At 63.0% G+C, this 226,091-nt stretch carries 209 protein-coding genes and 8 pseudogenes (1 of these 217 running past the window's edge); 106 read left to right on the top strand and 111 right to left on the bottom strand.

Annotation, left to right across the window (positions count from 1 at the left end):
• The first annotated feature begins 28 nt into the window (after positions 1–28).
• Positions 29–1,051, top strand: a complete 1,023-nt coding sequence (locus J2R78_RS39865) for an NADP-dependent oxidoreductase (protein WP_076826615.1) — start codon at positions 29–31, stop codon at positions 1,049–1,051.
• Positions 1,052–1,195: 144 nt separating this feature from the next.
• On the top strand, positions 1,196–1,453 hold the full coding sequence (locus tag J2R78_RS39860) for a hypothetical protein (protein ID WP_168855744.1): 258 nt from the start codon (positions 1,196–1,198) through the stop codon (positions 1,451–1,453).
• A 6-nt stretch (positions 1,454–1,459) separates the two neighbouring features.
• Here the strand turns inward: J2R78_RS39860 and J2R78_RS39855 are convergent, their stop codons facing one another.
• Positions 1,460–2,296, bottom strand: coding sequence for a metallophosphoesterase (locus J2R78_RS39855; RefSeq protein WP_253609089.1), 837 nt, complete (start codon positions 2,294–2,296; stop codon positions 1,460–1,462).
• A 64-nt stretch (positions 2,297–2,360) separates the two neighbouring features.
• Here J2R78_RS39855 and J2R78_RS39850 point away from each other — a divergent pair, with 64 nt between their 5' ends.
• Genes J2R78_RS39850 through J2R78_RS39840 form a run of 3 tightly spaced genes read left to right on the top strand, consistent with a single transcriptional unit; the run spans position 2,361 to position 4,426 of the window.
• On the top strand, positions 2,361–2,645 hold the full coding sequence (locus J2R78_RS39850) for a hypothetical protein (protein WP_253609088.1): 285 nt from the start codon (positions 2,361–2,363) through the stop codon (positions 2,643–2,645).
• Between the two features lie 37 nt (positions 2,646–2,682).
• Positions 2,683–3,105, top strand: a complete 423-nt coding sequence (locus tag J2R78_RS39845) for an MAPEG family protein (protein WP_253609087.1) — start codon at positions 2,683–2,685, stop codon at positions 3,103–3,105.
• Positions 3,106–3,127: 22 nt separating this feature from the next.
• Positions 3,128–4,426, top strand: a complete 1,299-nt coding sequence (locus tag J2R78_RS39840) for an RsmB/NOP family class I SAM-dependent RNA methyltransferase (RefSeq protein WP_253609086.1) — start codon at positions 3,128–3,130, stop codon at positions 4,424–4,426.
• Between the two features lie 97 nt (positions 4,427–4,523).
• Here the strand turns inward: J2R78_RS39840 and J2R78_RS39835 are convergent, their stop codons facing one another.
• Positions 4,524–5,807, bottom strand: coding sequence for an MFS transporter (locus J2R78_RS39835; protein ID WP_253609085.1), 1,284 nt, complete (start codon positions 5,805–5,807; stop codon positions 4,524–4,526).
• Positions 5,808–5,921: 114 nt separating this feature from the next.
• Between J2R78_RS39835 and J2R78_RS39830 the strand changes: the two genes are divergently transcribed.
• Positions 5,922–6,374, top strand: a complete 453-nt coding sequence (locus tag J2R78_RS39830) for a helix-turn-helix domain-containing protein (protein WP_253609084.1) — start codon at positions 5,922–5,924, stop codon at positions 6,372–6,374.
• 200 nt (positions 6,375–6,574) lie between these two features.
• Here J2R78_RS39830 and J2R78_RS39825 read toward each other — a convergent pair whose 3' ends face one another.
• On the bottom strand, positions 6,575–6,907 hold the full coding sequence (locus J2R78_RS39825; protein ID WP_253609083.1) for a DHCW motif cupin fold protein: 333 nt from the start codon (positions 6,905–6,907) through the stop codon (positions 6,575–6,577).
• A gap of 193 nt (positions 6,908–7,100) precedes the next feature.
• Complete coding sequence (locus tag J2R78_RS39820; RefSeq protein ID WP_253609082.1) at positions 7,101–7,472, bottom strand: nuclear transport factor 2 family protein; 372 nt, start codon at positions 7,470–7,472, stop codon at positions 7,101–7,103.
• 137 nt (positions 7,473–7,609) lie between these two features.
• On the opposite strand from J2R78_RS39820, the gene guaA reads away from it, so the two are divergent.
• Positions 7,610–9,220, top strand: a complete 1,611-nt coding sequence (gene guaA, locus J2R78_RS39815; RefSeq protein WP_256558738.1) for a glutamine-hydrolyzing GMP synthase — start codon at positions 7,610–7,612, stop codon at positions 9,218–9,220.
• Positions 9,221–9,504: 284 nt separating this feature from the next.
• Here the strand turns inward: guaA and J2R78_RS39810 are convergent, their stop codons facing one another.
• The 5 genes from J2R78_RS39810 to J2R78_RS39790 all read right to left on the bottom strand — a co-directional run bounded on the left by J2R78_RS39810 (position 9,505) and on the right by J2R78_RS39790 (position 17,381).
• Positions 9,505–10,935: a DUF1254 domain-containing protein gene (locus tag J2R78_RS39810; RefSeq protein ID WP_253609080.1), complete on the bottom strand. Its 1,431-nt coding sequence runs from the start codon at positions 10,933–10,935 to the stop codon at positions 9,505–9,507.
• A 68-nt stretch (positions 10,936–11,003) separates the two neighbouring features.
• Positions 11,004–12,695 (bottom strand): hypothetical protein, encoded by a 1,692-nt coding sequence (locus J2R78_RS39805; RefSeq protein WP_253609079.1) that lies wholly within the window; start codon positions 12,693–12,695, stop codon positions 11,004–11,006.
• Positions 12,696–12,812: 117 nt separating this feature from the next.
• Positions 12,813–14,324 carry a DUF1254 domain-containing protein gene (locus J2R78_RS39800; protein WP_253609078.1) on the bottom strand — a complete coding sequence of 504 codons (1,512 nt, stop codon included), beginning with the start codon at positions 14,322–14,324 and terminating at the stop codon, positions 12,813–12,815.
• A 420-nt stretch (positions 14,325–14,744) separates the two neighbouring features.
• The gene (locus J2R78_RS39795) at positions 14,745–16,028 is read right to left on the bottom strand and encodes a S41 family peptidase (RefSeq protein WP_253609077.1); all 1,284 of its coding nucleotides are present in this window, start codon (positions 16,026–16,028) and stop codon (positions 14,745–14,747) included.
• Between the two features lie 183 nt (positions 16,029–16,211).
• A complete protein-coding gene (locus tag J2R78_RS39790) occupies positions 16,212–17,381 on the bottom strand; it encodes a trans-acting enoyl reductase family protein (RefSeq protein WP_253609076.1) in 1,170 nt (389 codons plus the stop codon).
• Between the two features lie 550 nt (positions 17,382–17,931).
• Between J2R78_RS39790 and J2R78_RS39785 the strand changes: the two genes are divergently transcribed.
• Positions 17,932–18,150 (top strand): hypothetical protein, encoded by a 219-nt coding sequence (locus J2R78_RS39785; protein WP_253609075.1) that lies wholly within the window; start codon positions 17,932–17,934, stop codon positions 18,148–18,150.
• A 159-nt stretch (positions 18,151–18,309) separates the two neighbouring features.
• Here J2R78_RS39785 and J2R78_RS39780 read toward each other — a convergent pair whose 3' ends face one another.
• From J2R78_RS39780 to J2R78_RS39765, 4 genes are all read right to left on the bottom strand, one after another.
• Positions 18,310–18,864, bottom strand: a complete 555-nt coding sequence (locus J2R78_RS39780) for a thioredoxin family protein (protein WP_253609074.1) — start codon at positions 18,862–18,864, stop codon at positions 18,310–18,312.
• 270 nt (positions 18,865–19,134) lie between these two features.
• Entirely contained in the window at positions 19,135–19,977 is an 843-nt protein-coding gene (locus tag J2R78_RS39775) for a DUF1194 domain-containing protein (protein WP_253609073.1), read from the bottom strand.
• Positions 19,978–20,325: 348 nt separating this feature from the next.
• Positions 20,326–22,071: an adenylate/guanylate cyclase domain-containing protein gene (locus J2R78_RS39770; protein WP_253609072.1), complete on the bottom strand. Its 1,746-nt coding sequence runs from the start codon at positions 22,069–22,071 to the stop codon at positions 20,326–20,328.
• A 253-nt stretch (positions 22,072–22,324) separates the two neighbouring features.
• Positions 22,325–22,618: a GYD domain-containing protein gene (locus J2R78_RS39765; RefSeq protein WP_025575282.1), complete on the bottom strand. Its 294-nt coding sequence runs from the start codon at positions 22,616–22,618 to the stop codon at positions 22,325–22,327.
• Positions 22,619–23,123: 505 nt separating this feature from the next.
• Between J2R78_RS39765 and J2R78_RS39760 the strand changes: the two genes are divergently transcribed.
• Positions 23,124–24,200 (top strand): hypothetical protein, encoded by a 1,077-nt coding sequence (locus tag J2R78_RS39760; RefSeq protein ID WP_253609071.1) that lies wholly within the window; start codon positions 23,124–23,126, stop codon positions 24,198–24,200.
• A 304-nt stretch (positions 24,201–24,504) separates the two neighbouring features.
• On the opposite strand, the gene J2R78_RS39755 is transcribed toward J2R78_RS39760, so the two are convergent.
• The 13 genes and pseudogenes from J2R78_RS39755 to J2R78_RS39695 all read right to left on the bottom strand — a co-directional run bounded on the left by J2R78_RS39755 (position 24,505) and on the right by J2R78_RS39695 (position 41,733).
• Entirely contained in the window at positions 24,505–24,762 is a 258-nt protein-coding gene (locus tag J2R78_RS39755) for a hypothetical protein (RefSeq protein ID WP_253609070.1), read from the bottom strand.
• Between the two features lie 119 nt (positions 24,763–24,881).
• A complete protein-coding gene (locus J2R78_RS39750) occupies positions 24,882–25,076 on the bottom strand; it encodes a hypothetical protein (protein ID WP_253609069.1) in 195 nt (64 codons plus the stop codon).
• Positions 25,077–25,442: 366 nt separating this feature from the next.
• Positions 25,443–28,664: an adenylate/guanylate cyclase domain-containing protein gene (locus J2R78_RS39745; RefSeq protein ID WP_253609068.1), complete on the bottom strand. Its 3,222-nt coding sequence runs from the start codon at positions 28,662–28,664 to the stop codon at positions 25,443–25,445.
• Positions 28,665–28,852: 188 nt separating this feature from the next.
• Positions 28,853–29,051, bottom strand: a pseudogene (locus J2R78_RS39740) (integrase core domain-containing protein); the annotation flags it as partial.
• A 1,166-nt stretch (positions 29,052–30,217) separates the two neighbouring features.
• A complete protein-coding gene (locus J2R78_RS39735) occupies positions 30,218–32,818 on the bottom strand; it encodes a hypothetical protein (protein WP_253609067.1) in 2,601 nt (866 codons plus the stop codon).
• Between the two features lie 52 nt (positions 32,819–32,870).
• Positions 32,871–33,209, bottom strand: coding sequence for a hypothetical protein (locus J2R78_RS39730; RefSeq protein ID WP_253609066.1), 339 nt, complete (start codon positions 33,207–33,209; stop codon positions 32,871–32,873).
• Between the two features lie 54 nt (positions 33,210–33,263).
• Entirely contained in the window at positions 33,264–34,403 is a 1,140-nt protein-coding gene (locus J2R78_RS39725; protein ID WP_253609065.1) for a hypothetical protein, read from the bottom strand.
• A 54-nt stretch (positions 34,404–34,457) separates the two neighbouring features.
• On the bottom strand, positions 34,458–35,177 hold the full coding sequence (locus J2R78_RS39720) for an ABC transporter ATP-binding protein (protein ID WP_253609064.1): 720 nt from the start codon (positions 35,175–35,177) through the stop codon (positions 34,458–34,460).
• Between the two features lie 2 nt (positions 35,178–35,179).
• A complete protein-coding gene (locus J2R78_RS39715) occupies positions 35,180–35,953 on the bottom strand; it encodes an ABC transporter ATP-binding protein (RefSeq protein ID WP_253609063.1) in 774 nt (257 codons plus the stop codon).
• Complete coding sequence (locus J2R78_RS39710; protein ID WP_157341735.1) at positions 35,950–36,954, bottom strand: branched-chain amino acid ABC transporter permease; 1,005 nt, start codon at positions 36,952–36,954, stop codon at positions 35,950–35,952. The genes J2R78_RS39715 and J2R78_RS39710 overlap by 4 nt, the downstream gene beginning before the upstream one ends.
• A gap of 2 nt (positions 36,955–36,956) precedes the next feature.
• The gene (locus J2R78_RS39705) at positions 36,957–37,847 is read right to left on the bottom strand and encodes a branched-chain amino acid ABC transporter permease (protein WP_157341733.1); all 891 of its coding nucleotides are present in this window, start codon (positions 37,845–37,847) and stop codon (positions 36,957–36,959) included.
• The gene (locus J2R78_RS39700; RefSeq protein ID WP_253609061.1) at positions 37,844–40,129 is read right to left on the bottom strand and encodes a hypothetical protein; all 2,286 of its coding nucleotides are present in this window, start codon (positions 40,127–40,129) and stop codon (positions 37,844–37,846) included. Before J2R78_RS39700 ends, J2R78_RS39705 begins: the two co-directional genes overlap by 4 nt.
• Positions 40,130–40,350: 221 nt before the next feature.
• Entirely contained in the window at positions 40,351–41,733 is a 1,383-nt protein-coding gene (locus tag J2R78_RS39695; RefSeq protein WP_253609060.1) for an ABC transporter substrate-binding protein, read from the bottom strand.
• 927 nt (positions 41,734–42,660) lie between these two features.
• Here J2R78_RS39695 and J2R78_RS39690 point away from each other — a divergent pair.
• The 4 genes from J2R78_RS39690 to J2R78_RS39675 all read left to right on the top strand — a co-directional run bounded on the left by J2R78_RS39690 (position 42,661) and on the right by J2R78_RS39675 (position 45,962).
• A complete protein-coding gene (locus J2R78_RS39690) occupies positions 42,661–42,903 on the top strand; it encodes a hypothetical protein (protein WP_253609059.1) in 243 nt (80 codons plus the stop codon).
• Between the two features lie 165 nt (positions 42,904–43,068).
• A complete protein-coding gene (locus J2R78_RS39685; RefSeq protein WP_253609058.1) occupies positions 43,069–44,799 on the top strand; it encodes a PQQ-dependent dehydrogenase, methanol/ethanol family in 1,731 nt (576 codons plus the stop codon).
• Between the two features lie 108 nt (positions 44,800–44,907).
• The gene (locus J2R78_RS39680; protein ID WP_253609057.1) at positions 44,908–45,363 is read left to right on the top strand and encodes a hypothetical protein; all 456 of its coding nucleotides are present in this window, start codon (positions 44,908–44,910) and stop codon (positions 45,361–45,363) included.
• Positions 45,364–45,437: 74 nt separating this feature from the next.
• Complete coding sequence (locus J2R78_RS39675; protein ID WP_253609056.1) at positions 45,438–45,962, top strand: ubiquinol-cytochrome c reductase iron-sulfur subunit; 525 nt, start codon at positions 45,438–45,440, stop codon at positions 45,960–45,962.
• Between the two features lie 175 nt (positions 45,963–46,137).
• On the opposite strand, the gene J2R78_RS39670 is transcribed toward J2R78_RS39675, so the two are convergent.
• Positions 46,138–48,471, bottom strand: coding sequence for a molybdopterin cofactor-binding domain-containing protein (locus J2R78_RS39670; protein WP_253609055.1), 2,334 nt, complete (start codon positions 48,469–48,471; stop codon positions 46,138–46,140).
• Positions 48,472–48,473: 2 nt separating this feature from the next.
• The gene (locus tag J2R78_RS39665) at positions 48,474–48,926 is read right to left on the bottom strand and encodes a (2Fe-2S)-binding protein (RefSeq protein ID WP_229157931.1); all 453 of its coding nucleotides are present in this window, start codon (positions 48,924–48,926) and stop codon (positions 48,474–48,476) included.
• 646 nt (positions 48,927–49,572) lie between these two features.
• Between J2R78_RS39665 and J2R78_RS39660 the strand changes: the two genes are divergently transcribed.
• Entirely contained in the window at positions 49,573–49,896 is a 324-nt protein-coding gene (locus J2R78_RS39660) for a hypothetical protein (protein ID WP_253609054.1), read from the top strand.
• 73 nt (positions 49,897–49,969) lie between these two features.
• On the opposite strand, the gene J2R78_RS39655 is transcribed toward J2R78_RS39660, so the two are convergent.
• The 5 genes and pseudogenes from J2R78_RS39655 to J2R78_RS39640 all read right to left on the bottom strand — a co-directional run bounded on the left by J2R78_RS39655 (position 49,970) and on the right by J2R78_RS39640 (position 52,205).
• Positions 49,970–50,254, bottom strand: a complete 285-nt coding sequence (locus tag J2R78_RS39655) for a GYD domain-containing protein (RefSeq protein WP_253609053.1) — start codon at positions 50,252–50,254, stop codon at positions 49,970–49,972.
• 47 nt (positions 50,255–50,301) lie between these two features.
• Positions 50,302–50,520, bottom strand: a complete 219-nt coding sequence (locus J2R78_RS45475) for an ADP-ribosylglycohydrolase family protein (RefSeq protein ID WP_375166768.1) — start codon at positions 50,518–50,520, stop codon at positions 50,302–50,304.
• 158 nt (positions 50,521–50,678) lie between these two features.
• Positions 50,679–50,846: pseudogene (locus J2R78_RS45470) on the bottom strand (ADP-ribosylglycohydrolase family protein); the annotation flags it as partial.
• A 294-nt stretch (positions 50,847–51,140) separates the two neighbouring features.
• Complete coding sequence (locus J2R78_RS39645; RefSeq protein WP_229157924.1) at positions 51,141–51,425, bottom strand: hypothetical protein; 285 nt, start codon at positions 51,423–51,425, stop codon at positions 51,141–51,143.
• Between the two features lie 330 nt (positions 51,426–51,755).
• Positions 51,756–52,205, bottom strand: a complete 450-nt coding sequence (locus J2R78_RS39640; protein WP_253609051.1) for a YbhB/YbcL family Raf kinase inhibitor-like protein — start codon at positions 52,203–52,205, stop codon at positions 51,756–51,758.
• A 119-nt stretch (positions 52,206–52,324) separates the two neighbouring features.
• Between J2R78_RS39640 and J2R78_RS39635 the strand changes: the two genes are divergently transcribed.
• The 4 genes from J2R78_RS39635 to J2R78_RS39620 all read left to right on the top strand — a co-directional run bounded on the left by J2R78_RS39635 (position 52,325) and on the right by J2R78_RS39620 (position 56,979).
• Positions 52,325–53,419 carry an MBL fold metallo-hydrolase gene (locus tag J2R78_RS39635; RefSeq protein WP_253609050.1) on the top strand — a complete coding sequence of 365 codons (1,095 nt, stop codon included), beginning with the start codon at positions 52,325–52,327 and terminating at the stop codon, positions 53,417–53,419.
• Between the two features lie 3 nt (positions 53,420–53,422).
• On the top strand, positions 53,423–54,562 hold the full coding sequence (locus J2R78_RS39630; RefSeq protein WP_256558737.1) for a CapA family protein: 1,140 nt from the start codon (positions 53,423–53,425) through the stop codon (positions 54,560–54,562).
• Positions 54,563–54,730: 168 nt separating this feature from the next.
• Positions 54,731–55,798, top strand: a complete 1,068-nt coding sequence (locus J2R78_RS39625; RefSeq protein ID WP_253609048.1) for a tryptophan 2,3-dioxygenase family protein — start codon at positions 54,731–54,733, stop codon at positions 55,796–55,798.
• Entirely contained in the window at positions 55,795–56,979 is a 1,185-nt protein-coding gene (locus tag J2R78_RS39620) for a cysteine desulfurase (RefSeq protein WP_253609047.1), read from the top strand. The genes J2R78_RS39625 and J2R78_RS39620 overlap by 4 nt, the downstream gene beginning before the upstream one ends.
• Before the next feature lie 175 nt (positions 56,980–57,154).
• Here J2R78_RS39620 and groEL read toward each other — a convergent pair.
• Positions 57,155–58,210, bottom strand: a pseudogene (groEL, locus tag J2R78_RS39615) (chaperonin GroEL); the annotation flags it as partial.
• Between the two features lie 299 nt (positions 58,211–58,509).
• Between groEL and J2R78_RS39610 the strand changes: the two are divergent.
• A complete protein-coding gene (locus tag J2R78_RS39610; protein ID WP_253609046.1) occupies positions 58,510–60,024 on the top strand; it encodes a hypothetical protein in 1,515 nt (504 codons plus the stop codon).
• Positions 60,025–60,169: 145 nt separating this feature from the next.
• On the opposite strand, the gene J2R78_RS39605 is transcribed toward J2R78_RS39610, so the two are convergent.
• The 3 genes from J2R78_RS39605 to bfr all read right to left on the bottom strand — a co-directional run bounded on the left by J2R78_RS39605 (position 60,170) and on the right by bfr (position 62,949).
• Positions 60,170–61,093, bottom strand: coding sequence for a glycosyltransferase family 2 protein (locus J2R78_RS39605; protein ID WP_229157913.1), 924 nt, complete (start codon positions 61,091–61,093; stop codon positions 60,170–60,172).
• 656 nt (positions 61,094–61,749) lie between these two features.
• Complete coding sequence (locus J2R78_RS39600) at positions 61,750–62,418, bottom strand: glycerophosphodiester phosphodiesterase (protein ID WP_253609045.1); 669 nt, start codon at positions 62,416–62,418, stop codon at positions 61,750–61,752.
• A gap of 48 nt (positions 62,419–62,466) precedes the next feature.
• Positions 62,467–62,949, bottom strand: a complete 483-nt coding sequence (gene bfr / locus J2R78_RS39595; RefSeq protein WP_229157909.1) for a bacterioferritin — start codon at positions 62,947–62,949, stop codon at positions 62,467–62,469.
• 331 nt (positions 62,950–63,280) lie between these two features.
• Here bfr and J2R78_RS39590 point away from each other — a divergent pair.
• Positions 63,281–63,373 (top strand): annotated as a pseudogene (locus J2R78_RS39590) (integrase); the annotation flags it as partial.
• Between the two features lie 244 nt (positions 63,374–63,617).
• Here J2R78_RS39590 and J2R78_RS39585 read toward each other — a convergent pair.
• Together J2R78_RS39585 and J2R78_RS39580 are read right to left on the bottom strand one after the other, a co-directional pair.
• Positions 63,618–64,613, bottom strand: coding sequence for a catalase family peroxidase (locus tag J2R78_RS39585; RefSeq protein WP_253609044.1), 996 nt, complete (start codon positions 64,611–64,613; stop codon positions 63,618–63,620).
• 224 nt (positions 64,614–64,837) lie between these two features.
• Positions 64,838–66,005 (bottom strand): annotated as a pseudogene (locus tag J2R78_RS39580) (saccharopine dehydrogenase family protein).
• A 299-nt stretch (positions 66,006–66,304) separates the two neighbouring features.
• Here J2R78_RS39580 and J2R78_RS39575 point away from each other — a divergent pair.
• Positions 66,305–66,736, top strand: a complete 432-nt coding sequence (locus J2R78_RS39575; protein ID WP_253609043.1) for an SRPBCC family protein — start codon at positions 66,305–66,307, stop codon at positions 66,734–66,736.
• Between the two features lie 82 nt (positions 66,737–66,818).
• Here the strand turns inward: J2R78_RS39575 and J2R78_RS39570 are convergent, their stop codons facing one another.
• Both J2R78_RS39570 and J2R78_RS39565 read right to left on the bottom strand, forming a co-directional pair.
• A complete protein-coding gene (locus tag J2R78_RS39570; protein ID WP_229157904.1) occupies positions 66,819–67,175 on the bottom strand; it encodes an Mth938-like domain-containing protein in 357 nt (118 codons plus the stop codon).
• Between the two features lie 239 nt (positions 67,176–67,414).
• Positions 67,415–68,515 carry a DUF6282 family protein gene (locus J2R78_RS39565; protein WP_253609042.1) on the bottom strand — a complete coding sequence of 367 codons (1,101 nt, stop codon included), beginning with the start codon at positions 68,513–68,515 and terminating at the stop codon, positions 67,415–67,417.
• A 478-nt stretch (positions 68,516–68,993) separates the two neighbouring features.
• Between J2R78_RS39565 and J2R78_RS39560 the strand changes: the two genes are divergently transcribed.
• The gene (locus tag J2R78_RS39560) at positions 68,994–69,674 is read left to right on the top strand and encodes a protein-L-isoaspartate(D-aspartate) O-methyltransferase (protein WP_229157902.1); all 681 of its coding nucleotides are present in this window, start codon (positions 68,994–68,996) and stop codon (positions 69,672–69,674) included.
• Positions 69,675–69,834: 160 nt separating this feature from the next.
• Here J2R78_RS39560 and J2R78_RS39555 read toward each other — a convergent pair whose 3' ends face one another.
• Positions 69,835–70,683: an acetamidase/formamidase family protein gene (locus tag J2R78_RS39555; RefSeq protein ID WP_253609041.1), complete on the bottom strand. Its 849-nt coding sequence runs from the start codon at positions 70,681–70,683 to the stop codon at positions 69,835–69,837.
• Between the two features lie 370 nt (positions 70,684–71,053).
• Between J2R78_RS39555 and J2R78_RS39550 the strand changes: the two genes are divergently transcribed.
• The 3 genes from J2R78_RS39550 (at position 71,054) to groL (J2R78_RS39540) (ending at position 74,907) form a co-directional block, all read left to right on the top strand.
• Complete coding sequence (locus J2R78_RS39550) at positions 71,054–72,562, top strand: amidohydrolase family protein (protein ID WP_253609040.1); 1,509 nt, start codon at positions 71,054–71,056, stop codon at positions 72,560–72,562.
• Positions 72,563–72,855: 293 nt separating this feature from the next.
• A complete protein-coding gene (groES, locus tag J2R78_RS39545) occupies positions 72,856–73,170 on the top strand; it encodes a co-chaperone GroES (RefSeq protein WP_229157899.1) in 315 nt (104 codons plus the stop codon).
• 90 nt (positions 73,171–73,260) lie between these two features.
• Positions 73,261–74,907 (top strand): chaperonin GroEL, encoded by a 1,647-nt coding sequence (gene groL, locus J2R78_RS39540; protein WP_253609039.1) that lies wholly within the window; start codon positions 73,261–73,263, stop codon positions 74,905–74,907.
• Positions 74,908–75,623: 716 nt separating this feature from the next.
• Here groL (J2R78_RS39540) and J2R78_RS39535 read toward each other — a convergent pair.
• Genes J2R78_RS39535 through J2R78_RS39515 form a run of 5 tightly spaced genes read right to left on the bottom strand, consistent with a single transcriptional unit; the run spans position 75,624 to position 80,973 of the window.
• Positions 75,624–76,766 (bottom strand): CaiB/BaiF CoA-transferase family protein, encoded by a 1,143-nt coding sequence (locus J2R78_RS39535; protein ID WP_253609038.1) that lies wholly within the window; start codon positions 76,764–76,766, stop codon positions 75,624–75,626.
• Positions 76,763–77,779: an NADPH:quinone oxidoreductase family protein gene (locus J2R78_RS39530; protein WP_253609037.1), complete on the bottom strand. Its 1,017-nt coding sequence runs from the start codon at positions 77,777–77,779 to the stop codon at positions 76,763–76,765. Before J2R78_RS39530 ends, J2R78_RS39535 begins: the two co-directional genes overlap by 4 nt.
• Entirely contained in the window at positions 77,779–78,552 is a 774-nt protein-coding gene (locus J2R78_RS39525) for a crotonase/enoyl-CoA hydratase family protein (RefSeq protein ID WP_253609036.1), read from the bottom strand. Before J2R78_RS39525 ends, J2R78_RS39530 begins: the two co-directional genes overlap by 1 nt.
• Positions 78,553–78,568: 16 nt before the next feature.
• Positions 78,569–79,786, bottom strand: coding sequence for an ABC transporter substrate-binding protein (locus J2R78_RS39520; RefSeq protein ID WP_253609035.1), 1,218 nt, complete (start codon positions 79,784–79,786; stop codon positions 78,569–78,571).
• The gene (locus J2R78_RS39515) at positions 79,783–80,973 is read right to left on the bottom strand and encodes a CaiB/BaiF CoA-transferase family protein (protein ID WP_253609034.1); all 1,191 of its coding nucleotides are present in this window, start codon (positions 80,971–80,973) and stop codon (positions 79,783–79,785) included. Before J2R78_RS39515 ends, J2R78_RS39520 begins: the two co-directional genes overlap by 4 nt.
• Before the next feature lie 89 nt (positions 80,974–81,062).
• On the opposite strand from J2R78_RS39515, the gene J2R78_RS39510 reads away from it, so the two are divergent.
• On the top strand, positions 81,063–81,704 hold the full coding sequence (locus J2R78_RS39510; protein ID WP_253609033.1) for a TetR/AcrR family transcriptional regulator: 642 nt from the start codon (positions 81,063–81,065) through the stop codon (positions 81,702–81,704).
• Positions 81,701–82,753 (top strand): hypothetical protein, encoded by a 1,053-nt coding sequence (locus J2R78_RS39505; RefSeq protein WP_253609032.1) that lies wholly within the window; start codon positions 81,701–81,703, stop codon positions 82,751–82,753. The genes J2R78_RS39510 and J2R78_RS39505 overlap by 4 nt, the downstream gene beginning before the upstream one ends.
• 10 nt (positions 82,754–82,763) lie before the next feature.
• On the opposite strand, the gene J2R78_RS39500 is transcribed toward J2R78_RS39505, so the two are convergent.
• Positions 82,764–84,320: an AMP-binding protein gene (locus tag J2R78_RS39500; RefSeq protein ID WP_253610032.1), complete on the bottom strand. Its 1,557-nt coding sequence runs from the start codon at positions 84,318–84,320 to the stop codon at positions 82,764–82,766.
• Between the two features lie 43 nt (positions 84,321–84,363).
• Here J2R78_RS39500 and J2R78_RS39495 point away from each other — a divergent pair.
• The 5 genes and pseudogenes from J2R78_RS39495 to J2R78_RS39475 form a co-directional block, all read left to right on the top strand.
• Positions 84,364–85,113: pseudogene (locus J2R78_RS39495) on the top strand (MFS transporter); the annotation flags it as partial.
• Positions 85,114–85,999: 886 nt separating this feature from the next.
• Positions 86,000–87,442 carry an FAD-binding oxidoreductase gene (locus J2R78_RS39490; protein WP_253609031.1) on the top strand — a complete coding sequence of 481 codons (1,443 nt, stop codon included), beginning with the start codon at positions 86,000–86,002 and terminating at the stop codon, positions 87,440–87,442.
• A gap of 46 nt (positions 87,443–87,488) precedes the next feature.
• Positions 87,489–87,599, top strand: a pseudogene (locus J2R78_RS39485) (SAM domain-containing protein); the annotation flags it as partial.
• Positions 87,600–87,645: 46 nt separating this feature from the next.
• Positions 87,646–87,984, top strand: a complete 339-nt coding sequence (locus J2R78_RS39480) for an adenylate/guanylate cyclase domain-containing protein (RefSeq protein ID WP_253609030.1) — start codon at positions 87,646–87,648, stop codon at positions 87,982–87,984.
• Entirely contained in the window at positions 87,981–88,283 is a 303-nt protein-coding gene (locus J2R78_RS39475; protein ID WP_253610088.1) for a hypothetical protein, read from the top strand. The genes J2R78_RS39480 and J2R78_RS39475 overlap by 4 nt, the downstream gene beginning before the upstream one ends.
• A gap of 228 nt (positions 88,284–88,511) precedes the next feature.
• Here the strand turns inward: J2R78_RS39475 and J2R78_RS39470 are convergent, their stop codons facing one another.
• Both J2R78_RS39470 and J2R78_RS39465 read right to left on the bottom strand, forming a co-directional pair.
• Positions 88,512–89,258, bottom strand: a complete 747-nt coding sequence (locus tag J2R78_RS39470; RefSeq protein WP_253609029.1) for a substrate-binding domain-containing protein — start codon at positions 89,256–89,258, stop codon at positions 88,512–88,514.
• 133 nt (positions 89,259–89,391) lie between these two features.
• A complete protein-coding gene (locus J2R78_RS39465; protein ID WP_253607763.1) occupies positions 89,392–90,831 on the bottom strand; it encodes an IS1182 family transposase in 1,440 nt (479 codons plus the stop codon).
• Positions 90,832–91,103: 272 nt separating this feature from the next.
• On the opposite strand from J2R78_RS39465, the gene J2R78_RS39460 reads away from it, so the two are divergent.
• Positions 91,104–91,304, top strand: coding sequence for a DUF6494 family protein (locus J2R78_RS39460; protein WP_130220955.1), 201 nt, complete (start codon positions 91,104–91,106; stop codon positions 91,302–91,304).
• 230 nt (positions 91,305–91,534) lie between these two features.
• Here the strand turns inward: J2R78_RS39460 and J2R78_RS39455 are convergent, their stop codons facing one another.
• From J2R78_RS39455 to J2R78_RS39425, 7 genes are all read right to left on the bottom strand, one after another.
• Positions 91,535–91,957, bottom strand: a complete 423-nt coding sequence (locus J2R78_RS39455; RefSeq protein WP_253609028.1) for a hypothetical protein — start codon at positions 91,955–91,957, stop codon at positions 91,535–91,537.
• A 390-nt stretch (positions 91,958–92,347) separates the two neighbouring features.
• Positions 92,348–92,680: a hypothetical protein gene (locus tag J2R78_RS39450; protein WP_253609027.1), complete on the bottom strand. Its 333-nt coding sequence runs from the start codon at positions 92,678–92,680 to the stop codon at positions 92,348–92,350.
• 262 nt (positions 92,681–92,942) lie between these two features.
• A complete protein-coding gene (locus J2R78_RS39445; protein ID WP_253609026.1) occupies positions 92,943–93,782 on the bottom strand; it encodes a universal stress protein in 840 nt (279 codons plus the stop codon).
• 412 nt (positions 93,783–94,194) lie between these two features.
• Positions 94,195–94,617 carry a hypothetical protein gene (locus J2R78_RS39440; RefSeq protein WP_253609025.1) on the bottom strand — a complete coding sequence of 141 codons (423 nt, stop codon included), beginning with the start codon at positions 94,615–94,617 and terminating at the stop codon, positions 94,195–94,197.
• A 256-nt stretch (positions 94,618–94,873) separates the two neighbouring features.
• A complete protein-coding gene (locus tag J2R78_RS39435; RefSeq protein WP_253609024.1) occupies positions 94,874–95,047 on the bottom strand; it encodes a hypothetical protein in 174 nt (57 codons plus the stop codon).
• Positions 95,044–95,598, bottom strand: a complete 555-nt coding sequence (locus J2R78_RS39430) for a thioredoxin family protein (RefSeq protein WP_253609023.1) — start codon at positions 95,596–95,598, stop codon at positions 95,044–95,046. Before J2R78_RS39430 ends, J2R78_RS39435 begins: the two co-directional genes overlap by 4 nt.
• 270 nt (positions 95,599–95,868) lie before the next feature.
• Complete coding sequence (locus tag J2R78_RS39425) at positions 95,869–96,711, bottom strand: DUF1194 domain-containing protein (protein ID WP_253609022.1); 843 nt, start codon at positions 96,709–96,711, stop codon at positions 95,869–95,871.
• A 1,129-nt stretch (positions 96,712–97,840) separates the two neighbouring features.
• Between J2R78_RS39425 and J2R78_RS39420 the strand changes: the two genes are divergently transcribed.
• From J2R78_RS39420 to groL (J2R78_RS39410), 3 genes are all read left to right on the top strand, one after another.
• Positions 97,841–101,056, top strand: coding sequence for an alpha/beta fold hydrolase (locus tag J2R78_RS39420; RefSeq protein ID WP_253609021.1), 3,216 nt, complete (start codon positions 97,841–97,843; stop codon positions 101,054–101,056).
• A 279-nt stretch (positions 101,057–101,335) separates the two neighbouring features.
• Positions 101,336–101,650, top strand: coding sequence for a co-chaperone GroES (locus J2R78_RS39415; RefSeq protein WP_253609020.1), 315 nt, complete (start codon positions 101,336–101,338; stop codon positions 101,648–101,650).
• 76 nt (positions 101,651–101,726) lie between these two features.
• The gene (groL, locus tag J2R78_RS39410; protein ID WP_253609019.1) at positions 101,727–103,373 is read left to right on the top strand and encodes a chaperonin GroEL; all 1,647 of its coding nucleotides are present in this window, start codon (positions 101,727–101,729) and stop codon (positions 103,371–103,373) included.
• A 138-nt stretch (positions 103,374–103,511) separates the two neighbouring features.
• Here groL (J2R78_RS39410) and J2R78_RS39405 read toward each other — a convergent pair whose 3' ends face one another.
• Positions 103,512–104,000 (bottom strand): adenylate/guanylate cyclase domain-containing protein, encoded by a 489-nt coding sequence (locus tag J2R78_RS39405; RefSeq protein WP_253609018.1) that lies wholly within the window; start codon positions 103,998–104,000, stop codon positions 103,512–103,514.
• A 404-nt stretch (positions 104,001–104,404) separates the two neighbouring features.
• Between J2R78_RS39405 and J2R78_RS39400 the strand changes: the two genes are divergently transcribed.
• Both J2R78_RS39400 and J2R78_RS39395 read left to right on the top strand, forming a co-directional pair.
• Positions 104,405–105,160 (top strand): ThuA domain-containing protein, encoded by a 756-nt coding sequence (locus J2R78_RS39400; RefSeq protein WP_253609017.1) that lies wholly within the window; start codon positions 104,405–104,407, stop codon positions 105,158–105,160.
• Between the two features lie 32 nt (positions 105,161–105,192).
• Positions 105,193–106,317 (top strand): lactonase family protein, encoded by a 1,125-nt coding sequence (locus J2R78_RS39395; RefSeq protein WP_253609016.1) that lies wholly within the window; start codon positions 105,193–105,195, stop codon positions 106,315–106,317.
• A gap of 294 nt (positions 106,318–106,611) precedes the next feature.
• Here the strand turns inward: J2R78_RS39395 and J2R78_RS39390 are convergent, their stop codons facing one another.
• Positions 106,612–108,051, bottom strand: coding sequence for an IS1182 family transposase (locus tag J2R78_RS39390; RefSeq protein ID WP_253606562.1), 1,440 nt, complete (start codon positions 108,049–108,051; stop codon positions 106,612–106,614).
• Between the two features lie 343 nt (positions 108,052–108,394).
• On the opposite strand from J2R78_RS39390, the gene J2R78_RS39385 reads away from it, so the two are divergent.
• Positions 108,395–110,374, top strand: coding sequence for an alkaline phosphatase family protein (locus tag J2R78_RS39385; RefSeq protein ID WP_253609015.1), 1,980 nt, complete (start codon positions 108,395–108,397; stop codon positions 110,372–110,374).
• Positions 110,375–110,465: 91 nt separating this feature from the next.
• On the opposite strand, the gene J2R78_RS39380 is transcribed toward J2R78_RS39385, so the two are convergent.
• Positions 110,466–110,966, bottom strand: a complete 501-nt coding sequence (locus tag J2R78_RS39380) for a c-type cytochrome (RefSeq protein WP_253636040.1) — start codon at positions 110,964–110,966, stop codon at positions 110,466–110,468.
• 22 nt (positions 110,967–110,988) lie between these two features.
• Positions 110,989–112,260: a sulfite dehydrogenase gene (gene soxC / locus J2R78_RS39375; RefSeq protein WP_253609013.1), complete on the bottom strand. Its 1,272-nt coding sequence runs from the start codon at positions 112,258–112,260 to the stop codon at positions 110,989–110,991.
• A gap of 1,029 nt (positions 112,261–113,289) precedes the next feature.
• On the opposite strand from soxC, the gene J2R78_RS39370 reads away from it, so the two are divergent.
• Entirely contained in the window at positions 113,290–113,934 is a 645-nt protein-coding gene (locus J2R78_RS39370; protein ID WP_253609012.1) for a DUF6946 family protein, read from the top strand.
• Positions 113,935–114,213: 279 nt separating this feature from the next.
• Here the strand turns inward: J2R78_RS39370 and J2R78_RS39365 are convergent, their stop codons facing one another.
• Positions 114,214–114,705, bottom strand: a complete 492-nt coding sequence (locus J2R78_RS39365; RefSeq protein WP_253610031.1) for an Lrp/AsnC family transcriptional regulator — start codon at positions 114,703–114,705, stop codon at positions 114,214–114,216.
• Positions 114,706–114,847: 142 nt separating this feature from the next.
• Here J2R78_RS39365 and J2R78_RS39360 point away from each other — a divergent pair, with 142 nt between their 5' ends.
• The 7 genes from J2R78_RS39360 (at position 114,848) to J2R78_RS39330 (ending at position 122,898) form a co-directional block, all read left to right on the top strand.
• Positions 114,848–115,240, top strand: a complete 393-nt coding sequence (locus tag J2R78_RS39360) for a RidA family protein (protein WP_253636039.1) — start codon at positions 114,848–114,850, stop codon at positions 115,238–115,240.
• Between the two features lie 33 nt (positions 115,241–115,273).
• Entirely contained in the window at positions 115,274–116,659 is a 1,386-nt protein-coding gene (locus tag J2R78_RS39355) for an MFS transporter (RefSeq protein WP_253609010.1), read from the top strand.
• On the top strand, positions 116,656–117,459 hold the full coding sequence (locus J2R78_RS39350; RefSeq protein ID WP_253609009.1) for a putative hydro-lyase: 804 nt from the start codon (positions 116,656–116,658) through the stop codon (positions 117,457–117,459). The genes J2R78_RS39355 and J2R78_RS39350 overlap by 4 nt, the downstream gene beginning before the upstream one ends.
• Before the next feature lie 27 nt (positions 117,460–117,486).
• Positions 117,487–119,073 carry a gamma-glutamyltransferase gene (gene ggt / locus J2R78_RS39345; RefSeq protein WP_253609008.1) on the top strand — a complete coding sequence of 529 codons (1,587 nt, stop codon included), beginning with the start codon at positions 117,487–117,489 and terminating at the stop codon, positions 119,071–119,073.
• An 8-nt stretch (positions 119,074–119,081) separates the two neighbouring features.
• Positions 119,082–120,341: a diaminopropionate ammonia-lyase gene (locus J2R78_RS39340; protein WP_253609007.1), complete on the top strand. Its 1,260-nt coding sequence runs from the start codon at positions 119,082–119,084 to the stop codon at positions 120,339–120,341.
• On the top strand, positions 120,338–121,555 hold the full coding sequence (locus tag J2R78_RS39335; RefSeq protein WP_253609006.1) for a M20 family metallopeptidase: 1,218 nt from the start codon (positions 120,338–120,340) through the stop codon (positions 121,553–121,555). The genes J2R78_RS39340 and J2R78_RS39335 overlap by 4 nt, the downstream gene beginning before the upstream one ends.
• Positions 121,556–121,995: 440 nt before the next feature.
• Positions 121,996–122,898: an HNH endonuclease gene (locus tag J2R78_RS39330; protein WP_253609005.1), complete on the top strand. Its 903-nt coding sequence runs from the start codon at positions 121,996–121,998 to the stop codon at positions 122,896–122,898.
• A 137-nt stretch (positions 122,899–123,035) separates the two neighbouring features.
• On the opposite strand, the gene J2R78_RS39325 is transcribed toward J2R78_RS39330, so the two are convergent.
• Positions 123,036–123,599: a TetR family transcriptional regulator gene (locus J2R78_RS39325; protein WP_253609004.1), complete on the bottom strand. Its 564-nt coding sequence runs from the start codon at positions 123,597–123,599 to the stop codon at positions 123,036–123,038.
• 107 nt (positions 123,600–123,706) lie between these two features.
• Here J2R78_RS39325 and J2R78_RS39320 point away from each other — a divergent pair, with 107 nt between their 5' ends.
• Positions 123,707–124,360 (top strand): glutathione S-transferase, encoded by a 654-nt coding sequence (locus J2R78_RS39320; RefSeq protein WP_253609003.1) that lies wholly within the window; start codon positions 123,707–123,709, stop codon positions 124,358–124,360.
• Between the two features lie 191 nt (positions 124,361–124,551).
• On the opposite strand, the gene J2R78_RS39315 is transcribed toward J2R78_RS39320, so the two are convergent.
• Together J2R78_RS39315 and J2R78_RS39310 are read right to left on the bottom strand one after the other, a co-directional pair.
• The gene (locus tag J2R78_RS39315; protein ID WP_253609002.1) at positions 124,552–125,151 is read right to left on the bottom strand and encodes an NADPH-dependent F420 reductase; all 600 of its coding nucleotides are present in this window, start codon (positions 125,149–125,151) and stop codon (positions 124,552–124,554) included.
• A 30-nt stretch (positions 125,152–125,181) separates the two neighbouring features.
• Complete coding sequence (locus J2R78_RS39310; protein ID WP_253609001.1) at positions 125,182–125,916, bottom strand: SDR family NAD(P)-dependent oxidoreductase; 735 nt, start codon at positions 125,914–125,916, stop codon at positions 125,182–125,184.
• Between the two features lie 316 nt (positions 125,917–126,232).
• On the opposite strand from J2R78_RS39310, the gene J2R78_RS39305 reads away from it, so the two are divergent.
• A complete protein-coding gene (locus J2R78_RS39305) occupies positions 126,233–127,129 on the top strand; it encodes a LysR family transcriptional regulator (RefSeq protein ID WP_253609000.1) in 897 nt (298 codons plus the stop codon).
• A 281-nt stretch (positions 127,130–127,410) separates the two neighbouring features.
• Here J2R78_RS39305 and J2R78_RS39300 read toward each other — a convergent pair whose 3' ends face one another.
• Both J2R78_RS39300 and J2R78_RS39295 read right to left on the bottom strand, forming a co-directional pair.
• Complete coding sequence (locus J2R78_RS39300) at positions 127,411–127,647, bottom strand: hypothetical protein (protein WP_253608999.1); 237 nt, start codon at positions 127,645–127,647, stop codon at positions 127,411–127,413.
• 375 nt (positions 127,648–128,022) lie between these two features.
• On the bottom strand, positions 128,023–129,168 hold the full coding sequence (locus tag J2R78_RS39295) for an FAD-dependent oxidoreductase (RefSeq protein WP_253608998.1): 1,146 nt from the start codon (positions 129,166–129,168) through the stop codon (positions 128,023–128,025).
• A gap of 373 nt (positions 129,169–129,541) precedes the next feature.
• On the opposite strand from J2R78_RS39295, the gene J2R78_RS39290 reads away from it, so the two are divergent.
• The gene (locus tag J2R78_RS39290; RefSeq protein WP_253608997.1) at positions 129,542–130,729 is read left to right on the top strand and encodes a serine hydrolase; all 1,188 of its coding nucleotides are present in this window, start codon (positions 129,542–129,544) and stop codon (positions 130,727–130,729) included.
• 80 nt (positions 130,730–130,809) lie between these two features.
• Here the strand turns inward: J2R78_RS39290 and J2R78_RS39285 are convergent, their stop codons facing one another.
• Positions 130,810–131,463 (bottom strand): glutathione S-transferase family protein, encoded by a 654-nt coding sequence (locus J2R78_RS39285; protein WP_253610030.1) that lies wholly within the window; start codon positions 131,461–131,463, stop codon positions 130,810–130,812.
• A 427-nt stretch (positions 131,464–131,890) separates the two neighbouring features.
• On the opposite strand from J2R78_RS39285, the gene J2R78_RS39280 reads away from it, so the two are divergent.
• On the top strand, positions 131,891–132,364 hold the full coding sequence (locus tag J2R78_RS39280; protein ID WP_253608996.1) for a VOC family protein: 474 nt from the start codon (positions 131,891–131,893) through the stop codon (positions 132,362–132,364).
• Between the two features lie 188 nt (positions 132,365–132,552).
• Positions 132,553–133,815, top strand: a complete 1,263-nt coding sequence (locus tag J2R78_RS39275) for a serine hydrolase (RefSeq protein WP_253608995.1) — start codon at positions 132,553–132,555, stop codon at positions 133,813–133,815.
• Between the two features lie 125 nt (positions 133,816–133,940).
• On the opposite strand, the gene J2R78_RS39270 is transcribed toward J2R78_RS39275, so the two are convergent.
• The 6 genes from J2R78_RS39270 to J2R78_RS39245 all read right to left on the bottom strand — a co-directional run bounded on the left by J2R78_RS39270 (position 133,941) and on the right by J2R78_RS39245 (position 139,734).
• Positions 133,941–134,438: a peptide deformylase gene (locus tag J2R78_RS39270; protein WP_253608994.1), complete on the bottom strand. Its 498-nt coding sequence runs from the start codon at positions 134,436–134,438 to the stop codon at positions 133,941–133,943.
• Positions 134,439–134,508: 70 nt separating this feature from the next.
• Positions 134,509–135,381 carry a helix-turn-helix domain-containing GNAT family N-acetyltransferase gene (locus J2R78_RS39265; protein WP_141342111.1) on the bottom strand — a complete coding sequence of 291 codons (873 nt, stop codon included), beginning with the start codon at positions 135,379–135,381 and terminating at the stop codon, positions 134,509–134,511.
• A gap of 165 nt (positions 135,382–135,546) precedes the next feature.
• Positions 135,547–136,014: a carboxymuconolactone decarboxylase family protein gene (locus tag J2R78_RS39260; RefSeq protein WP_253608993.1), complete on the bottom strand. Its 468-nt coding sequence runs from the start codon at positions 136,012–136,014 to the stop codon at positions 135,547–135,549.
• A 91-nt stretch (positions 136,015–136,105) separates the two neighbouring features.
• On the bottom strand, positions 136,106–138,202 hold the full coding sequence (locus tag J2R78_RS39255; protein ID WP_253608992.1) for a YncE family protein: 2,097 nt from the start codon (positions 138,200–138,202) through the stop codon (positions 136,106–136,108).
• Between the two features lie 165 nt (positions 138,203–138,367).
• Entirely contained in the window at positions 138,368–139,228 is an 861-nt protein-coding gene (locus J2R78_RS39250) for a DMT family transporter (protein WP_253608991.1), read from the bottom strand.
• Entirely contained in the window at positions 139,225–139,734 is a 510-nt protein-coding gene (locus tag J2R78_RS39245) for a MarR family winged helix-turn-helix transcriptional regulator (protein ID WP_253608990.1), read from the bottom strand. Before J2R78_RS39245 ends, J2R78_RS39250 begins: the two co-directional genes overlap by 4 nt.
• A 217-nt stretch (positions 139,735–139,951) precedes the next feature.
• Here J2R78_RS39245 and J2R78_RS39240 point away from each other — a divergent pair, with 217 nt between their 5' ends.
• Complete coding sequence (locus tag J2R78_RS39240; protein WP_253608989.1) at positions 139,952–140,749, top strand: DUF899 domain-containing protein; 798 nt, start codon at positions 139,952–139,954, stop codon at positions 140,747–140,749.
• 129 nt (positions 140,750–140,878) lie between these two features.
• Here J2R78_RS39240 and J2R78_RS39235 read toward each other — a convergent pair whose 3' ends face one another.
• A complete protein-coding gene (locus J2R78_RS39235) occupies positions 140,879–141,778 on the bottom strand; it encodes a LysR family transcriptional regulator (RefSeq protein ID WP_253608988.1) in 900 nt (299 codons plus the stop codon).
• A gap of 103 nt (positions 141,779–141,881) precedes the next feature.
• Here J2R78_RS39235 and J2R78_RS39230 point away from each other — a divergent pair, with 103 nt between their 5' ends.
• Together J2R78_RS39230 and J2R78_RS39225 are read left to right on the top strand one after the other, a co-directional pair.
• On the top strand, positions 141,882–142,664 hold the full coding sequence (locus J2R78_RS39230) for a GNAT family N-acetyltransferase (protein WP_253608987.1): 783 nt from the start codon (positions 141,882–141,884) through the stop codon (positions 142,662–142,664).
• Positions 142,661–143,851, top strand: coding sequence for an MFS transporter (locus J2R78_RS39225; RefSeq protein ID WP_253608986.1), 1,191 nt, complete (start codon positions 142,661–142,663; stop codon positions 143,849–143,851). The genes J2R78_RS39230 and J2R78_RS39225 overlap by 4 nt, the downstream gene beginning before the upstream one ends.
• Positions 143,852–143,871: 20 nt before the next feature.
• Here J2R78_RS39225 and J2R78_RS39220 read toward each other — a convergent pair whose 3' ends face one another.
• A complete protein-coding gene (locus J2R78_RS39220; protein ID WP_253608985.1) occupies positions 143,872–145,311 on the bottom strand; it encodes an MFS transporter in 1,440 nt (479 codons plus the stop codon).
• Between the two features lie 122 nt (positions 145,312–145,433).
• On the opposite strand from J2R78_RS39220, the gene J2R78_RS39215 reads away from it, so the two are divergent.
• Complete coding sequence (locus J2R78_RS39215; RefSeq protein WP_253608984.1) at positions 145,434–146,345, top strand: LysR family transcriptional regulator; 912 nt, start codon at positions 145,434–145,436, stop codon at positions 146,343–146,345.
• 181 nt (positions 146,346–146,526) lie between these two features.
• Here J2R78_RS39215 and J2R78_RS39210 read toward each other — a convergent pair whose 3' ends face one another.
• Positions 146,527–147,435 carry a LysR family transcriptional regulator gene (locus tag J2R78_RS39210; protein ID WP_375167092.1) on the bottom strand — a complete coding sequence of 303 codons (909 nt, stop codon included), beginning with the start codon at positions 147,433–147,435 and terminating at the stop codon, positions 146,527–146,529.
• Positions 147,436–147,649: 214 nt separating this feature from the next.
• On the opposite strand from J2R78_RS39210, the gene J2R78_RS39205 reads away from it, so the two are divergent.
• Positions 147,650–149,167 (top strand): MFS transporter, encoded by a 1,518-nt coding sequence (locus tag J2R78_RS39205; RefSeq protein ID WP_253608982.1) that lies wholly within the window; start codon positions 147,650–147,652, stop codon positions 149,165–149,167.
• Between the two features lie 51 nt (positions 149,168–149,218).
• Here J2R78_RS39205 and J2R78_RS39200 read toward each other — a convergent pair whose 3' ends face one another.
• Entirely contained in the window at positions 149,219–149,623 is a 405-nt protein-coding gene (locus J2R78_RS39200) for a cupin domain-containing protein (RefSeq protein WP_253610029.1), read from the bottom strand.
• Positions 149,624–149,719: 96 nt separating this feature from the next.
• Positions 149,720–150,121, bottom strand: coding sequence for an Ohr family peroxiredoxin (locus tag J2R78_RS39195; protein WP_253608981.1), 402 nt, complete (start codon positions 150,119–150,121; stop codon positions 149,720–149,722).
• Positions 150,122–150,267: 146 nt separating this feature from the next.
• Here J2R78_RS39195 and J2R78_RS39190 point away from each other — a divergent pair, with 146 nt between their 5' ends.
• Positions 150,268–150,735, top strand: a complete 468-nt coding sequence (locus tag J2R78_RS39190; protein ID WP_253608980.1) for a MarR family transcriptional regulator — start codon at positions 150,268–150,270, stop codon at positions 150,733–150,735.
• A gap of 190 nt (positions 150,736–150,925) precedes the next feature.
• On the opposite strand, the gene J2R78_RS39185 is transcribed toward J2R78_RS39190, so the two are convergent.
• Complete coding sequence (locus J2R78_RS39185; RefSeq protein ID WP_253608979.1) at positions 150,926–152,269, bottom strand: ATP-binding protein; 1,344 nt, start codon at positions 152,267–152,269, stop codon at positions 150,926–150,928.
• A complete protein-coding gene (locus J2R78_RS39180; RefSeq protein ID WP_253608978.1) occupies positions 152,266–152,988 on the bottom strand; it encodes a response regulator in 723 nt (240 codons plus the stop codon). The genes J2R78_RS39185 and J2R78_RS39180 overlap by 4 nt, the downstream gene beginning before the upstream one ends.
• Before the next feature lie 284 nt (positions 152,989–153,272).
• Between J2R78_RS39180 and bamA the strand changes: the two genes are divergently transcribed.
• Positions 153,273–155,783 carry an outer membrane protein assembly factor BamA gene (gene bamA, locus J2R78_RS39175; protein ID WP_253608977.1) on the top strand — a complete coding sequence of 837 codons (2,511 nt, stop codon included), beginning with the start codon at positions 153,273–153,275 and terminating at the stop codon, positions 155,781–155,783.
• Between the two features lie 136 nt (positions 155,784–155,919).
• The gene (locus J2R78_RS39170; RefSeq protein ID WP_253608976.1) at positions 155,920–156,471 is read left to right on the top strand and encodes a carboxymuconolactone decarboxylase family protein; all 552 of its coding nucleotides are present in this window, start codon (positions 155,920–155,922) and stop codon (positions 156,469–156,471) included.
• A gap of 8 nt (positions 156,472–156,479) precedes the next feature.
• Here J2R78_RS39170 and J2R78_RS39165 read toward each other — a convergent pair whose 3' ends face one another.
• Positions 156,480–157,046, bottom strand: a complete 567-nt coding sequence (locus J2R78_RS39165; protein ID WP_253608975.1) for an AAA family ATPase — start codon at positions 157,044–157,046, stop codon at positions 156,480–156,482.
• Between the two features lie 213 nt (positions 157,047–157,259).
• Here J2R78_RS39165 and J2R78_RS39160 point away from each other — a divergent pair, with 213 nt between their 5' ends.
• Positions 157,260–158,426, top strand: a complete 1,167-nt coding sequence (locus J2R78_RS39160; protein ID WP_253608974.1) for an ABC transporter substrate-binding protein — start codon at positions 157,260–157,262, stop codon at positions 158,424–158,426.
• A gap of 135 nt (positions 158,427–158,561) precedes the next feature.
• Positions 158,562–159,779, top strand: coding sequence for an MFS transporter (locus J2R78_RS39155; protein WP_253608973.1), 1,218 nt, complete (start codon positions 158,562–158,564; stop codon positions 159,777–159,779).
• 28 nt (positions 159,780–159,807) lie between these two features.
• Here the strand turns inward: J2R78_RS39155 and J2R78_RS39150 are convergent, their stop codons facing one another.
• Positions 159,808–160,455 carry a glutaminyl-peptide cyclotransferase gene (locus tag J2R78_RS39150; protein ID WP_253608972.1) on the bottom strand — a complete coding sequence of 216 codons (648 nt, stop codon included), beginning with the start codon at positions 160,453–160,455 and terminating at the stop codon, positions 159,808–159,810.
• A 133-nt stretch (positions 160,456–160,588) separates the two neighbouring features.
• Positions 160,589–161,809: a helix-turn-helix domain-containing protein gene (locus tag J2R78_RS39145; RefSeq protein WP_253608971.1), complete on the bottom strand. Its 1,221-nt coding sequence runs from the start codon at positions 161,807–161,809 to the stop codon at positions 160,589–160,591.
• 92 nt (positions 161,810–161,901) lie between these two features.
• Between J2R78_RS39145 and J2R78_RS39140 the strand changes: the two genes are divergently transcribed.
• The gene (locus J2R78_RS39140) at positions 161,902–162,150 is read left to right on the top strand and encodes a hypothetical protein (RefSeq protein ID WP_051002888.1); all 249 of its coding nucleotides are present in this window, start codon (positions 161,902–161,904) and stop codon (positions 162,148–162,150) included.
• A 5-nt stretch (positions 162,151–162,155) separates the two neighbouring features.
• Here J2R78_RS39140 and J2R78_RS39135 read toward each other — a convergent pair whose 3' ends face one another.
• On the bottom strand, positions 162,156–163,247 hold the full coding sequence (locus tag J2R78_RS39135) for an adenylate/guanylate cyclase domain-containing protein (protein ID WP_253608970.1): 1,092 nt from the start codon (positions 163,245–163,247) through the stop codon (positions 162,156–162,158).
• 77 nt (positions 163,248–163,324) lie between these two features.
• Here J2R78_RS39135 and J2R78_RS39130 point away from each other — a divergent pair, with 77 nt between their 5' ends.
• A complete protein-coding gene (locus J2R78_RS39130) occupies positions 163,325–163,783 on the top strand; it encodes an SRPBCC domain-containing protein (protein WP_057019819.1) in 459 nt (152 codons plus the stop codon).
• Between the two features lie 7 nt (positions 163,784–163,790).
• Here the strand turns inward: J2R78_RS39130 and J2R78_RS39125 are convergent, their stop codons facing one another.
• The gene (locus tag J2R78_RS39125; RefSeq protein ID WP_253608969.1) at positions 163,791–164,432 is read right to left on the bottom strand and encodes an HD domain-containing protein; all 642 of its coding nucleotides are present in this window, start codon (positions 164,430–164,432) and stop codon (positions 163,791–163,793) included.
• Between the two features lie 205 nt (positions 164,433–164,637).
• On the opposite strand from J2R78_RS39125, the gene J2R78_RS39120 reads away from it, so the two are divergent.
• Both J2R78_RS39120 and J2R78_RS39115 read left to right on the top strand, forming a co-directional pair.
• Positions 164,638–165,603: a GlxA family transcriptional regulator gene (locus J2R78_RS39120; RefSeq protein ID WP_253608968.1), complete on the top strand. Its 966-nt coding sequence runs from the start codon at positions 164,638–164,640 to the stop codon at positions 165,601–165,603.
• Positions 165,604–165,693: 90 nt separating this feature from the next.
• Positions 165,694–166,260, top strand: a complete 567-nt coding sequence (locus J2R78_RS39115) for a histidine phosphatase family protein (protein WP_253608967.1) — start codon at positions 165,694–165,696, stop codon at positions 166,258–166,260.
• A 21-nt stretch (positions 166,261–166,281) separates the two neighbouring features.
• Here J2R78_RS39115 and J2R78_RS39110 read toward each other — a convergent pair whose 3' ends face one another.
• The gene (locus tag J2R78_RS39110) at positions 166,282–166,635 is read right to left on the bottom strand and encodes an MmcQ/YjbR family DNA-binding protein (RefSeq protein ID WP_253608966.1); all 354 of its coding nucleotides are present in this window, start codon (positions 166,633–166,635) and stop codon (positions 166,282–166,284) included.
• 203 nt (positions 166,636–166,838) lie between these two features.
• Here J2R78_RS39110 and J2R78_RS39105 point away from each other — a divergent pair, with 203 nt between their 5' ends.
• The 6 genes and pseudogenes from J2R78_RS39105 to J2R78_RS39080 form a co-directional block, all read left to right on the top strand.
• Positions 166,839–167,459 (top strand): PadR family transcriptional regulator, encoded by a 621-nt coding sequence (locus tag J2R78_RS39105; protein ID WP_253608965.1) that lies wholly within the window; start codon positions 166,839–166,841, stop codon positions 167,457–167,459.
• 26 nt (positions 167,460–167,485) lie between these two features.
• Positions 167,486–168,130 (top strand): O-methyltransferase, encoded by a 645-nt coding sequence (locus J2R78_RS39100; protein ID WP_253608964.1) that lies wholly within the window; start codon positions 167,486–167,488, stop codon positions 168,128–168,130.
• Between the two features lie 108 nt (positions 168,131–168,238).
• The gene (locus J2R78_RS39095) at positions 168,239–168,934 is read left to right on the top strand and encodes a GNAT family N-acetyltransferase (protein WP_253608963.1); all 696 of its coding nucleotides are present in this window, start codon (positions 168,239–168,241) and stop codon (positions 168,932–168,934) included.
• A gap of 100 nt (positions 168,935–169,034) precedes the next feature.
• Positions 169,035–169,910 (top strand): glyoxalase III HchA, encoded by an 876-nt coding sequence (gene hchA, locus J2R78_RS39090; RefSeq protein ID WP_253608962.1) that lies wholly within the window; start codon positions 169,035–169,037, stop codon positions 169,908–169,910.
• A 156-nt stretch (positions 169,911–170,066) separates the two neighbouring features.
• Positions 170,067–170,225: a hypothetical protein gene (locus tag J2R78_RS39085; protein ID WP_253608961.1), complete on the top strand. Its 159-nt coding sequence runs from the start codon at positions 170,067–170,069 to the stop codon at positions 170,223–170,225.
• 12 nt (positions 170,226–170,237) lie between these two features.
• Positions 170,238–170,771: pseudogene (locus tag J2R78_RS39080) on the top strand (PA1136 family autoinducer-binding transcriptional regulator); the annotation flags it as partial.
• A gap of 48 nt (positions 170,772–170,819) precedes the next feature.
• On the opposite strand, the gene J2R78_RS39075 reads toward J2R78_RS39080, so the two are convergent.
• Positions 170,820–171,761: a LysR family transcriptional regulator gene (locus J2R78_RS39075; protein WP_253608959.1), complete on the bottom strand. Its 942-nt coding sequence runs from the start codon at positions 171,759–171,761 to the stop codon at positions 170,820–170,822.
• A gap of 96 nt (positions 171,762–171,857) precedes the next feature.
• Between J2R78_RS39075 and J2R78_RS39070 the strand changes: the two genes are divergently transcribed.
• On the top strand, positions 171,858–173,081 hold the full coding sequence (locus tag J2R78_RS39070; RefSeq protein WP_253608958.1) for a CynX/NimT family MFS transporter: 1,224 nt from the start codon (positions 171,858–171,860) through the stop codon (positions 173,079–173,081).
• Positions 173,082–173,143: 62 nt separating this feature from the next.
• On the top strand, positions 173,144–173,488 hold the full coding sequence (locus J2R78_RS39065) for a Lin0512 family protein (RefSeq protein ID WP_076831854.1): 345 nt from the start codon (positions 173,144–173,146) through the stop codon (positions 173,486–173,488).
• 33 nt (positions 173,489–173,521) lie between these two features.
• Here J2R78_RS39065 and J2R78_RS39060 read toward each other — a convergent pair whose 3' ends face one another.
• Positions 173,522–174,403: an SDR family oxidoreductase gene (locus J2R78_RS39060; RefSeq protein WP_253608957.1), complete on the bottom strand. Its 882-nt coding sequence runs from the start codon at positions 174,401–174,403 to the stop codon at positions 173,522–173,524.
• A 79-nt stretch (positions 174,404–174,482) separates the two neighbouring features.
• Here J2R78_RS39060 and J2R78_RS39055 point away from each other — a divergent pair, with 79 nt between their 5' ends.
• Entirely contained in the window at positions 174,483–175,187 is a 705-nt protein-coding gene (locus J2R78_RS39055) for a glutathione S-transferase family protein (protein ID WP_253608956.1), read from the top strand.
• A gap of 5 nt (positions 175,188–175,192) precedes the next feature.
• Here the strand turns inward: J2R78_RS39055 and J2R78_RS39050 are convergent, their stop codons facing one another.
• Together J2R78_RS39050 and J2R78_RS39045 are read right to left on the bottom strand one after the other, a co-directional pair.
• Positions 175,193–175,738 (bottom strand): disulfide bond formation protein B, encoded by a 546-nt coding sequence (locus J2R78_RS39050; RefSeq protein WP_253608955.1) that lies wholly within the window; start codon positions 175,736–175,738, stop codon positions 175,193–175,195.
• Between the two features lie 8 nt (positions 175,739–175,746).
• Positions 175,747–175,905, bottom strand: a complete 159-nt coding sequence (locus J2R78_RS39045) for a DUF5993 family protein (protein WP_016842788.1) — start codon at positions 175,903–175,905, stop codon at positions 175,747–175,749.
• 140 nt (positions 175,906–176,045) lie between these two features.
• Between J2R78_RS39045 and J2R78_RS39040 the strand changes: the two genes are divergently transcribed.
• Positions 176,046–177,374 (top strand): dicarboxylate/amino acid:cation symporter, encoded by a 1,329-nt coding sequence (locus tag J2R78_RS39040; protein WP_076831866.1) that lies wholly within the window; start codon positions 176,046–176,048, stop codon positions 177,372–177,374.
• Positions 177,375–177,835: 461 nt separating this feature from the next.
• Positions 177,836–178,480, top strand: a complete 645-nt coding sequence (locus J2R78_RS39035; RefSeq protein ID WP_253608954.1) for a glutathione S-transferase family protein — start codon at positions 177,836–177,838, stop codon at positions 178,478–178,480.
• Between the two features lie 157 nt (positions 178,481–178,637).
• Here J2R78_RS39035 and J2R78_RS39030 read toward each other — a convergent pair whose 3' ends face one another.
• Positions 178,638–179,534 (bottom strand): LysR family transcriptional regulator, encoded by an 897-nt coding sequence (locus J2R78_RS39030; RefSeq protein ID WP_253608953.1) that lies wholly within the window; start codon positions 179,532–179,534, stop codon positions 178,638–178,640.
• 238 nt (positions 179,535–179,772) lie between these two features.
• Between J2R78_RS39030 and J2R78_RS39025 the strand changes: the two genes are divergently transcribed.
• From J2R78_RS39025 to J2R78_RS39005, 5 genes are all read left to right on the top strand, one after another.
• Entirely contained in the window at positions 179,773–180,540 is a 768-nt protein-coding gene (locus J2R78_RS39025) for an SDR family NAD(P)-dependent oxidoreductase (protein ID WP_253608952.1), read from the top strand.
• 85 nt (positions 180,541–180,625) lie between these two features.
• Positions 180,626–181,411: a carboxymuconolactone decarboxylase family protein gene (locus J2R78_RS39020; protein ID WP_253610028.1), complete on the top strand. Its 786-nt coding sequence runs from the start codon at positions 180,626–180,628 to the stop codon at positions 181,409–181,411.
• Positions 181,412–181,527: 116 nt separating this feature from the next.
• Complete coding sequence (locus tag J2R78_RS39015; protein WP_253610027.1) at positions 181,528–181,923, top strand: cupin domain-containing protein; 396 nt, start codon at positions 181,528–181,530, stop codon at positions 181,921–181,923.
• A gap of 441 nt (positions 181,924–182,364) precedes the next feature.
• Complete coding sequence (locus tag J2R78_RS39010; protein ID WP_229193590.1) at positions 182,365–183,609, top strand: IS4 family transposase; 1,245 nt, start codon at positions 182,365–182,367, stop codon at positions 183,607–183,609.
• 357 nt (positions 183,610–183,966) lie between these two features.
• Entirely contained in the window at positions 183,967–184,731 is a 765-nt protein-coding gene (locus J2R78_RS39005) for an SDR family NAD(P)-dependent oxidoreductase (RefSeq protein ID WP_253608951.1), read from the top strand.
• Positions 184,732–184,768: 37 nt separating this feature from the next.
• On the opposite strand, the gene J2R78_RS39000 is transcribed toward J2R78_RS39005, so the two are convergent.
• On the bottom strand, positions 184,769–186,322 hold the full coding sequence (locus tag J2R78_RS39000) for a winged helix-turn-helix domain-containing tetratricopeptide repeat protein (protein WP_253608950.1): 1,554 nt from the start codon (positions 186,320–186,322) through the stop codon (positions 184,769–184,771).
• 164 nt (positions 186,323–186,486) lie between these two features.
• On the opposite strand from J2R78_RS39000, the gene J2R78_RS38995 reads away from it, so the two are divergent.
• The 3 genes from J2R78_RS38995 (at position 186,487) to J2R78_RS38985 (ending at position 188,525) form a co-directional block, all read left to right on the top strand.
• The gene (locus J2R78_RS38995; protein ID WP_253608949.1) at positions 186,487–187,527 is read left to right on the top strand and encodes an alpha/beta fold hydrolase; all 1,041 of its coding nucleotides are present in this window, start codon (positions 186,487–186,489) and stop codon (positions 187,525–187,527) included.
• A gap of 20 nt (positions 187,528–187,547) precedes the next feature.
• Entirely contained in the window at positions 187,548–188,057 is a 510-nt protein-coding gene (locus J2R78_RS38990) for a cytochrome P460 family protein (RefSeq protein WP_253608948.1), read from the top strand.
• A gap of 99 nt (positions 188,058–188,156) precedes the next feature.
• Complete coding sequence (locus tag J2R78_RS38985; RefSeq protein ID WP_085967190.1) at positions 188,157–188,525, top strand: ArsC family reductase; 369 nt, start codon at positions 188,157–188,159, stop codon at positions 188,523–188,525.
• A 45-nt stretch (positions 188,526–188,570) separates the two neighbouring features.
• Here the strand turns inward: J2R78_RS38985 and J2R78_RS38980 are convergent, their stop codons facing one another.
• Together J2R78_RS38980 and J2R78_RS38975 are read right to left on the bottom strand one after the other, a co-directional pair.
• Positions 188,571–189,188, bottom strand: a complete 618-nt coding sequence (locus J2R78_RS38980; protein WP_253608947.1) for a hypothetical protein — start codon at positions 189,186–189,188, stop codon at positions 188,571–188,573.
• Between the two features lie 3 nt (positions 189,189–189,191).
• Positions 189,192–189,353, bottom strand: a complete 162-nt coding sequence (locus J2R78_RS38975; RefSeq protein ID WP_225159108.1) for a hypothetical protein — start codon at positions 189,351–189,353, stop codon at positions 189,192–189,194.
• 339 nt (positions 189,354–189,692) lie between these two features.
• On the opposite strand from J2R78_RS38975, the gene J2R78_RS38970 reads away from it, so the two are divergent.
• From J2R78_RS38970 to J2R78_RS38940, 7 genes are all read left to right on the top strand, one after another.
• The gene (locus J2R78_RS38970) at positions 189,693–190,448 is read left to right on the top strand and encodes an ABC transporter ATP-binding protein (RefSeq protein ID WP_016839877.1); all 756 of its coding nucleotides are present in this window, start codon (positions 189,693–189,695) and stop codon (positions 190,446–190,448) included.
• Positions 190,441–191,184 carry an ABC transporter ATP-binding protein gene (locus J2R78_RS38965; RefSeq protein ID WP_253608946.1) on the top strand — a complete coding sequence of 248 codons (744 nt, stop codon included), beginning with the start codon at positions 190,441–190,443 and terminating at the stop codon, positions 191,182–191,184. Before J2R78_RS38970 ends, J2R78_RS38965 begins: the two co-directional genes overlap by 8 nt.
• A 40-nt stretch (positions 191,185–191,224) precedes the next feature.
• Entirely contained in the window at positions 191,225–192,454 is a 1,230-nt protein-coding gene (locus J2R78_RS38960) for an ABC transporter substrate-binding protein (RefSeq protein ID WP_253608945.1), read from the top strand.
• Positions 192,455–192,518: 64 nt separating this feature from the next.
• Complete coding sequence (locus tag J2R78_RS38955; RefSeq protein ID WP_016839880.1) at positions 192,519–193,382, top strand: branched-chain amino acid ABC transporter permease; 864 nt, start codon at positions 192,519–192,521, stop codon at positions 193,380–193,382.
• Position 193,383: 1 nt separating this feature from the next.
• Positions 193,384–194,352 carry a branched-chain amino acid ABC transporter permease gene (locus tag J2R78_RS38950; protein WP_057019845.1) on the top strand — a complete coding sequence of 323 codons (969 nt, stop codon included), beginning with the start codon at positions 193,384–193,386 and terminating at the stop codon, positions 194,350–194,352.
• Positions 194,353–194,497: 145 nt separating this feature from the next.
• The gene (locus tag J2R78_RS38945; protein WP_057019846.1) at positions 194,498–195,142 is read left to right on the top strand and encodes a DUF47 domain-containing protein; all 645 of its coding nucleotides are present in this window, start codon (positions 194,498–194,500) and stop codon (positions 195,140–195,142) included.
• 13 nt (positions 195,143–195,155) lie between these two features.
• Entirely contained in the window at positions 195,156–196,160 is a 1,005-nt protein-coding gene (locus tag J2R78_RS38940; protein WP_092088304.1) for an inorganic phosphate transporter, read from the top strand.
• 60 nt (positions 196,161–196,220) lie between these two features.
• On the opposite strand, the gene sugE is transcribed toward J2R78_RS38940, so the two are convergent.
• Positions 196,221–196,535, bottom strand: coding sequence for a quaternary ammonium compound efflux SMR transporter SugE (gene sugE / locus J2R78_RS38935; protein ID WP_016839884.1), 315 nt, complete (start codon positions 196,533–196,535; stop codon positions 196,221–196,223).
• Between the two features lie 153 nt (positions 196,536–196,688).
• Between sugE and J2R78_RS38930 the strand changes: the two genes are divergently transcribed.
• Positions 196,689–198,308, top strand: coding sequence for a peptide chain release factor 3 (locus J2R78_RS38930; RefSeq protein WP_028335130.1), 1,620 nt, complete (start codon positions 196,689–196,691; stop codon positions 198,306–198,308).
• Positions 198,309–198,371: 63 nt separating this feature from the next.
• Here the strand turns inward: J2R78_RS38930 and J2R78_RS38925 are convergent, their stop codons facing one another.
• Positions 198,372–199,517 (bottom strand): NAD(P)/FAD-dependent oxidoreductase, encoded by a 1,146-nt coding sequence (locus J2R78_RS38925; RefSeq protein ID WP_253608944.1) that lies wholly within the window; start codon positions 199,515–199,517, stop codon positions 198,372–198,374.
• Positions 199,518–199,604: 87 nt separating this feature from the next.
• Here J2R78_RS38925 and J2R78_RS38920 point away from each other — a divergent pair, with 87 nt between their 5' ends.
• The 9 genes from J2R78_RS38920 (at position 199,605) to J2R78_RS38880 (ending at position 208,505) form a co-directional block, all read left to right on the top strand.
• The gene (locus J2R78_RS38920; protein WP_253608943.1) at positions 199,605–200,291 is read left to right on the top strand and encodes a TetR/AcrR family transcriptional regulator; all 687 of its coding nucleotides are present in this window, start codon (positions 199,605–199,607) and stop codon (positions 200,289–200,291) included.
• A gap of 99 nt (positions 200,292–200,390) precedes the next feature.
• Positions 200,391–201,002, top strand: coding sequence for a hypothetical protein (locus J2R78_RS38915; protein ID WP_253608942.1), 612 nt, complete (start codon positions 200,391–200,393; stop codon positions 201,000–201,002).
• 193 nt (positions 201,003–201,195) lie between these two features.
• On the top strand, positions 201,196–201,780 hold the full coding sequence (locus tag J2R78_RS38910) for an NnrU family protein (RefSeq protein ID WP_092088328.1): 585 nt from the start codon (positions 201,196–201,198) through the stop codon (positions 201,778–201,780).
• 2 nt (positions 201,781–201,782) lie between these two features.
• Positions 201,783–202,604 carry a 3-methyl-2-oxobutanoate hydroxymethyltransferase gene (gene panB / locus J2R78_RS38905; RefSeq protein WP_018271260.1) on the top strand — a complete coding sequence of 274 codons (822 nt, stop codon included), beginning with the start codon at positions 201,783–201,785 and terminating at the stop codon, positions 202,602–202,604.
• Positions 202,605–202,614: 10 nt separating this feature from the next.
• Positions 202,615–204,213 (top strand): class I adenylate-forming enzyme family protein, encoded by a 1,599-nt coding sequence (locus J2R78_RS38900; protein ID WP_253608941.1) that lies wholly within the window; start codon positions 202,615–202,617, stop codon positions 204,211–204,213.
• Between the two features lie 365 nt (positions 204,214–204,578).
• Entirely contained in the window at positions 204,579–205,235 is a 657-nt protein-coding gene (locus J2R78_RS38895; RefSeq protein WP_253608940.1) for a tetratricopeptide repeat protein, read from the top strand.
• Between the two features lie 33 nt (positions 205,236–205,268).
• The gene (locus J2R78_RS38890; protein WP_253608939.1) at positions 205,269–205,826 is read left to right on the top strand and encodes a hypothetical protein; all 558 of its coding nucleotides are present in this window, start codon (positions 205,269–205,271) and stop codon (positions 205,824–205,826) included.
• 52 nt (positions 205,827–205,878) lie between these two features.
• Positions 205,879–207,261, top strand: coding sequence for a ribosome biogenesis GTPase Der (der, locus tag J2R78_RS38885; protein ID WP_253608938.1), 1,383 nt, complete (start codon positions 205,879–205,881; stop codon positions 207,259–207,261).
• Entirely contained in the window at positions 207,258–208,505 is a 1,248-nt protein-coding gene (locus J2R78_RS38880) for an MFS transporter (RefSeq protein WP_057019856.1), read from the top strand. Before der ends, J2R78_RS38880 begins: the two co-directional genes overlap by 4 nt.
• Positions 208,506–208,538: 33 nt before the next feature.
• Here J2R78_RS38880 and J2R78_RS38875 read toward each other — a convergent pair whose 3' ends face one another.
• Positions 208,539–208,931 carry a nuclear transport factor 2 family protein gene (locus J2R78_RS38875; protein ID WP_253608937.1) on the bottom strand — a complete coding sequence of 131 codons (393 nt, stop codon included), beginning with the start codon at positions 208,929–208,931 and terminating at the stop codon, positions 208,539–208,541.
• A 191-nt stretch (positions 208,932–209,122) separates the two neighbouring features.
• Between J2R78_RS38875 and J2R78_RS38870 the strand changes: the two genes are divergently transcribed.
• From J2R78_RS38870 to J2R78_RS38855, 4 genes are all read left to right on the top strand, one after another.
• Positions 209,123–209,380 carry a hypothetical protein gene (locus J2R78_RS38870; protein WP_253636038.1) on the top strand — a complete coding sequence of 86 codons (258 nt, stop codon included), beginning with the start codon at positions 209,123–209,125 and terminating at the stop codon, positions 209,378–209,380.
• A 158-nt stretch (positions 209,381–209,538) separates the two neighbouring features.
• Positions 209,539–210,213 (top strand): TetR/AcrR family transcriptional regulator, encoded by a 675-nt coding sequence (locus tag J2R78_RS38865; RefSeq protein ID WP_253608935.1) that lies wholly within the window; start codon positions 209,539–209,541, stop codon positions 210,211–210,213.
• 397 nt (positions 210,214–210,610) lie between these two features.
• Positions 210,611–211,273: a DUF3313 domain-containing protein gene (locus J2R78_RS38860; protein ID WP_253608934.1), complete on the top strand. Its 663-nt coding sequence runs from the start codon at positions 210,611–210,613 to the stop codon at positions 211,271–211,273.
• 51 nt (positions 211,274–211,324) lie between these two features.
• Positions 211,325–211,891, top strand: a complete 567-nt coding sequence (locus tag J2R78_RS38855; protein ID WP_253608933.1) for a DUF2147 domain-containing protein — start codon at positions 211,325–211,327, stop codon at positions 211,889–211,891.
• Between the two features lie 48 nt (positions 211,892–211,939).
• Here J2R78_RS38855 and J2R78_RS38850 read toward each other — a convergent pair whose 3' ends face one another.
• From J2R78_RS38850 to J2R78_RS44860, 13 genes are all read right to left on the bottom strand, one after another.
• Entirely contained in the window at positions 211,940–213,166 is a 1,227-nt protein-coding gene (locus J2R78_RS38850) for an ABC transporter substrate-binding protein (RefSeq protein ID WP_253608932.1), read from the bottom strand.
• A 149-nt stretch (positions 213,167–213,315) separates the two neighbouring features.
• Positions 213,316–214,455 (bottom strand): hypothetical protein, encoded by a 1,140-nt coding sequence (locus tag J2R78_RS38845; RefSeq protein WP_253608931.1) that lies wholly within the window; start codon positions 214,453–214,455, stop codon positions 213,316–213,318.
• Between the two features lie 193 nt (positions 214,456–214,648).
• Positions 214,649–215,389 (bottom strand): SDR family NAD(P)-dependent oxidoreductase, encoded by a 741-nt coding sequence (locus J2R78_RS38840; protein WP_253608930.1) that lies wholly within the window; start codon positions 215,387–215,389, stop codon positions 214,649–214,651.
• 220 nt (positions 215,390–215,609) lie between these two features.
• Entirely contained in the window at positions 215,610–217,136 is a 1,527-nt protein-coding gene (purF, locus tag J2R78_RS38835; protein WP_253610026.1) for an amidophosphoribosyltransferase, read from the bottom strand.
• Positions 217,137–217,170: 34 nt separating this feature from the next.
• Entirely contained in the window at positions 217,171–217,806 is a 636-nt protein-coding gene (locus tag J2R78_RS38830) for a CvpA family protein (protein WP_026192677.1), read from the bottom strand.
• A 188-nt stretch (positions 217,807–217,994) separates the two neighbouring features.
• The gene (radA, locus tag J2R78_RS38825; protein ID WP_253608929.1) at positions 217,995–219,485 is read right to left on the bottom strand and encodes a DNA repair protein RadA; all 1,491 of its coding nucleotides are present in this window, start codon (positions 219,483–219,485) and stop codon (positions 217,995–217,997) included.
• A 99-nt stretch (positions 219,486–219,584) separates the two neighbouring features.
• Entirely contained in the window at positions 219,585–220,199 is a 615-nt protein-coding gene (locus J2R78_RS38820; protein WP_253608928.1) for a hypothetical protein, read from the bottom strand.
• A gap of 174 nt (positions 220,200–220,373) precedes the next feature.
• Positions 220,374–220,661 (bottom strand): hypothetical protein, encoded by a 288-nt coding sequence (locus J2R78_RS38815; protein ID WP_253608927.1) that lies wholly within the window; start codon positions 220,659–220,661, stop codon positions 220,374–220,376.
• A gap of 441 nt (positions 220,662–221,102) precedes the next feature.
• The gene (locus J2R78_RS38810; protein WP_253608926.1) at positions 221,103–221,828 is read right to left on the bottom strand and encodes a TSUP family transporter; all 726 of its coding nucleotides are present in this window, start codon (positions 221,826–221,828) and stop codon (positions 221,103–221,105) included.
• Between the two features lie 202 nt (positions 221,829–222,030).
• Positions 222,031–222,801: an exodeoxyribonuclease III gene (locus J2R78_RS38805; RefSeq protein ID WP_253610025.1), complete on the bottom strand. Its 771-nt coding sequence runs from the start codon at positions 222,799–222,801 to the stop codon at positions 222,031–222,033.
• 30 nt (positions 222,802–222,831) lie between these two features.
• On the bottom strand, positions 222,832–224,136 hold the full coding sequence (gene alr, locus J2R78_RS38800) for an alanine racemase (protein ID WP_057019870.1): 1,305 nt from the start codon (positions 224,134–224,136) through the stop codon (positions 222,832–222,834).
• Between the two features lie 48 nt (positions 224,137–224,184).
• The gene (locus tag J2R78_RS38795; protein ID WP_057019871.1) at positions 224,185–225,687 is read right to left on the bottom strand and encodes a replicative DNA helicase; all 1,503 of its coding nucleotides are present in this window, start codon (positions 225,685–225,687) and stop codon (positions 224,185–224,187) included.
• 292 nt (positions 225,688–225,979) lie between these two features.
• Positions 225,980–226,091 carry the 3' portion of a hypothetical protein gene (locus J2R78_RS44860; RefSeq protein ID WP_256520498.1) on the bottom strand. The gene runs 11 nt beyond the window's last position, so the window shows 112 of its 123 coding nt (coding positions 12–123); its start codon lies off the right edge, out of view; the stop codon is at positions 225,980–225,982.

Raw genomic sequence — 226,091 nt, 5'->3', positions numbered from 1 at the left:
CACGAACCAATCATCCCAAGAGGAAATCATGTCCCAAGGAAAGCGCATCGTTCTGGCTTCGCGCCCGCACGGCGAGCCCACGTCGGCCAATTTCAGGCTCGAGGACTACACGCCGCCGGCACCGGGTGCGGGCGAGGTGCTGCTCCGCACCATCTGGCTGTCGCTCGATCCCTATATGCGCGGCCGCATGGCCGACGGTCCGTCCTATGCCGCACCGGTGCCGGTCGGAGGCGTGATGGAAGGCGGCACGGTGAGCGAGGTGATCGCCTCCAACAATCCCGGCTTTGCCAAGGGCGATATCGTACTGTCGCGCGCGGGCTGGCAGACGCATGTGCTGTCCGACGGCAAGGGCCTTGCCAAGATCGATCCGAAGATCGCGCCGATCTCGACCGCGGTCGGTGTACTCGGGATGCCCGGCATGACCGCCTATACCGGCCTGCTCGAGATCGGCAAGCCGCAGGCGGGCGAGACGGTGGTGGTCGCGGCGGCGTCCGGCGCGGTCGGCTCGGCGGTCGGCCAGATCGCCAAGATCAAGGGCGCGCGGGCGATCGGCATCGCCGGTGGCAAGGACAAGTGTGCCTACGTCAAGAACGAGCTTGGCTTCGACGAGTGCCTTGACCACCGCGATCCCAATCTCGCGGCGAAGCTGAAGGAAGCCTGCCCGAAGGGCATCGACGTCTATTTCGAGAATGTCGGCGGTGCGGTGTTTGACGCGGTGTTTCCGCTGCTCAACGCGTTCGCGCGCATCCCGGTCTGCGGTCTGATCGCGCATTACAACGACACCGAAGCGCATGCCCCGAAATGGGCCGGCGCGATGATGCGCAACATCCTGACCAAGCGGCTGACCTTCCGCGGCTTCATCGTCAGCGACTTCGCCGCCATGCATGGCGACTTCCTCCGCGACATGTCGCAGTGGGTGCGCGAGGGCAAGGTCAAGTACAAGGAGTTCGTGACCGAGGGCCTGGACAGCGCGCCAGAGGCCTTCATGGGCCTGCTCAAGGGCGCCAATTTCGGCAAGCAGTTGGTCCGGGTCGGGCCGGACAAGGCCTAAGTTACAGGCCCCGGAAGCTCCCATTCCGCGCAACAAAGTATCAAATGCGCCACAATGGCGGGGATTTGGGGGCCTTTCGGCCCCCATTTGCTTGACGGAGACCCGCAGCAGTTGATTCAATATGGCTATATTTCAGGTGTAGCCATGATTTTTGAAGCTATTGTTGTCGGGGTCATTCTCCTCGCCGTCGGCTATTGGGCGACGATGTTCGTCATGGGCCGCCGCGACGACGTCCTGCATGGAAAATTCGTCGAGGAGCAGCCGGACACGACGCCGGTCCGCTTCATGCCGCACGTAGCTCGCGCACGCCCCGCGCCGGCGGCACCACAGCCCGACAGGGACTCGCTGCAGGCGCTGCTCACCGTGATCAAGCAGGACCTGCACGACGCGGCGCGGAGCTGACGCGGCTCAGGCCGGCTGCTTGCCGAGCAGCATGTCCAGGTCGACATCGACCTGGCCCTTCGCCCTGACGTGGCGGACCTCGAAACTGTCGGGCTGGAAGCGGTATTCGACGAGACCGGTTTCCTTGATGCCGATCACCTCCTGCCGCGCGTCGGAGATGATGAAGCCGGCCGAGGGCGCCCAGATGTGTCTGACATGCTCGAACGTATAGTCGCGACGCTGGTGCACATGGCCGCTGCCGACCAGGCGCCAATCGACCTTGCCGAACATCTCGATCAGGCGGCGGCGCGCCGGTTGCGGCACGAACCGGATCGCGGTCTCGGCGCGCTCGGCATCGTAGGGCAGGTCGAGATAGAGCGGCTTGTGCAGGAACAGCGCGACCGGCCTGCCGACCGCCTTGTCGAGCGCGCCTGCGAGCCAGTCGAACTGCTCGGCCTCGCTGTCGAGGCCGGTGTTCATGATCAGTGAATTCAGCCCGATGAAGCACCAGCCGGCAGCGTCGAAATGCCAGCGGTCCTCGCCGAGCACCGAGGTGAAGGCGTCGCGCGTCTCCTCGGTCGGCAGTTGCGTCGGTGGCGCGCCCACCGCGGTCGGATTGTCGCCGATGTCGTGATTGCCCGGCAGATAGAGACAATCGACCGGCAGCGCGTTGTGCAGCTCCTTTGCGAATGCGAGGTCGTCGCGGCTGGTCGGCCCGTCGAACGAGACGTCGCCGGAGTTGAGCACGAGATCGGGACGCGTCGCGTCGATGTGCTCGCTGACGCGATGAAAGTTGTCGATCAGCGGCTTGAAGCGGCGCGCGAGATGGGTGTCGGAGATCTGTGTCAGGCGAAATTGGGGCATGCATCGCTCCTTTCGGCCGGAGCATAGGTCGGCGCGAAGTCGGAACGATGACGATTTCGCCGTCTTGTTCGATGCCTCGTTTGAAGCCCTGTTTGATGTGTTGTTTGGTTTGGCGCCTTTTGGGCGGCCGCTGATCGCCAGTTGCCGCACCGACGCCGGCGAGCCCGCCGTCACCGGGCACACCGCTTCCCGGGGCCGCGCTGTCGAGGATCAGGGTGATGATGCTGATCGGGCCAACCGTGAGGGGCTGAAACCGCCATTGGTCTTGGGAGTTGGTCACCCGGGCTCGGATCACGGTTCAACGGGTTACCGCGCACGCTTCATTGTGTTGGGCGGCGGTGGCGGCTAAGAGGGCGGCCGGGCGCCCGCGGCTGAGGGAGATTTTGATGTCGGTTCAAATGGTTCTGCTGCCGGTCTTCATCCAGATCGGGCTCACCTTCGCGCTGTTGTTCGCCATGGCGACGACGCGTACAAGGGCGCTGACGAGCGGCGAGACCAAGATCGCCGACATCGCGCTGCGCGAGCCGAACTGGCCGGCCCAGGCCACCAAGTTCGGCAACGGCTTCGCCAATCAGTTCGAGCTGCCGATCCTGTTCTATGTCCTGATCGCTATTGCGCTGCCGCTGCGCCGTGCCGATCTGTTCATCGTGCTGATGTCCTGGGTGTTCGTGGTGACGCGGTTTGCCCATGCCGGCGTATTCGTCACCTCCAACGACGTGCGGCCGCGCTCGCTCGTCTGGTTCGCCGGCGCGCTGGTGCTGGCGGCCATGTGGCTGTATTTCGCGCTCAGACTGCTGCTGCTGATCTGATGCGCCCAACCGAAAGAGATCAATGACCCCCGCTGCCCGGCTTTCCGCCGCGATCGAGCTGATCGCCACCATCGACGCACAGCGCATTCCCGCGGCGAAAGCGCTGAAGGAATGGGGCACCGCGCACCGTTATGCCGGCTCCGGCGATCGCGCCGCGATCTCCGGCCTGATCTGGGACGTGCTGCGTCGGCAATCCTCCTCGGCCTGGTTGATGGATGACGCCAGCGCCCGGTCGCGCGTGCTCGGCATGCTCAAGCTCGAACGCGGCATGGACATCGCCACGATCCAGGCGCTGTGCGACGGCGGCCGGTTCGCGCCGGATCCGCTGACCGCGACCGAGGAGGCCGCATTGGCCTCGCGCTCGCTCAGGGATGCGCCGGCGCATGTCGCGGGCGACTATCCGGACTGGCTCGATCCGCATCTGGCAAAGGTATTCGGCGACGACCGCGCGGCGGAAGCGACCGCGATGGCGAGCCGCGCGCCGCTCGATCTGCGCGTCAACACGCTGCGCGGCAAGCGCGAGAAGGTGCTGCCGCGGCTGTCGCATCTCGGCGCCAGGGAAACGCCGTGGTCGTCGCTCGGCCTGCGCATCGAGCTCGGCGCCGACGCGCGCAATCCGGGCATCCATGCCGAGGAGGATTTCATCAAGGGCGCCATCGAGGTCCAGGACGAGGGCTCGCAGCTCGCCGCGCTATTCTCGGCGGCCAAGCCGGGCGAGCAGGTGATCGACCTCTGCGCCGGCGCCGGCGGCAAGACGCTGGCGGTGGCGGCGATGATGCAGGGCAAGGGCCGGCTGATCGCGACCGACAGCGACAAGCGGCAGCTCGCGCCGATCCATGAGCGGCTGTCGCGCGCCGGCGTGCATAATTGCGATGTGCGTACGCCGCGCGGCGAGGAGGAGGTGCTGTCGGACATCAAGGCGTCCGCCGACCTCGTGCTGATCGACGCGCCGTGCACCGGCACCGGTACCTGGCGCCGCAATCCGGACGCCAAATGGCGCATGCGCCCCGGCGCGCTCGAGGTGCGGCTGAAGGACCAGGCCGAGGTGCTGGAGCGCGCCGCGCCGCTGGTGAAGGGCGGCGGCCGGATCGCCTACATCACCTGCTCGGTGCTCTCGGACGAGAACGGCGAGCAGGTCAGGGCCTTCATCGCGCGGCATCCGGAGTTTTCCGTGCAGCCGCCGGAGCAGACCGCAGCGGTGCTGTGGGACAAGGCCGAAGCCTTTGTCGAGGCTGCGCTGCAGTCAGCGGAAGGCCTGCTGATGACGCCACGCCGCACCGGCACGGATGGGTTCTTCGTCTCGGTGCTGAGGAAGGCGTAACAGCGATCGTCATTCCGGGGCGTCCGTAGGACGAACCCGGAATCCCGAGGTTCCGGGTTCAATGCTTACGCATTGCCCCGGAATGACGAAATCCACGTCATGAGTGCCCGCAATCATACGCCGCACCAACTGCCGCCGGCGTCCGGCTCACCACGATGACCCAGTACAGCAGCGCGCAGGCGCTGATCGCGGCACCCAGCACGCAGACGCCGGGCCAGCCGGCGCCGGCATAGGCCATTGTCGAACTGATCGCGCCAAAACCCGTTCCGATCGAATAGAACACCATGTATCCGCCGACCAGCCGGCTCGCCGCGTCGGGGCGTGCGGCGACGATCAGGCTCTGGTTGGTGACATGGATCGCCTGCACCGCGAAGTCGATCATCAGGATGCCGGCCACGACCAGCCATAGCGAGGTGTTGAGGCAGGCGATCGGCACCCAGCCGGCGAGCATCAAGAGCAGCGACAAGCCGGTGGTGCGCTGCCCCCAGCCACGATCGGCGAGCTGGCCGGAATTGCGCGCCGCCAGCGCGCCGGCGAGGCCCGCGATTCCGAGCATGCCGATGGTCGTGTGCGACAACGAGAGCGGGGGTGCGGCGAGCGGCAGCACGACGGAGCTCCAGAACACGCTGAAGCTCGCGAAGATCAAGAGCGCGAACACCGCGCGTTCGCGCAAGACCTGCTCCTCGACGAACAGCGCGAGCGTCGAGCGCAGCAGCTTTGCGTAGGACGATCCGGCCATCGGCTGCGGTGCATGCCGCGGCAGTGCGCGCGCCAACAGCGCCGCCAGCACCAGCGTCAGCGCGGCCGAGGTGAGGTAGACCACGCGCCAGCCGCCGAGATCGGCCAGCACGCCGGCGGCAAAACGTGCCAGCAGAATGCCCGAAACCACGCCGCTAGTGACGGTGCCGATGGTGCGGCCGCGGTCGGCCGGCGCCGCCAGCGTCGCGACGTAGGCGACCAGCACCTGGATCACGACGGCGAGCAGCCCGACCAGCACCATGCCGGCAAGCAGCACCGCGGCGTTCGGCGCGCTGCCGACGATGGTCAGCGCGATCGCCGACAGCACGGTCTGGCCGACGATCAGCCTGCGGCGGTCCCAGAGGTCGCCGAGCGGCACGATCAGCATCAGGCCGAAGGCGTAGCCGACCTGGGTCAGCGTCACGACGCCGCCGATCACCGCCGGCGTGATGGAGAGATCCTGCGCCATGGTGTCCAGCAGCGGCTGCGCGAAATAGATGTTGGCGACGCTCAGCCCGCAGGCGACGGCGAACAGCAGCACGACGGCGGGAGACAGAGCGCGAGCCGTGGTGTGGTTGGGCTTGTCGTTTGTCTTGCGATGGTCCTCGGCCGGCCGGGCCTCAGCCATGGTCTGGTTCGTCATCTTGCCTCCGCTGCAATTCGCCGTCTGGTCTCATCATGAGACCAGTTGCGCCGGACGCTGTCTAGTCCTATTTTAAGACCAGTTCGGAATCGTGATCGAGGGAGGCGGAGCGCGATGAAGCGGACCGCATTTGCGAAAGCGGAATGCCCGGTGGCGCGCGCGCTGGATGCGATCGGCGACTGGTGGTCGCTCCTGATCGTGCGCGACGCGTTCGACGGCCTGCGCCGGTTCGGCGACTTCCAGAAGAATCTCGGCATCGCCAAGGGCATGCTGACGACGCGGCTGCGCACGCTGGTCGAGCTCGGCGTGCTCGAGCAGGTCGCAGCCTCCGACGGCAGCGCCTATCAGGAATATGTGCTGACCAGGCGGGGCCACGACCTGTTCCCGATCGTGGTCGGCTTGCGGCAATGGGGCGAGGCGCATCTCTTTGCGCGCGGCGAGCCGCATTCGGTGCTGCTCGACCAGGCCGGCCAGGCGGTCGGGCAACTCGTGCTGCCGTCGAAGAGCGGCAAGCCGCTGGGCTGGGCGGATACGAAGGTGAGGAAGGTCGCGGCGCGGAGGCGGTGAGCGAAGGGCGGACTCTCTCCACGTCATTGCGAGGAGCGAAGCGACGAAGCAATCCGTGTCTCGGCAAGCGGCACGATGGATTGCTTCGCTATGCTCGCAATGACGGGGATGGAGCCGGGCCGTCGCCCTTCGAGACGCGCTACGCGCTCCTCCAGCGACAAAGGCGAAGCCTTTGCGCGGGGGTGACGGACGACGTGTGATCAATCCACGATGAACAGCGTCGCACCCGTCTTCGTCGACGAACGGTGCGCGGCGTCGCCGAAGTCGGAGACCTGGTAGCTCATGCCCGGCTTCAGCGTGAATTTGCGGCCGTCGCGCAGCTCGGTGTCGAGCTCGCCCGCGACGACGTAGAGCACATGGCCGCGATCGCACCAGTGATCGGCGAGATAGCCGGGCGAATATTCCACCATCCGCACCCGCAGCCCGCCGATGTTGAGCGTGCGCCACAGCGCCTGTCCGGTCTCGCCGGGATGCACTGAAGGCTCGATGTTGCTCCAGTCGGTGACAGTGAAGGGCAGGGGCGGGATTTTCATGCGCGTGGTTCCTGACGTCGCGTCTTTCGCTTCTGTATCCTATCCACCGGCGTCATCCTGAGGTGCGCGTCGAGCGGTGCGGCAGCAGCGCTCGGCGGGCCTCGAAGGATGGGTTGGAGCCGGGCCGTCGCCCTTCGAGACGCGCGCAAGAGCGCGCTCCTCAGGGTGACGGATGACTGGATGCCGCAGCGTCTCACCCCACCAGATGGTTCGCCGAGCCTTGTCTGATCTTGCCCTCGGCATCCAGCTGCAAATACTCGCAGATCTTCTTGCCGCGTTCGTTCTGGTAGAACACGACGACGCTGTCGGGCGAGACATAGAGGTCGATCAGCTCGAAATGCAGCTCGGGCAATTTCGCCAGCGCCGTGCTCCAATAGGCCCGCAAGCTCACCTTGCCGCGAACGGTGCCTGACGCGCCGAAGCCGAGCGGCGGGATCCGGTCCGAGGTCATTTCGGTATCCTCGGAATACATCGCCAGCACCCGCTCGAGATCGCGCGCGTTCCAGGCGGCGATCCAGTCGCGGCCGAGCGCGGCAAGGCGCGATGGCTCGTGAAAATCCGGCATTGGTTTCCTCCATGTGGCTTATGACCAAATTAGGTCAATAATACTGACCTATATGGATTTGTCCATGCCCAAAGAAGAATGTGGGCGCCCCTTCGAGCGCGGTTGCAGGGGCGGTCGCCGTCGCGTATCTGCTTGCCATGACAGCCCAGCACACAGCCCAAGACACAGTTCAAGCACCGTCGACGCCCTCCGTGGCCTCGGCGCATGACAAGATTCTGATTGTCGATTTCGGCAGCCAGGTGACGCAACTGATCGCCCGCCGCGTCCGCGAGATGGGCGTCTATTCCGAGATCGTGCCGTTCCAGAAGGCGGAGGCCGCCTTCAAGGAGATGAAGCCGAAGGCGGTGATCCTCTCCGGCGGTCCGGAATCGGTGCACGAGACCGGATCGCCGCGGGCGCCGCAGCTGATCTTCGAGTCGGGCGTTCCCGTGCTCGGCATCTGCTACGGCCAGATGACGCTCGCGGCCCAGCTCGGCGGCGAGGTCGAGGGCGGGCACCACCGCGAGTTCGGCCGTGCCGATGTCGAGGTGAAGACCGACAGCCAGCTGTTCGACGGCATCTGGGGCCACGGCGAAAAACACCAGGTGTGGATGAGCCATGGCGACCGCATCACAAAGATGCCGCCCGGCTTCTCCGTCGCCGGCACCTCGCCGAACGCGCCGTTCGCGATCATCCAGGACGAGACGCGCAAATATTACGGCCTGATGTTCCATCCCGAGGTGGTGCACACGCCCGACGGCGCCAAGCTCTTGCGCAACTTCGTGCGCAAGGTCGCGGGGCTGACCGGCGACTGGACCATGCGGGCGTTCCGCGAGGAGGCGATCGAGAAGATCCGCGCCCAGGTCGGCAAGGGCAAGGTGATCTGCGGCCTGTCCGGCGGCGTCGATTCTGCGGTGGCGGCGGTGCTGATCCACGAGGCGATCGGCGACCAGCTCACCTGCGTGTTCGTCGATCACGGCCTGCTGCGGCTCGACGAGGCCAAGACCGTCGTCGACCTGTTCCGCAACCACTACAACATCCCGCTGGTCCATGTGGACGCGTCGAAGGAGTTCCTGGGCGAGCTCGAGGGCGTCACCGATCCCGAGGTGAAGCGCAAGACCATCGGGCGCTTGTTCATCGACGTGTTCGAGGCGGAAGCCAAGAAGATCGGCGGCGCCGAATTTTTGGCGCAGGGCACGCTCTATCCCGACGTGATCGAGAGCGTCTCGTTCACCGGCGGCCCGTCGGTGACCATCAAGTCGCACCACAATGTCGGCGGCCTTCCGGCCCGCATGAACATGAAGCTGGTGGAGCCGCTGCGCGAATTGTTCAAGGACGAGGTGCGCGCGCTCGGCCGCGAGCTCGGCCTGCCCGAAGTGTTCGTCGGCCGCCACCCGTTCCCGGGCCCCGGCCTCGCCATCCGCTGCCCCGGCGATATCACCAGGGAAAAGCTCGACATCCTGCGCAATGCGGACGCGGTCTATATCGACCAGATCCGCAAGCACGGCCTCTACGATGCGATCTGGCAGGCCTTCGCGGTGCTGCTGCCGGTCAAGACCGTCGGCGTGATGGGCGACGGCCGCACCTACGAATACGTCGTTGGTCTGCGCGCCGTCACCTCGACCGACGGCATGACCGCCGACTTCTACCAGTTCGACATGAAGTTCCTCGCCGAGACCGCGACGCGCATCATCAACGAGGTGAAGGGCGTGAACCGCGTGGTGTACGACGTGACCAGCAAGCCGCCGGGGACGATTGAGTGGGAGTAGTGGGAACAGCTGCTACCGCGTGGCTTGGCGTAGGTTTGGGTGGGGCAGTTCTCCGCTTCCTTTCATCGCCGGACACTCTCCAAAGTTGTGACTTCCACTTAACCTGATCGGGGTCAGACTTTCATCCTGATTCAGCTAGGTGAGTATTGTGGCGCACTGCAGCGTGCAGAAAGGTCGGAGCTCGGTGGGCCAAAGCCTCAGTTGAAGGAAGGCAGCTCTTGGCGCAAAGCGGACTCTCGGCCAGAGAGCCATGTCGCACAAGGGCCAATAACGGAAATCGCATATCAGCTCGCTCTCGTCAGAGGTGGGGCCTTCCATCGGCCATCCAACGCTTCCGGCTTTGGCCAATAGAGACGCATCGCCATGAAGAACGGACCCTTTGGCGCGGGCAGCCAGTTTGATTCCTTGTCTTTGCCCGGCGGTTCCTGTTGGACGTAGATCGTGAGGCCGCCGTCGCTATCGCGCTTCAGGTCGGGCAACATCGGCGAGTTGATCAGATAGCGGTTGAGCGGATTCGCGACCAGGAGGCTCGCCGGCATCTCGTACATCGTGACCGACCAGAAGGAGTTGACCGGCGGCAATTGATCCTTCGCAAAACGAAGGGTGTAGTGCTTCGCGCCGTTCGGCGTGTTGCCCTCCGCATCGACAAAATAGAGCGGATAAATCGCTTCTTCTTTGGAGTTGCCGTAGATGCCGACCACAGTTCCGCCCATGCGACGGAGGTAGTTGTTTCCCAGGGCTTCGCGCGATCCGGTCAGGTCGCCACTGTTCAGTTTGCCGGTATCGATCTCGTTCTTTTTGAAGCTGTTGAACGTCTGCCAGGCGTCCACTATCCCGTCTTCGAATGCTTTCCTCTGCTCGGGTGATATCGCGTTCAGTTCGAACGGTTTGCCGGCCTCGATGCCAATCTTTGCAAACCGGGCCATCAACTCTCGTTCGCTCGGATGGATCGCACAGAATTGCAGGACGAAGTTGAGTATTTTGAAAAACTCCAATGAGGTTCGCTGCTGATCTGGCGTCAATGGTTTCACGAAGTCCACATTCGGCGCAGACGCAGCCGGTCGGCCGAGGAAGCTGGAGAGCGGCTGCACCCGGTAGCCAGCTTGGATCTTCTTTACGTTCTCGATGTCGGCCGGATTGAAAAGCTGCGTCCGATAGAGAATGAATGCGAACTCGGTTTCGGAGCGCAGAACGTCCTTCACGCCCGCCGGCTTCTCTCCCTTCCAATTCGGTCCCACCAGCAAGTACGAGCCTGCATTGTTACCGGTCGCGCGGCTGCCAACATAGGCGAAGTTGAAGGTGTACATGTCGATGAATTGCAGCGAATAGTAGCGGCCCTTTTCGACAGCCGGCACCGTGAACACCAGCGGCTCGGCTCTGAGGTCAGCGCCAACATAGGAATACGGCGTGTCCGAGTTTGGGGTCTGGATAGCCTTGTCGTCGGGCGTATAGACCCGCGCGTTGTTGAACAGTTGATTCCACGGTGCCTTGTATTCATGCCCGCCGCGGTCCACGAAGTACGAATATTGGATGCGGTAGTTGTCGACGAGCGGAAAGCCGAAGATATAGGCGTCTTTTGCGATGGCTTGCGTTTCGGCTGGGCTTGGCGACTGTGCGTGTGCCGGCGCAGTCCCGACGAAGCCGGCGCCTATTGCTGCGACCGTTGTGGCGCCAAGCAGTGCGTCGCGTCGGGTAATCCCCGTATGATCGATCATGACGTCCTCATGGTTCGCGGGAGCGCTGAACAGCCCCGCATACGGGGTTTAGGAGCCACCATGCACGCTTATCCCACCGTGACCCGCTTCAAGGCGAAGAGCCCTCCGATCAGAAGATCGCCGTTTTCGAGTATGGTTGTGATGCCGCCATAGGCGTTCCATTGTCGGCTATCGTCCGGGAACGGCCAGCGTGCTTTGATTTCGCCCGTGTCCCAGTCGAGACCCACGTATTCGTAGCGGCCGTTCGTTTTTGTTGCGGCGTACACCATGTTGGTGGCCGCGGAGACGACCGGCACCATGACGTCCGAGTTGTCGACCTCCCTGTTGATCCAGGCCTTCTCGAACGACTTCGTTCGCGTGTTCCAGGTGAACTTCTGGGCGCCCATCGGGGCTGGGCGCGTCAGACCGGCGGTCATGGCGTTTTCGTAGATTGTGCCGGGGACGGGCTGCGGGTAGCGGCAGTTGAGCACCATGGTCCCATAGCCGAGCACGTTCGGCGAAGGCTCGATGGTGACCTTAGAAATGTCGGTGCGAATCTGATCCGCGATGCGCCGCGACTTCGTACCGGGCTTCTGCTGGAAGCCATCCGGAATCTTGTCGCGCCAGAAGGCGACGACATGGGTGCCGTCGCGATCTCCGTCGGCAATGATCACGAGCTTGTCAGGGTCGTCGCCGAAGCCCATTAGCGTCGGCGTCGTCCCGGAGCCACCGGATTGGGTCAAGGCGCCTGCCGCGACCGCCTCTTCGTGCGTCATCGTGTTGTACTCGGACTGCCATCCTCCGTCGGCCTCGTCGTAAGACAGCTTGGCGCCGGTCCACACGATCTTGAGCATGCGCCTGGAGGTGACGACATAGACACCGGTCTCATCGACGCAGATACCGTTCTCCACCGCCTCTCCGGCAAACGGGATAATCGCTTTGGTGTTCAGGTCACGGTCAACCAGCAACATGCCGCCTCGCGCTGCGGCGGCGATGTAGCCGTCGTAGGTCATATTCAGAGCCGTGAAAGACGTGATGCTCTGTTTCAGCTCCGCCGGAATATCCGCCGTAAAGTCCTTTACCTTCGCGACGCGCAGCGGTGCCTTCGGATCGTTGTCGTCTGTCGTCTTGACAATCTTGAGGTCATAAGCCGCGTAGTTGAAGCCGTCCCTGTCGATCAGGTTGTAAACGCCGTAGGGGATCGTTTCGTAGCTGAATCCCAACCCGGCCATCGTTTTGGCCAAGGCGACAATCTTCGACTCGTCCTTGGCACGCGCAGCGGCGTCGGCTTCGGCCAGCACCGCGGCGATGGCTTCCGGCGTGCCCTTTGCGGCCACTGCTTCGAGACCCGGGACCGGGATAGACGACACCAGCTGCAGGGAGGTGCCGGTCGCGTTGATCTTTTTGATCTCGGTATCTGTTGCGGCGATGATGATCGTCTCGTTGCCTACCTTTTTCACCGTGGGATTGGAGACAAAGACGAGGGGCACTGTCTTCACGTCGGCAACCGTCAACGGGCGCCCCCTGGCCGGCCCGGCATGAAGGACGGAATCAGTTGCGCCGGGATTGAAATGGGATTGCGGGTAAACGCTATCGGCGAGCCAAGGATTGCGTTTCGGCATGTTTGGAAGTGCGCTTGCCGACGGTGCGATGCCGACACCGACAGTCGGTGCCTGTGCGCGTGCCGGGGCGCTCCTGACGATGCTCGTGAGGCCGAGAGCTACGAGTGTTGTTGCGCCGAGCAGGGTGTCGCGTCGGGTGATTGCATCATGATTGATCATAACGTCCTCCGTTCGGTTGACCCAGCCATCGGGCCTGCCATCATGTCGCTTGCAAGCGCCGCCATCAAAATCGGGCGGATCAGTCAACTCCGTTTTCGCGAATAGGCTTATCCGAGTTCACTGACGGCCAACGGTACCGCTGCCACCGCTAACTTGCGCCTCTTCAAAATCCCCCGGCTTCCAACTGCCGTCGAACGCAGGCCCTTGTGGGCCGTAAATGCGGAAATACGCGAACCAGCCTCTGCCGGGTGTCGTCTGTATCCATCGCCCCTCCTGACCGGCAGGCGCTTGCGGGCCGAAGTACAGGTCAACGGATTTCGCGTTGCCGGTTTCCTTCAGTTCGAACAGTGATCTTAGTGCGGCTTTCTTTTGTGCGGTTTGAACTTCGGAGCGGGTGGTTGCGTCGTAAATCGTGACTGACCAAAAAAGATTGCCGGGCACCGGAAGTGGCACGGTCAGCTTGTATGTCTTGCCGCCCTCTACAAAGGCACCGCTCGCATCGCGATTACCAAGCCAGTAAAGCGAGCCTGCTCCAACCGTACGGCGGAACATCGCGGGCGAAGTCACAATCGCCTGCGCGAACCAGCGGTCACGTGCTTCAAGATCTACTCCGCTCTTGGTCTCGAACTGCGCGCTCCCCGGTACAAGTCCTGCCCATTCCCACTTGCGGTCTGGCCAAGCCAGCCGATCTGGACGGTCACTGTCGAACGCAGACACCAGCAACTGGTCGCGACCCGCTTTCGCGGCGTTTTCGAGGATCACCTTCATTCGGGTGTCCGGTGCGAACGGCTTTCCCTTTTCGATGCCGAGCGCGGCAAGCTCGCCGTACATCGGAAGAAAGATTGGCACCAGAGGTTCGGCATCGATCACTTCATGCAGCTTCTGCCAGTATTGAATGTTGTCCTCCCATCGGAGACAGGTGCCATCAACCGCCTTGTCGGTGACATCGACAATCCTGAGCGGCTTCGGATCGGCGGCGGTCGAGAGCGGACCGTCCGTCGCTGCTCTAACATCGCCTCCTATCGGCAGAGATCGAAAAGCCGCTATGACCTTGAACGAGGTCGAGGTGCCGGTGAAATACCCGGCAGGCACCTGTCCTTTGTAGTCTGGCGGAACGATGAGATGTTTGCCGCCTTTGTCGCCCGCAGGGCCAGGCAACCCCATATCGAGTATCCAGCCCTGATGGTGATTGTCGGCCAATCCTATGAACGGGCCGGGCGGCACTTCGATGACGTAAGGCTCTTCCTTTACATCGATGACGGCAAGACCGTAAGGTGTGTCGGAGTTGGGAGTGAACATCACATGATGCGGTTCAGTTACCTGTATTATCATGTCCTCATTGTCTTTTATGCCCACCTCTCGAATACCGTTGAAAATGCCCTCCGCTGAAACTGTGGGGTACCAAAAGCGGTAGGCTGTCATGGCGCGCTGGAAGTCCGCGTCGTCACGGGCGCGTTGCGCAGCGTTCTTGGTAGGGAAGCCATGTTCAAATGTGTATGAAGCTCCGCCAGTTGATGGCGCCGCTTGTTGGGCATTTGCCGGTGGTTCGGATACCAGCGTTGATAAAGCCGCGAGTGCGGTGGCTGCGAGCAATGTATCGCGGCGCGTCAGAGTGGCTTGATTATTCATGCCATCCTCCTTGGTTCGCGAGGAGCGTCCGGACAGCGGCACAGATGACAGTCAATGCCGCGCGGCGCATAAGGCGAACGACCGGGCTGCAAAATTAGCTGGCGCTTGCGAGTGGGCTCAGAGTGATCTGGCTCATTCGCGCGCAATCGACATCCGATAAAAAATCCACCCCACTACGTACCGTTGATTTAGATCAATAGACTTCCGGTTCGGGTCAAAATGAGACCTGGCGGGGAGGGCTGCTTTTGGCGTAAACCGGACATTCGGCTGGCCCCGAACGTCTCACAGGGGCCACGAGCGGACTAACTCTAGCCTGGCTATCGTGGGAGCGAATGCTCTAGCAAGTAACGCAGCACTTCATTTTGTGGCGTCCAGTCCTCGCGGATCAGGGTCAGAGCTGGCAGGGCTGCCTCCCGAGGATCAGGCCACGGATAGGACTGCGATTGCACGATTCAGTTGAGGATCACCTAGACCCATGGAGGCCGGGTCGGCCTGGATCTCGATCGTGGGTGCGACGCCAACGCCTTCCAACCGCTCGCCGTCCACTTGCACGTCCGCGACCGCGAGCAACAGCAAGCCGCGGTCAATGAGGAATGCCGTTGCAGCGAGGACAGCCCCCTCGGTCCGGCTACCGATGACCTCGCCGAGCCGATATTTCTTGAAGCCATAGGCCAGGATCTCCTTGCCGCTGCGGGTGCCACCGTTGACCAGCATGGCGACAGGCTTGCGCCACTTCACGTTCCCGAGCTCGCTGGCGCCATTGCGATCAGTGACCCGCATCGTCGGCGCTCGTGTGTTGAACAAATCAAGATACCCGGGAATCGCGCCGCCCCAGCCATCGCGCAGGTCCCAGATCAGCGCGTCGGCGTCGTTCAGCGGGCTCTGCGATAGAAGATGCTCGAGCGTCCGCTGATACGCGGAGCCAGCGTAGCACCAGACATGAACGTAGCCGATCCGTCGGCCGTTGGCAGGTATTATGCGGGCACTGGCCTTCAAGCCGTCCAAGAACATTTTGTTGGGCTCAATTTCAACCGGGGTGACCGATAGTTGCATAAACGCGCCGGCACGACGCAGTCCCAGCACAACTTCCTTGCCGACCTTGCCTCGGAACGACTGTACCGGCTCAAACGGAGCGCCATCGGCGAACACCATCACATCGCCAGCGAACAGGCCGGCTTGCTGCGCCGGCGTTCCTTCTATGACACCGGTGATCAGGCTGCGGCCCTGCATGTCGAGACGCGAGAGGACGCCAATGCCGGGATAGGAGATACGGCCACTCGGAAAAACGCGTTCCAGTCCGCGCCGCCTTAACGCACCGGCAAAAATATCGGAAAGCTGGTAGTACTCTGGTTCGTACGGTGTGTAGTAACGGGTGTGCGAAGCATGCAGCTCAGAGAGCATGCTATTGATGACGCCGGCCAGCGCCTCTTCGGAGCTCGCCCGCGTGGCGTCCGGCAAGTAACGTTCCCGGACCGCCGACCAATCGAGCCCGTGCAGGTGCGGATCGTAGAACCGGTCTCGCACGGTCCGCCATACCTCCTCGAACGTGGCGATGCGTGCGGGCACGGCTTGGGACGTGGCCGAATCCGCTGCTTCGTGGTGCTCGGCCCACAACACCGTTGGAGTCAGAGCTGATGCCGCGGCCATGGACGTCAGCCGCAAAAAGTGGCGGCGCGACGGTGCTGAGTTGATTACCTTCTTCATCGTGAAACCTTGCGATGGAGCTCGTCGCTGTCCCGATAATCGAACATTCTCAGAGCCAGAGGGGATGTCTCAAACGGGCCGAAAGCGGCCATTGAACCGCATTTGAGGTCGCGGACGCCAGTCCGCGCTTTCGTTGGTTACGATCCGCGTAATCCAGCACGCGCTGCAGTTCTGAGTCTTACCTCAACGCACGCGGAAGGTGAGGCCGGCGCGCTCCCTCAGACGCTCGCGCAACACCGGACCCATCAGCGCGCCCGGCGTCCAGATGCCGCCTTGGCCCTGCACGGCGCGCACGAGGCAGAGAGCGCTCTCGGCGATCATCTTGCTGGTCGAGCCGTAGCCCGGATCGCGGTCGCCCGTGACGACCGCCTCGACCCGTCGGCCATCCGGCTGCTCGCCCAGGAAGAGGATGTCGTAGAAGCCCTTCTCGCGCTCTTCCCGAGCCGGGCCTGCGCCCGGTTTGAGACCGCCGGTTCCGAGCAAGGAAACCATCGTGGCGAACGTCTCCGTCGTCACGCGACCAATTTCCCCCAATCCCGGCGCGACCATCATCTCGTCGTAAACGAAGTCCGTGCCGTAGGGATGCCCCAACAGGAAATTTGTGCGGTGCACGTTCTTGGTGTTGACCGGCGCCATGGGGAACGGCACGAGCAACACGTTCATACTCGGGTCGTATTCGGGGATGAGGCCCGACGGCTGGGACGGCCCGGTGAACCCCGGCGTCAACGCGAAGGGATCGGTCAGCAGCCGGATCAGGGCGGGATCGCGCGCGGCGGCGGCAAATGTTGCCTGAGCGCTCGCCGCGGTGCCGCCAGACATTCCGCCTTTCACCTTGCGCAGGCGGGCTTTACCCCGCCGCGCGGGGCGTCCGAATTTCTCGCGCGCCTTCTCCTGCAACGTGAGCACGCCGAGATCGAACGGGATGGAATCAAAGCCGCAGGAGAAGACGATGCGCGCGCCGGTCCGTTTCGTCTCTTCGTGATGGGCGTCGATCATGCGCCGCATCCACGCCGGTTCGCCGCACAGATCGACATAGCCAGTGCCCGTGGCCGCGCAGGCCGCCACAAGCCCGGGGCCGTAGAGCTGATAAGGCCCGACCGTCGTGATAATCACGGCCGCACGCTCGCACATCGAACGCAAACTGGCCGGCTCGCCGGCATTCGCCTTCACCAAAGGCAAATCGTCTGGTGCGCCGATGTCGGCACGCACCTTCTGAAGCTTGTCGGTCGAGCGTCCCGCGATCGCCCAGGATGGAGCATCGTCGCCCCGATAGGACGTCGCCAGATATTCGGCGATGAGACGGCCGGTGTAACCCGTCGCGCCATAAATGATGAGGTCGAAGTCCCGTTTCACGATGCTGGTCCTCCTCGAGACCCGGGAGAGCGCTACCCCTTACTCGGGCCGGTCCTTCGCCGGCCGGATCGCACCAGCTTGCTTGGCGCACTCAATTCGACACCTCGTCGGCGCGGGGCCGGGTCGCGCCTATGAGGTGGGGATGCCGGGCCATTTTGTGCTGTCCCGCGGCGCCCGGCGAGGAGGAAGTGCCATTCGAGGGGCAGCCGCTTTCATTGAACCGTCCCATCGCGTTGATGGAGGATACCACAGTTCCTGTCTTGGGGCGCGCAACGTCCGGTAGGAATAGTCAATCCGGGTTGGCATGTCCCAAACCGGCCAGGCGCGGACATGCCGCGCGGCCTCGTCGGCCGTGTCGGGCCCCGAAGACCTTATTCCCTACGGAGCGACGGGCGAAGGTCCTCGAGGATACGGCACCGTCCGTTGGACAACGCCAGTGATTGACACGGGGTTCCCGCTTCTGGTTATCGCCGCGGTCCAATCGCGTACCGCCCAATTTTCGTGTGTGCTACTTAGTTGGGTGGCAAAATGGTAGCAGGAAAAGCAGATCATGACTGACGATCAGGTCAATCTCGTCGTTCAGCACCTTTGCGAGCAGTTGCACTTGGCGCTCCGATTGAAGGGCAGCGAGGCACATCCACCAAACGCCAAGGATATTGGGTTCGATCCTGCCTTTGTAAGAACGGTATTGTTGAGCGGCTTGCGTTCGGCGGGTGTCACGATCCACCACGAGGCAACCGGGGCGAGCGAAGAGCCGCCGTGGTCCTGAACACAAAGCCCCGGAAACAGACCTGAAGGAGAAGGGGCGCCAATGCGACCCCGGCAACAGCCGCAGGGCCCTCGTGATGCCGCTAGTCAAATCGCACATGGTGCAGCTGCTGCCGCACGCGGCGGTCTCAGATACGAAACTTGTTGACAGGGATCGGCTTCATTCGTCCTTCCATTTGATCGAGCAGCCAATAGACGCCTTTTGGTCAGCCGGCGCCAGACCGGTGGTCGCAATCGCGCGCATGGCCTCGACAAGCTCTCGGGGCGCCCCCGCGCGAGGCGGAGTTGTACGCCCTTCGTCGAGCCGGCCGCGATACTTGAGCTTGCGGTCGGCATTGTAACCGAAGAAGTCCGGCGTACAGACCGCCCCGTACGCCCGAGCGACTGTCTGGGTCTCGTCGTGGAGATATGGAAACGGAAAATCATGAGCCTTCGCGAAACGTTTCATATTCTCAAATGAGTCTTCGGGATAGCTCGCCGCATCGTTCGAGCAAATCGCCGCAAAGCCTATGCTCTCCGACATCAGCACGCGGGCGTCCGAAACCATGCGGTCGATCACCGCTTTGACATAGGGACAATGGTTGCAGATGAAGACGACGACCGTGCCTTTTTCGCCCGCAACGTCGTCCAGTGCGTAAATATTGCCGTCGGTGGCCGGAAGCTGGAACACCGGCGCCGGCGTATCAAGAACGACTTGGGTTGCTGCTGTCGCCATATCGCACCTCCTTGCGCCCAAATATATGCTGACGACGGCCTGTTGGGGCACAGTTTCCAATGCCTGCTCGCCTGGCGCGTTGTTTGGCCATACGTTAGCCATTTCCGGTCGCCCCTTAACAGCCGTCGTCGGGACGAGCGCGGGATTTCGTCGGTGTAGGCCACGAACGGACGTTAGCAGCTCCAATGTCCCGGCGCGTGGGGCTGCGACCACGATAAACTGCTGTCTAAAGTTTGTTCGCCCGGCGGCTCTGAATGATCGTCTCGACACTCACCGCCGGCCGCGCTCCCGCGATTTTTTTTCGCCGATCAGACAGGGCACCCGGGGCTCTTTCTCAGCGGCTGGGACGATCCCGCTCTCTGGCGTGAGGCCCGCAACTTCGCGAACAAGCTTGGTCCGGATCGCTTCCTGGAATTTTTCGCGATCTTTGACCGTCATGATGAAGGCGCCCGGCCCTCCGATCACGCAGTCCTCGTAGTAGAGATCGAGATTCTCGATATCGGTCGTCGAGAGGGATGGCTCCTTCACCATGATCGGGAGGCCGTTGATGATGATGCCTTTCTCCAGGGCAGCGTCGCGCGCGCGGGTTACGGGGGCTCCGTCGTTGTTCGGCCCATCGCCGGAAATGTCGATGACGCGCCGCAACCCCCGATACGGATTCTCTTCGAACAGCTGCAGTGCGAAATTAATCGCACCGGAAATCGAGGTACTCGAACCTCGGCGAACCGGCGTTTTCATGATCTCGGCGGCCACGGCATCCGCCGATTCCGGGCCGTCGATCACGCGCCAGGGAATGATGATCTTGTCGTCGCCCGACATCGACCACTCGAAATAGGTCACGGCCACCTTGCTGCCCGGAACGGCGCTCAGCGCCTGCTGGAAATCTTTCGACACGATGGCCTGTGCATAGCCCTCGCGCTGAATGGCAAATTCGTCCATATCCATCGAATAGGAGACGTCGACGGCGATAACGAGTTCGACATTGATGAGCTGCACACTGTGATTGGTGTCGGCGAATCGAGATTTCGGGCTCGGCGCGGCAATGCCAGCAACGTCACCTCCGACCATCGCCCCCGCAACAAGCACCGCCCCGACCGAGACACACCAGCGCATGGCGGCCCTCCCGTCCTTTCACGAGCATGGTGACACCCAAAACGCGCTCCGAAAAGCGGAAATATGCAATTGTCGTCCGCGTTCGCAGCAATCGAGGCGGAGCTCCCTTCATGCCGCTCGAATAGCGAGCCGCAGTTAGAAAGACGCGCTGCACAAGGAGGTTCTTGGATCACGATAGAACGGGATGTCTGCTCGGGCGCAGAATGTGACTTGGCGGCGAGGGCCGCTTGTGGCGCAAACCGGACGTTCGGCCGGTCCCGCATGTCTCAGAAGGGCCAGATGCAGACTCATGCGCCGCAGCAAAACCTGATGGTGTATTCTATCGCCTCATCGGCAGGCCGAGCCCAGTTACTCGGGCAACCCAGCTTTTCGAAGACCCTCAATCAGCAGCTTCGCGTTTGATTGTCCGCCCCGAGCGATCCACGCAGATAGTGTAAAGGCGGGATCGATCTCAAGCAGACGCGCCGCCGCCTCACGCGCCTCAGCGTCGCGTCCGAGATGAGCGAAGGCGGACGCGAGACAGCGGTGAGTTGCCGAAAAGGTAGGGTTTTGACGAAGGGCTTTCTTCCCTGCGACGATGGCGTCCTCAAAGCGACGAAGCTCAATAAAGGCATACCCCATCCCAGTAAACGACCGATGTAGCAGCGGGTCTACCGGGCTCATGCGTATGGCACGTTCAAAGCTACGCACTGCTTCCTCTGGTAACCCCGCAATTCTGTAGACCCATCCTCTGCAGAACCATGCGTGAAATGAATTTGGGTTGAGCGCGACCGCCTGGTCCGCCATTTCGATCTCACTTTCACAATCGCCGACCATGAACGCCGAGATAAAGGCAGCCCATGCCAAGATGTCTGGATCACTATCGTCGATGCTCAATGCCAGGCGAAAAAGCCGAACTGCTTCCTGCCTGTCCAACTGAGGATCGATGGCATAGCCCAAGGTGACATTGTTCATGTGACAGAGACCTGCCAGCGCAGCCACAAGGCTAAACCGAGGGTCAAGCTCCAAGGCACGATGGGTGAGCCGGATCGCTTCAGCCAACCCTTGGCGGGTCAGCGGGTAAGAGTGTTGCATGGCTCTGAGATAACAATCATAGGCCGTGAGGTTCTCTGGTCGCCGCCGCTGCGCCATTGCGATTTCGGTTTGAAGCAATTTTGGCTCAATGGCCGAGACAACAGCGAGCGCGACTTCGTCCTGAAGAGCGAAAACGTCTGTTAGGTCACGCTCGAACCGATCCGCCCATAAATGAGCACCTGTCACCGCGTCGATCAGTTGTCCCGTGATGCGAACTTTCCCCGACGCCTTGCGCACAGACCCCTCAAGGACGTAGCGCACGCCAAGCCTACGTCCGACTTCCTTGACATCGACGGCTTTGCCTTTGAACGTAAAGCTCGAATTGCGGGCGATCACAAACAACCACTTGAACCGCGAGAGCGCGGTGATGACCTCCTCAACCATTCCATCCGCAAAATACTCCTGCTCGGGATCGCCGGACATGTTCTCAAACGGCAGCACGGCGATAGAGGGCTTGTCCGGGAGTGGTGGGGCCGCACTCAACCTCTCGGTCACCGTGCCATGGGCACCCGCGCGGACAGCGTAGGCGCGGACCGGCTTGGCGATGTTCTTGAGCTGCTGCTCGCCGCGACCCTCGAAGCCAACGTCGAGCTTGCCTTCGACTTCGCAGTACACCTTTTCAGAGATCAGAATGCCGCCCGGTTCGGCGGCTCCCTCCAGCCGGACAGCAATGTTGATGCCGTCGCCGTAGAGGTCACCGTCCGGCCCAACGATGACGTCACCAAGATTGAGCCCGATGCGCAACTTGAAGGGACTGCTGCCGGAGGCGAGATGATCCTGGATCTCAACCGCGCATCTCATGGCTGCCAGGGGGCTCGCGAACTCGGCGAGCGCGCCGTCCCCCGTTGTCTTGATCAGTCGCCCTTTGTGGCGGGAGAGCCTCGGCTCGATCACTTCGCGCTTGAGCCGCTCAAACTCCGCGTAGGTGGCTTCCTCGGCGCGTTGCATGAGCGCGGAATAGCCGACCACGTCGGCGGCCAAGATTGCCGCTAGTCGCCTTTGAACCTGCTCCTCGGTCACGGTTGCCTCTCGCAGGCGCCTGCCCACAGTGGCACGGGTGAACTCCGCGCCGCCACGTTCGACAGGCTCCGTCGTGCTGTCAGCCTAGCACATTGTCGAGGGCTGCTAAAACTGTTGTCGATTTCTGCTCAGGGTCATTAGCGTTGTTTTGAAGGTCGGCTTGTCATTTCCGGTCTTCCGTAACTTCAGACATGTCGCTGCGCTGGCCGACGTTATGTGCCAACAACTGCCCTTCGTTTTGATTTGCGTTAGCTTACGCAAGTCCCGCGATGATCTTGTCAACGTCCGCTTCCGGGAACACCTTGACCGACGTCGTCCGTACGTTCCCGATGGCGGCCAGCGACAAGAGAAACTTGGCCATGGCCTCATCGTCGGCGGCCTCGGTGTGGATGATGAGGTCATATGTTCCCATGGCGAGATAGCCGGCCTTGATGTCAACGCCAAACTTTTTGCCCAACTCCCTGGCGGCCGCTCGACGCTGCGGCATTTCCTTGATGGTCCGAACACCTTGCTCGGTGAAATTGCAGAGAAGCATGTACGTGGACATGACGATTCTCCTTTGACAAAGAAGCAATGGACTTAAGCGGTCCACGTCGTGGATTATGCCACACTGCCTGACCCCGCCCAACCACCAAGATCCCCTCAGGGCGGCTCGAAGCGGCTAGGGGTCAAAATGCGAAGAACTCACCGTGAGCAAATCGAGTGCGTTATACCCCCCGACCGGACCTCGGCGGGGCAAGCTAATACTTCGCAGAAGGGCCATAAGCTGCCATTGAAGATGAAGGCACGATTTTGTACTCGATCGTGACCTGCTTTCTTCCCGATGTCCAAAAGTCTATCTTGGTTGAAAAGACACGAGAGGCAGCGAAATGCTACCGCCACCAATCACTTATTGCTTCTACCGTTGTCGCGGGCTCTGCCTTCACACTTGGGTCGTCGCGACTTTCGCAATCATGATGGCCTCCGCTCCACTGCAGGCTTCAACAGCACCAAAAACGTCAGCGTGCGGATACCTCGCTGGTCTAATTGATAAGGCACCGCCATCAGGGCCGTTGTTCCTGCCCAGCTATCCGACCGTCGAATCGCGGCCTCTGCATGGCGCCGCCTACCTCTATGACAATGCGGTAGCCGCCATCGCGTTGGTCGGTTGCGGTGAGCAAGACAAAGCGTATCGGATTGGCTCGGCGATTCTCTGGGCCATCGACAACGACCGCACCTGGCATGATGGACGGCTCAGGAACGCTTACGCCGCGGGTGTGGTGGCGAATGGTCCCGTCAAACTTCCAGGCTGGTGGGACAATACTCAGAACAAATGGTTAGAGGATCGATATCAGGTGGGCAGCGATGTTGGTAACATGGCATGGGCCATGTTGGCGTTGCTGTCGATTGATGATGTGAACACCGGCTCTCGGTTCCGCGATGGTGCCGCACGGCTTGGCGCCTGGGTCGCGCAATGGGCCGATACGCGCGGTACTGGCGGTTTCACGGGCGGTACGTTTGGGCACGAACCGACGCCGGAAGTGCGGACATGGAAATCGACTGAACATAATACCGACCTCGCCGCCGCGTTTGGCCTTCTTGCGATCCGTACAGGCGATTCGCGCTGGCGCGATAAGGCAACGGTTGCTGAGTACTTCGTAAATACGATGTGGGATCCGGGGTGCGCCTGTTTCGCCGCAGGGACCGCTGAAGACGGTGTCACGCATAATCCGATTTTGGCTCTGGATGCCCAGATCTGGCCTTTAACAGCGCTTCACGGAGCGGCCGGGAAATTTGCATCGGCAATGACGACCGCCGAACAGCGAATGAGTGTCGGCGGAGGCTTTTCTTACGGTGAAGACCGGGACGGTGTGTGGACCGAAGGGACGGGCCAAATGGCTCTCTTGATGAAATTGCTCGGCAGGACTGAGAGGGCAGAATCGTTGATCGCTGTCATCGAATCCCAGAGGTCGCCCGATGGTGGGTTCTATGCCACGACTGTCCGCGCGTTACCGACGGGGTTCGTGTTGGACACCGACCCGACCAAGCCGCGACACTATTGCCGATTGTCACATCTTGGCGCAGCTTCGTGGGCGGCCCTCGCGGAACGTGGGTTCAATCCCTTTACGGTGACAAAAGGACTTCCCTAGTTGAGCCGCAATGCTTCTCGTCTCGGCCGTTTCGGTCTGTTTTGATTTCGATATGTCCGCAAGGGGTCAATCGCGTCGTTTGGGTCGCCGGTCGATTACTTCCGGTCCACCCCGAAGAGCAGACACTCTTGACGTCCGAAGGCATGTCTCGGATGGGTCAAAAGCAGCGGTCAACCCAACGATCGCGTGGCGTCCGGTTTCCCGGAGATAGCCGACATGGCGGCGGCTGCAGCGTTGTTCAGATAGGCCAATAAACTACATCATTCGCTTACTTCGTCGGTAGTCGCCAGTGACGTGGCATCGGTCAAAATTGAAACGGACTTACCGAAATGGACATCTTGCCGTCCGCAGTTTCTTCTACCTTAAAGTCTACCTCTTTTTGCGCTGTCACATCTTCAACGGTTACATACAACAATCCAGTACAAGTAACTGATCGCTTATCTTTGCTTTCTGAATTCGTGCTTATTGCACCCAACCCATATGACGCGCCTTGTCTCGCCATTTCCAAGATTGCCAATTTTTCAGCTTCTTTGCTCGCATTATTAACTCTTGCCTCAACCACGCTCGAGCTCTTAGCGGCATAGCTGACAAGCGCATTGTTGCTGTCGCCCGAAACGATCTTAACGACTGAATCGCGCGTGTCTAAAGAATCGCACTGAAGCTCCGCCCCGCCGCAACCGCTCAGCAAAAGCAGAATAGGAAGAATGCATAAAACCGGCTGTCGCTCCCGACATGCGTCATCGAATGTTTATATTGCTCTCGGCGATCAGCGGTTGTTTTGGCGTAGTCCTTGTCGTCCAGCAAATGGGTTTCCACAGATTGTTCCACGAGCAGTGTATCGTAACGAGAGCCGCCGTGTGTCGTTGAAATACCCATGGCTATTTCCGCTCAGGGGCACGAGCGTCGCCCTGCGCGATTGACGGCGGCCTAACTATGTCCGCTATACCCCGTTAGCGACTGAGGTGGCGCGGCGGTGCAATATGTCGCGAAGGGCCACATCCGGACTCTTGCACCGCAACGAGACACTCGTCCAGGCCATCATCGACAATCTGCCGGAGCCAGTCCCCGGGAGGAGGCCGATTCACACGATCGGCATTCCGGCGGCACGATCCGGTTGCGGGGATTGCCGCATTTTGTCTGGACGCGGGGCGGCGCGTATACGTTCCTGCCGAGCCTCTCGGCGATCCGCTTTTTGGGATCGCAGATGATGTGAGTCGACCACAGGCCGAGGGTCATTCGGCACTAATTCAACACTCTCACCAGGTCATCAGCCTCGCGCAGATCGCGGGAAGTTTCCGCAGTTGCAAATTTCGCCCGGGTCGATATCAGCAGGTCTCGTGCTTCGGCGCGTCCGGATGCGCTCTCGCCGGCGCTGACCAAGCGCGCGATGCTGATCGCCGTGCGCAATTCCCAACCGACCGCCCCGAGCTTCCTGGCAGAGGCAAGCGAGCGTTTGAACAAGCGCATGGCAGCCCGGTCGTCTCGCAATGGTTCCCGACACAGCAGCGAGCCGTGAATCCGATAAATCTCGGGAGCTGCCCAGCGCTCACCGGTCTTCTTCATCAGGGACTCGGCCGAAGCAGCGAAACTTCGAGCCCTTTCCATCTGCCCGATCCGTCCGAATTCTGTGGCGAGCAGAATTCGATAGAGTGGAATCTGAATGCACCGGTTCTCGGCGGGTAGTCTGCCGAGCAAGCCGCATAATTGTTCGAGCACTTCCGGCGCGGGGCCTCGTGCCACCAACGCAGCGGTGGCCCACAATGGGCCGATGACCCTGTACATCGGATAGCCATACTCATCAGCGACCTTCAGACCGCGCTTGACGCTGGTGAGGTTGGCCGCGAGATCGCCCTCATACCAGTGGTCGGCGACGCCAAGAATGGAGGCAAAAGCTTGCATGAACGGATGCCCGATCTCGTTCGCGAGCTGACGCGCCTTCACACAGCACTCTCTGGCCCGCCCCGGGCGGCCCAACAACCATTCGATGTGTCCGGAATAGACGAGCGATACGATCAATGGATCATGCTGATAGATCTGGACCAGCTTGCCGTGCTCACTCGAATTGTAGCGAGCCCTGACCAGAGCCGCGAGCTCACTTGCCTGCTCCAAACGACCGAGAAAGAAATTGGCGATTTCGGCAGCGGTGTGGGCCATGAGGGCAGCCTCGTCGTCGCGCCACTCTTCTGCCCGCCGGACGAAATCGTGCGCGTTTTCGAGGCCTTTGGTGAGCTCGCAGTTGACCAGCTTGGCTATGGTACTTCCCCACAGCACCGTCGCCTTCTCGCGAATGGTGCCATGGCTCGCGCAAAGCTTGAGTGCACGACTGTAGGAGCCATAGACGTTGGGATCGGACCACCCGGCGTTGGCTGTGTACGCCATCGCCAAATTGGATTGCAGCGCGATTTCAGCCTCGAAGCGCCGCGGTGACGCCGGCATCTTGGGTATCAGCGAGAGGCCTTCGCGAAGATGAGCCACGGCTTCCTTGGTGGCAGAGCTGCGGAGCGCGGATTTGCCCGCCTGAAGCCAGGCCTCGATCGCTTCCGGAATGTTGCCTGCGCGTGCATAATGATAGCCCAACACCGCCGGCTGGCTGCTTTCTCCAATGGCGGCTTCCGGCAGCAGCCACGATGCGACGCGCGCATGGAGCTCACGCCTTTCCTCCTTGAGCAATGAGGAGTAGGCGACTTCCTGTATCATCGCGTGCTTGAACGTGAAGACATTGCCTTGAGACTCTTCGCTACGATACACAATCCCGGCTGTCTCGAGCGCCCGCAACGCGTGTTTCAGCGTTTGGCCCTTGCCTGGAAGCACGCTGAAAATGCCATCATAATTGAAGCGCCTTCCGAAAACAGAGGCGATCTGGGCGACGCGCTTGGCAGGACCGAGACGATCAAGGCGCTCCATCAGCGAATCGTGAATACTTGCCGGCACCAGGGACTCCGGCAACTTCCCGCTCGGCGCATGGCTCTCGGCCGGCCGCGGGATCGCGCCGGCATCGACGATGGCGCGTGTGAACTCCTCGACAAAGAGTGGCACGCCGTCGGTTCTTTCCACGATCTGGTTGGCAATCCTGCGCGGCACCAGATCGCTGCCCGCCACGGCCGCGACCATCTGCTTGCACTCATGCACTGCTAGCTTTTGCAGAGCAATCCGCCGAATTGCCGGCCCTGTCAGCCAGTCGGCCCTGTAATCATCGCGATGCGTGATCAGGACCATGATCCGCTCGCTGGAACAGCGTGCGATCACGCGCACCAGCAGTTCGATGGTGGTTGGGTCCATCCACTGGACGTCTTCGACGATTCCGAGGATCGGCCGCTTACGCGAGGCTGCGAGAAGAGCATCGACGAACACCTGCAAGGCACGCTCGCGCTCCGCGGGAGATCCGAGATCAGCGGGTTCGTATCCCGGGCATGCGGGTATTGATAGGACTGCTCCGTAGTAACGAAGCGCCTGCTCGACGTCAGTGACGGCTCTTGCCAAAAGCGAGCGCAATTTTGCCAATGCGAGTTGAGCGTCGTCGGTGTCCTGGATGCCAGTCGCACGTGTGAGCCGCTCGATTTCCGGGGCAAGCGGCGTGTTGACGTGGAATGGTGAGCATTGCAGCGACAGAACATCACGCGGAGACGCATCAAGGGAACTGCGAAACTGGCGGATCAAACGTGACTTGCCGATGCCGGGTTCACCGGAAATCACGCCGACCTGTCCCGAGCCGGCGAGGCTCTGCTGCCACATCTCGGCAAGCAACGTACTTTCGCCGGTTCGGGCTATCATCGGGGCAAGAGGCGACCTCCGCGCGCGGTCGAACCTGCTCTCGCTGGACGCAAGCGCCTCTGCGCGCCAGGCTTCGACAGGCTCCTCGATGCCCTTGAGTGGTCGTCTGCCAAGCGGCACGTAGCTGAACGTTCCGCGAGTCAGCTCGTAAGTGCTCGAGCCAACCACGACGCCGTTCTCGCTGGCGAGCCCCTGCAGACGGGCCGCGACATGTGCCGAACTACCGAACACTTCCCGCCGATCGGGCGGCTCGCCGGGTACGCTGCCGACGACGACGACCCCGGTATTGACCCCGACGCGCACGCCGAGGCGGACGAAACTGCCATCCGACAGCAGAAAGTTGTGATCCTTAATCGCCGCGGCGACCGCCAGCGAAGCGCGGACCGCGCGCTCAGGGTCATTTTCGTGGGCTTGCGGGACGCCAAAATACGCCAGCAATCCGTCGCCAATCATTCTGGCGATATGACCGCCGTAGCGGCGAATCTGCTCGTCGCAGATATCGCGGTAAGTTCTGATAACCGCGAAGAACTCCTCGGGATCGATCCGCTCGCTCAGGGGTGTCGAGCCGACGATATCGATAAATACCACGGTGAGCTGCCGGCGTTCGGCATGCAGATCTTCATTCTCGGCATTCGGCGGCGCCTGTGTCCGCTGAAGTCCGCCCGAACGATCGGGCTTCGGCTGGCTGCTCATGACCCACCGTGTTCAGTTTCCGCCGTATCTGCCGGGAGGCAAGGTCGACGGCGAGCCGCGTCAGGTTGACGCTGCCGAGCGGCCTGTGCTCGGCCAGACAGTTCCATGGATTGAACACCATGTTCCCGCGGTCGTACAGCGCATTCTGCGTCAAACCCTGCCCTGGAGCGGCAGGTGTCCCAGGCGCGCTAGCTGTGGATTCTCAACAGGTCGTCCTCGGGATGGCGAGGCGGCTGATTGGTGGTTTGGCTTGCAGGCTGCCGTGCGGGCGATGCCAGTTATAGTGATGAAGCCAGATCGGCAGGTCTTGGGCACGCTGGTCTGAGGTATCGTAGGCGCGAGCATAGGCCCACTCGCGTCGCGCTCGGCCTTGCCGTTTGTTTGCGGCCATAGGATCGGACAGCGCCATCATGGCGGAGGCCGCTTGCTGCCTTGCCGCGCTGAACGCCTTTTCCAGCTCCTGCGCGCCGTCAAGCTCGAACATCAAAAGGTCAATGCCGAGCTTGCTCGAGGCTGCGCATGTTTCGCGGGCTTGCAATCAAGCGCCACGTTTTTGGAATGGCGTATCACCGCTACTTTGTGAGCCGACTTTCGCTCCGTCAAATACCTCGTCCATGATTTCTCGGATGGTGCCGGCGCAGCGACCGCACTGAGCTCTGCAGCCAAGGCAGCTAAAGACATAGCTGGTGGTTCGGCGCGTCGCAGTGTTGGCCACAGTTCGCACCTCGATGTCGCTTAGGATGTTGCAGGAACAAACGATCATAGGAAGTTCGCTAGCTCAATCCTATGTCTACTTTATCACGCAGAAAGCGGACATTCATCACGACAAGGGTGACGTCCGTTAGGGGTCAAAATGAGACCTGGCGGGGAGGGCTGCTTCTGGCGCAAACCGGACCATCAATGGCCCGTCCGACTGACCATTGACGGTATCGGGCGGGAAGCGGCGAGAGGCCACGACGAGGCCGTTCCGACTTGGTATACGTCTACTGCGTCGATTGATTCCGATACTTGCTGAAGGTGCCATCCTTCAGAGCCTCGTAAATTTTCCTGTGAACTCAAGACCGAAAAATTAGGGCGGGCATACCGTCGGCATTCAACCGTCAGCTGTGAGAATTTGTGCTTGGAAATCAACGCGGAAACATCTTCCTAAATGATTGAGTGGGAGTAGTGCTCCCAGCGGTTATCGGCGAGATTGGAGTAGGTTCATTCGCGTACTCGATGGATCTGGCCTGTTGCCCATTCGACTTAACTCCGGGGAAGCAGATGTCCAACAGACGTTCCGCCGAGGGAGTAATGCGGCGTACTATAGCGTGCGAAAAGGCGAGAGCCGGACTTGGGCGAAGCAGGGGACCGGGCGCGCGCCGTTTTGAACAAACTGAAGATAATAAACTGTAGCGTCGGGGGGCGCCTCGCTCCCCCGCGACCATGTCTGCGATTTTGTGCGCCAGCCTACGATTTTCTACGATAGCGTTCGTTCGATGGGGGCGCGGCGATCGGTTCAGGCGCGGCCGCTGTTCCAAGCGGCACTTACTCGGACCGGGATTCTTCGCGGTTTAGTTGGAAGAAACGACGATCGGTATCTGGCGAATATCGGCATTCATGACATTGCCGTTTAGCGTAATGGCTGCGAACATCGTGTAGCGGCCGACCGGCAACCGGTTCTTGAAATCGAATTGGAACGAGGAGCTTTCGCCAAGAGGGGCAGCGCCGGCGAGCACCACACGCTTTTGATCGTCGACGACTACGAACCGGCATTCCGGGGGCATTCGTTTCAGCACATCCGGTGGTATGGATGAGAGCGGTACGCGCTTAAGGCGGTACCTGCGCTGAAACTTGTCGATCATTTCGACGTCACCCGACAATCGGACCCCATCGTCGGTTGAGTCCACGGCAGTGATAAATCCGCGACGCGGGATCGCGTAAGAGTCATAGGAGCCCACGCCCAGCGGGTAGCTCAAATCCCTGAACGCAGAGAGCACGGCGCTGTCTTGCGACCAACTCTTGAGCTGGTAGGGACCGTTGGTCACCAGAAAATGGCCGTTGGCCTTGTAGAAGGCCGAGAGCGCCGCCCACCGCCTGCGTGCCTCGTTAACGCCGACGAGCGGGCGCAATGCTTCGGGCCGAAAACCGTCACGCTCGAAGCTCTCGGTCAAGGCCGCGAACCGCGCGTTCAGCGCTTGCGAGCGGACGAGATCTAGCCATTCGACGCCGCGGCGAGTGGCTTCCGTCTGCGAGAATGCCGCCCAGTTCCCACTGACCGCTTCTTCCATCAGAACGAGAAGATGCCAGGGCAGCGTGCTCCAGGGCGGCGCCGGGACCGCCTCTCGCTCCGGGCTCGTCGGTGCGCTGGTCGTATAGACCTCGATCGTGAACACTTCACGGAGGAAGTCGACGTCGCCGACCCTGATTGATTTGGATGCGGTTTCGCTGCCCACGACCCGCAATCCGGCAAGCTCGCGACGTATCGGCGCAGTCGCTGTATCGATTGATTGATCGTAATGCGTCTCACGACCGTCGCCGCGAGTGCCCCAGCGGTATGCAAAGATGTAGGGGTAGAGCAGATCGGCTGCCGTCATCTTCGTCCCGTCGTGGAACGCGGAGCCGAGCAGACGATAGATCAGTTTCGCCCTGGCGAATTTGCCGGGGCCGATGACCTGGAGGCGGCGGCTGTCCTGGTCAGGCAGCACCGCGTCCGCGGGGATTGCCACCATGTTCTCTGCCACGGCCGTTGGTTGCGCGGAGGGCCTGCTGCGTTCGACGATCGGCTCGGCTAGGATTGACAGACTGATGCAGGTGTAGACCACCATGAGCGCGGTTAACGGGATCTGCGAGGCCAACGCGAGCTTGCGCGCGGCAAATATCTGCATCGCCTGCACATGCGCGAGATAGACGGCCGCGATGTGCCCGAGCAGAACGGCCGCGACTGCCGTGTACCAGGCGAAGCGGGCGCCCACGATGGCAATGTCGGGACGGCAACTCGCGGTCCCGAACAGGTTCCAGCCGTAGCCGAAGGGATCGGAAAGCAGCGGAATGATGTATTGCCCCTGGACCAGAAAGTATACGGAGTAATGCGCAAGGTGATAGCCGAGTGCGATCGGGATCAGCGTGAGGGCGAACGTCTGGGCGATCTGCCGTGATGAAAAATGCCGCTCCGTCACCGCGCTCATGACGATGCTCACCATCCAATAGGCTGATAGGAACAGGAGCCAGAACCCAACCAGGCCGATGCTTCGCAGTGCCACTGAGCCGAGCTCGACGACATCAGATAAACGCGCGATGATCGCGGATTCCGCGACCGACCATTCGGGAGTCGCAATCAGGCCGTCGTAAAGAACGCTCGAGAGGAGAAGCAGTACGAATGCCATCATCGATGGCGAAACCTGCTCGCGACCGGTCAGGCCCGTTCCAAATCGTCGCAGCAGAAATTGGGGTTTCGGCCGGGCGGTGCGGATCTCCGTCGGCGCCAAGCGGGCGAAGGTGCCGAATATGACGGTGAAGAGCTCGCCGTGGCGCAGCCAGGTCTCGCCGCCGAACAGGAACATGCCGGCCCAGGTCAGCACTGAATAGCCAAGTGCGAAGGAGGCTATGTGTGACGGCACGGCAGGCGTCGGATAGACGAGTTCGGTCCAGGAGAAGGCCAGCAGCAGGAGCACGGCGGGCCAGATGCCGAGTGCATGGGGATAGGTTTTGTCGAGCGCAAGATTGCGGCCGCAAATGTGCCTGTAGACCGTTTCCGCTGCGTCGAAGACAGTCCGCCATGGATTGATGAGCGGCCAGATATCTCCGACGAGGGCCGATACATAGGCGAGGCCGACCCAGGCAATGATCCAGACGAGGGTGGGCGCGAGGTTGCGGTAAGGATTTTGATCGCCGAGAAAACCCGCCAGCAGCATCGCGGCAAACAGAACGAGAGCGCTTAGCTTGAGCGGAACGCCAAACGCCGCGAGGGCTCTTCCGGGCCGATAATCGAACAGATCGACGCGCGAATGGGCATGCGTCGGCGGTGCGCTGCGCACGAACAGTCCGACGATCACGAAGGAGAACACGACTGCGGCGGCGGCGCCGGAGAGATAAAGAGACAACGGCAGGGGGAGGTCATAACGCTGGCCGAAGCCGTGCGCGCCGGCCGGTGTGACGCTCAGGAGCACGGCCACGCCTGCGAACAGCCAGCATCGAGCCGTTATCGAGCACTGCTGACGAGTTTTCCTACGGGTAGACCTCGATGCGAACAAGTGGAGCGTCCCCGTGAGCGTGGCCGCCGGCCTCGGGCGATCCATGGACTTCTACCGGAAATCGCCCGGTGGCGTGCGCGGTGAACTCCATCACGCCGATGGCGCCGGGCTCGATCTTTCTTTCGATGTCATAACCGTGCAGATGCAGGATGATTGATCGATCCGTGCTCCATTGAAGCCTGACGATATCTCCCTGCTTGACCCGGATAACTGACATGTTCTCTGACACCCGCCCACGTTCGATGTGCAGGTCGAATGTGAACTCCTCCGCGCCGGCTCCGATGATCGTCGCGCTGGTTGTCCAGGCGAGCACCGCGCCGACAAGACATGTGCGAAAAGCTGTGTTGCAAGGCATCGTCGCAATTCCTCATCGCGGTGGAGTGGCCTGGATCTCCGAGATCCGATTGGCCATCCAGGCCTGGTCGTAGGGCGACGGCAACAGAGCCGGGTCCGCGATAGCGGACCACATCAGTCGTCCGAATGGGTCCGAAAAGCCTGTGATCGGATTCCAGGCCGACGTCGGTCGGGCATCGATTCCGACGCGGAGCCAGCCATTCCAGGGAAAGTCCTTCAGCTTGACCGTGCGGAGGAAAATCGGTGCGTTGAGGCCCATAAGAGAGTCGAACGCGATGTTTTCGATTCCGGCCGAGAATTCGGTATTGAAATATTCGCGCCTGAGGGTGTAGCCGACAATGACCTGATGGCAATCGCTGACAAGCGCCGTCACGACCGCCCGCTCCAGATTGATACGATCGACCGGGTCGTTGAAATCGCCTGACTGGATTCGTTGCACGTCGGCTTCCACGCGCTCGTTTGCTCCGGCATCGATAGCCTGGTGCAGAACGAGATAGGCCTGGTACCATCCGCTCCTCGCCTGTGGCGGGACAAGCCAGCCGTTGATCACGGTTGTTGCCGAGTTAACGAGCTCCGACAGGCTGATTTCCCTGATTTCAACGTCCCAATCGGACGCCGACGCCGCCTTCTCGGTGCCGAGCAGCCGTTTCGTGGAAGTGTCGGCTGCCCTCAGCTTCAGTTCCTGGAATGCTGGCGAAGCCTCCGTGTCGGAGAGCAGGCGTCGCTTCGCCGCTTCGGCGAGATCGACATGGTACAAATAATCTCCATGCAACGGTGTGATCGGATAGGGATGCAGGATCACATCCGGATTGTCCGAGGCAATTTTTCGAGCGACCGCACGCGCGACGGCGCAGACGGTCGCATCCGCTTTTGCATACGACGATTGTGGGTTGATGCGTACGGTCACCAGGGACCCAAGTGATTCCACGCTGCTTAAATCCGACACCGAATCTGAAAAGTGGGCGTCGTTCCCCAGATAGGCGTGGATCTTGGATTGGAGCAGCAGCGCCCTGGCGGCATCAGGGGCGACGGTCCTGATCTCGATCTCATGCGGATAAAAAGACGGATACACCGCCGATTCGTGGCCGCTTCGCGCCGGCCCGATTACGGCTAGAGCTGACAGCAGAAGTCCAAACGTTACGCGGCTCTTCATGGTGCAGTCCTAACAAGCCGACGGTCCGTAGCGCGCGAGTGCCACGATGCGCAATCATCCGCGCAAGGCCTTCATAACCCTTTCATCTGCGCGAGCGTCCTTCGGCGAACCTTGGAAAATGATCTCGCCGCGATCGATCACATAAAGCCGGTCGCCGATACGGGACGCAGCGGCAAGATACGATTCCGCCATCAGGATGGAGACACCCATCGCTTTGATCTTCATGACGGCTTCCGTGAACCGATTGACCACGACCGGTGCGAGACCCTCGAATGCCTCGTCGAGCAGGAGAAGGGAAGGCGACAACATCATAGCGCGTGCGATCGCGACCATCTTGCGTTGACCGCCGCTTAGATGCATTCCTTGGCGTTGCAGCAAATCCTGAACTTCCGGAAAGACTCCGAAAGCCTGCGTCTGCGGGTCTGGACGCACAGCCCCGTCCCGCCGGCGCGACACCTCATCGCCGAGCCAGCGACTGATCATCAAATTTTCGTCGACTGACAGATCCGGGAAGACGCCGCAATCCTCCGGCGAATAGCCGATTCCGCGCTTGGCGCGCTCATGTGGGGCAAGCCTGGTCAAGTCCTCGTTGGCAAAAAGAATCTGGCCCGCCTGCAGCGGCAGGAAGCCCATGATGGTCTCGATCGTCGTGGTCTTGCCGGCTCCGTTGCGACCAACTAGGCACACGACCTCCTGCTTGTCCACGCGCAGGGAAACGCCGTTGAGGATGTGGGCGGGGCCGCGATAGGTGTGGATCGCTTTGACCTCCAGCACGACTACTCCTTTCGTGAAAATGCGTTCGGCCCGGAGGAGCCGAGCAGGATCATCGCAACGTCGTCATTGGTTCTGATGGCGTCCGGCGTACCCTGGGCGAGGATCTCTCCCTGGTGCATCACCACAATTCGATTGGAATACTTGAACACGACATCCATGTCGTGTTCAATGATCGCGGCGGTGATACCCTCGCCACGCACGACCGAGGCGATGATATCCATGATCTTGTCCTTCTCGCGAGTGCTCACCCCGCTAGTCGGCTCATCGAGAAACAGGAGCTTCGGGCGCAGCGCGTAGGCCAGCGCGACATCCAGCAATTTGCGTTCGCCTTGCGCGAGACCTCGTGCGGGCTCGTTGCGCTTGCTCACGAGCCCAAACTGATCGAGAATCGTGTCAGCTTCGATAGCTACCCCGCGGTCGCGGTCGGCGAGCGCTGCCATGTTCCGGATCTTGCGATCGCGCGAGAAGATCGCCAACGCCACGTTGTCGAACGCCGTCAGATCGTCGAACAAGTTTACCAGCTGGAAGCTGCGCGCGATGCCGGCTTGTACCCGCTCGATCACGGACGAATGGGTCACGTCGCGACCCCTGAAGAGAATTTTTCCGGAGTCGGGAGCGAGATAGGCGCTGATGACGTTGCAAAGCGAAGTCTTTCCGGCTCCGTTGGGGCCGACCACGGAAATGAACTCTCCTTCCGCGATGGTCAGGTTAACATCATCGACAGCGTGCGTGTCGCCGAAATATTTCTTCAGATTGACCGTCTCCAGGAGAGTCATTTCGTCGATCTCCCGAGCTTTGCAGTCAGCCGCGCGGTCGTTCCGACGATGCCAGCGGGTAGCGCCATGACAAGGATGACAAGCACTACGCCGAGGAGAAGCTGCCAATATTCGGTGCTGGCGATCGCGTAGGTCTTCAGGTAGTTGAACGCCACGGCGCCGACAATCGGACCGGTGAAGGAGCGGAATCCGCCCAGCACGCTCATGAACACGATCTCGCCCGAGAATGGCCAATAGAGAATGTCGGGCGTGGTGAGACCGTTGAGCGGGACCCACAGGATCCCTGCCAGTCCCGTAAAGGTCCCGGAGATCATGAAAGCGATCCAGCGATAGCGCCGTACAGAGATGCCGACGAACTGCGCGCGCGTTTCGTTGTCACGGATCGCCTGTAGGGCCTTCCCGAATGGTGAATGCGCGATCACCCAAATGATAAACGTGGAGAGGGCAAACAGCACGAGCACATAGTAATAATAAGCATAGATGAAACGCTGAAACGAACCCGCCCCCTTGAAATCGACCAGGCCGCCGAACAGCGTGAGATTGGCATAGGGAACCCGAATGCCGTCGGTGCCGCCTGTCACCCAGAAGAACTTGAAGGCAAGGCTCCAGAGAACCTGCGACAACGCCAGCGTCAGGATGCCGAAGAAAATGCGCGTGTGCCGCACGCAGACGAATCCGAAAAGTGCCGCGATGATGAGCGTGCCAAGCATCCCGCCGACGATGCATAGCTCCATGGAGTGCGCGCCGAGGTCTCGCATGATGAAGGCCACCAAATAGGCGCCGGACCCGAAATAGGCGGAATGGCCGAATGACAAAAGGCCTGTGTAGCCGAGCAGTAAATTGAAGCCGAGTGCGGCAATGGCCATGATAAGACCGTAGGTCAGCAGCACCGTCTGATAGGGCTCGACGAACTGCGGTAGGAACGCGAGGATCACGAGCAGGATTGCGGAGCCGATGGTGATCCGCCAAATCGAGGTCCCAGTGCCTTCCGTCATCGCCATCGTCATGCCCTTCCGAATAAGCCGGTGGGACGGATGAGCAGGACCGCGGCTGCAATCAGGTAAAGAACTGCGAGTTCAATCTCGGGGAAGAACTGAATACCGGCGGTGCGCACGAAGCTGACGATCAACGCGCCGACGAGCGCTCCTTGCAAGCTTCCGAGCCCGCCGATCACGACGACCACAAAAGCCAGAATTAGCACCTCGATACCTAGGCCAAGAACCGCCGCCTGCGCCGGCACCACCACTGCGCCGCCGAGGCCGGCCATGAAGCAGCCGATGGCGAAGGCCTGGACATAGACGCGACTGACGTCGATACCAAGCGCCGCAGCCATGCGTCGGTCCTGTGAGGTAGCGCGCAGGATGACCCCAAACTTGGTGCGGTAGATAAACGCCCACAGTCCGATAGCAGCAGCAAGCCCGATTGCGACAACGAACAGGTTGTAAGTGGGGTACATCAGGCGACCGACGGGTATGCTGCCCATCCGATCCATGATCGCGCCGGCCGATAGGGGGGTGCGGCCGAAGAGAAGCTTCATGAGATCTTCGAGGATCATGAGCAGGCCGAACGTTACCAGCAGGTGATATTCTTCCGATCGTCGATAGAGCGGGCGGAGCAGGGTGGGCTCGATCAGCGCGCCGACAGCCGCGACGGCAATAGCGCCAAGCGGAAGGAGGAGAAGCATCCCGGCCAGGCCGAGATTTCCTTCCAGCGCGTGGCCGACTGCGCTGCCGACAATCCAGGCAGACACATAGGCGCCGAGCGCATAGAGCGACCCATGGGCCAGGTTCACGATGCGCATGACGCCGTAGATGAGGCTCAAGCCAGCAGCGATAAGGAACAGGACTGCCGCGTAAAATAGCGAATTGAGAATCTGGATGACGAAGATCGTCATGGTTCTCCCTCCGCGTCCGTCGCATTCCCGGCTCGCCCTGCCTTGGCGCTGTTTCGCAGCTCGATGCGTCCGATTGCCGGATTGATTGCATTCCCGTCGAGAAAGATCGCCGCGAGCAACGTAAAGTCGCCAGACTGAAGAGTGGTCGGTAGCGATACAACAAAGCGACTGTCCGGTTGTCGCACCAAGCTTCCGGTGGCAGCGACCCGGCCGTCCCGGCCAACGGCAACGTAGTGCGATTCCGGCCGAATAGGCTGCAGCGTGCCGCGCAACGTGTCGGGCCGCAGCGGCGCGCGGACGATGCGATGGTCGCGTTGCTGCTTGACAGCGAATTCGGCGTCGGCGCTGACCAGCACGAGATCGCCTGCGCGCTCCACTCCGCTGATGAGCGCGCGTGCCGGATAGGCAAGGCTGTTGAACGTGCCGAGACCGACGGGATAGGTGAAGTCCCGTACAACTTCGAAAACGAACGCGTCGGGCGACCAGGCCTTCAGCCGATAGGGCCCATTGGTCACCAGCAAATGACCGTTGGCTTCAACGAACCGGTCGAGAAGCTGCCAACGCGCCTTCGCCGTCTCCGGGCCGACCAGCAATTCAAGTGCTGCCGGCCGGTAGCCGGTTTGCGCAAACTCCTTGATCAGCGCGCGCAATGTCTTCAATTGGGCCGGATCGCGGACGAGGTCGAGCCAGGGCAGGTGACGTCGCTCAGCTTCGCCGCGCGAGAAGGCTGCGAGGCCTCGTTCGACCGTCGCCTCCATCAGCGCAAGCACGTGCCAGGGCACAGAACTCCAGGGCGGAGCGATGAGGGCATTCTCCTGTTCGTCGAAAGTGAGGTTATCGAGATAGACCTCGATAACCGGGGTGCGATAGGTGAAGGTCTGATCGGCGACCGGCCGCGCGGTTTCTTCCACGCGGACGAGCTTCACGCCGCGCAGCCGTTCGCGTATCAGTCGCGTGGCTGCGGCGATCTCGGGATCGTGGGTCGCCACATCCTGCCCGCCGGCGCCCCAGCGGAATGCGAGCGCATACGGATAGAGTAAATCGGCCGTCTCCATCACCGAACCGTCGCTGAAATTCGAGGCCGAGAGGCGATACAGCACCTTGGCTGTTGCACCATGGCCAGCCCCGACCGGCGCAAGCCTCCCGGTTATAGTTTGCGGCATCAGCGCATCGTCGGGAACGCGAACCGACCGCTTGATACTCGACTCGTCCGTGATGCGGATTTCGGCGCGGTTCTGGACCCATCGGCTATTAACGGGAATCGGCAGGAAGGCGTTGTCGCCGACGGTTGACCACACCAAACGACCGGCTGCATCGGTGAAGCCAGCGATTGGATTCCAGGCTGCGCTCGGGCGTGGATGGATGCCAACGCGCAGCCGGCCATTCCAGAGAAAATCCTTGAGCTTGACCGTCCTGAGAAAGACGGCCGAGTTCAGCCCGGACTGCGAATCGACGGCCAAGTTTTCAATGCCGTCGGAATAGTCATCCGTGTAGAATTCCTGCCGCAGCCGATAGCCGATCACGGCGCGCTCGCAACTGCCGATCAATGCTGCCACTAGCGCGCGCTCGAGGTTGAACTGTTCAGTTCGATCCCGGAACTCGTTATGAGTGAGGCGCCCATAGAGTTCATCCGCCTGTTCTCGGTCGCTCGCCTGGCTGAGGGCCGGGCGAAGCAACGTGTAGGCCTGGACCCATCCTTCCTTGGTCCAGGGTGGCGCTGGCCAGCCATTGAAGGCGGCGCCGGCGTCGATCTGCAATGCACTCACCGAAGTCTCATCGAGACTCACATCCCAGTCGGTGGCCTGGACACGGGCCTGCGGCGAGAGCAGGGACGCATCGGCGCCGGCGCGAAACGTCGGCGCGGGCGCATCGGTCGGCGTGCGCGTGGCCGTGCCCGGAGCCAGCCGATCTGCGTGGCCGAGATAATCGGCGTGATAGGGCGTGATCGGATAGGGATGAATAATGACGTCAGGTGGTGCTGCCAGCGCCGCCGCGGCCTGTCCGATGGCTTGGCAACGCGCCTCGCGGCTCTCAAGCCGCGATGACCTCGGATTGACGCTGATGGTGATCAGCGACTTCAGCGACTCGACCGACTTGAGATGCTCGGGAATCTGGCCGGAAAAGCGGGGTGCGGTGCCGACATAGACGTGAAGCGGATCGTTCTTGTTGACGAACTCGCGAGCCGCTCCCTCCGGATCAAGCGGCTCGATGCGGATTTCATGCGGGTAAAAGGAGGGAAAATAAGCTAGCGCGTGGTCGCCCAGCGCCGATTGCGGCGCCATGACAACCGCCCATGTCAGCCCCAACACCAAGCCACCCGTTTGCGCCCGACGCGAAGCTGCTCGCAGAGACATGTTCCGCTCCACCGAGACCGCCGCAGGGCATGCACAGGACCCCTGCGGTCGAACAGCGCGGATGTGGCGTTGCCGGCCGCCCGATCAAAATCCGTCCCAGAACACGGACACGCCTTCGAGAAAAGGCGTGTCCGACTCGATAGCTGCGCTCAAGCGACCTGCGGCCAGGTCTCCTTGATCCAATTGAAAGTGGCCGTCGGATCATTGTGACCATTGCCCGGTTTCGGCCAGTGCGGGGGCGCCGTGATATTGCGGATCGGAATGGTGACCATCCGATTCGGATCCAGAATTGGGAACGGGTACTCGGGCACGATCTTGCTGAAGCCCGTCACCGCGTCCTTGTAGCCCTGGTGATTGTCCGGACGGATGTAGAGATCACCGGCCGCCGTCTCGAAATACATGCCTTCAAGCTGGCTGATGATCGCCTCTTCCTCCGGCCAGCCGCCCGTAAGTCTGTTCGCTTTCTCGACTGCCGTCTTGTACATATAGAGCGTGTGATAGGCGCCATCCGATTGGAAGTTCGGATATTCGTTCCAGCGCTTATAGTACTTCTCGACGAACCTCTGGTTGGCGGGCCACCGATTTCCCGGCGGGAAGGTGAAGTAATAGTTCGCGTGCACGCCCGCGATCACGCCTTCCGGGTGGTCCTTGCCGATTGCATGCGGCGCAACACCAAAAGCGATCGTGCTTGCAAACTTCGCGCTGTTGAACATGCCGTAACGCAGGGCTTGCTTGTACATTGCCACGTAATCGCCGCCCCAGACCGACGAAACGATCAGGTCTGGATTCGACGACATCGCCTTGGTGATGTGAGCGGTGAAGTCGGTGGTGCCGAGCTTCGGCCAACCCTCCGAGACGACCTGGGTGCCCGGCACAAGCTTGCCGAACGCGATGTTGAAATGGTCAAAGGCATTGCGGCCATAGCTGTAATCCGGGTGAATATGCGCGATCCGCTTTGCCTCAGGCCAGGTCTGCGCCGCCGCCAGTGCGCAAGTGACACCGTCTGCTGACTGGATGTTGGTAATGCGGAACGCGAATTTCGGATTCGGCACCGCCTTGTCCCACAGAAAATCGGTGCAGCCGTCGACGAAAATCGTCAGCGCGCCAAGCTCCTCGGCGACCGGGCCGAGCGCCGGCGTGTTGCCACTCGATATGACTCCGGTGAACAGGTCGATTTTTTCGGAGAGCTTCATGCGGCGAAGCTCTTTCACGTTGGCGTCTGTACCGGCTGCCTCGTCGGCGGTGATTGTCTCGATCTTGCGTTTGCCGAGAATGCCGCCCTGCGCGTTGATCTCCTCGGCAGCCAGGATGTGGCCCTTGAGTGAAGGTTCGCCGAGCACCGCTCCGGGGCCGGTCAAGAAGGTCATGTGACCAAATCTGAGTGGCCTATCGGGAATGTTCCCTTTCGGCGCCGCCGGAGTTTGCGCCGATGCAGGGTTCGCGGCGGGTATTGCGGTTGCCGCCGCGGCGCTGCCGACCACAACACCGAGTTGATTGAGAAAGCTTCTGCGGTCTACGTTTCTCTGCTCCATGGTTTATCCTCCCTTGTCGAGGACATTGATGATCTCGTCACGTTCAAGCTCCTAATGGGGGGCTCATTGCTACATTTTAGGCCATTCTATCGCGCCAAACCACAGGTCTTAGACGTCTCTTTGACGCACACCGCGTTCGGCGTCAGCGATTTCATGACTCCAACACACCGACCGATCCATTGCCGCCGCATGCCAGGCGGGTGCTGGGGGCATCGAACCTTGTTGGGGGGCTGCGCCGGGACGCGATGCCCTGATTGCGGCGCTGTCCGCTGAACTGAAGTGGTGCGCAGGCTGGCGATGTCTTGCGCATTTCGGTCCGCCGCAGTGCAGCATTCGGTTCTCGCAAACCGACCGTCCCCGGCCTCGCGCCCCTTGACGATCAGGGCTATCCTTTCCGTCCAATAGTGCTTTCGGCGAACCGCATGAAGCTTGGCCCGCGGTGCCAGCTCGGGCGCAAGAAATGAGCCGGACAGCTTTCGTCGGGATCAAATGACTCATGGCGGTCAAAAGGGTTTCGGCATGACCAAGCACGGCCGATCGGGGCACGCGCCCCAATCGCCGCGCTTCCGTTTCCTGCAGAAGCTCGAAGCACGGAAGAACGATCGCAAGGATCGCTCTCGCATCAAGGACCCGAAGCAGTCGGTCGAAGAGCTGTTCCATCCCCGGAAGCCAGCACCAAACTGACGAATTGTCCTTGGGGACACGATCCAAGCTCTCGGGGATCATCGCATGCCGTAATGAATTTGGCAGGCGACGGAACGAGCAGCGGATGTTTGTGTTGGTTTGCAGCTTCCCACGTCTCTGCTCTTCAGGGCGCGACTGTGCAAGGCCTGTGGCGACGCTGGCTTAACCGCGAGAAGTAGCGAGCGAAAGAGGAAGCAATTTGTTCGCTGGCCTCCTTTTGGCAGAGGCGGGCGGTGAAGCTGCATGTGGCTGAATTCCAAGTTCATGGTGGAGCTTGAGAAGACAAATGCACAAATGCAGTGTCCGAAGCAAACGCGACGCTGGATACCTCTGACGGCGCTTGCCACCGGAGCGTTCTTGGCGGCGGATAGGTCCGCTGCGGCGCAGGAACATCAGCCCGGCAGTGATGAGCGACCCGCAAAGGGTGACTTGCTTGTTCTCTCCGAAGGGAACCATCAGGTTGAAGCATCAAGCCTAGTGATCTGACGCTCGGCGGGCCGCCAGACGGCTCGCTTATCGTCGCTGCAACATTTGTTGGAAAGGTAGGTGTCCACAACCGGGATGAGGGGGCGCGGTCGTAATGGATTCCCGCGCCCAATCGATCGCACCACCCACCATGGGGTGGGTGAAGAACGTAGGGAGATGGCGTCCATGACCAGAAAGCAATGGCTTCTATCGTCCGTTGTCACATTTGCAACCCTCGCTTCAACCCCGCTCGTCGCCGGTCCGATGGAGGATTACAGTCCGGTGACCGCAGCCCGGCTGGAAAATCCGGAGCCGGGCAACTGGTTGATGACGCGCGGCACCTACAAGGGGTGGAGTTACAGCTCGCTCGATCAGATCAACACCAGCAACGTGAAGTCGCTGACGCCGGTGTGGACTTTCTCCACTGGTGTGGATTCGGGTCACGAAGCGCCGCCGATCGTGAACAACGGAGTAATGTTCGTCTCGACGCCGTACAGCCAGGTGATAGCCCTGGATGCGGCCACGGGCGATCTGCTCTGGCGCTTCAAGCCCAAGCTTCCCGAAGGGTTCAGCGCCCTGCACAACACCAACCGTGGCGTGGCGCTGTACGGCGACAAGGTTTATCACGCCGGGCTCGATGCCATGCTGGTCGCGCTCGACGCCAAGACCGGCAAGGTCGTCTGGGAGGCGAAGGTCGAGGATTGGAAGACCGGCTACTACATGACCATGGCGCCCCTGGTGGTGAAGGGCAAGATTCTGGTCGGCGTGGCGGGTGGCGAGTTCGGCGTGCGCGGCTTCGTGCAGGCATTCGACGCCGAGTCCGGCAAGCCGGTGTGGAAGACCTATACGGTTCCGGCACCCGGCGAGCCGGGAAGCGACACCTGGCAGAAGCCCGACACCTGGAAGACCGGCGGTGCCTCCACCTGGATGACCGGTACCTATGACGCGGAGTCCAACACGGTCTATTGGGGGACCGGCAATGCCTCGCCATGGTTCGGCGATCAGCGGCCGGGCGACAACCTATACACCTCCTCAACGCTCGCGCTCGATGGCGATACCGGCAAGATCAAGAGCTACTTCCAGTACCATCAGAACGAGTCGTGGGACTGGGATGAGATGAATCCCCCGATGCTGGTGGATTTCCGAAAGGACGGCGCCACCACCAAGGGCCTGCTGAAGACGGCGCGCAACGGCTACCTGTACTGGTTCAAGCGCAATCCGGACGGCGGGATCTCCTACATCAACGCCCAGGCCTACGTGCCGCAGAACGTCTTCAAGAGCATCGATCCGAAGACCGGGCGCCCTGAGGTCGACATGGCCCACAAGCCGGCCACCGGCAAGGCGGCCCAGTTCTGCCCCGGCCTGTGGGGCGGCAAGGACTGGCCGTACGAGGCCTATAACCCGAAGACCGGAATGGTCTACATTCCGTCCAACGAGAACCACTGCAACAACCTGGAAGGCAAAGTTGAGGAGCGCGTTCCCGGACAGTGGTGGACGGGCGTTGCCATCCCGGATCTGCACTTCTCGGTCGACACGAAGGCGAGCTTCTACGGCGAGATTCAGGCGTACGACGTCGACAGCGGCAAGCGGGTTTGGCGCAACCTGTATCCGGCCTCAATGATGTGGGGCTCGATACTTACCACCGGCGGCGGCCTGCTCTTCACCGGCGGCACCAACGACCGGGAGTTCCGCGCCTACCATGCCAAGACCGGCGAGCAGCTTTGGCACTTCAGGACCAACTCCGGGATCATGGCGCCGCCTTCGACCTACGAGGTCAATGGCGTGCAGTATGTAGCGGTGCAGTCCGGCTACGGGGTCGACGCGGCCTTCCAGCAGGGGCTGATGAGCGAGCTGGTAGGTTGGCAGAAGGACGTGCCGCAGGGCGGCGTCGTCTGGGTCTTCGCCGTCTCCAAGTGAGTCCATGGTTGACCGGCCGCCAGCAATGGCGGTCGGCTTCTCGTCCGGCTGGGTTTCGTTGTCTTGCCAAGCAACCTGGTCGGGCCTCACCTCTTAGGAATTCTGACGATGCACCATGTTCGAGCTGGATCGCTGCTGATCCGCTCCTCTGCCTTAGCACTGATCGCCGCGTTGGCGACCTTTCCGGCATTGCTGGGGGGCGAACGGGCGCGGGCCGATGAATCGCCCGCCTACGCGGTCGAGGTGGCCGAGCTGTCCGCCAAGGTTGGTGAACCGGCCGTGCTGCACGCCACGTTGCGCATTCGCGACGGCTACCGCGTTCTCCAGGGTTACAACAATCGCGTGATCGAGCTCTCGTCGCTTGACGATGGGGTGACGTTTGAGCGTCGTGTGGTGCGAGGCACCGTCCAGGAGGGCGGGCTCGACTTCGCAATCGGCGTGCGGGCCACAAAGCCCGGCAGACACCCGATCAATGGCTACTTCAGGGTCGGCTACATCCATGGCCCCGACGAGCTGGCAATGGTGTCGCTGCGCCTGATCGCGAACGTCAATGGAACCGAATAATCGAAGGAGTGGGCCGCATGCCTTGTGATGATTGGCTGCACCGTCGCTGCTACAAGCGTCGAACGATCCTCGGGTTGGCGCTTGCGCCGCTGCTGATGTTGGCCGGTCCCGCGTGCACGGCCGAGGAGGGCGAGGCTGCCAAGCCCCCGGCGCCGGACGATCGCTTCGCGTTTCTGACCGGTCCGAAGAAGGGAGAAGTGGTGCGGGCGGAGGACCTTGCGCTCGGCGGTCCGCAGGTGCAAGCCTATCCGATGGCTCCGGACGGTACGGTGCGCAGCGACAACCGCCTCAATCTGGTGATCCTGGCGAGGTTCGACCCCGCCGCACTGAGCGATGAGACGCGGGCGCGGGCCGCAGACGGCGTCGTTGCCTATTCGGCGATCTGCACGCACCAAGGCTGCCCAGTGAACGCGTGGTCGAAGGAGCGCAACGCGCTTGTCTGTTCCTGCCACGCCTCCATCTTCGATCCCAGAAACGCCGCCGAGGTGATCGGTGGGCCGGCTCCGCGTCCACTTGCGGCGCTCGGGCTGAAGCTCAAGGACGGCGTCGTGACGGTCGCTTCGACCTTTTCGGGGCGCGTCGGTGCCACGCAAGGCTGATCCGCGCCTCAGATTGAGACTGTCGAAGCGCCGAGAGCAGGATGAACAGGCTCATCTCGGCGATGTCGCGCTCGATGTGCTGGCCCTTCGGCGAGAATTCTCGATTAAAGCCGACGGAATCCGCTCCTTGCGGCGGACCTTTCGGTCCGCCGCATTCTTTTGGGTTAACCCACCTTCACGCCTCGAGTTGCTTGCCGATCGGCAGCGCCCGGATGCGCTTGCCGGTCGCTGCGAAGATGGCATTGATCAACGCCGGCGCGAACGGGGGCACGCCCGGCTCGCCGACGCCGCTCGGCGGGGTATCGGGGCCGGGAGGCACGATGTGGACGTTGGTTACAAGCGGGGCCTCGTCGATCCGGACCACAGGGAAATTGTCAAAATTGCCCTGTTGCACCTTGCCGTCCTTGAAGGTGATCTCGCCATGCTTGGCGAGGCTCAGGCCCATGATGGCAGCGCCCTCGATCTGAGCCTGGATGCGCTCCGGGTTGATGTATGTTCCGCAATCGATGGCGGTGTCGACCCGGGGCACCGTGAGCTTGCCCTTGTCGTCAACAGACACCTCGACCATGGTCGCGATGTAGCTGACGAAGCTCCGGTGCACGGCAATGCCGAGCCCGTGTCCTTTGGGTACGGACCGTCCCCAGCCGCCCTTTTCCGCGACGAGTTCGACCACCTTGCGAAGTCGGGCGGTATCGATGGGATAGCTGTCGTAGGGCTCGCCGTTGTTCCAGTAGTCCTTCACGGAAGAGAGATTGACGATCCGTGGAGAGCCGATGAGCTCCAGCAGCATGTCCTTCTGGTCGCGATTGGTGGCGTGCGCAAGCTCGCCGACCATGGACTGCACGGCAAAGGCGTGCGGGATATTCGACACCGAACGGAACCAGCCGATGCGGGTATGCGCCGTTGCTTCCGGGTTCTCGCACTGGATGTTGGCGATCTCGAACGGCATGTCGACAAGGCCCATGCCGAGCTCGAAGGGCGCCTCATGCACCATATCGGCCTTAAAGGTCGAGGCGATGCTCGGCGCAACGCTGCGGTGCCGCCATGCGATCACCTTGCCGTTCTTGTCAAGGCCTGCCTCGATGCGTTCCGCGGACACTGTGTGGAGGAAGCCGTTACGGACGTCGTCTTCCCGCGTCCACTGCACCTTCACCGGCGCGCCGAGCTCTTTTGAAAGCAGGGCCGCTTCGAGCGCGTAATCGCACTTCGACTTGCGCCCGAATCCGCCGCCGAGCAGCGTGACGTTGACGGTCACGTTCTCTTCGGGAATGCCGAGTGTTTTCGCGACGTCTTCGCGCGTTCCTCCCGGGCTTTGCAAGGGTCCCCAGATCTCCGCCTTGTCACCCTTAACGTCTGCGACCGCGGTGGGCGGCTCCATGGTGACATGGGCAAGATGCGGCAGGTAGTATTCACCCACGATCACCTTGTCGGCGCCCTTTAGGGCTGCGTCGACATCCCCTTCCTTGCGCACGATTAGCCCCGGCTTGCGTGCGGCCTCCTCGAGCTGGGCCCGATAGGCGACCGACTCGTATTTGCCGTTGGGTCCGTCGTCCCAGACAATCTTCAGCGCGTCGCGCCCCCTCATAGCGGAACCGGTGTTGCGCGCGATCACCGCCACCCCGCCGAGCGGCTGGAACTTGGAGGGCCACGGCCATCCTTTGACCTCCATGACCTTTTCGACGCCTGAAACCTTCATAGCCTCGGCCCCGTCGAAGGAAACGAGTTTGCCACCGGTTACCGGCGGCCGGGCTATCACGGCATACTTCATGCCCGGCAGGCGGACATCGGCGCCGTACTGCGCCTTGCCGACCGTAATATCGCGGAGGTCTACGATGCGGATCTCGCCTTTGCCGAGGTAGCGGAAATCCTTCGGGTCCTTGAGTTTCAGACCTTCGATGCTCGGCACCGGCTGCTTCGCTGCATCGGCGGCCAAGTCGCCAAATCCGATGTGGCGTCCGGTCGCATCATGGACCACCTCGTGATTGATGGCCTTCACCTCGGCGGCCGGCACGCCCCAGCGTTTCGCCGCCGCGGCTTCCAGCATCGTGCGCGCCGAAGCGCCGATCTGGCGCATCGGTATCAGATAATGCCGCGTGCTGCGTGATCCGTCAGTGTCCTGGTTGCCATATTTGACTTCGTTGCCATGCGCCTGCTGGACGCGGACGCGCGACCAGTCGGCTCCCATTTCTTCGGCTACGATCAACGGCAGGCTGGTTCGGACGCCCGTTCCCATCTCGGAGCGATGCGCGACGATCGTGACGATTCCATCTGGTGCGATCGACACGAAAACCTGCGGGTCGACCACGGTACCGTGCGGCATCTCGCCCGCGCCGGTCTTGTACGCCGCGAAAGCAGGCCGTGACATCATGGGAGCGGCGAGCACGAAGCCGCCGGCGATGCCGAGGCCCTTAAGGATGCTGCGGCGCGAAACGTTCTCGACTTTGACTTTCTCGACCTTGATATGTCGTTCAAAGCCACGGAGTCTGTTGGGATTGGTCAGGATGTTCATGGTCACACCTCCGTCGATGCGAGATGGACGGCGTTTTCAATTCGCTGGTACGTGCCGCAGCGGCAGATGTTGCCTGCCATCGCTTCGCGTATCTGGTCGCGAGATGGTTTTGGATTTTGGATCAGCAGCGCAGCCGCCTGCATGATCTGACCGGCCTGGCAATAGCCGCATTGCGGGACGTTGAGGTCGCGCCATGCTTTCTGAACCGGATGATCGCCGGTCGGATGGAGCCCTTCGATCGTCGTGACCTCCCGGCCGACCACGTCGGAAACCGAGGTGATACACGCGCGTACGGCCTCCTTGTCGACGAGGACGGTGCAAGCGCCGCAGAGGGCTTGGCCGCAACCAAACTTGGTCCCGGTCAATCCCACCTCATCGCGCAGAAACCAAAGTAGCGGTAGATCTGGGGCGCCATCCCAGCTCTGTTCCTGGCCATTGATCTTCAACTTTATCATGATCGTCCCTCCGCTCTTCTTAAGCTGCTGAGGCCCAGTTCGGCGCAAGCGGGAACGTGCTTCCATTTGCCTGCGTCAACCGCTCGACTTCCCGCACGGTTGAACCGTGTCAGGAAGGCTGACAGACCTCATTGCAGGACCTGTTCGGTTGTCTGTTCTTGCGCATGCCTCCTGCTCCTATTGAATTCTTGGTTGTTGTGCAGGCGGACCTTCGTCGCGCGGGTTGGGATGTTATCAGAAATTGACGTAGAGCTGGCTATTTTTTTCCTGTTGAAGTGGAGCAACTATTGCCGAAGCTTTTTAATTTTCGAACGAACGAGGTCTGAGACTCTGCGGCTGCGGCGAGAAAATGCCTCGGTCGGCGACTGCGGACAGCAGATCAGATCCGCATGGTGGGACCGCCAGTACGATGCACTCCAAAAGAATCGGATTTCCAATCCGAATCCGCGCTCGTGGTCACGAACCCCGCCGGTTTTGGCTGCTACTGCCAGCCGAGCTGCCGGAGCAGCCCGCCTTGGCCTTAGCTCCATCGGCGTGTGCACCGGGAGATCAAGAAAAATCTCGGAGCTGCATATGTGAGATCGGACCTTCGATCGACACGTCCTTCAGTCCACGGTTGGCGAGGGCGCGGAAATCGGAAATGTCATTGAGCGACACGGCCGGGCCGATCCCGCTAGGCAACTTGACGTGCATGAGATCGGCGCTGTTCGCGTCGCCGAGCCAGAACGATGGGCGTCGCGCCGAAGCTCCGGACGTCGAAGCCTGCGCGTGCGCCCTGCGAGATCATTGCGCAGCCAAACGTGGCGGCGGAGGCTTTGCCGACCGGCTTGAGAAGTTTTCTGCGGACGCGATCCATGTGGCGCGGAGTCAACACTCAGCAAACAGACCTAAGGGCGCGCTGCGAGAATCAGACGTCGCACCGCTGGTTCAATACCTGAAGCGCGATCCGGACCCTAACAAACTCGAATAAGAACTCGATCCGCAGCGCTCGTCGCGCAACGGGTCGTTCGACTGTGAGCGCGGTTTGACTTTCCGCTCCACGCTCAGTCCGATGCGTCCTTGATCGCGGCTTCGAAGGTTTTTGCCTCGAAAGCCGGCATAGTCTGGATCCGCCCCAGACCCTGGGTGGAGTAACAGATGGAAAACGCAAGGACGGCCTCCGGTTTCGGGGCATCGACGATGTCAACGAAATCGTAATAGCCCTGCGTGTAGTGGATCGACTCGATCTTGATGCCCAGTTTGTCGAGCTTTGCTCTGGCCTTGCCGACCCGCTCCGACTGCTTGTTAGCCCACTCCGGGCTCAGATTTCCGAGCAGCACATATTTCATGGCCACCTCCACGGCATGTTGATCATTTTGCGCGAGGGACTGTGTAATTATACGTCCTTTGGCGGCCCGCGCCTATGCCGTTCCGCGTAACGGAGCTGTGCCAGCGATTGCTCGAAGCGAGCCACAACCCGGCGAAGGTCATCCGTCAGATGCGCGCGGGCCTGCTCGGCGACGTGATTGGGCAGGCCGTGAAGGGCTCCGGCCACGGCACCGGTGATACAAGCAAGCGTATCGGCATCTCCGCCGAGACAGACGGCCGTTCGCACTGCACCCAGTCCTGGAACTCGGATGCTACGACGAAAGCACGCGGCACCGTGCCTGCAGCCGAGATATCAAGACCGCCGCCGCGGCTAAGCGTCCGTTCAGGGCTGAGGTCATAGTGGAAGTCGCCAGTAAGCCGTTCGCGAACCGCCTGCGGCGCAACATTCTTCCGGAGGAGAAAGATCGAGAGATCGACGGCTCGAGCAGCAGCAATCGCATCCGGATGGTCATGGCTGACCGCCGCCTGTGCCGCAGCCAAATCCAGCACTTCGGACTCTGTCGATGCCAGCCAACCCACGGCTGCCACGCGCATAGTTGTTCCATTTCCCCAGCTACCATAGCCCGCCGCACCGTCTGAGAAGGCCTAGTCGATGAACATCCCGCCATAGCCGCGATCCGGATGACGGCGAACGAATGACCTCAGGCTCGCCGAAAAATCGCGCCCCCGAGAAGGGCATCGGCTACCGAGACCGTGCACACGGTGTCGTCGGTAAACCGGCGGGCGGGATGGAAAGTTCGACGTCGGGCCGGGGGGGCGGGTGGCTTTCAAACCGCGAACCGATGATATCGCCTGCGATCGCCCCTAGCATGGCCAATTGCTCTCCCCTCCGATATGGCGGCCGAATCAGGATTGAGACAGGTAGCGTGGCAGCTCGCGCTCGAATTCGGGAAAGTAACGGGAGATCGCAGTGATGTCGAAACGCCGCAGGATCGACTGTTGGGGCTCGCGATCAAGCAGGAATTGGAATGCCGCCTCGATGCAACGCTCCGGCGTGTGCGTGCCCTTCGTCAGTCGTTCGCAGGTGTCTCTTGCCATCGTGACGTGATGGCGAGTCTCGCCGTTTCCCGCACGAGCGATGACCTCGAATTCGAGTGGATCACCTTCGCTGGCTCGCTCGACCTTGATCACAGCCTGCCTCCACCGCAATCAATTCTATTCGGTTGTCATGATAGGTCCATCCTAACACGTTGGCGACGGTTCAAACAAAGTTGCCGCGGCTCGCCGCAAGTTCAAGCGAGCGCTCCTGCGAACTATGGAAGTGAAGGGCAGCGTGTGTTTCTGATGGAACTGCGACCGCACGGAAAATCCCGTTGGACAAATTTGAGCTAGCTCCAGCCAGACAATGGAAAATCAATCGGAAGCGCGCTTTCCGCTCGGTGAGCGAGGCAACGCGCACAAGCAGACCGGCGAGAGCAGGGGGCTAGCCTTGGAAAGTGGCCCGAGCGCCTCCCGTTGTCACTATCGCTCATACCAGCCGACGAGGGTCGCCTCCGCGATTAAGGATCTGCGCGCCTCTCGTTCGATGTCGCGGCAGGACGCGTTGGCTTTTGCCTGAAGCAGGTCGGTCGAGCTGGCAATCAGCCGGAAGTGATAATGATGAGGTCCATGGCCATGGGGCGGACACGGGCCGCCATAGCCTACTTTGCGGAAATCATTGACCGCCTGTTTCACATTTTTGTTCCGCGCGGCGCCTTCCGCAAGCTCCGTTAGGACTGCCGGAAGATCGTAAGCCGCCCAATGGTGCCACGTGCCGGCGGGCGCATCTGGGTCGTCGCAGAGCAAGACAAAACTTTTGGTTCCCGCCGGCGCATCAGACCATTGCAGAGGCGGTGAGAGGTCTCCTCCGTCGCAGGTGAACCGTCTCGGAATTTGCGCTCCGTCGGCGAAGGCGCTTGAAACGAGTTTCATGGCTTCCTCCATCAGCTTGCAGGGGACATAGGTTTCGGACCTGGGCTCGGGCCTGAGAGTTCCTACGGAGCCGGCGCGACCTCGCCGGATCGGCGGACGAGCGCGACCAGATTGCGGCCGTGTGGCTCGATTTTGGCGAGTGCGAAATCCATAAAGTCTGCTTAGATCAGGAAGTCCGTCGGGCAACTGCGGCAGGTTGGCTTGCTATGCGACCGCTTTTTCATCCGAACCTGGTCAATGGCCGCTACGGCGACCCGACGGTATATGTGGAGACGCTGTTCGAGAAGCGCAGCCTGCTGTTCGATATCGGAGAGATTTTTTCGCTGTCGCCGCGGAAGATACGACGCATCGACCAGGTCTTCGTCTCGCACGAGCATATCGATCACTTCGTTGGATTCGACCACCTGCTTCGCTTGCTGGTCGGGCACGAGAAGTCCGTGCAGCTCTTTGGTCCATCCGGCTTTACCGAGCGGGTCTTTCACAAGCTTCAGGCCTATCGCTGGAATTTGGTCGAAACCTATTCTAGCGATCTTGTCTTCATCGTGAGCGAGCTCGCAGCGGCGAATTCCATCTTGAGCACGCGGTTCAGGCTGAGGAAGGCTTTTGTCGCAGAGGCCTCAGTCTCTCGCAAGACCGTTGCCGGGGTGATCTGCGACGAACCGACCCATCAAGTGTCAGCCGTGATCCTTGAACACGGTACGCCCTGCCTTGCCTTTGCGCTGCAGGAGGCGGCGCATGTCAATGTCTGGAAGAACCGGTTGTTGGAGCGCGGGCTGCCCGTTGGTCCGTGGTTGCGCTCGCTCAAGCAGGCCGTGGCCGAACGACGCGCGGACGATCATTTGATCAAGATCGATGGATCGGCAGTTTCGGACAATCGGCTCGTTCCACTTGGGGCCTTGCGTGATCTCCTCACCGTCACGGCCGGACAGAAAGTTGGCTATGTCACCGACGTCGCCGATGCGCCGGCCAATCGTGGCGCCATCGTAGCGCTCGTGCAGAACGCGGATATCCTCTTCATCGAAGCCGCGTTTGCAGGAGCGGACGATGCGCTGGCGAGGCACCGGGCCCATCTCACGACCACAGCTGCTGGAGAAATTGCTCGAGAAGCCAACGTGCGTCGCGTCGAGCCGTTTCACTTCTCTCCACGTTATGTGGGGGAGCAGCAACGGATGCTTGCTGAGGTGATGGCGGCGTTCAGGGGGGCTCACTGCTAGACCATGCCTGAGGAAATCCATTTGCCCGCTGGACATCGAAAATCGCTCCGGCTCTTTCTATGCGGAGACGTCATGTGCGGTCGTGGCATCGACCAAGTGTTGGCGCACCCGTGCAGCCCCGAAATTCACGAACAATCCGCGCGATCAGCGGAGGAATATGTGTTGCTCGCCGAGCATGAAAACGGGTGGATTCCACGGCGCAATGGGCCGTCCTATGCTTGGGGCGCCGCACTGGACCAGTTGGCGCGGATGCGGCCGGACGCGCGGATCATCAATCTCGAAACGGCTGTGACCCGCAGCAAGGACCGCGCGCGCAAGGGCGTCAACTACCGCATGAGCCCCGAGAATGCAGATTGTCTGGCGGCCGCCAAGATCGACTGCTGTGTGCTTGCCAACAACCATGTGCTCGATTATGGGCGCCCAGGCCTGGAGGAGACGCTGGCAACCTTACAAAAGCTCGACATCAGGGCGACTGGCGCGGGGCGCAACGATCGCGAAGCCAGCGCTCCGGCCGTGCTCAATCTTGCCTATGCCCGGCTTCTGATCTTTTCGTTCGGCTCGACATCGAGCGGCATTCCCCTGGAATGGGCCGCCACCGAGGGCGCTCCAGGCGTCAACCTGCTGCCTGACCTGTCCGAAGCGAGCGCCTCAGAGGTTGCCGATCGAATCGTGGCGCTCAAGAAGCCGGGTGATCTGATCGTCGTTTCGATCCATTGGGGATCCAATTGGGGATATCAGATTCTGGACGAACAGATGGTCTTTGCCCGAAGACTCATCGACCAGGCGAACGTGTCGATCGTTCATGGGCATTCGTCGCACCATCCGAGAGCGATCGAAATCTATCGGGATCGTCTCATTCTGTATGGCTGCGGTGATTTTCTGAACGACTATGAGGGGATTCAAGGTTACGAGCGCTACCGGGACGACCTGGTGTTGATGTATTTCGCCGACCTGGATGCGACCGACGGCTGTCTTCACGCGCTCAACTTGATTCCGCTCCAGATCAGGAACTTCCGTCTCTCCATTCCGGCGCGGCGGGATATCGAATGGATCCGGCAGACACTGGATCGGGAGTGTCGAAAGTTCGAAGCTAGACTCGTCCTTGGTTCAGAAGGACAGCTTGCAGTTGCCGGGCCTGGCTGAACGTAAAGCCATTTGGGTCCGGGCCAGTGATCGGGATGGCCATGCAGTACCGGGCTCGTTTTCAGGCGCAGATCGGCGACGTTCGTTGTGCACTTGCTGCGGACCCGCATTGAGAGGATGATGCCGCGCAAGAGTTGGTGTCGTCCGTCATTTCGATGGAGATCAGCGATGCGCGTACCGGTCTACTATGGCGATTACCTGCGGCTCGACCGCCTCCTGTCATCGCAAGAGCCCGAAAGTGCCAGAATCGGCATCAACGCCCATGACGAGATGCTATTCATCATCGTCCACCAGGCCTACGAGCTGTGGTTCAAGCAGATTTTGCATGAGCTCGACCGGGTTGAGGCAGACTTTGGCGCGATCCCGGTCACTGATGATGCCATGGCCCGTATCGTACACGGGCTCAATCGTGTCCATGAAATCCTCAAGCTTGTCGTGGCCCAGCTTGACGTGCTGGAAACCATGACGCCATTTGACTTCCTGGACTTTCGCGACCTGCTGATGCCGGCTTCGGGTTTCCAGTCCCTGCAGTTTCGGCTGATCGAGACGCGGCTTGGCTTGCCGCCTGAAACGCGCATTCCATTTGATGAAAAGGCGATCGATGAGCGTCTTTCCCAATCGGATCGGGATGCCCTTCGAGCCGCCGGCGTTCGGCCATCGTTATTTGACTTGCTCAATCGTTGGCTTGCGCGAACGCCATTTCTTGACTGGGGAGGGGAGACATTCCGCGAGGCCTATCGCGCTGCGGTGGAAAAACATCTGGCTCGCGATGCTGAGCTGGTGCGCGCGGATCCTGCGATCCCGCCGGAAAAGCGCGATCGCGAACTGAAGAATATCGAGCGGGCGATTGCGTCGTTCTCGGAAATTTTCTCGGAAACAGATGAGGGGGGTAGTTGGCGGCTGTTGCCGCAATCAGTTCAGGCTGCCCTTTTCATCACTCTCTATCGTGACAAGCCTGCCGTGCAACCGGCGTTCCGTCTTTTGACTGTACTCATGGACATCGACGAAACCCTAACTCTGTGGCGATATCGGCATGCACTCATGGTGGAGCGCATGATCGGTTTGAAGATAGGTACTGGCGGCTCCTCGGGGCACGGCTATCTTCGGATGACGGCCGAGCGACATCGCATTTTCTCTGACCTGTTCCGACTGTCCACCTTCCTCATTCCACGTTCAGCTGTGCCTGAGCTCCCAGCCCCGATCCAGGAGCAGATGAGGTTCGTTTACGCGTCATGACCATGCTCGATCTTACCGCTCATTTTGCCAAGTTTCGCGCCGCAGCGCCTGAGCGGATCAACCTCGCGGCGCACAGCCACCACGACTGGCCCGACGTGACACTCGCCGCGCAAGAGCAGTGCTGGCACGATGCGGCGCGGCTCGCCGGCGAAAAATGGGGCTTGGTGTTCGGTGAACTGATCCCGCGGGTCCAGGCCGGGATCGCCAAGCACCTCCAACTACCCGACCCATCGAGCATCGCCGTTGCGCCCAACACGCACGAATTCCTGCGCAGGTTGTTGTCCTGCTTTTCGTCGGATCGGCCCATTCGTATCCTGACGAGCGACGCCGAGTTCCATACCGCACGTCGTCAGCTCGACCGCCTGGAGGAGGATGGATTGGTTGCCGTCAAGCGAATATCCGCCGAGCCATTCGAGACCTTCGCTGAACGCTTTCATGCGGCATGCGGGACCGGCGAACATGACCTTGTCTTTGTAAGCCAGGTGTTTTTCACCTCGTCAGCAACGTCGGGAAATCTCAAGGCCCTGATCGAGGCGGTACCTTCGCGCGATACTTTTATCGTAATCGACGGCTATCACGGCTTTATGGCCCGTCCAACCGATCTGTCTGAGATCGCGGACCGCGCCTTTTATCTCGCAGGCGGTTACAAATATGCGATGGCAGGGGAGGGGTGCTGCTTCTTGCATTGCCCACCTGGTTACGGGCCAAGACCCCGGGACACAGGCTGGTTCGCCGATTTCGGCTCGCTTGCAGCGCCTCCGGGGAAATCAGTCGGGTATCCTCGGGATGCCGGCCGTTTCCTGGGTGCGACCTTCGATCCCTCGGGTCTCTACCGGCTTGTCGCCGTATTCGATTGGCTTGCCCGTGAGAGCTTGACTGCTGAGCAAATCCACCGTCACGCGCAGGCATTGATGACGTTATTCATCGAGGGGCTTGCGCTTCAGCATATTGAGGGACTGCGGTCTGCAGATTTGATTACGCCATGGGGCGCTAAGGCCCAGCACGGCAATTTCCTGACCTTCCAGACGCGGCGCGCAGGCGAGATTGAGGCAAAACTTGCCGAAGTCCACGTGCACTGCGATCACCGCGGCGACCGCCTTCGCTTCGGTTTCGGGATTTGCACGAATGCAGCGGACCTCGATCAGGCACTGGCGAGAATCCGGCGTGTGATTGGCAGCTAAAGCCAGTCCGGCGCTCAATGGTGCGCAGTCTGCGGGTTCTGTGCGTTCTTGCAGCCAGAAGCACCCGCGTCCACGAGGGCTTGAACGGCTTCGTCGGGAGCAGGCCGACTCGTCGATATGCCGCCGTGACCATCAATGATGGAACGCCCGGTGTTAAGGCGATCGGGCGCGCTCATCAGAAATCCATCGGCGACGCAGCTGGCGCGTGTGTTTCTTGCTTCTTCGGCTTTTCGGCGACGAGGGCTTCGGTCGTGACCAGAAGCGAAGCAATCGAGGCGCCATCCTTCAGCGCGGTGCGGACGACCTTTGCGGGATCGATCACGCCGGCCTTGACCAGATCCTGATATTCGCCAGTCGCAGCATTGAAGCCCCAGTTGCAGTTCTCGTTCTCGAGCAATCTTGCGACTACCCTGCGAATCGTCCTCGCCCGCATTCTCCACGATCTGGCGCGCCGGCGCCTGGAGCGCGCGGCGCACGATGTCGATGCCCGCCTTCTGGTCAGAGCTGGCGGTCTTGATGCCCTTGAGCGCCTTCTGCGCCCTGAGCCGCGCCACCCCGCCGCCGGGCAGGATGCCTTCTTCCACCGCCGCGCGGGTCGCATGCAGTGCGTCGTCGACACGGTCCTTGCGCTCCTTCACCTCGATTTCGGTCGCGCCGCCGACGCGGATCACCGCGACACCACCCGCGAGTTTTGCCAGGCGTTGCTTCAGCTTCTCGCGGTCGTAATCTGAGGTGGTCTCCTCGATCTGTACCTTGATCTGCGTGATACGGCCTTCGATGTCGTTTTTCGCGCCGGCGCCGTTGACGATGATCGTGTTCTCCTTCTCGACCACGATCTTCTTGGCGCGCCCGAGCATGTAGAGCGTGACATTCTCGATCTTGATGCCGAGATCTTCGGCGATCATCGTGCCGGCGGTCAGCACCGCGATGTCTTCCAGCATCGCCTTGCGCCGATCGCCAAATCCCGGCGCCTTGACGGCGGCGACCCTTCGGCCGCCACGCAGCTTGTTAACGACAAGGGTCGCCAGCGCCTCGCCCTCGACATCCTCGGCGACGGCTTGCCAGATTGCACCACGGCTTCAAGCAGCGGCAGCCGGCTCTGCAGCACGGACGGTTTTTTCTCGTGGATCAGGATATAGGCGTCCTCGAGCTCGACCCGCATCTTCTTGGGATTGGTAACGAAATAGGGCGAGACATAGCCGCGGTCGAACTGCATACCATCGACCACCTCGTGGCAAAGCGGACATTGGCAAGAACGCGAAGGTCTGCGTGGCAACCGTCGACAGGAGATCGGCGACCTCCAGGTTGACGGATCGCCGATCTCAACTAGCGGCGCCCCAGCCTGGACCAAGGCCTCGCTATCCCGGATGCCACCTTCATGCAGGCGTCGGCCATCATGTCTCGCAGACGCGCGCACTGACGGGAAGGCGAAGGAGCCGAGAGCACGCCGTGCCCGCCGATCGTCTTGCAGAGTGTTTTGGTCTGGCAACTAGCTGGGGTAGCATTCGAGCTTCATTTCAGTGGGAGGCGATGGTGCTGTCGGAGCGCGAAGCTCGAGCGCGTACAACAGGCGGAGCGGCCTCCCTGGGCGGCGTCGGGTCCCCGTGGCCATGGACCGTGCTGGCGTGGGCCGCGCTGCTGGTGGTGATCGTTGCGTCGTTCAGGCCCGCGGTCCCGGTCATCTGGGGCGACACGCCATCCTTCGTGGAATCTGCTTTTCGTACGCTCGAGGCCGGACAGCCGACCGTGGCGGGTGGGCGCGATCCGGGCTACCCGGCGTTGCTGGCCGTGACGTTCGCGTTTGGGGGCGACCTCGGGACAATGGTGCGCCTGCAGCAGACGGCGTGGACCATCCTGATGCTGGCGCTCGCAGCAACCGCCCAGACGGCAACGCGCAACGCCAGTGGGCTTGTGCCGATCATCCTCGTGGCGACGTATCCGGGCCTGCTGCTGTTCAGGAATGTCGTCACCTCAGAGCTTCTCTTTGCGGTCTTCCTCAATCTCGCAATGGCTGGATTGCTCGTTGCCACCTGCGTCGGCAAAACGGCACGGTGCTACGCGGTCGCTGCCTCCATCCTATGCGCGGCTCTCGCGGCGTGCTTCAGATCGCAAGGAATCCTGGTCCCAATCGTCGCCGTCCTGGGGGGCGCGAGCCTTGCCCGGCCAGACACGTCCCGACGCCTTGCCGTGATTGCCCTGTCCGTCGCGGCAGCGCTGGGGCTCCTTGCCCTCGGCTCCCGGTTCGGGGCATCCAACTCCGACCAAGCCTCGGTCGTGTTCGTGCCCAAGACACTGTTCTGCAATCATCTGAACATCGTGCTTGCGAGCGATGCCGCGCGACGCGAGATCGTGTCGGCGGCCGGCGACCGCGCCGACACCACAATTGCGCGGCTTGCCGCCGACTTCGCGGCGGAGCCGGGTCGGTGGCCGGCACTCGGGTTCTTCGGCGACGCGTGCCTCTTCGACACCGCACTGGATCGAGACGTCGCCGGCGATACCGGGAATGCCGTCGGCGCGGCGAGCGCCTATCGGCGCATCTTCCTGGCCGCCGTGCGCGACCGGCCGCTGGCCTACGCGGGCAAGGTCGTCCGTCAGATGGCCTATGGGGCCACGGTCGCATGGCCGGCTTACGGACTCGCCCCTGCCATACCGGTGTCGACCGACGACGTGCCGCTCGTGTCCGACATCATAGCGCGACACGGCCGGGCGGCTCAGCGGATCGATCTGCAAGGGGGACCAGTTCGGATCGGCCTCTTGTCCGATCTCCCAGTCATCTCCGCCTATCTGTTCAGGGCCTTGTCCATCGCGTTTGTCATCGCCGTCATATATTGGACGGTGACCGCTGTCTTGCGTTGGCGCCCCGAGTTCTCAGCGCGCGGAGGTATAGTCATCGTGATGTGGGCGGCCTCGATCGGGACCGCCGCCGGCGCCCACACCCTCGACGTCTGGCGATACCTAATTCCCGCAGTGCCGATGGTCGGCCTCATGCTGTCCCTTTTTACCGTCGAACTGGCCGAAATTTTCGCATGCCTGCGGAGGGGCTAACCGCATCATTCGCGAGTTCTCGTGCGCAGAAAATGCGAGCGCATCGCTCTAGCGCCGCGATGTTGGCAGCCTCCTGAACGTGGGAGCTGTCTTTACAAGAAAGCCATCGTTACGGAGCAAGCTCAAGACGAATGAGTGACATCTCTTATTCCGGAGGCCGCAGGGCCAAATAAGCAAGCCGCCGCAACTCGCGGCGGCCACGCACGACGGTGTCGAGAATCATTCCGCTGAAGAAGCTAAGGAAGGCGAGTATCATGAGTCCTGTCGAAAGAACCGTGGTGGGCAAACGCGGCACTAAGCCGGTCTTAGCAGACGTGACGGCAAGAGGTACCGCGATCACGATCGAAACGAACCCGAGCAACGTGCCAATTATGCCGAAAAAAAGCATCGGTCTTTCAATTCGAAACAGCGTCAGGACGGTCAACAGGATGCGCCAGCCGTCGCGGAATGGCGAGAGCTTGGACTTCGAACCTTCCGGCCGGACTTTGTAAGCAGTCCCGATCTCGGCCACCGGCATGTGCAATGCCAGAGCATGGATGCTGATCTCCGTCTCCACCTCAAAACCTTCCGAGAGAGCGGGGAAGCTTTTTACGAACCGGCGCGAGAATACGCGATAGCCCGACAGGACGTCGCTGAACGAGCGACCGAAGATACGCGACAACATTCCTGTGAGGATCGCATTGCCGAGGCGATGGCCTGGCCTAAAGGCGGCGTCAGCGACCGAACTTCGCACCCCTACCACCATGTCCAGCTGGCATTCGATCAACTCCCGTATCATCGTCGGAGCAGCCGCCGCGTCATAGGTCGCGTCGCCGTCGGCCATCACATAGACATCGGCATCAATGTCCGCAAAACTCCGACGGACGACGTTGCCTTTTCCTGGCATCAGTTCGGTTCGAACTATCGCTCCAGCGGCACGAGCTACATTCACGGTATTGTCAGTCGAATTGTTATCGAAGACGTAAATGACTGCGTCAGGCAAAGCCGCACGAAATGCTGTTACCGTGGCGCCGACGGCCGCCTCTTCATTGCAACAAGGAAGGATTACCGCCACACTTTGTTGCTTCATAGCCTGACCAACTGCAGTATGCGCTCAACCGACAGTAAACCGAAGCTTCCGCGGGCCAGTGCAGGCATCACCCTATACAACTCGGGTTGAACCGCTGCTTCGTCGCGTGCTTGCCATTCAGCTCAATTTTTTTTCAGCCTGACCTTGCGCCCCAGAAGTCTGATCCAGTCCTGAGTTCATCCTGGCCGCTGGATTTGCTCGGTCGGGCGGTGTTAGCGACGGGAACTGGCGCGAAGCCCTAGAGGCATTCAGCACATGCAACTCCGCTCCCACGGATCCCCACCAGCATCCGGTTCGCTGTGGTCTCGGCAACGGCGGGATTGCTCGGATCGACCAGCAGCGCCATGGCGCGGGCCTCGGGAAGCAGCCGCCCGTTACACCCTACCACGTCGCTGAATTGGGCGCAGCGTTTTGCATCAAGGCAGGATTGGCCGCCGCTGCCCGCCCTGGGTCAAAACGCGACTTCGCGGGTAGGGCAGCTTCTGGCAAAGGCAGGCATTCGGCGCGCGTCGCATGCCCGCGCGAGTCGGCTTTGGTCTGAAGCGGGTCAAAGTGCGACTTAGCGGGGAGAAGGAGCCGGCTCCCGGCGCCAGATCAGGCCAATCTGTTCAACCGCTTTCGAATACTTCACGGGCGACGAACGGGTTTGCGCCCGCCTAATCAGGTCTGGCGCTGCGGCCGATAGTGCGGTCGACGTCGGCAATCGTCCCGTAGAGGCGCTGCCGCGAGAGCCAATGAAGGTCGTCCATGCGTTGCACGATTCCTACCACAACCGGCACGTGGTGGCGTCGCGCAAGCTGCTCAAGCGAGAAAACGGACCACCAGGCGCGAAAAGCGACTCGCGTCCAAGCGCGTGCGTCCCAGCCGAGCAGGAGGACATCCGGCGCATACCTGCGTACCGCACGATTCAGGTTCCATGGGTACATGACGATGATGCCCAGGCGCACCGGTCGCGCACCCTTCCACGGAAAGGATCTTGCGACTGCGGCAAAGGCAAATACGACCGAGCGACGGGCCACGTTGCTGGCAACCAGCCTCTCGATGACTCTAGAGACAAGTCCCGTCTCCTTCACCTCCACAAACAGTTCAAGGTTAGTTGGTGAAAGAAGCGACAGTGCCGCATCGAGGGTAAGCAAATTCTCGACATGACGCGGCGGGTCGTGTGACACCACCAATGTGTCGGAATCCGCTGCAAGGCAGACGTCAAATTCGACACCAGATATTCTGCCGTCACGGGCGGCACGTGCGAACGCGGCGAGCGAGTTTTCACCCGGACCCGCGGACCATCCACGATGCGCAACAAGCTTCATGACGAGATCCGTCATCGGCCGGGTCCGCTTGTCTCAGGAGGGCCAAAAGCAGTCGTTAACACTTCAGTCTTCGCCGAGCTCCCCGATATGACGCTGGGAATATAGCTCGTGGCCGATCCTCGCGACGAGTTCGATCTGGGTTTCCAGAAACTTGATGTGCTCTTCCTCATCGTGCATGAGTTGTTCAAACAGATCTCGTGTCACGTAGTCTCTGACCGAATGGCTATGGCCCGCAGCTTCGGCGTAGAGGGAGTGCGCCGACAATTCGGCTTGCAAGTCGCTATCGAGCACGGCCTTCACGGTCTTTCCGATATGAAGGGATTCCAGCGTCTGCATATTGGGAGACCCATCGAGGAAGATGATGCGTTCGATGAGCTCGTCGGCATGTTGCATCTCTTCAATCGATTCTTTGCGCCACGTCTTGGCCAGCACCTTGTAGCCCCAGTTGTCGAGCAGGCGGTAATGTAGCCAGTACTGGTTCACCGCGGTGAGCTCATGGCGCAGCGCTTTATTGAGGTATTCGATCACTCTTTTATCGCCCTGCATGCTCAGCTCCCTTTCGCGTGTGCCACTCGAAGCGTTGCGTTGAGTGGGCGGCTGGAACTTGATGTTTGACCAGGACGATGGAGAGTTTAGAGCGTCCGCGCTTTCGGTTCGAGCAGTTTTGGGGCATCTACCGCCCGCCGTGAGCGGCGAAGCAAGGCCAGCCCATGGGCGCCGGATGTGCCATATCCTGGGTGCGACGCCGAAAGCATTGCCGCCATCTCGCCCCGAATGGATGATCTTCGATTGATCATCGAATTAATTGCAGGTAACGCCGGGGAGAGAAATTGAACATGAGCCTGGAAAAGGGCCGAACGTTAATTGAGGGCCACAAGTGCTTGGCCACACCAAGATCGAGAGCACGGTCCGATATCTCGGCATCGAAGTCGACGACGCCCTGGCGATAGCGGAACAAATTGACTTCTGATGTACCCGGGCGGAGCGGACCTGCTCGACCCATCCGTTATCGGCCGGTCGGGGGAGAGACCGATATCACCAATTGTTCAAACAGCAAGTCGGCTTTTCTTCAGCGGATGACGGCTCCATATCCGCTTTTTCGGCCCCCGTGCGAGAAAGGTGCCGTGGATCGTCGCCCATCGCGCCACCAACGCCACGAACGTCCACTAGCGGGGATAGTTCGCTGGACGGCCTTCGGGCGATCGTCGGGCGATCTATTTGGTACGGCGCCCGAACGACTCCGCATACGCCTCGGTGCGCGTATTGATGAGTGGGTCATCCGAAGCGTCGATGCCGCTCGTCACATTAGTTGGCAAGAACAGCAACTCGTTCTCAACCTTCTTCGTATCCAACGCCTTGATCACCGCGATTTCGCCGAGCTCCACCGTCGGCCGGCTGTCCGGCCAAACGTTCGTGGCATCCGTGATAGGGTCAACTGCGGCGGCAACCTGCACCAGAAGGTGGAACTTGACTGGTCCTTTTTCGAGCGATGCCCGTAGATTGTCGGCGAGTGCGTTCGGAGGACGCTTCGCCGCCTCCTCGTCGCTCACGTAGGCGGGCCCGCTCTCGGGCACGATGCGGTAGCGGCCGAACTTGCTCGTTCCTTGCGCATCGGTGAACTTGAATGCGTTGACGCCGAAGAACGGCTGCGTGCCGTAGCTGACCGCCACCGGCCGAGGCGTGGTGACAAACGCGGACGCGGCCGGGTGGGTCGACAAGAATTTCTCAACCGGCGTCGGCTTGGGCACGTCGGGACCGCTCGCGCCGACCGCCTGGAGCAGAGCCAGAAAATCCTCGCCGGTCGCCACCGGAAATCCGTTTGCCGATATGCAGATTATGTCAGCCTCGCTCCCATCCGAGAGACGGAACTTGATCGCCATGCCGCGGATACGGTCGGTCGAAGCGTGGGTGTCGGGCGCGTCAGGGACGCCGCCCGCATTTGAGAAGCGAATGACCAGCGGCGTGGGAGCACCTTTGAGAAAGGCAGCCGAACTGAAGGTGTCGGCGCCTTGTGCCGGAGTGAAGATGCCTTCAAACACGGCACCCTTGGCGTGGTTCGCGCGAACGCGCGGATGCTGGCCGTAAAGCGCGTTCATTTGATTGACCAGCCGAACGCCAAGCGGCACGTCTTCGGCGCCGGCGCAGCTCGCGCCTGCCGCCATCAGCGCGGAGAATGCGATGCCAACAGAAATGCTTTGAAACGATCGCATGACTATCCTCCTGGTTTACGAGGGAGCGCATACGGAAAGCTGCTTCAGGCGGGCGAAAAATCGCGCCCACGGTAGGTAATCTAATCTAAAGCGCGCCCCCAACATAGTCGATATCCGGTCGAGCCTTACGCCATTGCCCGTTGTAATCGGTCTCTTTCCACTCGCCGGTTCCGCGCGCGCCGACAATGGCTGCGACCGAAACAAGAACAGTTCTGAGCGTTACCTCAACGCGCGCGGAAGGTGAGGCCGGCGCGCTCCTTCAGACGCTTGCGCAAGGCCGGCCCCATGAGCGCGCCCGGCGTCCAGATGCCGCCCGCGCCCTGCACGTCGCGCACGAGGCAGAGAGCGCTTTCGGTGATCATCTTGCTGGTCGAGCCATAGCCTGGGTCGCCGTCCCCGGTGACGACGGCCTCGACCCGTCCACGGTCCGGCAACTCGCCCACGAAGAGGATGTCGTAGAAGCCCTTCTCACGCTCGTCCCGGGTCGGACCTGCGCCGGGTTTGAGGCCGCCGGTCCAGAACAAGGAAACCACCGTGGCGAACGCTTCCGTCGCCACGCGGCCGAATTCCTCGAATCCCGACGCGACCATCATCTCGTCATACGCAAAGTCGGTGCCGTAGGGATGACCCAACAGGAAATTGGTACGGTGCACGTTCTTGATGTTGATCGGCCATCGGGAACGGCACGAGCCACGAGTTCATGCTCGAGTCGTATTCGGGGATGAGGCCCGACGGCTGAGACGGCCCGATGAACCCCGGCGTCAACGCGAAGGGATCGGTCAGCAGCTGGATCAGAGTCGGGTCGCGCGCCGCAGCGGCCAACGTCGCCTGCGCGCTCGCCGCGGTGCCGCCAGACATGCCGCCCTTCACCTTGCGCAGGCGGGCTTTGACCCGCCGCGCCGGGCGTCCGAATTTCTCGCGCGCCTTCTCCTGCAACGTGAGCACACCAAGATCGAACGGGATGGAACCGAAGCCACAGGAGAAGACAATGCGCGCACCGGTTCGTTTCGCCTCCTCGTGATGGGCATCGATCATGCGCCGCATCCAGGCCGGTTCGCCGCACAGATCAACATAGGCCGTGCCCGTGGCCGCGCAGGCCGCCACAAGCTCGGAACCGTGGAGCTGATAAGGCCCGACCGCCGTGATGATCACGGCCGCACGCTCGCACATCGAACGCAGGCTGGCCGGCTCCGCGGCATCCGCCTTCACCAACGGCAAATCATCGGGTGCGCCGATGTCGGCACGCACCTTCTGGAGCTTATCGGTCGAGCGTCCCGCAATCGCCCAGGACGGAGCATCGTCACCGCGACAGGATGTCGCCAGGTATTCGGCGATGAGACGGCCGGTGTAGCCGGTCGCGCCATGGACGATGAGGTCGAAGTCCCGCTTCACGGCGTTGATCCTCCTCGAAGCCCGGGAGCGCTACGTTGGCATCCGTGTGCAATCGCACTGTACGCTTCGCGGCCACTTTCGCCACAGGCGTCCGGCTGTCCGGCAGGTGATTGGGGGAGTACGATGCGAAGGGCCAGAGCACGAGCGAAGGAGAGATGAGCCCATCGGCCCAGACGAGTACGACATCCTTGCCTGACCCCGGCGCGCCTCCGCCAGCTCGACCTGGCGGCCCGCGGCGACGGATGCTCAGCGCCTCGGCCCGGCGACATCCACAGGAGATCGGAGCAAAGGAGGAACAGATGGCAACGATCGTAGAGAGCATTGAGATATCCCGTCGCCCCGAAGACGTCTTCCTATACGCGACGGACTTTTCGCATTTCCCCGAATGGCAGGGGGGCGTCGTGTCGGCGCGCCGGGAAGGTGACGCCCCGTTGAAAGCTGTGGTGACCCGGCGGGTCGGTCTACGGAAGTTGCAGAGGACGGAGGAGATAACAGAACTTAGTCCTCCGAGGACGTGGACGGTGCGCGGTGTCGGCGGCCCGCTCACAGCGATTGCCAAAGGCACAGTTGAGCCACTCGATGACGGCAAGCGGTCGCGCGTAACGATCGCCCTCGAAGTAGAAGCCCACGGGATTGCCAGGATGCTGGCTCCGCTCATCGTACGGCAAGTGCGAAGGCAGCTGCCGAGAAACGAGCAAAAGCTGAAGGAGTTGCTCGAGCGGGGCGCGTAACCGCAAAACGGGACGTCGTGTTTCGAACCGACCGTGGTGCCGCGCCTCTGTGAGCGTGGACAGCCTCACCTTGGCATTTCTTTCAACAAGTCACGTGAAAGAGCCCGATTCTCTTTGCGCGCGACCGGTTGAACACCCCGATCGCCTCGGGGGTCGGCTTCAGCAGGACCTCGCAACCCTTTCTTTCGAAAAAGGCTTCAGCTTCCGGTGACAGGTGCACGTTGCCCATCTGACCCGAGCCGATAACGACCTGGTCGCACCCCTTCTCGAAGACAAATTTGGCCTCGTCTTCCGAAAGTACGTGCGAGGTACCGTAGAGCTTCTTTGATAACTGCTTTTTCCGCTTCACAATTTCGCCGGAAAGGCGAACGACCACATCGTGTTCATACGTCTTTCCGTCAATTGTAATCGCGCCAAATGTGGTGCTCTCAATCCTCATCGCTACCTCCTTATAGTCAGAGCCTGCTCAAACACGCAGCGGAGAGGCGCCTTGACGCCAGCATCATCCTCGCTGAAGAGCGTTCCAGTTGCTGGATTGGGGCGGAAGGTGGTGTTGGAGTGCATGTCGTCCCTAGATTGCTGCGCGAAATGCTCAGGCACCGCAATTCCTCTATGCAGACGCACGCCTTCACCCAGCTCCCAGTCGGGAGATATCGAGGTCGCGAGAACGGCCGCAAGTCAACCCATCAGTAGCTTGCCGGTCACCTCGCGTCCCATAGTCGTGATCTGATCTTTAGTCAGGCCGGCCTTCATCAGGTCGGTGACGAACAGTTGAAGTCCGTCGGCAGGGCTCGGATTGCCAGTCTGACCGAGATCGGTCGCGAGAATGAAGTTTTGCGCGCCAACTTCCTTCACTGCGGCGGCAGTCTCCTCGACCTTCACTCGCCGCCAGTGCCGCATCCACTCCAAATGCGCCTCCGGTCCCATCAGTGGACCCATCGCGCATAGTTCGAGTTTCGCGCCCATCGACGCGGCCTTCTTCATTTGCTCGAAGCTCATGTTGACTACCTCGAACTGAGCATGGGTCACAACCATGCGATCCACGCCGGCATCGCGACAAGCCTCGATGACAGCGAGGGCCTCGCTCGGCGATAGATGTCCGGTCTGAACGACGAGCTTCTGCTGGGCGCAGAGTTTGAGCACGTCGCGTACTGCCGGAAGAACCTTTCCGTCAGCGTCGAGCACCTTGATGCCTTCCGGCGCGTCCTTGAAATGTTTGACGTGGTTGTCGGCATCGAAGGTGGGGAACCACACGACGCGGCCGAAGCCACCCTGCATACGCCACATCCAGTTAACCGCATCCGGATTTATCCCGCCGATCGGTGAATTAAGGACGACTCCGCCGAATACTTTGAGGCCGGCAACGTGCTTGCGCGCGAACCAAGCCCGGTCGGCAGTCGGCACGACGTGATTTTTGAGAACGAGCGACTCCAACCCGCGATCTTTATAAAGGGTCGCGACCTCGTCATCGTCCAGCGACCGCCCGAAGACATCGGGCGCCGTGTGAACATGCGTATCCATGAGGCCGGCGATCGGGCTCACCGCCGGTGGAGGGGGTGGGAAGACTCGAACTTGCGCGAATGCCTCGCGGGGGCCGACGACCGTCGCTAGCCCGGCACTGCCGACGATCGCAACCCCAGCCTTGAGCAAAGCGCGTCGAGTTGCATGACCGTGCTGCATATGGCCGTCATGGGCGCAGCCAACGTGGATCCCCCCGGGCACACGCGGCTTTCCGCAGCTATCAGTGAACTTCCATCTCGGGATATAGGACCAACTCATGGTGATCCTCCGCTGCTTTAGCGTTCGGCGCTGCACTGGCCTCAGGAGCGGCGCGAGCCTGCGAAATGCAAATGCTGGTAGCGCGAGCAAAGGAACGGCGCCGGAGTGCTAGCAAATGCCTGCCGACGGTCGCTGCCCGTTCCGCCACAAAGATTTCGGCATGTCCCGCTTCAAGGGCAACTGTCAATATTGTACAATTGTTGCGGCCCGTTTGAAGGCGTCTCGTTGTCCTCGATGGCCCTGTGAGGTCTTCAGCGTGTCGTGGGTAACGCCATCGGCGACGGAGTTCCACTTGAGGAACTTCCTCGGCATAGCCCGCGAGAGCGGTCGTAACGGGTGGCCAGTTGCTGCAACTGCCGGGGCGTGCGCGGGTGCGCCGTCCATTTCGCCCATGCGCAACGCCAATATGATCCGCGGCAAACGGCCGGAACATCAGTTAGGGCAAAGCATTCCGATCGCGTGCCCGTGAAGGTTGCCAATGCGAGCAGAAAACCTTGAGCCCCTGCGTAAACTCATGCTCGCCGTCATCGCCGCCAGCGCCTTTGAGCTGCGCGACGCAATCGGCAAGAATGCGCTAGACGAACGCGTCATGACTGCCATGGGCAAGGTACCGCGGCATGAGTTTGTGCCAATCGAACTTCAGCCCTACGCGTATGACAATATTCCACTTCCAATCGGCTTCGCAAAGACGATCTCGCAGCCATTTGTGGTCGCCTTAATGACCGATCTGCTCGACATCAAGGCCGACGACAGCGTGCTCGAAATCGGCACCGGTCTCGGCTATCAGGCTGCCATCCTCGCGCAGCTGGCGCGCAAAGTATACTCCGTGGAAATCATCGAAGAGCTTGGCCAAGCGGCGAAACAACGACTCCGACAGCAGGGCTGCAGCAATGTCGAACTCAAGATTGCCGATGGCTATCACGGTTGGTCAGAGCACGCCCCATTTGACAAGGTGATCGTGACGGCCGCTCCCGATCTCATTCCTCCTCCGCTGATCCACCAATTGAAAGCAGGTGGGAAAATGGTGATACCGGCCGGCCTGCCCAATGCGCAGCAGCTCATTCTGGCCGAGAAGCTCGCCAACGGCAGAATGACGATGAAAGAGATTCTGCCCGTCCGATTCTCTCAACTCGAGGGGACTGAACCCGACTTATCATAAGCCCGGGGGCGCATCCGTAACGGAGCATGGCCACAATGATCCAGAGCGGCAACACCGCCACCCTCGCGACCCGCACGTCGTGCGCCGTCCACCAAAGCGCCGGCATAACAGCTGCAATGAGGCTCCACTGTCGAGTACTGCTCGCGCGCAGGCGAGCTGCTTATACCACCGTCATCTCGCGCCTCAGATCGGGAGCGAAGATGGCCTTCGGGATCAGGGCGTGAACGCCGCGCACGATGTCCACCACCTGCGTCACGCGGAAGCTTACGGCGATGCTGCATAGGGCGTAGGCGTCCAGCTCGCTGATCTTCGCCCGCGTCGCCAGAAACTTGATCGCATTGCGCTCGGCAAGCGTCATCGCCGCGTTCAGGTCCTTGTCGAGCCCGATGACGATCCAATGTGCGTCGGTCTCCGCCACCGGCCAGGCCAGGTTCTTCTGCTTGTTGAGGATGACTTGGATGCGCAGCTCTTTCAGCCGCGTCTCCAGCGCGGCGAGCGAAATCTCGCCGTCCCTCTGCACCGCGTGGGTATCGCCCGTATAGATGAGGGCGCCCGGCTTCCACACCGGGATGTAGAGCGTCGAGCCTTCGGACAACTCGTTGAGATCGAGATTGCTGGCGTGCGGGCCCGGAGGCACCGAGTTGGTCACGCCGGGGCTCACGGGCGGGAAATAGCCGTCCAGCGGCGAAACGCCCAAGATTCCCTGGAACGGCTTCAATGGAATGCTGATGTTGGGCAAAAACCTGCCCGTCATGGCGCCAAGGTCGAGATCGACGTACTTGATCTGCGCCTGCGCATAGTCCTGCGGCAGCAGCCCCGTGCCGAGCGATCCCGGGTTGTTGAACACTGCGCCCCATTCGTAGGGACGGATCGATTGGTACCGGCTTTCCAGCACGTTGCCCGGTTCGGCGCGGTTCACAGCGATCGGTCCGATGACCGAATGTGGCCCCCGGCCGGGATTGCTTACGCGCAGTTGCACCAGCAAACTCCTGCCGAGCTGTCCCGTCAATGGAATGCCCGTTGTGAGCCGACGCAGTCCATTTGAACAACGAGCCTTTTACACTTCGGCTCGGAAAATGATCGGATGAAGGACTGATGCCGCGTTGGGACAGTGTGACTGTCGCATTACATCGCTTGCGCCAATAAAGCTTTAAGCATTGAATTCAGCGATGATACGCCACTACCGCAAGTAGTTTTTCGCGTATGCCCGCGCTCTCGCAGCAATGAAGAGAGCAAGCCCGGGCGTACTGCGTGTGATGGGTTCATGCGCGGCTGAACAGGAGAGGTCGCCTAGTCGGTCCACCTAACTGATTGGGAGTGGCCAACGCACACCTCACGCGCGCACTGCTCAGCACTAGCCAACAAACGGGAGGAGAACAATGAGCACCTGGCTTAGTGAGCGAGAACAGCGTCTCGTCACGGGCGCGGAGGTTGCATCGGCTGCAACGCCTATACCGACACAGATTGTTTCCAACGGCGAGTATCTCCCGCCCCCGCAGAGCGCCACGCAGAAGAAGGTCGAGGCGCGGATCAACGAGCTCGCCGACGTGAACGGCAAGCACCTCGGCTTGAGCCGCAGGCAGTTCCTGCACACGAGCTGCGGCATGGCGGCAGCGTTCCTCGCCATGAACGACATCTACGGCAATGTTTTCCAGGTCGCGCCCGCCGAGGCCCGCGAGCCCGAGCTCATGCTGGCGCGCGCGCAAAGCCTCGCCGACCAGTTCATCTTCGATGTCCAGACCCATTTCGTGCGCGACGATTTCAATCACGCGGAGCTGTTGGACCTCGGCAAGTTCGCGAGCGAGCACTGGAACCCGAAGATGAAGGAGGGAGGCGTTTCCTCGCTCGCCCGCTACAAATTCCAGAACTACGTGAAAGAGGTCTACTACGACAGCGACACCAACATGGCGCTCCTGAGCGGCGCGCCATTCGATGACCCGAGCTGGTGGCTCCTGTCCAACGAGCAGATCGTCAAGGCGCGGGAGCTGATCAATGACTTCGCCGGATCGCGGCGCCTCTTGGCGCACAGCGTCATCACCCCCAAGCAACCCGGCTGGATGGACGAGGTGGACAAGGCGATCGAGGTCTACAAGCCGGAATCCTGGAAGTCCTATACGATTGGCGATCCGCTGGCGCCCTCGAAGTTTCCATGGCGGCTCGACGACGAGCCGGTGATGTATCCGTTCTACGAGAAAGCGGTGAAGGCCGGCATCAACACGCTGTGCATCCACAAGGGGCTGCTGCCGCCCGACTATGAGAAGTCGTTCGCCGGCGTGTGGGAATACGCAACGGCGTGGGACATCGGAAAGGCCGCCAAGGATTGGCCGCAGATGAACTTCGTGATCTATCACTCGGCGCTGCGGCCATTCCTCGAGTTGCCCGACAAGGCGTGGGCGGAGTTCGAGCAGACCGGCCGCATCCAGTGGGCCTCCGATCTCGCGGAGATCCCGCAGAAGTTCGGCGTCACCAATGTCTATGCGGAGCTCGGCACGTCCTTTGCCAACTCGGCAGTGGCGCATCCGAAGTTCTGCGCCGCGCTTGTCGGCACGCTGATCAAGGGGATGGGCGTTGATCACGTCATGTGGGGCACCGACTCGGTCTGGTACGGCTCACCGCAGTGGCAGATCGAGGCGCTCCGCCGGCTCGAAATCCCGGAGGATATGCAGAAGAAGTACGGCTTTGTCGCGCTTGGCGACGCCAACAGTGCTACCAAGCAGCTGATCTTCGCGGGCAACGCAACCAGGTTCTACAAGATCAAGTTGAAGGCGGCTGAGAACACCAGGATGCCGGCCTTTTCCGAGGACCGCCTCGCGGCACTCAAGAACGAGTACATGCAAGCCGCGAAGCAACCATCGAACCTGCGCTACGGCTACGTTCGCGCCACCTAGGTGAACGGGGCCAGCGGCGCGGGCAAGCTCCGCTGGCGCAATGGACGCGCGGCTGCCGCAAATCCGACTTCGGCATAGGGGCAATCGCGTCGCTTTTGGCCCGTTTGCCGGATGTCTGCTTATCCTCTGACAGCGGCGGAATAGCGGACATCCCCAACCGCTGCTTGGACCAACAGGCGACATGGGTTGAAGCCCTTGCACCCAAGTGTCACAGGCTTATGTGAGGAGCGGCGAGCACTCGCTCATTGCGACTGCCAATCCAGCAATAATCACAAAAAGCCAAGGAGGATCGCATGAAATTCCGTCCGCTTCACGACCGCATCGTGGTCAAGCGCATCGAGGCTGAACAGAAGACCGCAGGCGGCATCATCATTCCCGACACGGCCAAGGAAAAGCCCTCCCAGGGCGAAGTCATCGCCGTTGGTCCCGGCGGCCGCGACGAGAGCGGCAAGCTGATTCCGATCGATATCCAGGTCGGCGACCGCGTGCTGTTCGGCAAGTGGTCGGGCACTGAGGTCAAGATCGACGGCCAGGAGCTGTTGATCATGAAGGAGAGCGACATCATGGGCGTTCTTACCGACGTCGCCGGCTCCAAGAAGGCGGCCTAACGCCGACCGGCGCAAACGCTCACCCCTGAGGAGTGCCTGCCGGTGCTGCCTTGCAGGTGAGAGACGAATTTCAATTCTGGGAGGACAAATATGTCAGCTAAAGAAGTCAAATTAGGCGTCGATGCCCGCGACCGCATGCTGCGCGGTGTCGACATCCTCGCCAATGCCGTGAAGGTCACTCTCGGTCCGAAGGGCCGCAACGTCGTCCTCGACAAGTCGTTCGGCGCGCCCCGCATCACCAAGGACGGCGTTGCCGTCGCCAAGGAGATCGAGCTCGAGGACAAGTTCGAGAACATGGGCGCCCAGATGGTGCGCGAAGTCGCCTCCAAGTCCGCTGACGCGGCCGGCGACGGCACCACCACCGCGACCGTGCTCGCGGCTGCGATCGTGAAGGAAGGCGCCAAGTCAGTCGCCGCCGGCATGAACCCGATGGATCTGAAGCGCGGTATCGACCTCGCGGTCGAAGCCGTCGTGGCCGACCTCCAGAAGAACTCGAAGAAGGTCACCTCGAACGAGGAGATCGCCCAGGTCGGCACCATTTCGGCCAACGGCGATGCCGAGATCGGCAAGTTCCTCTCCGACGCCATGAAGAAGGTCGGCAACGAGGGCGTGATCACGGTCGAGGAAGCCAAGTCGCTCGAGACCGAACTCGACGTCGTCGAGGGCATGCAGTTCGACCGCGGCTACATCTCGCCCTACTTCGTCACCAACGCCGACAAGATGCGCGTTGAAATGGACGACGCCTACATCCTCATCAACGAGAAGAAGCTCTCCTCGCTGAACGAGCTGCTGCCGCTGCTGGAGGCCGTGGTGCAGACCGGCAAGCCGCTGGTGATCGTCGCTGAAGACGTCGAAGGCGAAGCGCTCGCCACCCTCGTCGTGAACCGCCTGCGTGGCGGCCTGAAGGTCGCGGCCGTCAAGGCGCCGGGCTTCGGCGATCGCCGCAAGGCCATGCTACAGGACATCGCGATCCTGACCGGCGGCCAGGCGATCTCGGAAGACCTCGGCATCAAGCTCGAGAACGTCACGCTGCAGATGCTCGGCCGCGCCAGGAAGGTGATGATCGACAAGGAGAACACCACGATCGTCAACGGCGCCGGCAAGAAGGCCGACATCGACGCTCGCGTTGCCCAGATCAAGGCGCAGATCGAGGAGACCACCTCGGACTACGACCGTGAGAAGCTGCAGGAGCGTCTCGCCAAGCTCGCAGGCGGCGTCGCGGTGATCCGCGTCGGCGGCGCGACCGAGGTCGAGGTGAAGGAGCGCAAGGATCGCGTTGATGACGCGATGCATGCGACCCGCGCGGCCGTCGAGGAAGGCATCGTTCCGGGCGGCGGCGTCGCCTTGCTCCGTGCCTCTGTGCATCTCAAGGGCATCCGGACCAAGAACGACGACCAGAAGACCGGCGTCGAGATCGTGCGCAAGGCGCTGTCGGCTCCCGCTCGCCAGATCGCGATCAACGCCGGTGAAGACGGCTCCGTCATCGTCGGCAAGATCCTGGAGAAGGATCAGTATTCGTTCGGCTTTGACAGCCAGACCGGCGAGTACGGCAATCTCGTCACCAAGGGCATCATCGACCCGACCAAGGTGGTTCGCGTCGCGATCCAGAACGCCTCCTCCGTGGCGGCGCTTCTGATTACCACCGAGGCCATGGTAGCCGAAGTCCCGAAGAAGAGCACCGGCGCTGGTGCCGGCGGTATGCCCCCGGGCGTTGGGATGGGTGGCATGGACTTCTGAGTCCAACCGTTCAGCGCTCAAGAGAAAAGGCCCAGCAGCGATGCCGGGCCTTTCCGCATTACCATTGTCGGTATCGGACGGAAGGCGGTGAGGGGCAGCAGTGGCCGTTGCGGCTAGCACACGCGTTCACTTTATCGATTGATTCCGATAGTTGGCGAAGAAGTCATTCCTCGGAGCCACGCAAATTTTACCGTGAATTCAAGACGGAAAAGTTAGGGCGGATATGCCGTCGGGATTTGTCTGTCGGCTTTGAGAGATTGTGCTTGCAACTCAACGCGGTAGTGTAGTCCTAAACGATAGAGTGGGAGTAGTGGAAACGGCCGCTACAGCGTGCTTTAGCGTAGAGTTTAGTTGGGCACGCCGCATTTACGTTCATAGCCGGGCACTCTCCAGAGTCGTGACCTCACTTAACCTGATCGCATCAAGCTGTCATTCTACTTTCGCTAAGCCAGTAACGTTGCGCATTCCAGCGTGTATTCGGCGCGGTTCTGGAAAGGCGGGCGGCCAGTCGCCGCGGCGGACGCCAATCCATGGAAAAACGTTGGCGAGGTGGCTCGAATGCTTGTTCAAGGAAAGACAATCAAGAGAGTGGTTCTCGTAGACGGCGCGGTCGCATCGATGCCCCTCAGCGGAAAGCAGGTCTCCGAACACCTAGGCTCCCGCTCGTGAAGCTTTCCCGCGGCCGCGTTTGTGTCGTGGAGGTATCACGGCAAAGCTCAACTCCAGCCGCTCAAAAGGATGGTAGCGGAGTCCTGTCCGACATCTGGAGCCGGACGCAGATCCCCCTCGAGGTCGGCCGCCTTTCCTGGGGTTCGTGGCGCCACAACGCCTCCGACGTTAGGAGTTTCTGTGCGCAGCGCGCCGCGGGTGGCCTCGACCTGTTCGTTGGCTACCCATTCAGAAGGGTTCAGAATCCGGTCCGCGATGAGATCCGACGCATGAAGTCTTTTGAGCCATGACGCCGTGGTGTCGGTCGGGAAGACCTTCTGAAGTTCGGCGGCGAGTTCGTCGGCACAATCGGCGCGCAGCGCGAAGCTGGCGAACCGCGGATCCCTGGCAAGGTCCTCCCGCTGCAGGGCGGAGCACAGCCGGCCGTACTGCGCTTCCGTCACAAGAGTGACCATGATCCAACCGTCGCTCGTCCGGTAGCTGCCGGCTGGCACGTTGAGGAGGCGAGGCGCGCCGCCTTCGAGAACGTGTTCCGCGAACTTGTGACCAAGCAGCGCTGCGGTCGATTGCGAGAGGCTGACGTCGATGTGCCGGCCATTGCCGACCGCATTGCGGGCAAACAGCGCGGTCGAAATGGCCTGAAATCCGTATAGACCGGTGCAGACGTCGGAAAGCGTGGCCCCGACCCGATGCGGGATCCCGTCGGCGCCCACGTTGACCGCGACAAGGCCGGCGAACGCCTGGCCGACGGAGTCGGAGCAGGGGCGCTGCGCGTAGGGGCCGTCCTGTCCGAAGCCGCTGATCGAGAGATAGATGAGGCGGGAATTGTCGCGGCTCAGCGCATCGTATCCGAGGCCGAGGCGATCCATCACCCCCGGACGGAAGCCCTCGACCAACACGTCAGCTGTTGCCGCCAGCTTGCGCGCGGTGGCGATTGCCTCGGGTTTCTTGAGGTCGAGAACGAGGCTGCGCTTGCCACGGTTGTAGACGGCCGACAATGCCGAATGACTGCCGTAGGTCGTACCCAGACGACGCGACCAATCGCCTTCAGGAGGTTCGACCTTGATCACGTCGGCGCCGTTGGCGGCGAGGAGATAGCCCGCGTACGGCGAAGCCACGCCCTGACCGAAGTCGAGGACGCGCAGTCCGCGAAACGGGGCTTCGTGGGTTGGCTGCAAGGACGCGGTCATGCTCGTTGCTCCGGTATCAGGACGATCTTGCCGACGACCTTCCGGCTTTCGACGCGGCGCATCGCTGTAGCGAAGTCCGCCAGCGGCAGCGAACCGTCGACGGGCGCGCGTAATTTTCCGGCTTCGAAGAGGTCAAACATCTCTCCGTAAAGGATGCGGACCTTCTCACGCAGCGCGGCATCCGCCTTAGTCTTGCCCCACGCCATATAGAATCCCCAGTATAGACCGATCACGGTGAGGTTCTTCACCAAGACTGTGTTCGCGGGAATCTCCGGAATGCGGCCCGCGGCGAAGCCCATCGGAATCAACCGCCCGAGCGGAGCGACGCAGCGCAGGGACTCGTCGAAAACGTCGCCGCCCACCGGATCGAACACGACGTCAGCGCCCCGGCCGCCGGTGATCTCCAGCACGCGATCCCGGAATCCGCCTCTGCGGTAGTCGATGGCGTGATGGGCACCGTACCGCTTCACCGCTTCGATCTTCCGTTCGCCTCCAGCGGTCGCGATGACCGTTGCTCCCAAAGCGCGCCCGACCTCGACGGCGGCCAAACCGCTGGCGCCGGCCGCGCCGTGGACGAGCAGGGTCTCGCTGGATTGAAGGTTCGCGCGCCACTTAAGGCCGGCATAAGCCGTCGCGTAGATGGTCGGGAAAAGTGTCGAGCCTTCGAAGCTCAAGGAATCGGGGATGCGGAAGACATTGGCCACATCAACGATCGCTTCTTCGGCGAACCCGCCGGATGGAAGACCAGCGCAGACGCGGTCGCCGACCTTGAGATCGGTCCGGACGTCGGACGCGATCTCGCTGACGACGCCGCCGATCTCGGTGCCGGGTACGAACGGAATACTCGGCCGGTTTTGATGCTTGCCGGCGATGAACAGGAGGTTCGCGAAGCTCACGCCCGCGGCTCGCACCGAAACCCGGATAGTACCGGGCTCGATTGCCGGTGAGGTTGTATCGTCGTAGACGAGGTCGTCGATCCCGCCGAAGCGATGTCCTATCACCGCGCGCATCATCAATTCTTTCCTACCTGACCGTGGCGGCCGGATCCGGAGGCGAAGCGACCGGCCCCGGCCTGCGCTTCCTTGGCGCGAGCTTCAACGGAGAGCTCGGTCTCCAGAGCAATGGCGTCCTTCTCCGAGAGGTTCCACTGACGGATGGCCGACATACGGTCGGACCGCATTGCGATCTGCGGAAACGCAGCAATCTGACGCGCGAGCTCCACCGCCGCGCTCAGAGCCTTGCCTGTCGGGACAAGCCGGTCGGCCAGCCCCATCGCAAGTGCTTCCGTCCCGGAGACCTTTCGTGCCGTCAGAAGCAGGTCGAGCGCTCGGCCGGCGCCGATGAGGCGCGGTAAACGAACGGTCGTTCCATCGCTCATCGGAACACCCCATCGCCGGGAAAGAACGGCGAAGGTGGCGGTCTCCTCGGCGACGCGGAGATCGCATCTGAGGGCGACCCCGAGGCCTCCCGCGCAGGCGTAGCCCGCAACGGCGGCGATCACGGGCTTCGACATGATGCCATGGCATGGGCCGTCCGGATCGCCGGCCCATGGCTTGTATTCGTGGCCCGCAGCGAGCTCCTTCAGATCCGCGCCCGCGCAGAAATGCCCACCGGCGCCGGTCAGGACTGCGACGGCCTGGCTCTCGTCGCGGTCGAAGCCCCGCAGCGCCTTCGCAAGCGCCGCGGCAGTCTCGTTGTCGAGAGCGTTGCGGACCGCCGGACGATTGATGGTGATGACCGTGACCAGGCCGTCGTTCTCGACCAACAGCTTCGGATCGTCCGCCATGCTCAACCTCCTTGGGTCAGTGGGTCTTGAGCAACGGGCATTTGCTCTCCTCGACCGGCCGCCAGGCCTTATCGCCCGGGATTGTCGCAACGATCTTCCAATAATCCCAAGGCCCCTTTGATTCCTCGGGCTTCTTGACCTCGGTCACGTAGAGATCGCGTAGCAGGCGACCGTCGGCTCGGATTTTTGCGCCGTGGGTGAATCCGTCTTCGACGGGCATCTCGCGCATCTTCGCAGCGACCTTGTCTGCGTCATCCGTGTTTGTCGCCGCGATCGCCTTTAGGTAGTGCAGGACCGAGCTGTAGACGCCGGCTTGAACGATGGACGGCGGCCGGCCCATCTTGTCCCAGAAGCGCTTTGCGAACTTTCGGCTACCGTCGTCGAGATCGTGATAGTAGGTCGTCGACGAGATCAAGCCTTGTCCGTCCTTCAGACCCATGGCGTTTACGTCGTTGATGAACATCAGGAACGTGACGACCTGCGTGTTCGGGCCGATAACCTTGTATTCCTGCGCCTGCTTGATGGCATTGCTGGTGTCGCTGCCCGCGGTCGCCAGCGCCATGACCTTGGCGTCAGATCCCTGCGCCTGAAGCAGATACGATGAGAAGTCGGGCGTATCCAGCGGTGCACGGACGCCGCCTACGATTTTGCCGCCGCCGGCCTGGATCCGCTTCGTCGCTTCAGCTTCCATCGACTTGCCGAAGGCGTAGTCGGCCGTGATGAAGAACCAGGTGTCTCCGCCGCGCTTCAGGACGCCCTCCGGGGGCGCCGCAGCGAGTGCGTAGGTGTCGTACATCCAGTGAAAGCTGTAAGGCGAGCAAGCCTTGCCGGTGATCTCCGCCGTCGCCGGGCCCGACAGCAAGATGATCTTCTTCTTCTCGCGCGAGACGTTCTGCATCGCCAGAGCCGCCGCGGACGAGCCGCCGTCCGCGATTACATCGACTCCTTCGGCGTCATAGGCCTTTCTTGCAAGGTTCGATGCGATATCGGGTTTGTTGGCGTGGTCACCTGAAACGACCTCGATCATCGCGCCGGCGACCTTACCGCCGAAGTCTTCCGCAGCGAGTTCGGCAGCGACGATGGATCCCTTGCCCCCCGCATCGGCATAGATTCCCGTCATGTCGTTGAGAATGCTGATGCGAACGACATTGTCCGATACCTGGGCGAGAGCCGAGGACGACATGAAGCCTGCGACCAAGGCAGCCCCCAATGCGGCGATTGATTTTCTTTTCATTGTCTTCTCCCTTCGGTTTTTGCCTGAACGATCGTGCCGTCTTCGATGAAACGATCGATCTCTGATTGCGAATATCCGTGCTCCGCGAGCACCTCCGTGGTGTGTTCGCCCAGCCGGGGCGGAGCGGGCAGGCGGGCGCCTGCGGCCGACGTGCCGGGGAGCAGCGTAAGGGGCAGCCCTTCGAATGCGCCGCCCTGCAGCGTCGCCTGCAGCCCCGAACCACGGACGTGCGGATCGTCGAGAAACTCTCGATAGCCCTGCACGGGACCGCACAGCACGTCGTGCCGTTCGAACGCCTCGATCCAGTACACGCTCGGCCTGGTATGGAGGATACGCGCGACTTCCGCCGTGATCTCGCCTGCATGGTCGAGACGTCCAGCTTCCGTCACGAATCTCGGGTCCAAGATCCAATCCGCCTTGCCTAGCGCCTTGCAGATGCCATGGAACATCGCGTTTGACACGCAGGAGAGATTGATGTGCCCGTCCGCAGTCGCGAAAGTTCCGATCGGCACACTCAAGGGCACATTCGGCTGGCCGCGGCGGCGCAGCGCGTCGTCGACGATCGGCATGGCTTGAAAGGCCGCGGCGACCTCGACCAGCGAAATTTTGACGTGCTGCCCGCCTCGCTTCGTGAGGCGGCGATAGAGGGCCGCGCCTACCTGTTGCGCTGCATAGACGCCGGCAGCCGTGTCGACGGCCAACATTCCGATGCGTCGCGGCGTGTCTTGCGAGTCGCGATTCATTTCCATCATTCCGGTAAAGCCTTGAATGATGGTGTCGGTGGCTGGTCGCTTTTCGTAGGGGCCGGCCCCGAAACCGAGAATCGAGACGTAGATGAGATCCGGATTGTCGGGCCGCAACTGGTGGTCAGCGATCTGAAGACGATCGACGACGCCCGGCCGGAAATTTTGGATGACGATGTCGGTGCTCTTGGCGAGCCTCACCAGGAGGGCGCGCCCTTGCTCTCTGATTCCATCAATGCAGACGGCGCGCTTGCCGATATTCGGAACCAGACTGAAAGCCGTGTGCCCGTCAACGGCACCGCCGATTGCGCGCGCCCAGTCGCCCGACGGAGGCTCGACCTTGATCACCGACGCACCACCTCGCGCGAGGATCGCGCCGCAATAAGGGCCAGCAAAGCCCTGGCTGACGTCAAGCACGCGTACGCCGGCGTAGTCGTCCAGCATGGCGGCACCTCCTTAGATACCCAGTAGTATGTTGCAGGATACTGAGTAGTATGTTTGACTGTCAACCTCGTTCAGGGGAGAGCAGATCATTGAGCAAGATCGGCAAGGTCGAGGTAGGGGAACCGCTAGGCGACCGACGCGTCGAACTTCTGGACGCGGCCGCGCGCGCGTTCATGAGGCAGGGATTTGCCGCGACTTCGCTTGACCGGGTGAGCGACGAGATCGGCTCGACCAAGGGCGCGATCTATTACTACTACCGGAGCAAATCCGAGCTGTTCTTTGCGGTCCATCGCCGTGGGATGGAGTTGACCAACGCGGCAATCCGCCCGCCCTTCGAATTGCAGGTCGCCCCGCGAGAGCGGCTGCACGGCATGGCTTTCGCGCACACGCTGCTAGTTATCGATCACCTTCCGTACCTCCGCGTGATAGCCCAGGGACTGGAAATGCATCTGCTCGAGCGCACCAACGAAAGCGAACGAGCGGAACTCGCGGAAGTGGCCGCGCTGCGAGAAGCCAACGAGAATCTCTACATTCGCGTCATCAAGGAAGGCGTGGCGTCCGGAGATTTCCGCAGCGTCGATGCGAAGCTCGCGGCCAAGCCGCTGCTCGGAGCGTTGAACTGGACGTCGCGTTGGTATCAACCTCGCGACGGCGAGACGCAGGCAAACAAGAAGAAGCTGGCTCAATCGATCGCCGATTTCGTCACGGCTGGCCTGGAGGCGAAGAAGTGAAGACAAAGAGCCACGAAACAGCCGCTGATGTCGCAGCGTATCGCGCCATAGACTTGATTTATCACTCCTACCTGACTGGCCTCATTCTCAAGGTGTCGTCGCAAGCGGGGCCGCAGCGCGCGGCAGAAATCGTTTTCCGTACCTTCCGCCGTCAACAACTGGCCCGCTTCCTTCCCGGTCTGAAGAAACTCGGACTTGACGGTTTGCCGAACGCAGTGGCCTGCGCACAGTATCACTACCTGTCCAATCAGGTCGGCGGCGTGAAGGTCGAATACGTCTACGAAAGCGACAAAAAGGCGTGGGTCCGGTACCCGCCGCCGCGATGGATCTGGTCGGGTACGGCGATCTGCGGGATCCCTTCGGACGTATCGCGCGCCATGCTACGGGGATGGCACGCCAACAACGGCGTCGTTCTCGGCAATCCGCGACTGGGTTTCGTCTGCACCGGCCAGACCGTCGATGGGCAGCCCGGGTTGGAGGGTTACTACAAGGAGTGGGATCACGACCTGGCTCCCGAGGAGCGGCTGCAGTTCTCGCCGGGAGAGCGTTGCCCGGCCTTCGATCCGGAGCGTGCGCCCAAACTTCCCGAAAATACCTGGCCCGAAGAACGGCTTCTCAAGGTGCTACGCAACTACTCGATGGAGTACATTACTTCGATCGTCCCGGAGGCCGTCGTTACTCTCGGTCCGGACGAGGGCGGGCATCTAGCTGGCGCAGCGGCCAGGCTGATCGGTATGCATACTTTCGACGAAGTCGTGACGCACCTCGGCGGCGTCGAGCCGGGCGCTGCCGGCTTCGCGAACGCGTTCGCGCGGATCGCGCGCGGGCAGGGCGACGACGCCGAACTGAGCCAGGACGGAAACGCCTTCACCGTCCGTCAGACGTCGTGGCGTCTGATGTCGGAACGAGAGAACCTCTCGCCGTCGGTGTTCGATGCCTGGAACGAACTCTGGGTCGGCGCCGCGCTGGCGCACGACCGCTTCATGAGGATCGACGTCACTGAGCGGCGGGATCGGGGCGACGCATACTGGGCGTGGCGCTTCCGCTGAAGGTCGTTCGCTAATCCAGTTTGTCGAGCGTGCCGGCGGCCAACGCCTCTCGCAGCCTGAATTTCTGGACCATGCCGGACGCAGTCAGCGGAAACTCGGTACAGGCGAACCAGAGCGTCGGCGATTTGTGGTGCGCCATCGCCCCGCGGCAGTGCTCGATCAGCTTCTCCGCGCATCCGTACGCGTTCGGTGACAGGCGGACGGCGGCCGCTACGACCTCTCCCCACTTTTCGTCCGGAGCCCCGAACACTGCGACATCGGCGACGTCGGGATGCCGCAGAAGGCAGGCTTCGACCTCGACCGGATAGATGTTCTCTCCGCCGCGGATGATCATGTCCTTCAGCCGGCCGGTGACGCGCAGGTACCCGCGCTCATCAAGCGTCCCAAGGTCACCTGTGCGCAGCCACCCGTCCGTCGCGATGGCCTGGCGCGTGTCCTCGGGCGCTTCGAAATAGCCAATCATCGTCTGATAGCCGCGGACCTGAATCTCGCCCTCGCTGCCGATCGGCCGCACCCGTAGATCGATCGGATCAGCGATCCGCACCTCGACATTCCAGAGCGGCTTTCCGACGGTGTGGACAAGCTCCGTCTCGGGGTCGTCGACGCTTGTCTGGGCGACAATCGGGCTGAGTTCAGTCTGGCCGAAGACCGTAAGGACGGGAAGACCAAGCGCTTCCTTCACCCGCCGATGTATCTCCGGGGAGACCGGAGCGCCTCCGGACAGCGCGACGCGCAACGACGAAAGGTCGCGCGGTGCGGTCTTCATAGCGTCGATCAGCGCGAGCAACATCGTCGGAACGCCGAACATGATCTCGGCTTTTCTCGCTTCGATAGCCTGCAGGACCGTAGGCGGATCGAAGAACAGCGGTAGAATTAGTGTCGCGCGCGATGTCATGCATCCGAGAACGCTCATCACAGATCCCGCCGTGTGAAAGAGCGGCATCGGGCTGAGCAAGACGCCGTTTTCCAGTCCGGCCTTGGCCGCAATGTAGCTCGCGTTCGTCACCAGGCCGCGGTGATGGAGCAGGGCGCCCTTGGGACGGCCTGTGGTTCCAGACGTGTACTGGATCTGCGCAGCATGTCCCGGGTCGATCTCGGGCAGTTTCGTAGCCGGCGCGCTCCGGATCTCCTCGAGCCACCCTTCGAAGGAGTAGCACTTGAGGCCGATCTTCTCCATTTCGCGGGCGACGGCACCGGTGTCGACGCCGCGGAAGCTCGACAGATGGAAGAGGGCGGAGGCCTTGGACTGACGCAGGACGAACTCCAGCTCGCTCGGCTTGAATGCCGGATTGGCTGTCACAAGGATCACGCCAGCGAGCGCGGCGCCGTACTGCAACACAACCCACTCGGGCACGTTCGGTGCCCAGACGCAGATGCGGTCGCCCGTGTTGAACTTCCCCAGCGGCCAGCTCGCGCAGCGGCTCGCGTCGTCCTGCAACTGAGCGTACGTCCAGCGCCGATCGGTTTGTGCGGCGCCCGCCGGCGAAGGCACAGATGCCGGCACGACCTCGATCAGCGCGATGCGATCTGGAGCCTCAGCGGCCGTCGTGGCGAGCGCAGTCCCGATGCTGGCGTCGATAATGGCCCGCGTCTTATCCGCAGGCCAATAGGCAAATCGCTGGGGTTGGCGGGTCGCTTTCTACAGCACGGGCATCGGTCCCATCGCGATGGTGATCGCATGTCTTCTGATCGAGGGGCGTCGGCCCGCTCCGAAGGCAGGGCGGCTGTTGAATTTCGGGCTCGTTTTCTCAAACCGCGAGGCTCTCGGTTACATCTTCGGTTATGGAGCCCACTGCTTCGAGCTGTACGGCATTCGTACCTGGCTGGTCGGATTCTGGACCTTCGTCGTCGCTCATCAAAGCGCACCCTCGTGGTTGACGCCCGTGCTAATGAGCTTCTGCTTCGCGGTGATCTCGATGCCGGCCAGCATCCTCGGCAACGAGACCGCATTAAAATTCGGACGACATCGCGCCATCACGATTGTGATGATTGCATCAGCGTGCATTGCGATCATCATCGGTCTCAACGCGACCGCGCCTGCGTGGGTGCTCGCGTTGCTGCTGCTGATTTATGGCCTGACAGTACCGGCGGATTCCGGCGCGTTAACGGCCGGCATGTCCGCTGCGGCCGTCTCCGAGCATCGTGGTGCGACGCTGGCTCTGCACTCCACCGTCGGCTTCGGGCTCTCAGCCGTCGGTGCTTGGGGGACGGGCGTCGCGCTCGACGCTGCGGGCGGACCGCAGAGTGCGCGCGGTTGGCTGCTGGTGTTCACCGTTCTCGCAGCCGGGATTCTGTTGGGTCCATTAGCGCTGCTATGGGCGCGGGGGACGCAATCCAATAGGTCGGTATCCGTGGAGTAGAAAGTCGGTGCGGAGGGACACTGCGTATGCCCAACAAACGCCTCGCTTTGTCGATCGACTCCGATAGTTGCCGAAGTAGCCACTCCTCCGTCCCGTGCAAATTTTCCTGTGAATTCAAGACCGAAAAATTGCGGCGGGTATACCGTCGGGATTTGTCCGTCAGACCTCCAAGATTTGTCCTTGCAACGGCGAAACGTCGATCGAAATGATAGAGTGGGGAGTAGTGGGAACGGCTGCTACCGCGTGGTTTGGCGTAGGTTTGGGTGGGGCAGTTCTCCGCTTCCTTTCATAGCCGGGCACTCTCCAAAGTTGTGACCATCCACTTATCCTGAATCGCGGTCAGACTTTCATCCTGCTTCTGCCAGGTGACTATTGTGCCGCATTGCAGCGTGCAGAAAGGTCGGAGCCGGGTAGGCCCAAGCCTCACAGTCGAAGGAAGGCAGCTCTTGGCACAAACCGGACGTTCAGCCGGCCCCGCATGTCTCAGAAGGCCATGAGCTGACTTGCGAGAAGTGGTAGCTGCTGGCGCAAAGCGGACATCGGCCGGCGAATTGACTTCAGCGATCGGGGCCAGAGCGGATACCATCCGTTCCGATACCCCGAAGTTCCCTCTGCGGACCGGATTTTCTGGGTTTCGTTTGCCGGTACCTGCGCGGGGTTGTAGGCGCTCCTCATCCGCGAGACATTCTGTCGCAGAACCATTCGTTTGCCGGAGGACTAACCTCCAGGCGGAAATCTGTCGTTCGCAATTCGAGCGGCATGCAACGGGCGATCCTGCGCCGTCAAGGTTGCAAGAGCCGTGGGCGGTGGTCGCCCCTTTGCCGATCTGTCCAAGAGCATGAAGCGGACTGCTGCAATACTGACCACTAGTCACGGAGGAGATGCCATGACGGAGATCCGGTTGGCCTCGCTGCAGGGCGGGGCGACTACGCTTGAAAGCGATGCAATTGCCGCCTTTCGCCAAACCTTGCGAGGCAACGTTTGTCTGGCCGAGGAGCCAGGCTACGATGAAGCACGCACGATCTGGAATGCGATGATAGATCGCCGCCCAGGCGCGGTCGTGCGCTGCAGAGGGGCCGCAGACATCATTCGTGCCGTACGGCTTGCGCGTGAGCACGGCCTCTTGGTCGCCGTGCGCGGCGGCGGCCATAACATTGCGGGCAATGCCGTTTGTGACGGCGGGCTCTTGATTGATCTTTCGCTGATGCGCTCCGTCCGGGTTGATCCATTTCACCGCACCGCGCGCGTGGACCCGGGGGCAACGCTTGGCGACTTCGACAAGGAGGCGCAAGCTTTCGGCCTCGCCACCCCGCTCGGGATCAACTCGACGACCGGCGTTGCGGGATTGACGCTGGGCGGCGGCTTCGGGTGGCTTAGCCGCAAGTTCGGGCTTGCCGCCGACAACCTGATCTTGGCCGACGTGGTGACGGCCGAAGGCGAGCTCGTCCGGGCAAGCATCGCCGAGAATACCGACCTGTTCTGGGCGCTGCGCGGAGGCGGAGCCAATTTCGGGGTGGTGAGTTCGTTCGAGTTCCGCCTGCATCCTGTTGGTCCGATGGTTCTGGCCGGACTCATCGTCCACCCCTTTGCGCGGGCGAAGGAGCTGCTCGCGGGCTATCGCGACGTCGCCGCCAAGGCGCCCGACGAACTGACGGTGTGGGTGGTGCTCAGGCAGGCGCCGCCGCTGCCGTTCTTGCCCGCCGAGGTTCACGGCAAGAAGATCGTCGCGTTCGCCGTCTGCTATGCGGGAGATGAGAACGAGGGCAAGCATGCATTAGAGCCGCTGCGCGCGCTCGGAGAGCCGATCGCTGACGTGATCGGCATGCAGCCCTTCGCGGCTTGGCAGACCGCGTTTGACCCACTGCTCACGCCCGGCGCCTGTAATTACTGGAAGTCGCACAATTTCGTTGAGCTCAACGACGGTCTTCTCGACACGCTGGTGAGCCATACGACAAGCCTGCCGACCGGGGAGTGCGAGATTTTCATGGGTCAGCTTGGTGGCGCCACCGGTCGTAAGGCCGTCGACGCCACGGCGTTCCCCCACCGCGATGCGAAGTTTGTCATGAACGTTCACACGCGATGGCGCGATCCGGCGGATGAGCAACGTTCGATCGCCTGGGCGCGCAGGCTCTTTACTGAGACCGCGCCTCACGCAACCGGCGGCGTCTACGTCAATTTCATGCCGGAGGACGAGACCGATCGCGTAGTCGGCGCCTACGGCCCGAACTACGCTCGTCTTGCCGCGCTGAAGGCCAAGTACGATCCCGGCAACCTGTTCCGGCTAAACCAGAACATCAGGCCGTCCGCCGCACAGCGACCGGCCGCCTGACAAGAAGAGGAGGGGATCCGCAATCGAGGGGACTACGGAGACGAAGTTGGACATCGGAGAATGGCTGCGCAGCCTGCGTCTGCAATCCTATGAGCAGACGTTCCGCGACAACGGAATTGACCTTGAGATCCTGCCCCACCTGACGGTTGAAGATCTCAAGGAGATTGGAGTCCAGGCCGTCGGCCACCGGCGGAAGCTTTTCGATGCAATCGGCCTGCTACCAGCGGACCTGGCGGCGGGCGCGGCCCGTCGCGTCGGTGGAGCGCCGACAGCTCACGCTCATGTTCGTCGACCTCGTCGGCTTGACCGACCTCAGCCGCCGTCTAGATCCCGAGGAGCTGCGCGAGGTGATGCGGGCCTACTCGAACACGGTGGCGGGAGAGATTGCGCGACTGGAGGGCCACGTCGCGAAGTTTCTGGGAGACGGAGTGCAGGCCTATTTCGGCTGGCCGCGCGCAAGCGAAGATGCGGCAGAGCAAGCTGTCCGGGCGGGACTTGCGGTGGCAACAGCGTTCAGCGGCATGTCGTCAGGCGCAGGATGAACAAGGACGCGCTGATTTCACGGCTTGCCGTCGAGATCGACGAAGTCAGCGACCATAGCGCCGCGTTGTCTGACGAGGAGAGGCAGCGCAAAATGGCCGAGCTATCTGCCAGTCGGCTGGCAGCGCAGCGGTTAGAGGCGGAATTGACCTGGCGGACGATGCACGATGGCGCGGCGATCATACCTCGAGCCGACCTTGCGCCGGCGGCTGTGCTCGGCGTCAAGCTGGTTTCGGCGGCCCCCGCAGTCCCTCGCGAGGACGAGGGTCAAGCCGGCATTGTCCACCGCGTCGGCCCATAACGCTTTCCGATGCGCCGCTGCACGGCATGGTCTGGCGGCGCGGCTCGGCGGGTGGGCATTCCTGACGCGGCCCACCCGCCGGGAGCCGTTCTCAACACCACAAGGCGCTCGCGATGTCCGCTGTGCCTCTGACAGCGGCGCAACGGCGGACATCATCGGAGGTCCGAGTTGGGCCATAGGCGGACGTTCGGTCGGAAGGCATCAACCTGTACAGTCTAGTCGAAAGCTTCAGCCAGGCTCCATGCCGTATGCCTTGATGACAGTTGCGGCGTTCGGAGCTGTCAGTGCCTTGACCAGAGCCTTCGCGGCCTCCGGTTCTTTTGCGCCAGTGTGGAGGCCGGCTGAAAACACCGTAATCTTCTGAAGCTCTGAGGGCAGCGGACCAAGATAGTCGATGCCTTTTTCGTGGATCAGTTCACTGATCTGCTGAAAACCGATTTCCGCTTCACCACTTTCGATCATCGTGCTGATCCGGCTGCCAGAGGGGACCTGTTTCATTTTTGACTTAACCTGATCGGCGATACCCATACGCTCAACCAAGTTGAGCATATGATCCCCGCTTGGTCCGCTTGAATAGCCGATGGACTTGGCTGCGAGCAGCGTCTTTTTCAGCGCTTCGCTCGATCCGATATCTGGTTTCGATGCGCCTGCCCGCACTGCGACACCAACACCTGATTTCATCAAATCCGTCCGAGTGCCGGACGCTATTTTGCCTTGCTGTGCGAACGCATCAATTACTGGTGCCCCGACGATAACTAGATCGTACGTTTCTCCAGCCGCTATGTGCTTTTTAATATTCGCGGTGCCTGTAAATGTGATTGCAACTTTGTGACCAGAATCGTTCTCGAAAGCGGGAAGTATTTCATTGATGATTTCCTTTGTCGCGCCCGAGGCGAGCACTTTGATTTCCGCGGCGCTCGCAGCGCCGGATACAAGTAGGAACACTGCCGTAGCGACTATAAATCCAGACTTCATGTCAGCCCCTAGTTGTTGGACTTCGACACTCGAAGCTAGCATGCAGTAAATGAAAACGGGGAATTCTGTCGTCCGCTTCGGGTCTTGGTCGTGTAAAAACGCCAGTCCCGAGGCAGTCGGGACTGGATTGGTGTCATGCCGCGATCGCAGCCATCAGCGGCTTGATCCCGACGATGTTCATGACCCGTGTCAGATTGTAGGCCAGGACGGAGAGCGCCATTTCGGCCGCCACTTTCGGAAGCGTTTTGGTGAGGAAGTGTGTCGCTCCCATGCGGGCCTTCATGGTGCCGAACGGATGCTCGACAGTTTCGCGGCGCTGACGCATGGCGTGCGGGCTTGCATCAAGGCGCTGCTGCACAGCCTCGAGCAGATGCTCATGCTCCCATCGCGTAATCCGCCGTTCTGACCCAGGCGTGCATTGGGTCTTGAGCGAACAGCTTTGACAGGCCGTGGTCCAGTAGCGCCGCAGCACCTTGCTGTCTTCTTCATTCGTATAGCGATATGATAGCCGCTCCCCGGCCGGGCAGCGATAGACGTCCTCCTCTGGCAAATAGGCAAAGTCCTGTTTACCGAAGCGTCCGTCTGCCTTAGCGCCGGACGTTAGCGGTTTGGGCAGAGTTACCGTGATGCCCGCTTCGTGGCACGCAAGGATCTCTGGGCTGTTGAAGTAGCCGCGATCGGCTACAGCTTCGAGCGTCTCAGTCTTCAGAACAGCCTTCGCCCGCTTGGCCATATTGGCAAGTTGTGCCCGATCCGAGCCGCTGTTCGTCACCTCGTGCGTCACAATCAGATGGTGTTCGGTGTCTACGGCGACCTGTACGTTGTAGCCGACAACACCAGAGCCGCGCCCGCTCGTCGCCATCGAGCGGCTGTCGGGGTCGGTCAGGGAGATTTGCTGGTCGGGTGACGCAAGCATCTGCTTCTCGTAGACGGCAAGCTTGCCCATTTCCTCCTTCAGTTTCGTCAGCTTCTCGGTAAGCCTCGTCACCTTCGTGGCCAGGGCCTCGGTCGGCTCCTGGCGGTCGGCCGTGTCAAGTTGGCTCAGATAGCGCGCGACGCTCTCCTCCAACTGAGCACGCCGTCGCTCCATCTTCGCGCGCGTGAAGTTCCTGTCCCGGTTGTTCACGGCCTTGAACTTGCTGCCATCGATGGCGACGCTCGCCGTCGCCAGCAGACCCATCTCTCGGCAGAGTTCGACGAAGCGCGCACATACCCTGCGCAGCGCCAGGCCGTTGTCCTTGCGGAAGTCCGCAATCGTCTTGTGATCGGGAGCGAGCCGACCCAGCAGCCACATCACCTCGACGTTGCGCCCGGCCTCTCGTTCCAGCCGCCGGCTCGACTGTACCCGGTTCAGATAACCGTAAATGTAAAGCTTCAGGAGCACCGAGGGATGGTACGACGGCCGACCGGTGGCCGCCGGCTCCACACCCTCAAAGCCCATCTCAGCCAAACCGAGCGCATCGACAAATACGTCGATCACGCGAACAGGGTTGCTCTCGTCAATGAAGTCATCGAGGCATTCGGGCAACAGCGACCGCTGTCCACGATCCGCCTCTTCAACGAAGCGCCTCATCGATTCCCCCAAAGAATCACAGGAGAATCATAACAGCAGCCCAGCGTTTTCACACAGCCAGGGTCACAAGCGGCGGTCGGGGACAGCGCCAGCCGTATCCGGTCCACCTCAAACGGCCGACCTTGCAGCCTCAGGTGTAGTCTTCAGCTCCGGGCCGGCGTTGTAGGCAATCAGGTTGACGAGGAGGTCAACGGCGACGCGAGTTGGGTCTCGATGTTTGGTTTTTGCTCGCCTCATGTTAGACTTCGCCTGCCCGACTAGGGAGAACAGCCATGACCGCCGAGTTCGATGAAGACCGCTTCAATATGGCTATCCGTAAATTTCTGAAGCATGTCGGAGTTACATCGCAGCGTGAAATTGAGAACCTGGTGCGTAGCGGGGCGGTGAAAGGTGGCAAGCTCAAACTGCGGATGACCCTGTCCGCTGAGGGGACGCCGCTGAAACATGTAGTCGAGGAAACAATCGCACTCTGACGATGTCCCGGCTGCCCCGGCATTGCCGCCCTCTTGGTGGAGCATTCAATCCAGTTGATTTCTAGCAACAGACTGCTTTGGGTCATTCGCGACCGACCCAACCGATCCTGCCTGCCGTTTGATGTCTGCTTTTTCCCCGAAAGCGCCCCACTACTGCGCGGCGACGAAATGACGTGATGAGCCCATGAGCCGACATCGCTCCAATCAAGTAGCGATACTTGTCAGGCTCCCTAGCGGCCGTAGGGGAAGCAGCGGTCGCGATTGAGTGTGAGACCGAAATGCGCTCCCAGCGCAGCGATGGCCGCGCCTTGCTGGGGATAAGGATCGGCATTGGATGCGGCAACGATGATCATCCGGAACCCGTCGCGATCATTTCCACCCGGTGGCAGCATCGCTGTAGTCAGTGCATTGCCCTCCCTGTCGCGCAACGTGAGGAAAAGCGGCATCTCTCGCTGCACATGGGCCTCGAGGCCGATGTCGCGCTCGATCGCATTGGGCCGCTCCGGACGCCAGGACTGGACTGCCTTCTCCCGCTCGCGGCGGAAATATTTCTCGACTGTGTGGCTCATCAGGCGTGACTCGTGCGCCGCTTCACCTTCCGTCTCGATACGGAACCGGGTCTTTCCGTTCGGCGCGTCGCAAACATACTGCATTTCGCCCGTCCTGCGATCGCCGCAATTTTAGGGCGACGGGCCTGTAAAGCCAATATGAGTTTCGCTCCCGTATAACGCTGCACGATCGTATAATCGGGAGTTCGGCTGCAACACCGCGCGACTATTGCCTGAGAGGCGATGGTAGAACTCAGATCTGATGAACCAAACGCAACCGGCACCGCCGTTCCTACGCATCCATCGGACTTCCGCTATACGCCCTTAGCGACCAAAGCCGCGCGGCGCTGCAATATGTCGCGAAGGGCCATTCTGCGAATCGGGAGGAGGACCGCTCCTGGCGCAAAGCGGACATATGTTTGGAGCGCTACGTCAGCAACGGCCAACGGCCGACATCGCAGGTGCAGTCCTCTAAGCACCTTCCTGTGTGACGACCTAGCGTTCACGCGCTGGATGAGCCTTCACGAATGATGACGCATCCGCCTCTATATCCACCAGAACCTCCCCGGCGAGAATTTCGGGGTCTCCAAGATCAAGGTCATGCAAGCTTGCTTGAACAAATGCCAGTACTCTATCGTTCGCCGCGATGGCGCTTTCTCGGTCGTCGAATATCATCACAGCGACGCCGACGCCTTCGCCCCCGTCCAATACATAATAAGATCTGAAGCCGTGCGATTCCCTTAAGATCTGACCGATGCCACTTTTCGCGCGGCGAGCAGCATCCGCGACCGAACGAACCTTGGTGTACTTTCGAATGACCATGTACATGAGGCCACCTACGCGTTTCCGGCTCCTCGCATCAAAGCATATCGAGCCATCACTGGACTAGGGTCTTGTGGCGCAAACCGGACCTAGTCAGGGATGGATCTCTTATCGGTCAGAGATAAAGCCAAAGGCCCCAAGGAATTGCCGCGGGCTGACAGGGCGCGAGGAAGGCGCACTCCTGCGTTGGGCAAGCTGCGATAGAAAGCAATTCTATGCTTGCTCGCGCCGCACTGCGTCGGAGGCGGAGCGAATTGTACGCGCAGTTCTAATGCGCCATTAGGACGGGTAAATCCGCGTGCTCCATGATGTAACTGGTTGCGCCACCGAATATCATTTGCCGCAGCCTGTTGCGGGTAAAGGCTCCTTTTATCAACAGATCGCAGCCTTGTACTCTGGCGGCATCAAGAACCGCCTCACCTGTGTCGCGGTCTTCCAGTTCTATGCTCACTAGCTTGGCGGCAATGTCGTTGTACCGCAATTGTCGGACTATCTGATCGGCAGATGGGCCTGGTACGTCTTGTCCGCCAATCACGGTCAGCACCGTTACCCGTTCTGCCAGACGAAGCAGCGGCATGGCAAAAGCGTTGACCCGAGCCTGCTCGGTACTACCGTTCCAGTGGATCACAATGTTTGTCGCGATGCTTCCTGGCGCGTCTGGTGGCGCCAGTAGAACGGGTCTACCGCTCTCAAACAGTGCGGATTCAATGGCGCGCCGGTTCGGGCCGGCAGCATCAACGTCCGACCGCGGCATTACAATGACGTCGAAAGCACGCCCATAACTTCCAACAAAGTCGTCACCCTCAGGCGCGGTTTCCAGCCAGCCGAAGCATGGTCGGCTCGAGCCGGCAGTGGCTGGAGGAATATCGTGCGTTAGCATGAACGCTTCGAACAAACGGTGCATTTCGGCTAACTCTTCCTGGCTCTTCGCATAGTAGGAATCCAAAGGGATGCCAGTAGCCAATTCTGCGACTAAGTATTGAGGGATACCGAACCGGAGCGGAAAGCCTTCGATGTAGGCGCCGGTACGTTGCGCGAGACGTGCGGCGGCCTCGAGTGTGGATGCCATGGTCGCAATGTTTTGGATCGGGACCAAGATCGTCTTCATTCTCAACCCCCGTGTTTCAGGTGAACATTGACAACGTCTAGTTGCCCTTGAAGGCTAACGGCTTGCGACTGAGGCCGATAGAATCTTCCGGTCGCTGTGCAGATCGTTATCATAATGCCGAGCTTTTAGCCCTCCATGTTAGCACTGCCCGGCGGTCTGTTCGACATCAGCCAAAACGCGATCACGTCGCCAGCGAGCAAACCGGCGGACGCCAGTCCGCGCTTTCGTGGGTTACGATCCACGTAATCCTGCAAGCTGCTGCAATTCTGGGCGTTCTTAACGCGCGCGGAAGGTCAGGCCGGCGCGCTCCTGCAGACGCTCGCGCGCGGACAGCTTCCGGGCCGCTTGGCATGTCCCAAACGGGGCCATGAGCCGACGTCGCTCCAATCCCGCGCGATACTTGTCAGGCTTCTTAGCGGCCATAAGGGAAGCAGCGGTGACGATCGAGTGTGAGACCGAAATGCGCTCCCAGCGCAGCGATGGCCGCTTCCTGCTCAGGATAAGGATCGGCATTGGATGCGGCAACGATGATGATCCGGAACCTGCCGCGATCCTTGCCACCCGGTGGCAGCATCGCTGTAGCCAGTGCATTGCCCTCCCTGTCGCGCAACGTGAGGAAAACCGGCATCTCTCGTCGTACATGGGCCTCGAGGCCGATGTCGCGCTCGATCGCGTTGGGCCGCTCCGGACGCCAGGACTGGAGTGCCTTCTCCCGCTCGTTGCGGAAATATTTCTCGACGTTGTGGTTCATCAGGCGCGACTCATGCGCCGCTTCACCTTCCGTCTCGATACGGAACCAGGTCTTACCCTTCGGCGCGTCGCAAACATACTGCATTTCGCTCGTCCTGCGATCGCCACGATTCTAGGGCGTCGGGCCTGCAAAGCCAACATGAGATTCGCACCCGTGAATAACGCTGCACGATCGTATAATCGGAAGTTTGGCTGCAACACCGCGCGACTATTGCCTGAGAGGCGATGGCAGAGCTCCGATCTGCTGCGGCTTCGCAAAACGGTTCGGTACGTCCAGCCTGGTAAATCTGTTCACTGAAACGTCCGCTGTGGGTCATGTTCGACGGGCTTAACCGGGTATCTCACCGGTTGATGTCCGTGTTGCCCCGGAAGCAGACCTGGAGAAGGGGGCGAAGCGACGCCGGCAGCAGCCGCAGCGCCCTCGTGATGCCGCCAGTCAAATCGCACATGTGCAGCAAATGCTGCCGCACGCGGCGGTCTCGGATACGAAACCCGTTGACAGCGATCGGCTTCATTCGTCCTTCCATTTGATCGAACAGCCAATGGACGACTTTTGGTCAGCCGGCGCCAGACCGGTGGTCGCAATCGCGCGCATGGCCTCGACAAGCTCTCGGGGCGCCCCGGCGCGAGGCGGGGTTGTGCGCCCTTCGTCGAGCCGGCCGCGATACTTGAGCTTGCGGTCGGCATTGTAACCGAAGAAGTCCGGCGTACAGACCGCCCCATACGCCCGAGCGACTGTCTGGGTCTCGTCGTGGAGATATGGAAACGGGAATTCATGAGCCTTCGCGAAACGCTTCATATTCTCAAATGAATCTTCAGGATAGCTCGCCGCATCGTTCGAGCAAATCGCCGCAAAGCCTACGCTCTCCGACATCAGCACGCGGGCGTCCGCAACCATGCGGTCGATCACCGCCTTAACGTAGGGACAATGGTTGCAGATGAAGACGACGACCGTGCCTTTTTTGCCCGCAACGTCGTCCAGTGCGTAGGTCTTGTCGTCGGTGGCCGGAAGACGGAACCCCGCCGCCGGCGTATCAAGAACGAGTTGGGTAGCTGGTGTCGCCATATCGCACCTCCTCGTGCCCCAATATACGCTGATGACGGCCTGCTGGGGCACAGTTTCCAAAACCTTTTCGCCAGTCGCGCCGTTTTGACCGTACGTCGACCCTTCCCGGGCGACCCTTAACAGCCGCGATTTGGACGAGCGCGGGAATTCGTCGGTGTGGACCGCGAACGGACATTAGCACCTCCAATGCCCGGCGCGTGGGGCGGCGACCATAATATGCTGCTGTCTAAAGTTTGTTCGTCCGGCGCCTCTGAATGATTGCCTCGACACTCACCGCCGGCCGCGCTCCTGCGATCGTTTTTCGCCGATCAGACAGGGCACCCGGGGCTCTTTCTCCGCGGCTGGCACGATCCCGCTCTCTTGCGTGAGGCCCGCAACTTCGCGAACAAGCTTGGTCCGGATCGCTTCCTGAAATTTTTCGCGATCTTTGATCGTCATGATGAAGGCGCCCGGCCCCCCGATCACGCAGTCCTCGTAATAGAGATCGAGATTCTCGATATCGGTCGTCGAGAGGGATGGCTCCTTCACCATGATCGGGAGGCCGTTGATAATGATGCCCTTCTCCAGGGCAGCGTCGCGGGCGCCGGTTACGGGGGCTCCGTCGTTGTTCGGCCCATCGCCGGAAATATCGATGACGCGCCGCAACCCGCGATAAGGGTTCTCTTCGAACAGCTGCACCGCAAAATCAATCGCGCCGGAAATCGAGGTACTCGAGCCGCGACGAACCGGCGCTTTCATGATCTCGGCGGCCACGGCATCCGCCGATTCCGGGCCGTCGATCACGCGCCAGGGAATGATGATCTTTTCGTCGCCCGACATCGACCACTCGAAATAGGTCACGGCCACCTTGCTGCCCGGAACGGCCCTCAGCGCCTGAAGGAAGTCTTTCGACATGATGGCCTGTGCATAGCCCTCGCGCTGAATGGCGAGTTCGTCCATATCCATCGAATAGGAGACGTCGACTGCGATAACGAGCTCGACATTGACGGGCTGTACACTGCGGTTGGTGTCGGCGAATCGAGAGTTCGGGGTCGGCGCGGCAATGCCCGCAACGTCACCTCCCACGATCGCCCCCGCAACAAGCACCGCCCCGACCGAGACACACCTGCGCATGGTGGCTCTCCCGTCCTTTCACGAGCATGGTGACACCCAGAACGCAGTCCGAAAAGCGGAAACATGCAATTGCCCGGAGCCCGCTTGGATCTCCGCTGGAGATTCTGTGCTGTCTGCGCCCTTCGGATCGCAATGCCTTACGCCAGGACACGATGAACCCCTCGCCGGAGGCACTCGGTCACGCATTTGCCTGCGGCATCGCTATCACTAATGCGCGCGCCGGGTGCCGTTATTGACCGGTCTCGGGGCTGCACTCGTTCGCGCGTCTGCCTGCGGCACCGCTATCGCCTGACACGCGACCGGGTGCGTTTTCTCTGGCCTCCGCGTTGCTCCAGCGTTTGACCGTTCAGCCATTCCGGGACTGATAACAATTCTCTTATGCAGCCACACCAGACCGGTCGCTTCAAGGCCAAGCCCTACGAGCGCTTCGCGGCCTTGACCCGTCCGTTCTGGCGCGGCATGGGGCTTGGCATGGATCTCGGGCACCCGAGAACCAGCACCAAGCGATCGTTGAGGGGCTCGCTGTCTGCGATTTGCTTCGGTCTTTTTTGCTAGTGCATCGGGAGAAAATGCTCTCCGTCGCTCAATAAAGCCATGCAGCCCAGCTGGCTGCTCGCTTCTGCAGGTCTGCGACTGCTACGCATGGCTGTTGCGAGTTGCCCCAACGAGCTGTCCTGGGGAAAGAAGCCGAGCAGGTCCGGGCTCCCGACCATGGTCGGCATGGGGGGCCCAGAGCTCCAGGCTGGCGGTCTCGGATGAGAAAGGAAGGCAGGACGCAGGCGAACCCTCAGTTCAAGGAAGGTAACTCTTGGCCCAAACCGAACGTTATGCCGGTGCCGCATGTCTCGGAAGGGCCAAGCACCGACTTGGCGGGGAGGGCAGCCCTTGGCGCAAAGCGGTCATTCTGCCGGACCCGCACGTCTCTGCAGGGCCAAAGGCTGACGTTACGCTCGGCTCTCCGGCGGGGTCACAATAGGTTGGGCAGGACGATGACTGGGATTGCGCTGGCACTCCGGGCGGTGCAGACCGCGGCCGTTCCTTGCCGGCAAGCGGGGGATCACGATTGTGTACGGTCGTAGGCGGCGCTAGACTCCTCCGGCTAAGGATCGGCGCTCTCTGGGAGGTCGATATGGAGCTGGCGGACTGGCTGCGACGCCTGGGGTTAGACCAGTACGAAAGCGCATTTCGTGAGAACGACGTGGACACGGAGACGCTGCTCAGCTTGACGGCAGAGGATTTGCGTGAGCTCGGCGTCACGTCACTGGGACATCGCAAGAGGCTCCTCTCGGCGATCGCCGCCTTATCCCAGCCGCGTGACGGAGCGGTGGAGGACGATCGCGGGCTGCCGGTGGCGGAAGTCAGTTCCTCGCCGCCGTCGAGGAAAATGGAGCGCGCCGAGCGCCGTCATCTGACAGTGATGTTCGCCGACCTTGTCGGGTCGACTGCCCTCTCGGTGCGTCTAGACCCCGAGGACATGAGAGAGATCCTTGCGGCCTACCACCAGGCGGTTGCAGCAGCGGTGGCGCGCTTCGAGGGATACATCGCCAAGCTTATGGGCGACGGCGTACTCGTCTATTTCGGCTGGCCGCAGGCACATGAGGACGAGGCCGAACGTGCCGTGCGCGCCGGGCTTGCAATCGTGGAAGCCGTAGGGAGGCTAGACAAACGAGCGGGTGTCGCCCTTTCCACGCGTGTCGGGATCGCAACCGGGCCGGTCGTCGTTGGCGACCTCATCGGGGAAGGGGCTGCCCAGGAAGAGGGAGTTGTTGGGGCCACGCCCAACTTCGCAGCGCGTTTGGAGCAGCTCGCAGAACCCGGTGCTGTGGTGATCTCCGAAAGCACACGGCGCCTCCTTGGCAGCTGGTTCACACTCACCGATCTGGGCCTGCAGCAGATCCGAGGGATCGAAGCCCCGCTACCGGCGTTCCGCGTTCTTGGCGAAGCGGCAGCCGAGGGTCGGTTCGAGGCCTTGCGACGCGCCGATGTTGGCCCGCTGATCGGACGCGAACACGAACTCGCTCTCCTCCTCGACCGCTGGGAGATGGCCAAAAGCGGCGAGGGTCAGGTCGTGCTGCTATCCGGCGAGGCCGGCATCGGCAAGTCTCGGATCGTCCTTGCACTCCGTGAGCGTCTCCGAAACGAACCTCGCTTCCGCATCGGGTATTACTGTTCGCCCCATCATGCCAACAGTGCGCTCTGGCCCGTGGTCACCCAGCTCCAGAGGGCGGCCGGGTATCTCCGAGAGGATGCACCCTCATTAAAGCTCGAAAAGCTGGAGCGGCTTCTCGGCACGGCCGGCGAGTTCGGGGAAGACGCGGCGCTGTTGCTCGCCGAGCTGATGGGGCTGCCGCTCAGTGGAGGCTACGCGGCGCCAGGAGGGACGCCGCAAGAGAAGAAGGCGCGGCTCTTTGGCATACTCTTGGCACAGATGGAGGGGCTTTCGCGGCAGCGGCCGATGCTCGTCGTCCTGGAGGACGCGCATTGGCTCGATCCCACGTCGGCGGAGCTGTTCGAGCGAATTGTGGACAGGATCCGGGTTCTGCCAATCCTTCTCGTCACAACCTTGCGGCCTGACGTGCCGACGCCTTGGACGAATTTTCCGCACGTCACATTACTCAGTCTCAACCGCCTCGGGCGGCCAGCATCCCGAACGCTCATCCAGATGGCGGCGGGTGAACGGTCGCTTCCGCCAATCGTGATCGAAGCCATTCTCTCCCGTACGGAGGGTGTGCCTCTGTTCGTCGAGGAATTGACGAAAGCGGTCATCGAATCGGCGATCTGGAAGACAACGGCTGGCGGCAGCGATCTCGAGCTCGCCGGACCACTTCCGCCGCCGGCCATTCCGGCGACGCTGCAGGATTCGCTCATGGCGCGTCTCGACCGCCTGGCTCCGGCACGCGAGGTAGCACAGATCGCCGCCTGCATCGGTCGGGAGTTCGATGAGGACGTCGTCAGGGCGGTCGCCGGATATCCCGAGGCGCAGCTGGCGGCGGCGCTTGGTCAGCTCTGCCAGGCGGGACTCATCCAACGACGTGGGACGCCGCCCCATCATGCGTACAGCTTCAAGCACGCGCTTGTCTGCGACGCGGCCTACGCCACCTTGCTCAAATCATCCCGTCAGCAGCTGCATGCGCGCGTCGCACAAGCGATCGAGCGGTTGCGGCCAGAGATCGCGGTGGGCCAGCCCGAGATCGTCGCCCATCATTTTATCGAAGGCGCACTGCCCGACCAGGGGGCAATTTATCTGATGGCCGCCGGTCGGCTGGCAAAGGCGCGGCATGCTGTCAAAGAAGCTGTATCCCAACTTGAAACGTGCCTGCAGCTTACGACCCGTCCTCGAGGGGATGCAGCGCCGCCCGCCCGGCGCATCGAGCACGAGTGCCTCCTGATGCTCGGTGACTTGGCCGGCGTCGACGACGACCTTGATGGAGCGAACGCCTACTACGAGCGCGCCATGGCGCTTGGCGAGACCGACGCTGACCGCGACCGCGCGCGCAAGTGCATTCATCGTGCCAAGTACGCAGTACGGGAGGGTGCACGCCTCGTCTTCTACGAGCACGGCAGCGGCGAGCCGACCGTCGTTTTCATAAATCCGATCGTATACGGGCTTGCGACCTTTGAGCCGATTCTCGAGCAGCTTTGCCAGGAATTCCGTGTCATCACGGTCGACTGCCGGGGTGCCGGACGATCCGACCCTCTCGTGCGTCCTTACTCAACCCTCCAACACATGGAGGACCTCCGCGCGATCATCCACGCGGCCGCCGCCGCCCCAATCATCGGCATTGGCATCTCGCGCGGCTCAAACCTGCTCATCCAGCTTACTCATAGGCACCCGGAACTCGTCGGAAAGATCGTGACGGTGGGCACGCCGATGATTGGAACGCTGCCGAACGGGCGTCCGGTTTTTAATCCGGATTACACAGCGCTTCGTCAGGACGCCTATGCGCGGGGCGCCGTTGAGGAACTAGTTCGCTTGCAAACACGGTATGTCTACAGCGAGCCAGATACCGACGAGCTACGGCGGATGGCCTCCGAGCGCATGTGCAGGTTGCCGATTGAGACGATCCTTAGCTTCTACGATCCGGACCCAGGCATGGACATCGCGCCGCTGCTCGAATCGATCGCCGTCCCAACCCTCGTTACCCACGGCCGGGAAGACCGGCTCGTCACATGCGATGCCAGCGTATTCATCGCGTCTCGCATTGCCGGCGCGCAGCTCTATCTCTTCGACGGCAGGGGACACAACCCGATGTTCTCGGCTACGGACGAGTTTTGCGATGTGCTTCGCAATTTCATTCGGACAGGACGCGCGGAAAGAACGTTTCGAGGATCGGCGGCGGCGTGAACCAAGTCTCAAACAACTGCCTGGCCGCGCAGAGCATGAGCGGCGCCCGAATACCCGAACGTCACTGACGCGCAGCGAATGTCTCAATTGGGACTTGGCGGGGAGGGCAGCTGTTGGCGCAAAGCGGTCATTCTGCCGGACCCGCACGTCTTTGAACGGCGAACAGGCGACATGGGTTGAAGCCCTTGCGCCCAAGTGTCACTGGCCTATGTGAGGAGCGGCGAGCACTCGCTCATTGCGACTGCCAGCCCAGCACTACAAGAAGCCAAGGAGGATCGCATGAAATTCCGTCCGCTTCACGACCGCGTCGTGGTCAAGCGCATCGAGGCCGGACAGAAGACCGCAGGCGGCATCATCATTCCCGACACTGCCAAGGAAAAGCCCTCCCAGGGCGAAGTCATCGCCGTCGGCCCGGGTGGCCGCGACGAGAGCGGCAAGCTGATTCCGATTGATATCCAGGTCGGCGACCGCGTGCTGTTCGGCAAGTGGTCGGGCACTGAAGTCAAGGTCGACGGCCAGGAGCTGTTGATCTTGAAGGAGAGCGACATCATGGGCGTTGTTACCGACGTCGCCGGCTCCAAGAAGGCGGCCTGACGCCGACCGCCGCTGACGCTCACCCCTGCGCTGCCTCGCAAGGTGAGAGACGAATTTCAATTCTGGGAGGAAAAATATGTCAGCTAAAGAAGTCAAATTAGGCGTCGATGCCCGCGACCGCATGTTGCGCGGTGTCGACATCCTCGCCAATGCGGTGAAGGTCACTCTCGGTCCGAAGGGCCGCAACGTCGTCCTCGACAAGTCGTTCGGCGCGCCCCGCATCACCAAGGACGGCGTTGCCGTCGCCAAGGAGATCGAACTCGAGGACAAGTTCGAGAACATGGGCGCGCAGATGGTGCGGGAGGTGGCGTCGAAGGCGGCGGATGTTGCCGGCGACGGCACCACCACCGCGACCGTGCTGGCCGCCGCGATCGTGCGTGAAGGCGCCAAATCGGTTGCCGCCGGCATGAACCCGATGGATCTGAAGCGCGGTATCGATCTCGCGGTCGAGGCCGTTGTTGCGGATCTGGAAAAGAACTCGAAGAAGGTTACCTCGAACGAGGAGATCGCCCAGGTCGGCACCATTTCGGCCAACGGCGATGCCGAAGTCGGGAAGTTCCTTGCGGACGCCATGAAGAAGGTCGGCAATGAGGGCGTGATCACGGTCGAGGAAGCCAAGTCGCTCGAGACCGAGCTCGACGTCGTCGAGGGCATGCAGTTCGACCGCGGCTACATCTCGCCCTATTTCGTCACCAACGCCGACAAGATGCGCGCTGAAATGGAAGACGCCTACATCCTGATCAACGAGAAGAAGCTCTCCTCGCTGAACGAGCTGCTGCCGCTGCTCGAGGCCGTGGTGCAGAGCGGAAAGCCGCTGGTCATCGTCGCTGAAGACGTCGAAGGCGAGGCACTCGCTACCCTCGTCGTCAACCGCCTGCGTGGCGGCCTGAAGGTCGCGGCCGTGAAGGCCCCGGGCTTCGGCGATCGCCGCAAGGCCATGCTGCAGGACATCGCGATCCTGACCGGCGGCCAGGCCATCTCGGAAGACCTCGGCATCAAGCTCGAGAACGTGACGCTCAACATGCTCGGCCGCGCTAGGAGGGTGATGATCGACAAGGAGAACACCACGATCGTCAACGGCGCCGGCAAGAAGGCCGACATCGACGCCCGCGTTGCCCAGATCAAGGCGCAGATCGAGGAGACCACCTCGGACTACGACCGTGAGAAGCTGCAGGAGCGTCTCGCCAAGCTCGCAGGCGGCGTCGCGGTGATCCGCGTCGGCGGCGCGACCGAGGTCGAGGTGAAGGAGCGCAAGGATCGCGTGGATGACGCGATGCATGCGACCCGTGCGGCCGTCGAGGAAGGCATCGTTCCGGGCGGCGGCGTCGCCCTGCTCCGTGCCTCCGTGCATCTCAAGGGCATCCGGACCAAGAACGACGACCAGAAGACCGGCGTCGAGATCGTGCGCAAGGCGCTGTCGGCTCCGGCCCGCCAGATCGCGATCAATGCCGGCGAGGATGGCTCCGTCATCGTCGGCAAGATCCTCGAGAAGGATCAATATTCGTTCGGCTTCGACAGCCAGACCGGCGAGTACGGCAATCTCGTCACCAAGGGCATCATCGACCCGACCAAGGTAGTTCGCGTCGCGATCCAGAACGCCTCGTCCGTAGCGGCGCTTCTGATTACCACCGAAGCCATGGTAGCCGAAGTGCCGAAGAAGAACACCGGCGCTGGTGCCGGCGGTATGCCCCCGGGCGGCGGGATGGGTGGCATGGACTTCTGAGCCCAGCCGTTCAGCGCTCGAGGGAAAAGGCCCGGCAGCGATGCCGGGCCTTTCCGCGTTGCCATTGAAGGCGGTGAGGGGTAGCAGTGGCCGTTGCGGCCAGCACACGCGTTCACTTTACCTGCCTGATCTCCTCGCTCACCCTGATGACCCGCTTCTTGCTCTTGCGCCATTTTCCTTCCACGCCGATGTCCGGCACCGGAAATCCTTTTTCACAACGAGCAGATCACGCCTAACGTTTGAATACACCTCGACCATGTCGTCTCCCAAATTCCTTGAAAGCATTGTTTGAGAGCAAAGCGCGGCTCGCAGAAATGCAACCGGCTCCCCGAGATTGATGCCAATGCGTAGCTTAAGGGAGCTTCGGCCTGACGCGATGCTTTCCTGTACCTCCACCGCGCATCGCTCCGCAGCCGACGGACTTGCGAACTCGGCCAATGCGCCGTCACCTGTGGTCTTGATTAGTCGCCCGTCGTGGCGGGAGAGGCTAGGCTCGATTACTTCGTGCTTCAGCCGCTCGAACTCGGCGTAGGTGGCTTCCTCAGCGCGTTGCATCAACGCAGAGTAGCCGAACACGTCGGCCGCCAAGATCGCCGCTAGTCGCCTTTGAACCCGCTGCTCTGTCACAACGCACTCCGAACGACCAAACTAGCCCCGCCGGTGGGACAGGGGAGGAGCCTAGCACTTTGTTGCTGTCCTGTGAGCGGTAATCGCGGGAAAGCCCTGTTTGCCGCAAGCGGCATCTGCCGGGCCCGTGGCACGGCGGCAATGGGCGTGCGTCAACTCAGGAGGTCAGAGTTGGGTCATTTTCGACCGATTCAGGCAGCTTTGCCTAGCGGCTTATATCCGCTTCGCGCTGAAAGCGACCGTAGTGCTGCGTTGGCGCGATCTGACGCGATGGGCCAATAAGCGACATTGCCAAGCCGAGGCAATCAATTGAACGGTGGCGTTGGACAGAGCGGCACCGCAGGACGCGCGGCGCGCCGATATGTGCTAAGCTTTTCTGGCCGGTAAGGCATCGGGAGAGGATTGTGACGCGACGCGAGTTCATCGCACTCGGCAGCAGCGCGGCGGCAATCCGACCGCTCGGTGCGCGTGCAGAGCACCCGCCAGAACGTGTCCTCTATATCACATACTCGGCCGGCTATCGGCACAACGTCATACCACTTTCCGGGGCAATCCTGACGCAGCTTGGAAGGAATTCCGGTGCCTTTGAAGTCATTGCAACGGAAGACGTGTCTGAATTTTCGACCGGAAACCTCGAGCGGTACGCCGCTGTGATGTTTTACACAAGCGGTGAAATTCCGATGAGCGGCGTCCAAAAGATGGCTCTTCTCAACTTTGTGCGCTCAGGCCGTGGCTTCCTCGGCGTTCACTCGGCCACGGACACATTCTACACTTGGCCAGACTATCTCGATCTGATCGGCGGCTACTTCAATGGTCATCCCTGGCATCAGAATGTGACTATCCAGGTGGCTGATGCAGCAGATCCACTGGTGGCGTTTCTCGGGAATTCGTTGCAGTTGAACGATGAAATCTACCAGATCAGCGACTTCGACTATCGTGGATCACGCGTGCTCCTGCGCCTCGACCAAGGTTCAGTGGACCTCAGCAAGGCCGGTGTGCATCGACGCTTCTATGGTTGGCCGCTCGCCTGGAAACGATTTTTCGGCGAGGGACGAGTATTCTATTCGGCGCTCGGCCACGAGGCGTCAGTCTGGCAGGACCCGCGCTGCCAGACAATTCTCACTAACGCTATCCTCCGGTCTACGAGAAGGTCGGCCTAGTGCCACCGGAATTGCAACGGTAGGAGGACATCATGAGACGACGCCGCGTATTGCGACTCGGGCTCGGCGGGATCGCTGCGCTCGGCGTCCTTCCCCTGATCGGAGCGACTGCTGATGGCCCCGAAACATTCGTCTACGTCTCGAACGCTGGCACCAAGGACATCTATGTCCTCGGCATGAACCGCGACACCGGTGAGCTCACCATGGTCGAGAAGGCGCCGGTGCCGGGCGCGGAGAAGACGTCGCTGGTCAGCCTGCCGATGGCGCTGGCCCCAAACAAGCGTTTCCTTTACGCGCAACTGCGCAGCGAATCGTATCCGGTGTCGACGTTCTCCATCGACCATACCAACGGGAAGCTCACCCATCTCAACGCGACGGCGCTGGTCGATCAGATGGCCTACATCAACGTCGATAAGACTGGCAAATACCTGCTCGGCGCGTCCTATGCCGGCGCCAAAGTGGCAGTCTACCCGATCGACGCGCGCTATCTCGTTGAAGACAAGGCGACCCAGATCATCGACACCAAGCCGAAGGCCCATTGCGTCTCCATCGACGCCAGCAACAAGCATGCCTATGTGCCGGTGCTCGGCGCCGATTACGTGATGCAGTTCAAGTTCGATGCCAGCACCGGCATGCTGACGCCCAACGATCCGCCCACGGTCGCCACCAAGGCCGGCGCCGGCCCGCGCCATTTCATCATCCACCCGAACGGCAAATGGGGTTATCTCATCACCGAGACGACCGCGACGATTGGCACCTATTCGATCGACGAGGACAAGGGTACCCTTACCGAGGTGGCGTTCGTCGACACCGGCGATTACAACCAAAAAGATTCGGCCTTTGCATCCGACATCCATATCACGCCGAACGGAAACTTCCTCTACGGCGCCGTGCGCACGACCAGCATGCTGCATGGGTACAAGATCGATCCCGAGAGGGGCACACTGACCGGGATCGGCAAATGGCCGACCGAGAAGACCCCGCGCGGCTTCAATATCGATCCGCGCGGAAAGTTCTTGCTGGCCGTGGGGATGGATTCAGCGAGCCTGACCGTCCATGCGATCGACCAGAACAGCGGTGAGCTGAAGAGCGTCAAGCAATATCCGATGGGTAAGCAGCCGAACTGGGTTGAGATCGTCGATAGGATCCACGACTAACCGACCCTCATACCGTATTGGCCGCGCTTGCCCCGGCCAGCCAACAGACCCCCGGGTCAAGCCCGGTCAAAAGCCGCTAGAAACGGTTGGATCGCGGTGCGCAGTTACGCTCTGCGCAACTCCTTTTCAGGAGGTCGTCGTACATGTTGTCAAAAATCTGGGGAGGATGCCTTTTCGGTTCACCAGCTCAGTTTGGCCGATACGCTTACTTGTCGGACGCCAATTCGCGATGTCCGCATCGGGTCTTGGTCGTGTAAAAACGCCAGTCCCGAGGCAGTCGGGACTGGATTGGTGTCATGCCGCGATCGCAGCCATCAGCGGCTTGATCCCGACGATGTTCATGACCCGTGTCAGATTGTAGGCCAGGACGGAGAGCGCCATTTCGGCCGCCACTTTCGGAAGCGTTTTGGTGAGGAAGTGTGTCGCTCCCATGCGGGCCTTCATGGTGCCGAACGGATGCTCGACAGTTTCGCGGCGCTGACGCATGGCGTGCGGGCTTGCATCAAGGCGCTGCTGCACAGCCTCGAGCAGATGCTCATGCTCCCATCGCGTAATCCGCCGTTCTGACCCAGGCGTGCATTGGGTCTTGAGCGAACAGCTTTGACAGGCCGTGGTCCAGTAGCGCCGCAGCACCTTGCTGTCTTCTTCATTCGTATAGCGATATGATAGCCGCTCCCCGGCCGGGCAGCGATAGACGTCCTCCTCTGGCAAATAGGCAAAGTCCTGTTTACCGAAGCGTCCGTCTGCCTTAGCGCCGGACGTTAGCGGTTTGGGCAGAGTTACCGTGATGCCCGCTTCGTGGCACGCAAGGATCTCTGGGCTGTTGAAGTAGCCGCGATCGGCTACAGCTTCGAGCGTCTCAGTCTTCAGAACAGCCTTCGCCCGCTTGGCCATATTGGCAAGTTGTGCCCGATCCGAGCCGCTGTTCGTCACCTCGTGCGTCACAATCAGATGGTGTTCGGTGTCTACGGCGACCTGTACGTTGTAGCCGACAACACCAGAGCCGCGCCCGCTCGTCGCCATCGAGCGGCTGTCGGGGTCGGTCAGGGAGATTTGCTGGTCGGGTGACGCAAGCACCTGCTTCTCGTAGACGGCAAGCTTGCCCATTTCCTCCTTCAGTTTCGTCAGCTTCTCGGTAAGCCTCGTCACCTTCGTGGCCAGGGCCTCGGTCGGCTCCTGGCGGTCGGCCGTGTCAAGTTGGCTCAGATAGCGCGCGACGCTCTCCTCCAACTGAGCACGCCGTCGCTCCATCTTCGCGCGCGTGAAGTTCCTGTCCCGGTTGTTCACGGCCTTGAACTTGCTGCCATCGATGGCGACGCTCGCCGTCGCCAGCAGACCCATCTCTCGGCAGAGTTCGACGAAGCGCGCACATACCCTGCGCAGCGCCAGGCCGTTGTCCTTGCGGAAGTCCGCAATCGTCTTGTGATCGGGAGCGAGCCGACCCAGCAGCCACATCACCTCGACGTTGCGCCCGGCCTCTCGTTCCAGCCGCCGGCTCGACTGTACCCGGTTCAGATAACCGTAAATGTAAAGCTTCAGGAGCACCGAGGGATGGTACGACGGCCGACCGGTGGCCGCCGGCTCCACACCCTCAAAGCCCATCTCAGCCAAACCGAGCGCATCGACAAATACGTCGATCACGCGAACAGGGTTGCTCTCGTCAATGAAGTCATCGAGGCATTCGGGCAACAGCGACCGCTGTCCACGATCCGCCTCTTCAACGAAGCGCCTCATCGATTCCCCCAAAGAATCACAGGAGAATCATAACAGAAGCCCAGCGTTTTCACACAGCCAGGGTCAAAAGCAGCGGTCGAGGTGAGCGAGGGCCGATGTCCGGTCTGGTGCGGACAGCAGACAGGGCAACGGCTTAAGCGTTGTTCGACTCAGGGCCAACAGGCGACATCGCCGCTAATTGAGGCGGCCTCCAGATTGCATAAATAATAGTACAATTATGTGTTGGACGGCCCTGCAGCTTTAGTCCTAGCCTCTCGCGAGACGCACCCGGCGGATGCAAGCGGCCGGTCCTCCGCTGCTCAGATCCGGATGGCCGCAGCCGTGCCCGAACTGGAGGCGAATCATGAAAGCGAGATCGCTTGCTCTCGTCAGTGCCCTCTTCATCATACTGCCCCCGCTCGCCAGCGACGTGTTCGCGCAACTGGCGGACGCGTCCGCCAAGCGGCGGGCGATCGTCTTCGTCTGGGACGGGCTGCGCGCTGACGACCTGGCACCGGAAATCACGCCGAACTACTTCGCGCTCGCGCGAACTGGTGTCATCTTCGCCGACCATCACGCGGTGTATCCAACGTTTACGATGATGAACTCCGCCTCCATCGCGACAGGCACCTATCCGGGCACGCATGGATTCTACGGCAACGTGGTGTACGCCCCGCGCGCGAGCGGAAAGAACGCCAAAGGCGCCGAGATCGACTTTTCGGCGCCGGCCTTCATCGAGGATTTCGGCGTGGTCGAGGCGGTGCGCGAAGCCTACCAGGGCAGGTTGACGCGGGTTCCGACACTGCTGCAGGCAGCACAGGCCAACGGCCTGACCACCGCAGCCGTGGGCAAGTTCGGCGCCGCCTTCATTCAGGACTATCTACGGGGCGGCATCATTCTCGACGAGGACGCGGCGATACCGCTCGCCTTCGCCAAGGAACTGCAGAACGCGGGCTACGCGCTGCCGCGCAACAGCATTAACGCCCATCCGGCTCGCGAACTGAATCTCGCCAAGGATAACGGCGATCCCACTGCGCCGATCCCGATCCAGCGGCTGAAGGACGGGCAGACCGCCAACCCACTCGATCGTACGGGGGCGCTGTCGCGGCCCGGCTTTCGGTACCTGACCGATGTATTCGTCAACTACATCTTACCGGTCAAGCAACCGGACCTGACCGTGTTCTGGTCAAAGGAGCCGGACGCCACCAACCACGCCTATGGACCGGGGACCTACAATTCGATCGACGCCACCCGGATGAATGATGAGATTCTGGGCCGCGTCATGGACAAGCTTCGCGAGCTTGGCTGGGAGCAATCGACCGACATTATCATCACCCAGGACCACAATCACAGCACGGTTTCCGGCGACGTCGCGCACTTCCCGTTGCGCGACATCGCCGACGGCGGCGCCGGCGCCGTCGATCCACATGGTTACTCGGTGTCGGGCTTCGTGCGCACAGCCGAGCTACTGTCACGCGACGGGCTCAAGGCCTACGACGGTGTTGGCTGCCGCGCTATCCCGATCCTGTCGGGCATCCTGCCCGACGGCACGCACCTGCAGCCGCTGCGGGATGACGACGACGGAAGCATTTGCGGCAAGCCCCAGAAACTTACCTCCGCGGCATTTGTTGTGCCGAAGCCAGTCCCGGCGGGCGCGGTCGTCGTGGCCGCCAACGCCGGCAGCGACTACCTGTTCGTTCCGGACGGTAACCTCGGTGTGGTGAAGGCCGCTGTCGCCAGCCTACAGAGCCGGCAGCAATTCGGCGCAATCTTCGTGAGCGACCGCTACGACGAGATCGCGGGCACGCTGCCGATGAGCCTCATCAACACGGAATCAAAGGTGGCCGGACGAGCGCCGGACGTCATCGTCAGCTTCAATTACGACGGGACCATCGCAGTGGCCGGCAAGCCGGGCATCAGCTACGCAAGCTCGGTCAACCGCCGCGGCGACCACGGTAGCTTCTCACCGACCGACACACGTATCTCGCTGCTGGCGCGCGGTCCCGATTTCAAGGTAGGCCTCTACGACACGCTGCCCACGGCCAACGTTGACATCGCCCCGACCGTTGCGCACATCCTCAAGCTCAGCATGCCGGACTTGCAGGGTCGCGTGCTCGAGGAGGCACTGAAGGACGGCCCACCGGTCACCGACTTCAGCGTGTTGCGCAAGACACACCGCTCTTCGACCCGGACCGGCTTGACCATAAAGCTGCCGACCGATCTAGACGGCCGCGGCATTGATCCGAGACTCAGCACGTATGCGGTCGAGCTACACACCAAGGTGCTGAGCCGCGGCGGCAATAGCTATACCTATTTCGACCACGCGACATCGATCCGGGAGTAGGATGTCTGCTTCACCCCTGACAACGGGGCGACAGCGGACAATCCGGGATAGCCGCTTTGGGCCACAAGCGGACCAAGGTCCGGCCCCGAAGCTACTTCGGATTGCGCGGGAACGGGATGAACCCGTTCTGGTTCGGCATTCTCACCTTGGGCAGCGACTGCGCATCGATCACATCGTTCGATCCGACGATTCCGTTGAGATTGAGGATATAGGCCGATACCGCGTAGGCCTCGTCCGCGGTGAGCGATTTCGACTCCTGGAATGGCATTGCGCGACGCGTGTAGTCGAACAGCGTCGTTGCGTAGGGCCAGTAACTTCCCACAGTCTTTATCGGTGTCTTGTCTGGCGCCAGTGTGCCCATGCCGCCGACGAGCGCTCCAGCGAGCGCGACACTGGGCTTTATTCCCTTCTCGCCGTGACAGGCCTGACATTTCGCTACATAGATGGCTTCCCCCTCGATTGCGGTGCCACGACCAGGCGGCAGACCTGCGCCATCCGGTCCGATGCTGATGTCCCACGATGCGATATCGGCGGGCGCGATCGGTTGTCCGAACTGCGGGACTTGGGCCAGGGCCGGTGCGACGGTCAGCATAGATGCGCAGACTGCAATGGGTTTAAGCGTAAACATTGCTGGCCTCCCCCTTCTCGTCGATGTGCCAGCTTGCGATGGCGTTGTAGTGGTAGACCCCACGCAGGCCGCGCTCCTCGGCGAACTGCGCGCGCGTTGGCTGCACCATGCCCGTGTCGTCGGTGGCGCGACTCTGCAGCACGGCCGGACCGCCGTTCCATTGCCACGCTGCGCGGAAGCGCACGGGCGCCTTTGGCAGGATCGGGCCCTGCAAAGCCGCCGGCGCCCAGCTCCGTCCACCGTCAGCCGAGACGTCGACCTGTCGGATGCTGCCGTTACCCGACCAGGCTAGTCCGGAAATCTCGTAGAATCCCGGTCCTCTCAGCGCGAGTCCCGGCGACGGACGGGTGATGAAGGATTTCACTTCGATCGGGAACACGAACTGCCAGGCCTTTTCATCCTTGAGCAGGATCGTGTATTTCGATGTTTCGTCTTTGGTCATGGCGGGGCCGGCAGTCAGCTTGAGCCGGCGCAGCCACTTCACGTTCATGTTGCCCTCGAAACCAGGCAGCAGCAGCCGCACGGGATAGCCGTTCGAGGGCCGCACTCGCTCGCCGTTCTGATAGAGACAGAGGAGCGCATCATCCATCGCCTTGGTGAGGGGGGTGCTGCGGCTCATGGCGGCAGCATCCGCGCCCTCGGCGATCACCCAGCGCGCCTCAGGTTCGATTCCGGCTTCGTCGAGCAACGTGGAGAGCCGCACGCCGGTCCATTCCGAGCAACCCAGCAGGCCGTGAATAGCCGCCACATTGAGTGGCTGGGCCTGAGGCGCGTTGAGCGCCTGGCTATTGCCGCCACATTCGATGAAGGCGATGCGCGATTGCATCGGATAGCGCGACAGCGCTTCGACCGTAAACACCAGCGGGCGCTTGACAAGTCCATGGATCACCAGCCGGTGTTGATCGGGATCAATTTCCGGGACGCCGGAATGGCTACGCTCGAAATGCAGCCCGGATGGCGTGATCATTCCTTCGAGCATGTGCAGCGGCGTGCGTGACGCGCCGACACCGGCCGGGTTGGGGGGCGGCGGAAAGACTTTGGCGACCTTGCTCTCGAACGGTGATGGCTGGCCGTAGCCCGCAAATCCCGGACCCGGGACCTTCATCCAAGGCTGCACCGCAAGCGGTTCTGCCGATCCGCGGGACAGGCCCGCGCCGGTCGCACCGACAACGAGCGCGCCTTCAAGAAAGATACGGCGGCTTAGAATTCCGTTGCCCGCCGCCGGATCGCCTGGTTCGGGATGAGTTTTTCTAACCATGAGCAGCACTCCCTTGTTGCGGTCAAATGAACTCGCGTGTCCGCGCGCACGGGCAGTGGCGGTGAGACCGGCACAAAAGGACTGTCGGCTTTATTGAGAGTGCGATGCCTGCCGACGGCATTCCCAGCTGCCATTCGCCTCGAACGGAGACGTCGGCACGTCCCGTCTCGAAAAGCAGCTCCAAAGAAGACTACAGAATCCAACGCCCATCCAAAAGAACTTCATATGGCCAGGATGTCGCACCAACAATCCGGTCAAGACCAATGGCTCCAATTTCCGAGTTGGGTCAAAACGTGACTCGCCAGAGTGGCAGCTCTTGGCGCAAAGCGGACCTGAACGTCTGGGGACGGAGTGGTCCGGTGAGCGGTGCGAGCGATCACCGTACAAACCAAACCAGGTGTTCCTGATCATTGACGGTATCGGAGACAAAGCCGTGCGAGTGTGGAGGTGGCTCATACTGCAAAGCACGCGCGTCCACTTAGTCGATTGACTCCGATACTTGTCGAAGCAGCCATTCCTCCGAGCGGTTTGAATTTTCCTGTGAGTTCAAGACCAAGAAGTTAGCGCGGATATACCGTCGGGATTTGACCGCCAGCTTTCAAGCTTTGTGCTTGCAAATCAACGCCGTAATGTCGTCCTAAATGATTGAGTGGGGAGTGCGATCGGCTACAATCGCGTAGGTTGGCGTAGATTTTCGTGAGGTCGTTCTCACCGGTTTTCGTTCCGCGGGCGGCCAGAGCTGTGGATGCCGACTTAACTTGATCGAGACCGGCATTTCTATTCCACATTAGCGGCGGAGTGCTGTGGCGGACGGCAGCGTGGAGAAGGGCCAAAGCTCATCCACCTGCCGAGACGCCAACATTTTCTGCGTTGCGGCGGACAAGGAGTCCGGCGAGCGATTGGCTGTCGACATGGCAGCCAGGAGAACTGTTATCCAGGTCGGGTGAAAATTGAGGGCAGGGGAGTTGGCTCAAAGAACGGAAGTGGCGACCCGGTTTTTATAGATTTTCATAGAGGGGGGCATATTGCATGACGAGTGATGCGGGGCTCCATTTTGATCGAACGCCAGTGCGTGATCTTGCGGCGTTGCTTCATTCATACAATGTCGACGAGTTTAACTCGCCGTATCGATCAACTGCGCCGCTACTAGCGCTCGTTAAGGACGAACGGAACACGTTTCGGAAGGTGTTGAGTGGGTGCGAGGTGCCGATGCCGGCGGACCTCCATTTTGAGTTCAAGGTCGATCATCAGTCGAAGGGGCGAGGGACCCCTTCACACACCGATATCATGGCAATCTCCGAGAACGCATGCGTTGCCATCGAGTCTAAATGGACCGAGCCTCCATACGATACGGTCGGTACCTGGCTTTCAAAGGGCGCCGACATATCGAACCGGGAGAAAGTGCTCAAGGGGTGGCTGGCCTTGATGAGGCTCGAGTGCACGCCGCTATCGCTGAAAGAAATCGCTGATTGCGAGTATCAAATGCTGCATCGGGCAGCATCGGCCTACGCTGCAGCATCTTCTTTTGCTACGAGAAAACGCCCGATGCTCGCATACCTCAAATTCACTTCGCCGGAGATGCCGGCATCTGCTGCGTCGACGGAATACTATGTTGATGCCTTGGCGTTGATCCACAAGCGACTGCGTCCAGTGGATCTTCAGAGCTTGTGGTAGAGATGAAAATGGCACCGAGCGAGCAGTTCAGATTGATCGCAGATCGTCCCAGAACAAACCCGGCAACGGGAGTTGCTGTTCGAGGCGCGTTGCAGGAGACGTCGCTGTTCAATTTCGTAAGCGACAAGGTGTATCGGGTCAGCACCCGGACGCATGAGTTGGGCATACCACCGCCGGCTGACCCGGCGTTCCCGCAGCAGGGGGCACTGCTTCTTGCCGACCCGGTCTTCGCCGTTTGTCTGGTGGGTCGACCGCAACGGTGGACTTCTTTCGCGGTCCTTACTTCGGCAGACTCAAGGCCATCGACGCCTTCACCCGGTCCATCACGACCAGGGTTTTGAAATGCTTGATATTGTGGTTCTCGAAAAACAGGCGCTTGGTCAGCTGCTCGTATTCGTGCATTGATCCGACCGTCACGACGAGCACAAAATCCGTCTCTCCCGTCACGTAGTAGCATTGCTGCACTTCCGGGGCCGAAGCGAAACTCGCCTTTGACGCCTCCAGCAGGTCAAGCCGTTCATTCTCGATCTGGACCTCCACCAGAACGGTGATTGGTTGACCTACCGAAGCGGGGTTCAGGATCGCGACGTTGCCCTGGATAACGCCGTGCTTTTCCAGACGACTGATCCGTCGCTGCACGGCAGCCGCGGAAAGATTGACCATCTCTCCGATCGTCCGCTGTGGGGTTGTGTTGTTTCGCTGAAGAATCTCCAGGATGGCAAGGTCCTGAGGATCGAGATCATTCAAGCGAAATTCTTGTGTCGGTGGCATAGCGCGCAACAAAATCACGGGATCCGGGCTCACTTAGAGGCCTTTTCTCGACAAAGCGCAATACTGTCAGCTCCATGACAGCGGTCGATCCGGACGGCAATTGCGCCGGAGATCCGGGCCTGAGATTCCGAACGAGGTGATGATGACCACCATTACGCGCCACACCGTGCCGGGGTTACCTCCGTCGATGTCGCCGAGCAGCCACGCTGTGGAGGCGGATGGATTTGTGTTTTTGACGGGGCAATTTGCGAGAAATCTCGATGACCCCGGTTCGCGCCTTCCTGACGGTATTGCGGCACAAACCGAGCAGACCCTCAAGAACATGGAACGGGTGCTGGGTAGCCTCGGCCTTGGGATGAAAAACGTCGTTAGCGTCCGCGCGTATCTTACCAGCTTCAAGCGCGACTACGACGAAATGAACGAGGTCTACTCCCGGTTTTTTCATCCGGATCATCGACCGACCAGGACCTGCGTCGGTGTCACTGATCTCGTGAGGGACGCCCTGATCGAAATCGACTGCGTCGCAAAGCGATAAGTAGAACAATCACAAAATCCAGAAGGGGAGAAAATGCAGCAAGCCAACTCGGTATCGGCGCGCCTCGACCGCCTTCCGATCTCTAGGGTTCACAAGCGTATCGTCGCCCTCGTGGGCGGCGGCATGTTCTTTGACAACCTTGACATCTACATAGCTGGCGCAGTGCTGGGCGTATTTCTCTCAACCGGCTTTTCCAGTCTCGAACTGAACGCGTATTTCGTGTCCGCGACGTTCCTGGGCATGTTTCTGGGAACGGTCGGAGCGGGCGTCGTCGCAGATATGTTCGGTCGCCGGGTGACGTTCCAGTGGAATTTGGCGATCTTCGGCCTGGCGTCTCTCGCAGGTGCTGCCGCGCCCAACATGGAATGGGTCGTTTTCCTGCGCTTCCTTTGCGGCGTGGGCCTCGGCGCCGAGATCGTTCTGGGCTATGGGACGCTTGCCGAGTTCGTCCCGCCGCAACAACGGGGTCGCTGGGTTTCCACGCTCTCGATGATTTCCAGCATGGGGCTACTGGTGTCGACCCTGTTGAGCTGGGCGCTCATCCCGGTATTCGGTTGGCGCATCATGTTCGCTGTCCCCGGCGTCGGAGCACTGATCATCTTATGGCTTCGAAAAGCGCTTCCCGAGTCTCCGCGCTGGCTGGAAGTAAAGGGGCGGTTCAGCGAAGCGGACCTGGTTGTTTCTGCTATCGAGCGCGAGGCTCGCGCGGAGCATGGTGAACTCGGCGCTCCGGAGTGGCGGCCTGCTGTTGCACCGGGGTCGATCTGGCAAAAGGCGTTCATTCGGCCTCTGGTCCTCGGAACGGTTTTGCAGGTCATCATGTTCGCAGCCCTTTATGGCCTCGTCTCGTGGATCCCGACTTTCCTTCTCAAGCAAGGCATCCCGATCAACCAGACCCTCGGCCAGTCGGCGCTCATGTCGCTCGGCGCGCCAACGGGAGCATTCGTCGCCCGGCTTTGGGTCGATCGTTTGGGTCGACGCGCCGCGATCATCGGCGGCTCTATCGGTGCGGCCATCATGACCGTGCTGTTCGGCCAGGCCACTTCACAGGTCGCGGCCGTCGGCATCGGCTTTGCCACTTTCGCGCTGATCTACTTTCTTCTCGCGACGATCCAGGCGGTCTATTTGCCCGAGCTCTTCCCGACGTCGGTTCGTATGCGCTGCAACGCCGTCTGTGTCGGAATAGCAAGGCTTACGACGGCTGTCGTTCCCTTCGGTGTTGTCTATCTCTTCAACAACTGGGGTGTTGCTGCGGTGCTATCCACGATCGGCGGGCTCCTTTTCGTGCAGGCCGTTACCATGGCATTGCTTGGACGTGAAACCGGCGGACGTTCGCTTGAGCTTGCGACCGATACGATGTCTCGACCGGTGTCTGATTGCGCCCCTGTCGAGGCGCCTGCGACCAAGGCCGTGCCATGAACGGTCGTGCTCCTGATTTCGATACGCGGGACGTCAGCTCGGTCCGTCGGGCGGTGCGCTCCGGTGCCTATGTTGGCTACACGGCCGGCTTCACGCCGGATCGCGTGCAGGCGAACATTTGCATTCTTCCTCGCAGTCATGCGGAAGACTTCCTTTTGTACTGTCAACGCAATCCGCAGCCGTGCCCCCTGATTGCGCGATCGGATGTGGGCGATCCCTGTCTTCCCAGCCTGGGCGAGGACATCGACATCCGCACCGATGTGCCGCGGTACCACGTCTTTCGCGATGGCCAACTCGCAGAAGAAGTGACGGACATATCCCGACTCTGGCGGGATGACCTGGTAACCTTCGCTTTAGGCTGCTCCTTTTCGTTCGAGTACGCCTTGCTGGAAGCGGGAATTGCACTCAGGTATCTCGATCGTGGCGAAGTGGCTGGCGTCTATGAGACGACGGTCGATACGATGCCTGCTGGTGAGTTCCGTGCGAAGCTCGTGGTCACGATGCGACCGTTCGCAGCCCGGGAAGCAATTCGTGCCATCCAGATCACATCGCGCTTCCCGAACGTTCATGGTGCTCCCGTTCATATCGGCGATCCCGGCTTGATTGGAGTTGACCTGTCGAAGAGGTACAGGGGGGTAGGTTCGGGAGAGGTGCTCCCGCACGAGATCCCGTTGTTCTGGGCGTGCGGCCTCACTCCGCAGCTCGCGACCGCAAACGCGAAGCCGCCCTTGTGCATCACGCACGCGCCGTCCTCCATGCTCGTTACCGATCTGCGCAATGCTGACCTTGCTTCCTTCTAGGCGCCGCCAATTCCAGGAGAGTGAGGCATGAGAAACTTCGAGGCACCGGGGCGTTCCGAAGCGTTCGGCGTGAACGGCATGGCCGCTACGACGCACCCGCTCGCCACCCTGGCTGCGATCGATGTGCTACGCGATGGCGGCAACGCCGTAGATGCAGCCGTAGCCGCGGGCGCGATGCTTGCTGTCGTCGAGCCGACCCAGACAGGTGTCGGCGGGGATTGCTTTGTCTTGTTGAAGCGGGAAGGGCAGCCGGTCATTGCCCTCAACGGGTCGGGAGCTGCGCCGGCCGCCGTAAGTCTCGGGCGTCTCGCGGAAGCCGGAATCAGAACGCTTGATCCCGAAAACGTCCACACGGTTACGGTTCCGGGCGCTGTGCGCTCCTGGGCGCAGCTTGCTGAGGACCACGGAAGGTTCGATCTGGCGCGTCTCCTTGCACCGGCCATCGCAGCTGCGGAAAACGGCTATTTGGTCACCGAGCGACTGGCCCGGGACTGGAGCAGGCAGGTGCCGAAGCTGTCCCGCCTTGCTGCGACGACCTCGGTCTTTCTTCCCACCGGGGGAGCGCCGAAGCCGGGCCACCTGCACGTGCAGCCGACGCTCGCTCGCGCCCTCAGGGGCGTCGCTGCAAGGGGCGCGGACGTATTCTATGAGGGATGGATCGCAGAAAGCATCGTTAAGACGCTTCGTTCGCTGGGCGGCTTTCACACGCTTGCGGACTTCGCCGCGTTCAGGCCTCGATACGAGACACCGATATCGACGTCCTATCGTGGCTACGAATTGTGGGAATGCCCGCCGAACGGCTCGGGCGTCGCTGTCCTTGCCATGGCAAATCTGCTCGACCGATACAATGTCGCGGACTTCGCTCCGGTATCGGTCGAACGCTACCATCTGCTGTCCGAAATTGCCCGCATCGGCTATGCGGAGCGGGACGCCTTTGTCGGCGACCCGGATACTGCACCGGTACCTGTCGAGCGCATGAAGAGCTCAGCTCGTGCTGACATCCTCACCGGGCGAATATCGCAGAACTCGCGGTTGGCCGACGTCGTTCCGATCGCGATGCCAGAACACAAGGACACGGTGTTTCTGTCCGTTGTCGACAAGGACCGCACAGCGGTCTCGTTCATCAACTCTATCTTCGACGATTTCGGCAGCGGTATCGTCGCCCCCGAGTGCGGGGTCCTTTTGCACAATCGTGGCTTCGGCTTCGTGCTCGAACCCGACCATCCGAATGCGTTCGCGGGCGGCAGGCGTCCTATGCATACGATCCTGCCGGCTATGCTCACCCGCGACGGCGAGTGCGTGCTTTCCTTCGGTGTGACTGGTGGTCACTTTCAGCCGATCGGACAAATCCAGATCCTGTCGAACCTGCTCGACTACAAGATGTCCGTGCAGGAAGCCATCGACCAACCGCGCATCTTCGCTCGCGGCGACGTGCTTGACGTCGAAGGAACCGTTCCGGCGCATGTTGTCGAAGGTCTTCGCGCTCTCGGGCACCGGCCGACGCCGGCGCCCAATCCACTCGGAACTGCCCAGGCGATCTGGATCGACCGGAAGCGCGGGCTTCTAAGGGGCGGGGCAGATTCCCGTCGTGACGGCGTCGCACTAGGCTATTGAGAGACCAAATGTCCAAAATACTCAGCGAAAACTTCTCCCTCCAACCTAACCCGAACCCCGTTCGTCAGGAAAAGTACGGCGAGAACGGACGCGGCGATATCCTCAGCCTCGCAGCTCTCGATCAGGCGCGAAAGGAGATCACGACCTGGCCCGGTTACCGTCCCACGGTGCTGCGGCGTCTGGACGGGCTGGCGCGCGCCGCGGGCGTGCGCACGATCTTCTATAAGGACGAGGGTGCTCGCTTTGACCTCGGCAGCTTCAAGGCACTGGGCGGAGCCTATGCGGTGGCCTCCTTCCTGCAGCGTCAGGTCGAGGCTCTCACCGGCAAGCGCCCGAGCACCGGGCAGCTTGCGGCCGGATTGCTGAAAGACATCACGGCCGGCATGATTGTGACGTGTGCAACGGACGGAAATCACGGCCGATCCGTGGCGTGGGGCGCCCGCACGTTCGGGTGCAGGTGCGTGATCTTCGTGCACGCCTCTGTGAGCCAGGGCCGCCGCGATGCGATCGCCGCCTACGGCGCTGAAGTACGCGTGGTCGACGGGACTTACGACGCCGCCGTTCGCGAGGCTGCGGATACGGCCGCGCGAAACGGCTGGCAGGTGATCTCCGATACGTCTTACGAGGGATATACCGACATTCCCCGCTACGTCATGCAGGGGTACGGAGTTATGGTGGAGGAGGCCATAGAGCAACTGCCGCGCGGTGTTTTTCCGACCCACGTCTTCGTGCAGGGCGGTGTTGGCGGCCTCGCGGCGGCCGTCTGCTCCTATCTTTGGGAGCGCTTCGGCGAGAGGTCGCCCCTGTTCTACGTGGCCGAGCCCGAGACGGCGCGATGCCTCTACCTTAGCGCGGTGGCGGGGCAGCCGACTGCCGACCACGGCACGCTGGACACGCTTATGGCTGGTCTTGCCTGCGGGGAGGTCTCCCTTTTGGCCTGGTCGATTCTCGATGTGGGCACCGACGGATTCTTCTCGATCACTGACGCTTCCGCGGCGGAAACGATGCGCTTGCTTGCCGATGGTCGATACGGCGATCATCCGATCGTCGCCGGCGAGTCCGCCGTCGCGGGTCTCGCTGCGGCACTTCTGGCGGCCGGCGACGCCGACGCACGGCATGCGGTCAAGCTGACTGAAGAGAGCGTGGTGCTGGTCATCGGAACGGAAGGAGCAACCGATCCAGTCGTGTACGAGCGGATCGTCGGAAAGCCGCCCGAGCGCGTCGTGGCCGGCTGGTCGAACGCGGCCAGGGAGGAACTGGTGCAATGACGTCGTCGGGCTGGAACAAGCTTGTTTCGCATGAGATCGACAAAGATCGCGAGGCTCTTGTCGATCTGTGCCGTCGATTTGTGGCGGCTCCGAGCATGAATCCGCCTGGGCGGACGACGGAGGTCGCGGACGAATTGCAGGCGTTTTTCCGGGAGAGGGGGCTGGCGAGCGAGCGGATCGCCGTTGTGGACGACGCCGCCAACGTTCACCTGACGCTGAGTGGCTCGGCGGAAGGAAAGCATGTGGTCTTCAACGCCCACATGGACACGATGCAGCCGGGCGACGAGTCCGCGTGGAGCGTTTCGCGTCTCGAATTGACCCGCAAGGAAGGTCGTCTTTACGGCCTTGGCATGGGAAACCTGAAGGGCGGTCTCGCCGCCATGGCCCTCGCGACGACAGTGCTTGCACGGCATCGCGAGCAGCTTCCGGGGACCCTGAGCTTCACGGCCGTTTGCGACGAGGTCATGTTCGGCGGACGCGGCACCGAGCACCTCCTCGCTGTTCGGCCGGATCTTGCCGGCGACTTTATGATCAGCGCAGAAGGTCCCGGTTTCATGGATTTCGCTGTTGCGGAGAAAGGCCTTCTCTGGGTCGATGTCGAGGCAACCGGACCGGGAGGCCATTCTTCCCGCGCGCTGCGGGGCGAAAGCGCCGTCGGCAAGCTCGCCAACTTCATGGTACAGGTCGATACCTTCAACGATGTCTTCGCGACCTTGCCGCAGGAGCTCAACGGGGTGACCGGCGGAGAAGGAAACTTGGGGCTTCGCTTGTCGGCCAACGCGGGTGTGATCGACGCGGGCGAAGTGCGCAGCCTGATCTCGCCGTCCGCGATTGCGCGGTTTGATTTCAGGCTTCCGCCGGGAATCAGTGCTGCAAGCGTCAAGGACCGCCTGCAGAGGATCGCCAGCACCATTCCGGGAATCCGTCTCTCGTACCCGAAGGAGTGGGATGCGAACTGGGAGGCGGTTGATAGCCCGTATGCGAAGAGCCTGATTCAAGCGATTGGTGAGGTGCGAGGAAAAACACCTCGTCTAGTCGTGCGACTTCCGGGCAGCGACGCCCGTCATTGGCGGAATAAGGGTGTTCCGGCCGCTTGTTTCGGACCGCAGCCCACGTTGTCGGCCGGTGTGGACGACTATGCCAATGAGCAAGACGTAGTCGATTGCGCGAAGATTTATGCTCTTGCGGCGATCGATCTCATGAGTCTTCGCTGAAACCATATCCTGGCTCTTCCAAGCGAGGAGCTGCCGCGAAAAAGTGTTTCTCGCCGAGTGAGTGGCGTGAGCGATCATCGTACAGACTAAATCAACGCTGGTCATTGACGGTACCGCAAGCCACGCCGTGCGACCGCGAGCGGTGTCGTTCCCGGCCAGGCACGCGCGGCCATCCGGTCGATTGACTCTGATACTTACCGAAGTCGGCATTCTTCCGAGCGACGTGAATTTTCCTGTGAATTCAAGTGCGTAATATTGTGACGGATCAGCCACCGGCAGTTGACCGTTGGCGAGGGCAATTTGTTCTTAGAAAACAATGCGATAGAATCGCTCGAAATGAATGAGTGGGAGTAGTGACGGACGTCATGCGGCCGTCCAAGTTACCATCTCTCGGAGAATAGCTTCGAAGACCAAGACGGAAAGGCTTTGCCGATCAAGCTATGGGACTGGGAGTATTCATTCATCGGCTGGACTCGATCTATGAGGACAGTCCAGCCGAACAATATCAATTTCCCAGCCAGTATTTGCGTCGCGTAGAAGCCTGCGTTGGTGATTGGATAATTTACTACGAACCGCGCAAGGTCGCGGAAACACGGGGCTACTTTGCGATTGCAAAGGTTCAACAAGTTATTCCGGACCCCGGGGCGCCTGGGATGTACCTCGCGCTGATTGAGCCGGGAAGCTATCTCGACTTTGCGAATCCGGTTCCTTTCAGCGAACCAACTGGGCGACCGATAGAGCGAGGCGTTCTCAACGATGAGGGGCGGATTTCGGGACGCGCTCAATCGGCGGTGCGGCCAATCTCTCCTGAAGATTTCAGTAGAATCGTTGGACTCGGCCTTGAGGAAAAGGCTCCTTTACTGCCTCGGCTCGACGATGAAATACCGCTGCGGTCTCTTGCAGAGGAGCAGGTGCCTTTCACATATGACCAGCAGCGCGATCGCGTTAGTATTACCATGTCGAGGATTTTGCGCGATCGCGTCTTCCGACGTGTCGTCCTGCGCGCCTATGATGAACGGTGCGCCATCACGGGACTGAAACTCATCAACGGAAGAGGCCGGGCGGAGGTTGCTGCCGCACACATTCGGCCGGTGGAAGCGAGCGGGCCTGATGTTATCAGCAATGGGATCGCGCTTTCAGGCACGGCGCATTGGATGTTTGATCGGGGCTTGATCAGCTTGGCCGATGATTTGGAGATATTAATCTCGCGACAGACAAATGATCCGGAAGGGATACGATCGATAATCAACAAGTCCGGTCAGGCGCTTGCGCCTCAGCGCATGTCTGACCGTCCGCATCCGCATTTTCTAAGGTGGCACCGCGAGCATTGCTTTAAGCAATGAGTCCGTAGCAATGCATCGGCAAGCGTAGCCCGGATGAGCGAAGCGATATCCGGGCCACGTCCTATCCGCGTGTCGTGGTGTCCCGCATATCGCTGCGCTCGTGCGGGCTACTCACCTCGACCTGACGTTCGTACCGTCTATGCCGGCAAAAGACCCGCGGCGCGATAATTGTCGATCATCGCGTCGTAGAGCGAAATATCGGAGCGGCTTCTGGCGACGAGCTGCGCGCCGGCGACGGCGGCGAAGATGGCGCGGGCCCGCTGTTCGCTCTTTCTCGAACTGACCAGGCCCGCGGCCACCAACAACTTGCTCAGCCACGCCACGTTGACGTCGGCAAAGGTCTGGACCTCCTTCTTCACCACGTCCGGCAGGTCGTCGACTTCTGCCGACATGAAGCTGCAGAGGCACATGCGGTTGTTGCTCTCGAGCGCTTTGCGAAACACATCGGGATATCGACGCAGGCAGCGGACAGGATCGGCCGTTTCTGCCAGCATCGACTCGAGTTGGGCGGCGGTGTCCTCCCAGTAGCGCCGCGCGACGGCCACGCCGAGATCGGCCTTGCTCGGAAAATGGTGATAGATGCTGGCGGCCTTGATCCCGACTTCCTCCGCGAGATCGCGGAAAATCAAGCCGCCATAGCCGCGTGCCTGCGCGGTCCGCTTTGCTGCCGCCAGGATGGCCTCCCGAGAGCTCGAACTCACTTCGTTGCCTCACTGCTTCGTTATCTACCAAGTGACAGATAGGCGTTGACCGGCCTGATTTGAAGGCTAATTTTACCCTACCAAGTGACAGGTAGACAGGAGTCATAATGAAGATTTACGATTGGCCAACTGGCCCATATCCGGCCCGCGTTCGCATCGCTTTGGCCGAGAAGAACCTGAGGTCGCAAGTGGAGTTCGTATTGGTCGATCTCTACAAGGGCGAGCACAAGAAGCCCGAATTCCTCGCCAAGAACTACTCCGGCACGCTGCCGGTGCTCGAACTCGACGACGGGGCGTTCATTGGCGAGTGCACGGCCATTACCGAGTACCTTGACGCGCTCAATGGCGCGCCGACGCTGACCGGCAGGACGCCGCGCGAAAAGGGTGTGATCCACATGATGAGCAAGCGCGCCGAACTGGAACTGCTCGATGCCATCAGCGTCTATTTCCACCACGCCACGCCGGGTCTCGGGCCTCATGTCGAGATCTATCAGAATCCCGAATGGGGATTCCGTCAGTGCGACAAGGCCCTCAGGGGGATGCACTACTTTGACGGCATTCTGAAACGACAGCCGTTCGTCGCCGGCGAGGCATTCACGATGGCCGATATCACCCTCATAGGCGGCTTGATCTTCGCGGGGCTGGTGAAGGTGCCGGTGCCGATGGAGTGCGAGGCTCTTTTGGCATGGTATGCAGTGATGCAGGAGCGTCCCAGCGTGAAGAACCGGATAACGATGTCCGAGCCGATCGAGGCATCTTGATTAAGATCGTCGTTTGCGAACACCGCCCTCGCGAGTCTTACGCGAGGGCGGATCGTCAGGATGGCAAGCGTAGCCCGGATGAGCGCAGCGACATCCGGGGCATTTTCTATCCGCGCGTCGCGGGTGCCCCGCATATCGCTGCGCTCATGCGGGCTACTCACTTCTCGGTCAAATCACACGGCCGGGATCAATCACTGCTCCTTCTTGAACAAATCCTGGAAGATGAGCGGGCCCCAAGTGCGGCCGCGTGCGTGCACCAGCGCGCCACCCTCGTTGAGCCTTCCCAGCTTGACGGGTGCGAACCCGAGTTGCTTCGCCAAGGCCGCCACAGGCGCGACCGCGTCCTCGTCGTCACCAGACAGCAAGACCACCCGGTGCCCACCCTCGACGATCGGATCGGCAGCCAAGATGGCCGCAATCAGGTGATTGAACCCTTTGACGAGCTTGGCGCCGGTGAACGCCTTCGCGACGAAGGCGGAGGACGGCAGGCCGTCCAGCTCTTCAGGGACTGGAAACGCGTTCATCGCGTCGATCACCGTCTTGCCTTTCCAGCTCGGCAGGGCCTTCGCGACCTCGCGATGCTCCCCGAACGGGACCGCCAGGATGATTGTGTCGGCCTCGAGCGCTTCCCGCAACGACTTGGCGACGACCGTGGGTCCAATCGCCCGAGCCTGCGGCGCCAACGCCTCGGGCGGCCGGCGGCTCGCGACGGTCACGTCGATGTTCTTACGGGCGAAGGCGTGGGCGAGGGCCTGGCCTATCTTACCGAATCCTACAATCGCGTAGCTCATAGTGCTTCTCCGATCCGTGTTGATTCGATTTCAGATGGCCGAAAAACCGCCGTCGACAGACAAATCCACCCCATTCACGAAGCTCGAATCGTCTGAGGCAAGAAACAGCGCGGCCGCCGCAATTTCCTCGGGACGACCCATCTTTCCGCGCGGGATCAGGGATTCGAACATCCGCTTCGCCGCCTCGTCGAGAACCTGGTCCTGCATCGGTGTGGCGATCGGCCCCGGGCTCAGCACGTTCACCCGGATATTCCTGCCCTTCAGTTCGTTGAGCCAGGTGCGCGCGAATGAGCGCAACGCCGCCTTGCTTGCCGCATACACGCCGTAACCGGGAAAGCCCTTTACCGACGCGACCGACCCGGTCATGAAGATCGATCCGCCATCGTTGAACAGCGGCAACGCCTTCTGAACCGCAAACAGCGTTCCGCGCGTATTCAGGTTGAAGGTCGCATCGAAATGCCGCTCGGTAATCTCGCCCAGAGGGACGGCTTCGCCCATGCCGGCGCTCGCGTACAGGACGTCGATCCTGCCCTTTTCCCGCTTGACCGTGTCGAACAGACGATCGAGGTCGTCGAGATTGGCCGCGTCGCCGCGCACGCCGGTTACGTTCCGGCCGATCAGCCTGACGGCCTCGTCGAGCACCTCCTGCCTTCGGCCCGTGATGAAAACATATGCGCCTTCTTCAACGAACCGCCTGGCGCTCGCCAGCGCCATGCCGCTCGATCCACCCGTGATGACTGCAACCTTACCTTCAAGCTTTCCCATGACTTCTCCTTTCGTCGTGCCGGACAGCGTCTCTGGTCCCATTTGCCAGATGGCCCTCGAGAACCTCGACGTAGCTCCGCCGGCGTCAGGCGTTGAGTGCGGAAGCGCGCACATCGGTGGTGCGAAATCGATCCGGCCGGATGACTGACGCCAGCCGCGACGATTGGTGTCCGCCGTTCGGAATTGGGGCGCGTTTGTCGGCGTGGCTATTCGGCTTGGGCTATGATGATCGCCCGTGCTACCCACATACGAGATGCTGTTCGACGTACTGGAGACGGGCTTTGGAAGGCGCACCCCAGCGGTGCTGGATTGCACCATGATCGACTGGGATGACGTTCGCTACTTTCTTGCCGTCGCGCGCGGAGGCTCGGTGCGGGCTGCCGCCGAGCGCCTCGGGGTGAACCACTCGACCGTGCTGCGACGCGTCGCCCAACTGGAGGAGCGGCTCGGAGCGCAGATGTTCGAGAAGCTGCCTTCGGGCTACCGCCTGACGGCTGCGGGTGAGGAGGTCCTCGAACTCGCGGACCAGATGGAGGCCTCGTCGCACCAGCTGGAGACGCGCGTCTTCGGCCGCGACCAGGGCGTGCGCGGGCTTCTGCGGGTGACGCTGGCGCCGCCCCTCGCGACACACCTGCTCATGCCGGACTTCTCCGATTTCGCGCGACTGCATCCGGATATCGAGATGGAAATCTTGTCGTCCGGCGAGCTGGCAAATCTGACCAACCGGGAGGCCGATGTAGCGATCCGCGTCGTCTACGACCGCAAAACCCTGCCGCTCAATCTTCACGGCTTGAAGGGACCGGAGCTGTTCGGAGGCATCTACATATCCCGCGATCGACTGGCCGCGTGGCGCGCGGGCGCGCCTGACCCCGTCAGGTGGATCGTCATAAGTATTCACGGAATCCCGGACTGGGCCCACGAGGGTGAGGTTCGCGCCGCCGAGGTTCCGTTCAGGGCCACAGATGCCGCGGCGCAGATCGTCGCGGTGCAGCAGGGGATCGGCATGACGACGCTGCCGTGCTTCGTCGGAGATGCCGACCCGCTGCTGGTGAGGGTGCCGGGCACCGACTTGCACATGTACGGAACGCTCTGGCTTCTCACACAGGGGGAGACACGCAAGACGAAGCGCGTGCGGCTCTTCACGGAGTTCGTATCCCGCAGGCTCACCGCATACGCGCCGCTTCTCGCCGGACTGTCCGTATCACGCGACTGACGCGCGGGCAGGTCGCCGATGGCGCTTGCCGCAATCCGGTCGGAGGCGAGCTGCGATTGCACCAAGCGAAAATCGCGGTCAATTCCCTTGCGCTGCTGACGGTAGCAAAGCGTAGCCCGGATGAGCGAAGCGATATCCGGGGCATTTCTATCCGTGTGTCGCGTGGTGCCCCGCATATCGCTGCGCTCATGCGGGCTACTCGCTGTTTCATCGTCGCGATGGCACACCACGGCGGTCAAGCAGCTAGGAGGCCGCCCGACCGATCGATGCGCGCTGAGCGATCAATATGGGCCCGGCTCGCAGGGGACATTGTTGCCGGTCCAGGGCGCGGTGGCGAATGAACCGACGCGCGGCGCCGGAATGCAGGCGCGACCGTCGACATAGACGGGCTCGGTCGGCGCGGCGGCGCTCGCCTCCGCGACGTGGCGGGACATCGCGTGGGTTTCACGCGCCATTGCCGGCGACGCGATCATGGCAACCGCGATCAAGGAAGCCGACAGGAGTTTGACGTTGGTCATGGAGTTTCTCCGTTTTGTTTATGGGGCCGAGGAGTCTGGCCTCGTCAGATATTTGTGCACGGCGACGGCGGACTTGAATGCAATCATCACTCACGCCGGCTCAACGCTGCGTGAGCAATGCGATCCTCGCCGTTGTGTCGCGCGATGCAGACCATCACCGACAGGCCGGATGAACGAAGCGTAATCCATCACGTCTTCGCGTGATGATCGTGAGGGTGCGTTACGTGCGCGTTGACGCTCCTACGGGTTCAGCAAGCGTAGCCCGGATGAGCGAAGCGATATCCGGGGCGTGTCGTGGCGTCCCGCATATCGCTGCGCTCGTGCGGGCTACCCGTGCCTAGGAACTTTCGGACGCAAACGCCGCACAAAACTCCGTCACGGCGCGAGCTCCGCTCGGACCTCGCCGAGCAGCGCCATGCCGCCGAGCCGGCCCAGTTCGTCCGAACATTTTGCGCTCTTGCCGTAGCAGCAGAAGGCGACTGTGACGCGCTCTGAAAGTGGTCCGATGCAGGGCAGGCCGCTGTCGCCGAATGTGGTCATGCAAGGCACGACGCGGCGCTCCTCGAAAGCGAGGTCGCGAATGCGGTCAAGGATCTGTTGTTGAAGCCGATCGGCAACCTCAATCGATCCGCCCGAGCGGAACCAGTTCTTGATATCGGCCTCGCTGCCGAGCGGAAGATCGACCGGATCGCCGCCGAGCTTCAGCCAGGTCTGGCCGTCCGGATAGCGGATCGGAGGCAGGATGTAGGGATTGTCGCCCTTGGGCCCGAGACAACGCATCGACGGCATTCCGGCCAGGCGTTGAACCTCCGCCGCACCAAGCCGGAACAGCGCCGCGGTCCGCCCATAGACCGTAAAGCCCAGGGAGCGGCCGAGCAGCGATTGGGTGTGCCCGCCCGCCGCAACCAGAACGCGCTCGGCCTCGACGCTCCCCGATCGCGTCCGGATCGTGACGCCGGAGCCGCTTTCCGAAATCCCCAGCGCGGGTTCGTCGATGATCCGGGCGCCGGCGCGTTCCGCCGCGATCGTCTGCGCGCGGACCAGGCGGCGCGGGCTGATGTATCCGGCATTGTGCGGCTCGAAATAACCCTGCATTCCCGCCGTCGATTTCAGAAACGGAAAGCGCTCCGCGAGCCCCGCATCATGATAGGCTTCACACCGGATCCCGTCTTCGGCACAGATCCTGCCGATCGAAGCAACATCGCTGGTTTCGCTGCGGCCGATGTGAAGTGCTCCAGCTTCCCGATAGAACTCCACGCCGCTCTCCGCTGCAATCTCGCCGTAGCGCGAAATCGCGGCGCGGTTCGCTTGCCGCCAGAACGGCCCCGGATCGTAACTCCGCGTGATGCGGCCCTCGTCATAGTGGCTGCCGAAGACGCCGCCATGGCGCGAAAAATCCGCCGGCTCATCGGGCCCGATCAGCGCAACATCGTGGCCCATCTTGCTCAGATGCCGCGCAGCTGCCGATCCGATCAGGCCGCGTCCGATCACCGCAAGTTTGATCGCTTGATTGGGGCTCACGAAGAAGTCCTGCGCTCTGCCTGCATCGGCAGTGTGAGATCGACCATGTCATTTCCGATGCCCTGGCAGCAAGCATAATCCAGCTGAGCGCGCAGGTGGACCGGCGAAGCGTAATCCGCCACATCTTGAAGCCGGCCGCGAGGCAGCAGGTTACGCGTTCGGCTAACCCGGCCCCGATTTCCCGCGAGACTCTTCGCGACTGCCGGGAAGTCGGCGCAAGCCGGCGTCTGACGACGCTGTTTTTCCGCGCGAACGCTCCACTGAGCGAACTTGAAACAAATAGTCACGGTGATTTCACTCGCGCTGAACGGCGTTATATGAGATGATGCAACCAAGGGTCAACATGGTGCATCTTCACCGGCAGGAGGGCGAAATGAGCGACCAGATGATCGAGGCGACGACAAGTCCGGCACAGATCGTTCAACAGGCGGCAAAAAAATATCTCGACATCAGCAACGCCCCTGGCTGCTGCATCGCGGTCTATGACGAAAAGTCGTTCGGCACCAAGGGCTACGTCTACCCCAAGGGACTGTCAGGCGTGGCCGGCTCTTCGCCCGCGCCATTCAGTGTCACGACCGACACGGTGTTCGAGATCGGATCGGTGACCAAGGTGTTCACCAGCACATTGCTGGCGGTGGCGGTCAAGGCTGGTGGGCCCACTCTTGACGATACCATCGGCCCTTATCTGAACCTCTTCAGCGCGAACGCGGTGGGAACGCCGGTGCTGGACGCCATCCAGCTCGTGCAATTCGCCACCCATACCTCCGGCATGCCGGAGCAGCCGGGGGACGGCTTGACTGGCTACAGCGAGCAGCTGTTTGCGGACGAGCCGCCCTCCAGTGAACTCATCAACTGGTGGAATCAATATGATACGCCGCCGCAAGGCTGCTGGCAGTATTCCAACATCGGCTTCGTGACCTTGGGCTTTGCGGTCACGCAGATGTTTGCGAAAGACAAGGGCCATAACTACAACGAAATTTTGGCCGAATACGTCACCGGTCCACTCGGCATGAAGCAGACCGGAGCCGTGCTCAATTCGTCGTGGAAGATCGCGCAGGGATGTATCGGGCATTGGAGCAAGAGCTCCGAGCCGCCATACCAGATCGTCTTCGACCGCAACACGCCGACCGGCGGCACGGCCTTTGATCTGAAGACCACCGGCGACGATATGATCAGGTTTCTCGCGGCGCAGATCGCGGCCCCGAACGGGCCGCTCGGGTCGCAAATCGCGCTGACGCAGCAGAACCAGGGGACATTCCCCATCTGCGGGGAGAAGACCAGCGTCACCATGGGCCTCGCCTGGCAGATCACCACGGACGCGCAGGGCCATACCGTTTTCACAAAGAACGGCGCGACGAGCAGAGGCGGATTCGAAGCGATCGTGATCGTCGTGCCGGAACTGCAATGCGGTGTCGCGGTGCTGAGCAACCAGTATTTCGATGCGTCCCGCGTGCACCCCGCGGGGATCGCACCCGGCCGCACCGCACTGGAGATTATTTCGCAGCTTCATCCAGGCTTCGAACTGACCGAACCGCTGCCAGAACACGATCCATTCGACTAGCAAACCTGGCCCGGACGAGTGCACCGATGTCCGGCGGCTTTGTCGTCTGCGCGAGAGCGCTGTCCCTGTTGTCGCCAACCTCAGCCGGTCGGTGGTTTACCCGTGTTAACCGCCAACTGAGCCTCGAAAGCGCGCTGGTAAGCCGGCCGGGCTTCGCCGCGGGCGACATAGGCGGACAGGCCCGGATATTCTTCGAGAATGCCCGATGCTCTCAGCCTGAGCAGCACCGACACCATCATCAGGTCGCCCGCGCTGAACGCGCCGTCGAGCCAGTCGGCCTTGCCGAGGCGGGGGGAGAGTTGCGTCAGCCGGTCGCGGATGCGATCCATGACCAGCGGCAGGCGGTCTTTGGTCCAGGGCTTGTCGCTCTCCAGAATCCTGGCGGTCATGAGTTCGAGGATCGGCGGTTCCACCGTGTTGACCGCGGCAAACATCCAGGTGATCGCGCGGGCGCGGGCATTGGCATCGCCGGGCAGCAGGCCGGCATGACGCTCGGCGATATGGAGCACGATCGAGCCTGTCTCGAACAGCGCCAGATCACCTTCCTCATAGGTCGGAATCTGGCCGAAGGGATGCAGCGCCAGATGCGCGGGTTCCTTCATCGCCTGGAACGAAACAAGGCGAACCTCGTAAGGCTGGCCCGTTTCTTCCAGCGCCCAGCGAACGCGCGTATCGCGCGCCAGTCCCTTGCCGCCATCGGGCGACCGTTCGAAGGCGGTAATGATGGGCGTCATCGTTTCTCTCCATGTCCTTGCGTCCTGAGGACGAGCGGGCGGCGCGCGCCCCGACAGCTGATTCCGGAATATTTTGGCCAAGCCTAGCCCGGATGAAGCGCAGCGAAATCCGGGACCGGTCCTGCCAAAGGCGAGAACCCGCAGGGACGACGATTGGGGATGGAGGCCATGCCACACACTCACTGTCGTCCTGGCGAAAGCCAGGGGACCCATTACCCCAAATCTCAATTGTTATGCGACGCTGGGGCCGTGATCCCGTTCCCAATCAGTTGCGGTGGTTATGGGTCCTTTCGCCAGGACGACGATCGGGTGTAGAGGCGGGTGTTGTGACGAACGCGGTTCCGCAAATATTTTTCATCAGCCTGTTGCCGCGATGTCGGCTGCCGTCTTCGCCAATCGTCCTTTGCGCGCAAACAAGGAGACTGCCATGACCGATCTCGTTACATGCCTCTGGTTCGATCAGGGCCGGGCGCGCGAAGCGGCGGAGTTTTATGCTGCGACGTTTCCCGACAGTCATGTCGGCGCAGGCCATCAATCGCCGATACCGGGCATCGGGCAGGGCGAGGAGCTGACGGTCGAGTTCACCGTGCTCGGCCGCCGCTTCGTGGGGCTGAACGGCGGCTCGAACTACGTGCCGAACGAGGCGGTCAGTTTCATGGTGCTCACCGACAGCCAGGAGGAGACCGACCGCTACTGGAATGCGGTCACTTCCAACGGCGGCAAGGAGTTGCCATGCGGCTGGTGCCGGGATCGCTGGGGCTTTGCCTGGCAGATCACGCCGCGGCGGCTGCTTGAGCTCGTCAACAGCGCCGACCGCGCCGCCGGCAAGCGCGCGATGGAGGCGATGATGACGATGAAGAACATCGACATCGCCGCGATCGAGCGCGCGGCGGCGGGGTAATCCGCGTGGTGGAATGATTTGGCCCGGGCTCGATAGTCAGGTGTCCGATCGAGCCGGTATGTGCGGCGCGCGGCCATTTGCGTTGCGGCGTGCGCTCGCCGCGACGATCACCCCGGCGCAAACGCGGGATGTGCCTGGTGCTGTCGCGTGATACGAAATTCGCATTCGCAGCTCTGGAGCCAGTCCTGATGTCCGTCGCAGCCGCCGCCAATCAACAGCAAAATCTCACCGCCGCCGAATCCGATCCGCAGACGCTTGGCTGGATGCAGGGCTTTCCGCCGCCGCAGGACAGGACCATCACCTTCCAGAACGGCTCGTTCCGCAGCTTCCCCGAATTGCGCTGGGCTTGGAGCAACATCCGCCAGCTGGTGCCGACCGTGAATGTCTGGCGCGGGGCAGGGCCGGCGTCGGTGCTGCCGCGCGAAGACCATGATATCGGCGCGTCGGCATCGGTGACGATGGACGGCCGCCCGATGACCTTCGCGCGCATGCTCGAGGAGACCTATGCCGACGGCATCGCCGTGCTGCACCGGGGCAAGCTGATCTACGAGCGCTATTTCGGCGCCCTGAGGTCGCACAAGCCGCACATCGCGATGTCGGTGACCAAATCGTTCACCGGCACGCTCGCCGGCATCCTGATTGCGGAGGGCAAGATCGATCCGCAGGCGCCGATCACCGATTACGTGCCGGAGCTGAAGGCAAGCGCGTTCGGCGATGCCCGCGTGCACGAGGCGATGGATATGACCACCGGCCTCAAATACACCGAGGTCTATACCGACAAGAATTCCGACGTGTGGGGGCTGCGGCGCGCCAACGGCATGGCGCCGATCGAGCCGGGCTATGAGGGCGCGACCAATATCTTCGATTTCCTCTGCGCGCAGCAGAAGCTGGGTGAGCACGGCAAGGCGTTCGCCTACAAGACCGTCAACACCGACGTGCTGGCCTGGATCTGCCGCCGTGCCAGCGGCATGACCTTATCGGACCTGCTCTCCGAGCGGATCTGGGCCCCGATGGGCGCCGAGGAGGATGCGCATTATCACGTCGATCGCATCGGCACCGAAAGCGGTGGCGGCGGATTGTCGACGACGCTGCGCGATCTTGCCCGGTTCGGCGAGACGATCCGCAACCACGGCCGCTTCAACGGCCGCCAGATCGTACCGTCTCAGGTGGTCGAGGACATCGCGCGCGGCGGCGATCCCGGGAAATTCAAGCCTGCCGGCTACACCACGCTGCCAGGGGCATCCTACCGCAATCAATGGTGGGTGACGCACAATGCGCACGGCGCCTTCATGGCGCGCGGCGTTTATGGCCAGGGCCTCTATATCGATCCGAAGGCCGAGATGGTGATCGCGCGCTACGCTTCGCACCCGGCCGCCGGCAACGCGGCCAACGACCCTGTGACGCTGCCGGCCTACATGGCGCTGGCCAAGGATCTGATGGCGGGAGGGTAGGACGAAGGCAGGTTGGTTCGCTCGCGCAAGACGCGTAGCCCGGATGAGCGCAGCGATATCCGGGGCCTTTCCGTCTGCTGATCGCGGCTTGTCCCGCATGTCGCTTCGCTCATGCGGGGCTACGATCACGTCCGCGAGATTTTGTCGAAGCGCTTGATCAGGCGCTCCCGCTTGATGCGGGACAGCCGCCTGATCCAGAACACGCCGTCGAGCTGATCGATCTCGTGCTGATGGCACACGGCGCGCAGGCCGTCGGATTCCTCGGTCTGCATGTTGCCGTCGAGATCCTGATAGCGGATGCGGACGCGGGCGTGACGCTCGACCTCGTCGTTGACCCCGGGCATCGAGACGCTGCCTTCCTTGTGCAGGATTATCTCGGGCGAGGTCCGGATGATCTCCGGATTGACATAGGTCCGCGCGCCCTCGCTGGCATCGAGCTCGAGCACCACGACGCGCAGGGATACGCCGATATGCGGCGCGGTGATGCCGATGCCGGGCGCCGCGCGCATGGTCTCGAGCAGGTCCTGCGCCAGTTCGCGCAGCGCCTCGTCGAACATGGTCACCGGCTCGGCCGGCAGTGCAAGGCGCGGATCGGGATAGCGCACGATGGGGCGAATGGTCATGCCCGTGTCTTAGGCCAGTGCATCGCGCCGGACAACATGCTGATCCCGGGCACCGCGTGCGGCGCGCCGTTCAGAGATGCTTTTCGAAGAACAGATCGGGGTAGGGGTCGTCGTTGAAGCGCGGGATCTCGGTCCAGCCCGTCCTGCGATAGAGCTGGCCGGCTTCCGGCAGCGCGCTGTTGGTGTCGAGCCGCAACACCGCGATGCCGAGCTCGCGTGCGGCCTGCTCGGCTGCGTCCATCAGGCGGCGGCCAAGGCCGAGGCTGCGCGCGCCAGGTGCGACCCAGAGCCGCTTGATCTCGGCGAACTCGCCGCCGCTGCCCTTCAGCCCGACACAGCCGATCGGCAGGCCGTCCGACATCGCCACGATGAAGCTGCCGCGTGGGCGCACCATGTCCTTGGCCTCAGGGTCGCGCGACAGCTTGACGTCAAAGCCTTTCTCGAATCGCCGCGCCAGTTCGGCGTAATATTCGCCGAGGCAGTAGCGCGCCTCGTCGCTGCGCGGATCCATCTCATCGAGGGCGGTGCCGTCGCGGCCGAGCGCCGATGCGATCAGGTCCATCGCCGCCAGCAGCGCCTCGCGTTGGCTGTGGTGGGTGAGAAAGTCCTTGGCCTGCCGGTTGGAGATCGCCTCATAGGCGTTGAACTCGCGCCTACCCGCCGCCGTCAGCCGTGCGATGCGGCGGCGCGCATCGTCGCCATGCGCCGTGGTCTCGATCAGGCCTTCGTCCTCGAGGCTGCGCAGCAGGCGGCTCATCAGGCCGGAATCGAGCCCGAGATAATCCCTGATCTCGCCGACATCGGCGCGGCCGTGTCCGATCGCGTTCAGCACGCGCGCCGCGCCGAGCGGCCGGCCGCGCCCGAGGAACGAGGTGTCGAGCGCGCCGACGGCGGAGGTCACGGCACGGTTGAAGCGACGGACGCGGGACACGGGGTCGAGCATATATCTGACTTTAGTCAGATATCGTCGCCGCGTCAATCGGCCGGCGATCCAGACCGAACGGAGCCCTGCCGCCTAGTGCAGAGGCCATGCGATAGGCGACGCGCATCAGCCTGGGACGCAGCGGCGCGAAGTCAGCCGCTGCGTCGTCTCGTGCCGTTTCCGCGGTCACGCCGCGGCCGTCCTGGCCTTGATCACGTGCGGATCGACGAAGCCGCCAAAGCCGACCGCGATCCGGTTCCAGCCGTTGATGATGTTGATCAGCAAGGTCACCTTGACCTGCTCCTCCGGCGTGAAATGCGCCTTCAGCGTCTCGTAGGCTGCGACGTGGGTATGCTGCTCGCAGATCCGCGTCAGGGCCTCGGTCCAGCCGAGCGCGGCGCGCTCGCGATCGGTGTAGCAGGGCGCTTCGCGCCAGGCCGACAGCAGGTAGATGCGCTGCTCGGTCTCACCCTCATCGCGGGCAAATGTCGTGTGCAAATTGATGCAATTGGCGCAGCCGTTGATCTCCGAGGCGCGGATCTTCACGAGCTCGGCGAGCTTCGGCTCGAGGCTGGAGGAGATCGCAACCGACGCGTCGAACCAGATCTTCATGATCTTGGGGGCGGCGGCGAGCGGATCAAGTCTGACAGTCATGGTCGGTTTCCCTGGGTTGGTTGACGACATCATGACGAACGAGGAACGGCGAATGTGACATGCCGGCGCGATATTCTCATCTGCCGCGGCGCTATTGGGGCGCGAGATCGCTCGCCGCTTGCCGAAGTTCTTGCAGCAGCTCTGTTTCCCATTGCGAAGGATCCGTCAGGAACCGCGCGAGATTGTCGAAACAATAATACCCGAACTCCGACTTCGATCGCGCGGCGGAGGTCGCGGCTGCGCGCGCCAGCAATCGCGCCGCATATTGCTTCGCCGTCATCAGGCTCGCCGCATGCTCGGCCATCTTCGCCATTCGCCAGAGCGCCGAGTGATCGATGGCATTGCCGAGATCACCGAAATAGAACCCTTCCGCGAGCTCCAGGCGAGCACTCGCGTCGCCTGCGTTCTCCAGCATCAACGGAGCGATCTTCTCGAAAAAGAAGTTCTCGTGGTCGGTATCGACCAGCCCGTAGTAGCGCAGCAGGACATCGTTGCTCGTTTTGTCCAGGCGCGCGAGGCACCATGCGGCGTAGCCGAACAGCGCGGTCGGAATCTCGTCTCCGTAAGGATCGTACCAGGCGTTGGCATGCGGTCCGATGTGCGTGCATACCGCGTCGATCAGCCTTCGGATCGCAGGCGCGGCGCCGGGGCAGTGCTTCGCGACATGCGTGAAGAACTTCTTCTCGTTGAGCCGCTTGCCATCGCAACGGAACACCGCCTGCAGGTGGTTGTCGTAGGGACGCTCGTTGATATCGGGACCGATCTGCGCCGTGAGCGCATCGATGGCCGCGATACAATCGGGCTCGCTCATCGAGGCGAGATCGACGGCGTAGGTGCTGAACCGCTTGGCGAGCGTCTCGGCCTTCTTGGCGAGCGCGGCATCCTTGTCCTCGTCTTGCGGCTCGGGAGGCGCGGGCCTGAAATGATCCTCGGTTACGGGCACCGCCCGGACGCGGTGTACCGGATCGCCTGGCGCGCCGGAGACCGTCACCATCCCCTCCGTGAACCGCATATCGAGGCGACGGTCCGGCAGGGGCGTCGCCTCCGACCAACCGCGAGCGTTGACCAGCCAGGGGCGGCTGTCCATCCCGAACCGTTCCAGCATGATCTTGGGCGAGACCGTACCGTCCACGCCGACACAGGCGACGAAGTCTTGCCGCTTCAACCAGAAGGCCTGGCCATCGCCTTGCCAGCCGATCACGTCGCGCTCGGAGAGTTCGAAGTCGCGCAGATTGCTGCTGACATTGGCGTAGTGGCCGTTCGGATCCGGCCACAGACCGGGATGCGATGTCGCGCTGATCCGGTTGGTCGTGAGCGAGCCCTCCTGATCCAGCAACTGCGACACCGTGCGGTAGATCCCGCCGCGCTGCGGCGGCAATCCCTGCTTGCGCCGGTCGTAGTCGATGTGGCCGTTGTCGGGCAGCCCTTCCGCCTGCATCCACATCGGCGCGACGGAATGCAACCGCCGCAGCGGAAACGCCTGCCAGATCTCGACGGCAAAGCTGAAATACTCCCGCTGCGCTGTGGTGTCTCTGCCCAGCATTCGCGAGACGAGTGAGGCCTCCTCGGTGAGCATTGGAAGGCGGGAGTTGTCGGCGCGCAACCAATAGCGGCCGCATGGGCTCGAGCGGATCAGGAACGACCTCGCCCGCGATCCCTCGCAGCTCGACACCTCGTGATGGCCCGTCTGAGGATCGATGCGCAGCAGCAGCGCGATAATTCCATTGTCGTGCCGGAACGCCGAAACCAGAATCCGGCCAGCCTGGTCCAGAACCGGCGGGCACAGCGAGTTGCCGCTCGGCATGTCCAGAACCGAGCGGACGATCGCCCTGCGCTCGAGGTCGATGACATGCAGGTCAGTCGCGTTCGCGGCGTGATAAAGCAGGAGATAGACGAACCGGCCATCCTTGCTCTGGAGAAATCCGTAACTCAGATAATCGTCGCGCGCGTCCTTTCCGTCGTGGCCGCGGGCCCAGGGCGTTTGCAGCCGATCGACGAGTTGGCGATGCGCGAGATCATAGAAGATGAATCCAGCGTCGGTGTTGAAGAACCAGGCGATGCCATCCGGCAGCAGCCCGGCATTCCGCGCGGGCCGCTGGCCGAGGGCAGGACGCATGATCCAGTCATCCTGGCCGTCGACCTGGATTGCGAAGTACTCGGTGTTGCCGATTCTGCGGATGGAATTCACGATCGGGTAAGCCTGCGAAGCCGCCTCGTCGTCCCGGGTTGCTTCTTTATATGCGAGCCGGACAACGTCCGATTAATGCGATCGGGAAATAAGAGGTTGACTGGCCGGCGATCGCCGGCGCGGGACAACTTGCCGCATGCCTCTGGCTGTGCGCCGACGAGCCGGTCAAGCGCGCGCCAGCACCAGCACGTTGCCGGCAAGGATCGCGGCGGCGCCGGCGAGCACCGGCCAGCCCAGCGCAAGGTGCTCGAACAGCGCGGACAGCACGAGCGCGACGAGCGGCACCAGCGCGAGCGTATAGGCCGCGCGGCCGGGACCGAGCCGGCGCACCAGCTCGAAATAGAGCATGAAGGTGATGCAGGACGCGGCGATCGCGAGATAGAGGAAGCTCGCCACGTAGGAGGGCGAAATGTCGGCTACAAACGGCGTGCCCGTCGCGACGGCCCACAGCGCGCTCGCCGCCGCGCCGACGAACGCGCCCCAGCCGAGCACGGAGGCGACAGGCAGTCCGGCGCGCTGGTTGCGCGCACCGACCGTTGTCCCGGCGCCGGTTGCGATGGCCGCGGTGAGCGCCCAGGCGAATCCCGCAAGCGGTGCGACTCCCTGCGCGGCGGCACCGGGCAGGAAGATGATCGCCAGTCCGAGGATGCCGCACAGCGCGCCCCACACGAATCCGGAAGAGATCGGCACGCCGAGTGCGGCACGCGCGATCACGGCCGCGAACAGCGACGATGTCGACAGCACGAGTGCCGCAAGCCCGCTCGGCATGCGTGCGGTCGCCTCATAGAAGGCGATGAAGGCAATGGCGAAGAACAGCAGGCCCTGCAACGCGACCGCCGGCCGGTCCTTGCGCGGGATCGCAAGCGGCACGCCGCGCATCCGGCTGTAGCCGAGCAGGATGACGCCCGCGAGCACCATGCGCAGCGCGACCGACCACGGCGCGGGCGTCACGCCGGCCTGCATTGCCGTTGCCAGCGCGCCGCCGCCCCAGAGCAGCGCGGTCACTGCGAACAGCAGGGCCGTCATGGCGCGCCGGCGTCATCGCGCAGTGCGCGCCAGCCGTCGGCGTCGATCCGCGCGCTTTCTCCCTCAAGCCGGGTGAGGGCGGAGTCGAGTATTGTTCGCTCGCTCTCCGAGAGCCGCGCCAGCAGCCGCGCCTCGATCGCGCTGCCGAGTGCGGCGATCCGGTTGAACGCGGCCCGGCCGCTGCGGGTGATGCTGACGGCGGCGAAGCGTCGGTCGGACTTGCCGGAGCGTCGCACCGCGAAGCCGAGCTCTGTGAGCTGGCCGATGCCGCGGCTGACCGCGAACGGATCGAGCGCGCAGGCGCGGCCGATCTCGGAGGCGTTGGCCGCGTCGCGCTCGGCGATGACGGCGAGGATGCGCCAGCCCGCCTGGCTCAATCCGAACGTCTCGCCGTAGAAGCGCTCGAGCGGGCGGGCGACCTGCGCCGCGACCAGGAACAGGCGGTAGGGCAGCCATGCGCTTAGCTTGAGGCCATCATCGAACGCGGGGGCAGCGGTTTGCTTCATGCCGGCGAGGCTCGCATAGTTAATTGCAAAGTGCAAGCATATCACAAGCATGGTGATGCGGTCTGACCACCTGCGCGAAAAATCCCGACACACTTGTCACTCCCGCTCGCCAGCACTGCCGAGCCAGATTGCGGCATGGCCAATGACGAACGGCCGCCGGCGCTGGAACCGGGCTCGGGGAGCGGAGTTCGTCCAAATCGGAGATGGAGAGACCATCATGAATAAATCATCTGAAAACGATCGCGGCGGACTGGCAGCGATGCAGACGCCGCCGGTGGTGTCACGGGAGGCGTGGGAGGCGGCGCGCCTGGAGATGCTGGTGAAGGAAAAGGCCCAGGTGCGGGCACGCGACGCGCTTGCGGCGGAGCGGCGGCGGATGCCCTGGATGGCGGTCGAGAAGCCGTATGTCTTCGAAGGACCGAACGGAAAGGCGAGCCTGCTCGACCTGTTCGAGGGCCGCCGGCAGCTGATCATCTACCGCGCCTTCTTCGAGCCCGGCGTGTTCGGCTGGCCGAACCATGGCTGCCGCGGCTGTTCGCTCGGCGCCGATCAGGTCAGTCACCTCTCCCATCTGAACCAGCGCGACACCACGCTGGCTTACGCCTCGCGCGCGCCGCAGGCCGACATCGCGCGGCTGAAGGCGCGGATGGAGTGGGACATGCCGTGGTACACGATCACCGACAGTTTTGACACCGACTTCGGCGTTGCCGAGTGGCACGGCCACAACGTCTTCATCCGCGACGGCGAGCGGATCTTCCGCACCTATTTCGTCAACAGCCGCGGCGACGAGGCGATGGGTACGGTGTGGAGCTATCTCGACATCACGCCGCTCGGCCGCCAGGAACTCTGGGAGGACTCGCCGAAGGGTTATCCGCAGAGCCCGACCTACAAATGGTGGAACTGGCACGACAATTACGACGCCGAGGCCACGCCGAACGCAAAATGGGCGGCGGTGACCGATGCCGGCGAGGCCGCGTTCCGCAAGATCGCGGAGCAGGAGCGCAAAGCGACGTAAGGGGTAGAACGGGGAGAACGCGCGGCGTGCTTCCGAGGGCTTCGGTTTTGATTGGATCAGAACCGAAGCTCCCGCTCCTTGTCATGCCTGCTTTCTTGACGCGGACCGGCGTCCGCCTCGCTCGACGCTCTAGCGGCCATTGTCCTTGGCCGAGAGTGCCTTCAGCGCCGACAAGGTCTGCCGCAGCCCGCGATCGAGGCGCTTGTCGCGGCGGATCACCACCGCGAGCCGGCGGTAGAGCTTTGGTGACAGCGACCGGACGACCAGGTCGCGCTGCTTGGCCCTGGCGGGGACGGCCATGCCGGGCAGCACCGCACAGCCCAGCCCGGCGCGCACCATCTCCTTGATCGCCTCGACGCTGCCGAGCGACATCAACGGCTTCAACGACACGCCGCCGCGGGCCAGCCACTCGTCCGCGGTGCGCCTGGTGTTGCCGCCCGGCTCGAACAGCAGCACCGGCCTGGTCGCCAGCACCTCCGGCGTGATCCGCGCCGGCAGTTGCATGTCGCGGGGCGCGATCAGCACGAACTCGTCGTTCATGACCGGCGTGATCTCGAAGCTGCGTCCCGACACCGGCAGCGTGACGAGCGCGATGTCGATGGTGTTTTCCTCGACCGCCCTTGCGATCTCCGCGGTGTTGCCGGTCGTGACCGTGATCTCCAGCGAGGGCAGCGCGGCCCGTAACTCTTTTAAGATCGGCGGCAGCAGGAAGATGCACGCGGTCGCACCAGTGCCGAGCCGCACGCGGCCTGCCGTTCCCGTCGTCTGCTGTGCAACGGCGTCGACCGCCGATGCCACCGCCGCATTGATCTGATGCGCATGGGAGAGCAGCGCGACGCCGGCGGCGGTCGGTCTGGCCTTGCGTCCGACCCGCTCGATCAAGGTCGCATTCAGGCTGCGCTCGAGCTGGCGCACCTGCAGGCTCACCGCGGGCTGCGTGAGTTGCAACCGCTCGGCCGCCGCCGAGAAGCTGCCGCAGTCGATCACGACAGCGAAGCTTTCGAGATAATCGAGGTTGAGGTTCTTCATCAAAGTATCTCTTATACCGCGCATAAGCTGTCAAAGCTTCACTTATATAACGGCGGGGCGCATAGTCCGGCAAGCGACGGCTTCGGCAGACCGGGAGCAGGCATTGTCCGGCCTCAAGTCCATTGGCGGTGTCATCGTCGAGCTAGGGCGCTATCTTGCGGTCTCGCCGCATTCGCGCATCCGCCGCCGGCAGGCGCTGCGCGAGCTCGATGATCGCCTGCTTGCGGATGTCGGACTGTCGCGCAGCGATGTCGAGATGAGCCCGTGGTGCCCGCAACGTGCACCGACGCGCCGTCGAAGCACGGGCATGATGCCGCTAGACGAGGCAAGGATGAGAGACAACGAAGACACCGTGATCCGCGACGCCACAGAGGTCGACATGGCGGAGGTGCAGCGCATCTACGCGCACCACGTGCTCAACGGGCTGGCAACCTTTGAGGAAGTGCCGCCGACACTCGACGAGATGCTCGGGCGCCGTGCCGCCGTGCTGGCCGCTGGGCTGCCATATATCGTGGCCGATATCGACGGACGGGTGGCCGGCTACTCCTACGCGACAGCGTACCGGCCGCGGCCGGCCTATCGCAACACCATTGAAGACTCGGTCTACGTGTCGGAAGCCCTGCGTGGCCGCCGCGTCGGCGCGGCGCTGCTGCGGGCGCTGATCGAACGGTCGGAGGCGGGACCGTGGCGGCAAATGATCGCCGTGATCGGTAACAGCGGCAACGCCGGATCGATCGCGCTGCACCGTCGCATGGGCTTCGAGATGGTCGGAACGTTGAGGTCGGTGGGCTTCAAGCTCGGGCAATGGGTCGACACCGTGCTGATGCAGCGGCCGCTGGGGCCGGGCGCTTCCACGCTTCCGTCAGACAGGGAAACGGCCCGGTGATCGCACGCCGGGTCGTGATTGCCCTCGGGCTGGCTCAACTGATCTCGTGGGGCGCGACCTACTATCTGGTCGGCGGGTTCGGCGAGCAGATCGCCGCGGATCTCGGCTGGAGCCGCGACATCGTCTACGGCGGATTTGCCGCGGCGCTCTTGGTGATGGGCGTGACGTCGCCCCTTGCGGGCAGGTGGGTGGACAGAAGCGGCGGCCGGCAGGTCATGGTCGCGGGCGCCGCGATCAATGCGCTCGGCTGCGCCGGCCTCGCGGTCTCGCACCAGATCGGCAGCTATTTCGCATCCTGGATCGTTCTTGGCCTCGGCATGCGGCTGACGCTGTACGATGCCGCCTTCGCGGCGCTGGCCCGGATCGGCGGGCCGGAGGCGCGCCGTGCGATGTCCGGGATCACCTTGCTTGGTGGCTTGGCCGCCACCGTGTTCTGGCCGCTCGGCCATGCGCTCTCGGACCATTTCGGCTGGCGCATCGCGGTGCTGGTCTATGCCGGCATTGCGCTATTGACGATCCCGCTGCATCTGCTGATTCCGAACCAGCGATTTGCCGGCGTGCCGGGCTCTGCGGTGGCATCAAGGCAACCGCGCGCGGTGGGGCGGCGGCAGCTTGCAGCGGCGAGCGGGCTCTATGCCGTGACCATGACCGGCGCGAACTTTTTGAACGCCGGCATGTCCGCGCACATGATTGCGGTGCTCACCGGCCTCGGGCTTACCGTCACCGTTGCGGTCTGGATCGCAACGCTGCGGGGGATCGGGCAATCCGCCGCGCGCCTCTGCGAAGTCCTGTTCGGCGTCCGGATCGATCCGCTTGCGCTCAACCTGATGGCCTGCCTGATCATGCCGCTCTCCTTCATCGCCGGCCTGTTCAGCGGATCGGCGCGGGAGATGGGGATTGCGTTTGCGCTGCTCTACGGCGCCTGCAACGGCATTCTGACCATCACCAGGGGAACGCTGCCGCTCATCCTGTTCGATCATCGCAGCTATGGCACGCTGGTCGGCCGGCTCATTGTCCCGAGCTTCATCCTGCCGGCGGCGGCGCCGCTGATCTATGCAATCGTGATCGACCGGTTCGGCGATGCGAGCGCGCTCTATCTCTCCACCGGTCTCGCCCTGGTGACGCTGCTTGCCGCCATCCTGCTCAAGCTGCTGTTTCCGCCGCCGCTCGCGGCCGCGAAGCAATAGCCGCGTCGGCGGTGTCGATCTCAACCCGCCGCCGGCTCGCGCGGCAGCCACAGCGACAGCCAGCCGCCGAGCGCCAGCAGCGCGACATTGCAGCCGAGCGCGATCGTGAAGGCGTGCGCGTAGTCGTCGGCCTGCGGATGCGGCCCGAGCAGGCTGTAGAAGACGCCGCCGATAATCGCGACGCCGAGTGCGGCGCCGATCTGGAAGGTCGAGATCATCATCCCCGATGCCAGCCCGGCATGGCGTGGATCGATGCTGCCGATCACAGCCTTGATCACCGAGGGCATCACGGTGCCGAAGCCGAGCCCGCCGCAGATCAGGCCGAATTCGAGGCTTTGCGGAAGCGCGCCACCGACCGACAGAATCACGACACCGAAGCCTGTGACCTGAAGCGCAAAGCCCAGCGTCAGCGTGCGGGCACCGAGCCATTGCATCACCAGCGATGATACCAGCGAGCTGACGAAGAAGCCGGCGGCAAAGGGCAGGGTGGCAAGGCCGGCTTCCAGCGGAGATTGGTGCAGGCCATTTTGCAGGTAGACCGCGAAGGTCAAATAGAACGACGACAGCATGTAGAAGGCGAGCGCCATCACCAGCCCGATCACGAAATCGCTGTTGCGCAGCAGATGCGGCGCGACCAGCGGATCGCCGCCACGGGCTTCGAGCCGCGCCTCGAAGCGGACGAAGGCGGCGAGCATCAGCGGAGATGCCAGCAGCATCGCGACGATCCAGATAGGCCAGCCGGATTCCCGGCCCTCGATCAGCGGATAGACCAGAAGGCCGAGCGTGAGCGACAGCAGGATGACGCCGCCGACGTCGAGCCGCTGCGCGTGCGCGGCGCGCGAGTCGGCGAGGTACAGCAGGCCGCCGACGAAGGCGGCGAGGCCGATCGGCACGTTGATCAGGAAGATCGCCTGCCAGGCCAGTCCGAACGGTTGCGCCGAGACGAGCACGCCGCCCAGCAGCTGGCCGCAGATATTAGCAAGGCCGAAGGTCGCGCCATAGAAGCCGAGCGCGCGGCCCTGTTCGGCCGCCGGAAACAGCACGCGGATCGAGGCGAGCACCTGCGGGGCCATCACGGTGGCGGTGAGGCCCTGCAGGATTCGTCCGGCGACCAGCATGGCCGGTGACCACGCGATGCCGCACAGCACGGATGCGATCGTGAAGCCGGCGACGCCGGTCAGGAACATCTGCCGCCGCCCCAGGAGATCGCCGAGCCTGCCGCCGGTGATCAGGAAGACCGCATAGGTCGCGGCATAGGCCGAGATCACGAACTGCACCTCGCTCGGGCTGGCGCCGAGATTGTCGCGAATGACCGGCAGCGCCAGGTTGACGACATTGAAATCGAGGATCGGCAGGAAGGCGCCGGTGAGCAGCACCGGCAGCGCCAGCCATCGCCGCGGGTCGACCGTCGCCGGCCGCGCGGCGTGCAGTTGCAACGTCTCGGTGGTCTCGCTCGTCACCTGCCAGCTCCTCTCGGTAATCGACGCCCTCACGAGGGGTGTCCGTCGGTTGAACGTCCGGGAAGATGGCCTGTCCGTTTGTGATAAGATATTCTCCAGCCTTGCGAAGTGAGTTTGCAAAAATGCACAGTGTCCTCGACTGGAACGACCTTCGGCTTGTCCTCGCGGTCGCGCGGGAAGGCAGCCTCTCGGGGGCGGCGCGCCGGCTCGGCGTCACGCATTCCACCGTGTTTCGCCGCCTCGGCACGATCGAGGATGCGAGCGGAACGCGGCTGTTCGAGCGCTTCCGCGACGGCTACGCGCCGACGCCGGCGGGCGAGATCGCGGCGGCGTCGGCAGCCCGGCTGGAGGACGAAGTGCTTGCGCTCGAGCGCAAGCTGGCGGGGCAGGACCTCAGGCCGTCGGGGCCGGTGCGGATCACGACGACGGACACGCTCGGCGCGGTGCTGATGCGGCATCTGCCGGCGATGCGCGCCGCGCATCCGGAGATCCAGCCGGAGATCATCATCTCGAATGCGATGGCGAACCTGACGCGCCGCGAGGCCGAGATCGCGATCCGGCCGACGCCGGCGCCATCCGAATTGCTGGTCGGACGGCGCATTGCCGATATTGCCCATGCGGTCTACGGATCGCGCGCCTATCTCGCCCGCCGCGTCGACGGGGATCTGTCGGTGCACGACTGGATCGGGCTCGACGATGCGCTGGCGGGGACCGTCATCGCCGGCTGGATGCGCGAGAACCTGCGTTCGGTGCGGATCACCTGCCGGGTCGATGCGCTTCCGGCGCTGCGCGATGCTGCTGCGGCGGGATTGGGGCTTGCCTTGCTGCCCTGCTATGTCGGCGATCTCGCGCCCACGCTGCGCCGCCTGACGCCGAAAGCACTGGCGGAGCCGCGCTCGGCGCTGTGGTTATTGACGCATGACGATCTCAAGCGCACCGCGCGCATCCGCGCGACGCTCGATTTTCTCGCCAGGGCGCTCGCCTCGGAGCGTGCGCTGTTCGAGGGAAAGCGCGCCGGAAGGGCGCGCCGCTAGTGTCCCGAATCCGAAGTTCGCATCATTTGCCGCACCTTCGGAGCGAACTTCGGATTCGATAAGGACACTAGCAAACTTATGATTCTAGTGTGCTTTGTGAATGCGAAGTTCGTGAAAGTGGCTGCCGCGAAATCGCACGAACTTCGCATTCAGCACACTAGCCGGCCGGCGCGCAGACCGTTCAGGAGCCGACAACTTCCGTGACGGTATGGATGTCCTCTGCCGCGCGATTCGCAGGCATCCGATGATGCTCGCGAAAGGCACCAACGATCGTCTTCAGGACCGCGCGTGATTTTGCATCTGACAGCGCCGACAGCAGCATGATCTCGGACGGCGGCAGGGCAGGCAGGCCGAGCCGCCGGCTGACCTCGATCGTCCCGGCCGGGGCGAGCCGGCGGGAGAACACCGACGTAGCGAGGCCTGCGGCGACCGCATCGGCGACAGCAAAGGACCCACAGCCCAGGAAGCTTTCCGTCCACGGGATGTTCGCCGCCGCCAGCGCGCGCGTCGCGATGTTGAGCACGCCGCAGGACGGCGAGGAGGCGGCGAGCCGCAGCGGCTCGCCCGCGCGATGGACGAAGTCCGGCGTGGCGAACCAGCCATAGTGGTCCGTCGCCAGCATCTCGCCGTCGCGGCGGTCGTCCTCGCGGCGGATGATGGCGGCATCGATCTCGCCGCGGTCGAAGGCGTCGAGCAGGTCGCGGGAATCCTCGAGCCTTACTTCGATGGTGAGCGCCGGGTCGTGCGCATGCAGCCGCGTCAGCAAGGTCGGAACCTCCGCGCCTCCGACATGGGTGGCAATGCCGAGCGAGAAGCGACGCGGGCGCACGGGCGACAACGCCGCGACGGCGCGATCATGCGCGCCGAGCAATTCCTGCGCCGGGGCGAGGAAAGCTGCGCCCTGCGCCGACAGGCGCACCAGGCGCGGTGTCCGTTCGATCAGCCTGTGGCCGAGCTGGCTTTCCAGCCGCTTCAACTTGACGCTGATCGCGCCCTGCGTGGTGCCGAGCGTTTCAGCGGCGCGCGTAAAGCTCTTGAGATCGGCGATGGTCACGAATGTCCTCACGGCGTCGACGTCGAGCGTGGTCATGTCAGTCATCCGGATTTGTTGTCTCTGAAATATCTAGTCATCCAATTCACCACTGCTCAAGCCATGACTAGCTTTGCGTTGTGAAGCGCCGTGGCCACCCGATTCCTGCCGCTGCTGCCTCAATACATCGTGAGTCGATCGACCGACGCTGCTGCCAGCACCCTGGCAACAGCGTGCGGTACTCCGTTGGCTTGCCACAACAAAAGGCCTGATCATGTCTACTGAACTGAGCCGCCGCGGCGCTGTCGTGCTGTCTGCCGTATGCCTTGCCTGCCTGATGTTCGGATTGGAGATTTCCAGCATCCCCGCGATCCTGCCGACGCTGGAGCGGGTGCTGCATGCCGACTTCAAGGCGCTGCAATGGATCATGAACGCCTACACGATCGCGGTCACCACGGTGCTGATGGCGATCGGGACGGTGGCGGACCGCTACGGCCGCAAGCGCATCTTCCTGGTCGCGATCGCGGCATTCGGCATCACCTCGCTGATCTGCGGCGTCGCCTCGAGCGTCGAAACGCTGATTGTCGCCCGGTTCCTGCAGGGCCTCAGCGGCGGCGCGCTCTTGATCTGCCAGATCGCCGTGCTCTCGCACGAATTCCAGGGCGGCCGGGTGCGCGCCGTCGCCTGGGGCTGGTGGGGCGTCATCTTCGGCATCGGCCTCGGCTTCGGCCCGATCATCGGCGGCGCCGTCGTCGCGGTGCTGAGCTGGGAGTGGGTGTTCCTCGTCCACGTGCTGTTCGCGGCCGCGGCGTTCGTGCTCACGATCGGCGGTGTGCATGAATCGAGGGACCCAAAGGCCAGCAGCCTCGACGTCGCCGGTATCGTGACGATGTCGGTCGCGGTGTTCTGCCTCGCCTTCTACATCACGCAGGGGCCGGATCTCGGCTTCGTCAGCTTGAAGGGGCTTGTGATCCTCGGCGTCTCCGCGGCGAGCTTCGCCGCGTTCCTGGTTGCCGAGAGAATCAGCCGGCGGCCGATGTTCGACTTCTCTGTCTTTCGGATCCCGGCTTTCTCCGGTTCGATCGTCGGCTCGGCGGCGATGAACCTCAGCTACTGGCCTTTCATGATCTATCTGCCGATCTGGTTTCATGCAGGCCTCGGCTATGACAGCGTGTCCGCGGGACTTGCCTTGCTTGCCTACACGCTGCCGACGCTGGTGATGCCGCCGTTCGCCGAACGACTGTCGCTGCGCTATCAGCCCGGACTGATCATTCCGGTGGGGCTGTTCACGATCGGCGCCGGATTCATGCTGATGAAATTCGCCAGCGCCGCCGCGCAGCCGGACTGGCTGACGATGCTGCCCGGCTGCCTGCTCGCCGGAATTGGCCTCGGCATCACCAACACGCCGGTCACCAACACGACGACCGGCTCGGTCTCGAACGACCGCGCCGGCATGGCCTCGGGCATCGACATGAGCGCGCGGATGGTTTCGCTTTCGGTCAACATCGCGCTGATGGGCTTCATCCTGGCAAGCGGCGTGCTGGCGCATCTGAAGGCGGTGCTACCGGCGCTGGACGGCGCGCAACTTCGCGCGATCGGCGAGCGGATCGCGGCCGGCGACGTCGCAGCCGCGCCGGAGCTGACCGGCCCGGTCGTGCATCAGGCACTCGCGAGCGGCTTCGGCTGGGTGATGCTCTATGGCGGCATCGGGGTGTGGGTCATGGCCGCGCTCAGCTTCCTGATCTTCAATGCGCGGCCGGTGCGGCAGGCCGAGGCTCACGGCACGAAGTGAACACGATGTCGCCGTGCCTGCCCAGGCGCCGGGGCGGGCAGGCGGTACCGGTCACTTCACGAGGGTCAGCAGCGGCTTGTCCTTCTCGACGATGTAAGTCGCAAGCTCGCTGGCGGTGACGTCGCCGACATTCCTCGCCGCATGGACCGTGCCGGCGGGAATGAACAGCACGTCGCCGGCCTTCAGCCTCGCCGGCGGCCTGCCGTCGACGTCGTATTCGAGGGTGCCGGCGAGCACGTAGATGATTTCTTCGCCCGGATGCGTGTGGCGGCCGAAGGCCTTGCCCGGCGCGATGTCGACCCGCACCTGCACGGCTTCATGCCCGCCGACGCTGAGGTCGTGGCGCTGCAGGTCGGTTCGCGTGAAACCAGTCGGTTGCTGCGCCTGTGCGCTCGGTATGGTCAGGAGGCTTGCGGTGAACAAGGCCGTCCTTGCGAGCAGGCGCGTTGCCTTCATCAGCTTGCTGGTCATCTTGAACTCCAGTCTTCTGGACTTGCCCGACCGCGAGCCGGCAAGCGGCCGGCCCGCGTCGGAGATCGTCATGTGCTCGTTTCAGACGAGGGTGGTCGTGACATCGATGTTGCCGTGGACCGCCTTGGAGTAGGGGCAGATGCCGTGCGCGGCTTCGATCAGCTCCTGCGCGACCTCGCGCTCGACGCCGGGGACGTGGACGTTGAGGCGGGCGCTCAGGAAGAAGGCGCTGCCGGCCTGGTTCAGATCGATCTCGGCGTCGACTTCGGGCTCGCTCGCGAGCTTGACCTTGCGCTGACCGGCGGCGAGCTGGATCGCGCCGATGTAGCAGGCCGACCAGGCGGCCGCGAACAGGTTTTCCGCGGCGGGGTGCGGCTGCGGCAGCTTGACGTCGAGGAAGCCGTCGCGCGAGCGGGCGGCGCCGTTCGGGCCGGCGGTGACGTGGGTCTTTCCGGTGACGAGAACCTTTGCATTGGTGGTCATGGCGAGCTCCTTTGGTGAATATAGATCGTATCCGATCTAATCGTGTACGCGTCGAAATAGGCTTCAGGCTTGATCGTGTCAAGCACTTCCGATTTAATCGGATGCGATTTATATGGACTGCGACATCACAAACTCCGGAGACGTCCGTGACCCGCACCTCCAAGGCCGAGACCAAGGGCCGAAAACTCTCGAATTTTCTGTGCTTTGCGGTCTATTCGGCCAATCTGGCCTTCGGCCGCGCCTACAAGCCGATCCTGGATGCGGTCGGCCTGACCTACACCCAATACATCGCCATGGTGGCGCTGTCGGAAGAGGACGAGCAGACCGTCAGCGCGCTCGGCGAGAAGCTGTTTCTGGAATCCAACACGCTGACGCCGATCCTCAAGAAGCTCGAGCAGAGCGGCTATATCAGCCGCGTCAGAGATCCCGCCGATGAGCGGCAGGTTCGGGTGAGCCTGACGGCGGCGGGCCGGCGCCTGCTCGACAAGGACATCAATGTGTCCCTGGTCGAAGCCACCGGGCTCGGAGACGAATTTCCCGTCGTGCAGAAGACCGTCGCGAGGCTGCGCGACAATCTGCTGCGCAACACGCGCACCGATCCGAAGAAGGGCTGATCCTGCGGGCCAGATTGTAACGCGCTGTATCCGCGCCGCGCCCTTCCGCATTTTCGCCACGGCGCGACCGACAACTCCGCGCCGCTTCAGGGATGACGCGGAGGAGAACGGCGATTGCCGCGTCACGCCGGCAGTCCGGGTCTGATCAAAAGCGGCCGGGTGGCAGGGGCAAGCGATTCTGAATCTTGCTTTAACCGGACACGAGCTCAGGAAGTACGGGTCGCGACGCGCTCGTCCCGCTTCGATCCGATCCGAGGTGCACGGGCCCCGGCAATTTGATGCGGACAAGAAGGCCGTGCTGCGTGTTGTCGTGCAGCGACAGCTCGCCGCCATGCCCGCACACCATGGCCTGAGCGATCGAAAGACCAAGTCCGAAGCCGCTTTTCTCGTCCATGGTGCGGGCCTCGTCGCCGCGGACGAACGGCTTCAGCATTTCGGCCCGGCGGTGCTCTGGAATCCCCGGACCGTCGTCCGAGACATCGATAGTGACCCTATCGGTTGACGCGGTCAGCCGGATATCGACTTCGCTGCCGAACCTCAGGGCGTTCTCCACCAGGTTGGTCACGGTGCGGCTGATCTCGCTCGGGCGGATCAGGAGCGAAGCCCTGGTCGGGCCCTCGTAGCGCACGACATGACCGCAATCGGAGAATTGCTCGCAGATCGTCTGCAGCAGCGCAGCGACGTTCACAAGCGTCGGCTTCGCCGCGCTGCCGCCGCTCAGGAATGACAGCACGGATTCCAGCATGGCCTGCATCTGGTCGAGGTCGTGCAGGGTCTCCGCACGCTGGGCATCGTTTTCGATATATTCGGACCTGAGCCGCAGCCGGGTGATCGGTGTGCGCAGGTCGTGACTGATGGCGGCGAGCATGCGCGTGCGGTCATTCATCAAGGTGGTGATGCGTTCGCGCATACGATTGAGCGCGACCGCTGCGGCGCGGATTTCCTCCGGGCCGGTCTCCGGCAGCGGCGCGTCCGCCTGGCTGATGCTGAAATTCTCGGCGGCGCGGGCGAACGCGGACAGCGGCGCGCTGAGCGCGCGGCCGGCCCACACGCCGAGCAGCGTGACGCTGACGAACAGGAACAGGAACGTGCTGACCCAGAATCCGCCGAAGAACGGCGGCATTTTCGTCGGGCCGATCGTCGCTTCGAACAGGACTCCGTCCGGCAACCGAGCCGCCGCCGGCGCGGTCTTCGAGGAAAACTCGTCGATATCGTCGACGCCGGGCGGCTCTGACGAAGCACCGTCAGACGAGCCCGGACCTGCGTCGCGCAATGTGAGGTGCAGGCGAGGAAAGGCTCGATCGGCCGCGCGCAACAGCGTTGCGCGATCGGCCGCAGGGGCCTCGGCCAGAAGCTTGGCAACCAGCTGGAACTGATGGATCGGCCTGTCCGCGAACGATCTCGGCTTCTGGCTGACGAAATAAAGCCCGATCAGCGCATGGATGAGCACCAGAGAAAGCAGGATCAGCGCGGCGATCTGGCCACTGATCCGGTGGAAGCTGAAAAGCGCGGCAATCCTGCGGGTCCCGCTCATGCGTCCTCCACATGCGGCGTGAAGATGTAGCCGCCGGTGCGCACCGTCCGGATCACCGACGATCCTTCGCTCGTATCGAGCTTGCGGCGAAGCCGGCTGACCAAGACGTCGATGCTGCGCCCGAACGGACTGGCCGGCCGGCTGCGCGTCATGGTCAAGAGGCCATCCCGCGTCAGGATCCGGCCGGGCCGCTCGCAGAACACCTGCAGCAGGTCGAACTCCGCGCTGGTCAACGGGACCTGGGCGCCGTCGGGATCGCGCAATTCGCGCAGGCGAAGATCGATGGTCCAGTCCTGGAAGCGCAGGCGGGCGGCGCTCTGGCCCGAGCGCCCGGCAAGGCCGGCCTGGGCCTGGCGGCGCAGCACCGCGTTGATCCGCGCCAGCAGCTCGCGCGGATTGAACGGTTTGGCGAGATAATCATCCGCGCCCATCTCGAGCCCGAGGATCCGGTCGAGGTCTTCGCCCTTTGCCGTGAGCATGATGATCGGGATCGTCGAGTCGCCGCGCAGGCGGCGACACAGGGTCAGTCCATCCTCTCCGGGCAGCATCAGATCGAGGACGACGAGATCGAGCGAATGCCCGGCAAGGTAACGATCCATTTCCCTGCCGTTCGAGGCCGTGGCCACCAGGCAGGATTGGTCGCGCAGGTAGCGGGCGATCAAGTCTCTGGTCGGCAGATCGTCCTCGACGATCAGGATCTTCGGAGTGTGTGCAAGCATGATCCGCGACTGGGTCCTCATCATAACGTCATTGGCGCGCGTTCCAGCGCGCTCAGCCACCAATTGACCAGCATACGCGTCGCTTGTGGGCGGCATTGCGCCTTTTCGTAAGCATAATGTTTCTGAACTGTAAGCGTCGCTCGCAGCCCAAAGCAATCCGCGATGCTGGCCGCGTCGCATCGCGCTCACAGTCCCAAACCACTGGAAATAATCCCGCAATCCGGCAGCCACACCGCAGCCATCACCATCCCGTCACAACGAGCTTGTTGTTCGCGAGGTGTGGAATGAAGACGTGGCGGGGCTTTGTCGCGGCGATCGTGCTGTCGGGGTTTTCGATCCCGGGGACGCCCGTGATATGGCCATTGTTGACTCCGGCGGCGGCCCAATCGGTTGACGCGATCACGGTGGAAGGCAACCGGAGAGTAGAGGCGGAGACCATCCGCTCCTATTTCAGGTCCGGACCTGGCGGCCATCTCGATCAGGCTGCCATCGACGACGGGCTCAAGGAGCTGGTCGGGACGGGGTTGTTCCTGGACGTCAAGATCAATCAGGCGGGCGGCAGGATCGTCGTTTCCGTGATCGAGAATCCGGTGATCGACCGCGTCGTGTTCGAGGGCAACAAAAAGATCAAGGACGAGCAGCTCTCGGCCGAAATGCAGTCCAAGCCGCGGGGCACCCTGTCGCGGTCGATGGTGCAGTCGGATGCACTGCGGATCGCCGAGATTTATCGGCGCTCAGGCCGCTACGACGTGCACGTCACGCCGGAGATCATCGAACGCTCGAACAACCGCGTCGATCTCGTCTTCACCGTCGATGAGGGAGCGAAGACCGGCATTAAGACCATCGAGTTCATGGGCAACAACAGTTTTTCGGCGGTGCGCCTGAAGGACGTGATCAAGACCCATGAGACGAACTTCCTGAGCTTTCTCGGCAACGCCGACATCTATGACCCGGATCGGGTCGAGGCCGATCGTGACCTGATCCGCCGCTTCTATCTGAAGCACGGCTACGCGGACGTCCAGGTCGTGGCAGCGCTCGCCGAGTATGATCCGGCGCGCAAGGGCTTTCAGGTGACGTTCAAGATCGATGAGGGGCAGCAGTACCGCGTTGCGACGGTCGGTTTCCGTTCGAACATTGCGGGCTTCGATCCGACGACGCTGCGTTCATTGTCGCGCGTCGGCGAAGGCTCGCTCTACAATGTCGAGGCGGTCGAGAAATCGGTCGAGGACATGCAGATCGAGGCGTCGCGCCGCGGTTACGCCTTCGCGGTGGTTCGTCCGGACGGCGCCCGGAATTTCGAGGCCCACACGGTGGGGATCATGTTTCGCGTGGAGGAGGGGCCGCGCACCTATATCGAGCGGATCGACATTCGCGGCAACGGCCGCACCCGAGACTACGTGATCCGGCGCGAGTTCGATCTCTCCGAGGGCGATGCATATAACCGTGCGCTGGTCGATCGCGCCGAGCGGCGGCTGAAGAATCTCGACTATTTCAAGACGGTCAAGATCACCACCGAGCCCGGCTCGACGAGCGATCGCGTCGTTCTGATCGTCAACCTGGAGGAAAAGTCGACCGGCGACTTCTCCGTGTCTGGCGGTTATTCCACGACGGACGGCGCGCTCGCCGAGGTCAGCATCTCGGAGCGAAATCTGCTCGGCCGTGGCCTGTTTGCCAAGGCAACGGTCAGCTACGGCCAGTACTCGCGCGGCCTGTCGTTGTCCTTTGTCGAACCGTATTTGCTCGACTATCGCGTCGCGCTCGGGCTCGATGCGTATTACAAGGAGCAATTGCCGACGGACTACACGACCTATGGCGTGAAGACGATCGGGTTCTCGCCGCGGCTCGGCCTGGCCTTGCGCGAAGACCTGACCCTCCAGTTGCGATACTCGCTCTATCAGCAGGAAATCTCGCTCGATAGCGCCTACGCGAACTGCAACAACAATCCGTCCAACCCGTCGCTCGCGTTCAATCCGACGCCTGCCTACATCCAGAGTGTGCTTGGCGGCGTCGATCCCACGAACTCGGTCTCGTCAGGGCTCTATGGGTATGGCTGCTATGGCGACGGAGAATCCACCTTGCCGGTGCGCAAGGAGCTGGCCGCAGGGGCGACCTGGACCTCGCAGATCGGCTACACCCTGAGCTACAACACCCTCGACAACAACAAGAACCCGACCGACGGCCTGCTGATCGACTTCAAGCAGGACTTTGCCGGCGTCGGCGGCGACGTGACATATCTGAAGAGCGCGGTCGACGCGAAATACTACACGCCGCTGGTGTCCGACCTGATCGGACTGATCCACCTGCAGGGCGGCCTGCTCACCAAGGTCGGCGACAATGATCTGCGCATGCTGGACCATTTCCAGATGGGGCCGAACCTGGTGCGCGGCTTTGCCACCAACGGCATCGGCCCGCGCGACATCACCTATGCGAGCCTTGGCGCAGTCGGAGACGCGCTCGGCGGCACCAAATATTGGGGCGCGTCGATGGAGCTGCAGATGCCGTTCTGGTTCCTGCCCTCCGAGGTTGGGCTGAAGGGGGCCGTCTATGCGGACGCCGGCTCGCTCTGGGGTTATCAAGGCCCGACGTCGTGGGCCGCAACCGGCGAGGTGAATACGGCTGCTTGCAAATGCGGCCTTCAATACGACGATGGGAACGTGGTGCGAACCTCGGTCGGTGTCGGCCTGATCTGGGCCTCGCCGTTCGGCCCGCTGCGGTTCGATTACGCCGTGCCGATCACGAAGGGCAAGTACGACATCGTGCAGGAGTTCCGGTTCGGAGGCGGGACGTCGTTCTGAACCGACAGTCGCTCCGCTTGCCGGACCGCGCCGCGGATTGCGGCCAGCGTGACGCCTGCCATGCCGCCCTGCGGCTTGCGGTATCAGGCGAAGCGGGGCAGGCTGCATTGGTTCAATTTCCGATCCGAGGCAATCCATGTCACGCGTGTCAATCAAGACCAGGAACGACCTGCCGAGCGAGCTCAAGCCGCTGTGGGACAAGATGACCACCTATGGCGCGTTCGAGAACCAGGCCGGCGTCATGGCGCAGCGCCCGCCGATCTTCAAGCACATGTGGTCGCTGCTGGTCGATCTCGCCGACGAGGCGGTGGTCTCGAAGCGGCATCTCGAGCTCGCGCTGGTGACGGTGTCGCTGCTCAACAAGTGCGATTATTGCGTGTCGCACCATGCGCCGAAGCTCGCGATCCAGGGAGTTTCGGAAGCGGGCGCCGAACGGCTGCTCGACTATCAGGATCATCCCGAGCTCGATGCGCTCGACAAGCTCGTGGTCGAATATGCGATCGCCGTAACCAACAACTGGAACAAGACCCGCGACGAGATATTCGCACGGCTGCGCGAACATTTCTCGGAAGCGCAGATCGTCGAGCTGACATGGCGGATCGCGCTGTGCAGCGCGTTCAATCGCTTCAACGACATCTTGCAGCTCGATGTCGAGCAGGGCGTTCCGCAGCGTGAGGCCGCGGAATGACGGCCTGATCAGGCCTTAGGTAGGACGCCGCCGCCGAGCGTCGCCAGCACGAAATCGGCCCGCGCGGATGGCGATAGCTTCGGCAGGCTGATGACGTCGTAGCCGAGCGTCGGAAGCGTCTCCATCAGCCGCCGATGCTCCGCCGTGGCTGCTTCGAAGCCGTGCCGCCGCTCCGAATCGGTAACGTAAATCTCAGGCCATGGCGGCGTCATGAACACACGACCGTGGTAGCGATGGATGGAGCAATTCGGGTGCAGCACCGGCTCGCCTGTCAACGCCTGGAGCGCCGACGCCGCGTCGACGTGGCCGCGATCGAAGAACACCCATCCGGAATGGGCTTTGGCCATCTCCATATCTTTCAGTGCGACGTCAATGGCGCGATGCAGGAATGCTGCCGCATCGACCCACGGCAGCGCCTTGCCGCCGGACGCGAGCTCATGGGCGATGATACGGCGGCCGGGCTCCTCGACGACCGGATAGCCGCGCGCACGCAGATCGGCCAGCAGCGTCGATTTTCCGGCGCCGGAGCAGCCGGAGATCAGGACGAAGCGGTTTTGCAAAGGGTGTCCTTTCATCGATCATGACAAGGCGTGGGCCGGCACTCCGCGGATGCGGGTTGCCGGATAGGCCAGAAATTTTGGGGAAGAAGGCGCGCGGAAATGTCTCGACGCGCGGAGTGAGCATAGCCTCGAATGTGACGCAAATGGGGGGCGCTTGACGAATTCTTCAGTGCCACGCCGATAACCTCGATCAAGCATGGTTGTATCAAGCTTGAAGGGACGACGCATATGGCATCACGCTCGATCATCTGCACGACGCTCGCGCTTCTGCTCTGCGGTGCGCTGCTTCAGCCTTCGCGCGCCGCGGAATCCGGCGAACCGATCCGCGTCGGCGCGGTGCTGCCATTTTCCGGCGGTGTCGAGCTCTACGGCCAGCAGGCGCGGCTGGGGCTCGATCTCGCCGCCAAGGACATCAACGCGGCCGGCGGCATTCTCGGCCGGCCGGTCGAAATCATCTATGCCGACGACAAGACGCGGCCGGAGGCGGCCACTGACGCCATGCGTTCGCTGGTCGACAAGGACGGCGTGCTGGCGGTGGTCGGTCCGATCACCTCGCGCAACCTGAATGCGCTGGTGCCGCTTGCCGAGAGCTCGAAGACGCCGCTGCTCTATGCCACCAATTACGAGGGCGGCAAATGCAGCCGCTATCTGTTTTCGTTCGGCGCGGTGCCGAACCAGGAGCTCGGCCAGCTGCTGCCCTACATGACGCAAGCCTTCGGCAACACGTACTTCCTGCTCGGCGCCGACCGGGTCTGGCCGCACCAGATGTTCGACATCGCGCAGCCCTTGATCGAGAAGCTCGGCGGCAAGGTGGTCGCGACCAAATACACGCTGGGGACGGAGACCGACTTTTCACCGCTGATCAAGGAGGTCGCGGCGAGCAAGGCCAAGGTGCTGTTGTTCGCGCTGAAGGGCGACGGGATGGATTTCATCCGGCAGGCCGACGAGGCCGGATTGCTAAAGGACATCACCGTGGCATTCCTCGGACTGTCCGAGGTCGACCTCGGCATCTTCCGCGGCAAGGGCCAGAACATGGTCACAGTGGTGCCGGCGGTCGCGGCGAGCGAGGATCCGGCCGTCAAGGCGTTCGTGGCGAAGGCGCGCGCCGCCGCAGAGCCGGGTGTCGCGATGTCGAACTATGTGATGACGCATTACAACACGCTGATCGCACTCAAGGCGGCGGCCGAGAGGGCCGGCAAGCTCGACAAGGAGGCGATCATCGACGCGATGGCGGGCCTCGCCATTCCGTCGCCGACCGGCCCTGTCGCGCTCGGTCAGGATCATCACGCGGCGATGAACATGTTCATTGCCAGGACGCAGGGTTCGGAACTCGTGCAGGTGCGAGCACTCGGCGAGATCGCGCCGGAGCCGGGGTGCAGTCCCGCTGGCCGCTGACCAGGAGGAATATTTCGGTAGCGGCGCTCGAGCCCGCGATGCTCGCAAAAAAGTGAGCTGGCGCGCTCGTCAGCTGTCGGTTTCGCGTCCTCCCGCTCGTCTTCCAGCCAGAATGAGCTGAACGGGAGTTCCGGAATGAGCAATTCGACCTATCGCTGGGTGATCGTCGCGGCCGGCGGCCTGCTCGGCTGTGTCGCGATCGGCGGCATGTTCTCGCTGCCGGTGTTCCTCCAGCCCATGGCGCGCGAGACCGGCTGGTCGGTGACCGGCATTTCCAGCGCGATGACGATCGGCTTTCTCGCGATGGCCTTCACCAGCATGATCTGGGGCACGCTGTCCGACCGCTTCGGGCCGCTTCCGGTGGTGCTGACCGGATCGGTCGTGCTGGCGGCAAGCCTCGCGCTGGCCAGCCAGACAACATCGCTGCTGGCCTTTCAGTTCGTGTTCGGCGCGGTGGTCGGCGCGGCAACGGCGGCGATCTTCGCGCCGATGATGGCCTGCGTCACCGGCTGGTTCGACACCCATCGAAGCCTCGCCGTTTCGCTGGTGTCGGCCGGCATGGGCATGGCGCCGATGACGATGTCGCCGCTTGCGGCCTGGCTGATCTCCCACCACGACTGGCGCACCGCGATGCTGATCGTCTCGGGCGTGGTCGGCGCGATCATGATCCCGGTCTCGTTCCTGGTGCGCCGCCCGCCGGCGCTGCAGGGCGACCACGCTGAAGCGATCTCCGAAAACGGCGAACCGCCGATGTCGCTGGCGCAGGCGCTGCGCTCGCCGCAATTCATCATCCTGATCGCGACCAATTTCTTCTGCTGCGCCACCCATTCGGGCCCGATCATCCATACCGTGAGTTACGCGGTCACCTGCGGCATTCCGATGGTTGCTGCGGTGACGATCTACAGCGTCGAAGGGCTCGCCGGGATGGGCGGCCGCATCGCCTTCGGCCTGCTCGGCGACCGCTTCGGCGCCAAGCGCGTGCTGGTGCTCGGATTGCTGGCGCAGGCGTTCGGCGCGCTCGGCTACGTCTTCGTGCGCGAGCTCGCCGCATTCTACGCGGTCGCGGCGATCTTCGGCTTCATCTATGCCGGCACCATGCCGCTGTATTCCGTGCTGATCCGCGAGAATTTTCCGCTGCGGATGATGGGTACGGTGATCGGCGGCACCGCGATGGCCGGCAGCCTCGGCATGGCGACCGGACCGCTCGCCGGTGGGCTGATCTACGACACCTTCGCGAGCTACACGTGGCTCTATGTCGGCTCCTGGGCGGTCGGCATCGGCGCGTTCCTGATCATGATGACGTTCCGCCCGATGCCGGCGGCGCGGCCCACCGCGGTGCCGGCGCCGGCATGAGGCCGGTGCGCGCGTGAAGCGATCCACTTCACGCGCGGCTGCGCTTCGGTCGCCGGATGGCACGCACCTTGTTGTTGGCGGAACCGCTGCCGCAGAAGAAGCGGTCGGCGCCGTCGGACTCGAGGCCAGAGACGAACACGCCCTGCGGCATCTCCAGCTTTTCCATGATTTCGCCGGTCTGCGGGTCGATCCGCCGCACGTCGCTTTCATCGCCTTCCCAGGTGCCGTGCCAGAGTTCGCCATCGACCCAGGAGACGCCGGTGACGAACCGGTTGCTTTCGATGGTGCGCAGAACCTTGCCGGTTTCCGGATCGATCTGAACGATGGTGCGGTCGCGATACTGGCCGACCCACAGCGAGCCCTCCGCCCAGGCGAGGCCCGAGTCGCGGCCGCCGCCGGGTGAGGGGATGGTGGATATCACGCGCCCGCTGTTCGGCTCGATCTTCAGAATGCGGTCCTCGGCGATCTGATAGAGGTGCTTGCCGTCGAAGGCGGTGCCGGCATGAGCCGCGATATCGAGGGTGCGGGTGGTGTTGCCGCTGTCGGGATCGAAGGCGACCAGGCGATCGCCGGCCGCGAACCAGACCTGCTCGCCGTCGAAGCTGACGCCGCCGACGTTCTCGACGCCGTCGAAGGGGCCGTATTCCCGGATGATCTCGGCCGTGGCCTTTTTCATGTGCGCTCCCGTCGCCTGGAGCTTCAATTCTGATTGAATCAGAATCGAGGCTCCAGAATCCTGTTTTGACGCGTTTTCTTCACGCGAACCGGTATCCGCTTCGCTCGAAAACGCTTCCAATTGTGTCCTGATGCTAGCCGTTCGGCAGCGGGGCAGGGAGTAACAACGTCGTCGTGAATCCAGGCACCGGCGGCGTCATCCAGCGCCGGGCGCGGGCACGGCCGACCGACTGCACCTTACCGGTGGCGGCCAGCGCGTCGAGCGCGCGCTGCACGGTGCGCTGGCTCGCCCCCAGTGCGACCGACAGCGCCGAGCTCGACCAGGCCTCGCCGTCGGCGAGAAAAGCCAGCACCGCGGCATGCTCCTCCTCGACCGGCAGCGCCAGCACGGTCACCTCGCGCCGGCCATGCGGCTGGAGCACAAAGCCGTCCGGTGTCGCGCTGAGATCGGCCAGCGGCCGCAGCGCCCGGCGCAGCCGTCCGATCTCGACCCGCAGCCGCGCCCGGTGTGATTCATCGGCGTGCTTGCCGCGAAACGCCCGCGCGATCAGCGTGCCGCGGGACACGTCCTGCGGCCACGCTTCGCCCAGCGCGCGGGCGAGCGCGAACAGCACCGGCCGTCGGGTCAGCGAGACCGTCGTGCCGATATCGCGCACGACATAGCGGCAGGCATCGACGACGAGCGCCTTCGACGCCATCAGCGCTTCGACCTCCTCGAGCAGCAGCGGCTGCTCGCTGCCGCGCGCAATCAGGCGCGCCGCGGGTGTGGCGAGCATGCGCGCGGTGCTCTCGACCTCGGCCGCGAGCTCGGCGATGCCGGCGCGGCGCGCGGCTTCCCTCGCGCGGGCCAGCGCTTCGCGTGCCGGCTTGGTCCGCAACCGCCGCATCGCGATTCCGGCGACGACCAGTTCATGGCCGACCCGCAGCGCCGGCGGAAACGGTGCTGGGTCGAGGCCATCAAGCATGCGCTCGGCCGCATCGAGGCTCCCGATCAGCAGCAGGCGGCGGATTTCGAGATAGCCGGCATGGGCGGCATTGAGTGCATCGCCTCGTGCTGCGAGCGTTGCGCGCGCCGCGGCGAGGCTCTTGCCGGGAAAGGAAAGGTCGCGCGACACCAGCGCGATCTCGGCCTCCGCCACCACGCAGCGCGCCCGCGCGACCGCTTCGCGCGGGCCGAAGGCGCGTCCTGCGCGCCGCAACAGCTCCTTGGCGCGGGCGAAATCGCCGAGCCGGGCCATCGCGATGCCGCGCAGCGCCAGCGCCGGCGCATCGTCGCGCAGGGCCACCCGTTTCAGTGCGCCGAGGGGATCACCCGCCGCGAGCGCGCGCGCCGCAGCCGTTATCAGCGAGTCCATTCGAATCCCGACACACTTGTCACTCTCACCCTCCGAGGCTCGGTCCTAACCTAGCACATGACGACATGGATCATCTCCAGAGAGATCGAACGATGGCCGGTATTGAAACACGAGAAGATTGGGTGAGGGGGCGGCTCAGTGGACGCGGGCCCATCGTGGCGCGCTTTCTGTCGCTGGCGGCGGCGCCGACCTTCGCCGTGATGGCGCTGATTGCCGCGATGGCGCCGGCCGACATGATCTGCGGCGCGATGCAGGGACCGCTGTCATTGCAGGGTATGGTCCCGATGTACGCGCTGATGAGCGCATTTCATCTGGCGCCGTGGCTGCGCCTGTTCAGATGATCGGCTCACCCCTCCGGCAAAGTGAAGACCGCGCATGGCCGCGCAATGCCGCGCAATTCATGACTGCCGAGCGCGACCAGCGGCGTCTCGGTCTCGGCGGCGAGGGCGCCCGAAACCAGCACGGTCTGCTCCAGCGGCTTGCACAGCCCTTCGAGCCGGCTCACCAGATTGACCGCGGCACCGATCGCGGTGAAGTCGAGGCGGTCGGCGGCGCCGATATTGCCCCAGTGCACCTCGCCGAGATGCAGCGCCGCGCCGAATGGCAACGGCGGCAAGCCCTGCTTGCGTCGCTCTGCATCGAGATGGGCCATGCCGACGCGCGCCGCCGACACCGCGCGCAATGCCGCCTCGGATGCGCTGCGCGCGCTGGTCGTGACCGGAAAGATCGCAAGCAGGCCGTCGCCGATGAATTTCAGCACCTCGCCGCCGAAGGCGTGGATGGCGCCGGCGATGCGGTCGAACCAGGCATCGAGCGCCGCGATCACCTCGGCAGGCGGATGGCTTTCCGACAGCGAGGTGAAGCCGCGAAGGTCGGCAAACAGCAGTGCCGCCCGGATGGTTTCGCCGGTATTGCGCCGCAATGGCGATGCCAGCACGCGCGCCGCGCTGCGCCGGCCGAGATAGGCCTCCAGCGCCGCCGTCAGTGTCGCGCGCGCCGCGAGCGCGGCGAGCGGCGCGGCCGTGAACCGCGCCGCCTCGCGCAATTGATCCGCCTCGGCAGGTGTGAACGCGCGTGTCCCGATCCAGCCGAGGGTCGGGCCATCCGGCCGCGTTCCAATCGTGCCCTCGTGGATCGGGCCGGGCGCGAGAGTTCCGAGCCAGCGCCGGCCGGCGTCGCCGGATCCCACCATATCGGGCATCGCAAAAGGTTGTTCCGGTGCGAATCCGAGCGCTTCGATGACCTCGCCATTGTCGGCACGCCACAGCCAGGTTCGTCTTGCAATCAGGGGGTGCGGAACCTCAAGCGTCAGAGCGCCGCCGGCAAGCGGCAGGCCATCCGTGATAAGGTGGCTACCGAGGTCCGCCAACAACCGGTTGGCGCCCGCGGTCTCGGCGGCGGCGTCGACCAGCCAGCTCAACGTCGAGGACAATTGCATTACGCCATCATGGGGTTGACGCACCACTCTTGTCACGAATTATCCCTGAGCACCGACTGTCAATGGAGCATGGATCGATGACTGAAGCCTTCATCGTTCAACGCGAGATCCAGATCGCAGCCCCGGCTGCAACCGTGTTCGCCTTTCTGACCGATCCGCAGAAGATCGTGAGCTGGATGGGGCTCGAAGCCGCGACCGAGACGCATCCCGGGGGCCTCTACTTCCTCAAGGGGCTCGGCAGCGATCGCAGCCGCGCCGCGCGCGGTGCGTTCCGCGAGGTCGTGCCGGTGCATCGTCTGGCCTACAGCTTCGGCTGGGAGGGCAGCGAGGAAGTGCCGCCGGGATCGAGCCTGATCGAGATCGACCTGATGGAGCAGGACAACGGCACGCTGCTCCGCATGACCCATAGCGGCCTGCCGAACGCCGCGCAGTGCGAGAGCCACGACAAGGGTTGGGCGCATTACATGGGCCGGCTCTCCCACGCGGCCGCCGGTCGGGATCCCGGCCCCGACCACGGTCCCGCCAACCGCCATTGACGTCGCGTCATGTCGGCCATTTCGAGCCGAGGATGATCGAGCAGAAGTTCATCCTGGTATAGTTCATGTCCTTCAGCGCCAGCACGTCGGCCTTGACGTTGCCGAAGGTGGTCAGCGGCTTCCTGATGGTGCCGGCGGCGAAATGATCGATGATGTTCTCCTTGAAGTTCGCCTCGCGCGGATGGTGCGCGCAGACATGGTCGCGGTGCTCGTGCGAGAATTCGTCGTAGGCGATGCCGAGCACGTCCATCTCGACGCCGGCGGTGACCAGCGCAATGGTCGGACGCATATGCTCGGGGACGCCAGGCGTGGTGTGCAGGGCGATTGAGGTCCAGACATCCTCGATGTCACGCTCCGGAATGCCATAGCCCTTGAGAAAGTCGCGCGCGGCGTTGGCGCCGTCGACTTCGAAGCGCAGATCGGGGCTCGCGTGAGCAGCGGTGAGGCCCATGTCGTGAAACATGGCGCCGATATAGAGCAGTTCGGGATCGAATTTCAGCTTGCGGCGGTTGCCGGTCAGCGCGCCCCAGAAGAACACGCGGCGGCTGTGATTGTAGAGCAGGTCGTCCTCGGTATCGCGCACCAGCTGGGTGGCGGCGCGGGCCATCGCGCTGTCGGGTACGCGGATGCCGGCGATGATCTCGGTCATTTCAAGACGCTCCTCGATATGGCAAGACGATGCCGTGGCGTGCGAACACGCGAGCCCGGCGCTCGTCTCTGCGGTGTGTGCGGATCGCCGGATGGCGCGATCCGTGGCGTGCTTGTCGCCCGTTTGGGCCCGATCCCGCAACGATCGCGCGCCGCCGGATCGGGCCAACCAGACGTCGTTTCGCGCCAGCGGGCAGGGAGAAGGTATGGCGATTCAGAGAGTCGCGATCGCGATTCACGAAGGGGTTCAGGCGCTCGATGTCGCGGGTCCCGTCGACGTGTTCGCAGAAACGAACGGCTTTGTGCCCGCGGGGAATGGCTATGAGACGGTGCTGGTCGGCGCCGGCTGCGAACCGCTGCGCGCGTCGAACGGCATGAAGATATCGGCCGATCTCAGCTTCGCCGAGGCACAGGAGAAGTTCGATATCCTGCTGGTGGCGGGCGGGCCGGCATTGCCCGACGCCGCGCCGGATCCCGAACTGACACAGTGGCTGCGCGGGGCGCCCGCGCGCGCCGAGCTCTATGGTTCGATCTGCACCGGCGCCTTCGCGCTCGGCCATGCCGGGCTGCTCGACGGCCACAAGGTGACGACGCATTGGCAGAACGCGCAGCGGCTGGCGGCGCGCTTTCCGGCAGCCGAGGTAATCTTCGATCGCATCTACATTCGCGATGGGCATCTGATGACCTCGGCCGGCGTGACCGCGGGGATCGATCTCGGGCTCGCGCTGGTCGCCGAGCGGCACGGGCCGCAGGTTGCGGTCGCGGTGGCCAAGCGGCTGGTCGTGGTGGCGCAGCGCCAGGGCGGGCAGTCGCAGTTCAGTCCCTATCTCACCGCGCCGGTCGATGAGGATTCGCCGATTGCGCGCGCGCAGGCGCATGTCATGCAGCATGTCGGCGATCGCCACACGCTGCAGTCGCTGGCGGAAGCCGTCGGCATGAGCGTGCGCAATTTCGGCCGCGCCTTTTTGCAGGAGACCGGAATCACGCCGCATGAATTCGTCGAGCGGGCGCGGGTCGACGCCGCGCGCCGGCTGCTCGAGGGCTCAGACCGGCCGCTGAAGGCGGTTGCGTTCGACTGCGGCTTCGGTTCGGCCGACCGGATGCGGATCGTGTTCAGCGAGCGGCTCGGCGTGTCGCCGGCGCAGTACCGCGCTAGTTTTCGCAAACTGTGATGCGGTTCGTCAACCGGAGGCTGTAACGGGGATAGGATCGACGTCACCGACGCCGGATCCTGCCACACATCTTCTCCCGAAAGGCCGCCCATGGACGCGCTCACGCTCTTCATCATCCGTCATGCCGAGAAGCCGGGCGATTCCTGGCCGGGACCCGGTTTCACCGCGGATGGCGTCTCCGACACTGACTCGCTTGTGCTCCGTGGGTGGGAGCGTGCGGGCGAGTGGACCGCGTTGTTCGGCACCGATCTCACCGGCGGTGACTATGCCAAGCCCGATGCAATCTATGCCGCGACACCGGGCACCACGGCCAATCAGCCGCCGTCGAGCCGTCCGGCCGAGACGATCTCGGCGCTTGCCGCACGGCGCGGCCTGACCCCGAACGAAAGCTTTGGCAAGGGCGATGAGCCGAGGCTGGTGCCTGCGGTGCTGGCGCTGAAGGGCGTCGTGCTGCTGTGCTGGGAGCACAAGGCGATCATCTCCGATATCCTTCCGCTGATCCCGGTCAGCAAGGGCACCCCGCCGACCAAATGGGAGGGCAGCCGGTTCGACGTCGTGCTGCGCTTCGACCGCGCCAAGGGCGACGACAAGTTCGCCTTCAAGGAGCTGTTTCCGAAATTGCTGTCGGGCGATTCCGACAAGCCGCTGGGTGGCTGAATAGCGTCGCAGCTTGGCCGATCAGTCGAGCCCGAGCGCCTTGCGCGACTTCCGCGTCAACTTTTCGACGATCAGCGCATGCGCCTGGCCGAGATAGGCCTTGAGCTCAGCGTCGGGCAGGGAGTCGTTCCTCACCAGTTGCACCCATGTGGCGCGCGCCAGATATGGCGCGGGCCGCGCCAAGCCCTGCTCGATCAGCAGCTGGTAGGCCATGTTCGAGGTCTTGAACATGAAGCCGCCGGTGCTCTCGATGTAGCCGCCGGCCAGCGCGAACATCTTGCCGCCGACCTTGAACACCGACGTGCCTTCCCATTGCACCACCTTGGTGGCGGCGGGCAGGCGCAGACAATGGGCTTCGAAGGTCTTGGGGCGCATGAGTCGCAGGGCTGGAAGGCGTTCAAAGCCATAGGCCAGCCGCGCGAGGGTCGACAAGCCCCCGGGGCCGAGCCGGCCATCCTTGGCCAGCTCTGGTCGCCGCCCATTTCGGAAATCTCACGAAAATGTGGGTTGTCGCCTTTCCATCTGTAGATATATCGTAAGATATGTTTTTAGTAAGAAATGAGCAAATGAGACGATCGATGTTTCGCGACCGGGACGATGACGGCTTCCGGTTTGGGTTCTTCGCCATTGGCCGGCACGGCCGGGGCGGCCATCGCTTCGGCCGCGGCGGCCATGGCTTCTTCGGGCGGGGTGGCGGCGGTGATTTTCCGGGATCGCGGCGGCTTTCGTCGCAGGATCTGCAACTGGTCATCCTGGCGCTGCTCGGCGAGCAGCCGGCGCACGGCTACGAGTTGATCAAGAGGATCGAGGAGCGGTCGGACGGCTTCTACAGCCCGAGCCCGGGCGTGATCTATCCGGCGCTGACATTCCTCGAGGAGATCGGCAATGCCAACGTCACCCAGGACGCGGCACGCAAACTCTACAGCATCACCGAGCAGGGCAGGGCGTATCTCGGCGAGAACCGCACGACCGCGGATACCATCCTCGAGGCGCTGTCGCGGATCGGCCGCCGCATGGAGGAGGTGCGCGAAGCCTTCGCCGGCGTGAGCGATCTCGACGGCGAGGCGTCCGACGAGGTGCACCGCGCCCGTCACGCGCTGAAGAGCGCGCTGCGCCAGAAGCGCGGCTGCGATGCCGCGGAGGCGCGGCGGATCGCAAAGATCCTCGACCGCGCGGCCGCTGAGATCCTGCAGCAATGACGCCGTCGCAGCAAAGGAGACCTTTCATGTACAACGCCGAACCGCACAGCGCGATCCGTGATGCCCGCGTCACCGCCGTCATCGAGCGCCTGCAGGCCACCCGCCGGGCGCCCGTGAGGGGCAATCCGACGCAGAGCGGCAGCCGCGACCCGCACGACTATGCCGAGCAGGGATTCTCGATCCACCCGGAGCAGGGCGAGCTGATCTATCTGTTGTGCCGCGGCCTGCGCGCCCAGCGCGTCGCCGAGTTCGCGACCTCGGTCGGAATGTCGACGCTCTATTTCGCCGCCGCGATGCGCGACAATGGCGGCGGCACCGTGATCGGGTCGGAGATCGTTCCGGCCAAGGTCGCAGCGGCGAAGCGCAATCTTGCGGAGGCCGGCCTTGCCGACTACGCCGACATCCGCGAGGGCGATGCGCGCAAGACGCTGCGCGATCTCGGTGGTCCCGTTGACTTCATCCTGATCGACGGCTGGCCGGGCGACAAGGGGCCGACGCTGGCGCGCCAGGTGGTCGAGATCGTCGCGCCGCAACTGCGCGTCGGCGGCTACGTCATGAACGACAATGCCGAGGCGGATTTCCTGGAGTTCGTGCGCGGTCCCGACAACGGCTTCGTGTCGATCACGCTGCCGCTCAAAGGTGGCACCGAGCTCTGCCTGAAGGTGGCGTAGCGGGGTTTCACCTGCTGGCGTGATTGTGAGCCACAACCACAACACGCCATGCTGGATTTTGCCTGCGCTTCTTGCTCTGCTCCAAAAAAATCAGGAGCGAAGCGCCGCATGTCCGAAGTCCCGCCCAATCATCCGCTCGATCGCCCGATCTGGAGCGCGCTGACCACGAGACAACGCGAGCTGGCGGAAGGCGGCGCCGATGCAAGGCGCTTTCCGCTCGCGATCGCACCCTTCGCCGACATGGTCGACATGTCGCCAAGGAGCTTTGCCGCGCTCGGTGCGCTACTGTCGGGACCTGACATCGCGGTGCTGTTCACGCCTGATCCTGTCCCGGTGCCGCCGCAGTTCAAGGTGCTGCTGGCCGAGACCGGCGAGCAGATGATCGGCGTGCCCGCGGACCATTCTGCGCCCGGCGTCGAGATCGTCACGCTCGGCGCTACCGATGTTCCTGCGATGATGGCGTTGACGGAGCTGACAAAGCCCGGCCCGTTTAGTGTGCGGACGCATGAGCTCGGCAGCTTTCTCGGCATCCGCATCAATGGCGAACTGGTCGCGATGACCGGCGAACGGATGAAGCCGGGGAACTACACCGAGATGACCGCCGTCTGCGTGCATCCGGAGCATCGCGGCCGTGGCTACGCGCAGGCGTTGCTGTCGGCGGTCGCCCGCCAGATCGTGGCGCGTGGCGAAATTCCATTCCTGCACGTCTTCACCAGCAACGTCTCGGCGATCGCGCTCTATCGCCGCCAGGGCATGGAGATCCGCCGCCGCCTGCACATCACGGTGTTGCAGAAACAGGGATAGGGATGCCCGGGAAAGTGGGTTGAGGGAAATCCCTCATTCCTCATCGCGGATCTCGTGCTTACCTTTGCCGGATCGCAACACGATGAGAGAGGATATCTCGATGTCCGAGCAATCCCAGGACAAGCGTCCCGTACCCGATCCGGCGGAGAACAATGCTTTCTTTCCGTCGCCTTACTCGCTTGGGCAATTCACCTCGGCCAAGTCGGATCTCTCCGGCGCTGACTATCCCAACGCCTACAGAGGCGGCCGCTGGAAAATTCTGATGATCGCCGCGGACGAGCGCTATCTGCTGTTGCAGAACGGCACGATGTTCTCGACCGGCAACCATCCCGTCGAGACCTTGTTGCCGATGTATCACCTCGACAAGGCGGGCTTCGAATTCGATATCGCGACCGTGTCGGGCAATCCGGTCAAATTCGAGCTCTGGGCGTTTCCGAAGGAGGACGACGCGGTCAAGAGCATCTACCAGAAATATCTCGCCAGGCTGAAGCAGCCGCTGAAGCTCTCCGACGTGATCGAAAAAAAACTCGGCAAGGATTCCGATTACATCGCGGTGTTCATTCCCGGCGGCCATGGTGCGCTGATCGGCTTGCCCGAAAGCACCGACGTGAAGGCCGCCCTGAAATGGGCTCTCGACAACGACAAGCACATCATCTCGCTTTGCCATGGCCCGGCGGCGCTGCTGGCGTCCGCGGTCGGCGAAGCCAAGGGCGACTATCCCTTCAAGGGCTACAAGATCTGCGCATTTCCCGACGCCATCGATCGGACCACGCCCGATATCGGCTACATGCCGGGCGCGCTGACCTGCGCGTTCGGCGAACAGTTGCAGGCGCTCGGGGTTGAGATCCTGAACAAGGACATCACCGGCAAGACCCATCAGGATCGCAAGCTGATCACCGGTGACAGCCCCTTCGCCGCCAATAATGTCGGCAAGGCAGCCGCAAAGGCTCTGCTCGATACGCTCGGCGGGCGCTGAGCGGGCGGCGGCTTAACCCCCGGGCGGCGCGAATCTCGCCGCGCCGCCGGCGGCGCGCCAATGTCGCGCGCCTTGCAGGCCGACCTCGCTTGAGGGAAAATCCTCAACGCGCTCGGCCGCGCGCGACCGGCCTTCCGCACGACACGATGGCACCGCATGGACCGCTACATCGAAGCCGTGGTTGCGATCGAGGGCAGCGAGAGCTTGCCCGCGATCCAGGCGGCGGTGCGGTCCGCGAGCGTGCCGCTCGGCTACGACCGGTTCGTGATGTTCTCGGCGTCGCCGGCACGTGAGGACCTGGTTGACCGGATCTAGTGGGTCGAAGGCGACTGGTTCGGCAAAGGCGTGACCGTCGATGCCGAGACCTATGTCCGGCATTGTCCGGTGACGCGCAATTTCCTCAATGTGGACCAGGCGTTTTTTTGGACCAAGGTGATGTCGGCGCGCGGCGAGAAGTATCGCGTGGTGCGCACGCCGCGCGGGCCCGGTTTCCATGGGCTGCAGGTTCCGGTGTTCGGGCGCACCGGCCTCGAAGGCGCGATGAGCTTCGCCGGAACGCGGATCGATGCGTCGCCGCGGACGCGTGCGGCGCTGACGATGATCGGCGCGGCGGCCTTCCGCGCCGCCCGCGGGCTGATGGAAGCGCACGAGCCGAACGGTGCGTCGAGCCTGTCGCCGCGGGAGCGCGAGGTGTTGCGCTGGATTTCGGCGGGACGACGCCAGGCCGACATCGCGGCATCGCTCGGCCTGTCCGAACGCACGGTCGAGAACCATTTGCGGCGTGCGCGGCTTCGGCTCGGCGTCGCCACGACAGCGCAGGCCATCCGGCTTGCGATCCGCAGCGGTGAGATCGAGGACTGAGGCGCTTGCGGTCGGCCGCCACAGGGCCGGGCGAGCGATCGCTGCGGCTCAGTGTTTCTTCGCCGTCTTCGCCCTGATCTTCGGCGCATGCGTGCCCGCAGCGATCCGCGTCAATGCATCGGCAAATGCACGTGCCGCAGGTCCCAGCGGTTCGTCGAGCCGGTGGGCGAGATAGGCCTCCATCGCAAGCGCGGCGTTGCGGCCGAGCGCGCCGGTTTCGACCCGCACTAGGCGGCGCTCCTTCAGGTCGCGCGCCACCTGCCAGAGCGGCAGCCGGCCCCAGCCGAGCCCGGCCAGGATCATGGCGTGCTTAGTGTCCTGATTGCTCACCCGGCAGATCTGCGGCGAGAGCACGCCGAAGCTGCGGCCCTCCGACAGCGGGGTCGGATCCGACAGCACGATCTGCAGATGATCGGCGAGATCCGCCACGCTCTTGCGGCCGCGGCGCGCGAGCGGATGGCCGGCGGAGGCAACGGCGACGATCTGCACCGCGCAGATCGCATCGAGCGCGAGGCGGGGATCGCGAAAATCCTCGCTGACCGTAACCGCGAGCGCGCTGCGCCGTTCGGTCAAGCCAGCGATCGGACCGCCCATCGGTTCGACCGCGAGCCGCACGCTGACGGACGGATAGGCCGCCCGCATTTCCGTCAGCGCCGCGCCGACGGCGGCGATCGGAAACAGCGTATCGACGACGAGCGAGAGTTCCGATTCCACCCCGTCGCCCAGGCCGCGTGCCCGCGCCCGCATCGCGTCGACACGGAGCAGCAGGTCGCGCGCGTTGCCCAGCAGTGCCTTGCCCTCGGCCGTCAGCGCCGGGCGATGGCTGGAGCGGTCGAACAGCGTCAGCCCGAGTTCGGCTTCGAGGTTGGCGATGGCATGGCTGACCGCGGATTGCACCCGCGCCAGTTTGGCCGCGGCGGCGCGAAAGCTGCCGCGCTCGGCGATGGCGACAAAGGTGCGGATCTGATCGAGCGTCAGGTTGTCGAGCATGATCTATGAAATCGATCAATCGGATGCAAAACATATCACTCCTGTCGATGGTCGGGAAACGCTATCTCTGTGCTCTGACCAGGGCGGAGTGGACGCATGACGATCGAGACGGCCGTGATGCAGCAGACCGAGGCGAAGCGATGGGCCACGGTCGCCATCGTGATCGGTTGCGGGATCGGCGCGGCGCTGCAGGTCGGCAAGGTTCCGATTGCCGCCTCGATGCTGCAACAGAGCCTCGGCATCGACCTTGCCGCGGTCGGAACGATCGCCGGCATCTTTGCGGTCCTCGGCCTTGTCGGCAGCGTGCCGGCGGGCGTGGTGATTGCCGCGGTTGGTGCTCGCAAGGTGCTGCTGTGCGGGCTCGCGGCCATCACGCTGGGGGCAGCCTCGGGCGCGCTCGCGCCACAGTTAGCGGTGCTATTGGCGTCGCGCCTGCTGGAAGGGCTCGGCTTCCTGCTGGTGATGGTCGCGGCTCCTGCATTGCTGGATCGTGTCGTCGATGTCAGCGCGCGCGACGTCACCATGGCGGTGTGGAGCTGCGTGATGCCGTTCGGGATCGCGCTGGCGCTGGTCGCCGGTCCGATCTTCGATGGCTGGCGCACGATCTGGTGGGCCAGTGCTGCCTTTGTCGCCCTGCTGTTCGTGCTCGCCGGCGTCATTGTGCCTGAAGTGGCATCGCGGACCGGCCCGGCGCGGAGCGGCCTGATGCAGGAAGCCACCGCGCTGGCACAGCGCCGCACGCCGGCGCTTCTGATGGTGCTGTTTGCGCTCTACAGCCTGATGTTCTTTGCGCTGTTCAGCTTCCTGCCGATCCTGCTGACCGAGCGGCTCGGCGTGTCCAGCCAAGGCGCCGGCGGGCTCAGTGCGTTGGCCGCGGCCGGCAACATCGTCGGCAATCTCGCCGCCGGTCATCTGCTTGCGCGCGGCGTCAGCCGCAACCTGCTGATCGCCGTGGCGGCATTCGTGATGGGCGCGTCCGCGCTTGGAATCTTCCTGCCGGTGCTCGGCGGCTGGGGCGCATTCTGGCTGTGCCTTTTGTTCTCCGCGATCGGCGGCCTGATCCCGGCGACGTTGCTGGCAACCGCACCCGCGGCGGCGCGATCGGCGGCGATGGTGCCTGTCATGATGGGCCTGTTGATGACGGGCAGCAATTTCGGCCAGGTCACCGGTCCGATCGCGGTCGGCGCTGTGGTCTCGGCATGGGGCTGGCGCGCGGCCTGCGTCATGGTGGTGGCTGCGGCGATCCTTGCCGGTCTCGCGGCGTGGATGCTGGCGCGCGGCGATCACAACAGCGTAAGCGAGGCGAGGGACCCGGCTTGACGCCGCGCGCGCAGGGGCCGAAGGAATGAAGGTCTCTCACGCCAACGACAACAGGAACCTTCATGACACGCGTGCGCTGTATCACCGAAATGGGCATGGGCGTCGACGTCCATGGCCGCGACGCCACCAAGGCCGCCAAGCGGGCCGTCTCGGACGCCATCCGCCATTCCAGCCTCGGCTTCTTCCGCATGCTCGGCAAGACCGCCAACGACATGTTCGTCGACGTCACGATCGCCGTGCCGAATCCCGAAGATGTCGATATCGAAGCGGTCGCGAAGGAATTGCCCTATGGCACCAAGACCGTGAAGGCGATCGCGGGCGGGCTCGAGATTCCGTCCGATCTCGGCAACGACCCGATCCTGATCGCGAATGCCGCCGTCATCGTCAGCTTCGACGACGGCAAGTGACGCAAGTGCGTCAGGGCGACCGCCATGCGTGCGTTATTCGCCGCCTCTGAAATAGTCGGGCTTGCCGGTCGTCCAGGTCTCGCCCCAATGCTGGCCGCCGCCGTCGACGGTCAGCGTCTCGCCGGTGATGAACTTGCCGGAGGGCGCGGCGAGGTAGGCGGCTGCCTCCGCAATGTCCCAGGGCGTGCCCGGGCGCATCATCGGATTGGAGCGCGGGTAGGCGGCGCGCGCCGCTTCGCTGTAAACGTTCCAACCCTCGGTCTCGATCGCGCCGGGCGCGATGCAGTTGATGCGGATGTTCAGCGGCGCCCATTCGACCGCGAGTGCGCGCGACAGGCCGATCACACCGGAGCGTGCCGCGATCGAGTGCGCAATGCCGTAGAGGCCGTGCGTCGTGACCACGACGATGTTGACGATGCTGCCGGGATGCTTGCGGTCGCGCCAGCGCTGCGCCGCGGCCTGCATCATGTACCAGGTGCCGTTGAGGTTGGTGTTGATGACCGCATTCCAGCCCTTGATCGAGACGTCGATCGCGGGGTGCGGGAACTGGCCGCCGGCGCTGTTGACGAGATGATCGACACGGCCGTGCTCGGTCCACAGCGCCTCGAACATTGCATCGACCGCGTCGGGATCCTTGATGTCGGCGACATGCGCGGACGCCTTGAGCCCGCGATGGACGAGACGATCGACCAGTGCGTCGAGCCTGCCGGCATTGCGGCCTGCGACGACGACATGCGCGCCGAGCCGGGCGAACAGCCATGCGATGGCGCTGCCGATGCCGCCGGCGCCGCCGGACACCACGACCACCCGACCGGCGAGCGCATCGGGGGCGAACACGGTCGGGTGCGTTGCGAGTTCGTCGTCGGAGAGGCCGAGCATTGCGCCTGTCGTTGCGCCCGTCTGTTGATCGTTCATGGCCGGTTGCAGACCTTGCGGCTTTCACTGAGCTCCGTACATTAGCCGTCCAACAACAACCCTGCAAAAGAATGTCGACATGACCGACTTGTCTGCCTTTCCCATCACAAAACGCTGGCCCGCCCAGCATCCGGACCGCCTGCAGCTCTATTCGCTGCCGACGCCGAACGGCGTGAAGGTCTCGATCATGCTCGAGGAGATCGGGCTGCCCTACGAGGTCCACCTCGTCGACTTCAACAAGGATGACCAGAAGACGACGGAGTTCCTGTCGCTGAACCCGAACGGCAAGATTCCGGCGATCCTCGATCCCAACGGCCCCGGCGGCAAGCCGCTGCCATTGTTCGAATCCGGCGCTATCCTGCAATATCTCGCCGACAAGACCGGCAAGCTGTTGCCGGTGGACGTCGCGCGCCGCTATCAGGCCATCCAGTGGGTGCATTTCCAGATGGGCGGCATCGGACCGATGTTCGGCCAGGTCGGCTTCTTCCACAAATTCGCCGGCAAGGATTACGAGGACAAGCGGCCGCTGCAGCGCTACATCGCCGAGTCGAAGCGCCTGCTCGGCGTGATGGAGACGCATCTCGCCGGACGGCAGTGGTTCATGGACGATGAATACAGCATCGCCGACATCTCGATGCTCGGCTGGGTGCGCAATCTGATCGGCTTCTACGGTGCGCGCGAGCTCGTCGAATTCGACCAGTTCACGCAGGTCGCGGCCTGGCTGGAGCGCGGTCTCAAGCGGCCGGCGGTGGAGCGCGGATTGAATATTCCGAAGCGTCCCTAAGCAACCTACTTCAGCAGCTCATAGACGACGGGATTGTCGGCGCAGGCGGCAAAGCCGCACTCGAGCAGGGTGGAGAGCACATTCAGTGCCGTCAGCCCGACCACCAGCCATACCGCAGCTTGCGCGAACCTGCCGGGCGAGCTGCCCGGCGCCCCGCGGTGCTCGAACTGGCGGTCGAACAGCAGCATCGCCGCGAGTAGCACGATCGCGGCGATGAATCCGATCAGCGCCCACGTATAATAATGATAGCCGAGCAGCGCCGAACCGTAACCCGCGTCGCCGGGGAGGATGTGCAGCAGCACCTGCCGGATCGAGACCGTGGCGCCGACCGTGGCCGTCAGCAGCGACAACGCATAATGACTCGGCCGTGGCCCGAAGCGGATATTGAGGATCGGCCCGATCGCCAGCAGGGCGAACAGGATGCGCTGCAACAGACAGAGCGGACAGGGCAGCTCGTGGAGCAGCAGCTGCGCGGCAAAGGCGGCGGCCAGTACCAGCGCCAGCCCATAGAGCGCGACGGCATTGAGGGTGACGGCCTGCGTGTCGTTCATGGCCGGCCTCAGAACGACAAGGTGAGACGGTCGGTGGCGTGGTGCAGCAAGGTCGCGACGCAGGCGATCAGGATCACCGCGAACAGGCCGATCGCGACGGGCCGCGGGCCACGCCAGGCCACCAGCATGGCGATGGTGATGGCGAGAAACAATGCCGTGAATTCCATTCCCAGCCTCCCGGTGCGAGCCGGCCGCAGTCTATGACAGATTCGTGTGCGCTCGCGACGCCACGAATGGGCATTGTCGCTTGCGCGCGGCTCCGCCAAGATGGCATCACCAGTTGAGTTCATCCCAGCCGGGGCACCTCATGACCACAGCCGCGATCAAGCCCGTTGCCCATCCCCGTCATCAGCCCTGGTACAAGATCCTCTACGTCCAGGTGCTGATCGCGATCGTGGCAGGTGTCCTGATCGGATATTTCTATCCGAATCTCGGCAAGGAATTGAAGCCGCTGGGCGACGGCTTCATCGCGCTGATCAAGATGATGATCGCGCCGGTCATCTTCTGCACCGTGGTGCACGGCATCTCCTCGATGGGCGACCTCAAGCGCGTCGGCCGGGTCGGGTTGAAGACCCTGATCTATTTCGAGGCGGTGTCGACGGTGGCGCTTGCGGTCGGTCTTCTGGTCGGCGAGCTGCTGCAGCCCGGCCACGGCTTCAACATCGATCCTTCCACGATCGATCCGAAATCGGTCTCCAATTACGTCACGCAGGCCAAAGAGCAGGGCATCGTTGCCCATCTGATGGCGATCATTCCGGACAGCTATCTCGGCGCGGTCGCGCGTGGCGACCTGTTGCAGGTGCTGCTGATCTCGATTCTCTCGGGCTTCGCCATCGCTCTCATGGGCAAGGTCGGCGAGCCGATTGCGTCCGCGATCGACACGGCCGCCAAGATGTTCTTCGGCATCATCCGGATCATCGTCCGCGTCGCGCCGCTCGGCGCATTCGGCGCGATGGCCTTTACGGTCGGCGCCTACGGCCTCGGCTCGCTGTTGAATCTGGCGGCGCTGATCGCGACCTTCTATCTCACCAGCATCCTGTTCGTGCTGATCGTGCTGGGCGCCATCGCACGGCTCGCCGGCTTCTCGATCATCCGCTTCATCGCCTATATCAAGGACGAGCTCCTGATCGTGCTCGGCACATCGTCGTCGGAGACGGTGCTGCCGCAGATGATCCAGAAGATGGAGCATCTCGGCGCCTCGCGCTCGGTGGTCGGCCTCGTGGTGCCGACCGGCTACAGCTTCAATCTCGACGGCACCAACATCTACATGACGCTGGCGACGCTGTTCCTGGCGCAGGCCACCAACACGCATCTGACGATCTGGCAGGAGCTCGGCATTTTGGGCATCGCCATGATCACCTCGAAGGGCGCGTCCGGCGTCACCGGCGCCGGCTTCATCACGCTCGCCGCAACGCTGTCGATCGTGCCCGATATTCCGATCCAGTCGATCGCGATCCTGGTCGGCATCGACAAGTTCATGAGCGAGTGCCGCGCGCTCACCAACCTGATCGGCAACGGCGTCGCCTGCGTCGTGATCAGCCTGTCGGAAGGCGAGCTCGACAAGCAAGCGCTGCACGAGACGATGGCGCATCCGCTCGAGCTCGGCGAGGCGCTCGAGCCGGGCGGCTCAGGCTAGAGCACTATGAAGTGATGGGGCCGTCGCAGGGGCGCTGCCAAAAGATCGAAAACAACCCCATGCAACGCTGCCGGTGGCAGCCGGCGTTCGACCAAGCAACTGTTCGACCAAGCACTGTTCGACCAAGCAACTGTTCGACCAAGCAACTTGACACGTCGGGCAACTCAGGGATATTCTTCTAATATTCCGAAATTGCGCAGGCGTCCGCTCGTCCCACGGCTTTCGCATATGGCATTTGCGGGCTTCTGCAACCGACGCTTCCACGTCGCAGGCGGGAGAGGGAACGCGCCTTGTTCGCGGCCGCAGCCCAGGTCGTGAACTCGTAAGGTGGAAGCGCCCGCACGGTAGGATGACAACTATGCGCCAAGCCTTGAGTGTATGATGCGTCATCGATCGTCCGTTGCGCCGCTGGCTTGCCTCTGCGAGTTCGTTCATCCAGCCCAATCCAGGAATGCTTAACTATGCTCACCGTCTATGGCGAAGGTCGTGGCTTCCGTGTTGTCTGGCTGCTCGAGGAATTGGGATTGGCTTATCGGCTGCGCCCGGTCGATCTGCTCGCAGCCGGCGGGGTTGATCGCGATTTCCTCGCCATCAATCCCGCCGGCTTCATTCCCGTACTGCAGGACGGCGAGACGATCATGGTCGAATCGATCGCGATTCTTGAGTACCTGCTCGCCCGCCACGGCTCAGGTTCGCTTGCCGTCGCCCCTGACGATCCCGCCTTCGCGTCCTATCTGCAATTTCTCCATCTGGGCGAGGCCGGGCTCGCCGGGCCGATGAACGCCGTCATTGTCGGTCGCCAACTGGCGCCCGAAGCCGAGCGAGATGCCCGGGTTACTTGTTGGGCATTCGAGACCTTCGAGAGCCGGCTGGGGTTGGTTATCCGCCGCCTCGCGGATTGCCCCTATCTCGCCGGCGACCGATTCACCGCTGCCGATATCTCGGTGAGCTACGCCCTCCTGCTCGGCATGCGAACCGGCAATTACGTCCCCGGTCCTACCGAGCGGGACTATCTCGCCCGCACGACGGCACGCCCTGCCTACGTCCGAGCGATGGAGAGCTGCCAGGCCACCAAGGCTTGGGCGGCGAGATCACCGGGATTGTAATGCTCGCTTCAATCCGGCTGTGGCTTCGCGCTTACAAGTCTACTGCCTGGGCCGTGTACTGATAAGCGGCTGGCGCCTGATCCCCGCTTAACCCCCACAGCGGCGGAAAAGCGGTCATCTCGCGAGATCGCCGAAGGCCCACAAGCAGAAGTGCCGCCTACTTCCCTCGATATCGAAGAGCGTCAACCAGCAGCGAGAATGCCGGTGAAGATTGACGACGGCTAGGGTAGTACAGGTGGTATCCGGAAAATGGAGGACACCAATCCGACAGCACCCGAACGAGCCGTCCGTCGGAGACGTAGGGCTGCACGTTACGCTCCATCAGGTATGCGAGGCCAAAGCCGTTCAACGCCGCTTGCAAGAGCGGTCCTGCGCCATTGAAAACGAGCTGGCCGTCGACCCGCACGTTGAGCGCGCGGCCGTCCTTCTCGAATTCCCAAGCGTAGAGCCCGCCATGGGTCGGCAAGCGCAGGTTCAGGCAGTTGTGGCTGGTCAGATCCTGGGGCGTGCGCGGCCTCTTTCGGTTGGCAAAATATGACGGAGCGCCCACGACCGCGGACCGCAAATCCGGTCCGACTCGAACGGCAATCATGTCTTTCGCGACCAGTTCGCCGGGCCGGATGCCAGCGTCGTATCGCTGCGCAACGATGTTCGCGAGGCCGTAGTCGACAATGACTTCGACGCTGATGTCCGGGTAATTCGGCAGGATCTTCGCCAGGGCGGGCAGCAGGATCGCTTCGGCGGCGTGTTCGGTCGCCGTGATCCGGATGTTGCCGGCCGGTTTCTCCCGCAGCTCGCCAAGGGCCGACAGCTCGGCGTCCATTTCCTCAAATTTCGGCCCGATGCTCCGGAGCAGGCGCTCTCCCGCCGGGGTCGGTGCAACGCTTCGCGTGGTGCGGTTGAGGAGCCTCACCCCGAGCCGTTCCTCCAGACCGCGGACGGTCTGGCTGAGAGCGGATTGCGAAATGCCGAGCTTGGCTCCCGCGCCTGTGAAGCTGCGTTCCCTCGCGACCGCCAGAAATGCGAGGAGGTCGCCTGCGTTCTCGCGGTCCATTCATAAGCTCCACTAATGATTCCAATCAGGTTCTATCACCTAATCTTTAACGTCCGAAAGACCTAGGTTCAGCCTGGTCGGCGCGACGCGCGGCGGCAGGGAGCGCCATTCGATGGCACTCGTCACGAGAGCGGGCGTGCCCGGTGTCCTGGCCGAGGGGCATTCGAGGCGGAGGCGCTGAAACCGGCATGACAACCGAACGGATCGAATGATCCTGCAAGATGAAATGAGGAGCTGAATGAACCCCGTCTATGATTTCAAAGGACAGGTGGCCCTGGTCACCGGTGCCGCCAAGGGCATGGGACTGGCAACGGCGCGGATGTTCGCCGAGAGCGGCGCCTCCGTCGTGCTGGCCGACCTGGACGGCGATCTCGCCGCGAAGGAGGCGGAGCGGATCATCCGAGACGGCGGCACCGCAATCGGCTTGGCCTGCGACGTCGCCGACGAGGCGCAGGTGGCGGCGATGGTCGATCGCGCGGTCGCAGAATACGGACGGCTCGACATGGCGTTCAACAACGCGGGCATCCAAGTGCCGCCGTCGGACGCCGCCGAGGAGCCGATCGAGCATTTCGAGCGCGTCACCGCGGTAAACCAGCGCGGGGTCTGGACCTGCATGAAGCATCAGCTGCGCGTGATGCGCGATCAAGGGAGCGGCGCGATCGTCAATTGCTCTTCTTTGGGCGGTCTCGTCGGCCTCCCGCAACGCGCAGCCTATCACGGCACCAAACACGCCGTGCTCGGAATGACCAAGAGCGCGGGTGTCGAATATGCCCCGCGCGGTATCCGCATCAACGCGGTCTGCCCCGGCACAATCGATACGCCGATGGTCGCCGACATGCTCAAAGGCCAGGCCGACGCGATGGCCGAAATCATGAAGCAGCAGCCAATCGGCCGCCTCGGCCGGGCCGAGGAGGTCGCAGCCGCCGTGTTGTGGCTATGCAGTCCGGCCGCGAGTTTTGTCATCGGCGTGGGCCTGCCGGTCGACGGCGGCTTCACCGCGCACTGAGGACCATACCGTGGGGTATGCCGATCTTAGGCATTTTGCGCGGATTCAGCCGGGCGGGGTCACGTTCAACAAGAAGGAGTTCCTAATGAGAGCCCTCGCGACGGTCGCCATTACGCTTTGCCTGGTGGCACAGACCTCTGCCCGGACGGCGGCGACCAGGATGGAAGGAACCAAGGTCATGCCTACGTCAGAAGACATTCGCGCCGTCGCGCCCGTCCTCGAAAAATATGCCAAAGGCGTCGTGCTCGGCGATCTGTGGAAGCGCCCGGGACTGTCGGCGCGCGACAGGAGCATCGTTACCGTCGCCGCTCTGATCGCGCGCGATCAGACGGTCGAACTGCCGTACTATCTCAATGTCGCGCTCGACAGCGGCGTGAAGCCCGCCGAGATCTCGGAGATCATCACGCATCTTGCATTCTATACCGGCTGGGCCAACGCCATCGACGCCGTTCCGGCAACAAAGGACGTGTTCAAGAGTCGCAATATCGGAGCCGATCAACTGCCGCCGGCTTCCGGACCACAACTTCCCCTGGATGAGGCGGCGGAGTCGCAGCGTGCCACGCGCGTCGGGCAGCAATTCGGACAGATCACGCCCAGCCTCGTGCAGTACACGACCGATGTGCTGTTCCGAGACCTCTGGCTGAGGCCGGGACTCGCGCCGCGGGACAGGAGCCTGGTCACCGTCAGCGCCTTGGTCGCGACCGGCCAGGTCGCCCAGGTCACCTATCATTTGAACCGGGCGATGGACAACGGGTTGACAAAGGAGGCGGCCGGAGAGGTCGTCGGCCATCTTGCTTTCTATGCGGGTTGGCCCAACGCGTTCTCGGCCGCAGCGGTGGTCAAGGAAGTCATCGAGAAAAGGCCCCGCTAGCAATGACGTATTCACGTCGACAAGTCGTCGTCGCCACCGCGGCGTTTGCTGCATTCGCCGCGACGAGCGCCACCGCGGAAACCTCGAACGTGCAGCGAAGGAGTTCGGATATGGATATCGACATCAAACGAAACGGCTCTCGTCCCGCTGCCCAGGGGTCTGCGGACTGGTTCACCGGATCGGTCCGCATCGATCCTCTGTTCCAAGCTCCGGATCCCGCACGCGTCGGCGCCGGCCAAGTCACGTTCGAGCCCGGCGCCCGGACCGCCTGGCACACGCATCCGCTCGGGCAAACGCTGATCATCACGGCGGGGCTCGGCTGGGTGCAGCGCGAGGGCGGGCCCGTCAAGGAGGTCCGTCCAGGCGACGTCGTGTGGTTTCCGCCCGGGCTGAAGCACTGGCACGGCGCTTCGCCTACCACCGCAATGACGCATATCGCCATCCAGGAATCAGTGAATGGCAAGAACGTGGATTGGATGGAGAAGGTCTCCGATGAGCAGTATCGAAGGTGAGTTGAGGGCTCAGCGCAAAGACGAAATGATCGACGCCTCCGCCGATGTGGCGCGGACGCCCTGGCGTCGCTCCCGAAGGCACACTGTGGACGGACTCTGAGAGGATGCGAAGCTTTGTCCTCACCCACCGTTGTCGTCGCCCGGCCGGGCGATGACGCCGCGGGGTGTGGCATCTTGAATTGCGACTCATCCTCACCGTCGTCCCTGCGAAAGCACTAGCGTGTCTACACGGTTTTGGGGCGCGACAGATTGACTCGGTGCAGCAAGAAGTGGCGTCTCTGCAGCATGTTGTATGATTCTCTCACTGGCGCTTTGATTCGAAGGAGCGCCAGCGATGCAGCCGGATTTGTCTTTGGGTGAGTTCGGGGACGTTCGTCTCGACAAAAGGGGGCGACGCTTCTCCGGGCTATGCTTTGCACGCGCAGCGTCTGCTTGCGCCAGATGGCCCGGGGCGATTGGGCTGCCAATATGGCGTTCTGGCGGTTTGTGAACAACCCCCAAGTCACGATCGATAAATTGATTGAGGGCTGGAGCGCGCAGACGCGGACTGCGGTCAGCGGGCGTCATGTGCTGGCGATCCAGGATACGAGCGAGGTCAAGTTCCAGACCCAGGCGGGACGGCGGCGCGGGCTGGGCAAAGTCGGCAAGGGCAATGCTCGCGGCGTGCTGTTGCATGCGATGATGGCGGTGGATGCCGACAGCGGGGTCTGTCTTGGCCTTACTGGCGGCAACGTTTGGACGCGCAAAGGCAAGGTAAAAATCCCGCATGAGCGGCGCGCCTTGGCCGACAAGGAGTCGGCGCGCTGGGTGACGGCCGCCGAGCAAGGCCGCGACGTCCTGGCAGATGCCCGCATGATCACCGTCGTCAACGACCGCGAGGGGGATTTCTTTGCTCACTGGGCGCTGACGCCAGCTGAGAATGTCCATCTTCTGTCGCGTGCCATGCACGACCATGCGCTGGTCGATGGCGACACACTTTATCAGGCGGTCGAGCGGAGCCGCTTCTGCGACAACGCGGTGATCGATCTGCCGCAGCGAATGGATCGGCGCGGCCGGCAGGCCCATCTCTCGATGCGCTTCGGAACCGTCGTGCTCAAGCGGCCGCAGAGGCCCGGCGTCACCGACTTGGCGGAGGGCATCAAACTCAGCTTCGTAGAAGTGGTCGAGTTGCATCCGCCGAGAGGTGCGGAGCCCATTCGCTGGCTGCTCCTGACCACTCATCCGGTCGCCACCGTTAAAGACGCCTGGCAGATCGTCTCCTGGTACCGCCAGCGCTGGATCATTGAGCAACTCTTTCGCTCGCTGAAGAGCCAGGGTTTGCGCATCGAGGATAGTCAGATCGAGAGCGCCGAAGGCCTGATCAAGCTCGTGGCGGTCGCCACCAGAGCGGCATGTATCGTCATTCAACTCGTTCAGGCCCGCAACAGTGGCGAAGAATTGCCGGCTGAATTTGTCTTCACCGCAGAAGAGATCGAGACGCTCAGGGCCATCAACAAAACCATGAAAGGTCGCACCGAGCTTCAGAAAAACCACCATCGCCCCAACACTCTTGCTTGGGCGGCATGGATCATCGCAAAACTCGGCGGATGGACCGGCTACGCCTCCCACCGTCCACCTGGACCAATCACCTTCCACACCGGAATGGCCCGCTTCCAAATCCTCGCAAATGGCCCGACAAACGTGTAGATGCACTAGTGCGAAAGCAGGGACCCATAACCACCGATGGTCATCGTCGAGCGATGCCAGAACGACGAGGCCCGTCCACAACATCCGCCGCGGAATATGGGTCCCTGCTCCGTGCGCAATAGCGCACTCGGCAGGGACGACAAGTGGAGAGAGCCTTGTCCCCTCCACCTGTCATCGCCCGGCACTCGACCGGGCGACCCAGTACGCCGCGGCCTCTCGGCTCAACAATCGGCGCCTCTGGAATACTGGATCACCCGCATGCGCGCGTGACGACACTGAGCAAGCTGAGTAAGCCAATTCCGTCACTCTGAGCAGCGTCGCCTGCTCGACGAGATCCAGCATTTTGAAAGGTCAGCAATGGTAGACAGCTTCGAAGGAAAGGTTGCGCTTGTTACCGGCGCCGCTGGTGGCATTGGTCTGGCGACAGCCAGGGCATTTGGTGTTGCAGGCGCGTCCGTGGTCGTTGCAGACAGCAACACAGCGTTGCTCGAAACTGCCGCTGCGGAACTGCGATCCGCGGGTCATGACGTCCTTGCCATCGGCTGCGATGTAACGGATCGGGGCCAGGTGAACGCAATGATCGAGCAGGCGATCGAGACTTACGGGAAGCTCGATGCAGCTTTCAACAATGCGGGCATAAACTGCGATGCTGCGCCATTGGTTGAAACGGAAGATGCCGAGTTTGACAACATCATCGATGTCAATCTGCGCGGTGTGTGGAACTGCATGAAGGCGGAGCTTCGCCACATGACCGCACAAAGAAGCGGCGCAATCGTCAACTGCTCGTCGATCGGCGGGATGAGGGGCTCCAAAGGGCGCGCCGCCTATTCCGCCAGCAAATTCGGGGTGATAGGTCTCACCCGCGCCTCCGCACTCGATTATGCCGGGAAGGGCATCCGTATCAACGCAGTCTGCCCGGGCATTATCGGCAATACTCCGATGGCGAAGCGGGTTACAAAGAACAACGATCCAGAGATCGTCAAGGCGTTCGTAGCAGCCGAACCGATCGGACGCCTTGGCGAACCTGAAGAAATCGCTGCGGCTGTTCTATGGTTATGCGGCTCGGCGGCAAGCTTTGTGGTCGGCCATGCCTTGGTGGTCGATGGAGGTATTTTGGCCTAACCAGCGGGTGAATGATCGTCGCGTCCTCCGAGCGGCGTCAGTCCGGGACGCCGGCCGCCGTGAGGGTTTCACGATAAGTCGCGGACATCGCTTCCACCGGGAACGGGATCCGCGACAGGAAGCCGGAGATCGTGAACTCCGGGTCGACCTTGAGCAGCTCGCGCGCGATCTGGGCCGCGCGTGCGGTGTCGCCGGTCTTCACCAGCGCCACGATCAGGACGCGCAGCGCCACCGCGAAGCGGCGGTTCTGCGCCAGCGCCTTGTCGGCCCACATCACCGCTTCGGCGAAATTCCGGTCGAGCACCGCGCAGATCGCCAGCGCCGCGGCAGCGAACCAGCCGCGCGGGTCGCGCGGGTTCAGCCGTTGCGCGCGCTCGATCATGGCGCGGCCAGCTTTCTGATTGCCGCGCATCGCCTCGATCCAGCCGCCGAGCACGAGCGCCATCGCCGAGTTCGGATTGATCGCAAGCGACCGCTCGAACAGGTCGCGCGCGGGCTCGATCTCGTCGGCCATGTTCCAGATCGCGAACGCCGCCATCCACAACACCTGCGGGTCACCGGGCGCGAGCTCGACCGCGCGCCAGGCCTGCGCCACCGCGCGCTCCCGGTAGGCGTCGTTCGGCTTCAGCCAGCCCTGGACATGGCGCATCGCATGACAATAGGCGGAGGCCGCCAGCGCGGGCGCATAGGCGGGGTCGAGCGCCAGCGCCTGGTCGAGGCAATCGAGCGCGGCTTCCATGCTCTCGGGCGTGAACTCGTAACGCAGGCTGTAGGCGCGCAGCAGCAGGTCGTAGGCGTCGAGCCTGTCCGGCGGCGCCGCCCGCAGCCGCTCGGCTTCCGCGACGAGCAGGGTCGGCTCGATCGCGCCGACCACGTTCTCGGTGATGCGGTCCTGCAGGTCGAACACGTCGGCGGCCGCGCCGTCGAAGCGGTCGGCCCACAGATGCGCGCCGGAGCTGGCGTCGATCAACTGCCCGGTGATGCGCAACCGATCGCCGCCGCGGCGGACGCTGCCTTCGAGCACATAGCCGACGCCGAGATCGCGGCCGACCTGGCGGATGTCGACCGCCTTGCCTTTGTAGGTGAAGGCGGAGTTGCGCGCGATCACCGTGAGGCGGCTGCAACGCGCGAGCGCGGTGGTGATGTCCTCGGCGATGCCGTCGGCGAAATAATCCTGCTCGGGATCGCCGCTCATATTGGTGAAGGGCAGCACCGCGATCGACGGGCCCTCGCTCGGCCGCGGCGGGCTGGCATTGCCTGCAGCCGGACGATCGTGCGCGGTGTCCTCCCTGACATCGCCGACAAAGCGGAGACCCTTGCGGGGCAGGGTGCGGATCAGCCGCTGCTCCTCGCCATTGTCGCCGATCGCCGTCCGCGCCGCATTGACCCGGCTGCTCAGCGTCGCTTCCGAGACGATCCGGCCGTGCCAGACGGCGGCCAGCACCTCGTCGCGGCTGACCACCCGATCGCGGGCGCGGATCAGGAATTCGAGGAGGTCGAAGACCTGCGGCTCGACGGCCACCAGAGCATCGCCACGGCGCAGTTCCCGGCGTTCGGAATCGAGGGTGAAGTCATTGAAGTAGTAGGTCAAATTGGAAGGTCCGGTGGCCGGCAGCTGAATGCGTGGCGGAACCTAGCACAGGCGGCGTGGAGCCAAAATCACGACGGTCTGAAGGACAAATCCACGTCCTCTGAAAGCGGACGGGGTCGGTCTCTGCAATATTCAATTCCGACACCAGACTTAAGGAGATCGCCATGTCGCAGTCCATCAATCAGCAGCGCCGCCGCTTCCTTGGCATCGCCGGCGGGATCCTTGCCGCCTCCAGGCTCGGCTTCATCGGTTCGGCTCAGGCCCAGTCCAAACCGGCGCTGCCTGCGATAAAGGCTGGCGCCCACACCTCGATCGGTCCCGTCAAGCAGATCAATGCCGGCGTGCTTGATACAGGTTATGTCGAGATGGGTCCTGCGTCCGGTCCCGCGGTGATCCTGCTGCACGGCTGGCCCTACGACATCCACAGCTATGCCGACGTCGCGCCGGCGCTGGCCGAGGCCGGCTACCGCGTGATCGTGCCGCATCTGCGCGGCTATGGCACCACGCGCTTCCTCTCGGGCGATACCAAGCGCAGCGGCCAGCCGGTCGCGGTCGCCGCCGACATCATCGCGCTGATGGACGTCCTGAAGATCGAAAAGGCCGTGCTCGGCGGCTACGACTGGGGTGCGCGCACCGCCAACATCATGGCGGTGCTCTGGCCCGAGCGCTGCAAGGCGATGGTCTCGGTCAGCGGCTATCTGATCGGCAGCCAGGCGGCCGGCAAGATGCCGCTGCCGCCGAAGGCCGAGCTGCAATGGTGGTACCAGTTCTACTTCGCGACCGAGCGCGGCCGCGAGGGCTATGCCAAGAACCGGCACGACTTCAACAAGCTGATCTGGCAGCTTGCCTCGCCGCAGTGGAAGTTCGACGACGCCACCTACGACCGCAGCGCAGCCGCGTTCGAGAACCCCGATCACGTCGAGATCGTGATCCACAATTACCGCTGGCGGTTAGGTCTCGCGGAGGGCGAGGCGAAGTACGATGCCTTCGAGAAGACGCTGGCGCAGGCGCCTGCCATCGCGATCCCGACCATCACGATGGAGGGCGATGCCAACGGCGCGCCGCATCCGGAGCCCGCGGCCTATGCCAAGAAGTTCTCCGGCCATTACGAGCATCGGCTCCTGACCGGCGGCATCGGCCACAATCTGCCGCAGGAAGCGCCGCAGGCCTTCGTCCAGGCCATCATCGACGTCAGCAAGGTCTGAGACGGAGCGGATCGAGGATCATGAGACAGGTTTTGAAATGGGCAGCTGCCGCGATCGCGGCAGCCTGCATCAGCGCGTCATTGCCGTTTGCCGTCGGACATGCCGATGACGCCGCACTGGCATCGCCGATCTTCGGCGTGAAAATCCCCGACGGCTATCGCGACTGGAAGCTGATCGCGGTCGGCGAGGAGACCAGGCTCGACGAACTGCGCAGCGTGCTCGGCAACGCCACCGCCGTGAAGGCCTATCAGGACGGCGCCGCGCGTTTCCCCGACGGCACCGTGCTGGTCAAGCTGGCCTGGAAGCGCAAGCCGGTTGCAGGCCTCAACGGCGCCTTCATCACGGGGCCGGCGACCACGGTCCAGGTCATGGTCAAGGACGCGGCCAAATATGCATCGACCGGCGGCTGGGGCTTTGGCCGCTTCATCGACGGCAAGCCGGTCGATGCCGCCCAGCACGAGACGTGTTTTGCCTGCCACGAGGCGCACGCCAGCGATCACGATTTCGTCTTCACGTGCTACGCGCACTGAACGCCGGCAATATCGGTGTGGAGACCTGATGGCTCCGATCTGGCGCCGGGATTGCCGCGAGGCTAATTTCCCCGCCGCAATCGCATGCGGGGAACGGCTTTGACCATCACCATCTACGGCATCAAGAACTGCGACACCATGAAGAAGGCGCGGGCCTGGCTCGACGATCACGGCGTCGCCTACGACTTCCACGACTACAAGACCGCCGGGATCGCCAAGGACAAGCTCAAGCAGTGGAGCGACGAGGTCGGCTGGGAGACGCTGCTCAATCGCGCCGGCACGACCTTCAAGAAGCTGCCCGATGCCGACAAGGAAGGGTTGAACGAGCGCAAGGCGCTGGCGCTGATGGCCGAGCAACCCTCGATGATCAAGCGTCCGGTGCTCGATCTCGGGGGCAAGCGCGTGGTCGGCTTCAAGCCGGACATCTACGCCAAGGAAGTGCCGGCGAAGGCGCGCAAGAAGGGCTAAGGCGCTTCCAGCGATGTCGTGACCGCTTCGCGTGACGCGACGCGTCTAGATCAGCTCGACCGAATCCTGGCTTGCCGGACGATCTGCCGGCACGAACCTGCGGTCGATCACCGCCCGCTCCGTGACCACCGGGGCCGACTTCGCCTTCACGCCCATCAGGTTGTGCAGCCGGAAGCGGCCGTCGATGCTGATCGCCTTGTAGGAGCCGATGATGTGCTCGACGCTGTCGCCGCGTCCGAACGGCAGCAGCAGCCGCTCATAGGACACGTCCTTGCCGTCGGCGTCCGTGACCTCCGCAACCGTATAGGTCGGACGCTTGCGCGCGAGGCAAGCACGATAGGACAGGATCACGCCGGCATAGCGCTCGGGTCCGATCGCATCGTCAAGAAAGCGGTTGGTGCGCAGCGGCGGCTCGATGTGCTCGTTGCCATAGGCCGTCGTCAGCCTCGCGCCTTCCTGCGTAATCAGGAAACGTGCCGCCTCGCCACTGCCGACCACGTCAAAGCCCATCATGTCGGCGCGCTCGTCGGCGGTGCCCTCGGTGTGGAAGTCGCACAGCAGGGGAAGCGCGTCCGGCATGCGCAGCGCGCGCAGCCAGGCGTTCAGCAGCACACGCTGCGTGATCGATTTGACCACCGATGGATCGGCACTTCTGAATTGCATCGGCTAGCCGAATTCAGGCACATCCCCGGACGGGATGCGGCCAGGGACAAGTTCATCGATCTGCGGGATGGTTTGGCTGCGGGCATAAAGTCGCAGCCACGTGCCGAGGAAATCACGTTGCGGGATCGATTTGACGACTGAAGGATTGGCGCGCTCGAAATGCAAGGCTCTAGCCGTTCATCATGCAATGGCCGGAGCTTCGGCGAGAGGCGCAAATATTCTATGAAAGCGGGAGTCCGGAGCAAAACACCGTTAACGACCGCTTTCCCGAGGCGCAAAGCGCGCCGAAATGCCATTCGACTAAGGATCAACCGGAACCGGTCACGCGGATGCCGCAGTGCACAGCTTTCCACCTTGCGTAACCGCCGCAGATGACGGCATATTCCGGCCCGGAGGCGACGGGCCCCGGACGGTTTCCAAGACGGATCGGACGCCTGTCGGACACGAAAAAAGCTGGCCACGCGGGCGAGGGGCTTCGCAGCGATGGCGTATGGGGGAATCTATTTGGCCGATGAGTTCATCCTCGAAACCAGCGGATTGACCAAGGAATTCGCGGGTTTCTTCGCCGTTCGCGACGTCGCGTTGAAAGTGCGTCGGGGCAGTATCCATGCGTTGATCGGGCCGAACGGCGCCGGCAAGACGACCTGTTTCAATCTGCTGACCAAATTCCTGAAGCCGTCGGCAGGCCAGATTCGCTACAAGGGCCACGACATCACCGCGATGCCGCCGGCCGACGTGGCGCGCCTCGGGCTGGTCCGCTCGTTTCAGATTTCGGCGGTATTTCCGCATTTGACGGCGCTCGAGAACGTTCGCGTGGCGCTGCAGCGGCAGCACGGTTCGTCGTTCGATTTCTGGCGTTCGAAAAGCGTGCTCGACCGCTTCAATCCGCGCGCCCACGAGCTGCTGAACGACGTCGGCTTGAGCGAATTCGCCAATACGCCGGCGGTCGAGATGCCGTACGGCCGCAAGCGCGCACTTGAAATTGCAACGACGCTCGCGCTCGACCCCGAGATGATGCTGCTCGACGAGCCGATGGCCGGCATGGGCCACGAGGACATCGACAAGATCGCGGCGCTGATCAAGCGGATCTCCGCGAAATACACCATCCTGATGGTCGAACATAACCTCTCGGTGGTGGCCAACCTCTCCGACATCATCACCGTGCTGACGCGCGGGCAGGTGCTGGCGGAGGGCAACTACGCCGACCTCTCCAAGGACGAGCGCGTGAAGGAAGCCTATCTGGGAGCGGGTCATGGCTGAGGCAAAACTGGCGGAGAAGCCCGTCGCTGCGGCCGGCACCGACGTGCTGACGGTCAAGGATCTGCAGGCCTGGTACGGCGAATCCCACATCCTTCACGGCATCAATTTCAACGTGAAGGCCGGCGAGGTGGTGACGCTGCTCGGCCGCAACGGCGCCGGCAAGACCACCACGTTGAAGTCGGTGATGGGCGTCATCAACAAGCGCTCCGGCTCGATCCGCTTCGACAATCAGGAAATCATCCGCGCTACCTCGGACAAGATCGCGCGGCTCGGCATCGCATTCTGTCCCGAGGAGCGCGGCATTTTCGCCAGCCTCGACGTGCGCGAGAACCTGCTGCTGCCGCCGGTGGTGCGGCCGGGCGGCCTGCCGCTCGACCAGATCTTCACGCTGTTTCCCAACCTGAAGGAGCGCCTCACCAGCCAGGGCACCAAGCTCTCGGGCGGCGAGCAGCAGATGCTGGCGATTGCGCGCATCCTGCGCACCGGCGCGCGCTTCCTGATGCTGGACGAGCCGACCGAAGGGTTGGCGCCGGTCATCATCCAGCAGATCGGGCACACCATTGCGCGCCTGAAGTCGCAGGGCTTCACGATCCTGTTGGTCGAACAGAATTTCCGTTTCGCCTCGACCGTTGCGGACCGCTACTACATTGTCGAGCACGGCAAGGTGATCGACGGCTTCGCGAATTCCGAGCTGTCGGCCAACATGGACAAGCTCCATACCTATCTCGGCGTCTGATATCGCCAGAACCAGAAAATTTAGGACGAGGGAATACGACATGAAGAACAAGATTTCGGCGCTCCTGCTCGGCACCGCGATGGTGCTGTCCGCCGCAAGCGTCGCCTCCGCCCAGGAAAAGCTCGACAAGACGGTCAAGATCGGCGCGCTGTCGGATCAGTCCGGCCTCTACGCCGATCTCGCCGGCCCCGGCTCGACGCTGGCGGCGCAGATGGCGATCGAGGACTCCGGCCTCAAGGCCAAGGGCTGGACCATCGACCTGATCTCCGGCGATCACCAGAACAAGCCCGATATCGGCACCACCATCGCCCGCCAGTGGTTCGACGTCGACAAGGTCGACACCATCGTCGACGTGCCGAATTCCGGCGTCGCGCTCGCGGTCAACAACGTCGTGAAGGAAAAGAACGGCGTCTACATCAATTCGGGCGCCGCCACTTCGGATCTCACCAACGCGCAGTGCTCGCCGAATACCGTGCACTGGACCTACGACACCTACATGCTCGCCCACGCCACCGGCCAGGCGCTGGTGAAGGCGGGCGGGGACACCTGGTTCTTCCTCACCGCGGATTACGCGTTCGGCGCCGCGCTCGAGCGCGACACCACGTCCGTCGTCACCGCCAATGGCGGCAAGGTGGTCGGCGGCGTCAAGCATCCGCTCAACACCGCCGACTTCTCCTCCTTCCTGCTGCAGGCGCAGGCCTCCAAGGCCAAGATCATCGGTCTCGCCAATGCCGGCGGCGACACCACCAACTCGATCAAGCAGGCGGCCGAGTTCGGCATCGTCAAGGGCGGCCAGAAGCTCGCGGCGCTGCTGCTGTTCCTCACCGACGTCAAGGCGATCGGGCTCGAGACCGCGCAGGGCCTCAACTTCACCGAGACGTTCTACTGGGACCTCAACGACAAGACCCGCGCCTTCTCCAAGCGCTTCTCGGAGCGGATGAAGAACAGCGCGCCGCCGACCATGGTGCAGGCCGGCGTCTATGCGGGCCTCATGCATTACTTCAAGGCGCTGGAAGCGCTCGGCGGCAATCCGCATGACGGCGCCAAGGTGGTCGCGAAGATGAAGACGATCCCGACCGACGATCCGTTGTTCGGCAAGGGCGAGGTCGAGGCCAACGGCCGCGTCACCCACGACGCCTACCTGTTCGAAGTGAAGAAGCCCTCGGAGTCCAAGGGACCGTGGGACTTCTACAAGCTGGTCGGCACCGTGCCGGGCAACCAGGCCTTCACGCCGCTCGACAAGAGCACCTGCGCGCTTCTGAAGAAGTGACGATCATGCCCGCCGGCCATGCGCGTGGCCGGCGGGCTTCATCTATCTAGCGAAAGCTCATTCGATGCAGGCTCTCTACGCACAGCTTCTGGTGGGACTGATCAACGGCTCGTTCTACGCGCTGCTCAGTCTGGGGCTCGCCGTCATCTTCGGCATGCTCAACATCATCAATTTCGCGCATGGCGCGCTCTACATGATGGGCGCCTTCGTGGCGTATTTCCTGCTCAACCTGGGCGGCATCAATTACTGGTGGGCGCTGATCATCGCACCCGTCGTGGTCGGCATCTTCGGCATGATCCTCGAGCGGACCATGCTGCAATGGCTGACCGGCCTCGATCATCTCTACGGATTGCTGCTGACCTTCGGCATCGCGCTGATCGTGCAGGGCGTGTTCCAGAACTATTTCGGCTCCTCGGGCCTGCCTTACTCGATCCCCGATCAGCTCAAGGGCGGCGTCAATCTCGGCTTCATGTTCCTGCCGATCTATCGTGGCTGGGTCGTCATCTTCTCGCTCGTGGTGTGCCTTGCGACCTGGTTCCTGATCGAGAAGACGCAGCTCGGCGCCTACCTGCGCGCCGCGACCGAGAACCCGACGCTGGTGCGCGCGTTCGGCATCAACGTGCCGCGCATGATCACGCTGACCTACGGGCTCGGCGTCGGTCTTGCCGCGCTTGCCGGCGTGCTGTCGGCGCCGATCAACCAGGTCCGTCCGCTGATGGGCGCCGATCTCATCATTGTGGTGTTCGCGGTGGTCGTGATCGGCGGCATGGGCTCGATCATGGGCTCGATCATCACCGGATTCGCGCTCGGCGTGATCGAGGGACTGACCAAGTATTTTTATCCCGAGGCCTCCAACACCGTGGTGTTTGTCCTGATGGTGGTGGTGTTGCTGGTGAAGCCAACGGGACTGACGGGACGGGCGGCTTGATATGTCAGCATTGACCGACGATACACTTCCGATCACGCCGCGCGCGATGCGCGACGAGATGATCGTATTCGCCGCGATGGCGCTGCTGCTGGCGATCGTGCCGTGGACGGGGATCTATCCGTTCTTCGTCATGCAGGCGCTGTGCTTCGCGCTGCTCGCCTGCGCCTTCAACCTCCTGATCGGCTATGGCGGCCTGCTGTCGTTCGGCCACGCGATGTTCCTCGGCACCGCCGGCTACGTCTCGGCCCACGCGCTGAAGGTGTGGGGGCTGACGCCGGAGCTCGGCATCCTGGTCGGCACCGCGGCCGCGGCCTTGCTCGGCCTGGTCACCGGCTACATCTCGATCAAGCGGCAGGGCATCTATTTCTCGATGATCACGCTGGCGCTGTCGCAGCTGCTTTACTTCCTCTATTTGCAGGCGCCGTTCACCCATGGTGAAGACGGCATCCAGGGCATTCCGCAAGGCCACCTGCTCGGCATCTTCGATCTCTCGAAGCCGCTGGTGCTTTACTATGTCGTGCTGGTCGGCTTCCTCGCCGGGTTCCTGCTGATCTACCGCACCATCAACTCGCCGTTCGGCGAGGTGCTGAAGTCGATCCGCGAAAACGAGCCGCGGGCGATTTCGCTTGGCTACAAGACCGACCAGTACAAGCTGCTCGCCTTCATCCTGTCGGGCACGCTGGCGGGCTTTGCCGGCTCGCTGAAGGTGTTCGTGGCGCAGAATGCCTCGCTCACCGACGTGCACTGGTCGATGTCCGGTGAAATCGTGCTGATGACGCTGGTCGGCGGTCTCGGCACCATCTTCGGCCCGGTGGTCGGCGCCTTCGTGATCATCGCCATGCAGCAATATCTCGCCGGTTTCGGCCAGTGGGTGACGGTGATCCAGGGCGTGATCTTCGTGGCCTGCGTGCTGCTGTTCCGGCGTGGCCTGGTCGGTGAGCTGGCCCATTTGTTGCGGCGGTCGCTGTAGGGCAGGTCCCGGCGACTTTCGGCCGACATAGCGGTGGACGACCGCCCGCTCGGGCGGTCGATCCCGATGCTTTCCCCGCCAGATGCTCTATGACAGTTCTGTGACAGTCGCTAAAAGGGCTGTCCCGGAATGATGGAACTGAGACATGCTGCGCTGGTTTCGCGCCTTCCTGCCCAAGGAAGAGCGGTTTTTCGACCTGTTCGCCCGACACGCCCGGACCTCCGTGCAATGCGCATTGGCGTTGCAGGACATGCTGAAGGGCGGGGAGGAGACTCCGGTCTTTTGCCAGCGCGTCAATCAGTTCGAGAACGACGCCGATAGCGTCACCCGCGAGGTCCTGACCGCGGTTCGCCGCACCTTCATCACCCCGTTCGATCGTGGCGATATCAAGAACCTGATCACCTCGATGGACGACGCGGTCGACCAGATGCAGGCGACCGCAAAGGCGGTCATGCTGTTCGAGGTGCGCGAGTTCGAGCCGCCGATGCGCGAGATGGGCGGCCTGATCGTCGAATGCGCCAATCTGGTCGGCCGCGCGCTGCCCCTGTTGCAGTCGATCGGCCACAACGTCTCGATGCTGACCCAGATCACCGAGGAACTGACCAAGCTCGAGGGCCGGGTCGACGATCTCCAGGATATCGGGCTCAAGGAGCTGTTCCTGAAGCACCGCGACGCCAACACGATGGACTACATCGTCGGCGCGGAGATCTACGACCATCTCGAGAAAGTGGCCGACCGTTTCGACGACGTCGCCAACGAGATCAACTCGATCGTGATCGAGCAAGTGTAGAGCGGGGCATCACGTGGACGCCACGCTGGGTCTTCCAATTCTGACCATCCTGATCGCGGTCGCGCTGCTGTTCGACTTCCTGAACGGCCTGCACGACGCCGCGAACTCGATTGCGACCATCGTCTCGACCCGCGTGCTGCGGCCGCAATATGCGGTGTTCTGGGCGGCGTTCTTCAACTTCGTCGCGTTCCTGGTGTTCGGCCTGCACGTTGCCAACACGATCGGCACCGGGATCATCGAGCCGTCGGTGGTGGATGCGACCGTGATCTTCGCAGCATTGGTCGGCGCGATCGTCTGGAACGTGATCACCTGGGCGCTGGGCATTCCGTCGTCGAGCTCGCACGCGCTGATCGGCGGCCTGGTCGGCGCCGGCATGGCGAAGGCGGGGATTTCGGCGGCGGTGTGGAGCGGGCTCTCCAAGACCTTGCTCGCGATCGTGCTGTCGCCGCTGGTCGGCTTCCTGCTGGCGCTGGTGCTGGTCGCGATCGTGTCCTGGCTCTCGGTGCGCTCGACGCCGTTCGCGGTCGATCGCGCATTCCGCATCCTGCAATTCGCCTCGGCGTCGCTCTATTCGCTCGGCCATGGCGGCAACGACGCGCAAAAGACCATGGGCATCATCGCCGTGCTGCTGTATTCGCAGGGCCATCTCGGCGACACCTTCGAAATTCCGTTCTGGGTGGTGCTGGCCTGCCAGGGCGCAATGGCGCTGGGTACCCTGATGGGGGGCTGGCGGATCGTCCGCACCATGGGGCTGCGGATCACCAAGCTGACGCCGATGCAGGGTTTCTGCGCCGAAACCGGCGGCGCCGTGACGCTGTTCATGGCGACCTATCTCGGGGTTCCCGTATCGACCACGCACACCATCACGGGCGCCATCGTCGGCGTCGGCGCCGCACGGCGGCTTTCCGCCGTGCGCTGGAATGTGGCGAGCTCGATCGTCTACGCCTGGGTGATCACGATCCCGGCGTCGGCCGCGGTCGCAGCCGCGAGCTATTGGGCGGTGCAGATTCTGAAGTAGCGTTTTCGAGCGAAGTGGAAGCCGGTTCGCGTTAAGAAAACGCGTCCCAAAAAGGAGTAATCAGCCGACCAGCTTCAGCCCGACGATGCCGGCAACGATCAGTCCGATGCTGGCAAGCCGCATCGCGGTCGCGGGTTCGCCGAGCAGGATGATGCCGAGCGCCGCGGTGCCGACCGCGCCGATCCCGGTCCAGACCGCATAGGCGGTTCCAATCGGCAGCGTCTTGAGCGCGAGGCCGAGCAGGATGACGCTGCCGGCCATCGCCGCCAGCGTCAGCACCGACGGCACCAGCCGCGAGAAACCTTCGGTATATTTCAGCCCGATCGCCCAGCCGATCTCGAGCAGGCCAGCGGTGAACAGAATGGTCCAAGCCATCACGAACCCTCCAGATAAGGCAGGGTCGTCCCCGCGAACGGTATGGTGAGGAGAAGGTCGTCCTTCCGGTGCCTATATGGGGATGGTGCGGGCGTTCCGCATTGCGACAAAACGCCCTTGATTGCGCCCGTTTTCCCTGCCAAATGCCCCGCCATGTCCGACATTTCAGTTTCAGCCGAATCGCCGTCCCGCTCGCCGCTTTCTGAGGAAGTGGCGCGACGGCGCACCTTTGCGATCATCTCGCACCCGGACGCCGGCAAGACCACGCTGACGGAAAAGCTGCTGCTGTTCGGCGGCGCCATCAACCTTGCGGGCCAGGTCAAGGCCAAGGGCGAGCGGCGCAACACGCGCTCGGACTGGATGAAGATCGAGCGCGAGCGCGGCATCTCGGTCGTCACCTCGGTGATGACCTTCGAGTTCAACGACCTCGTGTTCAACCTCTTGGACACGCCGGGCCACGAGGACTTTTCGGAAGATACCTATCGCACGCTGACCGCGGTCGATTCCGCGGTGATGGTGATCGACGCGGCGAAAGGCATCGAGGCGCGCACCCGAAAGCTGTTCGAGGTGTGCCGGCTGCGCGACATTCCGATCATCACCTTCATTAACAAGATGGACCGCGAGAGCCGCGACACGTTCGAGCTTCTGGACGAGATCGAGAAGACGCTGGCGCTCGACACGACGCCGATGACCTGGCCGGTCGGCCGTGGCCGCGACTTCCTCGGCACCTATGACGTCGTCAATGGCGGCGTGCGGCTGCTCGAGGGCGGCGGCGCCAAGACCGGCGCCACCGAGCAGATCGACATCGCCGATCTCGGCAAGCGCAATCCCAATCTCGACGTCGCCGAAGTCAAGGACGAGCTCGCGCTGGCCTCGGAAGCCTGCAAGCCGTTCGAGCTCGCTGCGTTCCGCGAGGGCCACCTGACGCCGGTCTATTTCGGCAGCGCGCTGCGCAATTTCGGCGTCGGCGATCTGCTGGAAGGCCTCGGCAAGTTCGCGCCAGCGCCGCGCGCGCAGGACTCGGATTTGCGCAAGGTCGAGGCATCGGAGCCGCGCATGAGCGCGTTCGTGTTCAAGATCCAGGCCAACATGGATCCGAACCACCGCGACCGCATCGCCTTCGCCCGGCTGTGCTCGGGCAAGCTCAGCCGCGGCATGAAGGCCAAGCTGGTGCGCACCGGCAAGAACATGAGCCTGTCGAGCCCGCAGTTCTTTTTCGCGCAGGACCGCTCGGTCGCCGACGAGGCCTTTGCCGGCGACGTCGTCGGCATTCCGAACCACGGCACGCTCAGGATCGGCGACACCCTGACCGAGGGCGAGGATCTGACCTTCGTCGGCGTGCCGAGCTTCGCGCCGGAAATCGTCCGCCGCGTCCGGCTGACCGATGCGATGAAGGCGAAGAAGCTGAAGGAAGCCTTGCAGCAGATGTCGGAGGAGGGCGTCGTGCAGGTGTTCCGCCCGCGCGACGGCGCGCCGGCGCTGGTCGGCGTGGTCGGCCCGCTGCAGCTCGACGTGCTGAAGGCGCGGCTCGACGCGGAATATTCGCTGCCGGTCGAGTTCGAGATCAGCGAATTTTCGCTGGCGCGCTGGATCTCGTCCGACGACCGCAAGCAGCTCGACGCCTTCATCTCCGCCAACAATTCCGGCATCGCCGACGACGTCGACGGCGATCCCGTGTTCATGGCCAAGAACGAGTTCTATCTCGGCTACACCCGCGAGCGCGCCGAGGGCATCACCTTCTCCAACGTCAAGGACGTGAAGAAGAAGGCGTAGTGGCGCTCGCTCCGGTGTCGTCCCCCGGGAAGGCGCGGGACCCGGTACGCCGCGGCTTCTCCGTTACTCGCTACGGTTCTCGGCGGGGAGGTGACTGCCGAAAAAGTCGATCAGGCTGTGCGGCGCGTTAGCGCCGTAGCACAACTCGAGGAGCTCCTCCGCATCAGCCGCTTCGGACGCGCTGCGGGGAAACAGGTCCTCTTCATAGGCGGCGAGCGCGGCCTCGACGTCACCTGGGTTGGCAGCGATCGCCGCGCCGAGTTCGGCACCGTCGTACATTGCGAGATTGGCGCCTTCGCCCGATGGAACCATCAGATGCGCGGCATCGCCGAGCAGCGTGACGCCGGGCACGCGGTCCCATTGATGTGCGACCGGAAGCGCATGGATGAGGCGCAGCACCGGCGCCGTCTCGCCATCGGTGATCAGCGCGGTCAGCGCCCGGGCCCAGCCATCGAATTCCTCGGCGACGCGGGCGAGGGCGCTCGCAGGGTTGGAGAAGTCGAGGTTGGCAAACCATTCCTCACGCTTGGTCAGCGCCACATAGGTGTGCAGCACGCCGTTCGGCTCACGATGCGCGGCGATGCCCTTTCCCGGCGCCAGCGCGAACATGGCGCCGCCGCCAACCGCTTCCGCGCTCGCTCGGTGACGGACATCGGCGTCGAACAGATATGTCTCGATGAACGAAGTGCCGACATAGGTCGGCTTGTCTGCGGAGAGAAGCGATCGCACGCGCGACCAGGCACCGTCGGCCCCGACCAGAAGGTCGGTCGTCACCGTCGCGCCGTCGGCAAAGCTCAATAGGTGCCTTCCACCGCCGAGCGGAGTGGCCGCGGTGACCTTAGATCCCCAATGCACCGTGCCCTCGGGCAGCGAGTTGAGCAGGATCCGACGTAGCTCGCCTCGGGGTACCTCGGGGCGCCCGCCCGTGCCGTCATCTGGATGATGCAGCAGGACATTGCCTTGGGTATCGAGCGCGCGGGTTTCCTGGCCGCCGGGGTGGATCAGCTCGCGGAACTCCTCAAAGAGGCCTGCGGCCTTCAGCGCGCGTTGGCCGTTGTGCTCATGGATATCGAGCATGCCGCCCTGCGTTCGTGCCTCTGCGGAGGCTTCCGCTTCGTAGACGATCGCTGCGATCCCGTGGACGTGGAGGACGCGGGCAAGCGTCAGGCCGCTGAGGCCGGCACCGACGATCGTGACGGGAGATTTCATGCGGAGTCCTTCCGGCGCGGAGACTGAGAGTTATGGAACGTCGTTCCATATACTTGGAATGCCGTTCCAGACGTGTCAAGATGCGGCATGGTCAAGAAGGCGCGCAGCAGCCAGCGACGCGAGGACTCGCTCTCGCGGGATCGCATCATCGAGGCTTCGATCGAACTCCTGGACGAAAGCGGCGAGGACGGTCTGACGTTCCGCGCCCTGTCCGAACGGCTCGCGACCGGTCCCGGCGCGATCTACTGGCATATCGCCAACAAGAGTGATCTGCTGGTCGCCGCCTGCGACGCCATTGTCGCGCGCATGGTGGATGCGCACGCGATCAGCGGATCGCCGAAGGCCACCATTCGCGCCCTTGCGCTCGGCATGTTCGACGCAATGGAGGCGCATGCGTGGGTCGGGACAGCGCTGATCCGTGCCGCCGGGCAGTTGCCGACCGTGCGCGTTCTGGAGTGCATCGGCCAGCAGGTTCGCGCGCTTGGCGTGGCTGCCGACACGCAGTGGACGATCGTCTCGGTCCTGCTGAACTACATCCTTGGCGTCGGTGGCCAGAACGCAGCCAACGCGCAGTTCGCGCGGACGCATGGCCTGGACCGATCGAGCTTCCTGGATGCGGTGGCGACCGACTGGTCCGCGCTCGACGCAAGCGACTACCCGTTTGCACGCAGCGTGGCCGGCGCGATGCGGGACCACGACGACCGTGTCGACTATCTCGCCGGCATCGATCTCATCCTCGCCGGTATCAAGGGGACACGAACCGGCCGAACCTAGGTTTTAGTATTGACAAGCGCGAGGAATTGAACGCCGCCCCGCTTGATGCGGTCCGGCCGCGGACCCATTTTCTCCGGAGTGCAATCCGGGTCCGCCTGCATGCTCCGACGCGTCGCCATCTGCCTCGCTTTTGCCGTGCCGGCCTTTGCGCTCGCGAGCGCGGCCTCTGCGCAGCAGCGGCAACAAACCAACCCGGCGCCCTTCGCACACACGCCTTGCAGCGTGCTCGACGAAGGGCCTTGCATCCCGTCCTATTGCAGCGTGTTCAACCACGGGCCATGCCTGCCCGAGATGGATTATCCGTACGGCGAAAATCTCCAGCTCACGATCCTGACCGTGCCACCGCAGGATCAGGCCGAGAAGTACCGCAAGCCGGATCATGATCTCAATACCATCGGCGATCTGTTCGCCGCGCTGCGCGCCTGCTGGGCGCCGCCACCGCCGGACGACGCGCGCGCGGGCATGCAGATGTCGGTGCGATTCAGCTTCAAACGATCGGGCGAGATGATCGGCGCGCCGCGCCTGACGTTTTCGACGCGGGGCATCCCGGCCGACACCCGCACCACCTACCTCAATGCGATCAACGCCTCGCTGGGTGCCTGCCTGCCGCTGAAATTCACCGGCGGATTGGGCGGCGCGCTGGCCGGCCGGCCGATCATGATCCGCTATGTCGACAACCGGGAGCTGGCCAAATCGGCCAACAAGCCGTGAGATACGTCATTCCGGGGCGCGCTGGAAGCGCGAACCCGGAATCCCGGGATTGGCTTGCGCGCCCGGCAACCTCGAGATTCCGGGTCCGGCCCTGCGGGCCATCCCGGAATGACGGAGTCGTGGCGTGACGCATTGCCACCCGCCCGGCGAAGGTGATACGCGAAGGCATTAATTCGATCAGGGGAGGAACATCGTGGGACTGCTCGTCATGATCCTGGGTCTCGTGCTGTTCCTCGGCGTCCATGTGCTGTCAAGCCTGCGCGAAATGCGCGCCGGCCTGATCAAGGCGATGGGCGAGGGCGGCTACAAGATCGCCTATTCGCTCGCCTCCGCGGCCGGGCTCGTGCTGATCATCTGGGGCTTTGCGCATTATCGCGCGAGCGGATGGATCGACGTCTGGACCCCGCCGACAGCGTTCAAGCACATCACGGTGGCGCTGATGCTGCCCGCCGTCATCCTCGTCGTCGCCTCCTATATCCGCGGCCGCATCTACACCACGCTGAAGCATCCGATGCTCGCCGGCGTGAAGCTGTGGGCGTTCGCGCATCTGCTCGCCAACGGCGACCTCGGCTCGATCATCCTGTTCGGCTCGTTTCTCGGCTGGGCGGTCTATGACCGCATCTCGCTGAAGCGCCGCACGGATGCCGGCGCGCCGCCGATTCCGGTGGGCGGCCCAACCAACGACCTGATCGCGATCGCGGTCGGTGTCATCGTCTATCTGGCGCTGGCGTTTGCGTTCCACCCGGTCGTGATCGGCGTGCCTGTCATGGGAGCCTGACTATGTCTGTTCAATCCGCCATCAAACGCAAGACCGCGCCCGATCTGCGCGCCCGCAAGAACGGCGAGCCGATCGTGATGCTGACGTCCTATCACGCGCACACCGCGGCGCTGGTCGACCGTCATTGCGACGCCATCCTGGTCGGCGATTCCCTCGGCAACGTCATGCACGGCTTCGAGACCACGGTGCCGGTCACGCTCGACATGATGATCCTGCAGGGCCGCGCGGTGATGCGCGGCTCGCAAGCTGCGCTCGTGGTCGTCGACATGCCGTTCGGCTCCTATGAGGGTTCGAAGGAGCAGGCGTTTCAATCCGCGGTGCGGATCATGAAGGAGACGCTGTGCGGCGCGGTCAAGCTCGAGGGCGGCGCGCGGATGGCGGAGACGGTGGCGTTCCTGTCCGAGCGCGGCATTCCGGTGATGGGCCATATCGGTCTGACGCCGCAGTCGATCAACACGCTTGGCTCGTTCCGCGCGCAGGGCCGCGAGGAGGAGAACTGGGCACCGATCGAGAACGACGCCAGGGCGATCGCGGAAGCCGGCGCCTTCTCGATCGTGGTCGAGGCGGTCGCCGAGCCGCTGGCGCGCAAGATCACGCAGTCGATCGCGGTGCCGACCATAGGCATCGGCGCCAGCGCGGCCTGCGACGGCCAGGTGCTGGTGCTGGAGGACATGCTCGGCCTGTCGCCGCGGGCGCCGAAATTCGTGCGCCGCTACGGCAATCTCGGGCCGATGATCGAGGAGGCGATCGCGGGCTATGCGCGCGATGTGAAGAGCCGCGCCTTCCCGGGGCCGGAGCACGTCTACGGCATGAAGAAGAGCTGACGGGGCGCGCATGGACTGGTCGCAGCACGCAATTCCACCGATGCGGCTTGAGCCGCGGTTCGGCGACCGCGTCGTGCCGGCTTTCCCGGAGCGGCCCGGCAGCCTGTGGGGGATGATCGCGGACGCCGTTGCGCAGAACGGCGACGGCGAGGCGCTGGTCTGTGGCGCGATGCGCCTGAGCTGGCGCGAGGTCGCGGAGAAATCGGCCAAGGTCGCGGCGGGCTTTGCAAGACTCGGCCTTGCGCCCGGCGACCGCGTCGCGATCCTGCTCGGCAACCGCATCGAATTCGTGCTGACGATGTTCGCCGCCGCGCATGCCGGGTTGGTCACGGTGCTGCTCTCGACGCGCCAGCAGAAGCCCGAGATCGCCTATGTGCTGAACGATTGCGGCGCGACGCTTCTGGTCCATGAGGCCACGCTCGCCGACCGCATCCCTGATGCGGCCGATGTTCCCGGCCTCAAGCATCGCATCTCGGTCAGCGACGACGGCGCGTCGCAATTCGCCGGTCTCGTCGACAACGTTGCGGCCCAGGCGCCGGCACAGGTGAGGGAAGAGGACACCGCGATGATCCTCTACACATCGGGCACCACGGGCCGGCCCAAGGGCGCCATGCTCGCCCATTGCAACATCATCCACTCCTCGATGGTGTTCGTGTCGTGCTTGAATCTGACCAAGTCGGATCGCTCGATCGCCGCGGTGCCGCTCGCGCATGTCACCGGCGCGGTCGCCAACATCACCACCATGGCACGCTGCGCCGGCGCGCTGATCATCATGCCGGAGTTCAAGGCCTCGGAATATCTGAAGGTCGCGGCGCGCGAGCGCGTCAGCTACACGGTGATGGTGCCGGCGATGTATAATCTCTGCCTGATGCAGCCGGATTTCGACAGCTACGATCTGTCGAGCTGGCGGATCGGCGGCTTCGGCGGCGCGCCGATGCCGGTCGCAACCATCGAAAAGCTCGACGCCAAGATTCCCGGGCTGAAGCTTGCGAATTGCTACGGCGCGACCGAGACCACGTCGCCCTCGACGCTGATGCCGGGCGAACTGACCGCCGCCCATATCGACAGCGTCGGCCTGCCGTGCCCCGGTGCCGAGATCATCGTGATGGGCGCTGACGGGCGCGAACTGCCGCGCGGCGAGATCGGCGAGCTCTGGATCCGCAGCGCCTCGGTCATCAAGGGCTACTGGAACAATCCGAAGGCGACCGTGGAGAGTTTCACCGCCGGCTTCTGGCATTCCGGCGATCTCGGTTCGATCGACGCGGCAAACTTCGTCCGCGTGTTCGATCGCCAGAAGGACATGATCAACCGCGGCGGCCTGAAGATCTATTCCGCCGAGGTCGAGTCTGTCCTGGCCGGCCATCCCGCCGTGGTCGAGAGCGCGATCATCGCCAAGCCGTGCCCGGTGCTCGGCGAGCGCGTGCACGCCGTGATCGTGACCCGCACCGACGTGAACGCGGAGAGCCTGCGCGCCTGGTGCGCCGAGCGGCTCTCCGACTACAAGGTGCCGGAGACCATGGCGCTGACATCAGAGCCGCTGCCGCGCAACGCCAATGGCAAGGTGATCAAGCGCCAGATCAGGGAGAGCCTGTCCGCGGTAGACGCGTAGCGCGGCGTGGACGTACCATCCGCGAATTCGGTCGACCTCTCCCGCTTGCGGGGGTCGAGACGAGCGAAGCTCGCTCTTAGGTCGGCGCGCGCAGCGCGGCGGGAGGGGCTCTCGCGCCAATGGGGTTTTCTCTGTTCGATCCGACTCGCGGCGATAACCCCACCCCAACCCTCGCCCGCAAGCGGGAGAGGGAGGCCACGCAGTCCCGTTGCGGCCCGCTGCAAACGTCCCCCGTTAACGCTTTGATCCGCCTCGCTTTGCCTTGCCTCCGCCACACCATTAGGGTAACGCCGCCGCGATGTGGGGATCGGGTAGGGCTGGGCCCCACCGATAGCAGCGGTCCCGAGGGGGTGGGATAGCCTTAAGTGTCTGAATTATTTGACGAAGTCGACGAGGAAGTCCGTCGCGATCAGCTCAAGAAGCTGTGGGACAAGTACTCGCTCTTTATCATCGCCCTGGCGATCCTGATCGTTGCGGGCGTCGGTGGCTGGCGCGGCTACCAGTATCTCGAGGCCAAGAAGGCCGCCGAGGCCGGTGCGGCGTTCGACCGCGCCGTCGAACTGTCCGATCAGAACAAGCACGCCGAGGCCGAGGCTGCGTTCGCCGCTCTCATCACCAAGGCACCGTCCGGCTACCGCACCCTGGCGCGGCTGCGCATGGCTGCCGAGGTCGCGACCCGCGATCAGCCGGCTGCCGCGAAGCTCTATGACGAGATCGCAGCCGACCGCAGCGTCGGCGGTCCCGAGCAGGACCTGGCGCGGATCCGCGCCGCGCAGCTCGTGATGGAAACCACCACCTATCCGAACATGCTGCAACGGCTCGAGGCCACGGCAACGGCGAAGGACTCGACGTTCCGTCACTCCGCCCGCGAGCTGCTGGCGCTGTCGGCCTGGCGCGCCAACGATGCCACCGCCGCGCGGCAGTGGCTCGACCAGATTGCCAATGACGGCGAGACGCCGCCGAGCCTGCGCTCGCGTGCCGAAGCGCTGCAGGCCTTGTTGCCGCCGGTCGCGAAAAGCTGACTTGGCGCGAAACCCGAGTTTGAGAGATCGACCATGCGCCGCTCGCAACGCCTGATCGCAGCCGCAGTTCTGACCGCGCTTTGCAGCGTGCTGGCGGGGTGCGGCGGTGGCGGCATGTCCAATTTCGATCCGAGCGACCTGCTCGACTTCCTCGATTCCAAGAAGAAGCTGCAGGGCGACCGCAAGCCGGTCTTCCCCGAAGGCGTGCCCGGCCTGGAGCAAGGCGTGCCGAAGGAATTGTACAAGGGCTCGCAGCAGGAACAGCTCGATCAGCAGAACGCCGCGGCAGCCGCCGCTGCCCAGCCGGCCCCGCCGCCGGAGCCGCCGAAGGGCGCCAAGAAGCACGCCAAGGGTAGCGCAGCGCCGGCCGCGGATCAGACGGCTGCTCCCGATGCCGCAGCCGAGGAGGGCGCGCCCGCCGCGCTGCCGCCGGAGCCGAAGCCGAAGAAGATCGTCCGCCGCCGCACCACCGCGCCGCCCGCCGACGACCAGCAGGCACAGCCCGCGGCGCCGGCCCAGCAGACCCAGACCACGCAACAATCCGGCGGCGCCTTCCCCGCACCGCTACCGAGCGGCGGATTTAGCCGCTAGGCTCCTGCTTCAATTCATTGACGCGCGCCGCAACGCGGCGCCTGGATGATCCATGTCTTTCACCATCGCCATTATCGGCCGGCCCAATGTCGGAAAGTCGACGCTGTTCAACCGGCTGGTCGGCCAGAAGCTCGCGCTGGTCGACGACGAGCCCGGCGTGACGCGTGACCGTCGCGAGGGCCAGGCCAGGCTCTACGACCTCGACTTCACCATCATCGACACCGCAGGTCTGGACGAAGGCGCCAAGGGTTCGCTGACGGCGCGGATGCAGGAGCAGACCGAAACCGCGATCGAGCTCGCCGACGCCCTGATGTTCGTGATCGACGCCCGCGTCGGCTTGACGCCGACCGACCGTGCCTTCGCCGACTTCGCGCGAAAGGCCAACAAGCCGGTGGTGCTGGTCGCCAACAAGGCCGAGGGCAAGCATGGCGAGATCGGCGCGATGGAATCCTACGCGCTCGGGCTCGGCGATCCCGTCCAGATCTCGGCCGAGCATGGCGAGGGCATGGGCGACCTCCACGAGGCGCTGAGCGCGCTGGTGCCGGAGACGCCGGAGGAAGACGACGACGTCGAGGACGATGAGGACATCTCGGAGGAGGAGGCCGCGCAGCGCCCGATCCGCGTCGCCATCGTCGGCCGGCCGAATGCCGGCAAGTCGACGCTGATCAACCATCTGCTCGGCGAGGAGCGGCTGCTGACCAGCCCCGAGGCCGGCACCACGCGCGATTCCATCGCGGTCGAGATCACCTGGCAGGGCCGCCAGTTCCGGGTGTTCGACACCGCCGGCCTGCGCCGCCGCTCGCGGATCGAGGAGAAGCTGGAAAAGCTCTCGGTCGCCGACGCGTTGCGCGCGGTGCGTTTTGCCGAAGTCGTCGTGATGATGATGGACGCGCAGAACAAGTTCGAGGAGCAGGACCTGCGCATCGCCGACCTGATCGAGCGCGAAGGCCGCGCCATCGTGCTCGCGGTCAACAAATGGGACCTGGTCGAGCGCAAGCCCAACCAGATCTCGCAACTGCGCACCGATGCCGACCACTGGCTGCCGCAGGTCAAGGGCGCGCCGATCGTGGCCGTCTCCGGCCTGATGGGCGAGGGCATCGACCGCCTGATGACGGCGATCCAGGAGGCCTACGCGGTCTGGAACCGGCGCTTGCCGACCTCGGCGCTCAATCGCTGGTTCGAGCAGGCGATCCAGGCCAACCCGCCGCCGGCGGTCTCGGGCCGCAGGCTGAAGCTGAACTACATCACGCAAGTGAAAGCGCGCCCGCCGAGCTTCGTGCTGTTCTGCTCGCGCGCCGATGCGATCCCGCGATCCTATCTGCGCTACCTCATCAACTCGCTGCGCGAGACGTTCGATCTGCCGGGCACGCCGATCCGGATCACGCTGCGCGAGAAGGCCAATCCGTTCGCCCACAAGCGCAAACGGCCGTCGTGAGCGAAAGGTCGGAGGGTGACACGGTTGCTGTAGCGCAACCGCGCAGCGGCGCGGTGATCTTCATCTTCATCACCCTTCTGCTCGACATGCTCGCGCTCGGGATCATCATCCCGATCCTGCCCAAGCTGATCGAAGGCTTCGTCAACAACGACACCGCAAATGCGGCGCGCATCTTCGGCGTGTTCGGCTCGATCTGGGCCTTGATGCAGTTCGTCTGCTCGCCGATCCTCGGCGCGCTGTCCGATCGCTTCGGCCGCCGGCCGGTGGTGCTGCTGTCGAATTTCGGTCTCGCCGCCGACTATGTGCTGATGGCGCTGGCGCCGAACCTGATCTGGCTGTTCATCGGGCGGGCGATCTCGGGCATCACCTCGTCGAGCATCTCGACCGTGTTCGCCTATATCGCCGACGTCACCGCGCCGGAGCAGCGCGCCGCGATGTTCGGCAAGATCGGCGTTGCCTTCGGCGCCGGCTTCATCCTCGGACCGGCGCTCGGCGGGCTGCTCGGCGAGATCGACCCGCGGCTGCCGTTCTGGGCGGCGGCGGGTTTGAGCTTCGTCAACGGGCTGTATGGCCTGTTCATCCTGCCGGAATCGCTGCCCGTGGAGCGGCGCGCGCCGTTCAAATGGAAGAGCGCCAATCCGATCGGCGCGCTGCATTTCCTGCGCTCGAACCGGACGCTCGCCGGCCTGTCGCTGGCGACGTTCTTCGGCCAGCTCGCGCATGTCGTGCTGCCTTCGGTGTTCGTGCTCTACGCCACCTATCGCTATGGCTGGGACACCGGCACCGTCGGCGCGACGCTGGCGCTGGTCGGCCTCTGCGGCATGATCGTGCAGGGCGCGGCGATCGGCCCGATCGTGCAGCGCCTCGGCGAGCGTAACGCGCTGTTCCTCGGCCTCGTCTGCGGCGCCCTGGGCTTCGTGATCTTCGGCGCCGCGCCGACCGGCCAGCTGTTCTGGATCGGCATTCCCGTGATGGCGCTGTGGGGCCTCTCGGGCGCTGCCACGCAGGCGCTGACGACGCAGCTCGTCGCCGCCGACCAGCAGGGCCAGTTGCAGGGCGCGACTTCAAGCGTGCAGAGCATGTCGGAATTGATCGGCCCGTTCCTGTTCACGCTGACGTTTGCGTATTTCATCGGCGATACCGTGCCGGTGAAGATGCCCGGCGCGCCGTTCTATCTGGCCGGCGCGCTGCTGCTGCTCGCGCTCGCCATCGCCTGGCGCACGACGGCGGCAAAGAGAGCGTAGGGCGGGCCGCCGACGGATCCACCACGAGACGCTCTATTCCGTCGCCGGCACCGAATGGTGCTCGTGCGTGACGCGCCACTCGCCGTCGACCTTGCGCAATCCGATCGTCAGCCTGAACTGGAACGTGGCATCAGGTGGCCCGCACCGCATCACCGCGACCGCGAAGGCCACATCATCGCCGGCCGTGATCGCGATCTCCTTGACATCGAAGGCGTAGGATGGGCGGTGATACCTGAAGAACAAGTCCCACGTCTTCCGGTATTCATCCAATCCGCGTGACTGCAATGGCGGCGGAACGTCGAACATCACGATGTCCTGATCGTGATGGGCGAAGATGCCGGGATAGTCGCGTCGGCGGACGGCGTCCGTCCAGGCGTCGATGAGCGCCCTGATTTCGGTTTCCGCTTTCTGTTTCTGCTGTGTCATCGCTCGCGTGCTCCGAATGCTGGCTGATGCTTCGAGGACGAATGCGAGCGCGCCGATCCGACACGATGATGTGTCCGGCCGCACCGGGCGGATTGCGTCATATTGTCCATTTACAAACCATCCGGTTGGTTTATATATGATGCCGGATGACGACGCGTCTCGCTCCGGGGCGCGCTGCCAGGAGCAGCATGGTGACCGACGAGGCCGTTGATATCTGCGATGAATTGACCCGCTTCAGCGCCGCGCAGGCGGCGCTGCTGACGTCGCGCGGCCTTGTCTACCTGACCGACCTGAAACTCGATGGCGGCAGGCACGGGACGATTGTCGCCGCCAGTTATGCCGAGGCGCAGGCCATCGCCCGCGCTCGCGGTCGAGGGGAACGGGTCGTCGGCCGAATGGCCTACGGCTTCCTTCATGGCCTGCTGCAGAAGGTTCGCTTGTGCGCGTGAGCGATCGGATAGGTCGATGACCGATTCCCGAGATTGACGCGTCTTCCGAGGGCGACACCGCCATTCCGGGGACGCCGTTCGCGCTGCCTCGCAGCGCTTGAGATTGACCGAAGCCGCTGAGATACTGTGATCTCAAGCGACTCCTTCCTGAGTACACCATGGATAATCCTTCCCGTTCGGAACGCTCCCGCAACGCCGCACTCGACGCCGCGATCACCATCGTGACGCGCGATGGTCCGGGGCGCCTGACGCTGGACGCGATTGCGCGCGAGAGCGGTCTCAGCAAGGGCGGCGTGATGCATCAGTTCCGCACCAAGGAAGCGGTGCTGCGCGCGTTGCTCGAGCAGCAGATGGCGCATTTCGAGGAATTCTCGAACCGCTACATCGAAAAGGTACGCGGGACCACGGACCAGCCCGAACTGTCGGCGCAGATCGCGACGCTGCGGGAGGCGATCTCAACGCCGCGGGCAGGGGCGTTCGCACTGCTGGCGGCGATGAACGAGAACCCCGAATTGATGGCGATGCCGCGCGATGTCGACATCAAGAAGGTCGCGCTGATGAAGGCCGAGGCCAGCGATCCCGATCTCGCGCTGCTGCGCTGGGCGGCGGCGCGGGGGCTGCTGCTGAGTTCGTTGTTCGGCATGTTGTCGCTGACCGAGGCGGAGCGCGATCGCCTGTTCGAGCGCTTGCTCGACGACAGCAAGTGGACCGCGATGGAGCAGGGCGCGTCGGAAGCAGTAAAGCCAGCCAAGGCGACGGCGGCGCGCACGGCATCTTCGCCTTCGGCCGGTGCGCGCTCGGAAAAGCCCGCATCGGTTCGCAAGCGCCGCTGAATTCCGGCGCTGCCGAAAGCACAACGCCGCCCAAGCGGAATATGGATCGCTTGGCGGCGTTGGATCGGCACCGGGCCCCTGAAATCCCCCGGCGATTTCTGCCGTACCACACGAGATGTCGCGGGTTTGTGACAACGCGCGGCCGCCATTCGCGAAGTCGCCTCGCCAGCTAGCTAACACGACATTTCGACACCGCATTTTTCTGACGCGTTTCCTGCGATTGCAACTTTACAAACCAACTGGTCGGTTTTATAGTTGATCGCACTGAGGCAAGGTCTGGCGGCGCCCCGCGACGGCGAGCCAGGTCGGCAGTGACGGCCGCAGCCGTACTTTTTAGCCCCGGACGCGGCTGCGGCCGAGCTGCTCTTCCGCTTTAGGGTCGGATGAGGAGATTGGAATGGAGAGCTCGATCGCCGTGCGCGGTCTGGGAGCGATGGCGCTTTGCGTCCTCGCCGGAGGATGTGCCGCCGTCACGCCGGTGGCCTATTCGGATGTGGCATCGTCGGCCTACATGACGCCGGATACGTCCGATTCTTCGGGACGTGTGCCGTATCGCTATGCGCCGCCGGTCGACTGGCGGAGCTACAACAAGGTGATGATCGATCCGGTCGTGATCTATCGCGGCGCGGATCATCAATTCGGCGACATGTCCGAGAAGGACAAGCAGACGCTCGCTGCCTACATGCAGACCCGCTTCGCCGACAAGCTGCGCGGCCGCTTCACGCTGGTGAACGCGCGCGGGCCGAACACGTTCCGCCTGCGGCTGACGCTGACCGGCGCGGTCGCCAACACGCCGGTGCTCGGCACGCTGTCGCGTTTCGATCTGGCGGGCGCGGTCTACAACGGCGTGCAGGCCGCGCGCGACGGCGAGGGCACGATGACCGGCTCCGTCATCTATGCCGTCGAGATGTTCGACAGCTCGACCTCGCGGCTGCTCGGCGCCTATGTCAGCAAGCAATATCCCAATGCCTACGACATCAAGGCCAGCGTCGGCGATCTCGCCGCGGCCACCGCCGGCATCGACAAGGGTGCCGATGCCTTCATGGCGCAATTGAAGTGACGCGCGCCGCGCGCGTCCGCAAACCATCCCGACGCTGAAAGGTCCTTTACCATGAACTTTCTGGTTCGCATGTTTCTGCGCAGCCTCGTCGCTGCCTTGCTGATGAGCTCGACCGGCCGCGCCGAGACGATTGCCCCAGCCGATCCCAGCGGCACCTGGCTGACCGAAGACGGCCGCGCACGCATCCGCCTCGAGCGCTGCGGCCCTGCGCATGACCGCATCTGCGGCTTCATCGTGTGGATGAAGGATCCGCTCGATTCACACGGCCAGCCGCTCCGCGACAGCTTCAATCCCGAACCCGACAAGCGGACGCGTGCGCTGCTCGGCCATCAGCTGATCCTCGGATTGAAGCTGACGCCGGAGGGCAGGTTCGACGGCGACATCTACAACGCCGAGGACGGCAAGTCCTATGCGGTCTCGCTGTGGCGCGACAAGTCCGACCGGCTGAAGCTCAAGGGATGCCTGCTCAAGCTGCTGTGCCAGACCCAGACCTGGACGCAGACGCTGGACGTGCAGCCGGGCCAGCTCGTCGGCCTGACCGGCGACGTCGGCGGCCCGCGCGCCGACAGGGAATGGGCGTCGTTGCCACCGCCGGCGCGGAAGTCGGCCGCTAAGTGATGAATGCAGGGTGGGTTGCGCTTCGCAAACCCACCCTGCGGACTTCGCTTACTTCTTCACCAGCGGACAGTCGCTGGCCTCAAGCGGCTTCGCGGCGTCTTCCGGCGCGATCGTGGCGATCAGCTTGTAATAGTCCCATGGGTATTTGGACTCTTCGGGCTTCTTCACCTCGAACAGATAGGCCGGTATCAGGCGCCGGCCGTCGGCGCGCAGCGGGCCCTTGCCGAACAGCGGATCGTCGGTCGGCAATTCCTTCATCTTGGCGACGACCTTGGCACCGTCATGCGGATTGCCGCCGAGCGCTTCCATCGCCTTGAGATAGTGCAGCACCATCGCGTAGTTGCCGGCCTGGGTCATCGACGGCATCGCGTTCTTGCTGGCCAAAGCGGAGAACCGCTTCGACCAGGCGCGGGTCTGATCGTTCATGTCCCAATAGAAGGATTCCGTGAACGTCAGGCCTTGCGCGGTCTTCAACCCGAGCGAATGCACGTCGTTGATGAACAGCAGCAGCGCCGCGAGCTTTTGGCCGCCGGAAACGATGCCGAATTCGGCCGCCTGCTTGATCGCGTTGGTGGTGTCGCCGCCGGCATTGGCGAGGCCGACCACCTTGGCCTTGGACGATTGTGCCTGCAGCAGGAACGACGAGAAATCGGCGGTGTTGATCGGATGCTTGACGCTTCCGAGCACCTTGCCGCCATTGGCGTTGACGACCGCGGTGGTGTCGCGCTCAAGCGCGTGGCCGAATGCATAGTCGGCCGTCAGGAAGAACCAGGTGTCGCCGCCGGCCTTCGTCAGGGCCTTGCCGGTGCCGTTGGCCAGCATGTAGGTGTCGTAGGTATATGAAATCGTGTTCGGCGTGCAGGCCTTGCCGGTGAGGTCGGCGGTCGCCGCGCCCGAATTCAGCAGGACGATGTTCTTTTCCTTGACGAGATTGTTGACCGCAAGCGCCACGCCGGAGTTCGGCGTGTCGGCGATCGCATCGACCTTCTCGTTGTCGACCCATTGCCGAGCGATGTTGACGCCGACGTCGGGCTTGTTCTGGTGGTCGCCGCTGAGGACGTCGATCTTCCAGCCCTTCTTGAGCAGGCCGGAATCCTCCACTGCCATCTTGATCGCGACCACCGAGTTCGGGCCGCCGATGTCGGCATAGAGGCTCGACATGTCGTTGAGCACGCCGATCTTGACGGTCTTGTCCTGCGCGAACGCAGAAGTTGAAAGGCCGAGTGCGGCGCAAGCAAGAAGCGCGGCGCAGCGCCGCACAAACGTCGTTGTCATGAAATTCCCTCCACTGTCTAAAGCCCGGACAGCCCTCTTGCGGAGCCTTTTTGCCGGTCGCTCAAGTTCCCGCTTACCCTTTCCCGGGGGAGGCGGCAATCCGCCTAAAGCCGGGTGGGCCTGCGTCGAAGCGTCATCCGGTGAAACCCTTACTTGAGCGCGTCGGAGGTCAGCTTGAATTTCTGGATCCGCTTTCCGGTGTCGACCTCGGCGGTATAGACGTTGCCCTTGGCGTCGACCGCGAGCGCGTGCACCCAGTGGAATTGCCCGGCGTTGCGGCCGTTACGGCCGAAGCTGCCGACCACCGCGCCGTCGTCACGCCTGATGATGCGGATCTCGTTGTTCTCGCCGTCGGCGGAGAGCAGGTAGGTTTGCTTGGGATCGGGCCACAGCGCGATGTCCCACACCGCGCCGTTGCCGAGCGTGCTCTTCTCGAAGAAGAACTCCTTCACGAAGCCGCCGTCCTTCCTGAACACCTGGATGCGGTTGTTGATGCGGTCGCAGACATAGACCAGTCCGTCATTGGCGATCTTCACGCAGTGCACGGGATTGCCGAACTGCTGCGCGACCTGCGCCTTCGGATCGTAGGGCGGCTGCTTGGCGTCGTCGGGCTTGTTGCCATAGGCGCCCCAGTGCCGCTTGTAGGCGCCGGTGGTGGCATCGAACACGATGACGCGCCGGTTGCCGTAACCGTCGGCGACGTAGATCTCGTTGGCCTCCTTGTCGATCGCGGTCTCGGCGGGCTTGCCGAGCTGGGTGGTGTCGTTGCTGCCCTTGCTCGGTGCGATCGAGCCGATCTGCGAGACGAACTTGCCGTCGAGGGTGAACTTGAGGATCGCATTGTCATTGTCGGCGTTGCCGCCGATCCAGACGAAGCCGCGCTCGTCGACCTCGATGCCGTGCTCGCGGCCAACCCACTCATAGCCGTCACCCGGACCGCCCCAGGACCGCAGCAGATTGCCGTCAGCGTCGAATTCGAGCACCGGCGGCGCCGAGACGCAGCATTTCGAGCGCGGCGGATTGAGGCTCGCGCCCTTCTCGTCGTCGGTCAGCGAGCGCGGCCGGTGGATCACCCAGATGTGGCCCTGCCAATCCACCGTGATGCCGCCGACCTGGCCGAGGATCCAGTTGTTGGGAAGTTGCTTCGGCCAGGACGCATCGACCGCAAACGTCGGGACGTCACTGGCCCTGGCGGGCGCTGGCTGAGCAAAAAGGGCTGATGATGCGATGCAGGCGGAGAGAAACAATCCGGACAGAATGAAGCGCGCGCGATTGAACGTCGGCGTCATGTTGCCTCCCGAAATTTTTCTTGGCGGGCGTCCCGCTGGGAAGGGCAGTCAATCGTGGGGACGCGAGCGAGTCAATCGCAAGGAGGTGCGTAGCCCGGATGGAGCGAAGCGAAATCCGGGGCCGGTTTCTCGGCGTAGAGATTATCCCGGATTGCGCTTCGCTCCATCCGGGCTACGAGAGAGAGAGCCGGGCTCACGCCGGCGGCTGGAAGCTGCGTAGCGTGCGCGCCTTGTAGTCGTAGAGCTTGCCGGTCTCGGTCCACGCGGGCGAACACATCGGCACGATGAATTCGGCGGCCATGTCGGGCGTATCCAGCGTCATCGGGTCTTCGCCGGGAAATACCTGCGCGCGCATCCGGGTGCGGATCGGCCCGGGGCTGAACAGGTTGACGCGGAGCTTTGTGTTGGCGGTCTCGTTGGCCCAGGAGCGCACCAGTGCCTCCAGCGCGGCCTTCGAGGCCGCATAGGGGCCGAGATAGGCGTTGGCCTTGTGGGCCACGCCCGACGTCACGAACACCGAGCGGCCGGCGTCGGATTGGCGCAGCAGCGGGTCCATGCAGCGGATCAGCTGGAAGTTGGCGGTGACGTTGATCGCGAACACGTCGTTCCATGGTTTCAGCTCGATATGGCCGAGCGGCGACGACGGCCCTGCGGTGCCGGCATTGCCGACCAGGATATCGAGCTTGCCGTGGCGCTCATGCAGCGCAAGGCCGAGCCGCGCGATGCCGTCGTAATCGGTGAGCGAGAGCGGCACCAGGGTGGCGCTGCCGCCGGCCTTGCGGATCTCGTCGTCGAGCTCTTCCAGCCCGCCTTGTGTGCGCGCCACCGCCACGACATGCGCGCCGGCCTTGGCCAGTGCGACCGCGGTCGCATAGCCGATGCCGCGCGAGGCGCCGGTCACGAGGGCGATACGGGAGGCGAGGGGTGTTGTCATGTCTGTCTGTCCGCGTGTTTGCCCGGGGTATTACAGACGGAAATGCCCGGGACAAGCCCGGCCATGGCTAAAAGACATGGTCATTCCGGGATGGTCCGAAGGACCAGACCTCAGATGCGCAATCGCGCATCGGGGAATCTCGAAATTTGAGGCAAGAACGCAAGACAACTTCGAGATCCCGGGTTCGATGCTGCGCATCGCCCCGGGATGACGCTTCGCCTCAGCTCGCCTCCGCCAGCAGCGAGAGCTGGCGCGGCGGGGCCTCGGTTTCGCTCTGGTCGGTGAGGTGGGTCGGGTAGGCGCCGGTGAAGCAATGGTCGGCGAATCTCGGATTTGCCGGGTCGCGCCCCTCATAGCCCATCGCGCGGTACATGCCGTCGATCGACAGGAAGGCGAGCGAGTCGGCGCCGATGATGTCGCGCATCTCCTCGAGCGAATGGGTCGCGGCGAGCAGGCCGCCGCGGTCCGGCAGGTCGATGCCGTAATAGTCGGGATAGAGGATCGGCGGCGAGGCGAGGCGGAAATGCACCTCGCGGGCGCCCGCATCGCGCATCATGCGCACGATCTTCTTCGAGGTGGTGCCGCGCACCAGACTGTCGTCGATCAGGATGATGCGCTTGCCCTCGATCGCGGCGCGGTTGGCCGAATGCTTCATGCGCACGCCGAGCTCGCGCACGCTCTGGGTCGGCTGGATGAAGGTGCGGCCGACATAGTGGTTGCGGATGATGCCGAGCTCGAACGGCACGCCGGAATACTGGCTGTAGCCGACCGCGGCGGGCACGCCGGAATCCGGCACCGGCACCACGACGTCGACCTCGGGATGGCTCTCGCGCGCCAGCTGGGCGCCAAATGCCTTGCGCACGTCGTAGACCGAACGGCCGCCGACGATCGAGTCCGGGCGCGCGAAATAGATGTATTCGAAGATGCAGGGCCGGGCCGGCTTCGGCGGGAACGGCTTGTGGCTGTGAGCCCCTCGCTCGTCGAACACGATGATCTCGCCGGGCTCGATGTCGCGGACGTATTTCGCGCCGATCATGTCGAGCGCGCAGGTCTCCGAGGTCAGGATCGGACAGCCGTCGAGATCGCCGAGCACCAGCGGGCGGATGCCGAGCGGGTCGCGCGCGCCGACCAGCTTCTTGTTGGTCAGCGCGACCAGCGCATAGGCGCCCTCGATGGTGCGCAGCGCCTCGATGAAGCGGTCGATGAAGCGGGTGCGCTTGGACTGCGCCACGAGATGCAGGATCACCTCGGTGTCGGTGGTCGATTGCATCATGGCGCCGCCCTTGACCAGCTCGCGGCGCAGGGTCAGGCCGTTGGTGAGGTTGCCGTTGTGGCCGACCGCAAATCCGCCGGCGCTGAGCTCGGCAAACAGCGGCTGCACGTTGCGCAGGATGGTGCCGCCGGTGGTGGAGTAGCGGACATGGCCGACCGCGGCGTTGCCGGGCAGGCGCTCGATCACCTCGCGGCGGGAGAAGGCGTCGCCGACCAGGCCGAGGCGGCGTTCACTGTGGAAGCGGCTGCCGTCGAAGGAGACGATGCCGGCGGCTTCCTGGCCGCGGTGTTGCAGGGCGTGCAGGCCGAGTGCGGTGATCGCGGCGGCCTCGGGATGGCCGAAGATGCCGAACACGCCGCATTCCTCGCGGAGCGTGTCGCCATCGAGGTCGGGGTGGTATCTGAGAGGGTCTTGCGGTTCGATCGGGCCGAGGTCGAGATCCATTTGGTCGGTATGATCCGAAGGGGTCTGCATCTCGTTCATCGCCTCTCGTAAGGGCCCAAATAGTTTATCGGCCCGCGGGTTTCTCGATCAGCTTCTTCAAGCTGTCACGCGCAGGTTTGCTATAGCCATCGCCCGACGCCGGCGTCGCCTGATCATTGGTATCGGCCGCAGAATCGTCGTCTGGCTTATTCTTCTTGAACTTCTTTAAGATGGTGTTCTCGGGGTCGTCAGGCAAGAGCGACATCAGCCAATCCCCGGTTCCCTGCAGCACCACCCGCGACTTCGCCCCGGTCACCCAATCGGGCCGCTGCTTGTCCGGAACCAGCCAGGTGAAGAACATGAACGCCACGACCACGATCAGGAGGCCGCGGGCGAGCCCGAACAGGAAGCCGAGGGTGCGGTCGAGGGCGCCAATCCGGGAATCCAGGATCATGTCCGAGATCCGCACCGTGACGATCGAGACCACGATCAGCGTGCCGATGAAGACGCCGGCCACCACGACCACGGCCGCGACCGTGTCGTTGTTGAAATAGGTCTTGGCGGTCGGCAAAAGCTTCGAGAACGCATACAGCGTGACCAGCGCGGCGGCGCCCCAGGCCGCGATCGACAGGATCTCGCGCATGAAGCCGCGCACCATCGCGAGCAGGCCCGAAATCAGCATCACGCCGAGCAGGACGAGATCAAGTATCGTTATGGGCATCGGCTGGTCAGGTCCGCTGGTACGTTTCGGTACGCTGTTAAGGGCTTACGCTGCTAAGTGCTCTCGCGAATCGGCGAAGTCGGTGCCGTCCTAACTGAGGCGCATTGGGGGCATCCGGCAAGGCCAGAGCGCCACCTGTCCCGCGCGGCGGATGTATAGCGGCGGGGGGCTGATACGTCACGCCCGCTTTAGCTGGTCTCGCGACGGAATCGGGCCGGTGTGGCATTTTTCTCAGCCGCATCAGGGCCTCCGGAGCCGTCCTGGTCGCGCCGGTCGCCTCGCGGTGTTCCCCGGTCGCCTCTTGGCGTACCGCGTGCCGCAATTTCGGCGACCAGCGTGGTGAGATTGCCGACGCTGTTGAGGGTGAGCCCTGAATCGCCGCCGCTCTCGCCGCGGGCCGATTCGGGCAGGATGGCGCGGGCGAAGCCGAGCTTGAGGGCCTCCTTGAGCCGGGCCGGGGTCTGCGCCACCGGGCGGATCGCGCCCGATAGCGAAACCTCGCCGAAATAGACCGCATCCGTCGGCAGCGGCGCGTTCACCAGCGAGGAGACCAGCGCGGCCGCCGCGGCAAGGTCCGCGGCCGGTTCCTGGATGCGCAGGCCGCCGGCGACGTTGAGATAGACGTCATGTCCGGACAATTTGACGCCGCAATGCGCTTCGAGCACCGCGAGCACCATCGACAGCCGGCTCGGGTCCCAGCCGACCACGGCGCGGCGTGGCGTGCCGAGCGAGGTCGGTGCCACCAGCGCCTGCAACTCGACCAGCACCGGACGGGTGCCCTCGATGCCGGCGAACACCGCCGTGCCGGGGCTGCCGAGCTCGCGCTCAGAGAGGAACAATTCCGAAGGGTTGGTGACCTCGCGCAGGCCGAGGCCGGTCATCTCGAATACGCCGATCTCGTCGGTCGCGCCAAAACGGTTCTTCACCGAGCGCAGAATGCGGAACTGCTGCGAGCCTTCGCCCTCGAACGACAGCACCGCATCGACCATGTGCTCGACCACGCGGGGACCGGCGATCTGGCCGTCCTTTGTCACATGGCCGACCAGGATAATCGCGGCACCCGTCTTCTTGGCAAAACGAATGAGGGCCTGCGCCGAGGCGCGGACCTGGGTCACCGTGCCGGGCGCGGATTCCACCGTGTCGGTCCACATGGTCTGGATCGAGTCGATCACGATCAGGCGCGGCACCGCGCCTTCCGACAGCGTCGCGACGATGTCCTCGACCGAGGTTTCCGAAGCCAGCTGCACCGGCGCGTCCGCGAGGCCGAGCCGTTCGGCGCGCAGCCGCACCTGGGCGACCGCCTCTTCGCCGGAGATATAGACGGCGCGGTGGCCGGCGCGCGCCATCATGCTGGTCGCCTGGGTCAGCAGCGTCGATTTTCCGATGCCGGGATCGCCGCCGACCAAAAGCACCGAGCCGCGGACGAAGCCGCCGCCGGTGACGCGGTCGAGCTCGGCCATCCCGGAGGACAGCCGCGGCGCGTCCTGGGTCTTGCCGGACAGCGATTCCAGCGCAAACGTCCGTCCCTTGCGCTTGCTGCGGATCGAGACCGGCACCGAGCCCGTGGTGTCTTCCTCGGCCAGCGTGTTCCACTCGCCGCAGGAATCGCACTTGCCCTGCCAGCGATTATACGCCGCGCCGCAGTTCTGGCAGACGAAGGAGAGGGTGGATTTGGCCATGGAGCAGGTGAGTCGCGCTATCGAGCACGATGCATAGCACGGTTCGGCCGCCGCGCACGATCCATCGAAGAAGACGAAGCGCCAGATGGCGGGGCCGGCTCAGCGCGAGAACACCCGCGTTCCGCCCGGCCAGCGCGGCTTGTCGCCGACCGGGCTTGCGCCGATTTCCCAGCCGACGCCGCCCCACAGCACGTCGACGGCACCAAGCTCTCCGGCGCTGTCGCGGACGTAAAACACGTTCGGCTTGGCGTTGACCTCCAGCGGGCCGTTGCTGCCGCTGGGCTGTCGCCTCAACGCGCACCAGACGTCGGCCAGTCTGCTCTCGTGGCTCTGACCCAGTTTGGCGAGGATCTCCTTGTCGCTCGAGGCTGCGCTCAGGATGAAGGTCTGCAACGATGCGCCGCCGCTATCGTCCTCGATCTTGTTCGTGAAGCGCTGCGCGAAGGTCGCGCCTAACCAGGAAATCCTGACCGGCGCGCTCGAGGCGATGTCCTCCTTGAAATGTTCCCGCGCGACGAATTTTTCGGCGTGGGGAATTGCCGAGGTCGACGACGGATCAGACGGTTCCTCACTTTTTGGCTGCAGGGAACATGCAACGCGGTCAGCGGCGGCAACGGCACCCGGTTGGCCCGGTCTTGTCTCGTCTGCCGCGACGCTCAAACCCTGCGTCGCCAGAACAACGGTCAACCACAGGGTGAAGCTTGGTTGGCGCATATTGTTGTTGTCCCTGAATCCGCTGTGCTCGCGGAGACAAGGTAAACCGCATCTTGCAGATGTAAATCAAAGATCAGGTTTCTGGTTAAGGATAAAAAGTAAGTTCAACTACAGCGCGAATTTGAATCAAATGCGCTTCGCGCAAGGGAACTGCTCTCTCGTTTGTACGCGCGGTCAAACGTGGATGTCCCGCCGCGACAGCAGCAGCGGCGGTTTCTCGCGCGGCGTCAGACTCGTCGGCAGAGCGCGGCAGCATCTCGCCTGCGCGCGCAACGGATCGCTCCAGCTCCAGCGAACCCGCCACGACGGATTGTTGGCGTAGACCGGAATTCGCCAGACCCAGATCGTCTCGTAGACGCTGTCGCCGAACTGCGCGACATCGGGCCTTGCCGTCGGCCAGAACGCCGAGCCGGCAACGGCGAACGTCACAATCGCCGCAGTCGTGATCATCATCTTGCGCATCGCGCGCCTGCCTTTCCCGCCTGTCGTGGGCTTTGACGACCCGCGACTCCCAATGCTTCGACTTGCGATCCCGCATTCGTCAGGCCGACATCGGCGACATCAGGCGCCGGGCTCTGCGCCCGATCTGCACGCCATGTGTCGCTGAACCTCGTCGTCTGAACTCTCGGGACTCGCATCCGGGTCGTCGATCAACCCTGTGATGCCTGCTGGAGCAAAGTTCTTTTCCGCAAACGATCAAGTGCAAGTAATGAGATTGTCATAAACGCAGCGGCCGGACGATGGCAATCCGGATAACAACGGAAGGTGAGCGCTCAACAAAACTCTTTCGGGGTACACGCCACCCGATGCGCAAAGCCCCGTAGAATTACGACACCATCGGGAGAATGTTGGTGTTCGTCACGGTGAAATCCGTTTGCCCATGGCCTGGTCGATGTCGGAATTTTACTGCGTCATTGCAGACCACAACAGCGCCGTGCCCGCCGCCAGCATGATGCCGTCCATGATCAGGCGGAACGACTCCGGCTTCAGCTGCAGCACGAAGCGCTTGGCGATGAAGGCGCCGGCCATCAGCGAGGCGCCGGCGATCAGACCCTTCAGCGCGATGTCCGGCGTCAGCGCGCCGAAACGCTCGAACGTCACCGACTTGCTGACATAGAGCCCGAGCGAGCTTGCGGCTTCAGTGGCGAGGAACGCGCCCTTGCTGAGACCGTAGAACAGGAACAGCGGCACGCTGAGCGGACCGGTCGAGGCCACGATGCCGGTGAGGTAGCCGATGAGCGCGCCGCCGATTGCGAGATGCCAGAGATTGGCTCTCAGCCTGTGCCGCGCCAGCCAGTGCCGCACCGGCACCATCGCGATCAGGAATACGCCGATCGCGATATCGACCGCGCGCGACGGCAGCGCGAGCAGGGTGCGCGCGCCGAGCGCGGCGGCCGGAATGCCCGTGATCGAGTAGGCGATGCAGGCACGCCAGTCGACCTCGCGCCACCAGGCGAGGATGCGCGACAGATTGGCCATCACCGCGGCGACGGCCATGATCGGCACCGCCTGCTTCGGTCCGTACTGATAGACCAGCACCGGCATCAGCATGATCGACGAGCCGGTGCCGACTATGCCGGAAATGGTGCCGGCGACCAGGCCGACGATGAGGACGAAGAGGAAGCCCACCTGCGCGCTCCGGTGAGGTGATCCCGAGCCATGCTGAATGCGTGTCCCGGGGAGGGGCTCAGTGTGGCCTCATGGTTCGAGACGGCGCAAGGGCGCCGCCGAACCATCGACACGTCATCGTGCGCAGCGCAGCAAGACTTGAACAAATCATGTCGCGAGAATGCGGAGGTATGACTCACGGACCGCGCAACACGCAAAACCATCACCTCAGCACCACCCACGCCGGCGCGTGATCGCTGGCGCCGTCTTCGCCGCGGATGGCGCGGTCGACGCCGGCTTTCACAAGCCGCGGCGCCACTGCGGGGCTGAGCAGGAGATGATCGAGCCGCAGGCCTGCATCGCGTGGCCAGCGCTGGCGCTTGTAGTCCCAGAAGGTGAACATCGGCGCGTCCGGATGCAGGGTGCGGATCGCATCGCACCAGCCCTGATCGACCAGCGCCTTGAAGGCGGCGCGGCTCTTCGGCTGGATCAGCGCATCCTTGTCCCAGGACCGCGTCGGGTAGATGTCGAAGGGTGTCGGCGCGACATTGTAGTCGCCGGCGAGCACCACCGGGACGTCCTCTTTGAGCAGCTTGGCGGCATGGGCGCGCAGCCGCTTGAACCAGGCGAGCTTGTAATCGAATTTCGGCCCGGGCTGCGGATTGCCGTTCGGCAGATAGAGGCTGGTGACGACGATGCCGCGCACCGCGGCCTCGATGTAGCGCGCTTCGTGATCGCCGGCATCGCCGGGCAGGGCGGTGCGGATCAGCACCGGCTCGGCCTTGCGCGCGAGGATGGCGACGCCGTTCCAGGTCTTCTGTCCCTGCCACACCGCGCCGTAGCCGGCCTGCTCGATCACGGCCGCGGGAAACTCGGCGTCGCTGGCCTTCAGCTCCTGCAGACTGACGATGTCGGGCCTGGCCGATTTCAGCCAGCGCAACAGGTTGGGCAGGCGGCGGTTGACGTTGTTGATGTTGAAGGTCGCGATCTTCATGCGCACCGGCAATCGCGAACCTTGATCATGTCAGGTGGACGTCGCTGTTGGCTCGGCGGCCGGCAGTGGCGGCGGCGCAGCGGGCGCTGCTGTTGGCAAGGCTGGCGGTGCTGCGGGCGTGGCAGCCGGCTCGCTCGTCTCGGCGACCGCGTCGCTTCTCGCGGCGACGGCATCGCCGCCCTTGTAGATGCGCACGAAGCGGCGGCCGAGACTGGTCAACACCTCATAGCCGATGGTGCCGAAATGATGCGCGACCTCGTCGACTGTGATGCCTTCGCCGATCAGCGTCACCATGTGGCCGCGCCGCACGGCATTCTTGTCGAGGTCGGTGACATCGACCGCGATCAGGTCCATCGAGACGCGGCCGGCGATCGGGCAGCGCTTGCCGGCGACCACGACCTCGGCGCCGCGGGTGCCGTCATTGGCGCTGGCGGCGCGGAAATAGCCGTCGGCATAGCCGGCGGCGACGATCGCAAGCCGGGTCGGCCGGCGCGCGGTCCAGGTGCCGCCATAGCCGACGGTCTCGCCGCGGTCGATGTTGCGGATCTGCACGATGCGCGCCTTGAGATCGACCACCTGCTGCATCGGGTTGTCGGCCTCCGGCGTCGGATTGACGCCATAGAGCGCGCAGCCCGGCCGCACCATCTCGAACTGGAATTGCGCGCCGAGAAACACGCCGGAAGAATTCGCCAGCGAGGCCGGCACGCCGGTGAACAGGCTCGCGATCTCGCGGAAGCTCGCAAGCTGCTTGGCGTTGGCGGGATTGTTGAGCAATTCGGCGGAGGCGAGGTGGCTCATGACCAGCGTGATGCCGTGGTCGCCGGCATTGATCCGCGGGATGATGCCCTGCGCCTCGCTGACCGTGAGCCCCAGCCGGTTCATGCCGGTGTCGATATGGATGCCGGCGCCGCCGGACCAGCCGGAGCGGCGGCAGAACACGTCCCATTCGGCGAGCTCGTTGAGATCGCCGATCACCGGCTTGCAGTCGATCCTGGCGTAGGCGTCGCCGGTGTTCTGGAAGAAGCCGCCGAGCGAATACACCGTCGCCTCGGGAGCGGCCGCGCGCACCGCGGCAGCCTCCTCGACGCTGGCGACGAAGAAGGTCTTGCAGCCGGCCTTGGCCAGCGCCCGCGCAACCTGCTCGGCGCCGCAGCCATAGGCGTTGGCCTTGACCACGGCGGCGCATTCGGCCGGCACCGCGGTCTTCTCGAGCTTGCGCCAGTTGGCGATGATGGCGTCGAGGTCGATGGTGAGGATACCGCTGGCGGTCGGGTGGGCCGCCAGCAAACTGGCCTCGGATGTCAGCTGCGATTTCGCGTCAGTCACGATGTTCATGGCTCAGTTGTACGCGGGTGCCCTGCGTCGTTCAACCGAGTCCGGATCTCAGTGGCCGTGATCCGGAACCTGACCGTCGGGTGCGAGGTCGCCGAAGCGCGTGACGCTGGCCTCGAAGTGCAGATCGACCGTGCCGGTCGGGCCGTGTCGCTGCTTGCCGATGATGACCTCGGCCTTGCCGTGGGCAAGGTCCATGTCCATCTGCCACTTCTCATATTCCGGCGTGCCCGCGCGCGGCTCCTTGTTGGCGAGGTAGTATTCCTCGCGATAGACGAAGATCACGACGTCGGCGTCCTGCTCGATCGAGCCGGATTCACGCAGGTCGGACAGCTGCGGCCGCTTGTCGTCGCGGTTTTCGACCTGACGCGACAGCTGCGACAGCGCGATGATCGGAACGTTCAGTTCCTTGGCCAGTGCCTTCAGGTTGGTGGTGATCTCGGTGATTTCCTGCACGCGGTTGTCGTTGCCGCGTTTGCCCGAGCCTTGCAGCAGCTGGATGTAGTCGATCACGATCAGGTCGAGGCCCTTCTGGCGCTTGAGCCGTCGCGCCCGCGCGGTGAGCTGCGAGATCGAGAGACCGCCGGTTTCGTCGACGTAGAAGGGCAGCGATTGCAGCTCGATCGAACAGTCGCGGATCTTCTCGAAATCGAGCTCGGAGATGCCGCCGCGACGGATCGAGCTCGAGGGAATGCCGGTGCGCTCGGCGAGAATACGGGTGGCGAGCTGTTCGCCGCTCATTTCGCAGGAGAAGAAGCCGACACAGCCGCCATTGACTGCCTTGGTGGTGCCGTCCGCCTGGACTTCGGGCACATAGGCTTTGGCGATGTTGTAGGCGATGTTGGTGGCGAGCGATGTCTTGCCCATGCCGGGACGGCCGGCGAGGATGATGAGGTCGGACGGCTGCAGGCCGCCCATCTTGGCGTCGAGGTCGCGCAGACCGGTCGAGATGCCCGACAGCTTGCCGTCGCGCTGGAACGCCTTCGCCGCCATGTCGACGGCGATCGTCAGTGCCTGTGCGAAGCGCTGGAAGCCGCCATCATAGCGGCCGGTTTCAGCAAGGCCGTAGAGCTGCCGCTCGGCGTCCTCGATCTGGGCGCGCGGCGCGAAGTCGACCGGCGCGTCGTAGGCGACGTTGACGATGTCCTCGCCGATCTGGATCAGGTTGCGGCGCAGGCTGAGATCGTAAACGGTGCGTCCGTAGTCCTGCGCGTTGATGATGGTGGTCGCTTCGGCGGCAAGCCGGGCGAGGTACTGGCCGACCGTCATGCCGCCGATGTCGAGCTCGGCCGGCAGGAACGTCTTCAAGGTCACGGGGTTCGCGACCTTGCCCATCCGGATCAGGCTTCCGGCGGTTTCATAGATTTGCTGATGGATGGTTTCGAAGAAGTGCTTCGGCTCCAGGAAATCGGAGACCCGGTAGAAGGCGTCGTTATTGACCAGGATCGCGCCCAGCAGGCCCTGTTCCGCTTCGATGTTGTGCGGCGCACTTCGGTAGGCCGGGGATGCGGCGTCGGGCGCGAGCTTGTGGACGTTCGAATCAATCAAGGCCATGGACGAGCTTATTCTTCTGATTTCGTCGTTACTGAGATTTTCGGCTGTGGGGCGGCGATGAAGCGCCAGCCCGGCACGAAGCGAAAGGACGGATGTTTCTTATGCACGATTCACACAACGCGAGGTGTGAATCCGAAACAGCCGGATGCATTCCGCTTGACTGGGGTTTTGTCCGAAACCGGGCGGGAGCCGGCCGATCAGCACGGTCGTTGGCAAAAATTGGACGCCGCCTGAACCTTTTGCCAGGCGAGCGGACCCATGGAGAGGCGAGGCGGCTGTTGGCGTCGATTTCTCAGACCAGAATGAGGAAGGCCAGCGCGATCAAGGCGGCCACCACGCCAGTGGCGATTAGGGCGTAGTCAGTCGCGATATCGCGCTGCGGGTCCAACATCGTCTGGTGTGTT

The sequence above is a fragment of the Bradyrhizobium sp. USDA 4538 genome (genome assembly GCF_024171045.1).
GTDB classification, from domain to species: domain Bacteria; phylum Pseudomonadota; class Alphaproteobacteria; order Rhizobiales; family Xanthobacteraceae; genus Bradyrhizobium; species Bradyrhizobium australafricanum.
This window is presented reverse-complemented; position numbering and strand designations above follow the sequence as displayed.

Excerpts from the sequence above, each read along its gene's own strand:
- J2R78_RS39865 (WP_076826615.1), top strand. The coding sequence starts at position 29 with ATGTCCCAAGGAAAGCGCATCGTTCTGGCTTCGCGCCCGCACGGCGAG.
- J2R78_RS39860 (WP_168855744.1), top strand. The coding sequence starts at position 1,196 with ATGATTTTTGAAGCTATTGTTGTCGGGGTCATTCTCCTCGCCGTCGGC.
- J2R78_RS39855 (WP_253609089.1), bottom strand. The coding sequence starts at position 2,296 with ATGCCCCAATTTCGCCTGACACAGATCTCCGACACCCATCTCGCGCGC.
- J2R78_RS39845 (WP_253609087.1), top strand. The coding sequence starts at position 2,683 with ATGTCGGTTCAAATGGTTCTGCTGCCGGTCTTCATCCAGATCGGGCTC.
- J2R78_RS39840 (WP_253609086.1), top strand. The coding sequence starts at position 3,128 with ATGACCCCCGCTGCCCGGCTTTCCGCCGCGATCGAGCTGATCGCCACC.
- J2R78_RS39835 (WP_253609085.1), bottom strand. The coding sequence starts at position 5,807 with ATGACGAACCAGACCATGGCTGAGGCCCGGCCGGCCGAGGACCATCGC.
- J2R78_RS39830 (WP_253609084.1), top strand. The coding sequence starts at position 5,922 with ATGAAGCGGACCGCATTTGCGAAAGCGGAATGCCCGGTGGCGCGCGCG.
- J2R78_RS39825 (WP_253609083.1), bottom strand. The coding sequence starts at position 6,907 with ATGAAAATCCCGCCCCTGCCCTTCACTGTCACCGACTGGAGCAACATC.
- J2R78_RS39820 (WP_253609082.1), bottom strand. The coding sequence starts at position 7,472 with ATGCCGGATTTTCACGAGCCATCGCGCCTTGCCGCGCTCGGCCGCGAC.
- guaA (WP_256558738.1), top strand. The coding sequence starts at position 7,610 with ATGACAGCCCAGCACACAGCCCAAGACACAGTTCAAGCACCGTCGACG.
- J2R78_RS39810 (WP_253609080.1), bottom strand. The coding sequence starts at position 10,935 with ATGATCGATCATACGGGGATTACCCGACGCGACGCACTGCTTGGCGCC.
- J2R78_RS39805 (WP_253609079.1), bottom strand. The coding sequence starts at position 12,695 with ATGATCAATCATGATGCAATCACCCGACGCGACACCCTGCTCGGCGCA.
- J2R78_RS39800 (WP_253609078.1), bottom strand. The coding sequence starts at position 14,324 with ATGAATAATCAAGCCACTCTGACGCGCCGCGATACATTGCTCGCAGCC.
- J2R78_RS39795 (WP_253609077.1), bottom strand. The coding sequence starts at position 16,028 with ATGAAGAAGGTAATCAACTCAGCACCGTCGCGCCGCCACTTTTTGCGG.
- J2R78_RS39785 (WP_253609075.1), top strand. The coding sequence starts at position 17,932 with ATGACTGACGATCAGGTCAATCTCGTCGTTCAGCACCTTTGCGAGCAG.
- J2R78_RS39780 (WP_253609074.1), bottom strand. The coding sequence starts at position 18,864 with ATGGCGACAGCAGCAACCCAAGTCGTTCTTGATACGCCGGCGCCGGTG.
- J2R78_RS39775 (WP_253609073.1), bottom strand. The coding sequence starts at position 19,977 with ATGCGCTGGTGTGTCTCGGTCGGGGCGGTGCTTGTTGCGGGGGCGATG.
- J2R78_RS39765 (WP_025575282.1), bottom strand. The coding sequence starts at position 22,618 with ATGTCCACGTACATGCTTCTCTGCAATTTCACCGAGCAAGGTGTTCGG.
- J2R78_RS39750 (WP_253609069.1), bottom strand. The coding sequence starts at position 25,076 with ATGGGTATTTCAACGACACACGGCGGCTCTCGTTACGATACACTGCTC.
- J2R78_RS39745 (WP_253609068.1), bottom strand. The coding sequence starts at position 28,664 with ATGAGCAGCCAGCCGAAGCCCGATCGTTCGGGCGGACTTCAGCGGACA.
- J2R78_RS39725 (WP_253609065.1), bottom strand. The coding sequence starts at position 34,403 with ATGAAGAGCCGCGTAACGTTTGGACTTCTGCTGTCAGCTCTAGCCGTA.
- J2R78_RS39715 (WP_253609063.1), bottom strand. The coding sequence starts at position 35,953 with ATGACTCTCCTGGAGACGGTCAATCTGAAGAAATATTTCGGCGACACG.
- J2R78_RS39710 (WP_157341735.1), bottom strand. The coding sequence starts at position 36,954 with ATGGCGATGACGGAAGGCACTGGGACCTCGATTTGGCGGATCACCATC.
- J2R78_RS39705 (WP_157341733.1), bottom strand. The coding sequence starts at position 37,847 with ATGACGATCTTCGTCATCCAGATTCTCAATTCGCTATTTTACGCGGCA.
- J2R78_RS39700 (WP_253609061.1), bottom strand. The coding sequence starts at position 40,129 with ATGGCGCCGCAATCGGCGCTGGGCGACCACGCGCTAGCTTATTTTCCC.
- J2R78_RS39695 (WP_253609060.1), bottom strand. The coding sequence starts at position 41,733 with ATGGAGCAGAGAAACGTAGACCGCAGAAGCTTTCTCAATCAACTCGGT.
- J2R78_RS39690 (WP_253609059.1), top strand. The coding sequence starts at position 42,661 with ATGTGGCTGAATTCCAAGTTCATGGTGGAGCTTGAGAAGACAAATGCA.
- J2R78_RS39685 (WP_253609058.1), top strand. The coding sequence starts at position 43,069 with ATGACCAGAAAGCAATGGCTTCTATCGTCCGTTGTCACATTTGCAACC.
- J2R78_RS39680 (WP_253609057.1), top strand. The coding sequence starts at position 44,908 with ATGCACCATGTTCGAGCTGGATCGCTGCTGATCCGCTCCTCTGCCTTA.
- J2R78_RS39670 (WP_253609055.1), bottom strand. The coding sequence starts at position 48,471 with ATGAACATCCTGACCAATCCCAACAGACTCCGTGGCTTTGAACGACAT.
- J2R78_RS39665 (WP_229157931.1), bottom strand. The coding sequence starts at position 48,926 with ATGATAAAGTTGAAGATCAATGGCCAGGAACAGAGCTGGGATGGCGCC.
- J2R78_RS39655 (WP_253609053.1), bottom strand. The coding sequence starts at position 50,254 with ATGAAATATGTGCTGCTCGGAAATCTGAGCCCGGAGTGGGCTAACAAG.
- J2R78_RS39640 (WP_253609051.1), bottom strand. The coding sequence starts at position 52,205 with ATGAAACTCGTTTCAAGCGCCTTCGCCGACGGAGCGCAAATTCCGAGA.
- J2R78_RS39630 (WP_256558737.1), top strand. The coding sequence starts at position 53,423 with ATGCCTGAGGAAATCCATTTGCCCGCTGGACATCGAAAATCGCTCCGG.
- J2R78_RS39625 (WP_253609048.1), top strand. The coding sequence starts at position 54,731 with ATGCGCGTACCGGTCTACTATGGCGATTACCTGCGGCTCGACCGCCTC.
- J2R78_RS39620 (WP_253609047.1), top strand. The coding sequence starts at position 55,795 with ATGACCATGCTCGATCTTACCGCTCATTTTGCCAAGTTTCGCGCCGCA.
- J2R78_RS39610 (WP_253609046.1), top strand. The coding sequence starts at position 58,510 with ATGGTGCTGTCGGAGCGCGAAGCTCGAGCGCGTACAACAGGCGGAGCG.
- J2R78_RS39605 (WP_229157913.1), bottom strand. The coding sequence starts at position 61,093 with ATGAAGCAACAAAGTGTGGCGGTAATCCTTCCTTGTTGCAATGAAGAG.
- J2R78_RS39600 (WP_253609045.1), bottom strand. The coding sequence starts at position 62,418 with ATGACGGATCTCGTCATGAAGCTTGTTGCGCATCGTGGATGGTCCGCG.
- bfr (WP_229157909.1), bottom strand. The coding sequence starts at position 62,949 with ATGCAGGGCGATAAAAGAGTGATCGAATACCTCAATAAAGCGCTGCGC.
- J2R78_RS39585 (WP_253609044.1), bottom strand. The coding sequence starts at position 64,613 with ATGCGATCGTTTCAAAGCATTTCTGTTGGCATCGCATTCTCCGCGCTG.
- J2R78_RS39575 (WP_253609043.1), top strand. The coding sequence starts at position 66,305 with ATGGCAACGATCGTAGAGAGCATTGAGATATCCCGTCGCCCCGAAGAC.
- J2R78_RS39570 (WP_229157904.1), bottom strand. The coding sequence starts at position 67,175 with ATGAGGATTGAGAGCACCACATTTGGCGCGATTACAATTGACGGAAAG.
- J2R78_RS39565 (WP_253609042.1), bottom strand. The coding sequence starts at position 68,515 with ATGAGTTGGTCCTATATCCCGAGATGGAAGTTCACTGATAGCTGCGGA.
- J2R78_RS39560 (WP_229157902.1), top strand. The coding sequence starts at position 68,994 with ATGCGAGCAGAAAACCTTGAGCCCCTGCGTAAACTCATGCTCGCCGTC.
- J2R78_RS39550 (WP_253609040.1), top strand. The coding sequence starts at position 71,054 with ATGAGCACCTGGCTTAGTGAGCGAGAACAGCGTCTCGTCACGGGCGCG.
- groES (WP_229157899.1), top strand. The coding sequence starts at position 72,856 with ATGAAATTCCGTCCGCTTCACGACCGCATCGTGGTCAAGCGCATCGAG.
- groL (WP_253609039.1), top strand. The coding sequence starts at position 73,261 with ATGTCAGCTAAAGAAGTCAAATTAGGCGTCGATGCCCGCGACCGCATG.
- J2R78_RS39535 (WP_253609038.1), bottom strand. The coding sequence starts at position 76,766 with ATGACCGCGTCCTTGCAGCCAACCCACGAAGCCCCGTTTCGCGGACTG.
- J2R78_RS39530 (WP_253609037.1), bottom strand. The coding sequence starts at position 77,779 with ATGATGCGCGCGGTGATAGGACATCGCTTCGGCGGGATCGACGACCTC.
- J2R78_RS39525 (WP_253609036.1), bottom strand. The coding sequence starts at position 78,552 with ATGGCGGACGATCCGAAGCTGTTGGTCGAGAACGACGGCCTGGTCACG.
- J2R78_RS39520 (WP_253609035.1), bottom strand. The coding sequence starts at position 79,786 with ATGAAAAGAAAATCAATCGCCGCATTGGGGGCTGCCTTGGTCGCAGGC.
- J2R78_RS39515 (WP_253609034.1), bottom strand. The coding sequence starts at position 80,973 with ATGCTGGACGACTACGCCGGCGTACGCGTGCTTGACGTCAGCCAGGGC.
- J2R78_RS39490 (WP_253609031.1), top strand. The coding sequence starts at position 86,000 with ATGACGGAGATCCGGTTGGCCTCGCTGCAGGGCGGGGCGACTACGCTT.
- J2R78_RS39480 (WP_253609030.1), top strand. The coding sequence starts at position 87,646 with ATGCAATCGGCCTGCTACCAGCGGACCTGGCGGCGGGCGCGGCCCGTC.
- J2R78_RS39475 (WP_253610088.1), top strand. The coding sequence starts at position 87,981 with ATGAACAAGGACGCGCTGATTTCACGGCTTGCCGTCGAGATCGACGAA.
- J2R78_RS39470 (WP_253609029.1), bottom strand. The coding sequence starts at position 89,258 with ATGAAGTCTGGATTTATAGTCGCTACGGCAGTGTTCCTACTTGTATCC.
- J2R78_RS39465 (WP_253607763.1), bottom strand. The coding sequence starts at position 90,831 with ATGAGGCGCTTCGTTGAAGAGGCGGATCGTGGACAGCGGTCGCTGTTG.
- J2R78_RS39460 (WP_130220955.1), top strand. The coding sequence starts at position 91,104 with ATGACCGCCGAGTTCGATGAAGACCGCTTCAATATGGCTATCCGTAAA.
- J2R78_RS39455 (WP_253609028.1), bottom strand. The coding sequence starts at position 91,957 with ATGCAGTATGTTTGCGACGCGCCGAACGGAAAGACCCGGTTCCGTATC.
- J2R78_RS39450 (WP_253609027.1), bottom strand. The coding sequence starts at position 92,680 with ATGTACATGGTCATTCGAAAGTACACCAAGGTTCGTTCGGTCGCGGAT.
- J2R78_RS39445 (WP_253609026.1), bottom strand. The coding sequence starts at position 93,782 with ATGAAGACGATCTTGGTCCCGATCCAAAACATTGCGACCATGGCATCC.
- J2R78_RS39440 (WP_253609025.1), bottom strand. The coding sequence starts at position 94,617 with ATGCAGTATGTTTGCGACGCGCCGAAGGGTAAGACCTGGTTCCGTATC.
- J2R78_RS39435 (WP_253609024.1), bottom strand. The coding sequence starts at position 95,047 with ATGAAGCCGATCGCTGTCAACGGGTTTCGTATCCGAGACCGCCGCGTG.
- J2R78_RS39430 (WP_253609023.1), bottom strand. The coding sequence starts at position 95,598 with ATGGCGACACCAGCTACCCAACTCGTTCTTGATACGCCGGCGGCGGGG.
- J2R78_RS39425 (WP_253609022.1), bottom strand. The coding sequence starts at position 96,711 with ATGCGCAGGTGTGTCTCGGTCGGGGCGGTGCTTGTTGCGGGGGCGATC.
- J2R78_RS39420 (WP_253609021.1), top strand. The coding sequence starts at position 97,841 with ATGGAGCTGGCGGACTGGCTGCGACGCCTGGGGTTAGACCAGTACGAA.
- J2R78_RS39415 (WP_253609020.1), top strand. The coding sequence starts at position 101,336 with ATGAAATTCCGTCCGCTTCACGACCGCGTCGTGGTCAAGCGCATCGAG.
- groL (WP_253609019.1), top strand. The coding sequence starts at position 101,727 with ATGTCAGCTAAAGAAGTCAAATTAGGCGTCGATGCCCGCGACCGCATG.
- J2R78_RS39395 (WP_253609016.1), top strand. The coding sequence starts at position 105,193 with ATGAGACGACGCCGCGTATTGCGACTCGGGCTCGGCGGGATCGCTGCG.
- J2R78_RS39390 (WP_253606562.1), bottom strand. The coding sequence starts at position 108,051 with ATGAGGCGCTTCGTTGAAGAGGCGGATCGTGGACAGCGGTCGCTGTTG.
- J2R78_RS39385 (WP_253609015.1), top strand. The coding sequence starts at position 108,395 with ATGAAAGCGAGATCGCTTGCTCTCGTCAGTGCCCTCTTCATCATACTG.
- J2R78_RS39380 (WP_253636040.1), bottom strand. The coding sequence starts at position 110,966 with ATGCTGACCGTCGCACCGGCCCTGGCCCAAGTCCCGCAGTTCGGACAA.
- soxC (WP_253609013.1), bottom strand. The coding sequence starts at position 112,260 with ATGGTTAGAAAAACTCATCCCGAACCAGGCGATCCGGCGGCGGGCAAC.
- J2R78_RS39370 (WP_253609012.1), top strand. The coding sequence starts at position 113,290 with ATGACGAGTGATGCGGGGCTCCATTTTGATCGAACGCCAGTGCGTGAT.
- J2R78_RS39365 (WP_253610031.1), bottom strand. The coding sequence starts at position 114,705 with ATGCCACCGACACAAGAATTTCGCTTGAATGATCTCGATCCTCAGGAC.
- J2R78_RS39360 (WP_253636039.1), top strand. The coding sequence starts at position 114,848 with ATGACCACCATTACGCGCCACACCGTGCCGGGGTTACCTCCGTCGATG.
- J2R78_RS39355 (WP_253609010.1), top strand. The coding sequence starts at position 115,274 with ATGCAGCAAGCCAACTCGGTATCGGCGCGCCTCGACCGCCTTCCGATC.
- J2R78_RS39350 (WP_253609009.1), top strand. The coding sequence starts at position 116,656 with ATGAACGGTCGTGCTCCTGATTTCGATACGCGGGACGTCAGCTCGGTC.
- ggt (WP_253609008.1), top strand. The coding sequence starts at position 117,487 with ATGAGAAACTTCGAGGCACCGGGGCGTTCCGAAGCGTTCGGCGTGAAC.
- J2R78_RS39340 (WP_253609007.1), top strand. The coding sequence starts at position 119,082 with ATGTCCAAAATACTCAGCGAAAACTTCTCCCTCCAACCTAACCCGAAC.
- J2R78_RS39335 (WP_253609006.1), top strand. The coding sequence starts at position 120,338 with ATGACGTCGTCGGGCTGGAACAAGCTTGTTTCGCATGAGATCGACAAA.
- J2R78_RS39330 (WP_253609005.1), top strand. The coding sequence starts at position 121,996 with ATGGGACTGGGAGTATTCATTCATCGGCTGGACTCGATCTATGAGGAC.
- J2R78_RS39320 (WP_253609003.1), top strand. The coding sequence starts at position 123,707 with ATGAAGATTTACGATTGGCCAACTGGCCCATATCCGGCCCGCGTTCGC.
- J2R78_RS39315 (WP_253609002.1), bottom strand. The coding sequence starts at position 125,151 with ATGAGCTACGCGATTGTAGGATTCGGTAAGATAGGCCAGGCCCTCGCC.
- J2R78_RS39310 (WP_253609001.1), bottom strand. The coding sequence starts at position 125,916 with ATGGGAAAGCTTGAAGGTAAGGTTGCAGTCATCACGGGTGGATCGAGC.
- J2R78_RS39305 (WP_253609000.1), top strand. The coding sequence starts at position 126,233 with ATGATCGACTGGGATGACGTTCGCTACTTTCTTGCCGTCGCGCGCGGA.
- J2R78_RS39300 (WP_253608999.1), bottom strand. The coding sequence starts at position 127,647 with ATGACCAACGTCAAACTCCTGTCGGCTTCCTTGATCGCGGTTGCCATG.
- J2R78_RS39290 (WP_253608997.1), top strand. The coding sequence starts at position 129,542 with ATGAGCGACCAGATGATCGAGGCGACGACAAGTCCGGCACAGATCGTT.
- J2R78_RS39285 (WP_253610030.1), bottom strand. The coding sequence starts at position 131,463 with ATGACGCCCATCATTACCGCCTTCGAACGGTCGCCCGATGGCGGCAAG.
- J2R78_RS39280 (WP_253608996.1), top strand. The coding sequence starts at position 131,891 with ATGACCGATCTCGTTACATGCCTCTGGTTCGATCAGGGCCGGGCGCGC.
- J2R78_RS39275 (WP_253608995.1), top strand. The coding sequence starts at position 132,553 with ATGTCCGTCGCAGCCGCCGCCAATCAACAGCAAAATCTCACCGCCGCC.
- J2R78_RS39270 (WP_253608994.1), bottom strand. The coding sequence starts at position 134,438 with ATGACCATTCGCCCCATCGTGCGCTATCCCGATCCGCGCCTTGCACTG.
- J2R78_RS39265 (WP_141342111.1), bottom strand. The coding sequence starts at position 135,381 with ATGCTCGACCCCGTGTCCCGCGTCCGTCGCTTCAACCGTGCCGTGACC.
- J2R78_RS39260 (WP_253608993.1), bottom strand. The coding sequence starts at position 136,014 with ATGACTGTCAGACTTGATCCGCTCGCCGCCGCCCCCAAGATCATGAAG.
- J2R78_RS39250 (WP_253608991.1), bottom strand. The coding sequence starts at position 139,228 with ATGACGGCCCTGCTGTTCGCAGTGACCGCGCTGCTCTGGGGCGGCGGC.
- J2R78_RS39245 (WP_253608990.1), bottom strand. The coding sequence starts at position 139,734 with ATGAAGCAAACCGCTGCCCCCGCGTTCGATGATGGCCTCAAGCTAAGC.
- J2R78_RS39240 (WP_253608989.1), top strand. The coding sequence starts at position 139,952 with ATGAATAAATCATCTGAAAACGATCGCGGCGGACTGGCAGCGATGCAG.
- J2R78_RS39235 (WP_253608988.1), bottom strand. The coding sequence starts at position 141,778 with ATGAAGAACCTCAACCTCGATTATCTCGAAAGCTTCGCTGTCGTGATC.
- J2R78_RS39215 (WP_253608984.1), top strand. The coding sequence starts at position 145,434 with ATGCACAGTGTCCTCGACTGGAACGACCTTCGGCTTGTCCTCGCGGTC.
- J2R78_RS39210 (WP_375167092.1), bottom strand. The coding sequence starts at position 147,435 with ATGACCACGCTCGACGTCGACGCCGTGAGGACATTCGTGACCATCGCC.
- J2R78_RS39205 (WP_253608982.1), top strand. The coding sequence starts at position 147,650 with ATGTCTACTGAACTGAGCCGCCGCGGCGCTGTCGTGCTGTCTGCCGTA.
- J2R78_RS39200 (WP_253610029.1), bottom strand. The coding sequence starts at position 149,623 with ATGAAGGCAACGCGCCTGCTCGCAAGGACGGCCTTGTTCACCGCAAGC.
- J2R78_RS39195 (WP_253608981.1), bottom strand. The coding sequence starts at position 150,121 with ATGACCACCAATGCAAAGGTTCTCGTCACCGGAAAGACCCACGTCACC.
- J2R78_RS39185 (WP_253608979.1), bottom strand. The coding sequence starts at position 152,269 with ATGAGCGGGACCCGCAGGATTGCCGCGCTTTTCAGCTTCCACCGGATC.
- J2R78_RS39180 (WP_253608978.1), bottom strand. The coding sequence starts at position 152,988 with ATGCTTGCACACACTCCGAAGATCCTGATCGTCGAGGACGATCTGCCG.
- bamA (WP_253608977.1), top strand. The coding sequence starts at position 153,273 with ATGAAGACGTGGCGGGGCTTTGTCGCGGCGATCGTGCTGTCGGGGTTT.
- J2R78_RS39170 (WP_253608976.1), top strand. The coding sequence starts at position 155,920 with ATGTCACGCGTGTCAATCAAGACCAGGAACGACCTGCCGAGCGAGCTC.
- J2R78_RS39165 (WP_253608975.1), bottom strand. The coding sequence starts at position 157,046 with ATGAAAGGACACCCTTTGCAAAACCGCTTCGTCCTGATCTCCGGCTGC.
- J2R78_RS39160 (WP_253608974.1), top strand. The coding sequence starts at position 157,260 with ATGGCATCACGCTCGATCATCTGCACGACGCTCGCGCTTCTGCTCTGC.
- J2R78_RS39155 (WP_253608973.1), top strand. The coding sequence starts at position 158,562 with ATGAGCAATTCGACCTATCGCTGGGTGATCGTCGCGGCCGGCGGCCTG.
- J2R78_RS39150 (WP_253608972.1), bottom strand. The coding sequence starts at position 160,455 with ATGAAAAAGGCCACGGCCGAGATCATCCGGGAATACGGCCCCTTCGAC.
- J2R78_RS39145 (WP_253608971.1), bottom strand. The coding sequence starts at position 161,809 with ATGGACTCGCTGATAACGGCTGCGGCGCGCGCGCTCGCGGCGGGTGAT.
- J2R78_RS39140 (WP_051002888.1), top strand. The coding sequence starts at position 161,902 with ATGGCCGGTATTGAAACACGAGAAGATTGGGTGAGGGGGCGGCTCAGT.
- J2R78_RS39135 (WP_253608970.1), bottom strand. The coding sequence starts at position 163,247 with ATGCAATTGTCCTCGACGTTGAGCTGGCTGGTCGACGCCGCCGCCGAG.
- J2R78_RS39130 (WP_057019819.1), top strand. The coding sequence starts at position 163,325 with ATGACTGAAGCCTTCATCGTTCAACGCGAGATCCAGATCGCAGCCCCG.
- J2R78_RS39125 (WP_253608969.1), bottom strand. The coding sequence starts at position 164,432 with ATGACCGAGATCATCGCCGGCATCCGCGTACCCGACAGCGCGATGGCC.
- J2R78_RS39120 (WP_253608968.1), top strand. The coding sequence starts at position 164,638 with ATGGCGATTCAGAGAGTCGCGATCGCGATTCACGAAGGGGTTCAGGCG.
- J2R78_RS39115 (WP_253608967.1), top strand. The coding sequence starts at position 165,694 with ATGGACGCGCTCACGCTCTTCATCATCCGTCATGCCGAGAAGCCGGGC.
- J2R78_RS39110 (WP_253608966.1), bottom strand. The coding sequence starts at position 166,635 with ATGCGCCCCAAGACCTTCGAAGCCCATTGTCTGCGCCTGCCCGCCGCC.
- J2R78_RS39105 (WP_253608965.1), top strand. The coding sequence starts at position 166,839 with ATGTTTCGCGACCGGGACGATGACGGCTTCCGGTTTGGGTTCTTCGCC.
- J2R78_RS39100 (WP_253608964.1), top strand. The coding sequence starts at position 167,486 with ATGTACAACGCCGAACCGCACAGCGCGATCCGTGATGCCCGCGTCACC.
- J2R78_RS39095 (WP_253608963.1), top strand. The coding sequence starts at position 168,239 with ATGTCCGAAGTCCCGCCCAATCATCCGCTCGATCGCCCGATCTGGAGC.
- hchA (WP_253608962.1), top strand. The coding sequence starts at position 169,035 with ATGTCCGAGCAATCCCAGGACAAGCGTCCCGTACCCGATCCGGCGGAG.
- J2R78_RS39085 (WP_253608961.1), top strand. The coding sequence starts at position 170,067 with ATGGACCGCTACATCGAAGCCGTGGTTGCGATCGAGGGCAGCGAGAGC.
- J2R78_RS39075 (WP_253608959.1), bottom strand. The coding sequence starts at position 171,761 with ATGCTCGACAACCTGACGCTCGATCAGATCCGCACCTTTGTCGCCATC.
- J2R78_RS39070 (WP_253608958.1), top strand. The coding sequence starts at position 171,858 with ATGACGATCGAGACGGCCGTGATGCAGCAGACCGAGGCGAAGCGATGG.
- J2R78_RS39065 (WP_076831854.1), top strand. The coding sequence starts at position 173,144 with ATGACACGCGTGCGCTGTATCACCGAAATGGGCATGGGCGTCGACGTC.
- J2R78_RS39060 (WP_253608957.1), bottom strand. The coding sequence starts at position 174,403 with ATGAACGATCAACAGACGGGCGCAACGACAGGCGCAATGCTCGGCCTC.
- J2R78_RS39055 (WP_253608956.1), top strand. The coding sequence starts at position 174,483 with ATGACCGACTTGTCTGCCTTTCCCATCACAAAACGCTGGCCCGCCCAG.
- J2R78_RS39050 (WP_253608955.1), bottom strand. The coding sequence starts at position 175,738 with ATGAACGACACGCAGGCCGTCACCCTCAATGCCGTCGCGCTCTATGGG.
- J2R78_RS39045 (WP_016842788.1), bottom strand. The coding sequence starts at position 175,905 with ATGGAATTCACGGCATTGTTTCTCGCCATCACCATCGCCATGCTGGTG.
- J2R78_RS39040 (WP_076831866.1), top strand. The coding sequence starts at position 176,046 with ATGACCACAGCCGCGATCAAGCCCGTTGCCCATCCCCGTCATCAGCCC.
- J2R78_RS39035 (WP_253608954.1), top strand. The coding sequence starts at position 177,836 with ATGCTCACCGTCTATGGCGAAGGTCGTGGCTTCCGTGTTGTCTGGCTG.
- J2R78_RS39030 (WP_253608953.1), bottom strand. The coding sequence starts at position 179,534 with ATGGACCGCGAGAACGCAGGCGACCTCCTCGCATTTCTGGCGGTCGCG.
- J2R78_RS39025 (WP_253608952.1), top strand. The coding sequence starts at position 179,773 with ATGAACCCCGTCTATGATTTCAAAGGACAGGTGGCCCTGGTCACCGGT.
- J2R78_RS39020 (WP_253610028.1), top strand. The coding sequence starts at position 180,626 with ATGAGAGCCCTCGCGACGGTCGCCATTACGCTTTGCCTGGTGGCACAG.
- J2R78_RS39010 (WP_229193590.1), top strand. The coding sequence starts at position 182,365 with ATGGCCCGGGGCGATTGGGCTGCCAATATGGCGTTCTGGCGGTTTGTG.
- J2R78_RS39005 (WP_253608951.1), top strand. The coding sequence starts at position 183,967 with ATGGTAGACAGCTTCGAAGGAAAGGTTGCGCTTGTTACCGGCGCCGCT.
- J2R78_RS38995 (WP_253608949.1), top strand. The coding sequence starts at position 186,487 with ATGTCGCAGTCCATCAATCAGCAGCGCCGCCGCTTCCTTGGCATCGCC.
- J2R78_RS38990 (WP_253608948.1), top strand. The coding sequence starts at position 187,548 with ATGAGACAGGTTTTGAAATGGGCAGCTGCCGCGATCGCGGCAGCCTGC.
- J2R78_RS38980 (WP_253608947.1), bottom strand. The coding sequence starts at position 189,188 with ATGCAATTCAGAAGTGCCGATCCATCGGTGGTCAAATCGATCACGCAG.
- J2R78_RS38965 (WP_253608946.1), top strand. The coding sequence starts at position 190,441 with ATGGCTGAGGCAAAACTGGCGGAGAAGCCCGTCGCTGCGGCCGGCACC.
- J2R78_RS38960 (WP_253608945.1), top strand. The coding sequence starts at position 191,225 with ATGAAGAACAAGATTTCGGCGCTCCTGCTCGGCACCGCGATGGTGCTG.
- J2R78_RS38955 (WP_016839880.1), top strand. The coding sequence starts at position 192,519 with ATGCAGGCTCTCTACGCACAGCTTCTGGTGGGACTGATCAACGGCTCG.
- J2R78_RS38950 (WP_057019845.1), top strand. The coding sequence starts at position 193,384 with ATGTCAGCATTGACCGACGATACACTTCCGATCACGCCGCGCGCGATG.
- J2R78_RS38945 (WP_057019846.1), top strand. The coding sequence starts at position 194,498 with ATGCTGCGCTGGTTTCGCGCCTTCCTGCCCAAGGAAGAGCGGTTTTTC.
- sugE (WP_016839884.1), bottom strand. The coding sequence starts at position 196,535 with ATGGCTTGGACCATTCTGTTCACCGCTGGCCTGCTCGAGATCGGCTGG.
- J2R78_RS38930 (WP_028335130.1), top strand. The coding sequence starts at position 196,689 with ATGTCCGACATTTCAGTTTCAGCCGAATCGCCGTCCCGCTCGCCGCTT.
- J2R78_RS38925 (WP_253608944.1), bottom strand. The coding sequence starts at position 199,517 with ATGAAATCTCCCGTCACGATCGTCGGTGCCGGCCTCAGCGGCCTGACG.
- J2R78_RS38920 (WP_253608943.1), top strand. The coding sequence starts at position 199,605 with ATGGTCAAGAAGGCGCGCAGCAGCCAGCGACGCGAGGACTCGCTCTCG.
- J2R78_RS38915 (WP_253608942.1), top strand. The coding sequence starts at position 200,391 with ATGCTCCGACGCGTCGCCATCTGCCTCGCTTTTGCCGTGCCGGCCTTT.
- panB (WP_018271260.1), top strand. The coding sequence starts at position 201,783 with ATGTCTGTTCAATCCGCCATCAAACGCAAGACCGCGCCCGATCTGCGC.
- J2R78_RS38900 (WP_253608941.1), top strand. The coding sequence starts at position 202,615 with ATGGACTGGTCGCAGCACGCAATTCCACCGATGCGGCTTGAGCCGCGG.
- J2R78_RS38890 (WP_253608939.1), top strand. The coding sequence starts at position 205,269 with ATGCGCCGCTCGCAACGCCTGATCGCAGCCGCAGTTCTGACCGCGCTT.
- der (WP_253608938.1), top strand. The coding sequence starts at position 205,879 with ATGTCTTTCACCATCGCCATTATCGGCCGGCCCAATGTCGGAAAGTCG.
- J2R78_RS38875 (WP_253608937.1), bottom strand. The coding sequence starts at position 208,931 with ATGACACAGCAGAAACAGAAAGCGGAAACCGAAATCAGGGCGCTCATC.
- J2R78_RS38865 (WP_253608935.1), top strand. The coding sequence starts at position 209,539 with ATGGATAATCCTTCCCGTTCGGAACGCTCCCGCAACGCCGCACTCGAC.
- J2R78_RS38860 (WP_253608934.1), top strand. The coding sequence starts at position 210,611 with ATGGAGAGCTCGATCGCCGTGCGCGGTCTGGGAGCGATGGCGCTTTGC.
- J2R78_RS38855 (WP_253608933.1), top strand. The coding sequence starts at position 211,325 with ATGAACTTTCTGGTTCGCATGTTTCTGCGCAGCCTCGTCGCTGCCTTG.
- J2R78_RS38850 (WP_253608932.1), bottom strand. The coding sequence starts at position 213,166 with ATGACAACGACGTTTGTGCGGCGCTGCGCCGCGCTTCTTGCTTGCGCC.
- J2R78_RS38845 (WP_253608931.1), bottom strand. The coding sequence starts at position 214,455 with ATGACGCCGACGTTCAATCGCGCGCGCTTCATTCTGTCCGGATTGTTT.
- J2R78_RS38840 (WP_253608930.1), bottom strand. The coding sequence starts at position 215,389 with ATGACAACACCCCTCGCCTCCCGTATCGCCCTCGTGACCGGCGCCTCG.
- purF (WP_253610026.1), bottom strand. The coding sequence starts at position 217,136 with ATGCAGACCCCTTCGGATCATACCGACCAAATGGATCTCGACCTCGGC.
- J2R78_RS38830 (WP_026192677.1), bottom strand. The coding sequence starts at position 217,806 with ATGCCCATAACGATACTTGATCTCGTCCTGCTCGGCGTGATGCTGATT.
- radA (WP_253608929.1), bottom strand. The coding sequence starts at position 219,485 with ATGGCCAAATCCACCCTCTCCTTCGTCTGCCAGAACTGCGGCGCGGCG.
- J2R78_RS38820 (WP_253608928.1), bottom strand. The coding sequence starts at position 220,199 with ATGCGCCAACCAAGCTTCACCCTGTGGTTGACCGTTGTTCTGGCGACG.
- J2R78_RS38815 (WP_253608927.1), bottom strand. The coding sequence starts at position 220,661 with ATGCGCAAGATGATGATCACGACTGCGGCGATTGTGACGTTCGCCGTT.
- J2R78_RS38805 (WP_253610025.1), bottom strand. The coding sequence starts at position 222,801 with ATGAAGATCGCGACCTTCAACATCAACAACGTCAACCGCCGCCTGCCC.
- alr (WP_057019870.1), bottom strand. The coding sequence starts at position 224,136 with ATGAACATCGTGACTGACGCGAAATCGCAGCTGACATCCGAGGCCAGT.
- J2R78_RS38795 (WP_057019871.1), bottom strand. The coding sequence starts at position 225,687 with ATGGCCTTGATTGATTCGAACGTCCACAAGCTCGCGCCCGACGCCGCA.